This is a genomic window from Enterobacter sp. 198 (genome assembly GCF_009025585.1).
In the GTDB taxonomy this organism is placed as follows: Bacteria; Pseudomonadota; Gammaproteobacteria; order Enterobacterales; family Enterobacteriaceae; genus Enterobacter; species Enterobacter ludwigii.
Window position 1 is genome coordinate 1 of sequence record NZ_WCIM01000019.1, and the last position, 227,094, is coordinate 227,094.

General features: G+C 51.9%; 225 protein-coding genes, 2 tRNA genes, 15 pseudogenes and 1 other annotated feature (1 of these 243 only partly in view). Of the genes and pseudogenes, 147 read left to right on the forward strand and 95 right to left on the reverse strand.

Annotation, left to right across the window (positions count from 1 at the left end; genetic code table 11):
* The 27 genes and pseudogenes from F8561_RS09975 to F8561_RS10095 all read left to right on the forward strand — a co-directional run.
* On the forward strand, window positions 1-1,820 hold a 1,820-nt coding region (locus F8561_RS09975), incomplete at its 5' end, for a type VI secretion system Vgr family protein (protein ID WP_151887390.1).
* Window positions 1,821-1,830: 10 nt separating this feature from the next.
* On the forward strand, window positions 1,831-2,307 hold the full coding sequence (locus F8561_RS09980; RefSeq protein ID WP_226778029.1) for a hypothetical protein: 477 nt from the start codon (window positions 1,831-1,833) through the stop codon (window positions 2,305-2,307).
* A 75-nt stretch (window positions 2,308-2,382) separates the two neighbouring features.
* Window positions 2,383-2,937, forward strand: coding sequence for a hypothetical protein (locus F8561_RS09985; RefSeq protein ID WP_226778031.1), 555 nt, complete (start codon window positions 2,383-2,385; stop codon window positions 2,935-2,937).
* 3 nt (window positions 2,938-2,940) lie between these two features.
* Window positions 2,941-4,017, forward strand: coding sequence for a hypothetical protein (locus F8561_RS09990; protein ID WP_151887392.1), 1,077 nt, complete (start codon window positions 2,941-2,943; stop codon window positions 4,015-4,017).
* 76 nt (window positions 4,018-4,093) lie between these two features.
* Entirely contained in the window at window positions 4,094-4,534 is a 441-nt protein-coding gene (locus F8561_RS09995; protein ID WP_050736953.1) for a DcrB-related protein, read from the forward strand.
* 3 nt (window positions 4,535-4,537) lie between these two features.
* Window positions 4,538-8,929, forward strand: a complete 4,392-nt coding sequence (locus tag F8561_RS10000; protein WP_151887393.1) for an RHS repeat-associated core domain-containing protein — start codon at window positions 4,538-4,540, stop codon at window positions 8,927-8,929.
* On the forward strand, window positions 8,926-9,408 hold the full coding sequence (locus tag F8561_RS10005) for a hypothetical protein (RefSeq protein WP_020882338.1): 483 nt from the start codon (window positions 8,926-8,928) through the stop codon (window positions 9,406-9,408). The genes F8561_RS10000 and F8561_RS10005 overlap by 4 nt, the downstream gene beginning before the upstream one ends.
* Window positions 9,409-9,509: 101 nt before the next feature.
* The gene (locus F8561_RS10010; protein WP_151887394.1) at window positions 9,510-9,890 is read left to right on the forward strand and encodes a hypothetical protein; all 381 of its coding nucleotides are present in this window, start codon (window positions 9,510-9,512) and stop codon (window positions 9,888-9,890) included.
* Window positions 9,891-9,906: 16 nt separating this feature from the next.
* Window positions 9,907-10,107 carry a hypothetical protein gene (locus tag F8561_RS24350; protein ID WP_226778033.1) on the forward strand — a complete coding sequence of 67 codons (201 nt, stop codon included), beginning with the start codon at window positions 9,907-9,909 and terminating at the stop codon, window positions 10,105-10,107.
* A gap of 270 nt (window positions 10,108-10,377) precedes the next feature.
* A complete protein-coding gene (locus F8561_RS10020) occupies window positions 10,378-10,671 on the forward strand; it encodes a YciI family protein (protein WP_148576313.1) in 294 nt (97 codons plus the stop codon).
* Between the two features lie 106 nt (window positions 10,672-10,777).
* A pseudogene (locus F8561_RS10025) lies at window positions 10,778-12,259 on the forward strand (RHS repeat domain-containing protein); the annotation flags it as partial.
* Entirely contained in the window at window positions 12,259-13,296 is a 1,038-nt protein-coding gene (locus F8561_RS10030; RefSeq protein WP_151887395.1) for a hypothetical protein, read from the forward strand. The pseudogene F8561_RS10025 and the gene F8561_RS10030, both read left to right, overlap by 1 nt.
* 716 nt (window positions 13,297-14,012) lie before the next feature.
* Window positions 14,013-14,495, forward strand: coding sequence for a hypothetical protein (locus tag F8561_RS10035; RefSeq protein WP_192938254.1), 483 nt, complete (start codon window positions 14,013-14,015; stop codon window positions 14,493-14,495).
* 456 nt (window positions 14,496-14,951) lie between these two features.
* Window positions 14,952-15,882: pseudogene (locus F8561_RS10040) on the forward strand (RHS repeat-associated core domain-containing protein); the annotation flags it as partial.
* Between the two features lie 27 nt (window positions 15,883-15,909).
* Complete coding sequence (locus F8561_RS24180) at window positions 15,910-16,182, forward strand: hypothetical protein (RefSeq protein ID WP_086532396.1); 273 nt, start codon at window positions 15,910-15,912, stop codon at window positions 16,180-16,182.
* 103 nt (window positions 16,183-16,285) lie between these two features.
* Window positions 16,286-16,945, forward strand: a complete 660-nt coding sequence (locus tag F8561_RS10045) for an Imm43 family immunity protein (RefSeq protein ID WP_151887396.1) — start codon at window positions 16,286-16,288, stop codon at window positions 16,943-16,945.
* A gap of 143 nt (window positions 16,946-17,088) precedes the next feature.
* Window positions 17,089-17,655, forward strand: coding sequence for a hypothetical protein (locus F8561_RS10050; RefSeq protein WP_226778035.1), 567 nt, complete (start codon window positions 17,089-17,091; stop codon window positions 17,653-17,655).
* Window positions 17,656-17,781: 126 nt separating this feature from the next.
* On the forward strand, window positions 17,782-18,207 hold the full coding sequence (locus F8561_RS10055) for a hypothetical protein (protein ID WP_032669715.1): 426 nt from the start codon (window positions 17,782-17,784) through the stop codon (window positions 18,205-18,207).
* An 88-nt stretch (window positions 18,208-18,295) separates the two neighbouring features.
* The gene (locus F8561_RS10060) at window positions 18,296-18,778 is read left to right on the forward strand and encodes an SMI1/KNR4 family protein (protein ID WP_148576317.1); all 483 of its coding nucleotides are present in this window, start codon (window positions 18,296-18,298) and stop codon (window positions 18,776-18,778) included.
* A gap of 445 nt (window positions 18,779-19,223) precedes the next feature.
* Window positions 19,224-19,604: a hypothetical protein gene (locus tag F8561_RS10065; protein ID WP_148576318.1), complete on the forward strand. Its 381-nt coding sequence runs from the start codon at window positions 19,224-19,226 to the stop codon at window positions 19,602-19,604.
* 16 nt (window positions 19,605-19,620) lie between these two features.
* On the forward strand, window positions 19,621-19,986 hold the full coding sequence (locus F8561_RS10070) for a hypothetical protein (protein WP_151887397.1): 366 nt from the start codon (window positions 19,621-19,623) through the stop codon (window positions 19,984-19,986).
* 258 nt (window positions 19,987-20,244) lie between these two features.
* On the forward strand, window positions 20,245-20,688 hold the full coding sequence (locus F8561_RS10075) for a DUF6386 family protein (protein WP_020882315.1): 444 nt from the start codon (window positions 20,245-20,247) through the stop codon (window positions 20,686-20,688).
* 159 nt (window positions 20,689-20,847) lie between these two features.
* Window positions 20,848-21,631: pseudogene (locus tag F8561_RS10080) on the forward strand (RHS repeat domain-containing protein); the annotation flags it as partial.
* A 24-nt stretch (window positions 21,632-21,655) separates the two neighbouring features.
* Entirely contained in the window at window positions 21,656-22,111 is a 456-nt protein-coding gene (locus tag F8561_RS10085; RefSeq protein ID WP_151887398.1) for a TNT domain-containing protein, read from the forward strand.
* A gap of 5 nt (window positions 22,112-22,116) precedes the next feature.
* Complete coding sequence (locus F8561_RS10090) at window positions 22,117-22,494, forward strand: hypothetical protein (RefSeq protein WP_020882317.1); 378 nt, start codon at window positions 22,117-22,119, stop codon at window positions 22,492-22,494.
* 203 nt (window positions 22,495-22,697) lie between these two features.
* Complete coding sequence (locus F8561_RS24620) at window positions 22,698-22,844, forward strand: HNH endonuclease signature motif containing protein (RefSeq protein WP_324279609.1); 147 nt, start codon at window positions 22,698-22,700, stop codon at window positions 22,842-22,844.
* 8 nt (window positions 22,845-22,852) lie between these two features.
* The gene (locus tag F8561_RS10095; RefSeq protein WP_020882318.1) at window positions 22,853-23,050 is read left to right on the forward strand and encodes a bacteriocin immunity protein; all 198 of its coding nucleotides are present in this window, start codon (window positions 22,853-22,855) and stop codon (window positions 23,048-23,050) included.
* Between the two features lie 70 nt (window positions 23,051-23,120).
* Here F8561_RS10095 and F8561_RS24545 read toward each other — a convergent pair.
* A pseudogene (locus F8561_RS24545) lies at window positions 23,121-23,241 on the reverse strand (DUF933 domain-containing protein); the annotation flags it as partial.
* Between the two features lie 3 nt (window positions 23,242-23,244).
* Here F8561_RS24545 and F8561_RS10105 point away from each other — a divergent pair.
* The 4 genes and pseudogenes from F8561_RS10105 to F8561_RS24360 all read left to right on the forward strand — a co-directional run.
* Window positions 23,245-24,024, forward strand: a pseudogene (locus tag F8561_RS10105) (RHS repeat domain-containing protein); the annotation flags it as partial.
* A gap of 139 nt (window positions 24,025-24,163) precedes the next feature.
* Window positions 24,164-24,469, forward strand: a complete 306-nt coding sequence (locus F8561_RS10110) for a hypothetical protein (RefSeq protein WP_126488231.1) — start codon at window positions 24,164-24,166, stop codon at window positions 24,467-24,469.
* Window positions 24,470-24,477: 8 nt separating this feature from the next.
* A complete protein-coding gene (locus F8561_RS10115; protein ID WP_138614178.1) occupies window positions 24,478-24,996 on the forward strand; it encodes a hypothetical protein in 519 nt (172 codons plus the stop codon).
* 394 nt (window positions 24,997-25,390) lie between these two features.
* Window positions 25,391-25,682, forward strand: a pseudogene (locus tag F8561_RS24360) (YciI family protein).
* A 13-nt stretch (window positions 25,683-25,695) separates the two neighbouring features.
* On the opposite strand, the pseudogene F8561_RS24625 reads toward F8561_RS24360, so the two are convergent.
* Window positions 25,696-25,795, reverse strand: a pseudogene (locus tag F8561_RS24625) (DUF933 domain-containing protein); the annotation flags it as partial.
* Window positions 25,796-26,064: 269 nt separating this feature from the next.
* On the opposite strand from F8561_RS24625, the gene F8561_RS24630 reads away from it, so the two are divergent.
* The 3 genes from F8561_RS24630 to F8561_RS10135 all read left to right on the forward strand — a co-directional run bounded on the left by F8561_RS24630 (window position 26,065) and on the right by F8561_RS10135 (window position 27,820).
* Window positions 26,065-26,355, forward strand: a complete 291-nt coding sequence (locus F8561_RS24630; RefSeq protein WP_074164844.1) for a hypothetical protein — start codon at window positions 26,065-26,067, stop codon at window positions 26,353-26,355.
* Window positions 26,356-26,379: 24 nt separating this feature from the next.
* Window positions 26,380-26,643, forward strand: a complete 264-nt coding sequence (locus F8561_RS24635; protein WP_020882325.1) for an RHS repeat domain-containing protein — start codon at window positions 26,380-26,382, stop codon at window positions 26,641-26,643.
* Window positions 26,644-27,073: 430 nt separating this feature from the next.
* Window positions 27,074-27,820 (forward strand): macro domain-containing protein, encoded by a 747-nt coding sequence (locus F8561_RS10135; protein ID WP_151887399.1) that lies wholly within the window; start codon window positions 27,074-27,076, stop codon window positions 27,818-27,820.
* A 511-nt stretch (window positions 27,821-28,331) separates the two neighbouring features.
* Here F8561_RS10135 and F8561_RS24640 read toward each other — a convergent pair.
* Window positions 28,332-28,436, reverse strand: a pseudogene (locus F8561_RS24640) (hypothetical protein); the annotation flags it as partial.
* A gap of 111 nt (window positions 28,437-28,547) precedes the next feature.
* On the opposite strand from F8561_RS24640, the pseudogene F8561_RS24645 reads away from it, so the two are divergent.
* The 8 genes and pseudogenes from F8561_RS24645 to F8561_RS10185 all read left to right on the forward strand — a co-directional run.
* A pseudogene (locus tag F8561_RS24645) lies at window positions 28,548-28,990 on the forward strand (RHS repeat-associated core domain-containing protein); the annotation flags it as partial.
* A 350-nt stretch (window positions 28,991-29,340) separates the two neighbouring features.
* Window positions 29,341-29,697: a hypothetical protein gene (locus F8561_RS10155; protein ID WP_020882329.1), complete on the forward strand. Its 357-nt coding sequence runs from the start codon at window positions 29,341-29,343 to the stop codon at window positions 29,695-29,697.
* Window positions 29,698-29,804: 107 nt separating this feature from the next.
* A pseudogene (locus F8561_RS10165) lies at window positions 29,805-30,611 on the forward strand (RHS repeat domain-containing protein); the annotation flags it as partial.
* A gap of 369 nt (window positions 30,612-30,980) precedes the next feature.
* Window positions 30,981-31,451, forward strand: a complete 471-nt coding sequence (locus F8561_RS10170) for an Imm26 family immunity protein (RefSeq protein ID WP_020882331.1) — start codon at window positions 30,981-30,983, stop codon at window positions 31,449-31,451.
* Between the two features lie 165 nt (window positions 31,452-31,616).
* Window positions 31,617-32,033: pseudogene (locus F8561_RS10175) on the forward strand (DUF6386 family protein).
* Window positions 32,034-32,189: 156 nt separating this feature from the next.
* Window positions 32,190-32,348 carry a hypothetical protein gene (locus F8561_RS24200; protein WP_192938256.1) on the forward strand — a complete coding sequence of 53 codons (159 nt, stop codon included), beginning with the start codon at window positions 32,190-32,192 and terminating at the stop codon, window positions 32,346-32,348.
* A complete protein-coding gene (locus tag F8561_RS10180; protein ID WP_007949666.1) occupies window positions 32,320-32,676 on the forward strand; it encodes a hypothetical protein in 357 nt (118 codons plus the stop codon). The genes F8561_RS24200 and F8561_RS10180 overlap by 29 nt, the downstream gene beginning before the upstream one ends.
* A 222-nt stretch (window positions 32,677-32,898) precedes the next feature.
* On the forward strand, window positions 32,899-33,192 hold the full coding sequence (locus F8561_RS10185) for a YciI family protein (protein ID WP_151887400.1): 294 nt from the start codon (window positions 32,899-32,901) through the stop codon (window positions 33,190-33,192).
* A 19-nt stretch (window positions 33,193-33,211) separates the two neighbouring features.
* On the opposite strand, the pseudogene F8561_RS10190 reads toward F8561_RS10185, so the two are convergent.
* A pseudogene (locus F8561_RS10190) lies at window positions 33,212-33,295 on the reverse strand (DUF933 domain-containing protein); the annotation flags it as partial.
* Between F8561_RS10190 and F8561_RS10195 the strand changes: the two are divergent.
* From F8561_RS10195 to comJ, 3 genes and pseudogenes are all read left to right on the forward strand, one after another.
* Window positions 33,291-34,232 (forward strand): annotated as a pseudogene (locus tag F8561_RS10195) (RHS repeat-associated core domain-containing protein); the annotation flags it as partial. The pseudogenes F8561_RS10190 and F8561_RS10195 sit on opposite strands and share 5 nt — an antisense overlap.
* Window positions 34,229-34,660, forward strand: a complete 432-nt coding sequence (locus F8561_RS10200) for an immunity 26/phosphotriesterase HocA family protein (protein WP_149376399.1) — start codon at window positions 34,229-34,231, stop codon at window positions 34,658-34,660. The pseudogene F8561_RS10195 and the gene F8561_RS10200, both read left to right, overlap by 4 nt.
* Before the next feature lie 141 nt (window positions 34,661-34,801).
* Window positions 34,802-35,284 (forward strand): competence protein ComJ, encoded by a 483-nt coding sequence (gene comJ, locus F8561_RS10205; protein ID WP_151887401.1) that lies wholly within the window; start codon window positions 34,802-34,804, stop codon window positions 35,282-35,284.
* 75 nt (window positions 35,285-35,359) lie between these two features.
* On the opposite strand, the pseudogene F8561_RS10210 reads toward comJ, so the two are convergent.
* Window positions 35,360-35,782: pseudogene (locus tag F8561_RS10210) on the reverse strand (DUF933 domain-containing protein); the annotation flags it as partial.
* Between F8561_RS10210 and F8561_RS24375 the strand changes: the two are divergent.
* Both F8561_RS24375 and F8561_RS10220 read left to right on the forward strand, forming a co-directional pair.
* Window positions 35,772-36,522 (forward strand): annotated as a pseudogene (locus tag F8561_RS24375) (RHS repeat domain-containing protein); the annotation flags it as partial. The pseudogenes F8561_RS10210 and F8561_RS24375 overlap by 11 nt on opposite strands.
* 416 nt (window positions 36,523-36,938) lie before the next feature.
* Complete coding sequence (locus F8561_RS10220; RefSeq protein WP_151887402.1) at window positions 36,939-37,412, forward strand: hypothetical protein; 474 nt, start codon at window positions 36,939-36,941, stop codon at window positions 37,410-37,412.
* A gap of 56 nt (window positions 37,413-37,468) precedes the next feature.
* Here the strand turns inward: F8561_RS10220 and ychF are convergent, their stop codons facing one another.
* Together ychF and pth are read right to left on the reverse strand one after the other, a co-directional pair.
* Entirely contained in the window at window positions 37,469-38,563 is a 1,095-nt protein-coding gene (ychF, locus tag F8561_RS10225) for a redox-regulated ATPase YchF (protein ID WP_014170508.1), read from the reverse strand.
* A 126-nt stretch (window positions 38,564-38,689) separates the two neighbouring features.
* Window positions 38,690-39,274: an aminoacyl-tRNA hydrolase gene (gene pth / locus F8561_RS10230; protein WP_006175913.1), complete on the reverse strand. Its 585-nt coding sequence runs from the start codon at window positions 39,272-39,274 to the stop codon at window positions 38,690-38,692.
* A 274-nt stretch (window positions 39,275-39,548) separates the two neighbouring features.
* Between pth and ychH the strand changes: the two genes are divergently transcribed.
* A complete protein-coding gene (gene ychH / locus F8561_RS10235) occupies window positions 39,549-39,824 on the forward strand; it encodes a stress-induced protein YchH (RefSeq protein ID WP_014170506.1) in 276 nt (91 codons plus the stop codon).
* Window positions 39,825-39,948: 124 nt separating this feature from the next.
* Window positions 39,949-41,007 (forward strand): MerR family transcriptional regulator, encoded by a 1,059-nt coding sequence (locus tag F8561_RS10240; protein WP_151887403.1) that lies wholly within the window; start codon window positions 39,949-39,951, stop codon window positions 41,005-41,007.
* Here F8561_RS10240 and dauA read toward each other — a convergent pair.
* The 4 genes from dauA to lolB all read right to left on the reverse strand — a co-directional run bounded on the left by dauA (window position 40,993) and on the right by lolB (window position 45,348).
* Window positions 40,993-42,672 carry a C4-dicarboxylic acid transporter DauA gene (gene dauA / locus F8561_RS10245; RefSeq protein ID WP_108648185.1) on the reverse strand — a complete coding sequence of 560 codons (1,680 nt, stop codon included), beginning with the start codon at window positions 42,670-42,672 and terminating at the stop codon, window positions 40,993-40,995. The two genes, F8561_RS10240 and dauA, sit on opposite strands and share 15 nt — an antisense overlap.
* Window positions 42,673-42,796: 124 nt before the next feature.
* Complete coding sequence (prs, locus tag F8561_RS10250; RefSeq protein ID WP_003856663.1) at window positions 42,797-43,744, reverse strand: ribose-phosphate diphosphokinase; 948 nt, start codon at window positions 43,742-43,744, stop codon at window positions 42,797-42,799.
* A gap of 126 nt (window positions 43,745-43,870) precedes the next feature.
* On the reverse strand, window positions 43,871-44,740 hold the full coding sequence (gene ispE / locus F8561_RS10255) for a 4-(cytidine 5'-diphospho)-2-C-methyl-D-erythritol kinase (protein WP_151887404.1): 870 nt from the start codon (window positions 44,738-44,740) through the stop codon (window positions 43,871-43,873).
* Window positions 44,737-45,348: a lipoprotein insertase outer membrane protein LolB gene (gene lolB / locus F8561_RS10260; protein ID WP_025203912.1), complete on the reverse strand. Its 612-nt coding sequence runs from the start codon at window positions 45,346-45,348 to the stop codon at window positions 44,737-44,739. The genes ispE and lolB overlap by 4 nt, the downstream gene beginning before the upstream one ends.
* Window positions 45,349-45,549: 201 nt before the next feature.
* On the opposite strand from lolB, the gene hemA reads away from it, so the two are divergent.
* Genes hemA through kdsA form a run of 6 tightly spaced genes read left to right on the forward strand, consistent with a single transcriptional unit; the run spans window position 45,550 to window position 50,853 of the window.
* Entirely contained in the window at window positions 45,550-46,806 is a 1,257-nt protein-coding gene (hemA, locus tag F8561_RS10265; RefSeq protein ID WP_014170500.1) for a glutamyl-tRNA reductase, read from the forward strand.
* Between the two features lie 41 nt (window positions 46,807-46,847).
* The gene (gene prfA, locus F8561_RS10270) at window positions 46,848-47,930 is read left to right on the forward strand and encodes a peptide chain release factor 1 (protein ID WP_014170499.1); all 1,083 of its coding nucleotides are present in this window, start codon (window positions 46,848-46,850) and stop codon (window positions 47,928-47,930) included.
* Entirely contained in the window at window positions 47,930-48,760 is an 831-nt protein-coding gene (gene prmC, locus F8561_RS10275) for a peptide chain release factor N(5)-glutamine methyltransferase (RefSeq protein WP_032678346.1), read from the forward strand. Before prfA ends, prmC begins: the two co-directional genes overlap by 1 nt.
* Window positions 48,757-49,149, forward strand: coding sequence for an invasion regulator SirB2 (sirB2, locus tag F8561_RS10280; RefSeq protein WP_151887405.1), 393 nt, complete (start codon window positions 48,757-48,759; stop codon window positions 49,147-49,149). The genes prmC and sirB2 overlap by 4 nt, the downstream gene beginning before the upstream one ends.
* Window positions 49,150-49,152: 3 nt before the next feature.
* Window positions 49,153-49,962 carry an invasion regulator SirB1 gene (gene sirB1, locus F8561_RS10285; RefSeq protein ID WP_014170496.1) on the forward strand — a complete coding sequence of 270 codons (810 nt, stop codon included), beginning with the start codon at window positions 49,153-49,155 and terminating at the stop codon, window positions 49,960-49,962.
* Between the two features lie 36 nt (window positions 49,963-49,998).
* Complete coding sequence (gene kdsA, locus F8561_RS10290) at window positions 49,999-50,853, forward strand: 3-deoxy-8-phosphooctulonate synthase (protein WP_014170494.1); 855 nt, start codon at window positions 49,999-50,001, stop codon at window positions 50,851-50,853.
* A 92-nt stretch (window positions 50,854-50,945) separates the two neighbouring features.
* On the opposite strand, the gene chaA is transcribed toward kdsA, so the two are convergent.
* Complete coding sequence (chaA, locus tag F8561_RS10295) at window positions 50,946-52,040, reverse strand: sodium-potassium/proton antiporter ChaA (RefSeq protein WP_020882349.1); 1,095 nt, start codon at window positions 52,038-52,040, stop codon at window positions 50,946-50,948.
* 269 nt (window positions 52,041-52,309) lie between these two features.
* Here chaA and chaB point away from each other — a divergent pair, with 269 nt between their 5' ends.
* Together chaB and F8561_RS10305 are read left to right on the forward strand one after the other, a co-directional pair.
* Window positions 52,310-52,540, forward strand: a complete 231-nt coding sequence (chaB, locus tag F8561_RS10300) for a putative cation transport regulator ChaB (RefSeq protein WP_032680829.1) — start codon at window positions 52,310-52,312, stop codon at window positions 52,538-52,540.
* Window positions 52,541-52,717: 177 nt separating this feature from the next.
* Window positions 52,718-53,413, forward strand: a complete 696-nt coding sequence (locus F8561_RS10305) for a gamma-glutamylcyclotransferase (RefSeq protein WP_020882351.1) — start codon at window positions 52,718-52,720, stop codon at window positions 53,411-53,413.
* Between the two features lie 40 nt (window positions 53,414-53,453).
* On the opposite strand, the gene F8561_RS10310 is transcribed toward F8561_RS10305, so the two are convergent.
* The 3 genes from F8561_RS10310 to F8561_RS10320 form a co-directional block, all read right to left on the reverse strand.
* A complete protein-coding gene (locus F8561_RS10310) occupies window positions 53,454-53,693 on the reverse strand; it encodes a DUF1883 domain-containing protein (protein WP_014170489.1) in 240 nt (79 codons plus the stop codon).
* 211 nt (window positions 53,694-53,904) lie between these two features.
* Window positions 53,905-55,689, reverse strand: coding sequence for a methyl-accepting chemotaxis protein (locus F8561_RS10315; protein WP_151887406.1), 1,785 nt, complete (start codon window positions 55,687-55,689; stop codon window positions 53,905-53,907).
* A gap of 106 nt (window positions 55,690-55,795) precedes the next feature.
* On the reverse strand, window positions 55,796-56,149 hold the full coding sequence (locus tag F8561_RS10320) for a DsrE/DsrF/TusD sulfur relay family protein (protein WP_020882353.1): 354 nt from the start codon (window positions 56,147-56,149) through the stop codon (window positions 55,796-55,798).
* Window positions 56,150-56,221: 72 nt separating this feature from the next.
* On the opposite strand from F8561_RS10320, the gene nasR reads away from it, so the two are divergent.
* The 7 genes from nasR (at window position 56,222) to F8561_RS10360 (ending at window position 68,539) form a co-directional block, all read left to right on the forward strand.
* Entirely contained in the window at window positions 56,222-57,406 is a 1,185-nt protein-coding gene (nasR, locus tag F8561_RS10325; protein ID WP_079230890.1) for a nitrate regulatory protein NasR, read from the forward strand.
* A gap of 228 nt (window positions 57,407-57,634) precedes the next feature.
* Window positions 57,635-58,882, forward strand: coding sequence for a CmpA/NrtA family ABC transporter substrate-binding protein (locus F8561_RS10335; RefSeq protein WP_032678342.1), 1,248 nt, complete (start codon window positions 57,635-57,637; stop codon window positions 58,880-58,882).
* A gap of 2 nt (window positions 58,883-58,884) precedes the next feature.
* Window positions 58,885-59,766: a nitrate ABC transporter permease gene (gene ntrB, locus F8561_RS10340; RefSeq protein WP_014170482.1), complete on the forward strand. Its 882-nt coding sequence runs from the start codon at window positions 58,885-58,887 to the stop codon at window positions 59,764-59,766.
* Between the two features lie 9 nt (window positions 59,767-59,775).
* The gene (locus F8561_RS10345; protein WP_151887407.1) at window positions 59,776-60,564 is read left to right on the forward strand and encodes an ABC transporter ATP-binding protein; all 789 of its coding nucleotides are present in this window, start codon (window positions 59,776-59,778) and stop codon (window positions 60,562-60,564) included.
* Between the two features lie 11 nt (window positions 60,565-60,575).
* Entirely contained in the window at window positions 60,576-64,562 is a 3,987-nt protein-coding gene (gene nirB, locus F8561_RS10350) for a nitrite reductase large subunit NirB (RefSeq protein ID WP_151887408.1), read from the forward strand.
* Window positions 64,559-67,057 carry a nitrate reductase gene (locus F8561_RS10355; protein ID WP_151887409.1) on the forward strand — a complete coding sequence of 833 codons (2,499 nt, stop codon included), beginning with the start codon at window positions 64,559-64,561 and terminating at the stop codon, window positions 67,055-67,057. The genes nirB and F8561_RS10355 overlap by 4 nt, the downstream gene beginning before the upstream one ends.
* A 75-nt stretch (window positions 67,058-67,132) precedes the next feature.
* Window positions 67,133-68,539: a YchO/YchP family invasin gene (locus F8561_RS10360; protein WP_032669735.1), complete on the forward strand. Its 1,407-nt coding sequence runs from the start codon at window positions 67,133-67,135 to the stop codon at window positions 68,537-68,539.
* Window positions 68,540-68,542: 3 nt separating this feature from the next.
* On the opposite strand, the gene narL is transcribed toward F8561_RS10360, so the two are convergent.
* The gene (gene narL, locus F8561_RS10365) at window positions 68,543-69,193 is read right to left on the reverse strand and encodes a two-component system response regulator NarL (RefSeq protein ID WP_003856701.1); all 651 of its coding nucleotides are present in this window, start codon (window positions 69,191-69,193) and stop codon (window positions 68,543-68,545) included.
* Window positions 69,186-70,982 carry a nitrate/nitrite two-component system sensor histidine kinase NarX gene (narX, locus tag F8561_RS10370; protein ID WP_025203922.1) on the reverse strand — a complete coding sequence of 599 codons (1,797 nt, stop codon included), beginning with the start codon at window positions 70,980-70,982 and terminating at the stop codon, window positions 69,186-69,188. The genes narL and narX overlap by 8 nt, the downstream gene beginning before the upstream one ends.
* A 309-nt stretch (window positions 70,983-71,291) precedes the next feature.
* Between narX and F8561_RS10375 the strand changes: the two genes are divergently transcribed.
* The 5 genes from F8561_RS10375 to narI all read left to right on the forward strand — a co-directional run bounded on the left by F8561_RS10375 (window position 71,292) and on the right by narI (window position 79,730).
* Window positions 71,292-72,689, forward strand: coding sequence for a NarK family nitrate/nitrite MFS transporter (locus F8561_RS10375; protein ID WP_020882361.1), 1,398 nt, complete (start codon window positions 71,292-71,294; stop codon window positions 72,687-72,689).
* A gap of 381 nt (window positions 72,690-73,070) precedes the next feature.
* Window positions 73,071-76,814, forward strand: coding sequence for a nitrate reductase subunit alpha (locus F8561_RS10380; RefSeq protein ID WP_151887410.1), 3,744 nt, complete (start codon window positions 73,071-73,073; stop codon window positions 76,812-76,814).
* Window positions 76,811-78,346 (forward strand): nitrate reductase subunit beta, encoded by a 1,536-nt coding sequence (gene narH, locus F8561_RS10385; RefSeq protein ID WP_020882363.1) that lies wholly within the window; start codon window positions 76,811-76,813, stop codon window positions 78,344-78,346. The genes F8561_RS10380 and narH overlap by 4 nt, the downstream gene beginning before the upstream one ends.
* Window positions 78,343-79,053 carry a nitrate reductase molybdenum cofactor assembly chaperone gene (narJ, locus tag F8561_RS10390; protein ID WP_040017698.1) on the forward strand — a complete coding sequence of 237 codons (711 nt, stop codon included), beginning with the start codon at window positions 78,343-78,345 and terminating at the stop codon, window positions 79,051-79,053. Before narH ends, narJ begins: the two co-directional genes overlap by 4 nt.
* On the forward strand, window positions 79,053-79,730 hold the full coding sequence (narI, locus tag F8561_RS10395; RefSeq protein ID WP_151887411.1) for a respiratory nitrate reductase subunit gamma: 678 nt from the start codon (window positions 79,053-79,055) through the stop codon (window positions 79,728-79,730). The genes narJ and narI overlap by 1 nt, the downstream gene beginning before the upstream one ends.
* On the opposite strand, the gene F8561_RS10400 is transcribed toward narI, so the two are convergent.
* Complete coding sequence (locus F8561_RS10400; protein WP_151887412.1) at window positions 79,727-80,623, reverse strand: DMT family transporter; 897 nt, start codon at window positions 80,621-80,623, stop codon at window positions 79,727-79,729. The two genes, narI and F8561_RS10400, sit on opposite strands and share 4 nt — an antisense overlap.
* Window positions 80,624-80,730: 107 nt before the next feature.
* On the opposite strand from F8561_RS10400, the gene F8561_RS10405 reads away from it, so the two are divergent.
* Window positions 80,731-81,174 carry an Lrp/AsnC family transcriptional regulator gene (locus F8561_RS10405; protein ID WP_014170457.1) on the forward strand — a complete coding sequence of 148 codons (444 nt, stop codon included), beginning with the start codon at window positions 80,731-80,733 and terminating at the stop codon, window positions 81,172-81,174.
* Window positions 81,175-81,235: 61 nt separating this feature from the next.
* On the opposite strand, the gene F8561_RS10410 is transcribed toward F8561_RS10405, so the two are convergent.
* The 4 genes from F8561_RS10410 to F8561_RS10425 form a co-directional block, all read right to left on the reverse strand.
* Window positions 81,236-81,320, reverse strand: a tRNA-Tyr gene (locus tag F8561_RS10410).
* 35 nt (window positions 81,321-81,355) lie between these two features.
* Window positions 81,356-81,440 (reverse strand) — tRNA-Tyr (locus F8561_RS10415).
* Between the two features lie 157 nt (window positions 81,441-81,597).
* On the reverse strand, window positions 81,598-82,440 hold the full coding sequence (gene purU / locus F8561_RS10420) for a formyltetrahydrofolate deformylase (protein WP_014170456.1): 843 nt from the start codon (window positions 82,438-82,440) through the stop codon (window positions 81,598-81,600).
* Window positions 82,441-82,488: 48 nt separating this feature from the next.
* Window positions 82,489-82,947 carry a YchJ family protein gene (locus tag F8561_RS10425; RefSeq protein WP_025203926.1) on the reverse strand — a complete coding sequence of 153 codons (459 nt, stop codon included), beginning with the start codon at window positions 82,945-82,947 and terminating at the stop codon, window positions 82,489-82,491.
* Window positions 82,948-83,061: 114 nt separating this feature from the next.
* Between F8561_RS10425 and rssA the strand changes: the two genes are divergently transcribed.
* From rssA to galU, 3 genes are all read left to right on the forward strand, one after another.
* Window positions 83,062-83,964: a patatin-like phospholipase RssA gene (gene rssA, locus F8561_RS10430; RefSeq protein ID WP_032669742.1), complete on the forward strand. Its 903-nt coding sequence runs from the start codon at window positions 83,062-83,064 to the stop codon at window positions 83,962-83,964.
* Between the two features lie 91 nt (window positions 83,965-84,055).
* Complete coding sequence (rssB, locus tag F8561_RS10435; RefSeq protein ID WP_134178728.1) at window positions 84,056-85,069, forward strand: two-component system response regulator RssB; 1,014 nt, start codon at window positions 84,056-84,058, stop codon at window positions 85,067-85,069.
* A 200-nt stretch (window positions 85,070-85,269) separates the two neighbouring features.
* Window positions 85,270-86,178, forward strand: a complete 909-nt coding sequence (gene galU, locus F8561_RS10440) for a UTP--glucose-1-phosphate uridylyltransferase GalU (RefSeq protein ID WP_014170452.1) — start codon at window positions 85,270-85,272, stop codon at window positions 86,176-86,178.
* A 200-nt stretch (window positions 86,179-86,378) separates the two neighbouring features.
* Here galU and hns read toward each other — a convergent pair whose 3' ends face one another.
* A complete protein-coding gene (gene hns / locus F8561_RS10445; protein ID WP_008502781.1) occupies window positions 86,379-86,792 on the reverse strand; it encodes a histone-like nucleoid-structuring protein H-NS in 414 nt (137 codons plus the stop codon).
* Between the two features lie 549 nt (window positions 86,793-87,341).
* Here hns and tdk point away from each other — a divergent pair.
* Complete coding sequence (tdk, locus tag F8561_RS10450) at window positions 87,342-87,956, forward strand: thymidine kinase (RefSeq protein ID WP_025203928.1); 615 nt, start codon at window positions 87,342-87,344, stop codon at window positions 87,954-87,956.
* 65 nt (window positions 87,957-88,021) lie between these two features.
* On the opposite strand, the gene adhE is transcribed toward tdk, so the two are convergent.
* Window positions 88,022-90,700 carry a bifunctional acetaldehyde-CoA/alcohol dehydrogenase gene (gene adhE / locus F8561_RS10455; protein ID WP_025203929.1) on the reverse strand — a complete coding sequence of 893 codons (2,679 nt, stop codon included), beginning with the start codon at window positions 90,698-90,700 and terminating at the stop codon, window positions 88,022-88,024.
* A 479-nt stretch (window positions 90,701-91,179) separates the two neighbouring features.
* Between adhE and F8561_RS10460 the strand changes: the two genes are divergently transcribed.
* The 7 genes from F8561_RS10460 to F8561_RS10490 all read left to right on the forward strand — a co-directional run bounded on the left by F8561_RS10460 (window position 91,180) and on the right by F8561_RS10490 (window position 99,068).
* Entirely contained in the window at window positions 91,180-91,827 is a 648-nt protein-coding gene (locus F8561_RS10460) for a YchE family NAAT transporter (protein ID WP_014170449.1), read from the forward strand.
* 772 nt (window positions 91,828-92,599) lie between these two features.
* Window positions 92,600-94,231, forward strand: a complete 1,632-nt coding sequence (oppA, locus tag F8561_RS10465; protein WP_020882381.1) for an oligopeptide ABC transporter substrate-binding protein OppA — start codon at window positions 92,600-92,602, stop codon at window positions 94,229-94,231.
* Window positions 94,232-94,314: 83 nt separating this feature from the next.
* Window positions 94,315-95,235 carry an oligopeptide ABC transporter permease OppB gene (gene oppB, locus F8561_RS10470; protein ID WP_014170447.1) on the forward strand — a complete coding sequence of 307 codons (921 nt, stop codon included), beginning with the start codon at window positions 94,315-94,317 and terminating at the stop codon, window positions 95,233-95,235.
* Window positions 95,236-95,249: 14 nt separating this feature from the next.
* Window positions 95,250-96,158: an oligopeptide ABC transporter permease OppC gene (gene oppC, locus F8561_RS10475; RefSeq protein ID WP_014170446.1), complete on the forward strand. Its 909-nt coding sequence runs from the start codon at window positions 95,250-95,252 to the stop codon at window positions 96,156-96,158.
* 11 nt (window positions 96,159-96,169) lie between these two features.
* Window positions 96,170-97,183 carry an ABC transporter ATP-binding protein gene (locus F8561_RS10480; RefSeq protein WP_014170445.1) on the forward strand — a complete coding sequence of 338 codons (1,014 nt, stop codon included), beginning with the start codon at window positions 96,170-96,172 and terminating at the stop codon, window positions 97,181-97,183.
* Window positions 97,180-98,184: a murein tripeptide/oligopeptide ABC transporter ATP-binding protein OppF gene (gene oppF / locus F8561_RS10485; protein WP_014170444.1), complete on the forward strand. Its 1,005-nt coding sequence runs from the start codon at window positions 97,180-97,182 to the stop codon at window positions 98,182-98,184. The genes F8561_RS10480 and oppF overlap by 4 nt, the downstream gene beginning before the upstream one ends.
* Before the next feature lie 14 nt (window positions 98,185-98,198).
* Window positions 98,199-99,068: an ion transporter gene (locus tag F8561_RS10490; RefSeq protein WP_192938257.1), complete on the forward strand. Its 870-nt coding sequence runs from the start codon at window positions 98,199-98,201 to the stop codon at window positions 99,066-99,068.
* Window positions 99,069-99,099: 31 nt separating this feature from the next.
* Here the strand turns inward: F8561_RS10490 and F8561_RS10495 are convergent, their stop codons facing one another.
* The gene (locus tag F8561_RS10495) at window positions 99,100-99,429 is read right to left on the reverse strand and encodes an HI1450 family dsDNA-mimic protein (protein WP_006810881.1); all 330 of its coding nucleotides are present in this window, start codon (window positions 99,427-99,429) and stop codon (window positions 99,100-99,102) included.
* Window positions 99,430-99,462: 33 nt separating this feature from the next.
* Window positions 99,463-100,923, reverse strand: coding sequence for a cardiolipin synthase (cls, locus tag F8561_RS10500; RefSeq protein ID WP_014170441.1), 1,461 nt, complete (start codon window positions 100,921-100,923; stop codon window positions 99,463-99,465).
* Window positions 100,924-101,067: 144 nt separating this feature from the next.
* On the opposite strand from cls, the gene F8561_RS10505 reads away from it, so the two are divergent.
* The 4 genes from F8561_RS10505 to leuE all read left to right on the forward strand — a co-directional run bounded on the left by F8561_RS10505 (window position 101,068) and on the right by leuE (window position 102,612).
* Window positions 101,068-101,241: a YciY family protein gene (locus tag F8561_RS10505; RefSeq protein ID WP_086463573.1), complete on the forward strand. Its 174-nt coding sequence runs from the start codon at window positions 101,068-101,070 to the stop codon at window positions 101,239-101,241.
* Window positions 101,242-101,357: 116 nt separating this feature from the next.
* Window positions 101,358-101,486, forward strand: coding sequence for a KPN_01571 family protein (locus tag F8561_RS24650; protein ID WP_226778037.1), 129 nt, complete (start codon window positions 101,358-101,360; stop codon window positions 101,484-101,486).
* Between the two features lie 12 nt (window positions 101,487-101,498).
* On the forward strand, window positions 101,499-101,909 hold the full coding sequence (locus F8561_RS10510) for an Exc2 family lipoprotein (protein ID WP_032678335.1): 411 nt from the start codon (window positions 101,499-101,501) through the stop codon (window positions 101,907-101,909).
* A 67-nt stretch (window positions 101,910-101,976) separates the two neighbouring features.
* On the forward strand, window positions 101,977-102,612 hold the full coding sequence (gene leuE, locus F8561_RS10515; RefSeq protein WP_020882385.1) for a leucine efflux protein LeuE: 636 nt from the start codon (window positions 101,977-101,979) through the stop codon (window positions 102,610-102,612).
* A 35-nt stretch (window positions 102,613-102,647) separates the two neighbouring features.
* On the opposite strand, the gene F8561_RS10520 is transcribed toward leuE, so the two are convergent.
* On the reverse strand, window positions 102,648-102,944 hold the full coding sequence (locus F8561_RS10520; protein WP_151887413.1) for a YciI family protein: 297 nt from the start codon (window positions 102,942-102,944) through the stop codon (window positions 102,648-102,650).
* A 221-nt stretch (window positions 102,945-103,165) separates the two neighbouring features.
* Between F8561_RS10520 and tonB the strand changes: the two genes are divergently transcribed.
* Window positions 103,166-103,888: a TonB system transport protein TonB gene (tonB, locus tag F8561_RS10525; RefSeq protein ID WP_025203933.1), complete on the forward strand. Its 723-nt coding sequence runs from the start codon at window positions 103,166-103,168 to the stop codon at window positions 103,886-103,888.
* Window positions 103,889-103,926: 38 nt separating this feature from the next.
* Here tonB and yciA read toward each other — a convergent pair whose 3' ends face one another.
* From yciA to F8561_RS10545, 4 genes are all read right to left on the reverse strand, one after another.
* Window positions 103,927-104,322, reverse strand: coding sequence for an acyl-CoA thioester hydrolase YciA (gene yciA, locus F8561_RS10530; protein ID WP_014170435.1), 396 nt, complete (start codon window positions 104,320-104,322; stop codon window positions 103,927-103,929).
* A 104-nt stretch (window positions 104,323-104,426) separates the two neighbouring features.
* Window positions 104,427-104,966, reverse strand: coding sequence for a septation protein A (locus tag F8561_RS10535; protein ID WP_020882387.1), 540 nt, complete (start codon window positions 104,964-104,966; stop codon window positions 104,427-104,429).
* Window positions 104,967-105,018: 52 nt separating this feature from the next.
* Window positions 105,019-105,762, reverse strand: a complete 744-nt coding sequence (locus F8561_RS10540; RefSeq protein WP_020882388.1) for a YciC family protein — start codon at window positions 105,760-105,762, stop codon at window positions 105,019-105,021.
* A 25-nt stretch (window positions 105,763-105,787) separates the two neighbouring features.
* On the reverse strand, window positions 105,788-106,192 hold the full coding sequence (locus F8561_RS10545; protein ID WP_032680849.1) for a YkgJ family cysteine cluster protein: 405 nt from the start codon (window positions 106,190-106,192) through the stop codon (window positions 105,788-105,790).
* 282 nt (window positions 106,193-106,474) lie between these two features.
* On the opposite strand from F8561_RS10545, the gene ompW reads away from it, so the two are divergent.
* Window positions 106,475-107,107, forward strand: coding sequence for an outer membrane protein OmpW (ompW, locus tag F8561_RS10550; protein WP_014170432.1), 633 nt, complete (start codon window positions 106,475-106,477; stop codon window positions 107,105-107,107).
* A gap of 215 nt (window positions 107,108-107,322) precedes the next feature.
* Here ompW and F8561_RS24560 read toward each other — a convergent pair whose 3' ends face one another.
* The gene (locus F8561_RS24560; protein WP_226876133.1) at window positions 107,323-107,529 is read right to left on the reverse strand and encodes a hypothetical protein; all 207 of its coding nucleotides are present in this window, start codon (window positions 107,527-107,529) and stop codon (window positions 107,323-107,325) included.
* A 123-nt stretch (window positions 107,530-107,652) separates the two neighbouring features.
* On the opposite strand from F8561_RS24560, the gene F8561_RS10560 reads away from it, so the two are divergent.
* Window positions 107,653-107,991 (forward strand): energy transducer TonB, encoded by a 339-nt coding sequence (locus tag F8561_RS10560; protein WP_014170430.1) that lies wholly within the window; start codon window positions 107,653-107,655, stop codon window positions 107,989-107,991.
* 29 nt (window positions 107,992-108,020) lie between these two features.
* Here the strand turns inward: F8561_RS10560 and uspF are convergent, their stop codons facing one another.
* From uspF to F8561_RS10580, 4 genes are all read right to left on the reverse strand, one after another.
* Window positions 108,021-108,455 (reverse strand): universal stress protein UspF, encoded by a 435-nt coding sequence (uspF, locus tag F8561_RS10565; protein WP_025203936.1) that lies wholly within the window; start codon window positions 108,453-108,455, stop codon window positions 108,021-108,023.
* A 140-nt stretch (window positions 108,456-108,595) separates the two neighbouring features.
* Complete coding sequence (yedF, locus tag F8561_RS10570) at window positions 108,596-108,829, reverse strand: sulfurtransferase-like selenium metabolism protein YedF (RefSeq protein ID WP_014170428.1); 234 nt, start codon at window positions 108,827-108,829, stop codon at window positions 108,596-108,598.
* Window positions 108,826-110,037 (reverse strand): selenium metabolism membrane protein YedE/FdhT, encoded by a 1,212-nt coding sequence (gene yedE / locus F8561_RS10575; RefSeq protein WP_151887414.1) that lies wholly within the window; start codon window positions 110,035-110,037, stop codon window positions 108,826-108,828. The genes yedF and yedE overlap by 4 nt, the downstream gene beginning before the upstream one ends.
* Before the next feature lie 177 nt (window positions 110,038-110,214).
* Complete coding sequence (locus F8561_RS10580; RefSeq protein WP_032681991.1) at window positions 110,215-110,763, reverse strand: TetR/AcrR family transcriptional regulator; 549 nt, start codon at window positions 110,761-110,763, stop codon at window positions 110,215-110,217.
* A gap of 240 nt (window positions 110,764-111,003) precedes the next feature.
* On the opposite strand from F8561_RS10580, the gene F8561_RS10585 reads away from it, so the two are divergent.
* The 4 genes from F8561_RS10585 to F8561_RS10600 all read left to right on the forward strand — a co-directional run bounded on the left by F8561_RS10585 (window position 111,004) and on the right by F8561_RS10600 (window position 114,131).
* A complete protein-coding gene (locus tag F8561_RS10585) occupies window positions 111,004-111,783 on the forward strand; it encodes an SDR family NAD(P)-dependent oxidoreductase (protein ID WP_044859768.1) in 780 nt (259 codons plus the stop codon).
* 98 nt (window positions 111,784-111,881) lie between these two features.
* Complete coding sequence (locus F8561_RS10590) at window positions 111,882-112,700, forward strand: oxidoreductase (protein ID WP_151887415.1); 819 nt, start codon at window positions 111,882-111,884, stop codon at window positions 112,698-112,700.
* Between the two features lie 4 nt (window positions 112,701-112,704).
* Complete coding sequence (locus tag F8561_RS10595; protein ID WP_032680854.1) at window positions 112,705-113,115, forward strand: hypothetical protein; 411 nt, start codon at window positions 112,705-112,707, stop codon at window positions 113,113-113,115.
* Window positions 113,112-114,131, forward strand: a complete 1,020-nt coding sequence (locus tag F8561_RS10600) for an NADP-dependent oxidoreductase (RefSeq protein ID WP_151887416.1) — start codon at window positions 113,112-113,114, stop codon at window positions 114,129-114,131. Before F8561_RS10595 ends, F8561_RS10600 begins: the two co-directional genes overlap by 4 nt.
* Window positions 114,132-114,217: 86 nt before the next feature.
* Here F8561_RS10600 and attM read toward each other — a convergent pair whose 3' ends face one another.
* On the reverse strand, window positions 114,218-115,009 hold the full coding sequence (attM, locus tag F8561_RS10605) for an AttM family quorum-quenching N-acyl homoserine lactonase (protein WP_032680856.1): 792 nt from the start codon (window positions 115,007-115,009) through the stop codon (window positions 114,218-114,220).
* Window positions 115,010-115,170: 161 nt separating this feature from the next.
* Here attM and F8561_RS10610 point away from each other — a divergent pair, with 161 nt between their 5' ends.
* On the forward strand, window positions 115,171-116,070 hold the full coding sequence (locus F8561_RS10610) for a LysR family transcriptional regulator (protein WP_151887417.1): 900 nt from the start codon (window positions 115,171-115,173) through the stop codon (window positions 116,068-116,070).
* A 160-nt stretch (window positions 116,071-116,230) separates the two neighbouring features.
* Here F8561_RS10610 and F8561_RS10615 read toward each other — a convergent pair whose 3' ends face one another.
* Window positions 116,231-117,133 (reverse strand): LysR family transcriptional regulator, encoded by a 903-nt coding sequence (locus F8561_RS10615; RefSeq protein WP_151887418.1) that lies wholly within the window; start codon window positions 117,131-117,133, stop codon window positions 116,231-116,233.
* Window positions 117,134-117,231: 98 nt separating this feature from the next.
* Between F8561_RS10615 and F8561_RS10620 the strand changes: the two genes are divergently transcribed.
* Window positions 117,232-117,954 (forward strand): SDR family oxidoreductase, encoded by a 723-nt coding sequence (locus F8561_RS10620; protein WP_014170418.1) that lies wholly within the window; start codon window positions 117,232-117,234, stop codon window positions 117,952-117,954.
* A gap of 141 nt (window positions 117,955-118,095) precedes the next feature.
* Here the strand turns inward: F8561_RS10620 and F8561_RS10625 are convergent, their stop codons facing one another.
* The 3 genes from F8561_RS10625 to F8561_RS10635 all read right to left on the reverse strand — a co-directional run bounded on the left by F8561_RS10625 (window position 118,096) and on the right by F8561_RS10635 (window position 120,510).
* Window positions 118,096-118,842 carry an SDR family oxidoreductase gene (locus F8561_RS10625; protein WP_151887419.1) on the reverse strand — a complete coding sequence of 249 codons (747 nt, stop codon included), beginning with the start codon at window positions 118,840-118,842 and terminating at the stop codon, window positions 118,096-118,098.
* Between the two features lie 102 nt (window positions 118,843-118,944).
* Window positions 118,945-119,826: a helix-turn-helix domain-containing protein gene (locus tag F8561_RS10630; RefSeq protein ID WP_151887420.1), complete on the reverse strand. Its 882-nt coding sequence runs from the start codon at window positions 119,824-119,826 to the stop codon at window positions 118,945-118,947.
* 18 nt (window positions 119,827-119,844) lie between these two features.
* Window positions 119,845-120,510 (reverse strand): NADPH-dependent F420 reductase, encoded by a 666-nt coding sequence (locus tag F8561_RS10635; protein ID WP_151887421.1) that lies wholly within the window; start codon window positions 120,508-120,510, stop codon window positions 119,845-119,847.
* 75 nt (window positions 120,511-120,585) lie between these two features.
* Here F8561_RS10635 and F8561_RS10640 point away from each other — a divergent pair, with 75 nt between their 5' ends.
* The gene (locus F8561_RS10640; RefSeq protein WP_151887422.1) at window positions 120,586-121,476 is read left to right on the forward strand and encodes a LysR family transcriptional regulator; all 891 of its coding nucleotides are present in this window, start codon (window positions 120,586-120,588) and stop codon (window positions 121,474-121,476) included.
* Window positions 121,477-121,522: 46 nt separating this feature from the next.
* Here the strand turns inward: F8561_RS10640 and F8561_RS10645 are convergent, their stop codons facing one another.
* Window positions 121,523-122,299, reverse strand: coding sequence for a MipA/OmpV family protein (locus F8561_RS10645; RefSeq protein ID WP_151887423.1), 777 nt, complete (start codon window positions 122,297-122,299; stop codon window positions 121,523-121,525).
* Window positions 122,300-122,404: 105 nt separating this feature from the next.
* Here F8561_RS10645 and F8561_RS10650 point away from each other — a divergent pair, with 105 nt between their 5' ends.
* Both F8561_RS10650 and F8561_RS10655 read left to right on the forward strand, forming a co-directional pair.
* Window positions 122,405-123,091: a response regulator gene (locus tag F8561_RS10650; protein ID WP_020882404.1), complete on the forward strand. Its 687-nt coding sequence runs from the start codon at window positions 122,405-122,407 to the stop codon at window positions 123,089-123,091.
* Complete coding sequence (locus tag F8561_RS10655; RefSeq protein WP_059306232.1) at window positions 123,088-124,290, forward strand: sensor histidine kinase; 1,203 nt, start codon at window positions 123,088-123,090, stop codon at window positions 124,288-124,290. The genes F8561_RS10650 and F8561_RS10655 overlap by 4 nt, the downstream gene beginning before the upstream one ends.
* 247 nt (window positions 124,291-124,537) lie before the next feature.
* Here F8561_RS10655 and F8561_RS10660 read toward each other — a convergent pair whose 3' ends face one another.
* Window positions 124,538-125,428 carry a GNAT family N-acetyltransferase gene (locus tag F8561_RS10660; RefSeq protein WP_151887424.1) on the reverse strand — a complete coding sequence of 297 codons (891 nt, stop codon included), beginning with the start codon at window positions 125,426-125,428 and terminating at the stop codon, window positions 124,538-124,540.
* 248 nt (window positions 125,429-125,676) lie between these two features.
* Between F8561_RS10660 and F8561_RS10665 the strand changes: the two genes are divergently transcribed.
* The 3 genes from F8561_RS10665 to F8561_RS10675 all read left to right on the forward strand — a co-directional run bounded on the left by F8561_RS10665 (window position 125,677) and on the right by F8561_RS10675 (window position 128,156).
* Window positions 125,677-126,024, forward strand: a complete 348-nt coding sequence (locus tag F8561_RS10665) for a MerR family transcriptional regulator (RefSeq protein WP_025203954.1) — start codon at window positions 125,677-125,679, stop codon at window positions 126,022-126,024.
* 37 nt (window positions 126,025-126,061) lie between these two features.
* The gene (locus tag F8561_RS10670; protein WP_151887425.1) at window positions 126,062-126,814 is read left to right on the forward strand and encodes a glucose 1-dehydrogenase; all 753 of its coding nucleotides are present in this window, start codon (window positions 126,062-126,064) and stop codon (window positions 126,812-126,814) included.
* Window positions 126,815-126,950: 136 nt separating this feature from the next.
* Complete coding sequence (locus tag F8561_RS10675; RefSeq protein WP_151887426.1) at window positions 126,951-128,156, forward strand: NAD(P)/FAD-dependent oxidoreductase; 1,206 nt, start codon at window positions 126,951-126,953, stop codon at window positions 128,154-128,156.
* A gap of 39 nt (window positions 128,157-128,195) precedes the next feature.
* Here the strand turns inward: F8561_RS10675 and F8561_RS10680 are convergent, their stop codons facing one another.
* A complete protein-coding gene (locus F8561_RS10680) occupies window positions 128,196-129,092 on the reverse strand; it encodes a helix-turn-helix domain-containing protein (protein WP_014170406.1) in 897 nt (298 codons plus the stop codon).
* Window positions 129,093-129,266: 174 nt separating this feature from the next.
* Between F8561_RS10680 and F8561_RS10685 the strand changes: the two genes are divergently transcribed.
* On the forward strand, window positions 129,267-130,208 hold the full coding sequence (locus tag F8561_RS10685) for an MBL fold metallo-hydrolase (RefSeq protein WP_151887427.1): 942 nt from the start codon (window positions 129,267-129,269) through the stop codon (window positions 130,206-130,208).
* Between the two features lie 106 nt (window positions 130,209-130,314).
* On the opposite strand, the gene F8561_RS10690 is transcribed toward F8561_RS10685, so the two are convergent.
* A complete protein-coding gene (locus F8561_RS10690) occupies window positions 130,315-131,082 on the reverse strand; it encodes an alpha/beta fold hydrolase (RefSeq protein ID WP_020882412.1) in 768 nt (255 codons plus the stop codon).
* Window positions 131,083-131,157: 75 nt separating this feature from the next.
* Window positions 131,158-131,979, reverse strand: a complete 822-nt coding sequence (locus F8561_RS10695) for an alpha/beta fold hydrolase (protein WP_047356786.1) — start codon at window positions 131,977-131,979, stop codon at window positions 131,158-131,160.
* A gap of 140 nt (window positions 131,980-132,119) precedes the next feature.
* On the opposite strand from F8561_RS10695, the gene F8561_RS10700 reads away from it, so the two are divergent.
* Window positions 132,120-132,599 carry a MarR family winged helix-turn-helix transcriptional regulator gene (locus F8561_RS10700; RefSeq protein WP_151887428.1) on the forward strand — a complete coding sequence of 160 codons (480 nt, stop codon included), beginning with the start codon at window positions 132,120-132,122 and terminating at the stop codon, window positions 132,597-132,599.
* 181 nt (window positions 132,600-132,780) lie between these two features.
* Here F8561_RS10700 and F8561_RS10705 read toward each other — a convergent pair whose 3' ends face one another.
* From F8561_RS10705 to F8561_RS10720, 4 genes are all read right to left on the reverse strand, one after another.
* Window positions 132,781-133,929: an MFS transporter gene (locus F8561_RS10705; protein WP_040017661.1), complete on the reverse strand. Its 1,149-nt coding sequence runs from the start codon at window positions 133,927-133,929 to the stop codon at window positions 132,781-132,783.
* Window positions 133,930-133,991: 62 nt separating this feature from the next.
* On the reverse strand, window positions 133,992-134,975 hold the full coding sequence (gene add, locus F8561_RS10710; RefSeq protein ID WP_040017659.1) for an adenosine deaminase: 984 nt from the start codon (window positions 134,973-134,975) through the stop codon (window positions 133,992-133,994).
* On the reverse strand, window positions 134,965-135,930 hold the full coding sequence (locus tag F8561_RS10715) for a nucleoside hydrolase (protein ID WP_044867516.1): 966 nt from the start codon (window positions 135,928-135,930) through the stop codon (window positions 134,965-134,967). The genes add and F8561_RS10715 overlap by 11 nt, the downstream gene beginning before the upstream one ends.
* 303 nt (window positions 135,931-136,233) lie before the next feature.
* Window positions 136,234-136,899 (reverse strand): Crp/Fnr family transcriptional regulator, encoded by a 666-nt coding sequence (locus F8561_RS10720; RefSeq protein ID WP_020882419.1) that lies wholly within the window; start codon window positions 136,897-136,899, stop codon window positions 136,234-136,236.
* Window positions 136,900-137,153: 254 nt separating this feature from the next.
* Between F8561_RS10720 and F8561_RS10725 the strand changes: the two genes are divergently transcribed.
* A complete protein-coding gene (locus tag F8561_RS10725) occupies window positions 137,154-137,687 on the forward strand; it encodes an HD family hydrolase (protein ID WP_151887429.1) in 534 nt (177 codons plus the stop codon).
* A 317-nt stretch (window positions 137,688-138,004) separates the two neighbouring features.
* Here F8561_RS10725 and F8561_RS10730 read toward each other — a convergent pair whose 3' ends face one another.
* Window positions 138,005-138,610: a transporter gene (locus F8561_RS10730; protein WP_151887430.1), complete on the reverse strand. Its 606-nt coding sequence runs from the start codon at window positions 138,608-138,610 to the stop codon at window positions 138,005-138,007.
* Window positions 138,611-139,199: 589 nt separating this feature from the next.
* Between F8561_RS10730 and cspA the strand changes: the two genes are divergently transcribed.
* Entirely contained in the window at window positions 139,200-139,412 is a 213-nt protein-coding gene (gene cspA, locus F8561_RS10740) for an RNA chaperone/antiterminator CspA (RefSeq protein WP_014170400.1), read from the forward strand.
* A gap of 166 nt (window positions 139,413-139,578) precedes the next feature.
* Here cspA and F8561_RS10745 read toward each other — a convergent pair whose 3' ends face one another.
* The 3 genes from F8561_RS10745 to F8561_RS10755 form a co-directional block, all read right to left on the reverse strand.
* Window positions 139,579-140,835, reverse strand: a complete 1,257-nt coding sequence (locus F8561_RS10745) for a mechanosensitive ion channel family protein (RefSeq protein WP_020882422.1) — start codon at window positions 140,833-140,835, stop codon at window positions 139,579-139,581.
* Between the two features lie 314 nt (window positions 140,836-141,149).
* Entirely contained in the window at window positions 141,150-142,019 is an 870-nt protein-coding gene (locus tag F8561_RS10750) for an aldo/keto reductase (RefSeq protein ID WP_063156494.1), read from the reverse strand.
* Between the two features lie 143 nt (window positions 142,020-142,162).
* Window positions 142,163-142,927, reverse strand: a complete 765-nt coding sequence (locus F8561_RS10755) for an SDR family NAD(P)-dependent oxidoreductase (RefSeq protein WP_014170397.1) — start codon at window positions 142,925-142,927, stop codon at window positions 142,163-142,165.
* A 266-nt stretch (window positions 142,928-143,193) separates the two neighbouring features.
* Between F8561_RS10755 and F8561_RS10760 the strand changes: the two genes are divergently transcribed.
* Window positions 143,194-144,093 carry a LysR family transcriptional regulator gene (locus F8561_RS10760; RefSeq protein WP_151887432.1) on the forward strand — a complete coding sequence of 300 codons (900 nt, stop codon included), beginning with the start codon at window positions 143,194-143,196 and terminating at the stop codon, window positions 144,091-144,093.
* A gap of 75 nt (window positions 144,094-144,168) precedes the next feature.
* On the opposite strand, the gene F8561_RS10765 is transcribed toward F8561_RS10760, so the two are convergent.
* The 8 genes from F8561_RS10765 to F8561_RS10800 form a co-directional block, all read right to left on the reverse strand.
* Window positions 144,169-144,960, reverse strand: a complete 792-nt coding sequence (locus F8561_RS10765) for a carboxymuconolactone decarboxylase family protein (protein WP_151887433.1) — start codon at window positions 144,958-144,960, stop codon at window positions 144,169-144,171.
* Window positions 144,960-145,457: a cupin domain-containing protein gene (locus F8561_RS10770; protein WP_226778045.1), complete on the reverse strand. Its 498-nt coding sequence runs from the start codon at window positions 145,455-145,457 to the stop codon at window positions 144,960-144,962. Before F8561_RS10770 ends, F8561_RS10765 begins: the two co-directional genes overlap by 1 nt.
* A gap of 109 nt (window positions 145,458-145,566) precedes the next feature.
* Window positions 145,567-145,923 (reverse strand): cyclophilin-like fold protein, encoded by a 357-nt coding sequence (locus tag F8561_RS10775; RefSeq protein WP_151887434.1) that lies wholly within the window; start codon window positions 145,921-145,923, stop codon window positions 145,567-145,569.
* A gap of 173 nt (window positions 145,924-146,096) precedes the next feature.
* Window positions 146,097-147,200 carry a flavin monoamine oxidase family protein gene (locus tag F8561_RS10780; protein WP_151887435.1) on the reverse strand — a complete coding sequence of 368 codons (1,104 nt, stop codon included), beginning with the start codon at window positions 147,198-147,200 and terminating at the stop codon, window positions 146,097-146,099.
* The gene (locus F8561_RS10785) at window positions 147,197-147,880 is read right to left on the reverse strand and encodes a cupin domain-containing protein (protein ID WP_151887436.1); all 684 of its coding nucleotides are present in this window, start codon (window positions 147,878-147,880) and stop codon (window positions 147,197-147,199) included. The genes F8561_RS10780 and F8561_RS10785 overlap by 4 nt, the downstream gene beginning before the upstream one ends.
* A gap of 43 nt (window positions 147,881-147,923) precedes the next feature.
* A complete protein-coding gene (locus F8561_RS10790; RefSeq protein WP_014170390.1) occupies window positions 147,924-148,268 on the reverse strand; it encodes a carboxymuconolactone decarboxylase family protein in 345 nt (114 codons plus the stop codon).
* Between the two features lie 38 nt (window positions 148,269-148,306).
* Window positions 148,307-148,588, reverse strand: a complete 282-nt coding sequence (locus F8561_RS10795) for a hypothetical protein (protein WP_113656290.1) — start codon at window positions 148,586-148,588, stop codon at window positions 148,307-148,309.
* Window positions 148,589-148,804: 216 nt separating this feature from the next.
* Entirely contained in the window at window positions 148,805-149,719 is a 915-nt protein-coding gene (locus tag F8561_RS10800) for a LysR substrate-binding domain-containing protein (protein WP_014170388.1), read from the reverse strand.
* Window positions 149,720-149,895: 176 nt separating this feature from the next.
* On the opposite strand from F8561_RS10800, the gene F8561_RS10805 reads away from it, so the two are divergent.
* Both F8561_RS10805 and F8561_RS10810 read left to right on the forward strand, forming a co-directional pair.
* Window positions 149,896-150,672, forward strand: coding sequence for an SDR family NAD(P)-dependent oxidoreductase (locus tag F8561_RS10805; protein ID WP_044858489.1), 777 nt, complete (start codon window positions 149,896-149,898; stop codon window positions 150,670-150,672).
* Window positions 150,673-150,718: 46 nt separating this feature from the next.
* A complete protein-coding gene (locus tag F8561_RS10810) occupies window positions 150,719-151,726 on the forward strand; it encodes a zinc-binding dehydrogenase (protein WP_413464228.1) in 1,008 nt (335 codons plus the stop codon).
* Between the two features lie 43 nt (window positions 151,727-151,769).
* Here F8561_RS10810 and trpA read toward each other — a convergent pair whose 3' ends face one another.
* The 6 genes from trpA to trpL form a co-directional block, all read right to left on the reverse strand.
* Window positions 151,770-152,579, reverse strand: a complete 810-nt coding sequence (gene trpA, locus F8561_RS10815) for a tryptophan synthase subunit alpha (protein WP_014170385.1) — start codon at window positions 152,577-152,579, stop codon at window positions 151,770-151,772.
* Window positions 152,579-153,772: a tryptophan synthase subunit beta gene (trpB, locus tag F8561_RS10820; protein WP_020882431.1), complete on the reverse strand. Its 1,194-nt coding sequence runs from the start codon at window positions 153,770-153,772 to the stop codon at window positions 152,579-152,581. The genes trpA and trpB overlap by 1 nt, the downstream gene beginning before the upstream one ends.
* Window positions 153,773-153,782: 10 nt before the next feature.
* Window positions 153,783-155,141, reverse strand: coding sequence for a bifunctional indole-3-glycerol-phosphate synthase TrpC/phosphoribosylanthranilate isomerase TrpF (gene trpCF, locus F8561_RS10825; RefSeq protein ID WP_014170383.1), 1,359 nt, complete (start codon window positions 155,139-155,141; stop codon window positions 153,783-153,785).
* Window positions 155,142-155,144: 3 nt separating this feature from the next.
* Entirely contained in the window at window positions 155,145-156,740 is a 1,596-nt protein-coding gene (gene trpD / locus F8561_RS10830) for a bifunctional anthranilate synthase glutamate amidotransferase component TrpG/anthranilate phosphoribosyltransferase TrpD (RefSeq protein WP_014170382.1), read from the reverse strand.
* The gene (locus tag F8561_RS10835) at window positions 156,740-158,302 is read right to left on the reverse strand and encodes an anthranilate synthase component 1 (protein WP_151887438.1); all 1,563 of its coding nucleotides are present in this window, start codon (window positions 158,300-158,302) and stop codon (window positions 156,740-156,742) included. Before F8561_RS10835 ends, trpD begins: the two co-directional genes overlap by 1 nt.
* Window positions 158,303-158,328: 26 nt before the next feature.
* Window positions 158,329-158,423 (reverse strand) — a sequence feature (Trp leader region).
* The gene (trpL, locus tag F8561_RS24655) at window positions 158,400-158,444 is read right to left on the reverse strand and encodes a trp operon leader peptide (protein WP_106993556.1); all 45 of its coding nucleotides are present in this window, start codon (window positions 158,442-158,444) and stop codon (window positions 158,400-158,402) included. (Overlaps the previous feature by 24 nt.)
* Before the next feature lie 127 nt (window positions 158,445-158,571).
* On the opposite strand from trpL, the gene rnm reads away from it, so the two are divergent.
* From rnm to rluB, 3 genes are all read left to right on the forward strand, one after another.
* A complete protein-coding gene (gene rnm, locus F8561_RS10845) occupies window positions 158,572-159,465 on the forward strand; it encodes an RNase RNM (RefSeq protein ID WP_151887439.1) in 894 nt (297 codons plus the stop codon).
* Window positions 159,462-160,082 (forward strand): L-threonylcarbamoyladenylate synthase, encoded by a 621-nt coding sequence (locus F8561_RS10850; RefSeq protein WP_003856793.1) that lies wholly within the window; start codon window positions 159,462-159,464, stop codon window positions 160,080-160,082. Before rnm ends, F8561_RS10850 begins: the two co-directional genes overlap by 4 nt.
* A gap of 96 nt (window positions 160,083-160,178) precedes the next feature.
* On the forward strand, window positions 160,179-161,054 hold the full coding sequence (rluB, locus tag F8561_RS10855) for a 23S rRNA pseudouridine(2605) synthase RluB (protein ID WP_008502809.1): 876 nt from the start codon (window positions 160,179-160,181) through the stop codon (window positions 161,052-161,054).
* A gap of 35 nt (window positions 161,055-161,089) precedes the next feature.
* On the opposite strand, the gene cobO is transcribed toward rluB, so the two are convergent.
* Together cobO and F8561_RS10865 are read right to left on the reverse strand one after the other, a co-directional pair.
* On the reverse strand, window positions 161,090-161,680 hold the full coding sequence (gene cobO, locus F8561_RS10860; protein WP_020882435.1) for a cob(I)yrinic acid a,c-diamide adenosyltransferase: 591 nt from the start codon (window positions 161,678-161,680) through the stop codon (window positions 161,090-161,092).
* A complete protein-coding gene (locus F8561_RS10865; protein WP_151887440.1) occupies window positions 161,677-162,438 on the reverse strand; it encodes a YciK family oxidoreductase in 762 nt (253 codons plus the stop codon). Before F8561_RS10865 ends, cobO begins: the two co-directional genes overlap by 4 nt.
* Before the next feature lie 250 nt (window positions 162,439-162,688).
* Between F8561_RS10865 and sohB the strand changes: the two genes are divergently transcribed.
* A complete protein-coding gene (sohB, locus tag F8561_RS10870) occupies window positions 162,689-163,735 on the forward strand; it encodes a protease SohB (protein WP_020882437.1) in 1,047 nt (348 codons plus the stop codon).
* Between the two features lie 34 nt (window positions 163,736-163,769).
* Here sohB and F8561_RS10875 read toward each other — a convergent pair whose 3' ends face one another.
* Window positions 163,770-164,021, reverse strand: a complete 252-nt coding sequence (locus F8561_RS10875) for a YciN family protein (RefSeq protein WP_020882438.1) — start codon at window positions 164,019-164,021, stop codon at window positions 163,770-163,772.
* A 399-nt stretch (window positions 164,022-164,420) separates the two neighbouring features.
* Here F8561_RS10875 and topA point away from each other — a divergent pair, with 399 nt between their 5' ends.
* The 6 genes from topA to acnA all read left to right on the forward strand — a co-directional run bounded on the left by topA (window position 164,421) and on the right by acnA (window position 171,910).
* The gene (topA, locus tag F8561_RS10880) at window positions 164,421-167,018 is read left to right on the forward strand and encodes a type I DNA topoisomerase (RefSeq protein ID WP_020882439.1); all 2,598 of its coding nucleotides are present in this window, start codon (window positions 164,421-164,423) and stop codon (window positions 167,016-167,018) included.
* A gap of 187 nt (window positions 167,019-167,205) precedes the next feature.
* A complete protein-coding gene (gene cysB, locus F8561_RS10885; protein WP_006175683.1) occupies window positions 167,206-168,180 on the forward strand; it encodes an HTH-type transcriptional regulator CysB in 975 nt (324 codons plus the stop codon).
* Window positions 168,181-168,518: 338 nt separating this feature from the next.
* Window positions 168,519-168,659: a YmiA family putative membrane protein gene (locus tag F8561_RS10890; protein WP_214579162.1), complete on the forward strand. Its 141-nt coding sequence runs from the start codon at window positions 168,519-168,521 to the stop codon at window positions 168,657-168,659.
* A gap of 2 nt (window positions 168,660-168,661) precedes the next feature.
* Window positions 168,662-168,832, forward strand: coding sequence for a hypothetical protein (locus tag F8561_RS24205; protein WP_032669764.1), 171 nt, complete (start codon window positions 168,662-168,664; stop codon window positions 168,830-168,832).
* Between the two features lie 140 nt (window positions 168,833-168,972).
* Entirely contained in the window at window positions 168,973-169,071 is a 99-nt protein-coding gene (ymiC, locus tag F8561_RS24390; RefSeq protein ID WP_032669830.1) for a small membrane protein YmiC, read from the forward strand.
* A gap of 163 nt (window positions 169,072-169,234) precedes the next feature.
* On the forward strand, window positions 169,235-171,910 hold the full coding sequence (acnA, locus tag F8561_RS10895; protein ID WP_138013898.1) for an aconitate hydratase AcnA: 2,676 nt from the start codon (window positions 169,235-169,237) through the stop codon (window positions 171,908-171,910).
* A gap of 44 nt (window positions 171,911-171,954) precedes the next feature.
* On the opposite strand, the gene ribA is transcribed toward acnA, so the two are convergent.
* Window positions 171,955-172,545, reverse strand: a complete 591-nt coding sequence (gene ribA / locus F8561_RS10900) for a GTP cyclohydrolase II (RefSeq protein WP_003856813.1) — start codon at window positions 172,543-172,545, stop codon at window positions 171,955-171,957.
* Between the two features lie 197 nt (window positions 172,546-172,742).
* Between ribA and pgpB the strand changes: the two genes are divergently transcribed.
* From pgpB to yciH, 5 genes are all read left to right on the forward strand, one after another.
* Window positions 172,743-173,510 (forward strand): phosphatidylglycerophosphatase B, encoded by a 768-nt coding sequence (pgpB, locus tag F8561_RS10905; RefSeq protein WP_151887441.1) that lies wholly within the window; start codon window positions 172,743-172,745, stop codon window positions 173,508-173,510.
* A 148-nt stretch (window positions 173,511-173,658) separates the two neighbouring features.
* Window positions 173,659-173,967 carry a LapA family protein gene (locus F8561_RS10910; RefSeq protein WP_013096374.1) on the forward strand — a complete coding sequence of 103 codons (309 nt, stop codon included), beginning with the start codon at window positions 173,659-173,661 and terminating at the stop codon, window positions 173,965-173,967.
* A gap of 6 nt (window positions 173,968-173,973) precedes the next feature.
* The gene (gene lapB / locus F8561_RS10915) at window positions 173,974-175,143 is read left to right on the forward strand and encodes a lipopolysaccharide assembly protein LapB (RefSeq protein WP_014170367.1); all 1,170 of its coding nucleotides are present in this window, start codon (window positions 173,974-173,976) and stop codon (window positions 175,141-175,143) included.
* A 185-nt stretch (window positions 175,144-175,328) separates the two neighbouring features.
* Window positions 175,329-176,066: an orotidine-5'-phosphate decarboxylase gene (gene pyrF / locus F8561_RS10920; protein WP_113656343.1), complete on the forward strand. Its 738-nt coding sequence runs from the start codon at window positions 175,329-175,331 to the stop codon at window positions 176,064-176,066.
* Window positions 176,066-176,392: a stress response translation initiation inhibitor YciH gene (gene yciH, locus F8561_RS10925; protein WP_014170365.1), complete on the forward strand. Its 327-nt coding sequence runs from the start codon at window positions 176,066-176,068 to the stop codon at window positions 176,390-176,392. Before pyrF ends, yciH begins: the two co-directional genes overlap by 1 nt.
* A 104-nt stretch (window positions 176,393-176,496) precedes the next feature.
* On the opposite strand, the gene osmB is transcribed toward yciH, so the two are convergent.
* The 3 genes from osmB to F8561_RS10940 all read right to left on the reverse strand — a co-directional run bounded on the left by osmB (window position 176,497) and on the right by F8561_RS10940 (window position 177,957).
* The gene (osmB, locus tag F8561_RS10930) at window positions 176,497-176,715 is read right to left on the reverse strand and encodes an osmotically-inducible lipoprotein OsmB (RefSeq protein WP_008501216.1); all 219 of its coding nucleotides are present in this window, start codon (window positions 176,713-176,715) and stop codon (window positions 176,497-176,499) included.
* 263 nt (window positions 176,716-176,978) lie between these two features.
* Entirely contained in the window at window positions 176,979-177,731 is a 753-nt protein-coding gene (locus tag F8561_RS10935; protein ID WP_020882444.1) for a DNA-binding transcriptional regulator YciT, read from the reverse strand.
* Between the two features lie 43 nt (window positions 177,732-177,774).
* The gene (locus tag F8561_RS10940; RefSeq protein ID WP_025204000.1) at window positions 177,775-177,957 is read right to left on the reverse strand and encodes a hypothetical protein; all 183 of its coding nucleotides are present in this window, start codon (window positions 177,955-177,957) and stop codon (window positions 177,775-177,777) included.
* Between the two features lie 192 nt (window positions 177,958-178,149).
* On the opposite strand from F8561_RS10940, the gene F8561_RS10945 reads away from it, so the two are divergent.
* Window positions 178,150-179,016, forward strand: coding sequence for a crotonase/enoyl-CoA hydratase family protein (locus F8561_RS10945; protein WP_014170362.1), 867 nt, complete (start codon window positions 178,150-178,152; stop codon window positions 179,014-179,016).
* Here the strand turns inward: F8561_RS10945 and pdeR are convergent.
* From pdeR to fabI, 4 genes are all read right to left on the reverse strand, one after another.
* Window positions 179,013-181,004: a cyclic di-GMP phosphodiesterase gene (gene pdeR / locus F8561_RS10950; protein ID WP_014170361.1), complete on the reverse strand. Its 1,992-nt coding sequence runs from the start codon at window positions 181,002-181,004 to the stop codon at window positions 179,013-179,015. The genes F8561_RS10945 and pdeR overlap by 4 nt on opposite strands.
* Window positions 181,005-181,328: 324 nt before the next feature.
* The gene (locus tag F8561_RS10955; protein WP_059306770.1) at window positions 181,329-183,263 is read right to left on the reverse strand and encodes an exoribonuclease II; all 1,935 of its coding nucleotides are present in this window, start codon (window positions 183,261-183,263) and stop codon (window positions 181,329-181,331) included.
* 88 nt (window positions 183,264-183,351) lie between these two features.
* Window positions 183,352-184,338, reverse strand: coding sequence for a CMD domain-containing protein (locus F8561_RS10960; RefSeq protein WP_014170359.1), 987 nt, complete (start codon window positions 184,336-184,338; stop codon window positions 183,352-183,354).
* A 156-nt stretch (window positions 184,339-184,494) separates the two neighbouring features.
* Complete coding sequence (gene fabI / locus F8561_RS10965) at window positions 184,495-185,283, reverse strand: enoyl-ACP reductase FabI (protein WP_020882447.1); 789 nt, start codon at window positions 185,281-185,283, stop codon at window positions 184,495-184,497.
* A gap of 317 nt (window positions 185,284-185,600) precedes the next feature.
* Here fabI and F8561_RS10970 point away from each other — a divergent pair, with 317 nt between their 5' ends.
* Both F8561_RS10970 and F8561_RS10975 read left to right on the forward strand, forming a co-directional pair.
* On the forward strand, window positions 185,601-186,494 hold the full coding sequence (locus tag F8561_RS10970; protein ID WP_014170357.1) for a helix-turn-helix domain-containing protein: 894 nt from the start codon (window positions 185,601-185,603) through the stop codon (window positions 186,492-186,494).
* A gap of 238 nt (window positions 186,495-186,732) precedes the next feature.
* Window positions 186,733-188,082, forward strand: a complete 1,350-nt coding sequence (locus F8561_RS10975) for a GGDEF domain-containing protein (RefSeq protein ID WP_134178752.1) — start codon at window positions 186,733-186,735, stop codon at window positions 188,080-188,082.
* A 52-nt stretch (window positions 188,083-188,134) separates the two neighbouring features.
* On the opposite strand, the gene F8561_RS10980 is transcribed toward F8561_RS10975, so the two are convergent.
* Together F8561_RS10980 and F8561_RS10985 are read right to left on the reverse strand one after the other, a co-directional pair.
* Entirely contained in the window at window positions 188,135-188,959 is an 825-nt protein-coding gene (locus tag F8561_RS10980; protein WP_151887442.1) for a helix-turn-helix domain-containing protein, read from the reverse strand.
* A gap of 72 nt (window positions 188,960-189,031) precedes the next feature.
* A complete protein-coding gene (locus F8561_RS10985) occupies window positions 189,032-189,427 on the reverse strand; it encodes a RidA family protein (protein ID WP_020882451.1) in 396 nt (131 codons plus the stop codon).
* A 132-nt stretch (window positions 189,428-189,559) separates the two neighbouring features.
* On the opposite strand from F8561_RS10985, the gene F8561_RS10990 reads away from it, so the two are divergent.
* Window positions 189,560-190,150: a TetR/AcrR family transcriptional regulator gene (locus tag F8561_RS10990; RefSeq protein WP_047356763.1), complete on the forward strand. Its 591-nt coding sequence runs from the start codon at window positions 189,560-189,562 to the stop codon at window positions 190,148-190,150.
* Window positions 190,151-190,296: 146 nt separating this feature from the next.
* On the opposite strand, the gene sapF is transcribed toward F8561_RS10990, so the two are convergent.
* The 6 genes from sapF to pspF form a co-directional block, all read right to left on the reverse strand.
* On the reverse strand, window positions 190,297-191,103 hold the full coding sequence (gene sapF, locus F8561_RS10995) for a putrescine export ABC transporter ATP-binding protein SapF (protein WP_014170351.1): 807 nt from the start codon (window positions 191,101-191,103) through the stop codon (window positions 190,297-190,299).
* 1 nt (window position 191,104) lies between these two features.
* The gene (sapD, locus tag F8561_RS11000) at window positions 191,105-192,097 is read right to left on the reverse strand and encodes a putrescine export ABC transporter ATP-binding protein SapD (RefSeq protein ID WP_014170350.1); all 993 of its coding nucleotides are present in this window, start codon (window positions 192,095-192,097) and stop codon (window positions 191,105-191,107) included.
* Window positions 192,097-192,987, reverse strand: coding sequence for a putrescine export ABC transporter permease SapC (gene sapC, locus F8561_RS11005; protein ID WP_014170349.1), 891 nt, complete (start codon window positions 192,985-192,987; stop codon window positions 192,097-192,099). Before sapC ends, sapD begins: the two co-directional genes overlap by 1 nt.
* Complete coding sequence (gene sapB / locus F8561_RS11010) at window positions 192,974-193,939, reverse strand: putrescine export ABC transporter permease SapB (RefSeq protein ID WP_014170348.1); 966 nt, start codon at window positions 193,937-193,939, stop codon at window positions 192,974-192,976. The genes sapC and sapB overlap by 14 nt, the downstream gene beginning before the upstream one ends.
* Entirely contained in the window at window positions 193,936-195,576 is a 1,641-nt protein-coding gene (gene sapA, locus F8561_RS11015) for an ABC transporter substrate-binding protein SapA (RefSeq protein WP_020882454.1), read from the reverse strand. Before sapA ends, sapB begins: the two co-directional genes overlap by 4 nt.
* Before the next feature lie 88 nt (window positions 195,577-195,664).
* Window positions 195,665-196,642, reverse strand: coding sequence for a phage shock protein operon transcriptional activator (pspF, locus tag F8561_RS11020; protein ID WP_134178755.1), 978 nt, complete (start codon window positions 196,640-196,642; stop codon window positions 195,665-195,667).
* A gap of 166 nt (window positions 196,643-196,808) precedes the next feature.
* Here pspF and pspA point away from each other — a divergent pair, with 166 nt between their 5' ends.
* The 15 genes from pspA (at window position 196,809) to F8561_RS11095 (ending at window position 211,238) form a co-directional block, all read left to right on the forward strand.
* Window positions 196,809-197,477, forward strand: a complete 669-nt coding sequence (gene pspA, locus F8561_RS11025; RefSeq protein ID WP_014170345.1) for a phage shock protein PspA — start codon at window positions 196,809-196,811, stop codon at window positions 197,475-197,477.
* Between the two features lie 54 nt (window positions 197,478-197,531).
* The gene (pspB, locus tag F8561_RS11030; RefSeq protein WP_025204011.1) at window positions 197,532-197,756 is read left to right on the forward strand and encodes an envelope stress response membrane protein PspB; all 225 of its coding nucleotides are present in this window, start codon (window positions 197,532-197,534) and stop codon (window positions 197,754-197,756) included.
* Window positions 197,756-198,115 (forward strand): envelope stress response membrane protein PspC, encoded by a 360-nt coding sequence (gene pspC, locus F8561_RS11035; protein WP_014170343.1) that lies wholly within the window; start codon window positions 197,756-197,758, stop codon window positions 198,113-198,115. Before pspB ends, pspC begins: the two co-directional genes overlap by 1 nt.
* 12 nt (window positions 198,116-198,127) lie before the next feature.
* Complete coding sequence (gene pspD, locus F8561_RS11040) at window positions 198,128-198,352, forward strand: phage shock protein PspD (RefSeq protein ID WP_134178756.1); 225 nt, start codon at window positions 198,128-198,130, stop codon at window positions 198,350-198,352.
* A gap of 185 nt (window positions 198,353-198,537) precedes the next feature.
* On the forward strand, window positions 198,538-200,235 hold the full coding sequence (locus tag F8561_RS11045) for a sugar phosphorylase (RefSeq protein WP_134178757.1): 1,698 nt from the start codon (window positions 198,538-198,540) through the stop codon (window positions 200,233-200,235).
* Window positions 200,236-200,250: 15 nt separating this feature from the next.
* Entirely contained in the window at window positions 200,251-201,543 is a 1,293-nt protein-coding gene (locus F8561_RS11050; protein WP_020882458.1) for an ABC transporter substrate-binding protein, read from the forward strand.
* Window positions 201,544-201,565: 22 nt separating this feature from the next.
* Window positions 201,566-202,447, forward strand: a complete 882-nt coding sequence (locus tag F8561_RS11055) for a carbohydrate ABC transporter permease (protein WP_134178758.1) — start codon at window positions 201,566-201,568, stop codon at window positions 202,445-202,447.
* Window positions 202,434-203,276 carry a carbohydrate ABC transporter permease gene (locus F8561_RS11060; protein WP_020882460.1) on the forward strand — a complete coding sequence of 281 codons (843 nt, stop codon included), beginning with the start codon at window positions 202,434-202,436 and terminating at the stop codon, window positions 203,274-203,276. Before F8561_RS11055 ends, F8561_RS11060 begins: the two co-directional genes overlap by 14 nt.
* Window positions 203,277-203,304: 28 nt before the next feature.
* Window positions 203,305-204,357: a zinc-dependent alcohol dehydrogenase gene (locus F8561_RS11065; RefSeq protein ID WP_020882461.1), complete on the forward strand. Its 1,053-nt coding sequence runs from the start codon at window positions 203,305-203,307 to the stop codon at window positions 204,355-204,357.
* Window positions 204,358-204,373: 16 nt separating this feature from the next.
* The gene (locus F8561_RS11070) at window positions 204,374-205,162 is read left to right on the forward strand and encodes a sugar phosphate isomerase/epimerase family protein (protein ID WP_020882462.1); all 789 of its coding nucleotides are present in this window, start codon (window positions 204,374-204,376) and stop codon (window positions 205,160-205,162) included.
* Window positions 205,163-205,173: 11 nt separating this feature from the next.
* Window positions 205,174-206,232 (forward strand): Gfo/Idh/MocA family protein, encoded by a 1,059-nt coding sequence (locus F8561_RS11075; RefSeq protein ID WP_025204017.1) that lies wholly within the window; start codon window positions 205,174-205,176, stop codon window positions 206,230-206,232.
* Window positions 206,226-208,505 (forward strand): glycoside hydrolase family 65 protein, encoded by a 2,280-nt coding sequence (locus F8561_RS11080; RefSeq protein WP_151887443.1) that lies wholly within the window; start codon window positions 206,226-206,228, stop codon window positions 208,503-208,505. The genes F8561_RS11075 and F8561_RS11080 overlap by 7 nt, the downstream gene beginning before the upstream one ends.
* Window positions 208,495-209,172 carry a beta-phosphoglucomutase gene (gene pgmB, locus F8561_RS11085; RefSeq protein WP_151887444.1) on the forward strand — a complete coding sequence of 226 codons (678 nt, stop codon included), beginning with the start codon at window positions 208,495-208,497 and terminating at the stop codon, window positions 209,170-209,172. The genes F8561_RS11080 and pgmB overlap by 11 nt, the downstream gene beginning before the upstream one ends.
* Before the next feature lie 2 nt (window positions 209,173-209,174).
* Window positions 209,175-210,257: an ABC transporter ATP-binding protein gene (locus tag F8561_RS11090; RefSeq protein WP_151887445.1), complete on the forward strand. Its 1,083-nt coding sequence runs from the start codon at window positions 209,175-209,177 to the stop codon at window positions 210,255-210,257.
* A gap of 66 nt (window positions 210,258-210,323) precedes the next feature.
* Window positions 210,324-211,238: an OmpG family monomeric porin gene (locus tag F8561_RS11095; RefSeq protein ID WP_138614099.1), complete on the forward strand. Its 915-nt coding sequence runs from the start codon at window positions 210,324-210,326 to the stop codon at window positions 211,236-211,238.
* Window positions 211,239-211,272: 34 nt separating this feature from the next.
* On the opposite strand, the gene F8561_RS11100 is transcribed toward F8561_RS11095, so the two are convergent.
* The gene (locus F8561_RS11100; RefSeq protein WP_121339621.1) at window positions 211,273-212,283 is read right to left on the reverse strand and encodes a LacI family DNA-binding transcriptional regulator; all 1,011 of its coding nucleotides are present in this window, start codon (window positions 212,281-212,283) and stop codon (window positions 211,273-211,275) included.
* 155 nt (window positions 212,284-212,438) lie between these two features.
* On the opposite strand from F8561_RS11100, the gene F8561_RS11105 reads away from it, so the two are divergent.
* From F8561_RS11105 to tyrR, 3 genes are all read left to right on the forward strand, one after another.
* On the forward strand, window positions 212,439-213,836 hold the full coding sequence (locus F8561_RS11105) for a YcjX family protein (RefSeq protein WP_049021890.1): 1,398 nt from the start codon (window positions 212,439-212,441) through the stop codon (window positions 213,834-213,836).
* The gene (locus F8561_RS11110; protein WP_138614097.1) at window positions 213,833-214,885 is read left to right on the forward strand and encodes a YcjF family protein; all 1,053 of its coding nucleotides are present in this window, start codon (window positions 213,833-213,835) and stop codon (window positions 214,883-214,885) included. Before F8561_RS11105 ends, F8561_RS11110 begins: the two co-directional genes overlap by 4 nt.
* 113 nt (window positions 214,886-214,998) lie before the next feature.
* Window positions 214,999-216,540: a transcriptional regulator TyrR gene (tyrR, locus tag F8561_RS11115; RefSeq protein ID WP_014170325.1), complete on the forward strand. Its 1,542-nt coding sequence runs from the start codon at window positions 214,999-215,001 to the stop codon at window positions 216,538-216,540.
* A gap of 35 nt (window positions 216,541-216,575) precedes the next feature.
* Here the strand turns inward: tyrR and F8561_RS11120 are convergent, their stop codons facing one another.
* Window positions 216,576-217,784, reverse strand: coding sequence for an aldose 1-epimerase family protein (locus tag F8561_RS11120; RefSeq protein WP_014170324.1), 1,209 nt, complete (start codon window positions 217,782-217,784; stop codon window positions 216,576-216,578).
* 332 nt (window positions 217,785-218,116) lie between these two features.
* Window positions 218,117-218,623, reverse strand: coding sequence for a thiol peroxidase (tpx, locus tag F8561_RS11125; protein WP_079230938.1), 507 nt, complete (start codon window positions 218,621-218,623; stop codon window positions 218,117-218,119).
* Window positions 218,624-218,730: 107 nt separating this feature from the next.
* Here tpx and ycjG point away from each other — a divergent pair, with 107 nt between their 5' ends.
* Entirely contained in the window at window positions 218,731-219,696 is a 966-nt protein-coding gene (ycjG, locus tag F8561_RS11130) for an L-Ala-D/L-Glu epimerase (RefSeq protein WP_151887446.1), read from the forward strand.
* Here ycjG and mpaA read toward each other — a convergent pair.
* A complete protein-coding gene (gene mpaA, locus F8561_RS11135; protein ID WP_020882474.1) occupies window positions 219,687-220,400 on the reverse strand; it encodes a murein tripeptide amidase MpaA in 714 nt (237 codons plus the stop codon). The two genes, ycjG and mpaA, sit on opposite strands and share 10 nt — an antisense overlap.
* 185 nt (window positions 220,401-220,585) lie before the next feature.
* Between mpaA and F8561_RS11140 the strand changes: the two genes are divergently transcribed.
* Entirely contained in the window at window positions 220,586-222,202 is a 1,617-nt protein-coding gene (locus F8561_RS11140; protein ID WP_151887447.1) for a peptide ABC transporter substrate-binding protein, read from the forward strand.
* A gap of 115 nt (window positions 222,203-222,317) precedes the next feature.
* Window positions 222,318-223,076, forward strand: a complete 759-nt coding sequence (locus F8561_RS11145) for a hypothetical protein (protein ID WP_151887448.1) — start codon at window positions 222,318-222,320, stop codon at window positions 223,074-223,076.
* Between the two features lie 69 nt (window positions 223,077-223,145).
* Here the strand turns inward: F8561_RS11145 and F8561_RS11150 are convergent, their stop codons facing one another.
* From F8561_RS11150 to F8561_RS11165, 4 genes are all read right to left on the reverse strand, one after another.
* A complete protein-coding gene (locus F8561_RS11150; protein WP_025204027.1) occupies window positions 223,146-223,709 on the reverse strand; it encodes a DJ-1/PfpI family protein in 564 nt (187 codons plus the stop codon).
* Window positions 223,710-223,926: 217 nt separating this feature from the next.
* Window positions 223,927-224,067, reverse strand: coding sequence for an Ecr family regulatory small membrane protein (locus F8561_RS11155; RefSeq protein ID WP_020882478.1), 141 nt, complete (start codon window positions 224,065-224,067; stop codon window positions 223,927-223,929).
* A gap of 73 nt (window positions 224,068-224,140) precedes the next feature.
* Window positions 224,141-225,373, reverse strand: coding sequence for a sensor domain-containing diguanylate cyclase (locus F8561_RS11160; RefSeq protein ID WP_014170316.1), 1,233 nt, complete (start codon window positions 225,371-225,373; stop codon window positions 224,141-224,143).
* Between the two features lie 92 nt (window positions 225,374-225,465).
* On the reverse strand, window positions 225,466-227,094 hold the 3' portion of the coding sequence (locus F8561_RS11165) for a putative bifunctional diguanylate cyclase/phosphodiesterase (RefSeq protein WP_151887449.1). The gene runs 501 nt beyond the window's last position; 1,629 of the gene's 2,130 nt are visible here — the last part of the coding sequence; its start codon lies beyond the right edge, outside the window — the gene reads right to left on this strand; the stop codon is at window positions 225,466-225,468.

Here is a 227,094-nt window from a genome sequence, read left to right on the forward strand (position 1 = left end):
TGCTTGGCACGGATGCGCGCATTGACCGCAGCAAACTGCTGGGTCAGCCGGTCACGGTGACCATCCCGACGCAGAGCCTGCTGACGCCCCGCTATATCAATGGAAAAATCACCCGCGTGGCGGTGAGTGCCGTCGAGCTGACGGGCACCCGCTATGCGGTGTACCAGCTGACGGTGGAGCCGGACCTGTGGCCGATGAAGCGCGACCGTAACCTGCGTATCTTCCAGGGCCAGACGGTGCCGCAGATTGTGAAAACCCTGCTGGCTGAACATCAGGTCAACGTGGAGGATAAGCTCACCGGGAGCTACCGGGTGTGGGACTACTGCGTGCAGTATCAGGAGTCGAGCCTGGACTTCATCAGCCGTCTGATGGAGCTGGAGGGGATTGCATACCACTTCAGCCACGAGGCGGACAAGCACACCCTGGTGCTCACCGACGCCGCGACGCAGCATCAGCCATTCAGCGGCTACGAAGTCATTCCTTACCACCAGACGCCGTCAGGCGGCAGTACGGATGAAGAGGGTATCAGCCAGTGGGCGCTGGAGGACAGCGTCACCCCGGGGATTTACAGCCTCGATGACTACGACTTCCGCAAGCCGAACGCGTGGCTGTTCCAGGCGCAGCAGAACCCGGCGTCACCGAAACCGGGCAGTATCGACGTGTACGACTGGCCGGGACGGTTTGTTGAGACCGGGCATGCGGAGTTCTACGCCCGTATCCGTCAGGAGCGCTGGCAGGTGGAGCACCAGCAGATTCAGGCGACGGCCACGGCCGCGGGTATTGCACCGGGACACACCTTCACCCTGACCAGCGCCCCGTTCTTCAGTGATAACGGTGACTATCTGGTCACGGCGGCGGGTTACCATTTCGAGGAGAACCGCTACGCGAGCGGCGAGGGGGAAACCATCCACCGCACTGATTTCAGCGTCATCCCGGCGTCGGTGTCATACCGTCCGGCGCAGAGCACGGCGTGGCCGCGCACCTACGGCCCGCAGACGGCAAAGGTTGTGGGGCCAAATGGGGAGAGTATCTGGACGGACAAATATGGCCGCGTGAAGGTGAAATTCCACTGGGACCGTCTGGCGAAGGGGGATGACACCAGCTCCTGCTGGGTGCGCGTGTCGAGCGCCTGGGCGGGTCAGGGGTACGGCGGGGTGCAAATTCCGCGGGTCGGCGATGAGGTGGTGGTGGACTTTATCAACGGTGACCCGGACCGTCCGATTATCACCGGCCGGGTGTACAACGAAGCAAGCATGCCGCCGTGGGCGCTGCCGGCGGCGGCCACGCAGATGGGTTTTATGAGCCGCACGAAGGATGGCTCCGTGGATAATGCCAACGCCCTGCGCTTTGAGGACAAGGCGGGTGCAGAGCAGGTGTGGATCCAGGCTGAGCGCAACATGGACACCAGCATTAAGAACGATGAAACGCACAGCGTCGGTGGCGAGCGCAGCCATTATGTGAAGAAAAATGAACTGCATCGGGTGGAAGCGAATCAGATCCAGGCGGTGAAAGGCGGAACAGAGATCCTGACGGGCAAAGGCAAGCTGGATGCGGCGGTGGAGCAATATGTCATTGCTTCCGGTACGAAGCTACGGCTGGTCTCCGGTGAAAGCGCAATTGAGCTGAACGCTAACGGCAAGATTAACCTGATCGGTAAAGAGTTTAACTTCTTCGTGGAAGGGGATGGTTATATCACCACGGGCGGTAAGCTGCACCTGAATACGTCTGGCACACAACCGGGTACCACGGCGCCGGGTTCCGGGCATAAAGGGGATATTGATGCGGCGGTGCAGGAGAAATTTACGACTAAAGGTGAGTAAGGTCGTAGCAGTGCTTATTGCATTATTAACGACGGGAATGGCTGAGGGAGATTCAGAGAAAAAGGATCTCTGGGCGTTCATTTCACAAATGAGCGCCTTACTCAAAACGTTATCCGTTACGAGTCTAAATGACATGCCGTTGCACTTTAACTACATGAAAAATAATGCATATATGAACTTCTACCATGCTGATGATTTCAAGCTTTTGGAGGGTACGAGCATTACTACCATTGATTTACGAGTAAGCAAAAAAAATGATGGCATGGCTCCCTTACTGAATTTTTCACCATCAGGCCAGTGCATCACACTTCAAACCGTTAAAAAGCATTACCCACAACTGACGTTAACTGATTATCCCCGAGGCCGCTCGGAGAATGAAGTGACCAGTTATACAGCACCAAAAGATATGAATGGACAAAAAGTGAGTTTCAGTTTCACCGTAAAAAAACCTGACTGTCTGAGCTCTGTTGTTATTAGCGCTGACTAAGAAAACAGCTTCCATGACTCGCGGTTTCCCACATCGGTGAGAAGCGTAATTTAGATTGAGAAAATGACGATTAACGTGAAAAAACAGACTCCGACATATCTTTGTTTTGTTCTGATGCTTACCTGTCTGTGCAGCAGTGCGGTATTGGCTCAAGTTATACCGCCCGTTCTGACAAATCACGATTTTTCTGTGCAGATAAAAAGCCAGCCTGTCGAATTGGGTGAAAGATGGACTCCTGACGTTGCGCGCAGAATTGACGTGCCAGTGGAAGGCAGTTTTACCGGTGAGGTTCCTTTTGACGGAGCTAACTATAAATTCTTCCAGCATAAAAAGTCTGGGTTAGACATTTTCAGTTCCAATCTCTGGTGGGATAAAGCGGAACGAAGCGTTGATGATTATATCGTGTCGCAGATCACGCTGACTGCTACAGATGCCGCAACGCCGCGTGGTGTCCATGTTGGTTCAACGAGAACGGACTTGAACACAGCATACGGTGACGGTCAGGTCGCAAAGGATGCCGGAGAACAATGGATTACCTATGAGTTGGGTAAAAAGGTCCTCTCTTTTGAGATCAAAGACAGTAAAATTGTGAAGATAACAATGAATTACGACAATGGAAATCCAGAGTAATTTATGAAAAGGAAATATCTGGCAGCCGTATTGCTCACCGCTTTCTTGGCAGATGCAACTGAAACTGCAACTGCGCTAGAGTTATCACAATACAATAAGCTCAATACGGTCAGTCGCATCGTTAACGATAGCGAAGTGACAGACCTCCTCAGAAAGGCCCTGGGAAGCGATTACCAGACGTTTATCAACAATTTTGATGTATTTGGTGAACCGCATTCCACGGCTGACGGAGGATTGTTGATTGAAGGCTGGCTAAAAGATCTTTATCTGGAAAACGCCTCTGCTTTGGTTATCGAACCAGATGGCAAAATCTACGCTGCCTGGCTCGTACCCGAGTCTGACGTTATTCATTATCAGTCTTCTGAACATCGCCAGGATATTAACGGCGATATTAAAAAATGGGCTGCAAGATTTGGCACACTGAATTTTGAAACGATAAGCCAATCTGGTCCCGCATTTGGCGGAGTATGGTCAGGCGGGTACGCGAACGACTCGACGTTAACTCTGCGGTTAGCTGAATCAGGTGGCCGTATCTCCGGATCTTATTGCTATATTTCTCAAAGAGGAAACCGCATTGATTGCCCGGCAGATGATGAGCGTAATCTTAGCGGTACGATCGCGGGCAATCGTGCCAATGTTGAGTTCAACTCATCGTTTGGCGGTATAGGCGGACGGGCTGTTCTGGAAATTAAGGGGAGTGAAATGGAATGGCGTTTAGTTACTCCTCCTCAAAAAGGAAATTATTATGCTCCGCAGCGTTATACGTTACAGAAAGCTGCTTCGGCTCAGACAGTTGAAACCCGAAAACTCAATACTGAAAAGTTCGCTATTTCTCTGGTCAATAAATGCGGGCGTTTTACTAGTGAATGTGACCAGATGTATTATCTCGGCGTGCGCAAAAGTGATAATAGTACGATCTCCCTTAAGGGGAAAACGTTGCACGATCCTGCAGGCAAAATAATTGGCTCTACCTATAAGAATGGCGAGATCGCTTACACCGTGACTTACTCACCCGTGAAATTGGTCGTGAGCAAAGGCAGCCATGTGTTAGTTGAACAGTCAGGTCAGTGGCTTAAATAATGCATTCGCCAGCCAAAAGGCCAGTGTGGATTGGCCTCTTTTGTTTCTCACACTATTAATCATCCCGAGTTCCCATATGAAATATACCCTCCAGGAAGGTTCCTTCTCCCTTTTTCCTGCCGCGTGGCAGGATAACAGTATGAACATTATTCGCGACGACGAAAGCGGGTTGTCCGTGGTGGTCAGTCGCGGCGTTATTCCGGATGGCAGCGACTATGAGAAAGAGTTTCACCGCCAGTGGGAACTACTACGTCCGCAGATGGGCGAGATTGCCCAAAGCGCATTCCAGGGCGTAAAGGTCGGGCCTGACGGAAAAATTAACGCGCTGGAAGTCGAGACGACTTTTGACAGTAACGGACAGCGCATTTGGCAAAAACAGCTGGCCGTACAAACGCCGGGCAAGCCGGTGTTGATGATTTTTACCCTCTCGGCGCTCAGAGCATTCACCGCAGAGGATGAGGGGCGCTGGAGCGCGCTTAAGCAGAGTCTGACGCTAAACGACAACCGGAATGTGTAAGGCATGAGCGATAACAACGCGGCCCGTCAGGGCGACGAGATCATTCACTCCAGCATTTTTGCGGATATCACCAGTATTGTGGCGGAAGGTGCGGCCTATGCCGTTATCGGCGCTGCCGTGGGCGCGGCGGCAACCGTTGCTGCTCCGCTGCTGGGGGCGGGTGCTGCCGCCGCGGGCGTGGCGGCGATTGGATCCAGCTGTCTGTTAAGTGGGATCATTGGCGGCGTACTGGCAAACGTGGCAGGTATAACTGACGATATCAGCAACGCCGCCGAAGGCTTAGGCAACGCGCTGTTCCCGCCGTCACCAGCGGGCAAAATTACCACCGGGTCTGATAACGTTCTGACGAACGCGATTCCCGCTGCACGAGCGGCCGGGACGCTGACGCCCGCCGACACACCGTCACCTGAACCACAGTCTCCGGGCAGCTTTGCCGATTACGCCGGCATGCTGCTTTCCGCCGCTGGACAGTTTGGCAGCGAGATGTGGCAGCCGAGCGTGGCGTCTGCCGCCGCGGGAACCTCGCCGCTGGAAGAAGACAAGGTGGCGTGCGAAAAGCACTCCGGGCCGCAGTATCTGGCGGAAGGCTCTAAAAGCGTCTTTATCAACGGACAGCCCGCGGTACGTGCAAAAGATCGCACCACCTGCGAAGGCACCGTTTCCGACGATGTTTCCCCGAATGTGATCATCGGCGGGGACACGCTAACGGTCCGCGATATCAAAAGCGGTAAAACGCCGGGTCTGGCGCTGGGGATGATCGCGCTCTCCCTGCTGCGCGGACGTCCGGGTAAAATCCTGAAAAATATGCCCTGTGCACTGGCGGCAGCCGGCGGTGGCATGCTGGCCGATATGGCCGTTAATGCTGTGTTTGGCTCCTCGCACCCGGTACATGCTGCAACCGGCGTGAAGGTGCTGAATGATGACGATGAACTCGATTTCTCGCTGCCGGGGCGCTTCCCGCTGCGCTGGCAGCGCAGCTACAACAGCCTGACCACCCGTGAAGGGCTGTTTGGTCTGGGTTGGGCGACAACCTTTGACAGCTATCTGACGCTCGAAGAGAACAACGCCACCTGGTTCGACGAAACCGGCCGTGAGCTAAGCTTTGAGCTGCCGCCCGTCGATCGCGCGTTTTACAGCATCAGTGAAGGCATCATCATCCGCCGCAATGAGAGCGGCGACGTGGCGATTGCCGACGACGACGGCGCGGTGTGGCGTCTGTATAAACCGACCCGGGCGAATCCCACCATCCTGCGTATGGCCTCCCTCAGCGACGAATACGGTAACGCGCTGCTGACGGAGTGGGATGAACACGGCAGGCTGGTCAATCTTCACGATGAGCCACGGGCGATTGATGTCACCCTGCGCTATGAAGATGAGCGTTTCCCGCAGCGCGCCACCTCTGCCAGCCATTTTGACGGCAACCGTACCTGGCCGCTGATGCAGTGGGGTTACGATGCGCGCGGCCAGCTGGCGAGCGTGACGGATGCCTCTGGCGTAGTGACGCGTGAATACCGCTATAACGACCACGGCCTGATGGTCTGGCACCGCCTGCCGGGCGGGCTGGAGAGCGAATACCGCTGGCAAAAATTCGACCACTGGCGCGTGGTGGAAAACCGCACCAGCACCGGCGACGGCTGCCGCTTCACCTACGATTTAGCCGCCGGGCTGACGACCGTCGAGCACTACGATGGCCAGACGCGTAAGCACTACTGGAACGCGCAAAATCTGATTGTCCGCTACGTTGACGAGCGCGGTGAAAACTGGTGCTACGAGTGGGATGAAAACGAACTTCTGACCCGTCGCATCGATCCGCTCGGTAACGCCGTCACCTTCGTCTACGACGAAATGGGCAACCGGGTGCAGGAAATCGACGCCGACGGCAATACCCGCACCACCACCTGGCTGGAGCACCGCGCGCTGCCGTCAGCCATCATTGAAGCCGACGGCAGTGCGACCCGTTTCTGGTACGACGAACATCACGGGCTGAAGCGTGTGGTGGACCCGATGGGGCAGACAACACTGCTGCGCCGGGACGAGTTTGGTCAGGTCGTTGAAGAAGTTGATGCCGCGGGAAACAGTCGCTACCAGGAGTACAACGAGGCCGGGCAGGTCATTCGTGCCACAGACTGTTCAGGACGAATAACCCGCTATACCTATCATCCGCTGGGCTGGTTAACGACTGAGATCGGCGCTGACGGCGAAGAGACGCGCTATCGCTACGATGCCGCAGGGCGTCCGGTGCAACTCGATCGACCGGAAGGCTGGACAGAGTCACTTGCATGGAACGAACGCGGCCTGCCGGTGACGCATGCGGGCGCTGATGGCAAAGAAAGTGAGTTTATATACGACGAGGCAGGACGATTAACCGCTACGCGTAATACTCAGGGTGAAGAGGTCCGTCGCCGCTGTGACAGCCGCGGGCGACTGATTGCCCTGGAAAATGAAAATGGCGAAGCCTATCAGTTCCGCTGGGGGCCCGACTCGCTGCTGCTGGAAGAGGTGGGGCTCGATGGCGTAACCTCGCAGTATCGCTATGACGCATGCGGGCGAACGATAGCGCGCACGTTTGCCGCCGGTCATCCGGAAGCCATCACCCATGCCTTCGCCTGGAGCGCGAGTGGCCAGCTGGTTGCCCGCACCACGCCGGAAGGGCAGACCCGTTATCACTACACACCGTCAGGTTTGTTGAGTCGTATTGGACTTCATCCGGCACTTTCCGTTGACGCCTGGAGTGCAGAGGCAGAACAGGAACTTGCCTTTGAGTATGACGCCCTGGGGCGTGTCACGCGTGAAGTGGGCGAGCACGGTGAGCTGGCATGGGAGTATGATGCTCTCGGCAACCGCACCTCCGTCACGCTGCCCGATGGCCGCGAGCTGAAACAGTTCTACTACGGCAGCGGGCATCTGCTCAGCATTGCCCTCGATAAGCTGTCGGTCTCTGATTTTACCCGTGACGAACTCCACCGTGAGACCAGCCGCACCCAGGGGCTGCTGACCACCCGCAGCGAGTACGACCGTCTTGGTCGACTGCATCGCCGGGATGTATTCACTGGCAATGCCCAGCGTCCGTCGCCGCGCCGCTGGTCTCGCCGCTGGGATTACGACTACCGCAATAACCTGGTGCGGGAAGAGCGGGACGATAACCCGTTCAGCTGGTACCGCTGGCAGTACGACAGCGCCGGACGTCTGCTCGTTCAGGACGGCACGCTGCCTGGCCAGGAGCAGTGGCGCTGGGACGCTGCCGGTAACCCGCTGGAAGGTTCTGCTGAGAAGGTCACGCACAACCGCCTGACGCAGCTTAACGGCATTCGCTGGCGCTATGACATCCACGGCCGCACCGTGGAGAAAGATAACGGCCAGACCCGCTGGCACTACCGCTACGACGGTGAACATCGCCTGACGGAGGTCATCAGCCAGCCGCGGGACCGCAATAAGCCGCATACGCAGGTCAGCTTCCGCTACGATCCGCTCGGTCGCCGCATCAGCAAAACGCGCCGCCAGATGTTGGGAGGACAGCCAACCGGCAAGCCGGTTACCACCCGGTTTGTCTGGGAAGGGTTCCGCCTGCTGCAGGAAGTGCACGGGGACGTGCCGCTGACCTACGTTTACAGCGATCAGGACAGTTACGATCCGCTGGCGCGTGTCGATGGCGTTGATTCCCCGGAGATTTTCTGGTTCCACTGCCAGCCCAACGGTACGCCGGAGCGGATGACGGATATCGAAGGGCAGGTGCGCTGGGAAGGGGTGAACAGCGCCTGGGGCAAGCTGCTGCGGGAAAGCGAGACGCAGGTATCAGGATATTCTCAGAACCTGCGCATGCAGGGGCAATACCTGGACCGTGAGACGGGGCTGCACTACAATCTGTTCCGGTATTACGACCCGGACTGCGGGCGGTTTACGCAGCAGGACCCGATAGGGCTGGCGGGGGGGATAAACCTTTACCAGTATGCGCCGAATGCGCTGGGGTGGGTGGATCCGTGGGGGTTGAGTCGTAAATGTAAGGATCCATCTAAAGAAGCAACGAAGTGGCAAGGCCCTGGAAATGATGATTATCCCGGTATTGATGTTTATAAGAATAGGAAGCTGAAAAAAGGTACAATTCTTTATGCTCTTTACCCGAATGGGAATCAACAACCCTCATATACTGTGACATTCCCAACAGTCAATCAATATAGAGGCGATCCTTTGGGTTATCATCAAGCGTTACAGGTAAAATTAGATCCTCGATGGCCTGTACGTACGAAATTAAGGGCTTTCTATGTAAGCGAAGACATAGATGTTGCTTACGGTAGAGCTGCAGCCAATAAGTTGTATGGAGATGGGGGAGGACTTCAGTTCTTTATCCCAGAGGAATCGAGACATCTTTTAACCCCAGGAAAGATTATAGATATATGATAAACTTAAATTTTAATGCGAAAACGGGAAAGCTAATTTTCGATGGTCTAACTTTAGAGATTGATACTGAAGAAGGATTTTGCAACAGTAAACTTTATCACAAACTAAATACGTTTAATGCTGTAAAGAAATACATGCCTTATCACTATCTTATTGATCCAGTGTTTTTTTGCGATAAAGAATTTGAAATTAACATACGGCCAATATGTTTTGGTTTTCCTTTTATGGTTCATCTTGTCGATAAAGATAGTGAATATTATAAATCCCTAAAGGACTGGGATGCGAGAACTAATATTAACATGCTAAATAACTCAGTGAAAAGCTTGTCTGATTGGCTAAGCCTTTCTCTGAATTTAGGGGTTCCTGATATTACGAAAACAGAAATGATTAGATGGGATTATGAATGGGGCCGAATTTCTGTCTCGTATGAGACAAAGTCATTCAACCATGGTATATATATAGTTTGGAATTCAATATAATCAATAACCAAGGCTTGCCTAAATTAAATTATTGACTAATAACATCATCCATTTACTTTTAATCTTACTTGTTATTATTGGAATTAAAAGGTATAGAGGAAATGAAAATAACTAATCGACTTAAAAAGAAGTTATTAGCCCTCGATGGCATTGACAATGATTTCATAGAGTATGGAAAGGAAATATCATGCCCTGAATGTGACGGGGTAATAGTCTACTCTATCGTAAACTCATATGAGTTTGACACGCTTACTGAAGAGGTAAAAAGCTTTTTGGTTAAGAAAATGAGAGGTGTGAAGCTTGTTAGTGAACATAAGAAATATAGCTACGACGATAGCCAATTAGATGTTTCGAAAAATACATGTTCAAAGTGTTTGAAAGATTTTTCTAGTGTATTAACGTATAAAGAAGTGCAACCAGCACGATACCGGGTATATCTTGTGGGGCTTTTTGAAGGTGATTTGAAAAAGATCAAACTTTAAAAGTTGAGGTTTACAAATGATTGAAAATCTCATTTATTTTAAAGAAAATAACCTGCTTCATTGGGCTAGTGGTGAAAGTAACAGAGTGGTTAGTATGCCATTTTTAGACCATGCACTGGTCGACTCAACACGCCAGTTAGTCTTTGCGTTAAGCGAGTCTAAGCCATTACCAACCGTTTTGACCATCTTCGATGCTCAGGGCGAAAAACTATTTTGATCTGCACCTCCTGAAGGTGCGACTTTCTATTACTTAACATTCAATCTGTCAAAGGAAGTGGTCGTTTTCTGTAGCTATCCAGCAAAACAAAATGGTTGGCATGATTGGTTTTATTCCTGGGATATGAAGCGTAACGCGTTGTCTCAATCGGGCCCTGCATATTAAGATCAAAAGCGCTAAAAAAAATGATAACTATAACCGGTGGCAAAACAGGGACTGTATCAGCAGTTCCAACAAGCGGTTTAAAAAAACAGAGTTAAGAGGCAAAGGATGAGCACGGTTTACATTGTCATTTTGACCTATATAAAACCACTCGATGAAATCGACGCAGCGATACCTGCTCATGTTGAGTGGCTAAAAAAGGGGTATGCAGAGGGGATTTTTCTGGCTTCCGATAGACGGATCCCAAGAAACGGCGGTGTCATTCTCGCTAAGTGCGAGAGTCTTGCCTCTCTTGAAGAGCGCTTACGCGAGGATCCTTTTCAGAAGTTAAAGCTTGCGACTGTTGAAATCATTCCCTTTGAACCCAGCATGAAAACAGAACTCCTGGAAAATGTGTTTTAACCCCGTAAGAAAATCAAACGTTAAACAAGAGTTCATCACATCGCCATCTTTAACGATGTAATTTTTGCCTTACGCACGCATCTTGCCTGCTTCTTCGCTCCTTGTTCACCCTGCTCTCAATAAGCTGTCGGTCTCAGATTTTAGCCGCGACGAACTTCACCGTGAGACCAGCCGCACCCAGGGGCTGCTGACCACCCGCAGTGAGTACGACCGTCTTGGTCGACTGCATCGCCGGGACGTCTTTACCGGCAATGCGCAGCGTCCGCCGCCGCGCCGCTGGTCTCGCCGCTGGGATTATGACTACCGTAATAACCTGATACGGGAATAGCGGGACGATAACCCATTTAGCTGGTACCGCTGGCAGTACGACAGCGCCGGGCGTTTGCTTGTTCAGGACGGCACGCTGCCCGGACAGGAGCAGTGGCGCTGGGATGCTGCCGGTAACCCGCTGGAAGGATCTGCTGAGAAGGTCACGCACAACCGCCTGACGCAGCTGAACGGCATTCGCTGGCGTTATGACATCCACGGCCGCACCGTGGAGAAGGATAACGGACAAACCCGCTGGCACTACCGCTACGACGGCGAACATCGCCTGACGGAGGTCATCAGCCAGCCCCGGGACCGCAATAAGCCGCAGACGCAGGTCAGCTTCCGCTACGATCCGCTCGGTCGCCGCATCAGCAAAACGCGCCGCCAGATGCTGGGCGGGCAGCCAACCGGCAAGCCGGTCAGCACCCGGTTCGTCTGGGAGGGGGTCCGCCTGCTGCAGGAGGTGAACGGGGACGTGCCGCTGACCTGTGTCTACATCGATCAGGAGAGCTACGACCCGCTGGCGCGCATTGATGGCGTGGATGCCACTGAGATTTTCTGGTTCCACTGTCAGCCGAACGGCACGCCGGAGCGGATGACGGATAGCGAAGGGCAGGTGCGCTGGGAAGGGGTGAACAGTGCCTGGGGCAAACTGCTGCGGGAAAGCGAGACGCCGGTATCAGGATATTCTCAGAACCTGCGCATGCAGGGGCAATACCAGGACCGTGAGACAGGGCTGCACTACAATCTGTTCCGGTATTACGACCCGGACTGCGGACGGTTTACGCAGCAGGACCCGATAGGGCTGGCGGGGGGAATAAACCTTTACCAGTATGGTGCCAATAGTTTAACCCGAATAGACCCTCTGGGATTAAAACAAGAGGGAGTTATACGCTATATGAGTAAAGATGAAGCGATTGCTTCAGCTTCTGAACTCGATGGTAAAGGTGGATTGGTTCCTAATAATCGTGGTGAAAAAGCCATATGGGTTAATCATGATAGCCGACCAGGGTTTAACCCTGGAAATGAACAGTATCGTGCCGTTATGACCGTAAATGACTCTGGGGTTGAGCTTCTTAATCAACATAGTGATATATCAAAAGTTAATTACAAAGAAACCGGGCTGAAAGATGGAGCTCTATCAAAGAGAAATGAACCTGGAGCAAGGGGCATCGGTAAAAATATCCTTTCTCGTTTTAATGATAAAATCACTTCATTCCAGATTGAAAAGAAAGATGCTAAAGGTAATTGGAAGAAATGTGGTAAGAGGATTACTTAATGATTTTTGAAATGTATCTACATAAAATTGAACACTTCACTAATGCGAGAGCAGAGATTGAAAGTTTTGGAAATTATGTCTATGTTCAAGATGAACCAGACCTTTTTCCCGTTTATTTTAAAAAAGAAAATGGGAAGTATGCAGAGTTGAGTCGTTGGCAAACTTGCTTTCCTAAACTTATGTTACAGCGTGCATTAAAGAAGCTAGGCCTAAGTGAAGAAGGGAAATATGCATTTGAAGTTTTTCTATCTCGATTAGGTTATCTGTTTCAAATAGATAATCGACAGCGTATAGATAAAGATATCTTTATATTATTTTATATACATCAACTTCTTTCTTTAAAAAACAACAAAGAAGATTACGCAATAAAAGCAAAAGGCTTTTTTTTAAGGGTTTTGTGTTTTGAAATGGGCATGGATGATGACTCTTATAAATTGCTATGCATTACTAATGCCGGGCTCTGTATAAATACTGCTCAGCATGGTAATGTAACTGTATTATCATTGCTTGAGCAATTTTATGCACAACTTGAAAAAAAGAAAAACTTTGAAGATATTAAGGCTATAAAATACTATCAATCATCGGTATTAAATTTTTTGTTTGTTGCGAATAACGAAGATAATCACCTGTTGTTTAATGATAAAAATTGCTATCTTATCGATCCTGGTAATTTTATTAATGCATATAAAAAATCTAAAAAAATAATATATAAAGCTTTGGATCAGTGTTTTGATAAGTATCAATCTACAAAAAATTTATTAATATCCAACTTTATTCTAATGAATTACGCTTATTATATTCTTAGAGATAATTTAGCAGATCTTAAAACATTGAGCAGACATGTTTCTTCAGATATATTTGGAAGGATAATTTCCGCTATAGTATACAGAGGTTTCTTTGTAGATGAAGAAAAAATACTGAGGTTAGTTGGTGATGAATATAAATTCGGACCTGAAGGTGAAGAACGGAAATTATTTAATATATTCGATTTAAATGTTAATATTCGACCACAATCGAGGGTGTTAGGATTTGAATAATGAATCCGATGCGGAACCCTCGATTCTAAAAATCCAGGTTATGGACTGTTAATAACTTTATGGCACGCATGTTGTCAATAGAACAATATGTATATCTAATACAGTGCATTAGTGTACGCTGCTATAAAGATTACGGATTATTTTCTTAACAAAAAGTATCATATGAATTTTATTGATGTTCGGTATTTAAGGTTATGCTAACAAACCACTGACGACTTTGCGGCATTCGCTGGCGCTATGACTCCATAAACTTACCGAATGTGTTGAAAGATAACGTCCAGATTTCCTCTCAACCTCATATTCATGGTAATGAATACTGGAATGTTTATCGCGAAGTTGATGGTGCTGATGTGGTAAGTGGCAAGGACCTCATAATAAAGATTATAAAGGTATTGATAGTTACTCGAACAGAACGCTTAAAAAAGCACGATCCTCTATGCATTGCATTCAAATGGCGATCAGTTACCTGCATATACCATAACTCATACTACAGTTAGGTAATCTAAAGGTGATTCATTAGGATATCATGAGGTGTCACAAGTGACACTTAACTCAGATTTCCCTATAGGAACCAAAGTTAGGGAATATTATGTATCTAAGGATATATTTGTTTCTAATGGTTGTGCAACGGCGAATCCTCAATCCGGAAAGGGGGGGCAGTTTTACATACCTGAAGAAGCAAGAGGTAAATTAATTACTGCTAAGATTATAGATATATGAAGAAGATGACATTTAATGTTAAAAATGGGAATGTTAAAATTGATGGTTATCCTATTGAACTTAGCTCTTTTGAAACATTCACTTCATCTGAATTTTACAAAACCCATCCGCAATTCACTAAGATAGGTAATTTTTATTTTTCGAAAAATGATATTGAATGGGAAGGGCAGAACTTTATCGTAGAGTTCAGACCAGCAATTTTCTCATTTAATCCATCTCTTTTTCTTACAAATAAAGACGGAGATTTTTATCAATCACTCAAAGATTGGGATAAGAGGGCATCGTTAAAAAATCTAGAAGAGGAAGAAAGACGATTGACAGAATGGGTTCAAAATAAATTTTCCAGAAACAATATGGGAAAGATAAATAAGCCTCCATATGGAACAAAATGGACTTATGAATGGGGAGAGATAACAGTGCAATCAAATGAAAGATCCTTTGATTGTGGGATATATATTGAATGGGATCTTAATCTCTGATGGTAATAAATCGTACATTACATATATGAGTTATCCATTCATGGAACGGAAGTCATATTATCCAATAGTGATATTTAAATTTATTATAGATGACTGACTTATTTCGTATACGAGATAAAAACTCGGATTAATCCCTTTTTTCTAAATGAAATAATAATCTTCTTTGTACATCTTTTATAAGCGAGTCTAAAAAAGAGAAATGTATAATGAAATGCATAAAGAATAGTTAGATAATAATTTTGTAAAAATTGGATTTATGGCGAGATGAATTACTCACTTTCAGGATTCACTATATACACCTTAGTTGATCTTTCAATAAAAAATCAAGATATGGCGTTGGTTATTAGTAAATGCCATAAGGTAAAGAGAGTCTCAAGACACAACTGAAACTATTTAAACTTTACTCAGGAAGTTTAGTATGTCGCCATCTTTAACAGTGCAATTTTTCCATTCTGCACGCAGGGGGCGCTGACCACCCGCAACGAGTACGACTATTTTGGTCGACTGCATCGCCGGAACGTCTTTACCGGCAATGCCCAGCGTCCGGCACCGCGATGCGAATCCCGCCACTAACCTGGTACGGGAAGATCGGGATGATAACCCGTTCAGCTGGTACCGCTGGCAATACGAAAGCGTCGGGCGTTTGCTTGTTCAGGACGGCACGCTACCCGGGCAGGAGCAGTGGCGCTGGGATGCTGCCGGTAAACCGCTTGAAGGTTCTGCTGAGAAGGTGACGCACAACCGCCTGACGCAGCTGAATGGTATTCGCTGGCATAATAATATCCATGCTCGCACCGTAGAGAAGGATAACGGCCAAACCCGAGGAACCGCAACAAACCGCAGACGCAGGTAAGCTTCCGCTACGATCTGCTCGGTCGCCGCATCAGCAAAATGCGACACCAGATGCTGGGCGGGCAGCCAACCGGTAAGCTTGTCACCACCCGGTTTGTCTGAGAAGGGTTCCGCCTGCTGCAGGAAGTGCACGGGGACGTGCCGCTGACCTGTGTCTACAGCGACCAGGACAGCTACGATCCGCTGGCGCGTATTGATGGCGTGGATGCACCGGAGATCTTCTGGTTCCACTGCCAGCCCAACGGTACGCCGGAGCGGATGACGGATAGCGAAGGGCAGGTGCGCTGGGGAGGGGTGAACAGCGCCTGGGGCAAGCTGTCGCGGGAAAGCGAGACGCAGTTATCAGGATATTCTCAGAACCTGCGTATGCGGGGCAATACCCGGATCGTGAGACAGGTCTGCACTACATTCTATTCCGGTATTACGACCCGGACTGTGGGCGGTTTACGCATCAGGACCCGATAGGGCTGGCGGGGGGATAGACCTTTACCAGTATGCGCCGAATGCGCTGGGATGGGTGGATCCGTGGGGGTTATTTAATAGTGGTATATTAGTTAAAGATATGTCTGGCAAAGTTGGAGATCGACTCTCTGCTTACCATGTTATACCCGCTGAGGTGTGGAAAGAGAACCAATCATTCTTCAATAATATTGGCATCGGTAAAGACATGGACTCTGCATTTAATGGTATTTATTTGCCAGGCAGCGCAACAGCAATGAAACAAGATGCAGGAAAGGAATGGATGTTTTCCATAGCAGTAATCATCATAACTATAGTGGTATTGTCCGCCAGCGAATTGCTCGTGTTGAGCAACGATATAATTCTGGGATATTAGATGCTAAAGGGACGAGGATAGCTATAAGGCGGACCCAGATTGATATGAAGAATAAAATTTGGATGGGTCATGTTCCCACAACAAAATGCAGGGGAATGAATTAATGTCCTATTATGTGATCATGAATGACTTTGAATCATCACTCATGCCAAGAAATTTACAGGGCATGGTTGATGAAAGATTTCAGATCGATGAAAACTGGGAAATAGAAGGCTCTGCATTTTCCTTCCCTTATCGAATAACAGACGATGCATGTCCAGATCGTATTTATTTGTTGTGCAATAAAAATGTTGGGGCTTTGAAATTTGACTATTATAAAAAAGACTTTGGGCACTTGATGGACAAGTCTTTATTTTCAATTTTAGAAAATTATAAGCACAATGTTATTTTTGATCGAGATATAACACCAGTTTCGATTGGGAATGGACAAGTTCTTCGAGATGATTTTAAATATGTATATTTTCCAGGCGTGGATGTTATAGATGAAGAAAAATCTATTCTTGAAGATGATAAATTCGGAGATATCATACCTTTTAAAATTGAATTAAAGAATGATGCGATTGAATATGATATTTTTTCGTTTAGCGGCACATTATTAGGAGGGTTTATCATTATTAAACAAGAGGTTAAGGAAGTTATTGAAAGTAAAGGCTTCCGGGGTTTGAAACTTGTTCAACTGGAAAATGCTTTAGACGTTTTCTGTGAAGATTATTTCTACGAAATAGACTCAAATCGTAAGAGAAAGGGCAATAAACTATCTTAATATTGAATGGTGTCGTGCCATTACTGATTCTTTATTTTTCTTTTTTAATGGCGCGAAAAACTTCTTTGGATGATGAGTCCATTTTTCAACTATAGATCATAGTAGTTATACGAGTAATCAATAATGTTAACTCTTAAAGAGGAATGATGTATATAAAAAATACTATTCAAGACTTTGTTATCAAATTCAAAACGAATGATTTAAATATGGGAGAGATAGACTTTACAGCAGAAGAAAATGAAAGTTCTCTCCCTGTGAATTTGAATGGCGAAATTCGATTTTTTTATAGCCATTTGATTTTAAATGACCATCCAACATTTTATGGTACTTTCTTTATACAAATTGTTGAGTCTCAAGATCTCAATGAAATATTATCAGGTTGGCGAGTTCAAAATGATACGGCCTGGCACGATGAGTATATAATCTTTGCTGAAAGAAATGGAGACGTTCTTTTTTGTGACACCCGAAATATAACATCTCCTGTTTATGGTAGTATTCAAAAACGAAACTTTATCATTTCCGGTTCCTTAGCTGACTTTTTGGATGTTTTTTGTTCTGCCATTGAGATAGAGCAAAGTAAATATGATGGTGATGGTACAGATGATGATTTTAATTTCAGAGAGGATTTTCTGGAAGATATCGATTTTATGCTTAAAAGCAAACTAAAGGATGTTGAGGCAAAAGGGTTTAAGCAATTCTTTTTTGGTTAACTTTTTATTTTTTAATATTAAAAATAACATTTTTTAGAGAACTTCTTTATTCAAAAAGTATTTATGGCTCATGTCAGCTTTTATATTGGTTAGGAGGTTTCTTTGCGATTCACCATCAATAAACACATGAAAATCGGTTACGATAAATTTGATGAAAAAAGAGTTACATCTTTTATAGAAAAAGGAAATGAGTTTCATGATGATAAAAAATATACTGAGGCGTTAGAGCAATACCACAAAGCCTGGCAAGCTCTTCCTGAGCCGAAGCTCGAATGGGAAATTGCCAACTGGATCTGTGCATGCATATACAGCGCATATTTTGATCTGGCGGATTATGCTGAGGCAAAGAAATGGGGAGAGACGACATTACGGACATGTGGATCGGATATAGACACTGCACCCTTAATCGATCTCGGCATGGTCTGTTATGAGTTGAATCAATTTGAGGAAGCGTATAAATATTTTAACGATGCTTATAACTACGGCAAAGAGCGTGCATTTCAGGATAGACCTAGAAAATACCTTGAATTTTTTTTGCGCAAAAGAACATGAATACATCGTTATTTACCTTTTAAAGGTGGCTTGAATAAATATGTTCCATATAATTGCTTACGGAGTGTAATTACTACTTAATAATCTCATGAATAACTTCAAAAAATGTGAAAAAAAGATTGGACGTGCAGATATTTATAAAACGGAAAGTAAATTATCTATTACCCTTCCGGATGATTTCGTATCACATTATCTGCAATTTAATGGTGGCATTCCTGAGAAAAGTTGGTGGGACGGTGGTGAAGGTTTTGAGCCAGTAGAGGTAGCAGGATTTAAACCGTTTGTTTATAATACTCAGACAAATGATGATCCTAGGTCTTTAATTGACGGTTGCTATATTAGCATGTTGGATAGGGAAGTGATTCCTAGGAACCTGCTTCCTTTCGCAAATGATTGGGGAGGGAATTTCTTTTGTCTGAATTTAGATTATTATTCAATTGTATATTTTGCCACAGATTCTTTTGATAAAGATTTGACTATGCAAGAGAATCATATAAAACTTCAAAGATATCTGACAAATTCATTTTCCCACTTTGTTGAGGGGTTGGTAACCGAAGAGAGTCTTCCTTAAAGAATAATTAATAAGTTTGCGACTTATTTAATTCTGCTGCTGTGAAGTCTATTTTTATGAAATTCTGTAGCAAGCCATAAAGTTCTAGTTAAAAACTAAAAATGCAACGTATTTTTCCCTTTAATTAACAATTACCATCTTTGGTCATGAGTTTGTTATTTCTCAGAAATAGTAACTACCTTTTAGGACCAATTAGTATTCAAACGAAAAATAGGTTGAGAATGAAATAACCTCAAACCCTAAGCTTGAAATTAACAATCCTCCATATGGAATTCAATGGGATCATGAATGGGGAAGAATTGTTGTACAGTCTAATGAAAAAAGCTTCGACTGTAGAATTTATATCGAATGGAATGTTTGACTAAATGAAGTTATCAATTAATAAAATCCCCCCATTTGCTTATCACCTAACCTGTCTATTAATGGAGTTAAAGGTTTAGACAAAATGAAAATAACAAATCGACTGAAAAAGAAGTTATTAGCCCTAGATGGCATTGACAATGATTTCATAGAGTATGGAAAGGAACTAGCATGCCCTGAATGCGAAGGTGTAATAATATATTCCATAGTAAATTCATATGGTTTTGACTCGCTCACCGAAGAGGTAAAATGCTTTCTTGTTAAGAAAATGAGAGGTGTGAAGTATCTTAGTGAAGCTAATAAATATAGCTATGATGAAAGCCAATTGTATGTTTCGAAAAACACATGTCAAAACTGTTTAAAAGACTTTTCAACTGTTTTTACGTATAAAGAAGTTCAGTCAGCCCGGTACCGTCTATATCTTGTAGGTTTTTTTGAAGGTGACTTAAAACAGATCAAACATTGAAATTTTAGGTTTACCTATGATTGAAAATCTTAATTGTATTAAAGAAAATGATCTGCTTGAATGGACGTGTGGTGAAATTAACTCACTGATTACTATACCATTTTTAGACTATGCAATGATAGATTCAACACGCCAATTAGTCTTTGCGTTAAGCGAACCAAAGCCATTACCAACCGTTTTGACAATTTTCAATGCTCAGGGCGAAAAACTGTTGTCGTCTGCACCTCCTGAAGGCTCTATTTTCTATTACTTAACATTCGATCTTTCAAAGGAAGTGGTTGTCGTCTGTAGTTATGCAGTACAAGAGAATGGCTGGTATGATTGGTTTTATTCCTTTGATATGAAGCGTAATGCGTTAACTCGAACTGGCCCAGCGTATTAAGATCAAATGCCCTTAAAAAATGATAAGGCAAGCTGTTTCTGCGTGCTTTGAAAAGATGTTCGGCTCAGCTCCTGATCTAAGTAAGTAAAATGCTGATCATCTGTTAATTTAATTGTTGAAGATTCGCCCGTATAAAGAGTATAAATGCTGAATGAAACAATTAATAAAAGTGTCGGTAGTTCCTGGAAAATACAGGTAGAAAGGCGGGATTTCAGCTGGGGATGCCATCAGAGAAATAATATTTCAATAGGGGGTAAAATGAATAAATCCATTCATGTCCAGACGAATACTGCCACATTAGTTATTTATGATTTGATGTCATTAAAACATAGAATTGATAATGATGCAGATTGGTGGAGTCTTCCAGAAGATGAAATTGAAGAAATAAATAAAGGGAATGTATTATTTCTCAATCTTGGAGAGGATGGCACCTATAAAATTCATATAAAAAATAATGTTGACGAGTATGTTGGAGCACTATTTTTAAACGTACCTTCTGGAAAGGTTTTCATTGGGGCGGGGGAGGATGTCACGGGCGGAGATCTTGAGCCTGATGACTCAGATGCTATTTCTGGTGAGTTTATTATTTTAGAACCTGGTAGTTACAAAGTTAAATTTAAAAAGCAAGGTTCAGATGTTCTAATTTCCTTTACAAAAGCAACGTTTATTGAAAACTCATTAGAAGAGGGAGTTTATCTCTGAATGAAAATCCACGCCTTGGTGTGGATTTTTTGATTCAAAAAAAAATGTTAAACAATTAGTTCATCACGTAGCCATTTTTGACAATATCATTTTTTCCTTTTGCATGTATCTTGCTTGTTTTTTGCGCCTCGCTTACCCTTTCCCTCAATAAATTGTCAGTATACCCGCGACGAACGACTCCACCTTGAGAATCGCCGCCCCCGGGGTCTGCTTACAACCCGCAGCAAGTACGACCGTCTTGGTCGACTGCATCGCCGGGATGTATTCACTGGCAATGCGCAGCGTCCGTCGCCGCGCTGCTGGTCCCGCCGCTGGGATTATGACTACCGTAATAACATGGTACGGGAAGAGCGGGACGATAACCCGTTCAGCTGGTACCTCATCAGCCAGCCGCGGGACCACAACAAACCTCAGGCGCAGGTCAGCTTCCGCTACGATCCGCTCGGACGACGCATCAGCAAAACGCAACGCCAGATGCTGGGCGGACAGCCAAGCGGCAAGCCGGTCAGCATCCGGTTTGTCTGGGAAGGGTTCCGCCTGCTGCAGGAAGTGCACGGGGACGTGCCGCTGACCTTTGTCTACAGCGGTCAGGACAGCTACGATCCGCTGGCGCGTATTGATGGCGTGGAAGCACCGGAGATCTTCTGGTTTCACTGTCAGCCGAACGGCACGCCGGAGCGGATGACGGATAGCGTAGGGCAGGTGCGCTGGGAAGGGGTGAACAGCGCCTGGGGCAAGCTGCTGCGGGAAAGCGAGACGCAGGTATCAGGATATTCTCAGAACCTGCGGATGCAGGGGCAATACCTGGACCGTGAGACAGGGCTGCACTACATCTGTTCCGGTATTACGACACGGACTGCGGGAGGTTTACGCAGCAGGACCCGATAGGGCTGGCGGGGGGATAAACCTTTACCAGTATGCGCCGAATGCGCTGGGGTGGATCCGTGGGGGGTTAGTCGGTGTCAAAATGAATGGAATGGTTTCCAATCCAAATCAAAAGGTGTTTTTCAAAACACGGACAGATGCTTCAAAAGCATATAAATTATGGAAAAACCAAGACTGGCAAAGCTTAGAATCCTTTATGGGACCTGGAGCATGTCCTCCAAATAGAGGGCTTACCAAAGCTACGCCGATAACATTGAAACCGGGAACTAAAATTGACAGATATGGTGGTCGTATCAACGATGGGACTTTCAGTGATACAGGAACTTTCGTATCTCCTGCTGGAGCATCTTTCGAAAGCCGAGCCTTGCCTTTGGATACGCTAGATAAAACATATAAAACCTACGAAGTGGTTGCTCCAGTACATGCATATGCAGGACCCGCGATACCTTGGTTTGAACAACCAGGAGGGGGAACTCAATATGCACTATCTAAATCAATAAAACAACTATTGGCTGATAAAAAAATTAGAGAGAAATAAATTTCATGAGTCTGGGAAGTTATAATTTCAAACCCAAGAGAACAATATATGATGGAAAGGATGATGATTTTTATGATTATTCAGAAAAAATATCCATACCAAAGTTAGATTGCGAGATTGTTTTCAAAAATGAAGATGCCAAACCTCTTTGGGGTATACATGATGATTTAAAAAAACAGATCTTGAAAAATATCTCTGGGATAAAGGTTAAAACATATAGCGATGATCTAAGTCCCTCCTATAAATATAACGATTTAGATATTTATGTTTATTCCGGTTTGTTTGCAGGCAATGTTTTGCATATAGTTTTAGCTGAGGGTGAAAGTCAGGCTGCCAGATATAAAATCATATTGTTAGGGTTTGTATTAACTGACTGCAATTAACGCTATTTCAGCGAAATAGCATGGTGATGCAAGTTTATTCCCATCTTCTATTGTCGATAAATTACGAGGCCGGGAAGTAAAATCCTTGATGATTTTAGCGAGAACTTCTGTATAGGGGGATATTTCAATTCGCATCTTTCAAAGCAATGTTGTTCATCAAATGTTACCAGAATGCGGGGCGGAAAGCTCCAATAGCGCATGCTATGCAATGGAACGTGAAAAATAGATATTTTGTACTACACCATAGAACCCCTGCCCACCATGGAGGCGGTGTATATGATATTGATAATCTGGTAATTATTACGCCAAGATATCACCTTGACACACTAGACCGTGCTTATCCTTTTTAAGGAGTAATATGCAAAGACAAGAGCTTATTGAACTGATAAAAAAAATCCAACGTAGTGAAGGTACAGAAGAGGAAGCTGATCACAACATTGACCTACTTTGTAGAAGTGTCGCAGACCCTCAGGCAGCCAATTACATTTATTATGAAGAACTTAGCGCAGAAGAAATTGCTGATAAAATTATAAACTACAAACCAATCCAACTATAAATATTATTCTGGTGGCGCAATGAGTCCCCCATATGAAAAAAATCCATGCCAAAGCGTGGATTTTTTCCATTCAAAACAGATCAAACGTTAACAAGATGTTCACCACGTCGCCATCTTTAACGATGTAATCTTTACCTTCAACAGGCATTCGGGCTTCCTCCTTACGCACCTTGCTGACCCTTACCCTCAATATTTTGCTTGTACAGGACAGCACGTTGCCTGGCCAGGAGCAGTGCCGCTGGGATGCTGCCGGTAACCCGCTGGAAGGTTCTGCTGAGAAGGTCACGGACAACCGCCTGACGCAGCTGAACGGCATTCGCTGGCGCTATGATATCCACGGCCGCACCGTGGAGAAGGATAACGGCCAGACCCGCTGGCACTACCGCTACGACGGTGAAGATCGCCTGACGGAAGTGATTAGCCAGCCGCGGGACCGCAACAAACCGCAGACGCAGGTCAGCTTCCGCTACGATCCGCTCGGTCGCCGCATCAGCAAAACGCGACGCCAGATGATGGGCGGACAGCCAACCATCAAGCCGGTCACTACCCGGTTTGTCTGGGAAGGGGTCCGCCTGCTGCAGGAGGTGCACGGGGACGTGCCGCTGACCTGTGTCTAAAGCGATCAGGACAGCTACGACCCGCTGGCGCGCATTGATGGCGTGGATGCCCCGGAGATCTTCTGGTTCCACTATCAGCCGAACGGCACGCCGGAGCGGATGACGGATATTGAAGGGCAGGTGCGCTGGGAAGGGATGAACAGCGCCTGGGGCAAGCTGCTGCGGGAAAGTGAAACGCAGGTATCAGGATATTCCCAGAACCTGCGGATGCAGGGGCAATACCTGGATTGTGAGACAGGGCTGCACTACAAACTGTTCCGGTATTACGGCCCGGGCTGCGGACGGTTTACGCAGCAGGATCTGATAGGGCTATATGGCGGGTTAAATCTTTACAGCTATGCTCCTAATCGATTAGGTTGAATAGCTCCGCTGGGTCTATGCAAGAGAGGGGATCCCAATGCAACTGAATCTATATTTAGGGTTCAAGCGGGAATTCCACCAAATGCAAGTCGGGTCAGAATCAAATTAGATTCTGCTAATAACCCCAAAATTCAGCGTGGACCACTTAAATAGTGGAACCTTAAATATCAGTATTGGAGATAGCTCACATGCTCAGCATTTCCTTGATATTAGAGGTGGTAATGCAGAAATTGTCTCCTTTCAACTTCCTAAGTGGATGGCGGATTTCATAGAAGAAAGTGCAATACCTCAGGCCGTTTATCGTACTAATCCGTTAAATCAAGGTTGGTTAGCTCCTAAGCGTGTCGATCCGACAACGCCAGGTAGATCGTATGAATTACCATCAATGTGGGCAGAATGGCTTGAAGAAGTAGCGATTCCAGGCTCGGGGAATGTAAAATAGGTTACTATATGAATGTTAATAAAGATGATGAACTCCTTGTAATAGTGAAGAACGAAGGAAGATTTTACTGGTTCGTTGCCTTTAAAGAAATGTGGGTTTTGGACAGAGTTAGATGGGTAGACGATTTTGTGAAAAACGGGGTGGAAATTAACTTACAGGATATCCATAAAGAAAGATATGACATACCAGTAGTAAATGAAGAAAACGTACAAATATTCATTGATAACTTAATTAAAGAGGGTTATTTATACGATAAGGATGATATGTCTGTGGCGTTTTACAATAGGCTTTCAGAAAAAACAACATGGTGGGATATATATGATCTAATGCCGGATTTATTTATAGACTTTGATAGTAAGCGACTATATTCTGAATATGTTGAGAATATGCATTATCACAAATATGTTCCTGATGGATGGTTAGGTGAACTTGTTGATTTCTGCAGTGATGGAACGTTACCTCAAGATGAAATATTCTGGATAAAAAATGAAACAGATTATAGAAGCATTGTGATCGTTAAACGGTAAAAATATACTTTCGGCATATCATTATTAGACTATGCAATGTTAGATTCAACACGTTAATTAGTCTTTGTATTAAATGAACAAAAGCCGTTACCAGCCGTTTTGACAAACTTCAATGCACTGTGTGACAAAGTATATTTGTCTGCACCTCCCCAAGGGACTTTTTTATTGCTTAACATTCACTCTTCCAAGGTAAGCCATCATTGTCTGTAGTTATGCGGTAAAAAAACGGCTGGCATGATTGGTTTTTCATATGATGCATAACGTATTTTCCCAATCCGGACCCGCGTATTAAGATTAAAATACACATAAACGTTATAACAATACCGGGTGGCAAAAGAGGAGCTGCATAAACAGTTCCAACAATCGGCGTAAAAACCTAACTGAGAGGCAAAGGATGAGCACGGTTTACATAGTTATTTTAACCTATATAAAACCACTCGAAGAGATTGACGCAGCGATACCTGCTCATGTTGAGTGGCTTAAAAAAGGATACGTAGAGGGGGGGCCTGACGTCCGGTAGACGGATCCCAAGAAACGGTGGTGTCATTCTCCCTAAGTGTGAGAGTCTTGCCTCTCATGAAGAGCGCTTATGCGAGGATCCTTTTCAGAGGTTAAAACTTGCGACTGCCGAAATCATTCCTTTTGAACCCAGTATGAAGACAGAACTCCTGGAAAATGTGTTTTGACCCCGTAAGGAAATCAAACGTTAAACAAGAGTTCATCACATCGCCATCTTTAACGATGTAATCTTTGCCTTCCGCACGCATCTTGCCTGCTTCTTCGCGCCTTGTTCACCTTGCTCTCAATAAGCTGTCGGTTTCAGATTTTAGCCGCGACGAACTTCACCATGAGACCAGCCGCACCCAGGGGCTGCTGACTACCCGCAGCGAGTACGACCGTCTTGGTCAACTGCATCGCCGGAACGTCTTTACCGGCAATGCCCAGCGTCCGGCACCGCGATGCGGGTATCGCCGCTGGGATTATGACTACCGTAATAACCTGATACCTGAATAGCGGGACGATAACCCGTTCAGCTGGTACCGCTGGCAGTACGACAGCGCCGAGCGTTTGCTTGTTCAGGACGGCACGCTGCCCGGCAAGGAGCAGTGGCGCTGGGATGCTGCCGGTAACTCGCTGGAAGATTCTGCTGAGAAGGTCACGCACAACAGCCTGACGCAGGTCAGCTTCCGCTACGATCCACTCGGTCGCCGCATCAGCAAAATGCGACGCCAGATGCTGGGCGGACAGCCAACCGGCAAGCCAGTCAGCACCCGGTTTGTCTGGGAAGGGTTCCGTCTGCTGCAGGAAGTGCACGGGGACGTGCCGCTGACATGTGTCTACAGCGATCAGGACAGCTAGGACCCGCTGGCGCGCATTGACGGCGTGGAAGCACCGGAGATCTTCTGTTTCCACTGTCAGCCGAACGGCACGCCGGAGCGGATGACGGATATCGAAGGGCAGGTGCGCTGGGAAGGGGTGAACAGCGTCTGGGGCAAGCTGCTGCGGGAAAGCGAGAAGCAGGTATCAGGATATTCCCAGAACCTGCGGATGCAGGGGCAATACCTGGACCGTGAGACAGGGCTACACTACAATCTGTTCCGGTATTACGACCCGGACTGCGGGCGGTTTACGCAGCAGGACACATAGGGCTAGTGGGAGGATAAACCTTTACCCGTAGGCGCCGAATGCGATTGGGTGGGGTTGACTTCTTACACATTGATTCATGATACAGCCGAAGAAGAGATGAAAGATATCACGAAGAGTGGTGTAATAAGACCTTCAACAGGAGATATACTTGTCCGCTTCGAGGATGGACAATACTTCATTAATATCATACCTGAAATGATTGGCGGACTAACACTTCAAAGATATTGATGCAATTGTGAAAATGTTACTAGGCCAATTAGAAGTTGATAGATATGGTAATGCAAGAAAATTAAAAGGAATAAGCCATTTTGCCGAAATAGCTGCTATTGGCTTAGATGGTAATTGAATCACGAGAAAATACACTTTTGATCTTGTATATAAAAGATTTTGATGATTCTAAAAGAATTGTTAAAAGAGGGAGGGATTGTAGTTGGAGAAAAAATATTTTAAAGGAAACGTTGATTTTATCTCTGGGCAAGGGTGCATTCTTAGTGAATTTATAGGAGATGTCGCGACACGTCAAATAAATATTGTTGATGGTGAGTATTATGCTTCTTCCTCTTTGTTAGATAAAAACGAACAAGTAGGTTTCCTGCTTTATGATGGTAAGAAAAGCGACTTAGACTTAAGTGACTCTGAAGAGATTTCAAATGAAGAATTTGAAAGTGTCTGGATGGATTCACTCGATTCATTTAAAGAAAAAAACCGAATAAAGTATTTATCCGGAGATGCTGTAAAGTGTTTGGACAAATCCACAGTTATTGCTCACATTGTAAATAACAAAGGCAAATGGGGGAAGGGATTTGTTTTGTCTCTTTCGAAAAAATATCCAGCTTCGAAGAAAAACTATCACAACAATTTTAAAGATAATGGCGTTCCAGAATTAGGTAAGGTAGATTTTGTTATGGTTGATGATCAAAAAAGGATATTTGTTGCTAATATGTTTGCACAGGATGGGATCAAGAAAAACAACAATGATAATAATCAATATGTATGCTATGAATTCTTAGATATTTGTCTCGCAAAATTGTCTGACTTTGCGTTGATGAATCGTCTTTCAGTACAAATGCCAAGAATAGGAGCTGGCCTTGGTGGTGGTGATTGGAGTATTATAGAGTCATTAATATTAAAAAATATTTGTTATAAGATGATTGATTGTACTGTATTGACTTTATAATTTTAAGTTAAATTTAGATACGGTTTTTTAGTAAGGCTTATTTGCTGCTCTAAAATAAATGCATTATTGACATAGGCAAGGACTTTAGTATGCAAATATCTATAATAAATACTATTGAAAAGGAAACGATTTACACGATAACAAGAACTATATCGAGGCTTTGAGCAATAACAACAAGTCCAGAAAGCGCTATCTTAGCTGAAGGGTGCATTGGAACTTGCCAACTGGATATTTGTATGCATGTACAGCCCTTACTTCGATCTCGCAGAGTATGATAAGGCGAAGAAATGGGGAGAGACCACATTACGCACACGTCGAACGAATATAGGCACTGCGCCATTGATCGACCTCGGTACGGTCCGTTACGAGTGGAATTATTCGAGGAAGCGAATAAATATTTTAACGATGCTTATGTTTATGGAAAACAGCGTGCTTTTCAGGATCTGCCTAAAAATACCTTAAGTTCTCTATGCGCAAGAGGGTATAAGATAGTTAACTTATAGAATTTACAATTTAAACAATAGGTTAACACTATGCCATCTTTAACGATGTAGTCTTTCCCTTCCGCACGAACCTCGTCTGCTTCTTTTGCACCTTGCTCTCGATTAGCGGTTAGTATACTCACGACGTACTCCACCGTGAGACCAGCCTTACGCAGGGCTGCTGACCATCCGTAGCGAGTAAGATTGGCTGACACAGCTGAATGGTATTCGCTGGCGTAAAGCTAACCGGTAAGCCCGTCACCACCCGGTTTGCTTGAGAGGGGTTCCGCCTGCTGCAGGAAGTGCGGGGAATGTGCCGTTGACCTATGTCTACAGCGATCAGGAGAGCTACGATCCGCTGGCGCGTATTGATGGCGTTGCTGACCTGAGATTTCCTGGTTCTACTGCCATCCTAACGGCATGCCGGAGCGAATGATGGATAGTGAAGGGCAGGTGCGCTGGAGAGGGGGAGACAACGCCTGGTGCAAGTTGCTGCGAAAAGGCGAGACGCAGATATCATGTTATTCCCAGGAGCTGAGTATGCAGGGGCAATACCTGTAACGTGAGACAGGACTGCACTACAATCTGTTCCGTTATTACGACCCGGACTGCGGGCGGTTTACTCAGTCGGACCCGATAGGGCTGGCGGGGGGGAAACCTTTACCAGTATGCACCGATGTGGATAGGTCATTATAGATTAAGTGTTTATGAAATTGGAAGCTATCCTTATTTGAGAGATATAGTTAATGATGGCCACACTGGACTTGATGCTCATTATTGGGTGCGAAATTTATTTTGAAAAAATATTTTTGAAGTTTATAATCTTAAACGCTGAAGAAACATATCGGCATTAATAAAAGTTTGGGAAGAGGTGTAGTTTGCATGGATTCTATAAAAAACAATTAACAACTAATTATCTGTAGGCAATTAACAACACTTTTCCGCATTGTTAATTTATACTAATTCACTAACAAATGCTAGTCTCATTGCAATGACATTTGTTTTTAATATGGCTTGCTCTTATATCGGTAAACACATATGGTAAAGCAGGATTTAATCGATCAGTTGGATAAAATTGAACAACTAGTGCACAAATCTTTACCTGCTGAATATAAGCGATTTATGGTTGAGAATGTTAGAGACACTGACTCTTATGAGATTAAAAGAGCGAATGGTGAACATTTATATGTATTCAATTGTTTCGATTTACTTGAAAGAAATATTACATACACAATTCAAGAGGTTGAACCTGAATTTTTATTGATTGGTCAAGATGGCGATCTAGGGTATTTCCTTAATTTGTGTAGAGGTACTGATGAGGTTTATTCTTTAGAACTTGGTGCGTTAGGAAGCTTGGATATGATTAAAGAAAGTAATACTATATTTATGTTATAAGAGTTTCTGATTCAATTATGGACTACTTGTTTAATATCAATAAAAATCAACGCCAAAGCGTGCATTTCTTTTGTTCAAAACAAATTAAACGTTAAACAAGAAGTTCAGCACTTCACCATCTGAACGATATAATCCTACCCTTCGGCAAGAACCTTGTCTGCTTCTTTTGCGCCTTGCTCTCGATTAGCGGTGAGTATACTCGCGACGTACTCCACCGTGAGATCAGCCGTACGCAAGGCTTCTGACCACCCGCAGCGAGTACGATCGCATGGGCCAACTGTATAGCCGGGACGTCTTTGTCGGCAATGCCCGTCGCCAGCGCCGCTGTCATGCAGCAGATAACCCGCTCGAAGATTCTGCTAAGTAGTAGGTCGTTAATAATTGTAAGACGCAACTGAATGGCATTCGCTGGCGTAAACGCGATACCAGATGCTGGATGGCAACTGGCAAGCTAGTCACTTCCTGGTTTGCCTGGGAAGGGTTCCCCCTGCTGCAGGTGGTGCATGGGGATGTGCGGCTCACCTATGTCTATAGCGATCAGGACAGCAACGATCCGCTGGTACGAATTGACGGCGTAGATACCCCGGAGATCTTCTGGTTCCATTGCCAGCCTAACGGCATGCCCGAGCGGACGTCGGATAGCGAAGTGCAGGTGCGCTGGGAAGGGGTTAACAGCGCGTGGGGAAAGCAGTTGCGGGAAGCTGAGACGCAGGTATCACGATTTTCTCAGAACCTGCACATGCAGGGGCAATACCTGGACTGTGAGACCGGGCTGCATACAATCTGTTCCGGTATTACGATCCGGACAGCGGGCGGTTTACGCAAAAGGGGCCGATATGGCTGGTGGGGCGATAAACCTTTACCCCTATGCGCCGAATGCGCTGGGGTGGGTGGATCCTGTTGGTTTAACCGTTTGCAAAAACGGATGCCCTAAACGATCAATGAGAAACATGTCTTTTGCTGAGTGGATTAAAAGAAAAAAGTGGAAATAATACCCATGTGTATTTAAGATATAAAGATGTCAGACCTATCTATGTAGGGATCACTAAGGATGTAGATATCCGTGCTGTACAGCTTGGTGGCTTGGTGAAATGTTCGATAAAATAGTTAGAATTACTGAAGAACTGTTAAATTGCGGTCATGCGTGGATCAGAGAACCAGAAATTATTCACAATAATCCCCACTTTTAAAATTCTATCAATAGCATAAGTCCGACAAGAAAGTTATACTCGGATGCTATTATGTGTGGCGGAAATTGGCTTAAATAATAGGGTTAATGGAAAATGGTCGATAGACTTACTATAGTGCCAGCAAAAGAAAATCAAAAAAAATGGCCTAAAGAAGGCGATGTTTTTTACTTTCAGTTAAATGATGGTCGGTTAGGCTATGGCATGGTCTCTTTGGGTAAAATAGATGTCGGCCCGTTCAAGAATGCCATAGTTATATATATATATAACTATTTTACATCTTCGCTTCAAGAAGATGCTGTATTGGCAAAAGATAATTTGCTGCTGTCGCCAATTATTACTGATAATTCATGTTGGAAAAACGGTTATTTCGTAACGTTTAAAACTATCGACATGCGTGAAGTGGATGTCTTACCTCAACATTATTTTAAAAACCCTGTTAGAAATAAAATATATGATCATCATGGCGTGGAAGTAGACTCGCCGATTGAGAATATACTAATAGGTGAAGAGTCGATTCAATTCTATAAAAGCGTTGTAAAATCTATAGAAAGTATAATTAACTAATATGCAGGTCGGTGAGTAGTTTGTGTTTTTCGGTCTTTTATTTTTACCGCAGCATGTTATGATGATTAGCTTATAAAAAACATATTGTTATATTTTTGAGTGCCAGGTGGGCTTATACCTATTTTTAACCTAATCCCTTCATTTATTACTTGATAATTTATAACTATAGAAACCGATACTGCCGTATTAGTTATTTATGATTTGATGCTATTAAAGCATAGAATTAATGAGGATGTAGATTGGTGCAGTCTACCAAAAGATGAAGAAATAAAAATGCAATATGTTATCTCCAATCTTGGTGGTGACGGAACCTATAATGTCAATATTAGATACGATGTTGGTGAGTATACAGTTGCATAATTCTTAAGCGTATCTTCTGGGAAAGTTTTCATCGGGGAGGGGGAGAATGTTACGGGCGGCGCCCTTGATCCTGATGACTCCGAAGCTATGTCAGATGAGTTTATTACTTTAGAACCTGGTAATTATGAAGTTAAATATACAAAACAAGGCGCGGATGTTCTCATTTTCTTTACAAAAGCAGCGTTTACTGAAAATGCATTAGAAGAGGGTATTTATCTCTAAATACTGATAAATCACCGGCTATTAAATGGGTAGAATGGAGAACTGAATAAACTAAATATAAAAGTATTTGAGTCTGCTGATAATGAATGGGCTAAATTTGTAATTCAGGGTAGAGCCAATACACTTGCACATAGTTATGATGCTGTAAGTGAGCCAATGTTAGCAAACCCTGGTGCTGTAAAAAAAGGAGGAAAGGCTAAGCCCATAGGTTCACAGCTTGCTATTTTCTTAAATAAAGCTGCAACCGTGTTTGATCGTTACAAAGTAAAAAAAGGTGTAAAGGGCAATGAATATTATCGATGGTATCCAATTTAATGATTCAAATGAAAGTGTTGTTTTTAATTACTATAGTTGGATTGAGTTAATTAAAGCGATCATTGTTAAATATGCGAATGAAACAGAGAGTGAGGCTGAACGAATAGTATTAGCCTCTCCACTTGTTCGTTTTACGGAAAATGATTACATGTCTATTGCTTTGCGCTGTCATGAAAGTGAATATCATTGGGCAATGTTAATTGCTTATGGTGATCAATATTGGACAACAGGAGTTTCTCCAAATGAACCTGACGGATACTTCGAGTGGGAAAAGGAATACAAGGAAAAAAATAAACTGGCAGAAGAAAACTTTATTTTTAGTGATTAAGTGAAATAAAAAGCTTAAAAATAAAGAGCTTACCAGTTTGTATCGTATGTTATGGCATTATTATGGTGAAGCGTAAGATAATATCTCATAGTGATCCCTTTTAAGATTAAAATTTCCGCTAAAAATTATAACGTGATCTTATGGCATAAGAGGAACTGTTTCTTTAGGTCCAACGAACGACTTAATTATTACTTAGAGAAAAACCTAACGGAAAGGCAAAGGATGAGCACGGTTTACATAGTTATTTTGACCTTTATAAAACCACTCGAAGAGATTGACGCAGCGATACCTGCTCATGTTGAGTGGCTTAAAAAGGGATACGCAGAAGGAATTTTCCTGACGTCCGGTAGACGGATCCCAAGAAACGATGGTGTCATTCTTGCTAAGTGTGAGAGTCTTGCCTCTCTTGAAGAGCGCTTGCGCGAAGATCCTTTTCAGAGGTTAAAGCTTGCGACTGCTGATCTCATTCCTTTTGAACCCAGCATGAAAACAGAACTCCTGAAAAATGTATTTTGACCCTGCAATAAAAAATAAATCAAACGTTAAACAAGAAGTTCATCACATCGCCATCTTTAACAATGTAATCTTTCCCTTCCGCACGCATCTTGCCTGCTTCTTCGCGCCTTGTTCATCCTGCTCTCAATAAGCTGTCGGTCTCAGATTTTAGCCGCGACGAACTTCACCGTGAGATCAGCCGCACCCAAGGGTTGCTGACCACCTGTCCGTCTTAGCCGACTGCATCGCCGCTGGGATTACGACTACCGCAATAATCTGGTGCGGGAAGAGCATGACGATAACCCGTTCAGCTGGTACCGCTGGCAATACGACAGCGCCGGGCGTTTGCTGGTTCAGGACGGTACGCTGCCTGGGCAGGTGCGCAGGGAAGCGGTGAACAGCGCCGGGGCAAGCTGCTGTGGGAAAGCGAGACGCAGGTATCAGGATATTCTCAGAACCTGCGCATGCAGGGGCAATACCTGGACCGTGAGACAGGGCTACACTACAATCTGTTCCGGTATTACGACCCGGACTGCGGGCGGTTTACGCAGCAGGACCCGATAGGGTTAAATGGCGGGTTAAATCTTTACAGCTATGCTCCTAATCCTATAATCTGGACTGATCCTTTAGGTCTAACACCTTGTAAGGTTTTACCTTCTACACGTAGGGCTGGGGGGACAGGCAAACATTATGATCCTGTAAATGGACAAGGGTTGTATGTGCTACACGATGGAAAGAATATTATCTATGTAGGACGTGGGGATGCACCAACGCGTTTGAATAGCCATGCGAATACACCGGGTAAATCTCATTTGGAACAGCTGACCATATTTGATAATAATTTGACCAAAGCTGAAGCTAAATACTTGGAACAAAGAATTATGGATCTTAATGGTGGAGCTAAGCCAACGAATTCCTTAACAAATCTCCTCAATAAAATCAGATCGTATAGTCCTAATAACCCAAATGCTAGCACATATGATATTGCGGGTCATAGCAGTGATTGGGGTGGAAAAGTATTGAATGATGCGTTATCAATTCTGAAAGGTAATGGCTTATGAAAGTAAAATACAAAGAGGGTGACATCTTTGTCATTCCATTGAGCAATGGGAAATATGCGATTTGTCATATTGTTTTTGCTCCAAGCAAAAAATTTCAGCAAGCCATAGGGTTCTGCATATTATCAATCCAGCAGGCTGAAGAACTTATTGATGGCGGTTCATTAACACCGCTAAGTTTTGAAAAGTTTGGCAAAGAGACGAAAATTATCTTTACCGGCAACCAAAATATCAGCAAGGGCGTTTGGAAAATTATTGGTCACACTGATCTTACAGAAGAAAAAAAACAATTGAAAATATTTAATTATGCTGGTGGTTTATATAATGGAGAGGACGAAACCAGGCGGTTAACTGTTGCCGAATACCCTAATTACACAACAATGGGGGTATCAGGGTTTGAGCTTGTCGATAATATCCTGACCAATATTTGAGCATCAGGGGTAGGGTGCTTCCCCTGTCAGATTTCGTATTACCGCCACTCATTAACACCTTAAAAATATCACAGGTATTTTATTTTTGATGGCCTGACCTCACATTATTGGTAGAACGATAATAAAAATCGAGGTAGTGTAATGAATGATAAAAAAATACAAATAGTTGATCTACTGATTTCACATAGTCAAATAGTGTTACGATCCCGAGACTATGACGAAAAGCTGAGTCAGTGGGGAAAGGGTAATGTTTCTCAAGGTGCTGTTCTTCACAAGGATTATGTTATATTCGATCCATTACCAGAGGACGCGTTTGGAGCAAACGTCAATATCAAAATAGAGAATGCTTTCAAATTGGATGAAAATGCTCAGCGCTGTATTGTTGTACCATTTTTCATTACGGATAAACATAAGCTGCAAATCGCTTCTGCAACTGAGAAATTCGATTTAAATATAGATGTGAACGATAAAGTTTATTCACTTTTTTATGAGATTTGTGAAGGCGATGAAATTTACTATAATTTCACTCTTGTACCGGCAAAAGAAGCTGTTGCTGCTAAGTTTTTACTAGATGACCCTTGGGGAGGAATAAAAGACCATCCTCTCAAAGAAGGTGTTTTTTAAATTTAATACTATCTGGGAAATTTATCTCGGAATAAAAATCCGCGCCTAAGCGTGGATTTTTTCATTCAAAACCAATCAAACGTTAAACAGGAAGTTCATCACATCGCCATCTTTAACGATGTAATCTTTCCCTTCCGCACGCATCTTGCCCGCTTCTTTCGCGCCTTGCTCACCTTTGTAGGTGATGAAGTCTTCAAACGCGATAGTCTGCGCACGAATGAAGCCTTTCTCGAAGTCGGTGTGGATCTTACCGGCTGCCTGAGGCGCAGTCGCACCGACAGGGATGGTCCACGCACGCACTTCTTTTACACCAGCGGTGAAGTAGGTTTGCAGGTTCAGCAGCTCATAGCCCGCGCGGATCACGCGGTTCAGGCCCGGCTCTTCCAGACCCTGCTCGGCCATGGACTCTTCACGGCCGGCGTCGTCCATTTCAGCGGTATCGGATTCAACCGCGGCGCAAACCGCTACCACTACAGAACCTTCATTGCTCGAAGGTTCTGCTGAGAAAGTCACGCACAACCGCTTGACGCAGCTGAACGGCATTCGCTGGCGTTATGACATCCACGGCCGCACCGTGGAGAAGGATAACGGCCAGACCCGCTGGCACTACCGCTACGACGGTAAACATCGCCTGACGGAGGTCATCAGCCAGCCGCGGGATCGCAACAAACCGCAGACGCAGGTCAGCTTCCGCTACGATCCGCTCGGGCGACGCATCAGCAAAACGCGACGCCAGATGCTGGGCGGACAGCCAACCGGCAAGCCGATCACCACCCGGTTTGTCTGGGAAGGGTTCCGTCTGCTGCAGGAAGTGCACGGAGACGTGCCACTGACCTGTGTCTACAGCGATCAGGACAGCTACGACCCGCTGGCGCGTATTGATGGCGTAGATGCCCCGGAGATCTTCTGGTTCCACTGCCAGCCGAACGGCACGCCGGAGCGGATGACGGATAGCGAAGGGCAGGTGCGCTGGGAAGGGGTGAACAGCGCCTGGGGCAAGCTACTGCTGCGGGAGAGCGAAACGCAGATATCAGGATATTCTCAGAACCTGCGGATGCAGGGGCAATACCTGTACCGTGAGACAGGGCTGCACTACAATCTGTTCCGGTATTATGACCCGGACTGCGGAAGATTTACGCAGCAGGACCCGATAGGGCTGGCGGGGGGGGATAAACCTTTACCAGTATGCGCCGAATGCGCTGGGGTGGGTGGATCCGTGGGGGTTGAAATGCAAGTCTACGGAAGATGGTCCGATTTTAGGTCCTCATGGAAGTTTAAAAAATGACTTACGCCCTGGACAATCACATCACTTAAATCAGGATGCTGCATTCCGTGACATTATTCCTACTAATAGTGGAGCAGCGATAAAATTAGAAGGTAATGCGTTCACTTAATCAGGTACTCCACATTATGAAGCTCATAAGTCTTTAGAACAGTTTTGGAATCAATTTAGGAAAGGCGGAGCTTCATACCGAGAAATGCCTTCCAATCTCCATTATACTCAGGCATTGAAGCATTCACTGGAGGCTGCTGGTTTACCAGCAAATCAGGTGAAAGAAGCAGTCAGATACAGTATTCAAAATCGAATGCAGCATGGTGCGCTTGGTGGTATGAACGTACCTGGGATCCCAGGAAGAATAAATCAGGTTAAATCATGAAAATATCCCCGTTAGCAATAGACAGGTTAACCAAAATTAATTGGTTTTTTAATCTTGGTGTGGCGACGACCCTCACTGGGGTTATCCAGGTTCAGTCTCTTAGCTTATTTATAAAAGGCTTGAATAGCGATGAATGGGAAAGTGCCACATTGGAAGCTGGCAATGAAATAACAGGTTATCTCGCAAAGAAACATACTTACAATTATCAATATTGGAACTCTTTGGTCAAAGAGGCTAAGAAAGTGGTGGAGAATGATATTATCCCAAAAATAATCTTCCCAGAGTCTGAGAAAAGCTCAATGATTGAGAACTTAAAATGGGATCTGGTGAATTACTTGCTTGAAGATACGTATGGTTCTTTACTACGAGAGCCGTTCTTTTTTGACGGATTGATTAATGTTTATGAAGCTGGTCATATGCCTTGTGGATGGTCAGGAACTTGGCCTGCGGGAAAACTAGTTATCTATTGATAGATTCGCAATAAAAAATCCACGCCAAAGCGTGGATTTTTTTCATTCAAAACAAATCAAACGTTAAACAGGAAGTTCATCACATCGCCATCTTTAACGATGTAATCTTTCCCTTCCGCACGCATCTTGCCTGCTTCTTTCGCGCCTTGCTCACCCTTGTAGGTGATGAAGTCTTCAAACGCGATAGTCTGCGCACGAATAAAGCCTTTCTCGAAGTCGGTGTGGATCTTACCGGCCGCCTGAGGCGCAGTCGCACCCACAGGGATGGTCCACGCGCGCACTTCTTTCACGCCAGCGGTGAAGTAGGTCTGCAGGTTCAGCAACTCATAGCCTGCGCGGATCACGCGGTTCAGGCCCGGCTCTTCCAGACCCAGCTCGGCCATGAATTCGTCACGGTCAGCGTCGTCCAGCTCTGCGATGTCGGATTCAACGGCAGCGCAAACCGCTACAACCACTGAACCTTCAGCCGCGGCGATTTCACGCACTTTGTCCAGGTACGGGTTGTTCTCGAAACCGTCTTCGTTAACGTTGGCGATGTACATAGTTGGCTTCAGAGTCAGGAAGCTCAGGTATTTGATCGCCGCCTTGTCTTCTTCTGTCAGGTTTTTCAGCGCGCGCAGCATGCCCGCGTTTTCCAGCTGTGGCAGACATTTTTCCAGCGCAGCCAGTTCTGCTTTCGCGTCTTTGTCGCCACCTTTGGCTTTCTTCTGCACGCGGTGAATAGCGCGTTCACAGGTGTCGAGGTCAGACAGTGCCAGCTCGGTGTTGATCACCTCGATGTCGTCAGCCGGGTCCACTTTGTTGTTAACGTGGATGATGTTGTCGTTCTCGAAGCAACGTACAACGTGACCAATTGCTTCCGTTTCACGGATGTTGGTCAGGAACTGGTTACCGAGGCCTTCGCCTTTGGATGCACCTTTCACCAGGCCCGCGATGTCCACGAACTCCATGGTGGTCGGCAGAATGCGCTGCGGCTTCACGATTTCCGCGAGCTGGTCCAGACGCGGATCGGGCATTGGCACAACGCCGGTGTTCGGTTCGATGGTACAGAACGGGAAGTTCGCCGCTTCAATACCTGCTTTGGTGAGCGCGTTGAACAGGGTGGATTTGCCCACGTTTGGCAGACCGACGATACCGCATTTGAATCCCATTTCTAAATCACCTTAATATCTTGATAATCAATCCGTTAACGATAACCGATTGATGAAAAGTAAATAACTACGCCTATTATACACGTAACCCGCACCACGCGCGGTAAAAAAGCCGTATCGGGCGGATTATTGCGCTTTGAAAGCGTGTAAGCGGTTTGTCGCTTTGGTTAGGCCATCCTGCAGCCAGATTTCAGTGCAGCGCACCGCTTCGTCGACCGCTTCGTCAATCAGTTTCTGCTCAGAAACCGGTGGCTTACCCAGTACGAAACCGACAACTTTGTTTTTATCGCCCGGATGGCCGATTCCCACGCGCAAACGATGGAAATTGGGGTTATTGCCCAGCTTGCTGATAATGTCTTTCAGACCATTGTGACCGCCATGACCACCGCCCAGTTTGAATTTTGCCACACCGGGGGGCAGGTCCAGCTCATCGTGGGCCACCAGAATTTCATCCGGGTTAATGCGATAAAACGTCGCCATGGCTGCAACAGCTTTGCCGCTCAGGTTCATAAAGGTGGTGGGCACCAGCAGACGGACATCTGCGCCAGCAAGATTGATACGTGAGGTATACCCGTAGAATTTTGGTTCTTCACGCAGGGGAGCACGTAACCGTTCGGCCAGCAGATCAACGTACCAGGCACCGGCATTGTGGCGGGTCGCCGCGTACTCTGCGCCTGGGTTCGCGAGGCCGACAATCAGTTTAATCGTCACGATTCAATTCCTAATGGGTTCCAGATCTGGCGCGTAGTTTACTGTCTGACGCGCCGCTTGACAAAATTCTGCTGCCCGAACCGCGAGATATGAATAATTACTTATCTGAACAATTAGAATTTCAAGCTGTTCAATGTCTTATTTGTAAACTTTTGTCTGGGAGTTATCTGTAAATGTGATCATTCACGCAACTCATAAAAGAGCCGTTGTCTATACTTTACACACAAGGATCAGGGGCTTTTCCCCTTACAACCCAAAGTTCCGGAGGTGACATATGAAACGCAAAAACGCTTCGATACTCGGTAATGTGCTGATGGGGTTGGGACTGTTTGTGATGGTCGCTGGCGTGGGTTATTCAATTTTAAACCAATTGCCGCAGCTTGACCTTCCGCAATACTTCGCGCATGGCGCGGTATTGAGTATTTTCCTTGGTGCAGTGCTATGGCTTGCCGGTGCACGCGTGAGTGGACATGAAGAAGTCTGCGACAAATACTGGTGGGTGCGCCATTACGATAAGCGCTGTCGCAGGGACCAGCACAAACACAGCTAACGTGCTACGGCGAAAGAACACCGAAACGGCTCCTCATGGAGTCGTTTTTTTTTGCATGAAAGGTTGACCCTCACGTAACGTAAGGCTTCAGAGTGGTGCCACTGGCAAAGTAAAAGGAGCAGTTATGTTGATTCAGGTGGGTGAACTCGCGAAACGTGCCGGGATCACCGTGCGAACATTGCATCACTATGAGCAAACAGGGTTGTTACTGCCTTCTGCCAGAAGTGCGGCAGGTTACCGGCTGTATAATCTGGCGGATGTACAACGTCTGCATATGATTCAGGTGCTGGCAAAAGCCGGGCTGGAACTTGCTGAAATCAGGGATTTTCTGAAACAGGAGTCGCTGTCGTTAACCGAATTACTCGATGCGCAAATCAGTTTGCTGGATAAGCAACTGCGTAGCATGCTGACGCTGCGCGAGAGGCTGGTGGAATTGCGTACCGGGCTTACCGACGATGCGGCACCCAATCTGGAATCCTGGCTACAGACTCTGGAGTTAATGAATATGTACGAACGCTGGTTTAGCAAAGAGGAGTTACAGCAGTTGCCGTTTGCCGTACAGAAGGAGGCACTTGCGGATATCTGGTCAGGTCTGGTTGCTGAGGCAAATAGCCTGCTGAAGCATAATATCGACGTTTCGGATCCCCGTGCCAGGGATCTGGCGGCGCGCTGGATGTCACGCCTGGAGCAGGATACAGCAGGTAAGCCGGAATTTCTCACCCGGCTGAACGAGATGCACAGCGTCGAGCCGCAGATGCGTGAGCAGACGGGTATTACGGCGGAAATGACTGACTATATTACGCGGGCGTTTGCCGAATCGAAGCTTGCCATCTGGGAAAAGTATCTCTCTGCAGAAGAGATGGCCTTTACCCGCGCGCACTATTTTGATCGCATGATGGAGTGGCCGCCACTGGTAGCGAAATTGCATCAGGCGCAGCGGGAAAACCTTGACCCGTCTTCCGATGAGGCGCAAATGCTCGCTGAACACTGGCGGGTATTGTTCCAGTCATACGCGGGAACGAATCCTGAAACCCAGCAAAAGTTTCGCGTTGCCATGCAGCAGGAGGCGCATCTGATGAAAGGGACATGGATGACGCCTGCCGTGCTTGCATGGCTCCAGCAGGCGATAGCCGTGATGATGCAGAGACGTTTCTCTGCATCAGGGCATTCACAGATCCGCTAACGCGGCTTCACGGTTGGGATAAAAGGCCAGGCGGCCAGGGATAGGCTGCACGCCCGCGCGCGCCATGGTGCGCAGCGGCTGGAATTCGAGATTACTCACCCGCAGTTCGCAGCCTTCCGGCAGACGCGAAACGAAGCGCTGGAAGGCATCCAGACCACCCGCATCCAGCACCGGCACGGCATCCCATTTCAGCACCACAATGCGTTTGCCCACGATACGGGTTTCCAGTTCGCTGAACAGACCTTCCGCGGCGGCAAAGAACAACGGGCCAATCACACGCAGCACCAGCACATCGTCAGGTACCTCTACGTTAACCGGGGAAAGGCGCGTCATCTGCGCTATACGGCGCATAAACAGCAGGGAGGCCAGCACGATCCCGACGCTGATGGCGATAACCATATCGAACAGCACGGTCAGCGACATACAAATCAGCATCACGATGATGTCGTCTTTCGGTGCGCGACGCAGCAGATTGACCACCTTATGTGCTTCGCTCATGTTCCACGCCACCATCAGCAGCAGGGCAGCCATGGCTGAAAGCGGCAGCCAGGAGAGCAGCGGAGCGAGGACCAGCAGGGCGAGGATCACCAGCACGGAGTGGATAACTGCCGATACCGGCGACGTCGCCCCGGCACGTACGTTTGCCGCAGAGCGGGCGATGGCCGCTGTTGCCGTAATACCGCCAAAGAACGGGGCGATGAGGTTGCCCAGACCCTGCCCAACCAGTTCGCTGTTGGCTTTATGCTTGGTGCCGGTCATGCCGTCCAGCACGACGGCACAGAGCAGGGATTCAATGGCCCCCAGCATCGCCATTGAGAAGGCCGCGGGCAGAAGGGCGCGCAGGGAGTCCCAGCTTAAGGTGAAGCTGGAACCCGGCATATCCCATGGCAGTACCAGTTGTGGTAACAGTTGAGGAATACCGCTTCCCTGTGAACCGTCAGCCAGAACATAGTGGAACTGAGATCCAATGGTCGCGACGTGCCCACCAAAGAGATTAACGATGGCCATCACCGCACAGCCCAGCAGCAGGGCGGGCAGGTGGCCAGGCAGACGAATGCCTAAACGAGGCCAGATAATCAGCGTGCCCAGGGTAACAATCCCGATGGCGGCATCGCCGGGGTTGGCGGTGGGGAGCGCCATAAACAGCGCCCCGACTTTTTGCAGGTAATGTTCAGGGACGTGGGCTATCTGCAGGCCGAGGAAGTCCTTGATCTGCATTGTCCCGATGGTAATGCCAATCCCGGAGGTGAACCCCAGCGTCACGGAAAGGGGGATGTATTCAATCAGCCGGCCAAAACGGGCCAGACCAAACAGGATCAAAAAGACGCCGGACATCAGGGTGGCGACCAGCAGGCCTGCCAGGCCAAACTGCTGAGAAACGGGATAGAGGATCACCACAAATGCGGCTGTCGGGCCGGAAACGCTGAAGCGAGACCCGCCCGTTAGCGCAATCACAATCCCGGCGACGGCCGCCGTGTAAAGCCCATACTGCGGTGCTACGCCGCTGCCAATTGCCAGTGCCATGGCGAGCGGAATGGCGATAATCCCGACGGTGATACCGGCAATAAGGTCACGCATAAAACGTGAAGCGGTGTATTTCTCTTTCCAGCAAGCGTCGATGAGGGCGCGAAAGGGAAGAACATGTGAGGAGGTTACGTGTTTCACAATTATCTCTCATCCGTGTGCGCATCATCTGTCATATGAATGGCAGGTGAAGGAGGCATTGATCATACAAATAAATATCAGAGACAAAAAAACCCGCCGCAGCGGGTTTTTCGGCCGTGTTCGATTAGTGTTCGAACATTGCTGAGATAGATTCTTCGTTGCTGATACGACGAATCGCTTCGGCCAGCATCCCGGACAGGGTCAAGGTGCGCACGTTTGGCAGCGCTTTGATCTCGTCACTCAGTGGGATGGTATCGCACACCACTACTTCGTCGATAACGGAGTTGCGGAGGTTGTTTACTGCATTACCGGAGAAGATCGGGTGAGTCGCGTAGGCGAATACGCGCTTGGCACCACGCTCTTTCAGCGCTTCTGCTGCTTTACACAGCGTACCGCCGGTATCGATCATGTCGTCAACCAGCACGCAGTCACGGCCAGCAACGTCACCGATGATGTGCATCACCTGAGAAACGTTAGCGCGTGGACGGCGTTTGTCGATGATTGCCATGTCGGTATCGTTCAGCAGCTTAGCGATAGCACGAGCACGTACCACGCCGCCGATGTCCGGAGAAACCACGATTGGGTTATCCAGATTCAGCTGCAGCATGTCTTCCAGCAGGATTGGGCTACCGAATACGTTATCAACCGGAACGTCGAAGAAGCCCTGGATCTGTTCTGCATGCAGGTCAACGGTCAGAACACGGTCAACGCCAACGCTGGAGAGGAAATCAGCGACAACTTTGGCAGTGATTGGCACACGCGCGGAACGGACTCGACGGTCCTGACGGGCATAGCCGAAGTAAGGAATAACAGCAGTGATACGGCCTGCTGAAGCGCGACGCAGGGCGTCGACCATAACAACCAGTTCCATCAGGTTGTCATTTGTTGGAGCACAGGTGGACTGGATGATGAAAATATCACCACCGCGTACATTTTCATTGATTTGTACGCTGACTTCGCCGTCGCTAAAGCGACCTACAGCGGCGTCGCCGAGGGAAGTGTACAGGCGGTTGGCAATACGTTGTGCTAGTTCCGGGGTGGCGTTACCAGCAAAAAGCTTCATATCAGGCACGAGAAGAACCTCAGGCATGCGTCCAGTGGTGGATAGCGTTCGCCGCAAACTGTGCGGGCCAGGCGAAATGCTATCCAGGCGGTGTATTAAAGAGCGCGATGCAACGTCTGGAACAGGGTGACGTTGTCACCGAAACTCAGTCTGCGCCAGAATGGCTTGCTGTAGGGGGGAGGTGTTCATCCCACGTGCTACAAAACCATGCAGCCAAACCGGCGCTTGCTCAAGCACCTGACGAGCGGCGGATTCGGTGTCAAATTCAGCAAAGACACAGGCCCCTGTGCCAGTCAGGCGCGACGGCGCGTATTCTAACAGCCAGGAAAGCACCGCATCAACCTCGCGAAAACGTTTTCTTGCGATAACCTCGCAATCGTTGCTGAATTCACAATTTAATAACGTTTCTATTGACCGCACCGGGGTATTCCGTGGCAGGTCAGGATCGTTGAAGATGACCGGGGTCGGAATGCTGACGCCCGGGTGGGCCACCAGGTACCATTTTTCCGGCGGCTCGACCGGGGAAAGTATTTCGCCCACCCCTTCAGCAAACGCCGCATGACCGCGCACGAAGACCGGGACGTCCGCCCCCAGTGTTAAGCCTAACGCTGCCAGCTCATCCTGAGATAATCCGCAGCCCCAGAGGTGATTCAGGGCAACCAACACGGTGGCGGCATTTGATGAGCCACCGCCCAGTCCACCGCCCATCGGCAGACGCTTCTCAATACGGATATCCGCGCCGCTTCCTGCCGGCAGACGACCGGTGTCCGACGCCGCTTTCATCAGCAGACGTGCAGCGCGCACGATCAGGTTATCTTCATGCGCCACGCCATCAACCGGCGTCAGCAGGCAAACCTCGCCGTCCTGACGCGGGTCAATCGTGATTGTGTCGCCGTAATCAAGGAACTGAAACAGCGTCTGCAGGGTATGGTACCCGTCAGCACGCTGTCCGGTGATGTATAAAAACAGATTCAGTTTTGCCGGAGAAGGCCAGTGGGTCATCATTTAACGATCCAGTTGTCCATTTTCAGCTTGATGCGCTGGCTGCCCTGGGTCAGTTCCATGTTGGATGGCAGGGAAGGCCTGGTGTTGCTGTCATAGGCGCTGTACACCACTTTCCAGGTTTTGCCGTTCTGGGTGTAGTTCACTTGGCTCAGACGGTACTGGTCGTCAAGCTGGTAGTCGGTCGCGTCACCCGGCAGGCCCAGGATCCACTGGCGCAGGCTGTTCAGCGGAATAGGCATTCCGGTCAGCTTGCCGATCATCTCTTCGGCGTCGGTGGCGGTATAGTGCTGGCCTTTGTTGTCGGTGATCTGCGCTTCACCCGGTTTGGCAATAAGCTCCAGTTCGGTGCTGCCCAGTGGGTTTAACAGCAGCAGGCGATAGTTGTCCTGCCCGGTTTGCTGCCAGAAGAAACGCGCATACACTTTTTGTTCATCAGAGAGATAAGCGAAGGCACCACGGGTCTGGTACTGGCTCAAATTGCGGACGTCCTGCTGGTGCTGACGCCACTGCGGTGAATCAGGGCTTTTGCCCGGGCCTTTAGGTTGGGTGACGGTACATGCGGTCAGAACCAGTGCCGCCAGGGGCAGCAGGCGAATCAGTCGGGTCATAATGAGGACAAATCCTTGAGATACGTTGCAGTTATAACTGTTAATGCTAGCGTCGAAGGGTGCCACCGTCTACGTTCAAATTATCTCAAAGCATTGTATAAGCTATTACTCCGAAAGGGGGCAGTCTCTTTTATTGATCTCGCGCATCCTGTATGATGCGTTCTGCTAACCTTATTAACGCTGGTACTACTCCCGCTCAACATGACCCTATTAGCACTCGGTATTAACCACAAAACAGCCCCGGTTTCGCTGCGAGAACGCGTAACGTTTTCGCCGGATACGCTTGACCTGGCGCTGGACAGCCTGCTTGCACAGCCGATGGTGCAGGGTGGCGTGGTGCTCTCGACGTGCAACCGTACTGAACTCTACCTAAGCGTTGAAGAGCAGGACAACCTGCATGAAGCGCTGATCCGCTGGTTATGTGATTACCACAACCTCAACGAAGAAGAGCTGCGTAATAGCCTCTACTGGCATCAGGATAACGATGCAGTCAGCCATCTGATGCGTGTGGCCAGCGGCCTGGACTCGCTGGTGCTCGGCGAGCCACAAATTCTCGGTCAGGTGAAAAAGGCGTTTGCCGATTCGCAAAAAGGGCATCTGAAAGCCAGTGAACTGGAGCGTATGTTCCAGAAGTCATTCTCCGTGGCGAAGCGTGTGCGAACCGAAACCGACATTGGTGCCAGTGCGGTTTCTGTTGCTTTCGCGGCCTGTACCCTGGCCCGTCAAATCTTTGAATCCCTGTCGACCGTCACTGTGATGTTGGTCGGGGCGGGCGAAACCATCGAACTTGTGGCGCGCCATCTGCGCGAACACAAAGTTAAAAAGATGATTATCGCTAACCGTACCCGCGAACGTGCACAGGTGCTGGCGGACGAGGTGGGTGCCGAGGTGGTTGCGCTGAGCGACATCGATGAGCGCCTGAAAGAGGCAGATATTATCATCAGCTCTACCGCCAGCCCGCTGCCGATTATCGGTAAAGGGATGGTCGAGCGAGCGCTGAAATCCCGCCGTAATCAACCGATGCTGCTGGTGGATATTGCCGTCCCGCGCGATGTCGAACCGGAAGTCGGTAAACTGGCGAACGCCTACCTTTACAGCGTGGACGACCTGCAAAGCATCATTTCGCATAACCTTGCCCAGCGTAAAGCGGCGGCGGTTCAGGCGGAAACCATTGTAGAGCAGGAAACAAGTGAGTTTATGGCCTGGCTGCGCGCGCAAAGCGTCAGCGAGACTATCCGCGAGTACCGCGGTCAGGCGGAGCAGGTGCGTGATGACCTGACCGCCAAAGCGCTGGCCGCCCTTCAGCAGGGTGGCGACGCAGAAGCCATTATGCAGGATCTGGCCTGGAAACTGACCAACCGCCTGATCCATGCACCAACCAAATCTCTTCAGCAGGCCGCCCGTGACGGGGATGATGAACGCCTGACTATTCTGCGCAACAGCCTCGGGCTGGAATAGCGCCCTATACCCATTTTCTATTACAAGGTGCATTTACGCCTATGAAGCCTTCTATCGTCGCTAAACTGGAAGCTCTGCACGAGCGCCATGAAGAAGTACAGGCGCTGCTCGGCGATGCCGGGACCATTGCTGACCAGGAACGTTTTCGCGCGCTCTCGCGTGAATACGCGCAGTTGAGTGATGTATCAAAATGCTTTACCGACTGGCGACAGGTCCAGGAAGATATTGAAACTGCGCAGATGATGCTCGACGACCCTGAAATGCGCGAGATGGCGCAGGAAGAGTTGCTGGACGCAAAAGCGCGTTCTGAAGAGATGGAGCAACAGTTGCAGGTGCTTCTGCTGCCAAAAGATCCGGACGATGAGCGTAACGCCTTTGTCGAAGTCCGCGCCGGGACCGGCGGTGACGAAGCGGCACTGTTTGCCGGCGATCTGTTCCGTATGTACAGCCGCTACGCCGAAGCGCGTCGCTGGCGCGTTGAGATTATGAGCGCCAACGACGGTGAACATGGCGGCTACAAAGAGGTTATCGCTAAAATCAGCGGTGACGGCGTGTACGGTCGTCTGAAGTTTGAATCCGGCGGTCATCGCGTGCAGCGCGTACCTGCCACCGAATCTCAGGGGCGAATTCACACTTCTGCCTGTACGGTTGCGGTGATGCCAGAGTTGCCTGAAGCAGAATTGCCGGACATCAACCCGGCGGACCTGCGTATCGATACCTTCCGCTCCTCCGGGGCAGGGGGTCAGCACGTTAACACCACCGATTCCGCTATCCGTATTACCCACCTGCCAACCGGCATCGTGGTGGAGTGCCAGGACGAACGTTCTCAGCACAAGAACAAAGCCAAAGCCTTATCCGTGCTGGGCGCGCGTATCCACGCGGCTGAAATGGCAAAACGTCAACAGGCGGAAGCCTCCACGCGTCGTAACCTGCTGGGCAGCGGCGATCGCAGCGACCGTAACCGTACCTATAACTTCCCGCAGGGCCGTGTTACCGACCACCGCATCAACCTGACCCTGTACCGTCTGGACGAAGTGATGGAAGGAAAGCTGGATATGCTGATTGAGCCTATCGTGCAGGAATACCAGGCCGACCAGCTGGCAGCACTGTCCGAGCAGGAATAATGGAGTTTCAGCACTGGTTACGGCAGGCCGCCAGTGAGCTTTCCGCGAGCGAAAGCCCTAAACGTGACGCCGAAATTTTGCTTGAGTTTGTGACGGGGAAAGCCCGCACTTACCTGCTGGCTTTCGGCGAGACGCAGCTGAGCGCTGAGCAGGAAGCGCAGCTCGCTACGCTGCTTGCCCGACGCAAAACCGGTGAGCCGGTGGCGCATCTGGTCGGGGAGCGTGAGTTCTGGTCACTGCCGTTGTACGTCTCCCCAGCGACCCTGATCCCACGTCCGGACACCGAGTGTCTGGTGGAGCAGGCGTTGTCGCGTTTACCCGCGCAAGCCTGCCGAATTCTCGATCTTGGAACCGGCACTGGCGCAATTGCCCTGGCGCTGGCCAGCGAGCGACCTGACTGCGAGGTGACGGCGGTTGACGTGATGCCCGATGCGGTAGCGCTGGCGCAGCGTAACGTGGCGCGTCTGGGCTTCCCGAACGTCACCGTTCTGCAAAGCAGCTGGTTTAGCGCGCTGGATAACCGCACGTTCGGGATGATTGTCAGCAACCCTCCCTATATCGACGAGCATGACCCGCACCTGACGCAGGGGGACGTGCGTTTCGAACCGCTGACGGCGCTGGTCGCTGCCAACGAAGGGCTGGCGGATATTGTGCATATTGTGACAACGTCACGACAGCATTTGCTCCCCGGCGGCTGGCTGCTGGTCGAGCACGGCTGGACGCAAGGGGACGCGGTGCGTGACGTGTTCATCGCTGCAGGTTATCGTGCGGTGGAAACCTGTCGCGACTATGGCGGCAACGACCGTCTGACGCTGGGACAATGGGCATGAGTCTCTTTACCGTGCTGATCACGGCCCACCTGATAGCCGTTGCCCTGACCATCAGCTTTTTCATCGTCCGTTATTGGTGGCGTTACAGCAATAATCCGCTGATTGACGCCCGCTGGGTGCGTATTGCGCCGCACTGTATTGACACGGTGCTGTTTCTCTCAGGGGCCGGATTAATGTGGAAGACCGGCTATCTGCCATTTACTGATAAAGGCGCATGGCTGACTGAAAAGCTGTTTGGCGTTATCATCTACATCGTTTTGGGTTTTATCGCGCTTGGGCGTCGTCGTCCGTGCAGCCAGCAGACCGGTTTTATCGCCTTTCTGCTGGGGCTGGTGGTGCTGTACATCATCATTAAACTCGCCACCACAAGAATACCGTTACTGGGGTAAGTCATGAGGTCCTTAGCCGATTTCGAATTTAATAAAGTGCCGCTTTGCGATGGCATGATCCTGATTTCGGAGATGATCCGCGACGATTTTACGTCGCAATACGTCTACGAAGAGCTGGAGAATCTGGTCAGCCTGGCGCGTGAAGAGATCAATCAGGCGCGCCCGCAGGACTGGCAATTAGAGAAGCTGCTTGAGCTTTTCTACGGCGAATGGGGTTTCTGCGACACGCGTGGCGTGTATCGTCTGTCTGACGCACTATGGCTGGATCAGGTCTTAAAAAATCGTCAGGGCAGCGCGGTTGCGCTGGGTTCCATTTTGCTGTGGGTCGCGCATCGTCTGGATATTCCACTGGTGCCGGTCATTTTCCCGACGCAGATGATCCTGCGAGCGGAGTGGCTGGACGGTGAGATGTGGCTCATCAATCCGTTTAACGGCGATACGCTGGATGAGCATACGCTGGACGTCTGGTTAAAAGGCAATATTAGCCCGGTTGCCGAGCTCTTTAATGAAGATCTCGACGAGGCGGATAACGCTGAGGTGATCCGTAAACTGCTGGATACGCTGAAATCTGCGCTGATGGAAGAGCGTCAGATGGAGCTGGCATTACGTGCCAGTGAAGTGCTGCTGCAGTTTAATCCGGAAGATCCGTACGAAATCCGCGATCGCGGGCTGATTTATGCCCAGCTTGATTGCGAGCATGTGGCGCTGAACGATCTGAATTATTTCGTTGAGCAATGCCCGGAAGACCCGATCAGCGAAATGATTCGTGCGCAGATCAACGCGATCTCGCACAAACAAATTACACTGCATTAATCTTAATTCCGATTCACACCTGAATAAGGCGATCCTATGAAACAAAAAGTGGTTAGCATTGGTGATATCAACGTGGCAAACGACCTGCCGTTCGTGCTGTTTGGCGGTATGAACGTGCTGGAATCCCGTGATCTCGCGATGCGTATCTGCGAGCACTACGTGACCGTGACCCAGAAACTGGGTATCCCGTACGTGTTTAAGGCCTCTTTTGACAAAGCCAACCGTTCCTCCATTCACTCTTACCGTGGCCCGGGCCTGGAAGAGGGGATGAAAATTTTCCAGGAACTGAAACAGACCTTTGGCGTGAAAGTGATCACCGACGTGCACGAAGCTTCTCAGGCGCAGCCTGTTGCGGACGTTGTCGACGTTATCCAGCTGCCGGCGTTCCTGGCGCGTCAGACGGACCTGGTGGAAGCGATGGCGAAAACTGGCGCGGTCATCAACGTGAAGAAACCTCAGTTCGTGAGCCCTGGCCAGATGGGTAACATCGTCGATAAATTTATCGAAGGCGGCAACGATAAAGTGATCCTGTGTGACCGTGGCGCAAACTTCGGTTATGACAACCTGGTCGTTGATATGCTCGGCTTCAGCGTGATGAAGAACGTGTCCAACCAGTCTCCGGTCATCTTCGATGTGACCCATGCGCTGCAGTGCCGCGACCCGTTTGGTGCAGCTTCTGGCGGCCGCCGTGCGCAGGTCACCGAGCTGGCGCGCGCCGGTATGGCGACTGGCCTGGCCGGTCTGTTCATTGAAGCGCACCCGGACCCGGACAACGCGAAGTGCGACGGCCCGTCCGCATTGCCGCTGGCTAAACTGGAGCCGTTCCTGAAACAGATCAAAGCGATTGACGATCTGGTGAAGAGTTTCGACGAGCTGGATACCAGCCACTAATAAAAAAACCCGCTTCGGCGGGTTTTTTTTGGTTATTCCTCTCCCGATGGAAGAGGTGTCGGGTGTGGCCTCAGAGCCTCACCGAACAACGCTTAGGCAAATATCGTCATCAGATAGGCCACAAACAGCGCCATGTGCGCCGCGCCGTTCAGCACGTTGGTGCGCCCGGTCGAGAAGGATATCTGGCACAGCAGCAGTGAAGCCACCATCACAATCATCTCTGGCGCACCCAGCGCGAACTGCAGCTCGTTACCGGTCATAAAGGCAATCAGCGTCACCACCGGCACGGTGAGTGAGATTGTCGCCAGGACCGAGCCAAAGAACAGATTCATTGCGCGTTGCACCTGATTGTTCAGCACCGCTCTCAGCGCCCCCAGCCCCTCAGGCGACAGGATAAGCAGCGCCACCAGGAAACCGGTAAACGCGACCGGGGCATTCAGCTCGGTTAATAGCGTCTCCAGCGGGTTGGCGTTCATTTTGGTCACGGCGATAACCGCAATCAGATGTACGATCAACCAAACCGTATGCCACGCGCTGCTATGAGCCGACGGCTTACCGTGATGCGGGTCGTCGCCGTCATCTTCATGTTCATAGACGAACAGGCTCTGGTGCGTTTTGGTCTGAATCAGCAGGAACACGCCGTACATGGCTGCGGAAATCAGCGCAACCAGCAGCGCCTGACCGGTTGAGAAGTTGGCCCCCGGCAATGCCATCGGAAAGACCAGCACAATAATCGCCAGCGGGAAAAGGGCAATCAGATACTGTTTTATGCCGAACAGATTCATGTACTGGGTCGCAAATTTGCGGCCGCCCAGTAACAGTGAAAAGCCCACCAGACCACCTGTCACAATCATAATGATGGAGTAGAGGGTGTCACGCATCAGGGTCGGTGCGGCGTCACCGGTCGCCATCAGCGCGGAAATCAGGCTGACTTCGAGGATAACCACCGAAAGGCTGAGAATTAACGAGCCGTAAGGCTCACCCAGGCGGTGGGCTAATACGTCCGCATGGCGAACGACGCTAAAGGCGCTGGTTAAGATACCCACCAGAGCAAGAATATTGATACCAACTACCACTGGCAGTGACTGACTGCTTCCCCAGAAGAGCAGCACAGCCAGTGCCAGGACCGGGAAAATGAGTGATGTCTCCTTGTGGCGGGTCTTCACCGCCTCGTGTGCTGCTGTCATGTGCTTCTCCATCAATGCAGGTGCTTGTAATTATAGATAGAATTTTCGGTCATTAAATTAACAGATCTCTGTTAAATACCCTTGATTTTTTACTCAATTTTACTGTTTGTAATGTTTTGGCTTTGGGGTGTCGATAATGGAACGTGTTCTGTAATTAATCCTTTAATAACATAATATTAAAATTATCATTTACGCATAATTCTCAATTGACTGGCACCATGCCGTATCGTCGTCCACACTTATCTCTTTAACCAAAAGAGGGGTTAGCGATGCCATATAAAACGAAACGCGAATTACCAGACAGCGTGCAACACGTATTGCCCGCGCACGCGCAGGATATCTACAAAGAGGCCTTTAACAGCGCCTGGGATCAGTACAAAGATAAAGAAGATCGACGTGATGATGCCAGCCGTGAAGAGACCGCGCACAAAGTCGCCTGGGCCGCAGTAAAACATGAATATGAGAAAGGAGACGACGATAAATGGCATAAAAAGAAATAGCCGTGAAATCATTCGCTGCCTTCGTTTTGACTTTTCAGGCGGTTGAACTTCCGTTGTATTGCAACTGGCCCGTGAATTGCTTATCGTTACTCAACTGCTGGCAAAATGACCAGCACACAATGCCGGGAAGGCGGATTACAGATGTCGCAAGGAAGCATGCAGTGGCGGAGGTGGAAAGTGTTAACGCGTGATTTCTTAATGAAGGCAGATTGTAAGACGGCATTTGGTGCTATTGAGGAATCGCTTCTCTGGTCAGCTGAACAACGTGCGGCGTCGCTCGCTGCCACGCTGGCGTGCCGCCCGGATGATGGCCCGGTATGGATTTTTGGCTACGGTTCGCTGATGTGGAACCCGGCTCTCGAATTTGTCGAATCGGCAACAGGTACACTTCCTGGCTGGCATCGCGCATTTTGTTTGCGCCTGACGGCCGGTCGAGGTAGCGCGTGTCAGCCTGGACGCATGCTTGCACTAAAAGAGGGCGGACGCACCACGGGGGTGGCTTACCGCCTGCCGGATGCAACGCTGGAAGACGAACTGACGCTGCTGTGGAAGCGCGAGATGATCACCGGCTGCTATATGCCGAGCTGGTGCAAGCTGGAACTCGATGACGGACGTACCGTTAACGCGCTGGTGTTTATTATGGATCCGCGCCATCCGCTGTATGAAGCGGATACCCGCACGCAGGTCATTGCCCCGTTGATCGCTGCCGCCAGTGGGCCGCTGGGCACCAACGCGCAGTATCTCTTTTCGCTCGACCAGGAGCTGACGCGCCTCGGCATGAAGGACGATTGTCTGAATGAGCTGGTGGTGAAGGTGAAAGCGCTGCTGGAAGGGAACCCGCTGAATAATACGCTGCGTCCCGGTTTTGCCTGAGAATGCGCCCGGCTGCGTGAGCAGACCGGGCGTTTGTGACTTATGCAGCAACGTAGCTTACGGAATGCTCCAGTGACTGGCTATGGCTGTCAATCAGGACATCCCACGTGCCGGTGTACGGCACGGTAAGCCATGCCTTGTCATCCTGCACGGTCAGGATATCCGCCTGCGAGTGTTGTTGTGCTTTCGAACTCATCAAATGAATGCGGCAGCGCTCAGAACACCGCACCACGACCGTATCCCCGCCAAACAATTTCAAACTTGTTTTTACCAGTGCCATTTTTTACCCCGTAGTCTTAAACAACGCTCTCCCTGCTGCCATATCCGAGCGTGATATTGTTCACAATTCACTCATGGCATAACACCAAAGGGGGAGGGTGAGGATGCTGACTTTGATCAAAAAATGGCGTAACGATTAAACAAAAATGACAAAATTCCTGAAAATTTACTCTGGCGCGCGTTTTGCCCGGTGAACGCGCGCCACCCTAACATTAAATGCGGAAATGCCCGGCAGTTTCAGCAAGGTCGCCCGCCTGGCTCTGCAGCGCGCCGGCTGCAGCGGCAGATTGCACCACCAGTTCGGCGTTCTGCTGAACCATTCTGTCCAGATGGGTCACCGCATGGTTAATCTCCTGGATGCCTTTCATCTGCTCGCTGGTGGCGATGGAGATTTCACGCATGATGCCCGACACGCTACCGATGCTGGAGCGGATTTCGTTCATGCTTTCCCCGGCCAGATGAACGTAGCGGGAGCCGGTGGCCACGCTGTTGGTGGTGGAATCGATAAGCGTTTTAATCTCTTTCGCCGCCTGCGCGCTGCGGCTGGCCAGATTACGCACCTCGCCGGCCACCACGGCAAACCCACGGCCTTGCTCTCCGGCGCGTGCGGCTTCCACCGAGGCGTTCAGCGCCAGGATATTGGTCTGGAAGGCAATCCCGTCAATCACGCTGGTGATGTCGCCAATCTTCGCGGAAGCCACTTCAATGGACTGCATGGTGTTGATGGCCTGCGATACCACCTCGCCGCCGCGAGCCGCCGCCGCAGAGGCCTTACTCGCCTGGTCATTGGCTTCAGCCGCAGACTCGTTCGACTGGGTTACTGACGCGGTGATCTCTTCCACGGCGCTGGCCGTTTCGCGAAGGCTGGAGGCGGCCTGCTCGGTACGCCCTGAGAGGTCCTGGTTACCTGCCGCAATTTCCCGCGCGGCGTTTTTCACCGATGCGCTGGCATCCCGCAGTTGTACCATCACCACCGAGAGCTTGTCGCTGAAGGCGTTAAACGCCTGCGCTATCTGCGCCACTTCGTCATCGCCGCTGTCCGGCAGGCGTTGCGACAGATCGTTAGTGCCGTTCGCAATGTTATGCATCGCATCGCGAATGTCAGACAGGCGCTTCAGCAGACGCGCAATCAGGAAGTGAACAATGGCGCCGCTGAGTAAGGCCAGGATCACCAGCGAGATGGCCGAGGCTTTCAGCAGCGAGCGCATTCCGGAGGTGGCATCGCCTGTGTCCAGGGCAACAACCAGCATCCAGTTCGTACCCGGCACGGCGGTTGCCACGAAGGTTTTTTCGGCGCCATTGAAGGTCCCGTTTACCGGGTTTCCGCTTTTCAGCGCCGCAAAGTCGATGCCTTTGAGGGTTTCGGCGAACGGTTTAAGCGTCAGGGCAGGGTCGCTGGCGGCAATGACGGTGCCATCGCTATTCAGCAGCAGCCCGCTGCTTGCCGGGGTTGGGTGGATCCCGCGCACGTTAGCTACCACGCTGTCCATCGCCACATCGCCAGCCACCACGGCTTTCAGAGTACCGTTTTCTTTCACCGGCACGGCAAACGTCACCACCAGTTTTCCGCTACCGGCGTCAACGTAAGGCGCGGTCACGACCGGGCTATCCTGGCTTACGACCTGCTGATACCAGGGACGGATCGTGGGGTCATAATCCGCCGGTACGCCCGCTGGTTCAGAGAATTTCGCCGTTTTGCTGGCATAGCCAACGTATACGTTAGTGAACCCACCCGCCTGGGCAAGCTGTTTAAAGACCGGAACCGGATCGTCACTGAGCGCAACGGTTTGTGCGGAGGCGATAACCGTCATTTTGCTCTTCACCCAGTCGGCAATCGCCATGTTATGGCTGGCGCTGGTGCTGGTCAGGATGTCGCGCTGTGACTGCTGGTTATCCTGGCGTGTGACATGAAAATTGATGACAGTATTAAGAAGAAGGGCGACGACCAGACAACCTGTCGTCGCGGCAATGATGCGTGCACGAATGGATCTGAACATAAGTGAAATACCTGCTGTGTTGTTTCCATGCCTATCGGCAACCCTGCAGGTAAACTTGATGCTGAAACCGCGTCCATAAGAAAATAATATTTTTACGGGTTTATTATTAAAAAGTTAATACTTTATCGGCGCGCAGAGTCCACTCGGCCAGTTCAACGAGCGTGCCGATTTCCACACCTTCAATCAGCGGTAATCCGGTGATGCCGCGCCCGTCGGTGCAGGTCTTGCACAGTTTGACCGGAACGTTTTGCGCGGTCAGGATCTCCAGCATCTGCTGAATGTTGTAGCCTTCTGCCGGTTTTTGCCCCTTCAGCCCGGCGGTGACCGCATCCGACATTAAAAAGAGCCGTAACTCCAGTTCACTCTCTTTATCACGTAGCGCGATCGCCAGGCGCAGGCTGTTAAAAAGGGATTCGCTGCCGTAAGCCGCACCGTTGGCGACGATAACAATCTTTTGCATGTTGACTCCTGTTCTTTTAAAGGCACGAATATTGCTTAGCTATCCAAGGTTTCGCTGTCCGGGAGAGTAAGCATGACATTAATGGCTGGCATTTCGCCAGGTGCGACCGAATGGCTCCAGCGTGCAAGGTCAATGCGCCGGGAGCAACTGAGCAGGCTGGCACAGCTTGGCGTGCTGGTTAATGCCATCAGCCTGCTGGTGCATATGCTGCAGTGCGAGCGTGGAGCCTCTAACGTCTGGCTCTGCTCACAGGGTAAGCTGTACGCTGCCGAATGCAAAGCGAGCCGGGCGCTGGTGAATGAAAACCTCACTGCGCTTTATGACGTTCTGGATAATCACTCCCCGTTCCAGGGCAGCGGCGTGTGCGAACGTATAGCCGCCGCGCTGCTAAGTCTGGATAACCTGTCAGCCCTTCGTGACGGCGTTATTCAGCAAACCATCACGGCCCCGCAGGCGATGGATCACTATTGTCGCATCCTGCGTCATCTGCTCAGTATCGTACCGCAGCTTAATGACAGCATTGACGATCCGCAAATCGCAGGCCGTTTTGTCGCGCTTTATAGCCTGATGCAGGGTAAAGAGCTGGCGGGACAAGAGCGGGCGCTGGGCGCCATTGGCTTCACGCAGGGCTATTTTGACGATGGCATCCGTCAGCGGCTGGTGGACCGGATTGACGGACAGCAGGCCTGCTTCGAGATTTTCATGACCCACAGCACGGCGGATGTGCAAACCACCTTTTCCCAGAATTGCCAGCCTGACCGTGAGACGGAGCAACTGAGGCGCGTGGCCTGTACCCGCCAGCCAGCCGCTGACAATGGCCATACCGCACTGGCCTGGTTTGCTCTGCAAACGGCACGCCTTGAGCATCTGCGCACCCTGGAGGAGATGGTTATCGCCGATCTGATGATCGCGGTGGACGAACGTATCCATCGACAGGAGGACTACACGCTCCCGGCTGACGAGCTGGACGACCCGCTGGCCTCTTACCCCGATAAGCCCTTGTTAACCCTGGTTCGCCAGCAGGCGCGCGAGATAGAACAGCTTTCCCGTCAGCTTGCGTCACTGCGCGATACGCTCGAAGAGCGCAAAACCATCGATAAAGCGAAAAGCGTACTGATGACCCATCAAAAGATGAGTGAGGAACAGGCATGGACGGCGCTGCGTAAAATGGCGATGGACAAAAATCAGCGCATGGTGGATATCGCCCGCGCGCTGCTCACCGTGAAGAGCTTGTGGCAGGTAACCCCTAAGGAGTAGCTGCACAATCAGTGGGCATTTAGTGCCTGATTGAGGTGCGCGGTCGTGGGGAATTCCCGGTAAACGCCCGGAAAACAGGGCAGTAAAACCTGGCATTCCCTTTGCATTATCTGATTAACCATTTTTGACGGTGCGCCAACGGCGGTGCATCTGTCTTCGGGATAAAGGCGTCCAGCGGTGCTTCGGCACGGGTGGGCGCTTTTTTTTGTCTTTTTTTCAGGAGTGGTCATGGCGGATTTGTCGAGACGGCGGTTTTTACAGGCCAGCATGCTGGCGAGCGGCGCCATGTTGTTACCGGGCGTCATGCAGGCCGCGTGGGCGGCAGGCTCGGATAAACCGGAGCAGGAGACGGTGCGCATCGGGTTTATACCGTTAACCGACTGCGCGCCGGTGGTTATCGCGGCGCTGAAGGGGTTTGATAAAAAATATGGCATCACCATCGTGCCAACCAAAGAGGCAAGCTGGGCAGCCGTGCGCGATAAGCTGGTGGCAGGCGAACTGGACGCCGCCCACATTCTTTACGGCCTGCTGTACGGGCTGGAGCTGGGGCTTGCCGGTAAGCCACAGCAGATGGCAAACCTGATGACCCTGAACCAGAACGGTCAGGCCATCACGCTCTCCAGCGATCTGGCAGAGAAGGGCGTTCGCGATCTTGACGGGCTGAAAACGCTGATTGGGCAGCAGGCACCGGGTACTTACACCTTCGCACACACTTTCCCGACCGGTACGCATGCGATGTGGCTGTACTACTGGCTGGCCAGCGCGGGCATTAATCCGTTCGATGACGTCCGGACCGTGGTTGTGCCGCCGCCGCAAATGGTGATGAACATGCGGATTGGCAACATGGTCGGCTTTTGCGTTGGTGAGCCGTGGAATGCGCGCGCCATTAACGACCGAATTGGGTTTACCGCCGCAACGTCCCAGTCGATCTGGGCCGATCATCCGGAAAAAATTCTTGGCACACGTCGCGACTGGGTGGAGAAAAACCCGAACACCGCGCGGGCGCTGGTGAGTGCGGTACTGGAAGCCGCACGCTGGATTGATGCATCACCAGACAACAAACGTGAGACCGCCCAAATCCTCGCTCGCCGGGCGTGGCTGAACACCAAAGAGCAGTATCTCACCGGACGGATGCTGGGAGAGTACGACAACGGGCTTGGCCAGCGCTGGCAGGATGCGCATCCGATCCGTTTCTTCAACGAGGGTGCCGTCAGCTATCCGTACCTCTCCGACGGGATGTGGTTTTTAACCCAGTTCCGCCGCTGGGGCTTGCTCAAATCGGCGCCGGATTATGCCGCCATCGCGCAGCGCATTAACCAGACCTCGGTCTGGCAGGATGCCGCCACGGCGGTGGGAGGCATATCCACCCCGTCATCACCGTATCGCAGCAGCACCCTGATGGACGGTACCGTCTGGAACGGTACCGATCCGGACGGTTACGCCAACCGCTTCGCTATTCACCGTAAAGGGGCCTGATTATGCAGCATCTGCACAGCACGAAATCGAAAGACGAGACGCCGGCGAGCGGGGAAGTGATTACCCTCCCTCCGGTACAGGTTCGCCGCCGCGCACCGACGTTCACGCGACGGATGAATGACCTTCTGCAGCGCGTGATCCCGGCGCTGCTGGGGCTCGGGTTACTGGTGTTGCTCTGGCAGCTGGCCGCGATCAACAGCAAAGGGTTCCCGACGCCGCTCAGCACGCTGGATTCCGCATTAACGCTCTTCGCTGACCCGTTTTACCGCGACGGGCCAAACGATATGGGTATCGGCTGGAACGTGCTCGCTTCGCTGCAGCGCGTGGCGGTGGGCTTTGGTCTGGCGGCGCTCGCGGGGATCCCGCTCGGTTTCTTGATCGGTCGCTTCACCTTTTGTTCGCGCATGTTCAGCCCGTTGATTGCACTGTTACGCCCGGTCAGTCCTTTAGCCTGGCTGCCTATCGGCCTGCTGCTGTTCCAGAAAGCGGAGCCCGCCTCCAGCTGGACCATTTTTATCTGCTCAATATGGCCAATGGTGATTAACACCGCCGAAGGGGTACGTCGTATTCCGCAGGATTACCTTAACGTTGCCCGCGTGCTGCAGCTCTCCGAGTGGACCATCATGCGGCGGATCCTCTTCCCGGCCGTGCTGCCCGCAGTGCTGACCGGGGTTCGCCTCTCTATTGGCATCGCCTGGCTGGTCATTGTCGCCGCCGAGATGCTCACCGGTGGGCTGGGGATCGGCTTCTGGATCTGGAATGAGTGGAACAACCTCAACGTCGAAAACATTCTCATCGCCATCGTCATCATTGGCGTGGTCGGGTTGCTGCTGGAGCAGGGGCTGATGCTGATCGCCCGTCGCTTTAGCTGGCAGGAAAAATAAGGAGCGAAGATGAAACCATTAATTCAGGTCCAGGCCGTGAGCCAGCGTTTTTCTACTGCCAGCGGCGAGTTTCTGGCGCTGCAGAATGTCTCTTTTGATATTCACGAAGGCGAAACCGTGAGCCTGATTGGCCACTCCGGGTGCGGCAAATCGACGTTGCTCAACCTGATTGCCGGGATCACCCTGCCGACCGAAGGTGGGCTGATTTGCGATAACCGCGAAATCGCCGGGCCAGGACCGGAGCGTGCGGTGGTGTTTCAGAACCATTCTCTGCTGCCGTGGCTCACCTGCTTCGACAACGTTGCGCTGGCGGTGGATCAGGTCTTTCGCCGCACCATGAGCAAGGCGGAGCGCAAGGAGTGGATTGAACACAACCTCGATCGCGTCCAGATGGGGCATGCCCTGCATAAACGGCCTTCGGAAATCTCCGGCGGCATGAAACAGCGCGTTGGCATTGCCCGTGCGCTGGCGATTAAGCCGAAGGTCCTGCTGATGGATGAACCGTTTGGCGCGCTGGATGCGCTCACGCGCGCGCATTTGCAGGACTCGGTGATGCAAATCCAGCAGGCGCTGAACACCACCATCGTGCTTATCACCCACGATGTGGATGAGGCCGTGTTGCTTTCTGACCGGGTACTGATGATGACTAACGGCCCGGCGGCCACCGTCGGCGAGGTGCTGCACGTTGACCTGCCTCGCCCGCGCAATCGGGTTCAGCTGGCGGACGATAGCCGCTATCACCATATGCGTCAGCAGATCCTCCATTTCCTCTATGAAAAACAGCCTAAAGCGGCGTAACGGAGGCGGTGATGCGACTGATCGTTATCGGTAATGGGATGGCCGCAACAAGGCTGATTGCCTCGCTGACCGAGCGTGCGCCCGGTCGCTTCACGATCACCGTGTTTGGCGAGGAGTCGGAACACGCTTACAACCGCATCATGCTCTCGCCGGTACTGGGCGGGGAAAAACAGGCGCAGCAGATCCGCCTGCAGGATGACGCCTGGTATCACGCACGGGGTGTGACGGTACGACGGGGCGAAAAGGTGCTCTCCGTGGATGTTGAGAAACGCGAGGTCCGTACCACAGCAACCACGCTGGCCTGGGACGAACTGGTCTTTGCCACCGGGTCGACGCCGTTTGTACCTCCCATTCCGGGCGGTGACGCTCCGCATGTCTTCACCTTTCGTACGCTGGCCGATATCCGCGCGATTCAGGAGAACCCGGGGCCAGCTGTAGTGCTGGGCGGTGGGGTGCTCGGCGTCGAGGTCGCAGCGGCACTGGCCCGGTCTTGTGACAACGTCACGCTGGTGCATCGTGGTGCGTGGCTGATGGAACAGCAGCTCGATGGGCAGGCAGGCGTTTTGCTAGAAGAGGCGCTGGCGGAGCGCGGCGTTCGCTGCGAACTGTCATCGGGAATGACCGCCATTGCGGCGGATGCCGTGACGTTACACAACGGACGCAAGATTAACGCCTCTCGCGTGGTGCTGGCGACCGGCGTGCAGCCCAATGTCGCACTGGCAAAAGCCAGCGGCATTCACTGTGCCCGCGGCATTGTGGTTAACCACCAGATGCAGACCTCAGTCCCGGCGATCAGCGCCATTGGTGAGTGCTGTGAAATCGACGGCCAGACGTTCGGCCTGGTCGCACCTTGCCTGGCGCAGGCAGATATCCTCGCCGCCCGGCTGGCTGGGGAGGCTAGCACGCCATTTGCCCTGACCGACAGCGGCATGCGCCTCAAAGTACCCGGTGTGGAGCTGTTCAGCGCCGGGCGAGCAGAGGTTCTGCCGGACGATGTGGTCTGGAGCGCCTGGGATCCGCTGACCCGTCACTATCGCCGTTTGTTACTGCATCGCGGTGCGCTTGCTGGCGTGCTGCTGATGGGGGATTGCCGCAACGCGGCAACATTCACCGATTTACTGGCAACGGCTGCGCCCGCCCACGCGGACTGGCTGTTCAATCGATTCACTACGCAACCGCAGGTTGCAGGACAAAACGCTATGACAAAACCTACGCTGGTGGTGGTTGGACACGGTATGGTCGGCCATCATTTTCTCGAAGACTGTGTGAAGCGCAATTTGCACCGGCAGTACCAGATTATCGTTTTTGGCGAAGAGCGCTATGCCGCCTACGATCGTGTGCATTTGTCAGAGTATTTTGGCGGACGAAGCGCAGAATCGCTCTCACTGGTGGACGGTGATTTCTTTGCTGAACACGGCATTGAGCTTCGCCTCTCGCAGCAAATTGTGAGTATCGATCGCGACGCACACGTCGTGCGTACCGCCAGTGGGCATGAAACCCACTGGGACAAACTGGTGCTGGCGACCGGCTCGTACCCGTTTGTGCCTCCGGTACCGGGCAGCACGCTGCCGGGCTGCTTTGTTTACCGTACGCTGGACGACCTGGATAACATCGCCGCGCAGGCAAAGCAATCCCGTTGCGGGGTGGTCATTGGCGGTGGCCTGCTGGGACTGGAAGCCGCGAATGCCCTGAAACAGCTGGGCCTGGAAACGCATGTCGTGGAGTTTGCGCCACACCTGATGGCGGTACAACTCGATAACGACGGCGCGGCCATGCTGCGCAAAAAAATCGAAGCGCTTGGCGTGGGCGTTCACACCAGCAAAGCCACCACCGACATCGTCTCTGCGAACGGCGGGCTGGTGATGCGCTTTGCGGACGGTGAACAGCTGGAAACTGACATCGTGGTCTTCTCTGCAGGTATTCGCCCGCAGGATGCACTGGGGCGCAGCAGTGGCCTGGTGACCGGAGAGCGCGGCGGGATTTGCATTGATAACCAGTGCCAGACTTCCGATAAAGACGTGTTCGCTATCGGCGAATGTGCGCTGTGGGAGGGTAAAATTTTTGGTCTGGTCGCCCCGGGTTATCAGATGGCGCGGGTGGCATCGGCCACGCTGGCGGGAGAGGCGAGCGCCTTTACCGGGGCTGACATGAGCACCAAACTGAAGCTGCTGGGGGTAGATGTGGCCTCGTTTGGCGATGCTCATGGAAGAACACCCGGCGCGCTTAGCTATCAATGGACGCATGGTCCGCAGCAAATCTATAAAAAGATCGTGGTCAGTGAGGACAATAAAACCCTGTTGGGCGGCGTACTGGTGGGGGATGCCAGCGAATATGCGACCCTGGTGCAGATGATGCTCAACGGCATAGCGCTACCCAAAGAGCCTGAAACGCTGATTTTACCTTCCTTCGCCGGGAGCGCGCCAAAAGCCCTCGGCGTGGCGGCACTGCCTGACAGTGCGCAGATCTGCTCCTGCCATAACGTCAGCAAAGGTGATATCTGTCAGGCGGTAAGTGCCGGTGCCGCGGATATTGGAGCCATAAAACAGTGCACCAAAGCCGCGACCGGTTGCGGAGGATGCAGCGCGCTGGTGAAACAAGTGATGGAGTACCAGCTTGCGGAGCAGGGCGTGGAGGTAAAAAAGGACATCTGCGAACACTTCCCGTGGTCGCGTCAGGAAATCTATCACCTGGTGCGCGTCAATCATATTCGTACCTTCGACCAGCTTATCAGCCGTTACGGGCAGGGGCACGGTTGCGAAATCTGTAAACCGCTGGTGGGGTCAGTGCTCGCCTCCTGCTGGAATGAGTACCTGCTGAAACCGGCACATCTGCCGCTGCAGGACACCAACGACCGTTACTTTGCCAATATTCAGAAAGACGGGACGTACTCCATTGTGCCCCGGATGCCTGCAGGGGAAGTGTCGGCCGACGGCTTGATAGCTATCGGCCAGATCGCCAAACGCTACCAGCTGTACAGCAAAATCACGGGCGGGCAGCGTATCGACCTCTTTGGCGCCACGCTCGACCAGCTGCCGGCGATCTGGCAGGCGCTGGTGGAGGCCGGATTTGAGACCGGTCACGCGTACGGTAAATCCCTGCGCACGGTGAAATCCTGCGTCGGGTCGACCTGGTGCCGCTATGGCGTGCAAGATTCCACGCGTCTCGCGGTCACGCTTGAGCACCGCTATAAAGGCTTACGCGCGCCGCACAAAATTAAAATGGCCGTGTCCGGTTGTACCCGTGAATGTGCGGAGGCTCAGAGCAAGGACGTGGGCGTCATTGCGACCGACAAAGGCTGGAACCTGTATCTCTGCGGTAACGGCGGCATGAAACCGCGCCATGCGGATCTCTTTGCCAGCGATCTGGATGACGAGACGCTGATCCGCACCGTCGACCGTTTCCTGATGTTCTACATCCGCACGGCGGATCGCCTGCAGCGTACCAGTACGTGGATGGACAATCTGGAAGGGGGGATCGACTACCTGCGCGAGGTGATTCTTCACGACAGCCTGGGCATTGCGCACGAGCTGGAACAGGAGATGGCCCGCGTGGTGGAAACCTACCAGTGTGAATGGCAGACCACGCTTAACGATCCGAGCCGTCTGGCGTTGTTCCGTACCGAAGTGAACCGTCAGCCGTTAGAAGAGAATAAACGCTGGCAAGCGGTCTGCGCTATCGATGAGATCCCTGAGCAGGCGGGGATCGGCGCCCGGCTGGGGCGAAAACCGATTGCGCTTTTCCGCTTTGGTCAATCTGTCTATGCCCTTGACGATCTCGAGCCGGGCAGCACAGCAAACGTGCTTTCACGCGGTATTCTGGGCGATGCTGCCGGCGAGCCGGTGGTCATCTCTCCGATCTATAAGCAGCGTATCCGTCTGCGCGACGGCTGTCAGGCCGATAACGGGGAACCTGCGGTGCGCGCCTGGCCGGTGAAAATAGAAAACGGTCAGGTGTGGGTCGGGAACGACGCGCAGATCTTGCGTGCGGAGGCGTCATGAATGAAACCCGAACGACGTGCCCTTACTGCGGGGTGGGTTGCGGCGTGATCGCAACGGTAGAGGGTGAGAAGGTTACCGTGCGCGGAGATGAACGCCATCCCGCCAGTTTTGGACGCCTGTGCGTTAAAGGCTCGGCATTAGGCGAAACGACCGGTCTGCAGGGGCGACTGCTGCACCCGGTGGTCGACGGGCAGGCGGTGGAATGGTCCCGGGCGCTGGCGGCGGCAGGTGAACGGCTGCAGACCATCATCGACACCTGGGGACCACAGGCGGTGGCGTTTTACGCCTCCGGCCAGCTGTTGACCGAGGACTATTACGCCGCCAATAAGCTGATGAAAGGGTTTATCGGTGCGGCAAACATAGATACCAACTCGCGGCTCTGTATGTCGTCCGCGGTGGCAGGCTACAAGCGCGCGTTTGGTGAAGATGTGGTGCCGTGCAGCTATGAGGATGTGGAAAACAGCGATCTGGTGGTGCTGGTCGGGTCAAATGCGGCATGGACCCATCCGGTGCTGTATCAGCGGCTGGTACAGGCGCGCCAGAACAATCCTGCGATGAAAGTTGTGGTTATCGACCCACGCAAAACGGCCACCTGTGATATTGCTGACCTGCATCTGGCGCTTACGCCCGGCAGTGACGCCGGGCTGTTTGTCGGTTTACTCAATCTGATTCAGGGAACCGACGCGTGGCCCATCGCCCGGGTGGCTGAGTTTTGTGGGCTCTCAACCGAGGACGTGGGGACCTTCTACGACTGGTTTGTGACTGCGCCGCGGGCCATCACGCTCTACACCATGGGCATTAATCAGTCCTCAAGCGGCAGCGACAAGTGTAATGCCATCATCAACGTTCATCTGGCCAGCGGAAAATTCGCCCGTCAGGGTTGCGGACCGTTTTCGCTGACCGGACAGCCTAACGCGATGGGGGGGCGGGAGGTGGGTGGGCTGGCGAACCAGCTTGCCGCTCACATGAATTTCGAGCCGGCGTCTCTTTCGCGGGTGGCGCGTTTTTGGGGTACAGAAAGACTGGCCCAGACGCCGGGCCTGATGGCGGTGGAGTTGTTTGATGCGATCGCCCGCGGCGAAGTGAAAGCGGTGTGGATCATGGGCACCAATCCTGCCGTCTCGCTGCCGGACAGCCACGCGGTGTGTCAGGCGCTGGAACATTGCCCGCTGGTGATTGTCTCCGAGGTGATGCAGGAGACCGACACCAGCCGCTATGCCCATATCCGTTTCCCGGTACAGGCGTGGGGGGAGAAAGACGGTACGGTAACCAATTCCGAGCGGCGTATTTCGCGCCAGCGCGCCTTTCTGCCGACGCCGGGAGAGACCAAACCGGACTGGTGGGTCATCGCCTGGGTGGCACAGGCGCTGGGCTATGGTGAAGCCTTCGCCTGGGAACATCCGCAGCAAATTTTTTGTGAGCATGCAGCGCTCTCGGCCTTTGAAAATGACGGTGCGCGGGCGTTTAACCTTCATGAACTGGCGTCACTTACCCGTGAGGAATGGGACCGGCTTGAGCCTTATCAGTGGTCAGCGGGGGCCTTTGCGCGCCGGGAAATTGTGCCGGTAGAGCCTCAGCCACACGGTGCGGTAATAAACGCGCTATACCCGCTGATTCTCAATACCGGACGTATCCGCGATCAGTGGCACACCATGACCCGGACGGGGTACGTCCCGAAACTGATGCAGCATAGTGCTGAGCCGTGTGTTGAGATCGACGCCGCCGATGCCATGCGCTTCTCACTGTACGACGGACAGCTGGCGCGCATCAGCTCTCCGCGTGGGGTGATGCTGGCAAGAGTGCGTATCACTGACGGGCAGCGAGAAGGTGAGCTGTTTGTGCCAATGCACTGGAATGCCCAGTTTGCCCGCCAGGGGAAGGTGAATGCGCTGGTGGAAGGGCGCTGTGACCCGCTGTCCGGTCAGCCCGAGAGTAAACAGACGGCCGTCAGGATTATGCCCTGGCAGCCGGGCTGGCAGGGTGAGCTTTATGCCCGTGAACTGCCGGAGCTTCCACCCGCTGTCTGCTGGTGGCGTAAAGTCTCACGTCTGACGGTGGCGGGGGATAAGCCGTTGCTGGCGTGGGTTATGCAGTACGCCAGTGAACGGGGCTGGCAGCTGCAGGTCGCGCAGACCAGCGAGCGCAGCAGCGTGCTGGCCTGGCATGACGGACAACTGATGCTCGGGTTCTGGGAAGGCACTGCGTTACCGACACTGGCGCACGCGGTAATTGAAGCCGCGTTTCGTTCACCTCCCGTGACGCTTGCTGAGCGCCACGCGTTGTTGAATGGACAGGGAACCGGGGACAGTGTCGATCCGGGCCGGATCATCTGCAGCTGTTTCAGCGTGGGGGAAACCGTCATACGCGAGGCGATTGGGGGAGGGTGTGATTCCGTCGCGGCGCTGGGTGCCAGGCTGCGCTGCGGAACGAACTGCGGCTCCTGTGTGCCTGAACTAAAAACAATGTTTCAGGATATTCCGGAAAATTCCTCTTAAGGCTGCAAAACGTGAGGAATAACGGTAAGGTACCCGGTGTTCTCACGTAAGCATCGGGTATTTCTTACGACGTTAATGGCTGTTTCATCTCATCTTCGTTTGCTTGCTTTACTCCCCCTCATTCCGGTCGGAGCCGTTCACGGTGCGCCGAATTCCTTTGTGCAACAGGCACAGAACCCCTTTGATAACAACGGGGATAATTTGCCCGATCTCGGCATGGCGGCGCCCACGACCGAGGGCGAAAAACATCTGGCAGAAATGGCGAAAGCGTTTGGCGAAGCCAGTATGACCGATAACGGCCTGACGACAGGCGAGCAGGCGCGTCAGTTTGCCTTTGGCAAGGTGCGTGACGCGGTGAGCGGCGAAGTGAACCAGCATATTGAATCCTGGCTTTCGCCGTGGGGGAACGCCAGCGTGAACTTGCTGGTGGATGACGACGGCAAATTTAACGGCAGCAGCGGCAGCTGGTTTATTCCGTGGAACGATAACAACCGTTATCTGAGCTGGAGCCAGCTTGGCCTGACGCAGCAGACTGACGGTCTGGTGAGCAATGCCGGCATTGGGCAGCGCTGGGTTGCCGGAAAATGGTTGCTCGGCTACAACACCTTTTACGACAACCTGCTGGATGAAAACCTGCAGCGTGCCGGGTTAGGTGCGGAAGTGTGGGGCGAGAACCTGCGTCTGTCTGCGAACTATTATCAGCCCTTTGCCGGCTGGCGCGATCGCTCTGACATTCAGGAGCAGCGCATGGCCCGGGGGTACGACGTGACCGCTAAAGCGTGGCTGCCGTGGTTCCATCACCTGAATACCAGCGTCAGCTTTGAGCAATATTTTGGTGATAACGTTGACCTGTTCAACAGCGGTACCGGTTATCACAACCCGGTGGCGGTCAATCTGGGGCTGAATTATACCCCCGTTCCGCTGGTAACCCTCACCGCCGGGCATAAGCAAGGGGAGAGTGGGGTGAGCCAGAATAATCTTGGCCTCAAGCTCAACTACCGCTTTGGCGTGCCGCTGGTGAAGCAACTTTCTGCCAGTGAAGTCGCCGCCACCCGTTCTCTGCGCGGCAGTCGCTATGATTCGCCAGAGCGGGATAACCTGCCGGTGATGGAGTTCCGCCAGAGCAAAACGTTGTCCGTCTACCTGGCGACACCGCCGTGGGATCTTAAAGGGGGCGAAACCGTGATGCTTAAGCTGCAGATCCGCAGTAAGCACGGGATTCGTCAGCTGCACTGGCAGGGAGATACGCAGGCGCTGAGTCTGACATCGCCGGCCAACAATACCAGTGAAGACGGCTGGAGCGTGATTATGCCTGCCTGGGATGACAGTGAAGGCGCGAGCAACCGCTGGCGGCTTTCGGTGGTGGTCGAAGATAATGATGGCAAGCGCGTCTCGTCCAATGAGATCACGCTGGCTGTGGCGCAACCGCTTGTGGCATTACCCACCGACGATCCGCGCTGGAAGCTGCTGCCGGATGAGTAATGCTTAAAAAATACGTTCCTGGTGTACCCATACCGCGGCTTCAACCCGGGATTTTAACTTCATTTTCTTCAGCATATGTTTCACATGCACTTTGACCGTGCTTTCGGTGATATCCAGGCGACGCGCAATCATTTTATTCGGCAGGCCCTGGGCAATCAGCTTCAGAATATCGCGCTCACGCGGCGTTAACTGACTGACATCGCGATCCGAGGTGGCGCGGTTTGCCCGCAGGCTGGCGGCCAGCACCGGCGTTAAGGCTTCGCTCAGTACCATCTCACCCGCGGCGGCCTGTTGCAGGGCCTTGAGCAGATCTTCCGGCTCCATATCTTTCAGCAGGTAGCCGTCCGCGCCACGCTTGAGCGCCGTCACCACATCCTCTTCATGGTTCGAGACGCTAAAGACCACTACGCGTCCGGAGAGCGATTTTTCCCGCAGCTTGTCGAGCGTTTCCAGACCGTTCATGCCCGGCATGTTGAGATCGAGCAGGATCAGATCGGGATCAAGCGATTCGGCAAGCTCAATGCCCTGTTCGCCATTGCTGGCTTCGCCAACGACGGTGATATCGGGTGCCATGCTGACCAGCTGTTTAACGCCAGTACGCAGCATCGGATGGTCGTCGATCAACAGGATGGATGCCGGTTCCTGATTAGTCATGGGTTTCTCCTTGAGCAGTTGTGAGCGGTTTTTCGGGAATAAAGGTGACCACGACTTCCGTGCCACCTGTCTCTCGCCGGCGAACCTGGCAATCACCGCGCAGGCTTTGGGCGCGGTCTCGCATGATAATTAAACCATAATGGTTAGTTCTTTCGGCATTTTCCGGCACGCCGCAGCCGTTGTCATGAACCGTGAGCCTGACCTGATTATCGTGCTGGCTGACGGTAACGGTGACCGCCGTCGCGTCAGCGTGTTTGAGCACGTTGCTCAGGGCTTCACGGGCGATCTGCAGTAGATGAATCGCCTGATGGGAGGGGACAAACCGTGGCGGCAGCTGATAATCAAGCTTCACCGGGAACCCCAGTCGGGCGCTAAATTCATGGCAGCTGGACTCCAGCGCGGGGCGCAGGCCAGGTTCGGTCAGCTGCAGGCGGAAGGTGGTCAACAGCTCGCGAAGCTGAATCCATGAGGTATTGAGCTCGTTGCGGATCTGGCTCAGCAGCTGTTTGTTGCTTTCCGGCATCTCCGCATCCTGCATCTGCAGACAGCTGACCTGCATTTTCATACAGGAGAGCGACTGGGCGATGGAGTCATGCAGTTCGCGCGCGATAGTCGCACGCTCTTCCATGACGATCAGCTGCTGTTGCTTTTCCTGATGGCGGTCGAGCGCCAGCGTAGCGGTCAGCTGCTCGACCAGCGTATCGACCAGCTGCTGCTGATCGTGGCTCAGATGCCGCCCGGCGGGCAGCGTGGCCAGCAGGATACCGTACTGGGTATGGCTGTCCGTCAGTCGCCACTTCAGCGTCGTACCGCCGGAGGTCAGGGGCGGCAAGCCTCGCGGGCAAAGATGACAGCCTTTGTCATCGCAGGACATGTCGGACTGACAGGTAAATTCCTGATGATTATCTTCATCTTCAACATCGTAGACCCGCAGCTCCAGGTCATGCAGCAAGGTCAGATTTTGCAGGCCATTCAGCACCGGCGAGAGGCGTTCACATAACGGCACCTGCATATGCAGACGACGGTTGGCCTGCCACAGGAAGGAGAGGATTTCGTTTTTCTGCTCCAGCCCTGCCGTTTTCTCCTGCACGCGTTTTTCCAGCACGGCGTAGCTTTCGGAGAGTTCTTCCGACATGGTATTGAGCGCCTGGCCCAGCATCGCCATTTCATTACGCCCGCTGATATGCGTGCGCTGAGTAAAATCACGTGCGGTCACCGCGCGGGCCATCGCCAGCAACTGTTTCCAGGGGTTCAACAGCCGGGCGCGCAGCCAGAGGATGGTGAAAATCAGCAGCAGCCCCATAAACAACGCCATGGCACGGTGAACCATCAGCACCCGGTCGATACGCAATTCGGTGGTCTGATCGAAAGAGGAGACCAGCGCGTCAATACGCGACACAAAGCCCGCGACGTCCCGTGCTACGGTCTCAGTATTGCGCGCCTGTTTCAGACCAGGCTGAAGCTGGGTGTGCCAGTAGTTTTGCAGGGATTTAAGCTGTGATTCCTGCCCGTCACGGATGGCGGCACGTTCCAGCTCCGGGCTGAACGCGGTACGCTCCATTTCGTCGATCAGAGGCTGATCGTCTTCCGTCAGCGGTACCGACGCCAGCAGGCGGTAACTCTGCATGCGCAGAGAGCCTGCCTCGTTGATGGCATGCGCATTACCCTGTACGCCCTGTACCAGCCAGCCAGAAATCGCCATACCGGTCACACCGAGGGCGGTGGACAGCATAACGATCAGTGCCAACTGGTTAACCAGTGTTAGCGGAGATAAACATCTTTTTAACATAGAGTTGCCGGGCTCCTGACGTGGCCTGCTTGCAGGAATGGCGCTATTCTGGTGCATACCCAGGAGTATACCCATACCAATAAAGGATTACCCCTAAATTGCCAACGGAGTAAGCGGCAGGAGGAGGCGGTATCGGGGACGCTTCAGTGCCGTGAAAAACCACGTCTTTTTTACTGAAATAGCCTACTCACTAAGGATAAGGGCTGTTTTCGCGCTGTAAAACCTCCCACTTTTCCTTTGATTTATATCAACTTACCGCCGCCCTAAAACCCTAATGTTTGCAGCATCATTCGAGAATCAGAGGTGTCTATGAGTCACTCATCCGCTCCCGAAAGGGAAAATGGTGCCGTTATTACTGAATGGCGTCCAGAGGATCCGGCGTTCTGGCAACAGCGCGGCCATCGTATAGCGAGCCGGAATCTGTGGATTTCCGTTCCGTGTTTGCTGTTAGCGTTTTGCGTATGGATGTTGTTTAGTGCAGTGGCAGTCAATCTGCCAAAAGTGGGTTTTACCTTTACGACCGATCAGCTGTTTATGCTGACCGCGTTGCCGTCGCTGTCCGGTGCGCTGCTGCGCGTCCCTTACGCGTTTATGGTGCCGGTGTTTGGTGGTCGTCGCTGGACGGCGTTCAGTACGGGCATCATGATCGTACCTTGCGTGTGGCTGGGTTTTGCGGTGCAGGATACCTCCACGCCTTTCAGCGTGTTCGTGATTATCTCCCTGCTGTGCGGTTTTGCTGGCGCTAACTTCGCCTCCAGTATGGCGAACATCAGCTTCTTCTTCCCGAAAGCGAAGCAGGGCGGTGCGCTGGGTATTAACGGCGGTCTGGGAAACATGGGCGTAAGCGTGATGCAGTTAATTGCACCGCTGGCAATCTCTGTCTCCATTTTTGCAGCCTTTGGTGGCGGTGGTGTCGAGCAGGCGGATGGTTCTTCCCTGTACCTGCAGAATGCGGCGTGGATTTGGGTTCCGTTCCTGGTGGTCTTCACCCTGGCGGCATGGTTCTTTATGAACGATCTGTCGGCATCTAAGGCTTCGCTGAGCGAGCAGTTGCCGGTGCTGAAACGCGGGCACCTGTGGGTCATGGCGCTGCTTTATCTGGCAACCTTCGGGTCGTTTATCGGTTTCTCCGCAGGCTTTGCCATGCTGTCCAAAACACAGTTCCCGGAAGTGCAGATCCTGCAGTTTGCCTTCTTTGGTCCGTTCATCGGTGCCCTGGCGCGTTCACTGGGCGGGATGGTGTCTGACCGTCTGGGCGGAACACGCGTGACGCTGGTGAACTTTGTGATCATGGCTGTTTTCTGTGCGCTGCTGTTCCTGACGCTGCCCGCCAATGGCCAGGGTGGCAACTTTACCGCCTTCTTCGGCGTGTTTATGGTGCTGTTCCTGACGGCCGGTCTGGGTAGCGCATCGACCTTCCAGATGATTTCCGTTATCTTCCGTAAACTGACGATGGATCGCGTTAAAGCGCAGGGCGGAAGCGAAGAGCAGGCCATGCGTGAAGCCGCGACGGATACGGCTGCTGCACTGGGCTTTATCTCTGCCATCGGCGCAATTGGCGGTTTCTTTATTCCGAAAGCGTTCGGTATCTCTCTGGACCTGACCGGCTCTCCGGCAGGAGCAATGAAAGTCTTCCTCGTTTTCTATATCGCCTGCGTAGTGATTACGTGGCTGGTATATGGCCGTAATACCAAAAAAAATAAGTAAGTGTGATTATCCGTTTGCGCGGCCTTCGGGCCGCGTTTTTTTATTACTACAGTAGTTACAACATACTGATGGCGTTTGAGGAACAATGCCTGCGGGTAACACTGTGATCGCCATCGCTTTACAGGGCGTTCTACCCCTTAATACCTGAGATGTTAAATTTAGCCCTGCTTTTTGTACGATAAATTATAAATATCATTATAAATCAATAGATTATAAAAATTAAAAATCTACCGCTTTGGTGGTATCCGATCTAATACCCCACCTGAAACTCCCTCTCCGCCTTGATCGTTATCAATTCTCGCCATCTATCAGAGCGTTACCTTCGCTGCAAATCAGCAATGTCGATTTAGAGAGCCACAGGCTCCACACAGGAGATACCCGATGAGCAAATTTTTGGACCGGTTTCGCTACTTCAAACAGAAGGGTGAAACTTTTGCCGATGGGCACGGCCAGGTTCTGGAGACCAACCGGGACTGGGAAGACGGTTACCGTCAGCGCTGGCAGCATGACAAAGTCGTCCGTTCGACCCACGGCGTGAACTGCACTGGCTCATGTAGCTGGAAGATTTTCGTTAAAAACGGCCTGGTGACATGGGAAATGCAGCAGACCGACTATCCGCGTACCCGTCCGGATATGCCAAACCACGAACCTCGTGGCTGCCCGCGTGGTGCAAGCTACTCCTGGTATCTGTACAGCGCCAACCGTCTGAAATACCCTCTGATGCGCAAACGCCTGATGAAAATGTGGCGTGAGGCGAAAGTGCTGCACAGCGATCCGGTTGATGCCTGGGCATCCATTATCGAAGATGCCGACAAAGCAAAAAGCTTTAAGCAGGCGCGTGGGCGCGGTGGTTTTGTTCGTTCTTCCTGGAAAGAGGTCAACGAACTGATTGCTGCCTCTAACGTTTATACCGTCAAAACCTACGGACCGGACCGCGTTGCAGGCTTCTCGCCTATCCCGGCGATGTCGATGGTCTCTTACGCCTCAGGTGCTCGCTATCTGTCGCTTATCGGCGGAACCTGTCTGAGCTTCTACGACTGGTACTGCGACCTGCCGCCAGCCTCTCCGCAGACCTGGGGCGAGCAGACCGACGTGCCGGAATCCGCTGACTGGTACAACTCCAGCTACATTATTGCCTGGGGTTCTAACGTTCCACAGACCCGTACGCCGGATGCCCACTTCTTCACGGAAGTGCGTTACAAAGGCACCAAAACCGTTGCGGTGACCCCGGACTATGCGGAAATTGCCAAGCTGTGCGACCTGTGGCTGGCCCCTAAACAGGGTACCGACTCCGCGATGGCGCTGGCGATGGGCCACGTGATGCTGCGTGAGTTCCACCTCGATAAACCCAGCCAGTATTTTACTGACTATGTTCGTCGCTATACCGACATGCCGATGCTGGTCATGCTGGAAGAGCGCGATGGCTACTATGCAGCAGGCCGCACGCTGCGTGCCGCCGACCTGGTGGATGCGCTGGGTCAGGAAAACAATCCTGAGTGGAAAACGGTCGCCTATAACAATAACGGCGAGCTGGTTGCACCCAACGGCTCTATCGGTTTCCGCTGGGGCGAGAAGGGCAAGTGGAACCTCGAGCAGCGTAACGGTACCACCGGTGAAGAGACTGAACTGCGTCTGAGCATGCTGGGTAGCCAGGACGAAATTGCTGATGTGGGCTTCCCGTACTTCGGCGGCGAAGGGTCCGAGCATTTCAACAAAGTTGAGCTGCAGAACATCCTGATGCATAAGCTGCCGGTCAAACGTCTGCAGCTGGCGGATGGGTCGACGGCGCTGGTGACCACCGTATATGACCTGACGCTGGCCAACTACGGCCTGGAGCGCGGCCTGAATGATGAAAACTGCGCAACCAGCTACGACGACATCAAAGCGTATACCCCGGCCTGGGCAGAGCAGATCACCGGCGTGCCGCGTGGACACATCACCCGTATCGCCCGTGAATTCGCTGAAAATGCTGACAAGACGCATGGCCGTTCAATGATCATTGTTGGTGCCGGTCTGAACCACTGGTATCACCTTGATATGAACTATCGTGGCCTGATCAACATGCTGATCTTCTGCGGTTGTGTGGGTCAAAGCGGCGGCGGCTGGGCGCACTATGTCGGCCAGGAAAAACTGCGTCCGCAGACGGGCTGGCAGCCACTGGCGTTTGCCCTCGACTGGCAGCGTCCGGCGCGTCATATGAACAGTACGTCTTACTTCTACAACCACTCCAGTCAGTGGCGCTACGAGACGGTAACGGCCCAGGAACTGCTGTCGCCAATGGCGGATAAATCCCGCTACAGCGGCCACCTGATCGACTTCAACGTCCGCGCTGAACGCATGGGCTGGCTGCCGTCTGCACCTCAGTTAGGGACTAACCCGCTGCGCATTGCTGACGAGGCGAAGAAAGCGGGCATGACCCCGGCGGATTACACCGTCAAGGCACTGAAAGACGGCACCATTCGCTTTGCGGCCGAGCAGCCTGAAAACGGCAAAAACCATCCGCGTAACCTGTTTATCTGGCGCTCTAACCTGCTGGGCTCCTCCGGTAAAGGCCACGAGTACATGCTGAAATATCTGCTGGGTACTGAAAACGGTATTCAGGGGAAAGATCTTGGCAAGCAGGGCGGCGTGAAACCAGAAGAAGTGGAGTGGAAAGACAACGGTCTGGACGGCAAGCTGGATCTGGTGGTGACGCTGGACTTCCGTCTGTCCAGTACCTGCCTGTATTCCGATATCGTGCTGCCAACCGCCACCTGGTATGAAAAAGACGACATGAATACCTCGGATATGCATCCGTTTATTCATCCGCTGTCTGCAGCCGTTGACCCGGCCTGGGAATCCAAAAGCGACTGGGATATCTACAAAGATATCGCGAAGAAATTCTCCGAAGTGTGCGTAGGACATCTGGGCAAAGAGACCGATGTGGTGACCCTGCCGATTCAGCACGACTCTGCAGCCGAACTGGCGCAGCCGCTGGACGTGAAGGACTGGAAAAAAGGCGAGTGTGACCTGATCCCGGGGGTGACTGCGCCGCACATTATTCCCGTTGAACGTGACTACCCGGCAACGTACGAACGCTTTACCTCTATCGGCCCGCTGATGGAAAAAATCGGTAACGGGGGTAAAGGGATTGCGTGGAATACCCAGAGCGAAATGGACCTGCTGCGTAAGCTCAATTACACCAAAGCGGACGGCCCGGCCAAAGGCCAGCCAATGCTGAACACGGCCATTGATGCTGCAGAAATGATCCTGACTCTGGCACCGGAAACCAACGGTCACGTGGCGGTGAAAGCATGGGCGGCACTGAGTGAGTTTACCGGTCGCGATCATACCCATCTGGCGACGAATAAAGAGGAAGAGAAGATCCGCTTCCGCGATATTCAGGCTCAGCCGCGCAAAATTATCTCCAGCCCGACCTGGTCTGGCCTGGAAGATGAACACGTCTCCTACAACGCTGGCTACACCAACGTTCACGAACTGATCCCATGGCGTACCCTGTCCGGTCGTCAGTCCCTGTATCAGGATCACCAGTGGATGCGCGACTTCGGGGAGAGCCTGCTGGTTTATCGTCCGCCAATCGATACCCGCTCCGTGAAAGCGGTAATGGGTACGAAATTGAACGGTAACCCGGAGAAGGCGCTGAACTTCCTGACGCCACACCAGAAGTGGGGCATTCACTCCACCTACAGCGACAACCTGCTGATGCTGACGTTGTCCCGCGGTGGCCCGATTGTGTGGATGAGCGAGACGGACGCCAAAGATCTGGGCATTGAAGATAACGACTGGATCGAAGTGTTCAACAGCAACGGTGCGCTGACGGCGCGTGCGGTTGTCAGCCAGCGTGTCCCGGCCGGGATGACCATGATGTACCACGCGCAGGAACGTATCGTTAACCTGCCGGGTTCTGAAATCACCGAGCAGCGCGGCGGCATTCACAACTCCGTGACCCGTATTACGCCAAAACCGACGCACATGATCGGCGGCTATGCGCAGCTGGCCTACGGCTTTAACTACTACGGCACGGTAGGATCTAACCGCGATGAGTTCGTGGTGGTACGTAAGATGAAGAATATTAACTGGTTAGACGGCGAAGGTAATGACCAGGTACAGGAGAGCGTAAAATGAAAATTCGTTCACAAGTCGGCATGGTGCTGAATCTGGATAAATGCATCGGCTGTCATACCTGCTCAGTCACCTGTAAAAACGTCTGGACCAGCCGCGAAGGGATGGAGTACGCGTGGTTCAATAACGTGGAAAGTAAACCCGGCACAGGCTTCCCGACCGACTGGGAAAACCAGGAGAAATGGAAGGGCGGCTGGATCCGTAAAATCAACGGTAAACTGCAGCCGCGCATGGGTAACCGTGCGATGCTGCTCGGTAAAATCTTCGCCAACCCGCATCTGCCGGGCATCGATGATTACTACGAGCCGTTTGATTACGACTACCAGAACCTGCACAACGCGCCGGAAAGCAAACATCAGCCGATCGCACGTCCACGCTCGCTCATTACCGGACAGCGTATGGATAAGATCACCAGCGGTCCAAACTGGGAAGAGATTCTGGGCGGCGAGTTCGAAAAACGCGCCAAAGACCAGAACTTCGAGAACATGCAGAAGGCGATGTACGGCCAGTTCGAAAACACCTTCATGATGTATCTGCCGCGTCTGTGCGAGCACTGCCTTAACCCGGCGTGCGTGGCGACCTGTCCGAGCGGAGCCATCTATAAGCGTGAAGAAGATGGCATTGTGCTGATCGACCAGGACAAGTGCCGCGGCTGGCGTATGTGTATTACCGGTTGCCCGTACAAAAAAATCTACTTCAACTGGAAGAGCGGCAAGTCTGAGAAGTGCATCTTCTGCTATCCGCGTATTGAAGCCGGTATGCCAACCGTCTGCTCTGAGAGCTGCGTGGGCCGTATTCGTTACCTCGGCGTGCTGCTGTATGACGCGGACGCGATTGAAAATGCAGCCAGCACCGAGAACGAGAAAGATCTCTATCAGCGTCAGCTGGACGTTTTCCTTGATCCTAACGATCCGAAAGTGATTGAGCAGGCGCTGAAAGACGGCATTCCGCAGAGCGTGATTGACGCGGCGCAGCAGTCTCCGGTGTACAAAATGGCGATGGACTGGAAGCTGGCGCTGCCGCTGCATCCGGAATACCGCACGCTGCCGATGGTTTGGTACGTGCCGCCGCTGTCTCCGATCCAGTCTGCTGCGGATGCGGGTGAGCTGGGCAGCAACGGCATTCTGCCAGACGTGGAAAGCCTGCGTATCCCGGTTCAGTATCTGGCAAACCTGTTAACCGCAGGGGATACCCAGCCGGTCCTGCTGGCGCTGAAACGTATGCTGGCGATGCGCCACTTCAAACGCGCTGAAACCGTTGACGGTGTTAACGATACCCGTGCACTGGAAGCGGTAGGTCTGACCGAAGCCCAGGCGCAGGAGATGTACCGTTACCTGGCGATTGCCAATTACGAAGACCGTTTCGTGGTGCCGAGCAGCCACCGAGAACTGGCTCGCGAAGCCTTCCCGGAGAAAAATGGCTGTGGCTTTACCTTTGGCGATGGATGCCACGGTTCAGACACGAAATTCAATCTCTTCAACAGCCGCCGCATTGATGCCCTGGATGTGACGAGCAAAACGGAGCCGCACCAATGATTGAACTTGTCATTGTTTCGCGTCTGCTCGAGTACCCTGATGCTGCGCTTGCGCAGCATCAGCAGGAGCTCTTTGATGCACTCGCGTCATCTGAAAATCTTGAGAAAGAGGATGCCCAGACACTGGCCGTTTTCCTCCGGGATCTGTTAGCGCGCGATTTACTGGATGCGCAGGCGGATTACAGCCAGCTGTTTGACCGCGGACGCGCGACGTCGCTGCTGCTGTTCGAACATGTTCACGGTGAGTCACGTGACCGCGGTCAGGCGATGGTTGACCTGATGGGACAGTACGAGCAACACGGCCTGCAGCTTGACAGCCGCGAGCTGCCGGACCACCTGCCGCTCTACCTTGAGTATCTGGCGCAGTTGCCTAAAGAGGAGGCGCTGGGTGGTCTGCAGGACATCGCGCCGATCCTGGCGTTACTCGGCGCACGACTTCAGCAGCGCGAGAGCCGTTACGCGGTGCTGTTCGACCTGCTGGTGAAACTCGCCAACGCATCGGTCGACAGTGAAAAAGTTGCGGAGAAGATCGCCGATGAAGCCCGCGATGATACGCCACAGGCGCTGGATGCGGTCTGGGAGGAAGAGCAGGTGAAATTCATGGCTGACCAGAACTGCGGTGAGTCTGAAATCTCTGCTCACCAACGTCGTTTTGCCGGAGCCGTTGCCCCGCAATATTTGAATATCTCTAACGGAGGACAGCAATAATGCACTTCCTGAATATGTTCTTCTTTGACATTTACCCGTATATCGCGGGCACCGTATTCCTGGTGGGAAGCTGGCTGCGTTATGACTACGGCCAGTACACCTGGCGTGCTGCCTCCAGCCAGATGCTCGATCGCAAAGGGATGAACCTGGCTTCTAACCTGTTCCACATCGGGATCCTGGGGATTTTTGCGGGTCACTTCCTCGGAATGCTGACGCCGCACTGGATGTATGAGTCATTCCTGCCGATTGAGGTGAAGCAGAAAATGGCGATGATTGCCGGCGGTGCCTGCGGCGTGATGACGCTGGTGGGCGGTTTACTGCTGTTCAAACGCCGTCTGTTCAGCCCGCGCGTTCGCGCGACCACCACCGGGGCGGACATTCTGATTTTGTCCCTGCTGATGGTGCAGTGTGCGCTGGGTCTGCTGACCATTCCATTCTCGGCTCAGCATATGGATGGCAGCGAAATGATGAAGCTGGTCGGCTGGGCACAGTCTGTGGTGACTTTCCACGGTGGTGCGTCTGAGCACCTTGACGGTGTGGCGTTTATCTTCCGCGTGCACCTGGTGCTCGGGATGACGCTGTTTGTGCTGTTCCCGTTCTCTCGTCTGGTGCATATCTGGAGCGCACCGGTGGAGTATCTGACGCGCAAATATCAGATTGTTCGCGCCCGTCGCTAATGTGCTGATTTGATCCTAACCCCGCACTCGCGGGGTTTTTTCTCGCCCCAGCCCAGGTTATTACCTGCCGCCGCAAACAGTATCAATGCACCCCCTGCCAGTTGCGTGATATTCAGCGAGTGTCCGAACACCACGTTATCGACAATTATGGCCACCACGGGATAGATAAAAGACAGAGAACCGGTAACGGGCGTCGGGAGCTTCTGGATCGCGCTATACAGCAACTGATACATGATCCCGGTGTGGACGACACCTAACGTCAGTAAAATCGGCCATGGGAAATCAGCTGATAATGCCGGCTGGTGGGCGAAGGGCAACAGCATGACCACGCCGGTCAGTACCTGAATAAAGGCGATATGCTGGGGCGCAACTGATTTCAGTCTGCGGGCGATTATGGCTGTCAGTGCGTAGAAGAAAGCGGCTCCCATCGCCAGACCGATTCCTGCGAGCCAGCCTTCGCCCTGTGCGCCATTCAGCTCACTGGAGAGCAGGATGACCACGCCGCCAAAGGCGAGAACGAGCCAACCCCATTTCACCAGGCTCACGCGTTCTCCTAAAAACATCCCCATCAACACCAGCATAAACGGCTGAGTGTTATAGACCACGGTAGAAAGGCCGATTGAAATACGTTCATAAGCCGCGAACAGCAGCAACCAGTTCACCACTAACGCAACACCGCCCAGAATTGCCAGCAGTAGCGTGACACGGGTGAGCGGACTAAATGGTTTTCGACTTATTCGGATGAAAATAAAAAGGGCCATCGCCCCGATCAGGCATCGCCAGAAAACCACTTCCGTCACCGGCAGGCCGGAAAGCAGAACAAACGCGCCAATCGAGCCGGAAATTAACATCGCCAGGCTCATCTGCCAGACGCCTTTTTGTACATCACCCATTGTTCACCTCCTGATTAATGACGATATTGTCGAATACCGCTGTCGGGAATAACATGGCTGATATAAGGTGAAATACAGTGATGGCTTTTTTAAATTAGGTAAAAACGATGGAAAACCTTCTCGATGACATCGATCGCCAAATCCTGGCCTGTCTGGTTGAGGATGCGCGCATGTCGCTAAAGGTACTCAGCGGACGTATTGGACTGACATCTCCCAGTACAGCAGAGCGTCTGAAAAGACTGGAAGAGCGCGGGGTGATTGAAGGGTATGGCGCGCGCGTCAATCTGACGGCGTTGGGGTATACGTTGCAGGCGCTGGTGCGGGTTCGTCCTTTACCGGGGTTGCTGCAAAAAGTAGATAAGTACATTCAGGCCATGCCGGAATGTATTGAGAGCGATAAAGTCACCGGTGAAGACTGCTTTGTTATCAGGCTGGTCGTGCGGTCGATTGAGCAACTGGATGCGTTGCTTGATGGTCTGGCGGAACATGCTCAGTGTAATACGTCGATCGTGAAAAGTTCACCGGTGAAGCGCCGGTTGCCACCAATGTGATCGTCTGTTGCTATGCATGACACATCGTTTGAAATACATCACTGGATTGGCTGTGAGATGATGGTGGTGGGGGAAGGATTCGAACCTTCGAAGTCGATGACGGCAGATTTACAGTCTGCTCCCTTTGGCCGCTCGGGAACCCCACCAGGGGTAATTCAAATTTTGAGGTAATGCTGAGAGATGGTGGTGGGGGAAGGATTCGAACCTTCGAAGTCGATGACGGCAGATTTACAGTCTGCTCCCTTTGGCCGCTCGGGAACCCCACCACGGGGTAATGCTATTTACTGGCCTGCTTCCTGCTGGAAGCGGGGCGCATCATATCAAATGAGACGCCCCTGTAAAGCGTTACCACAATAAAAATAAACTGGTTGCCTGAATTTTACGCGTTAAGCTGTAAAGCTAACCAGTTCATTTTCTTGTCGATTAAAGAATAATCGTTCTGTTACCGTAAACGAACACACGTTGCGCAAGCACCTGATAGAGCGCACGACTGAGTACGTTCTTCTCTACGTCACGCCCGGCGCGCATCATATCTTCTGCGGTATAGGTGTGATCCACGTGAATCACGTCCTGCATAATGATTGGGCCTTCGTCCAGGTTGTCATTCACGTAGTGCGCGGTGGCACCGATGATTTTCACACCGCGTTCGTACGCCTGGTGATAAGGACGTGCACCGATAAAGGCTGGCAGGAATGAGTGATGGATGTTGATGATCTTGTTCGGGAAACGCGCCACGAAGGATGGGGTCAGCACACGCATGTATTTCGCCAGTACCACGTAATCCGGGTTATGCGCTTCGATAGCATTGGCCATCAGGTTGTCATGTTCTTCACGGGTATGGCCTTCATGGCTGACCAGCTCAAACGGAATATCAAAACGTTCAACCAGCGTGCGCAGCGTCTCGTGGTTACCGATAACGGCAGCGATTTCAACATCAAGGCCACCGTAGTTTGCTTTCATCAACAGATCGCCAAGACAGTGGGCTTCTTTCGTCACAAGAATAACAACGCGACGACGGCCAGCGGGTGTCAGTTCACGCACGGAGCCTTCAGGCAGCGCGCTGTCGAGATCGGCAAGCAGGGTGGTGTCGTTGAAAATCCCTTCGAGTTCGGTACGCATAAAGAAGCGTCCGGTACGGTGGTCAACGAACTCGTTGTTCTGCACGATATTCAGTTCATGCTTATAACAAATGTTGGTAATTCGTGCGATCAGCCCTTTTTGATCGGGACAGATGGTGCGCAGAACTTTACGTTGTAGTGATTGCATCGCCGGGAAATCCTGTTTGAGTATTTGCGAAGTCTGGGTTGTCAGGCATTACTGCCCGCAACACTTTTTAAATTTTTTACCTGAACCACAAGGGCAGGGATCGTTACGACCAAACTGTGGGCGCGTTCCGTCAATATAATACCATTGCCCGCTTTCCTTTAAGAACCGGGAACGTTCGATAATGGCACCGGGCTTATTGCGTTCGATAAAGCGGGCAACGAAGCTGACATAACCTTCATCAGCATCACTTCCCGTTGACGATTCATAGACGGTAAGGCCGAGCCATTGGGTATTAGCAAACCCGGCTTCAATATCCTGTCTGAAATCGGCAGCGTGGCAGGACGGGTGCCAGGTTTTAATCAGGTAGTCTGCGTCTTTGATCACAAAAGCAGTATACCGTGAACGCATGAGGTGTGACGGGTCTGGTGCAACCTGATCGCCAGACAGATATCGCTGGCAACATAGGCTATACTCCAGAGCGCTACCACAAGGGCAGAGTTGAGACACGATTCTCTTCCTGGAACAAAAAATAAGGGCGTTAAACGCTTCGGGTAGCACCATGTTAACTGAGCAGTTGCGTTGATGCTATGTCAGGAATCCAGGGGACGTAAAACAGGGCTAATGAGAAAGGTTAAAATTGGACTGGCGCTGGGCTCAGGTGCAGCCCGGGGATGGTCGCACATCGGCGTGATAAATGCCTTAAAGCAGATGGGCATTGACGTTGATATTGTTGCAGGGTGTTCAATCGGATCGCTTGTGGGGTCCGCATACGCGTGTGGAAAGCTTCCGGAACTTGAAACCTGGGTACGCTCCTTCAGTTACTGGGACGTATTGCGCCTGATGGATCTCTCGTGGCAGCGCGGTGGGTTGCTGCGCGGTGAACGGGTCTTTAACCAGTTCCGTCAGATTATGCCTCTCGATGACTTCAGTCATTGTCAGTTACCCTTCGGTGCCGTTGCGACGAACCTCAGTACCGGCCGCGAACTCTGGCTTACCGAAGGGGATATCCATCTTGCCGTTCGCGCGTCCTGCAGCATGCCGGGCTTAATGGCCCCTGTTCCGCACAACGGTTACTGGCTTGTCGACGGAGGCGTTGTTAACCCGGTCCCCATTTCCCTGACCCGCGCTATGGGTGCCGATATCGTGATTGCAGTGGATTTACAGCACGACGCTCATCTGATGCAACAAGACCTGATGCCAGTCAATCTTCAGAGTGAAGATGCCGAGGGCGAAAAACTGGCCTGGCATGAGCGTCTGCGCGGACGTCTCGGGCGCATGGCCGCCCGGCGTGCGGTAACTGCACCCACGGCGATTGAAATTATGACGACCTCAATCCAGGTCCTGGAGAACCGCCTCAAGCGCAACCGCATGGCTGGCGACCCGCCGGATATTCTGCTTCAGCCGTATTGTCCGCAAATTTCTACCCTTGATTTCCATCGGGCTGAGGCCGCCATCGCAGCGGGCTCGTTAGCCGTCGAAAAGAAAATAGATGAGTTGCTGCCTTTTGTGCGAACAGCACGTTAAGCACCTTTTTTTGACTACTTCAGCAAAATCTGACAGGCGACAGTGCCGATAGCATGCCACTATGTAGTTACTGTCAGCCAGGGGAGGAACCATGACGAAGCCATTGGCCGGAAAACACATTTTGATTGTTGAAGACGAGCCCGTTTTCCGATCGCTACTGGATTCGTGGTTATCATCACTGGGGGCAAACACTTCACTGGCTGACGATGGCATCGACGCGCTGGAAAAAATGGTCAATATCACGCCTGATCTGATGATTTGTGACCTTGAAATGCCACGGATGAATGGACTGAAGCTGGTCGAACATCTGCGCAATGAAGCCAACCAGATGCCGATACTGGTGATTTCCGCCACAGAGAACATGGCGGATATAGCCAAAGCCTTACGTCTGGGGGTTCAGGATATTCTGCTTAAACCGGTTAAAGATCTTAGCCGGCTTCGTGAAACCGTCTTAGCCTGTCTTTATCCCAATATGTTTAATTCCCGGGTTGAGGAAGAGGAACGCCTTTTCCAGGACTGGGACGCCTTAGTGAGTAATCCCCCTGCGGCGGCGAAACTGTTGCAAGAACTTCAACCGCCGGTACAACAAAATATTTCTCACTGTCGTGTGAATTATCGTCAGCTGGTGGCCGCTGACCAGCCAGGGCTGGTGCTCGATATTGCGCCATTATCGGATTCAGACCTTGCATTTTATTGTCTTGATGTCACCCGGGCAGGGGATAATGGTGTATTAGCCGCGTTATTACTTCGCGCGCTATTTAACGGGTTGCTGCAGGAACAACTCTCCCATCAGGGACAGCGGCTTCCCGAGTTAGGCAGTTTACTCAAACAGGTAAACCAGCTTTTTCGTCAGGCCAATTTACCCGGACAGTTTCCGCTGTTGGTAGGTTATTACCACAGCGGTTTGAAAAATCTTATCCTCGTTTCCGCGGGGCTTAATGCCTCGCTGAATACCGGGGAACATCATATTCAGGTCAGTAACGGTGTCCCGCTTGGAACATTGGGTACGGCTTATCTTAATCAAATTAGCCATCGTTGTTCCTCCTGGCAGTGCCAAATTTGGGGTGCCGGGGGACGGCTACGCTTAATGTTGTCCACGGAATAAGCAGTTGGAACTTAATTTTAAGATTGCTTTACCTGTGATTTATGGGGAGTGCTACTATCGCTGCCCGGAATCATGCGTATTTGTCCTAATTGATCGGCAACGCGTTCTTTTCAGACCCGGACTGCGGGATGAGGCTGATATACTTAACGCGTTATTTATTGCATAAAAGTTCAAAACTTGAACAGCTCAGGAGAATTTGAATGGCTGCCCTAAATTCGAAAGTCAGAAAGGCCGTCATCCCGGTAGCGGGATTGGGGACCAGGATGTTACCAGCAACTAAGGCGATTCCTAAAGAGATGCTGCCTCTGGTTGATAAGCCATTAATTCAGTATGTCGTTAACGAATGTATCGCGGCCGGCATTACTGAAATTGTGCTGGTTACACATTCATCAAAAAACTCTATCGAAAACCACTTCGATACAAGTTTTGAACTCGAAGCCATGCTGGAAAAACGTGTTAAGCGCCAGCTGCTGGAAGAAGTTCAGTCTATTTGCCCGCCACACGTCACCATTATGCAGGTGCGTCAGGGTCTGGCTAAAGGTCTGGGCCACGCAGTCATGTGTGCGCATCCCGTTGTAGGCGATGAGCCTGTTGCGGTGATCCTGCCTGACGTTATTCTAGACGAATATGAATCAGATCTTTCTCAGGACAATCTGGCTGAGATGATCAAACGCTTCGATGAAACAGGCAGCAGCCAGATCATGGTTGAACCTGTGGATGACGTTACCGCTTACGGTGTTGTTGACTGCAAAGGCGTTAACCTTGAACCGGGTGAGAGCGTGCCGATGATTGGCGTGGTTGAGAAGCCTAAAGCCGACGTAGCGCCTTCTAATCTGGCGGTTGTAGGTCGTTATGTCCTGAGTGCTGAAATCTGGCCTCTGCTGGCGAAAACGCCTCCAGGAGCGGGTGATGAAATCCAGCTTACCGATGCCATTGATATGCTGATCGAGAAAGAGACCGTTGAAGCTTACCATATGAAAGGTAAGAGCCATGACTGCGGTAATAAGCTCGGTTATATGCAGGCGTTTGTAGAATATGGCATTCGCCACAATACGCTCGGTGAAGAATTTAAAGCCTGGCTCAAAGAGAGCGCGGGTATTAAGAAATAACTCAGGCTTCATTTGATCTGAACCGGTGAGGCTCTGCCCACCGGTTTTTTTATGCCCATAACACGCCGTCATCACGTCCGATTGTAAGGCAAACTAAATAGCCAAATAACGCTTTATGTCAGAGTGTAAGGGGATGTTTGCGGTAAATTGCGGGTAAAAAAAATCCCGCATTACGCGGGATTTTTCTGGAAGCGAGATGATTAATCCTTGATCAGGAAGTCATCCAGCTGTTTACCTTGCTCGTCCATTGCTTTCTTGATAACAGCAGGAGTACGACCCTGGCCGGTCCAGGTTTTAGTTTCGCCGTTCTCGTCAACATAGCTATATTTAGCAGGACGAGCAGCGCGTTTTGCTTTGGTACCGGTTTTAGCTGCAGCCATGCTGTTCAGCAATTCATTTGGATCGATACCATCAGCAATCAGCATTTCACGATATTGCTGCAGTTTACGAGTACGCTCTTCGATTTCAGCAGCAGCAGCGCTTTCTTCTTCGCGACGTTCATTAACTACAACTTCTAATTTTTCCAGCATTTCTTCAAGCGTTTCGAGGGTACATTCTCTTGCCTGCGCACGAAGAGTACGGATGTTGTTCAGAATTTTAAGTGCTTCGCTCATTGTAGTAATCTCAAACTTATAATGGGGGGTGGTTTGTTGTCCTAATAATAGAGCGATAAATTCAGTTGTGCAATAGCTGGGAATGTAAGGAATTCAAAAAATAGTGAATATTGCCGCTATTATTAATTACGCTAACTTAAATTTCATAACCCGCCAGTCTCGCTTGTTATCACGTAAAGTGGCTTAACGCAGTCGATTGCATCTTTTTTTTGTGACATTTGCCTCAGGAATTATAGTTGCGGCGGATAAATATCAGCCTTTTGTATTAGTTTACACTGGGTATGTTAAGGCAGAAATAGTTAATAAATAGTGAATTTTAATGAACGATGATTCCACTATAAAATGAAGTGTTATGTTTGGCTGACCCTATAACATATTGGCTGGGCTGGATGCGTTTACTTCATGTTTTAACGCATTATTTTTGCAAAATGCCGGCGGTAAACCTCGCGCTGAACCGCATAGTCTGTGCGTCGTATCGCTGATAACCAGACAAAATATGGTACAATGAATCATCGGTAATATTACACATTGATTAGGGTTTTACGGCCAATGGCACAACTTTATTTCTACTATTCGGCAATGAATGCCGGGAAATCGACAGCGCTACTGCAATCCTCATACAATTACCAGGAACGTGGGATGCGTACCGTTGTTTATACGGCTGAAATTGACGACCGCTTTGGTGCAGGGAAGGTGAGTTCCAGAATAGGCCTCTCATCGCCTGCGAGGCTGTTTAACCCGCAAACTGACCTGCTGGAGGATATCCGCACAGCGCATGCTTCACAGCCCATCCATTGTGTTCTGGTTGATGAAAGCCAGTTTCTGACGCGTGAGCAAGTTCATGCGCTTTCAGAGGTTGTCGATGAGCTTGATATTCCCGTTCTGTGCTATGGACTGCGCACTGACTTTCGTGGTGAGCTATTTGCCGGCAGCCAGTATTTACTTGCGTGGTCGGATAAACTCGTTGAACTTAAAACCATCTGTTTTTGCGGCCGTAAAGCCAGCATGGTGCTTCGCCTCGACCAGGCCGGAAAACCCTATGCTGATGGCGAGCAGGTGGTGATAGGTGGCAATGAGCGCTACGTATCGGTGTGCCGTAAGCATTATAAGGAAGCGTTGATTGTCGGCTCACTGACGGCGCTTCAGCCTGACAACCGCAAATAATCCTTCACAGTAAAATGCAGACATAAAAAAACCCGCCAGAGGCGGGTTTTTTATCAGGCTGTCAGTTACGCGTTTTTCTTCGCTTTCTTGTCAGCTTTAATGACAGGTGCGTCTACTTTCACAGCAACAGTGTCATTTTCTTTGAACTCGCGGCCGTAGAAGGTATCCAGCAGGATCTGTTTCAGCTCAGAGATCAGCGGGTAGCGCGGGTTGGCACCGGTACACTGGTCATCGAATGCATCTTCAGACAGCTTATCAACATGCGCGAGGAAGTCAGCTTCCTGAACGCCCGCTTCACGGATAGATTTAGGAATACCCAGCTCAGCTTTAAGACTTTCCAGCCATGCCAGCAGTTTCTCAATCTTCGCCGCAGTACGGTCGCCCGGTGCGCTCAGACCCAGGTGGTCTGCGATTTCAGCGTAACGACGACGTGCCTGTGGACGGTCGTACTGGCTGAAAGCAGTCTGCTTGGTTGGGTTGTCGTTCGCGTTATAACGGATAACGTTGCTGATCAACAGGGCGTTCGCCAGACCGTGAGGAATGTGGAACTGTGAACCCAGTTTGTGTGCCATTGAGTGGCAAACACCCAGGAAGGCGTTAGCAAACGCGATACCGGCGATGGTTGCTGCACTGTGAACACGTTCACGGGCTACAGGGTTTTTAGACCCTTCATTATAAGACGCTGGCAGGTTTTCTTTCAGCAGTTTCAGAGCCTGCAGAGCCTGGCCGTCAGAGAACTCAGAAGCCAGTACGGAAACGTAAGCTTCCAGGGCGTGAGTCACTGCATCCAGACCACCGAACGCACAGAGTGATTTCGGCATTTCCATGACCAGGTTGGCATCAACGATAGCCATGTCTGGCGTCAGCGCGTAGTCAGCCAGTGGGTATTTCTGACCGGTTGCATCGTCGGTTACAACGGCAAACGGCGTGACTTCTGAACCTGTACCGGAAGTGGTAGTAACGGCGATCATTTTCGCTTTTACGCCCATTTTCGGGAACTTGTAGATACGTTTACGGATGTCCATAAAGCGCAGCGCCAGTTCTTCGAAGTGTGTTTCTGGGTGCTCGTACATAACCCACATGATTTTCGCGGCGTCCATTGGGGAACCACCACCCAGTGCGATGATCACATCGGGTTTGAAGGAGTTCGCCAGTTCAGCACCTTTACGTACTACGGTCAGGGTTGGGTCAGCTTCAACTTCAAAGAACACTTCAGTTTCAACGCCAGCCGCTTTCAGAACAGAAGTGATCTGATCTGCGTAGCCGTTGTTGAACAGGAAACGGTCAGTCACGATGAGCGCACGTTTGTGGCCATCAGTAATCACTTCATCCAGCGCGATTGGCAGAGAGCCACGGCGGAAGTAGATAGATTTCGGAAGTTTATGCCACAACATGTTTTCAGCTCGCTTAGCAACGGTTTTCTTGTTGATCAGGTGTTTTGGACCAACGTTTTCAGAGATGGAGTTACCACCCCAGGAACCACAACCCAGAGTCAGGGAAGGTGCGAGTTTGAAGTTGTACAGGTCACCGATACCACCCTGAGAAGCCGGGGTGTTAATCAGGATGCGCGCAGTTTTCATCATCTGACCGAAGTGAGCAACGCGCTCTGGCTGGTTATCCTGGTCGGTGTACAGGCAAGAGGTATGACCGATACCCCCCATTGCAACCAGTTTCTCCGCTTTTACTACCGCGTCTTCGAAATCTTTCGCACGGTACATAGCAAGCGTAGGCGAGAGTTTTTCATGAGCGAACGGTTCGCTTTCGTCGACAACTTTAACTTCGCCGATCAGAATCTTGGTGGTTGCCGGAACGGTAAAGCCGGCGAGTTCAGCGATTTTATAGGCTGGCTGACCAACGATGGCGGCGTTCAGCGCGCCGTTTTTCAGAATGATATCCTGAACGGCTTTCAGCTCTTTGCCCTGCAGCATGTAGCCGCCGTGGCTGGCGAAACGTTCGCGAACTGCATCATAGACGGAATCAACAACAACAACGGACTGTTCAGACGCACAGATAACACCGTTGTCGAAGGTTTTAGACATCAGTACAGATGCAACAGCACGTTTAATATCGGCCGTTTCGTCGATAACAACAGGCGTGTTACCCGCACCTACACCGATAGCCGGTTTACCGGAGCTGTATGCTGCTTTAACCATGCCAGGACCACCGGTTGCCAGGATCAGGTTAATGTCCGGGTGGTGCATCAGGGCGTTAGACAGTTCAACAGACGGTTGGTCGATCCAGCCGATCAGATCTTTTGGCGCACCCGCAGCGATAGCAGCCTGCAGCACGATATCCGCTGCTTTGTTGGTGGCATCTTTAGCTCGTGGGTGAGGGGAGAAGATGATTGCGTTACGGGTCTTCAGGCTGATCAGCGATTTGAAGATGGCGGTAGACGTTGGGTTAGTCGTTGGAACGATACCGCAAATAATACCGATAGGTTCAGCAATGGTGATGGTACCGAAGGTATGATCTTCAGCCAGGACGCCGCAAGTCTTCTCATCTTTATAGGCGTTATAGATATACTCTGAAGCAAAGTGGTTTTTGATCACTTTATCTTCAACGATACCCATGCCGGATTCAGCAACGGCCATTTTAGCGAGAGGGATTCGAGCATCTGCAGCAGCCAGAGCGGCCGCGCGGAAGATTTTATCAACCTGTTCTTGGGTGAAATTGGCGTATTCACGCTGGGCTTTTTTCACGCGCTCGACGAGTGCGTTCAGTTCAGCGATATTAGTAACAGCCATAATGCTCTCCTGATAATGTTTAAACTCTTTTAGTAAACCAGCGCTCGATACGTCTGACAGTATAGACAGAGCCACTACGACTTGCGTTAGATAAAGTAAAACAAAGAGTTACTTTATGCTCTGGCGCGCTAACTTACTAAAAGAGCCTTACCTTAACATCATCCCTTTGTGACAGGTGACCTTCCTGGGGGGCGTAATCAAGATTACTCACTTCTGAGTACGAAAATCATGATCTGCGTCAATTTTTCCCCAAGCTGATACCTTTCAGCAGGGTTATTTATTGTAGATATTTCCAGTGTTAAATAATTAAGTAACTATTGGAAGTGATGCTATCACTGATTCTACATCTGTTTAACATCCTGAAAGGATAACGTTTAGGCACAGATTTCTGGTGAAGTATGCTCATAAAAAGCGTATCTTCAGCGCGATTTTTCATGACAAAGTGTCAGTCCCGGGCATGTGCATAAGCGGAGCAAAACGTGATCCAAACGCTCTTTGATTTTCCAACGTATTTTAAATTTTTTATTGGTCTGTTTGCCCTGGTCAACCCGGTAGGGATCATCCCTGTCTTCATTAGTATGACCAGTTACCAGACGGCGGCGGCCAGGAACAAAACCAACCTCACCGCTAACCTGTCAGTGGCCATTATCTTGCTCACCTCGCTTTTCCTGGGTGATGCCATTCTCCAGCTGTTCGGCATTTCAATTGATTCTTTCCGCATCGCGGGTGGCATCCTGGTGGTGACCATTGCCATGTCGATGATCAGCGGTAAGCTGGGTGAGGATAAGCAGAACAAACAGGAGAAATCAGAAACCGCCATTCGCGAAAGTATCGGCGTGGTCCCGCTTGCGTTGCCTTTAATGGCAGGGCCTGGTGCGATCAGTTCCACCATTGTCTGGGGGACACGTTACCATAGCCTGATGCACCTGATTGGCTTTTCTGTCGCCATCGCTATCTTCGCACTGTGTTGTTGGGGGGTTTTCCGCATGGCACCCTGGCTGGTGCGCTGGCTGGGGCAAACGGGCATCAACGTCATTACGCGTATTATGGGCCTGTTGTTGATGGCGTTAGGCATCGAATTTATTGTCACCGGTATTAAAAGCATTTTCCCCGGCTTACTGCACTAATATTTCAAATGAAAGAACGGGGCCTGAGGCTCCGTTTTTTTACGTGATTATCAGCAAATCATATAACTAAAGTTGAAATGCTCACATATCATAATAAATTCTACTAATAATCCGCTTTTCTTATATTTCAATAAGTTATCAATTTACCTCGTGCCTCTCTGCGCATAAAACCTTCAATCAATCTGTTATTTTACTCACATGATACTCTGGGGCTTGCTGAGTCATAACCGAAATGATATTAGTAATTTCAACGTTCCCCTAGAGGAATGTGCTAAATAATAATCAGTTGTTAAATTTTTGTACAAAACCACTCGATGATAGCGCAGCGATGCGCTTGTAGAGAATGTTTTCTCTATCATATTGAATACCAATGTTTTTATGCGGTATTTGATGTCAGGCAGGGCTGCCCCCCGAGATACGGCACTCACCGTAAAAGAGAATTGCTTAACAAATTTGCAAAATGTATTGGCGCGCGTTTACGCCATTTGATACTTTCCGGCCTAATATTTTGCAGCATAAAACAAGCAGATGAGAATTATTTTCATATAGTCCTCTTCTCAGATATCCAGCGCAGGCCTCAGACAGGGGAGACCTGTGAAGAATCGACGCAAGACGGCCATACGAGCGGTCAGTAATAAAAAAGTCGGTGATAGCAAGAAGTAAAAAGAAGAACCTGACAGCAGCAAAAAAAACTCCTGCGCTGTACAGGCCCCAACAGGGGATTACACAGCTGGCGAAGGCCAGTAATTATAATGAGTGGAGTACCAACACAATGTCCATCATCACAAAAAAAAATCTGGTAGCGGCGGGGATTTTAACTGCGCTAATCGCGGGCAACGCTGCAATGGCTGCGGACGTTCCTGCAGGCGTTCAACTGGCGGAGAAACAGACGCTGGTTCGTAACAACGGTGCGGAAGTTCAGTCTCTTGACCCGCACAAAATTGAAGGTGTTCCGGAGTCTAACGTCAACCGCGACCTGTTCGAAGGCTTGCTGGTGACCGATGTAGACGGCCACCCTGCACCGGGTGTGGCGGAAAAATGGGAAAATAAAGATTTCAAAGTTTGGACCTTCCATCTGCGTAAAGATGCGAAATGGTCCGACGGTACGCCGGTTACCGCCGAAGATTTCGTGTATAGCTGGCAGCGTCTGGCGAATCCAACCACCGCCTCTCCGTATGCGAGCTACCTGCAATATGGCCACATCGCCAATATTGATGACATCATCGCCGGTAAAAAACCGGTCACCGATCTGGGTGTGAAAGCGATTGATGCCAATACCTTTGAAGTGACGTTGAGCGAGCCTGTTCCGTACTTCTACAAATTACTGGTTCACCCGTCCGTTTCCCCGGTACCAAAATCCGCGGTGGAAAAATTTGGTGAAAAATGGACCCAGCCTGCCAATATCGTGACCAACGGTGCTTATAAACTGAAAGACTGGGTGGTCAACGAACGTATGGTTCTGGAGCGTAACCCGCAGTACTGGGATAACGCGAAAACCGTCATTAATCAGGTTACCTACCTGCCAATCTCTTCTGAAGTTACTGACGTTAACCGTTACCGCAGCGGCGAAATCGACATGACCTATAACAACATGCCGATTGAACTGTTCCAGAAGCTGAAAAAAGAGATCCCGAAAGAAGTGCATGTTGATCCGTATCTCTGCACTTACTACTACGAAATCAACAACCAGAAAGCACCATTCACTGATGTGCGCGTGCGTACAGCGCTGAAGCTGGCACTGGATCGCGATATTATCGTGAACAAAGTGAAAAACCAGGGCGACCTGCCGGCATACAGCTATACCCCTCCTTATACCGACGGTATGAAACTGGTTGAGCCTGAGTGGTTCAAGTGGTCACAGGAAAAACGTAACGAAGAAGCGAAAAAACTGCTGGCTGAAGCCGGTTATACCGCTGACAAGCCGCTGACGTTTAACCTGCTGTACAACACGTCTGACCTGCATAAAAAACTGGCTATCGCCGTCGCGTCTATCTGGAAGAAAAACCTGGGCGTGAACGTGAAGCTGGAAAACCAGGAGTGGAAAACCTTCCTGGATACCCGCCATCAGGGGACGTTCGACGTGGCTCGTGCTGGCTGGTGTGCGGACTATAACGAACCAACATCCTTCCTGAACACCATGCTGAGTGACAGTTCGAATAACACCGCGCACTATAAGAGCCCGGCATTCGATAAGATCATTACTGATACGCTGAAAGTCACAGACGATGCGCAGCGCGCTGATCTGTACGCGAAATCAGAAGAGCAGCTCGATAAAGACTCTGCAATTGTACCGGTCTATTACTACGTTAACGCCCGCCTGGTGAAACCGTGGGTAGGGGGTTATACCGGTAAAGACCCGTTGGATAATATTTCCGTTAAGAATCTTTATATTATCAAGCATTAATGGCAATACGTGGGGCAGGCCTGGCTTGCCCCACTGTGTCTACTTTGTAACATTCATCAGGCACACGCCAGAAGGTACGGGCAATGTTGAAATTTATCCTGCGTCGCTGCTTAGAAGCGATACCAACGTTATTTATTCTAATTACGATTTCCTTCTTTATGATGCGTCTCGCGCCGGGAAGTCCATTTACCGGTGAACGTACGCTGCCACCGGAAGTGATGGCCAATATCGAAGCGAAGTATCATTTAAACGATCCTATCTCCACGCAGTACTTCAACTATCTGAAGCAACTGGCGCACGGTGATTTTGGGCCGTCATTCAAATACAAAGACTATTCCGTTAACGACCTGGTGGCGTCCAGCTTCCCTGTATCGGCGAAACTGGGTGCTGCGGCATTCATCCTTGCCGTCGTTCTCGGCGTCACCGCGGGCGTTATTGCCGCGCTCAAACAAAATACCAAATGGGATTATACCGTAATGGGGGTGGCGATGACCGGAGTGGTTATACCCAGCTTCGTTGTCGCGCCATTACTGGTGATGATATTTGCCATTACGCTGAAATGGCTGCCCGGAGGCGGCTGGAACGGTGGGGCGCTGAAGTTCATGATTTTGCCAATGGTGGCACTCTCCCTGGCTTATATCGCCAGTATCGCGCGTATCACCCGCGGTTCCATGATTGAAGTGCTGCACTCGAACTTCATCCGCACCGCGCGTGCGAAAGGGCTGCCGATGCGCCGGATTATATTCCGCCATGCACTCAAGCCTGCGCTCCTGCCCGTGCTCTCCTACCTGGGGCCGGCATTCGTTGGGATCATCACCGGCTCAATGGTTATCGAAACCATCTACGGTCTGCCGGGCATTGGTCAGCTGTTCGTTAATGGCGCGCTGAACCGCGACTATTCACTGGTACTGAGCCTGACAATCCTTGTCGGCGCACTGACCATTTTGTTTAACGCTATCGTCGATGTGCTGTATGCCGTTATCGACCCGAAAATCCGTTACTGATACTGGAGCACGCCATGATGTTGAGTAAGAAAAACAGCGAGGCGCTGGAAAACTTCAGTGAAAAACTGGAAGTAGAAGGTCGTAGCCTCTGGCAAGACGCCCGTCGTCGCTTTATGCATAACCGCGCCGCGGTCGCCAGCCTGGTTGTTCTGGTGCTCATCGCGCTGTTTGTCACCCTGGCGCCGATTCTGTCGCAATTTACCTATTTCGACACCGACTGGGGCATGATGTCCAGCGCACCCGATATGACGTCCGGGCACTATTTTGGTACGGATTCCTCAGGGCGCGACCTGCTGGTGCGTGTCGCTATCGGCGGCCGCATTTCGCTGATGGTCGGTATTGCTGCCGCCCTGGTGGCGGTGATCGTGGGTACGCTTTACGGCTCACTCTCAGGCTATCTTGGCGGTAAAGTGGACTCCGTCATGATGCGTATGCTGGAAATCTTAAACTCCTTCCCGTTCATGTTCTTCGTTATCCTGCTGGTGACCTTCTTTGGCCAGAATATCCTGTTGATCTTCGTGGCAATCGGGATGGTATCCTGGCTGGATATGGCGCGAATCGTTCGTGGTCAGACGCTGAGTCTTAAGCGTAAAGAGTTTATCGAAGCGGCGCAGGTGGGCGGTGTCTCCACCGGCAATATTGTGGTTCGCCATATCGTTCCTAACGTGCTCGGCGTGGTGGTGGTATATGCCTCGCTGCTGGTACCAAGCATGATCCTGTTTGAATCTTTCCTGAGCTTCCTGGGTCTGGGTACACAAGAGCCACTGAGCAGCTGGGGCGCGCTTCTGAGTGATGGTGCAAACTCAATGGAAGTCTCACCGTGGTTGCTTCTGTACCCGGCGGGCTTCCTGGTCGTCACCCTGTTTTGTTTCAACTTTATCGGCGATGGCCTGCGTGATGCCCTCGACCCGAAAGACCGTTAAGGAGCGCCGTCATGACGATTATTGAAACGGCCACTGCGCCACAGGCGCAACAGCAGGGTAACCTTCTGCTGGACGTAAAAGACCTCCGCGTGACCTTTAAAACGCCGGATGGCGATGTGACCGCCGTGAACGATCTCAACTTCAACCTGCGTGCGGGTGAAACGCTGGGGATCGTGGGCGAGTCGGGTTCCGGTAAATCCCAAACCGCCTTTGCGTTGATGGGGCTGCTGGCGTCTAACGGTGTCATTGGCGGTTCCGCCAAATTCAACGGGCGTGAGATCCTCAACCTGCCGGAATACGAGCTGAACAAGCTGCGCGCTGAGCAGATTTCGATGATATTCCAGGACCCGATGACCTCGCTGAACCCGTATATGCGTGTCGGCGAGCAGCTGATGGAAGTGCTGATGCTGCACAAAGGCCTGGGCAAAGCGGAAGCCTTTGAGGAGTCCGTCAAAATGCTCGACGCGGTGAAAATGCCGGAAGCGCGCAAGCGTATGCGCATGTTCCCGCATGAGTTCTCCGGCGGTATGCGTCAGCGTGTCATGATTGCGATGGCGCTGATGTGCCGGCCAAAACTGCTGATTGCCGATGAACCGACCACCGCGCTTGATGTGACCGTCCAGGCACAGATCATGACGTTGCTGAACGAGCTTAAGCGTGAGTTCAACACCGCGATTATCATGATCACTCACGATCTGGGCGTAGTGGCCGGTATCTGTGACAAGGTACTGGTGATGTATGCCGGTCGCACCATGGAATATGGTAAGGCGCGCGACGTGTTCTACCAGCCTGCACACCCTTACTCCATTGGTCTGCTGAATGCGGTGCCGCGCCTCGATGCAGAAGGGGAATCCCTGCTGACCATCCCTGGCAACCCGCCAAACCTGCTGCGTCTGCCGAAAGGCTGTCCGTTCCAGCCACGCTGCCCGCACGCGATGGAAATCTGCAATACCGCGCCGCCGCTGGAAGAGTTTGCACCAGGCCGACTGCGCGCCTGCTTTAAGCCGCAGGAGGATCTGGTATGAACGCATTAGATGAAAAAAGAAATGTCCTGCTCGAAATTGCTGACCTTAAGGTGCATTTCGACATTAAAGACGGAAAACAGTGGTTCTGGCAGCCGCCGAAAACCCTGAAAGCGGTCGATGGCGTAACGCTTCGTCTGTATGAAGGGGAAACCCTGGGGGTGGTGGGTGAGTCCGGTTGCGGTAAATCCACGTTTGCGCGTGCCATCATAGGCCTCGTGAAAGCCACCGACGGCAAAGTTGCCTGGCTGGGTAAAGATCTGCTGGGCATGAAGCCAGACGAGTGGCGCGATGTGCGTAGCGACATCCAGATGATTTTCCAGGATCCGCTGGCCTCATTGAACCCGCGTATGACTATCGGGGAGATCATTGCTGAGCCACTGCGGACCTATCATCCGAAGATGCCGCGTCAGGAAGTACGCGACCGTGTGAAGGCAATGATGATGAAAGTGGGCTTGTTGCCTAACCTCGTCAACCGTTACCCGCACGAATTCTCCGGTGGTCAGTGCCAGCGTATCGGTATCGCCCGCGCCTTGATCCTTGAGCCGAAGCTGATCATCTGTGACGAGCCCGTCTCGGCGCTGGACGTCTCTATTCAGGCGCAGGTGGTTAACCTGCTGCAGAAACTGCAGCGTGAAATGGGGCTGTCGCTGATCTTCATTGCGCATGATCTCGCGGTGGTGAAACACATTTCTGACCGCGTACTGGTGATGTATCTTGGCCATGCGGTGGAATTAGGGACTTACGATGAGGTGTACCATAACCCATTGCACCCATATACCCGGGCACTGATGTCTGCGGTACCGATTCCCGATCCGGATCTGGAAAAAAATAAAACCATCCAGCTTCTGGAAGGTGAATTACCGTCCCCGATTAACCCGCCGTCCGGTTGTGTATTCCGTACGCGATGCCCGATGGCCGGGCCGGAATGTGCAAAAACACGTCCGGTTCTGGAGGGCAGTTTCCGACATGCGGTTTCCTGCCTGAAAGTAGACCCGTTATAATCGCAAGGGCTGACATGATGTTAGCCCTTATTATTTGCGAGGTTAATGTGTCGCGATTATTCACCTCCGTCCGTCGGCGGCTCTATCATCTTTTATTCGATCCTGAAACGGTAACCGGACGGCGTTTTGAAGCCCTCTGCGCGCTGTTTGCGCTGCTCAGCGTGGTGATCATTTTTATCGAATCGGGCGTCGGAACGCAGTATCACCTGACGCTGGAAGAATGGCATCTTTTTGTCTGGCTGGAGCTGGTCATTACCCTGGTCTTTACCGCTGAATATTTCCTGCGGGTATTCTGTTGGCCTGATCCGGCCAAATATGTCTTCAGCTTCTGGGGATTTATTGATTTAGCCACGATCCTGCCGCTCTATGTCATGTGGCTATGGCCGGAAATCAGTCTGAGCTATGTTTTTGCCTGGCGAGCGATGCGCGTTATTCGGGTGTTACGCATTCTTAAACTGCTGCGGTTTATGCCGTCATTGCGGATATTCTGGAGTGCCATCGTCAGCGCGCGGCATCAACTGATCCTGTTCTACTCATTTATTGCCATCGTCATGGTGATATTCGGCGCGTTGATGTATTTGATAGAAGGGCCGAAGAATGGCTTCTCAACGCTGAATGCTTCTGTCTATTGGGCGATTGTGACCGTCACGACCGTTGGCTATGGTGATATAGCCCCTCACACTCCGCTGGGACGGATTGTCGCCTCGGTACTGATTCTGATTGGTTATTCGGTGATTGCGGTCCCGACAGGGCTCATTACTACGCACATGAGCAGCGCCTTTCAGAACCGTAAGGCGCAACGAAAATGCCCGAAATGTCACCAGGGTGAACATGAACACAGCGCGCGGTTTTGTAATCAGTGCGGAAGTGAGTTACCGGATTAAATAAAAAAGGCTGCAATCGCAGCCTTTTTTATTATTCGCGCCAGAGAATATGACACAGCTTGTGGTCTTTCTCGCGACACAGCAGGACGCGGGCGAAGATGTCGTTAATTTCACCGCCATCTTCATCGGCCAGGCCAATCACCACTTCGGCAAAGAAGTCAGGATTAAGGTCGAAATCCACATGTTCAGCCCAGTCTTCAGAAGGGTCGAACAACTCGGCGCCCCCGCGCTCTTCAAACTGGAGATTAAAGAGGATCACGTCTGCGGGATCGAGGTTATCAACCGCCAGTTCGAGAAAAATGTCATAGGCCTGTTCGAGCGTTTCGTCTTCGGTCAGGCGATTGTTCAGATCCATTTCCATGATGACTACCTGTTTAACATCGTTGGGCACGTTTTACAGCAACGGACTAAAGAAGTAAAACAGTCGTTCGGTAATTCTCTGCCACAGCGGGCGTTTAACCCACAGTCTGGCATCCAGCAGTCGCGAGCGGGAGATATAATCATCCTGGACCGCGGCCAGATCGCCGCCAAAGCCGGCATCATCGATCACCAGTGTGATTTCAAAGTTCAGCCACAGACTGCGCATATCCAGGTTAACCGTACCCACCAGACTTAACTCGCCGTCGACAAGCACGCTCTTGGTATGGAGTAATCCGCCTTCAAACTGGTAGATTTTCACCCCCGCAGCCAGCAGTTCACTGAAAAATGCCCGGCTGGCCCAGCCCACCAGAAGCGAGTCATTTTTGCGTGGCAAGATGATACTCACATCGACACCGCGCTGTGCCGCGGTACAGATGGCGTGCAGCAGGTCATCGCTGGGAACAAAGTAGGGGGTGGTCATGATCAAATATTCACGCGCTGCGTAAGTGGCCGTCAGCAACGCCTGATGGATCAGGTCCTCCGGGAAGCCCGGTCCGGAAGCGATAGTATGGATGGTGTGCCCGCTGGCCTCTTCAAATGGCATGATATTGCCATCCGGTGGTGGCGGCAGGATACGTTTCCCGGTTTCTATCTCCCAGTCGCAGGAATAAACGATACCCATCGAGGTGGCAATGGGCCCCTCCATTCTCGCCATCAGGTCTACCCACTGCCCGACACCCGAGTCCTGCTTGAAGAACCGCGGGTCAACCATGTTCATGCTGCCGGTATAGGCAATATAGTTGTCGATCATGATCATTTTACGGTGCTGGCGAAGGTCCATCCGGCGCAGAAACACACGCAAGAGATTGACCTTCAGCGCTTCAACCACTTCAATACCGGCATTACGCATCATGCCCGCCCAGGGGCTACGGAAGAAGGCGACGCTGCCAGCGGAGTCCAGCAACAGGCGGCAATGAATGCCCCGACGCGCAGCGGCCATCAGCGATTCAGCAACCTGATCGGCCATGCCGCCAGGCTGCCAGATATAGAACACCATCTCGATATTATGGCGAGCCAGTTGAATATCGCGGATGAGGGCCTGCATGACGTCATCCGAGGAGGTCAGCAACTGGAGCTGGTTGCCCTTAACGCCGCCAATACCCTGACGGAGTTCGCACAGCTTAAACAGCGAGGAGGCAACACTGCTGTTCTCCTCGGCAAAGATATGTTTGCAGGCTTTGAGATCGTTGAGCCATTTGGCGGTTGAAGGCCACATGGCGCGGGCACGCTCGGCACGGCGTTTACCCAGATGAAGCTCACCGAAAGAGAGATAGGCAATAATCCCCACCAGCGGCAGGATGTAGATTATCAGCAGCCAGGCCATGGCAGAGGGTACGGCTCTGCGCTTCATCAGGATGCGCAAAGTCACACCCGCGATTAACAGCCAGTATCCCAGAATGACCAGCCAACTCACCACGGTGTAGAAGGTTGTCATAGGTAAAAAAATCCTTTTGAAAGCGTATTGTTATGAGTGTACGCATCAGGAATCATCTGGCAAATAAAAACGCCAGTTAAAAGCGCTGGTTTGCTGCGGGGTTGGGTTTATAATGGGGTTTCTGTTAGAGAAAGAGTTGTAAACATGAAGCGCAGTAGAACAGAAGTAGGGCGCTGGCGCATGTTGCGACAGGTGAGTCGTCGCAAGGCTCGTTGGCTGGAAGCACAATCCCGCCGCAATATGCGTATACACGCCATCAGAAAATGTGGAATGACCAGACACCGTAACGCGTTGCTGTTCGCTACACAGGTTATCTGAGAACCATCAGGGCACCGTTAAGGTGCCCACTGATTTTCAGGCTATCATTTTTCGCAGTCTCTCCCCCGATACATTCCGCGATATACTCCGCCCTCTTAATCTTATGCATTTCAAAGATGAATCCTTATCTCTGGGTATTTATTGTGCTGCTTGCGCTGGATGCGATCAGGGAAAACGCAGGATTATCGTCATTATCCGCGTTGATTAATTTACTGCTCAGCGGGATATTGCACTGGATAAACTAAAAAGGAAAAGAGATGAACGGAAAAGTGGTTGCAGCCCTTCTTGGGATTGCCGTGTTGAGCGGTTGTGCCAGCAGTAAAACGTCACCGGAAAGGCATGCTTATTATTTCGTGTCGCATAAAACCAATTTTACTGGCGGCAATTTTACGTCAAGTGTATCGCAAAATTATCGTCTGAATGTCCCTCAGTTCCGTGAGCTGTATGAGCAGGGGAAAACCGATCGCGCTGCAGGACGCACACTGTCTGAGGCTAACCAGTACGCCCAAAGCATTCGCGATCAACTGAAGAATCAGGCGAAAACGGAGCATGCTTTCGACGGTAATACCGCGGATAAATGGACGTCTCAAATGGAAGAGAAGGACGCCGTTTTATTTGGTAACGAACTGGCTACGACTTATCTTGATGGCTATAACGGCGTACAATAGCGTCTGATTTTGGGGATATCGTATTTGCAGCGATATTACCGTCGTTTTTTAGCAAAAGGAGGGAGAGGTGTTTGCGGAGTTTGGTGTACTTAATTTCTGGACCTATGTTGTAGGGGCATTTTTTATCGTGCTGGTGCCTGGACCGAACACATTGTTTGTACTGAAAACCGGTATTGGGCACGGTGTTAAAAAAGGGTATCTCGCCGCCACTGGCGTGTTTATCGGCGATGCAGTGCTGATGTTTCTGGCCTGGGCGGGCGTCGCAGCATTAATCCAGACGACCCCGGTTCTGTTTAATATTGTGCGCTACCTCGGTGCTTTCTATCTCCTGTGGCTCGGCGGCAAAATGCTCTGGTCAGTCATCACCCGTCAGAAGAATACCCATGAGAGCGGAACCGAGCCTGCGAGCATGATCATGAAACGCTCGCTGGTGCTGAGCCTGACGAATCCAAAGGCTATTTTGTTCTATGTCTCGTTCTTTGTGCAATTCATCGATGTGAATGCGAAAAACACGGGCACGTCTTTCCTGATCCTCGCGACCACGCTGGAGCTGATTAGCTTTATGTATATGAGCTTCCTGATCTTCTCTGGTGCGTTTGTCACGCGTTATCTGAAAACCAAAAAGAAACTGGCAAAGCTGGGGAACGGGCTGATTGGGCTGCTGTTTGTCGGATTTGCGGCGCGCTTAGCGTCACTGCACTGAAGAGATGAGTGGCTCCTTTCGGAGCCACTTTTGCATCAAAACACTTTCTTGTACGGGCGAACCGTCACCTTCGCATAGACACCTGCGGCAACGTACGGGTCTGCATCAGCCCAGGCCTGAGCCGCTTCCAGGGTTTCAAACTCGGCGATCACCGTGGAGCCCGCGAAACCGGCAGCGCCAGGGTCATTGCTGTCTACCGCAGGCATTGGACCCGCGGTCAGTAATCGACCTTCATCCTGCAGCAGTTGTAAACGCGCCAGATGGGCAGGGCGAACGGACTGGCGTTTTTCGAGGGAATCAGCGACATCTTCAGAGTAAATCACGTAAAGCACGGTGAAGCTCCTTAACCATTAAAAGTGTCAGTAACGTTATGTGAAAGGGCAACTGACTGCAATGTAAAGATAAAAACAATGTTAAAACCCTGATCTGAATGCGCCTTTTTTGGCCTCTCTTGCGCTTAAATTGCGCCAGGACAAAGTGTCTTATTGAATATGATTGCTATTTGCATTTAAAATCAGTGTTCGGTTTTTTAACGTTGATGATTATGACTTCGATGACCCTTGATTTACCTCGCCGCTTTCCCTGGCCGACGCTGCTTTCTGTCGTTATTCACGGTGCTGTCGTGGCGGGTTTGCTTTATACCTCGGTTCATCAGGTTGTTGAAATGCCAGCGCCCGCACAGCCTATTTCTGTGACGATGGTATCGCCAGCGGATCTCGAACCGCCGCAGGTTGCGCCTCCGCCGCCACAGCCCGTCGCCGAACCGGAACCCGAACCTGAACCGGTGCCGGAACCGCCAAAAGAAGCTCCGGTGGTGATCCACAAACCCGAGCCGAAGCCGAAACCTAAGCCGAAGCCAAAACCGGTGAAGAAGGTAGAAGAACGTCCAAAACGCGAAACGCGTCCGGTTGAACCCCGCGCCACGCAGACGGTAGAAAACGCAGCACCTTCGCGTCCGGTGATGAATAACACCACGACGACAGCCAAACCGACAGTCACCGCACCCGCGGGACCGCGTGCGGTCAGCCGTAATCAGCCGCAGTATCCGGCCCGTGCTCAGGCATTACGTATTGAGGGCCGTGTACGGGTGAAATTCGATGTTACGCCGGAAGGGCGTGTTGAGAACGTGGAAATACTGTCCGCGCAGCCGTCTAATATGTTCGAGAGAGAAGTGAAAACGGCGATGCGCAGATGGCGTTATGAAGCCGGTAAACCGGGCAACGGACTGATCGTGAATATTGTATTCCGCCTGAATGGCGGGGCACAGATGGAATAAAAAAAAGCCTCCGCAAGGAGGCTTTTTTTACCGGGCAATCAGGCCTGAGGAAGCGGTCGGGGTTTACCTTCGTTGTCCACGGCCACATAAATAAACAGCGCTTCTGTCGCTTTATAACGCTGTCCAATGGGTTCGGACGAGACCTTTTTCACCCACACTTCGATGTTAATGGAGATGGAGGTATTGCCACGTTTTACGCAACGCGCGTAACAGCAAACCACATCACCCACTGCAACCGGGCGCAGGAAGGTCATGCCATCCACTCTCACCGTCACTACCCGGCCATGTGCAATCTCTTTTGCCAGAATAGCGCCGCCCATATCCATTTGCGACATCAGCCAGCCGCCAAAAATATCGCCATTGGCATTGGTGTCAGCGGGCATTGCCAGTGTGCGTAAAACCAGTTCGCCCTGAGGGGCGTTATTTGTTGTCATTGTTTTAACTCGTAACTGAAGACTTCAGGCGGGATGCTACTATGATTTCAGGCTGGAGAGAATAGACCAGAACGCCTGCTGCACACGTTCTGGTCGGTGAACGATCAGTGCTGGTCGTCCTGTGGCATGTGGCGATAGATATAAACGCCACTTAACAGCGTGAAGATGAGCGTCAGAGCCGTCAGGCCAAAGACCTTGAAGTTGACCCAGATATTCTGCGGCAGCCAGAAAGCAATATAGATATTGGCAAGACCACAGAGAATAAAGAAGATCGCCCAGGCGATATTCAGTCGGGACCACACTTCCTGAGGCAGCGTCAGCTCTTTGCCCAGCATGCGCTGGATCAGCGGCTTCTTCATCACCCACTGGCTAATCAGTAACGCACCCGCAAACAGAGCGTAAATCACCGTGACTTTCCATTTGATGAATTCATCGTTGTGGAAGAACAGAGTGAGTCCACCAAACACCGCGACCAGGACGAAGGTCACCAGCGCCATTTTTTCAACTTTACGGTAGCGAACCCAGCTATAGATCAGCACAACCGCTGTGGCCACGATCAGTGCAGTCGTGGCGGCATAAATGTCATACAGCTTGTAGAAAGCGAAAAAGACCACGAGCGGTAAAAAATCAAGAAACTGCTTCATTCTGTGATTCCATCTTCTGTGTAGGGCCGGGCTGACGTTCCCGGCCACAGGATTACTGACGAATTAACATATACAGGCGGAACAGATAGACCAGCAGTACCGCTGAAATGAGGTTGCTCAGCGTATTTGCCACCACCGCGCCCACATTTGGCGTGAGTACCGCAAAATTCGGGGCAAACAGCAGCAGGAGCGTTTTCGCCAACAGCCAGCCGATAACAGCCGGCGCCACCAGGCGTATATTTGCCCAGGCGAGCCGGATGCTGCTGCGCATCGCGGTAAAGATCCCCAGTTTATCCTGCACGACCATTACCGGCGCGAAAGAGAGCACGATAGCCAGTAATACACCCGGCACGACGACCAGCATAATCCCCATCTGCACCAGCATGGTGGTTAAAAAGATGAGGATAAACAGCTTCGGTAATACCGGTGCGCTGGCACCAATCGCCCGCAGGGCGCTGACGCGCTGACCGGCGGAAACCAGCTGAATCATCAGCAGAACGCCACCTGCCAGAATCGCATTGCCGATAAGACCAGAGAATGTCGAAGCAGCGGAAGCCCGCAGCAGGATTTGTTGCTGCTCCGGCGTCATGTTTTGTACCAGTTCAAACAACCCCACGCTATCTGCAAGGTTGTCGCCCTGGCTCAGGCTGGCAATCTGTTCGTCACTTGGCGAGAACGCATGACCAAGCACCACTGTAATGAAGGCGCATAGCAACGCGATCAGTAAAAAGGTTAAGAACTGATTGCGGAAAAAGTTTCCCGTGTCACGGTAGACAGACTTCGCCGTGATAGACATGCACTCTCCTTGAGTATTGCAGGTGTTAATTAGCCGGCAATTGTACACCGGATAACACTGTCGTGGCAGCATCAAGGCTTGTATGGAAAAGCATATCTTTGTAAAGCGGCGGTAATCCAAAGCGCGCACGGGCACGATTACAGGCTTCATTGACCTGCCCATCCTCACCTGACATAGAAAATTCCCGGCACGGGCTGGGGCGGTGCTCATAGATAGAGCACCGGGTGGACACCCCAGGTTCACCTTGCAGCGCTGCGCATCGGCACGGTTTTTGGTTGGTGCCACTCATGCAGCGCAGAAAAGGCGTTAACGGTTCAGTGAGATGAACCGGAACGGTACCGCCGCCATCGCTGGCTTCGGCCCAGTAGAAAGAGACTCGAAAATACGCACAACAGGCTCCGCACGTCATGCACGGGTTAACATCACTCATGGCACACCTGCAAAAGAAGAACGCATCAAATCAACTTGTGAGAGCGCTAAATTATCCAGCCGCGAGAGGAAGAGCAAGAGGGTGAAAAGAGAAAATTTTGTAACGCCGAAATGCCAGAAATTGACCTGACGACAACTTATTGCTTTACGGTGTGTCACCAAAAATTAACCCAGATCAATGAATGTTAACTTACTGGTTTTAATGTGATCTGTAGCAGATCACTTATTACTCATTTGTGAGTATATTCTCCTCCGCGACTAAAACCACAACGATGGAGCGGATATGAAAAAATTAGCGGTGGCAGCCCTTGTATTAAGCAGTCTCTCTGGCGGCGCGTATGCGCATGAAGCAGGTGAATTCTTTATTCGTGCCGGTTCGGCAACGGTGCGTCCAACAGAAGGCTCTGATAGCGTACTGGGTATGGGCGGTTTTAACGTCAGCAACAATACCCAACTCGGTTTGACCTTTACGTATATGGCGACGGAGAACATTGGTGTTGAGCTTCTGGCAGCAACGCCATTCCGTCATCGCGTCGGTTTAGGGCCAACCGGGGATATCGCGACGGTGCACCATTTACCGCCAACACTGATGGCGCAGTGGTACTTTGGTGATGCTAACAGTAAGGTGCGTCCGTATATTGGCGCAGGGGTGAACTACACCACCTTCTTCGACGAGAAATTTAACGATACCGGTAAAGAAGCCGGGCTTACCGATCTCAGCCTGAAAGACTCGTGGGGTGTTGCGGGGCAGGTGGGGCTGGATTATCTGATTAACCGTGACTGGTTAATTAACGCCTCGGTCTGGTACATGGACATTGATACCGACGTTCGCTTTAAAGCGGGCGGTGAACAGCAAAGTATCAGCACTCGCCTCGATCCGTGGGTGTTTATGTTCTCCGCGGGTTATCGTTTCTGATTTATCCCCTGAGACTGGCCTGGTTATGGCCAGTCTTGCTTCGGGGGGATTAAGGTTGCCCCTCCATATTCCAGCGTGCTGAACTCATCTCATCAAATACATGCTGAACCGTAAACGGCCGAAATACTGCCCGTTTAGCCGCGTCAGCCAACGCCTGACAATAACCTATTCACACCATTCCTAAAGTCGAGGTGCAGGTTGCACCGCTTACCGCTTTATGCGTGAGGATCGGTCAGTGCGGCGTCCAGTGATTGCTCAATGGCGCAGGCCTGTAGCCAGTGGATATTGTTATCCGAGGCTTTACCGGAATGCTTATAAGTACAGGCATCGGGGGCACGTTGTTTGTGACAGCGTTTAGGGGGAAGGGGAACACATCCGGCAAGCACAGCAGTAATACACACTGACGAAAGAATTTGATTCATGAGAAAGTCCATTTATGAAAGTTATTCCGCAAGCAGGCTATCGGAGTTGGGAGGAGATTAATGCCAGATGCCGCAATATACTGTTCTCGAAAAGCGAGACGTTAAATTTTACAGGACATAATATTGAAAAGAATAATTATTGCGGCTGCGGTTATGCTCATTTCTGGCTGCCATCAACAGCCCATGCAACCTGAACCGGCGCAGAAACCGTGCAATGGAATAACGAATAAGCCTTTCCCTGCCATGCCCGTAAAGGCACAGGCGCTGGGCATTGAGGGTAACGTTGTTGTCTCTTTTTCTGTGGGCGACGATGGTCATCCACACGATATACGTATTGTCTCTGCACAGCCGGAAGGGGTGTTTGAACGCGAAACGCTGCGTGCCGTGCAAATATGGTGTTTATCACCGAATAAAAGCCGTCAAACAGAAACGGTCACTTTCACAGTAAATAAGCCCCGATAGCCCGGGGCTTATCTTTCCTCGCAGGCACGCTAACGTACCACCAGCACCGGGCATTTTGCGTGGCGCACGACAACCGCAGCGTTAGAGCCTAACAGATAGGTCGAAATATCAGGTCGATGAGACGCAATAATTATCAGGTCTGCATTGATACTCTCAGCCAGTTTCAGGATCTGATCTTTAGGCGTGCCAGAAATGGCGTGGGTCTGAATGCGGTCGGCCGGTAAATTGAACTGCTTAACGATCTCATTCAATTTCGCCAGCGCCTCCTGCTGCATTTCTTCCAGTTTTGGCATCTCAACGGAATAGGCCAGCCCAAGAGAGGAATAGTAGGGGAAAGAAGGAACGACAGTCAGAAAATGCACTTTGCCGTTACTGATTGCTGCGTTCGCCTGAACATAGGGAATCACCTGTTCGGTCAGGCGACGCTCTGAAATATCGACAGGAACGAGAATTGACGCAAACATGCCACACCTCCTGTTTGTTTTTTATCCACTTTAAGTGTAGTTCCGGGGGAGAACAGGGGGCTGCATTTACCGCCAAAGTGGGACGTAAGGCGGATTTTTGGGGCAGGAGACGCCCCGGTTAAGGAGCGTCTGTGGCGGGATTATTTCTGTATCAAATAACGAATGGTTGGCCCATCCTGTTGAATGTCCAGCACGGTGTAACCGTGGTTTTTAGCATCCAGAGGAATGTTGTTGATGGACTGCGGGCAGTCGCTCACCACCTCCAGAATTTCCCCTTTCCTGAGCTGAGGCAGGGCTTCCAGCGTAGCGACAGCGGGATAAGGGCAGGGTTCGCCCACCATATCCAGACGATAGTCAGGTACGATCTCTTTCATGCGGCATTCTCCTGCGTTGCATTTTTGACAGCGGCACGGCGGAAGAACCGTTTCTCCTGCGCAATCACCAGTAAAAAAGCGACCAGCAGCAGGGCGTACGTCACTAACAGGCCACCGAGCGGGCCGAACGTGCTGAGCAGGTTGACCTTATCCCAGTTCGTCGCGAGGACAGGAGAAAGGGAGTCCCAGTAGTACGCGAGGAGAGTTGACCCGAGCACGTTCCCCAGACCAACCCACCAGTAATGCACCTGACCTTCAACGGCGCGGTACATCCAGCCTGTTTCACAACCGCCAGCCAGCACAATCCCGAAGCCAAACAGCAGGCCGCCAATCACCGCATTCGGGCCAGCCCACATGATTTTCGGTTCAACACCTAACTGAACATAGCTGAAGATGCCGATAGCACTCACCGCCATTCCGGCAATAATCGCTTTTGCCATTATTGTTCGCCCGGTGATCCACATATCGCGAAACGCTGAAGTAAAGCAGATCTGCGCGCGTTCAATAAGCAAACCAAAGCCCACGCCAAACAGCATTGCCAGACCCAGTTTAGGTTGATTGAGCGCTGTACACAGTGCCCATGCCACCATGGCGAAAAAGACCAGCATCCCCAGGCGGAAACGACGGTGTGCCTGAGCCGGTTTTTGCGTCAGCGGCGATGCGGCGCTGACCTTAACCATCCTGACGGGAATACGGAACAGCGGCAAAAGGGTAAATTTTGCGCCAAAGTAAGAACCGATGGCGGTAGCGACGGCAAAGAACCAGGCATGTAGCGAAAACTGTGGGATACCGGTAAAGAAGGCGGCAAGGTTACAGCCCATCGCCAGGCGCGCACCGAAACCGGCAATCATGCCGCCGATGACCGCCTGTACGATGCGGATCCGACTTTTTGGCATTCTCAGCTTAACGTTGTTTGCCCACAGCGCGGCGGCAAAACAGCCGCCGAACATGCCGATGATCATCATCCCGTCGATGCGGGTCAGCGGAGTGCCTTCCAGATGAATGAGCTTAAAGTAACCCCACTCTTCAGCATGCACGCCCGCAAGCTGCAGCAGCTGTCCACCCCAACGGGTAAACTCGCCGGTTACAGCCCAGAACGTACCGGTAATGCCGAAGTAGTAAGTAGACAGGATCCCCGCTGCGATAACGGCGGGTACAGGTGACCAGAACTTAACCAGGTAAGTCTGTTTGAAGTATTGCCATGACATGAGTAAGCCTCTGAACTCAGAAGGTATATTTGGATTTAACGGGCTGGAATATATAACTTTTTTTCTTTCTCCAAAACCTCTCCAAAACTTTTCTCAAAAATACCTACCTTTTTTATGACCTCCGTCATCAAATCTTCCTGATATCTCCTGGCAATCACTCACCCGGCTGCAAAATATTCACTCTTTTCGCGGCTCCTCACGCAGAATACGCGAGCGGCAGACATCCAGAATTTCGTCAGCGAGCGCAGAATTATCCGGGCAGGCACGGGACAACACCAGAGCCCCGACAAGATGTGCAAAGGTGTCTATCAGGTCAGCACGTGAGACATTTTCGTCGCTTAACATTGCCAACTGGCGTTCAACCCCAGCCGCAAATGTCTCTTTGATGGACTCGGACTGACGGGCGGTGTCGGTGCCCAGGGCAGACATCACACAACCCCTGGCCATATCATCGCGATGCTGTCGGGAGAGGTAATATTCAATGAATTTTTCTCTGTCCACACCCGCCAGGTTTTCCGCGGCGTGTACAAAACCACAGTTCATGGCTTCTGACATCAGGTCAGCCTTTGAACCAAAGTGCTTATAAAACCCGCCGTGGGTTAAACCCGCCGCAGACATTAGCTCCGCCACGCCCACGCCGTCATAGCCGCGCTCACGAAAAAGTTCTGATGCCGTTTCAACAATGCGCATCCGGTTTTCCCGAACCTGCTCTTTTGACACTTTCATGCTTTCCCGCCCCCATACAAAACAAGGCTCAATTATACATTGATGATGATCATAATCAAACCAGTTGACTTTATAGATTATGATCATCATCATTAAATCCATGTCCCCGACGGCGCTTCGCAGAGGTATGCGCGCTCCGTCAGTCTGACTGAGATCAGCAAAGAGAGCCGGACATATCCCCGGATTTACCTGCATCGAACAGTGCAGATTCTGTTCAACATTGAATAAAGAAGATCACATATGACGAAAACTTCAGTTCTCATTACAGGCGCATCGACGGGTATTGGTGCTGTCTATGCGCAAAGGTTTGCGAGCCGTGGACATGACCTGGTTCTGGTTGCCCGCGATAAAACAAAATTAGACGCACTCGCCGAGCGTCTGCGACAGGAGAAGGGCGTTTCTGTTGATGTTCTGCCAGCCGACCTCACTCAGGCAGCGGATTTAGCGACGGTGGAAGCTCGTCTTCGTGAAGACGAAAAAATAGGGGTGCTGATTAACAACGCAGGCATGGCACAGTCGGGCAATTTTACCGGCCAGACGCCTGAGGCAATTGAGCGTCTTATCGCCCTGAACGTCACTGCGCTGACGAGGCTTGCTCGTGCCGCGGCGCCACGGTTTGTCAAAACCGGAGAAGGCGCAATCGTCAATATCAGCTCCGTCGTTGGGCTCGCCCCGGAATTTGCCATGACGGTTTACGGTGCCACCAAAGCCTTTGTGCTTTTCCTGTCGCAGGGATTGCATATTGAGCTGTCCTCCGCGGGCGTTTACGTCCAGGCAGTACTTCCGGCCGGCACTTACACCGAAATCTGGGAGCGTGCAGGTATTGATATCAGTAAGGCGCCCGAGATGATGGAAGTGGGTCAGTTAGTTGACGCAGCCCTGGCCGGCTTTGATCGTCGCGAACTCGTCACCATCCCTCCTTTACAAAATGCTGCCCACTGGGATGACCTGGAGAAGGCGCGTCAGGCTCTGCTGGCGGATATCAATCAGGCTAAAGCGGCAGAACGGTACACAGTGTAGCCACGGGGATTCGGCATAACCCTATGCCGCGTTGTTTCCCTGCAGCGTGTTGTTGCGCTGCAGGGTGAGCAGGACTCCATCAAGAGAGCGTAGTGAGAATGACAAAAAAACGTGTAGCACTGGTGACCGGAGCTTCTTCGGGGATCGGTGAGGCGTCGGCTAAAAAACTGCTGGCCGCGGGGTATACGGTCTATGGCACCAGCCGGCGCGGTGCGCAGGCAGGTACACATCCCTTTGCGTTATTAACGCTTGATGTGACGGACGATGCGTCCGTGAGCGCCGCCATTGAGGCGTTACTGCACCTGGAAGGGCGGATAGATTTGCTGGTGAATAATGCGGGCTTTGGGGTTGCTCCTGCGGCCGCGGAAGAAAGTTCGATTGATCAGGCCAGGCGTATTTTCGACACCAACTTTCTTGGCCTGGTCAGAATGACGCGGGCAGTGATCCCGCACATGCGCCGTCAGGGCAGTGGCCGCATCATCAACATTGGTTCGATATTAGGGATTGTCCCGCTACCGTACGTGGCACTGTATGCAGCCAGTAAGCATGCGGTTGAAGGGTATACGGGCGCGCTGGACCATGAACTGCGCACACAGGGTATCAGGGTTTCCGTGATCGAGCCGGCCTATATAAAGACACAGTTCGACGCAAACAATGTAGAACCTGACGCGAAGCTAGAAGAATATGAACCGCTCCGGGCTAAGCTGAACAACGTCGTCAGCAAGGCAATGGACGAGGCGGAACGTCCGGAAGTGGTGGCTGATGTAGTGGTAAAGGCTGCCCAGGCTTTACGGCCTAAGGTGCGTTATACGGCGGGCACGCTGGCGGGGAAACTGAATTTCATTCGCCGCTTTGCGCCTGCTTCACTTCTGGACAAGGTAGTACGCAACAGTCTTCAGCTCGACGCGAAAGAATAAGAATATGAAATTTTCTCAACTGGCTATTCTGACTGCCGGGTTGTTTTTCATCCTGGCGGCGATATGGATGTTCTGCCCGCAACTGCTGTTAACGCAGTGGGGAATCACGCCAACACCGGGAACTGATGTGCTCGGCCATCGCTCTGCCGCCCTGTACGCGGGCCTGGGGGTGATGTGTTTATTCGCCAGACACGCAGAGCCCTCGCTGGCACGCTATGCCCTGGCAGCAGGGATCGGTACGTTATGTTTGATTTTAGCCGTGTCCGGCGTTGTTGAGTGGTATGCAGGACACGTTAATGGGCAGATCGTTATTGCAGTATTTATCGAGCTATTCCTGGGTATCGCTTTTTTACTCAGCAACAGCGTTGGTAAGAAACACGCCACCGGCAAACCCGGCAGAGTAAAAGACAAATGAATAAGAAGACGATGAAAGCATTTACGTTCAAACGCTATGGTAAATCCCCTGAACTGGGATTCGACGACGTAGATTTTCCGTCCCCTGGTGATGATGAAATTCTGGTCAAAGTGTATGCAGTAGGTCTGAACCCGATCGATAACATGATCCCGACCGGCATGTTCAAACGTGTTCTGCATTTCAGTCTCCCCGCGACGTTGGGCAGTGACGTGTCCGGCGTTGTCGTTGCCACAGGACGTCGTGTGACGCGTTTCAAAGCAGGCGATGAGGTGTTTGCCAGTATTTTTGACAGGGGAACGGGTTCGCTTGCTGAATTTGTGCGGGTGCCAGAAAACCTTGCAGCGTTAAAATCCGCCACCCTGGATTTCGTACAGGCAGCGTCGCTTCCGATGGTCAGTCTCACCTCCTGGCAAGCGCTGACGGAACGCGCGAAGCTGCGAGCGGGGCAGAAAGTATTTATCCCGGCCGGCTCCGGTGGAATTGGCAGTTTTGCTATCCAACTGGCAAAACACCTTGGCGCAACGGTAGGGACGACAACCAGCACCGCCAACATTGACTGGGTGAGCCGCCTTGGTGCAGATGAGGTGGTTGACTATAAAAAGCAGGAATTCGAAAAAGTGCTGAGCGGCTACGATATTGTCCTCGGGACTATCAGAGGTGACGCGATTGAGAAATCCACCCAAATCCTTAAACCGGGAGGGAAGATAGTTTCCCTGATCGGGCCGTTAGATACGGCTTTCGCACGGGAAAGACACCTCAATGTTTTCCTGCGTTTTGTATTAGGACTGTTGAGCCGCAAAATCATGCGACTGTCCAAAAAACGAGGTTTAACCTATTCGTTTCTCTTTGTCCGCCCTGATGGCAGCCAGCTTAGCCAAATCGCTGAACTCATGGACGCTCAACGCATCAAGCCTGTTATCGACAACGTTTTCCCCTTTGACGAAACTGGCGACGCCTTCGCCTATCTGGCTCGCGGGCATGCAAAGGGGAAAGTGGTGGTTAAAATTCATGAGTGATAGCAACGAAGGCTTGCCTCTGCGCTAAGCATAAATGACCAGGGTATCGCCTCAGGGAAGAGGTATAGTCACTATCACCGTTCGTATCAGTTATAGCCTTCCGTCTTCATCGCATAATGCGGCCAGATATCAGGATCGTGCCCGGGAATAATTTCCGCATTATGCATCTGGGTAACCACTCTTAGTTTTGCCACCGATCGTGCCACCTCACTGGCCGATGTCATCAAGCCAGGCAGAGCTTTATCCTGAAAATGGTCAAGCGTATAGGCAGCATCTATCGCCAGGGTGAACGATTTTCCACTCGGCAGGGAGACGACAAAAGATTGATGACCCGGGGAGTGGCCTGGCGTGTAAATGATTTTCAGAACGCCGTCGCGATACAGATCAAAACCGTCATCGGCATCTCCTGCCAGAAACTGCCATTTGAGACCTTCGCGATGAAAATCTTTCCGACAGTAGGCCCCGGCGGTAAACCAGTCCGGTGAAAAGGCATAGTCGTACTCAGCACGCTGCACAAGATGAGTGGCTTCAGGAAAGCGGCCAATCGCACCGGTATGGTCAGAATGGAGGTGGGAGAGTAAAACATAACGCACCGATTCTGGCCTTATTCCGAGCTTCGCCAGTTGTCTTCTACAGCCCTGGTTTGTATCCATGATGGGGTGATACTGGTCAACAGTCGGTCCCCAGTAGGCGCGGGGATCCTTCAGCCCTTCCACCGCAAGACCACCGTCAATAACAACATTCCCCTGCGGATGCGTCAGTAAAAACCAGGGGACAGGTATAATGTAGTCGGAGCCTTCGCCCTGATTCATCCTGATATCGTGATATTTACAACGCTGATAGCCCGACTGGAACATATAAAGCCTGATATCTGACATGCTTCTTTTCCCGTAAAAAATGAAATGTTCTGTACGCCATAGCTAGAACAGCCGTGGACGCACAGATTTTCATTAACAGAAGGGCCTGGCAGTAGAGGGGCGGGACCACTTTCATTTATCGGTTTTACCAATATAATCGGTGAATGGATTTACTTACGGCAATGCGTATTTTCATTCGGGTGGTTGAGCGCGGAAGCATGTCTGCCGCTGCGCGCGATCTCGGCATCGGACAGCCGGCGGTCAGTGAAAGGATAGAGCGTCTGGAAGCTCATCTTAATACCCGCCTGCTGCGACGTCACACGCGCCGAATGTCTCTCACCAATAGCGGGACGCTGTTCTATGAACGGAGCAAAAGCGCCGTTGCAGCGGCTGACCATGCGCTGGCAATCGTGGATAATGGTGAAGCAATTAGTGGAACCCTGCGCATTGCCGCACCCTATGGAGCCGGGGAAGAGTTACTTATGCCCGCCCTGCTTAAACTGCAATTGGCCTATCCGGGCATAAACATAGATCTGGTGCTCAGTGACAGAGTGACGGACCCGGTCACCGAAGGTGTGGATATCTCGCTACGTCTTGGTGAGGCGGGGGAAGGATATTATGTTGCCCGCCCGTTGGGGAAAATTGAGCGGTTGCTGGTGGCCTCTCCCGAATATTTGCAGCGTTATGATATGCCCCGTACACCGGGTGAGCTCGCCCGACATGCGTTTGCTCGTGTTTCGGGCCTGTTTATGAATAACCATGTGACGCTGATCGCGCCTGACAACGCGTTACTCACCGTCCCTGTGAGAATAACATTCACTTCCAGCCACTGGCGGCCGTTACGTACTGTGCTTCTGGCAGGAAGGGCAATCGGGGTATTGCAGTCTCCGGTTTGCCGACAGGAGATTGCCGACGGGCATCTCGTACCTGTGTTACCCGACTACATTGTTCCTTCATTCCCTGCATATCTACTTTATCCCCCGGCTAATATCATCTCCGCTGAAACACGAGCATGTGTCGCTTTCCTTGAAAACGAACTTCGCACAAGCCTTACGCGCTCGGTAACAAAAGGGCAGCTATAGTTCTCAAACTCGAATACGAGGCTGTTAAATAAACGGTTGAACAAAATTTCTTGCCTGCCTGAGGTACACCCGGTTAATGGCTTGCCCAGTCGAGCATGCGTCATTCGCTGCCTCGGCACGGCAACTCTCCGGAAGCTAAATATTCTGCGCGGGTTTGAAACTACTGCAGTGACGTCTTCCCCCACTGCCTGACGTGTTCAATCAGAGCCCGCAGCTTGGGGGCCATATTTCGACGTTGCGGGAAGTACAGATAAAACCCAGGAAAAGACGGAAGAAAATCATCCAGTAATGAAACAAGCTGTCCTTTTTCAATAAATGGCCTGAATGTTTCATAGGTTGCAAAGGTAATTCCTCCCCCCGCAAGCGCGAGCCTGAGCATGAGACGGAGATCGTTGGTGGTAATATGCGGTTCAACCGCCACGTCGAAAGGTCTTCCCGCTTCCTCAAATTCCCAGCGATAGGGCGCGACGTCTGGCGATGGGCGCCAGCCGATACAGCGATGGCGGATAAGCTCTCGCGGATGGCGCGGTGCGCTGTGGGCCGCCAGATACGTTGGTGATGCCACCACCACTTCCCGTTGCTGTCCCGTCAGAGGGACAGCAATCATGTCTTTTTCGATCACGTCACCGAGCCTTACGCCGGCATCATAGCCCGCTGCCACAATATCAAATTCGTCATCCGACACGACAATATCGATGGTGACGGCAGGGTTAGCGGCTGCAAATGACGCGAGCAGAGGGCCTGAAAGAAATTCTTCTGCAATTGAGGTGACAGCAATTTTCAGATGCCCTCGCGGCCCGTTGTCAGAGAGAACGTCTTCGCACGCCGCGTCAATCGTTGATAGCGGTACGGACAACGATTTTCGCAGCCGCTCTCCCGCTTCAGTCAGGTTTACCGAACGCGTGGTGCGCATGACAAGCAGGGTCCCGAACGTATCCTCCAGGCGTCTGATCCCCTGGCTGACCGCCGATCGTGTCACGCCAAGACGTTCGGCGGCAGCGCTGAAGCTACGTTCCTCCGCGACAGCCAGAAACAGAGGTAAAAGATTAAGGTCAATTTTCATTGTTTAGGTTTGCTAACCAGTGTGTACACCAGTGGCAGGATACACGAAACAATACCCTCGTTCTATTATCCCTCTGAACTCAACTGAAGGAGTAAATCATGGATAAAGTCATCTTGATCACCGGTGCATCCAGCGGTATCGGAGAGGGTATTGCACGAGAGCTTGGCAATGCAGGCGCGAAGTTGTTACTTGGGGCACGCAGGAAAGATCGTATAGAAGCCATCGCTGCAGAAATCCGCAGTACAGGCGGGCATGCTGAAGCCTGCGAGCTGGATGTCACAAATCGCCAGTCGATGTCTGATTTCGTGCAGGCGGCACTGACTACGTGGGGGCGTATTGACGTTCTGATCAACAACGCGGGAATAATGCCCCTTTCTCCGCTGGCAGCGGGTAAATATGATGAATGGGAACGTACCATCGATGTGAATATCAAGGGCGTACTATGGGGGATTGGCGCCGTGCTTCCCACCATGGAAGCGCAGGGCTCCGGTCAGATAATCAATATTGGCTCTATCGGTGCTCTCTCTGTGGTGCCGACAGCTGCCGTCTATTGCGCCACAAAGTTCGCCGTTCGGGCGATTTCAGATGGCTTGCGACAGGAAAGTGCCAGCATCCGTGTCACCTGCGTCAACCCCGGTGTGGTGGAAAGCGAACTTGCCTCGACCATTACTCATCCGGAAACGCAGGCGGCAATGGAGGTATACCGTTCCATTGCACTCCAGCCGGCTGATATTGCCCGCGCTGTTCGGCAAGTGATTGAAGCGCCTGAAAATGTTGATACAACAGAAATCACGATTCGACCTACCGCGTCTGCGAACTGAACTGGCTAACGCATATGCATCACGAAAGCTGCCTGTAAGGCAGCTTTTTTTGTCGCGTCACAGAGTGCAGGGTGAAAATTGTATGTGTATTGAAAAGGTCATAACGCGGGCCAGACAACCGGTTTGGCCCGCATGACAAACTTACCACTGCTGCTCTGTGGGCATGATGAACAATTCTGCCACGTCGACATGGTCCGGCGCGCGCAGCACATAAAGGATGGAATCAGCAATATCCTCTGACTTCAGGAACGTCATGTGTTCCTTCAGGTTTTCCATCTGTGCACGGTAGTTTTCGTCAGTAATGTGCTCGAATAATTCACTTTCAACCGCGCCTGGCTGAAGTGAGGTTACGCGAATATTGTATTGAGACGAAAGCTCCATGCGTAATACATCTGAAAATGCGGCTACCGCATGTTTCGTCGCGCAATATACCCCGAGTCCAGCGAACGTTTTTCTGCCCGCAATCGAGGACGTATTGATGATATGCCCTGACTTTTGCGCTTGCATCACAGGGAGTACCGCGGCAACCGTGTTCATTAAGCCCTTGATATTGACATCAACCATACGATGCCACTCCTCCAGTTTGAGACTGGCGATGTTTGAAATGGGCATGAGTCCGGCATTGTTGAAGGCGATATCAATGTGGCCATAGGCGTCGTGCAGTTTCTTCACGCCGTCGAAGACTGACGCCTGGTCAGTCACATCCATTTCCAGCGCAATGGCTTCTCCGCCGAAGGTCTTGATTTCTGACACCAGCGCCTTGAGACGATCCCGGCGGCGGGCCGCGAGTCCCACTTTGACCCCCTCTCTGGCCAATTTAATGGCGGTGGCTGCGCCGATACCGCTTGATGCACCGGTCACGATGGCTGATTTACCGTTGAGTTCCATGATTGATCCTCTTATGCGTTTGTTTCAGCGCTTCAGCAAAGAACATCTGAAGTTCGGGTCAATCATGTCTGCAAAAGGCACTCTCTTCGCGCGGTGGTTTGCTCACACTGTCGGTGTTTTGCTACGCATATTTTCGTGGCGATATTGGGAGGGCGAAATACCGGTGTGCTTGCGGAATATGGCAGCAAAATGGCTGGGGCTGTTGTAGCCCACGGTCAGGGCAATGCTGATCATCGAATCCTCTGTCTCGGACAACAGGCGGCGCGCCGCTTCCATTCGCAAGCGGATAAAATAATGGGAAGGCGAAAGCCCGGTAGACTGTTTAAAGACCCGGCTGAAATGGAATTCGCTAAGCTCGGCAAGGCCAGCCAGACGTGCTAAGTCAAAGGGGGGAGCCAGCTCTTCATGCATCGCCTTAAATACCCGGTGTAATTTATATGCCTGCAACCCGCCGTGGTGTCGCTTTGCCGATGTCCGGTAAGCACGGGAGAGATGTACGGCAAGGGCTTGAGCGATACCCTGGATGTAAGGTCCACTGGGTGGGTGCTGAAAATAAAGCTCTGCGCGCATAAGTTCCAGCAGGGCTGACAGTGTTTCATCGCGTTCGCCCGACACTTCCCGCAGCTCAATACCCTGCATCATGGACACACCAATATAGACGTGCATAACGATGAAAGGGCTGTCTGGCTCGGCTTGCCATCTCATCTCTGTCGGAGAGGTGTCGGTCGTGAGAAAAAAATCACCTGCGGTAACGTGGTTTTCTGACCACTCTCCGCCCAGAGGCCGTTCTTCAACGACGGCCCGCCCAGAGAGTATCCAGACAATAAAAGGCTCTGGCACGGCCGGGATAATAACGTTGTCCTGTCTCTGCCGGCGCGCCAGAATTTGAATGAAGACATCCCGGGAAGATTGTGCCCGATGTTCCTTGAGCAATTCGCCCGGAATGTACGCTTCGAATGATTCAGCGGAAGTACGTTGAGCCATATTTGTCAATAACGTCTCTTAAGCCAGTTTCACAAGGTTTAGCGCGGGAAGGGGACCACCCGGGAATTGTTGCAGATATCCCCCAATCTCAAGACTCCCTAAGTCTATACTGGCGAAGCCCATTCGGGTGGCTAATTCCTCAACGTCCGCTTTTGCATCAGCGTGGTCACCGGACATAAAGACCACGCGGCGCCCGCCAGATTGGGACGGATCTTGCGCAAGAACGTTTGCCAGAAGCGTGTTGAAGGCTTTGACGACCCGGGCTCCCGCTGCCCATTCTGCAACGCGCTGGGATGAGTTTTTACCCCCCAGATCTGCAAGGGTGAAGCCCGGCAAAAGTACCGGGTTAGTCGCGTCAATCAGAATACGCCCCTCCCAGTTCACCCCACTTAATGCGGCCTCGGTTCTGTTCCAGTTGGTGCTTATAAAAACGATTTCGGCTTCGACAGCCTGTTGTACCGTTCCGGCGCGAGCTTTGTCGCCCAATGCCTCAACCACTTCAGCCAGGCTGTCCGGGCCACGACTGTTACTGAGGATGACATTCACGCCTGCGTTGACCAGCTGGTGGGCAAAGGCTTGTCCGATGGCGCCTGCACCAATAATGCCGACAGTATTTGTTTTCATAGTTTGTTTCCTTAAATGAACAGATGCGTTGATGTGTTTGGCTACGTTGCTTAAGAACATGAAAGGAGAATAGTGCTCACCGATCTATCTGTGTAGCCTATATCATTAGATGGTATACATCTAAAGGGGCGATACATGCTGGATGGTATGTCGATTGATCAACTGCGTACTTTCATTGCTGCGGTTGATGAAGGCAGTTTCTCGGCCGCAGGTCGCAAACTTCGCCGGGCGCAGTCCGTCGTTAGCGCTACGCTGGCAAATCTGGAATCTCAGGTAGGCTTTCCTTTATTTGTGCGAACGGGACGTTACCCGAAACTGACGGAGGCGGGGGCAGCCTTACTGGAGGCCGCACGCCATACGCTTGCGGGAATGGACGCGTTTAAGGCTAAGGCGCGTATCCTGGCAGAAGGCCTGGAACCCGAACTCGCCGTGTCTGTGGATGTGATGTTTCCGATAGAGATCCTGACCGCAGTCGTGAAGGAATTTCATCTGGCCTTTCCCGGCACACCGTTGCGTCTTTATGTTGAGGCGCTGGGCGCGGTACTTCAGCCATTGCTGGCCGGCAACTGTCGGGTCGCGATTATCGGCTCGCTACCGGATGTTCCGACCGGGTGTGCCTCTGAGTTCCTGCTCAGTGTTCCTGCCGTGGCTGTGGTCTCACCCGATCATCCTTTGGCTAAAATGGCTGGCCCAATTCTTCGGCCGGTTATGGAGAACGCTGTGCAGCTTGTATTGGCTGACCGCTCATCACTCACGGCGGGTCGCAACTTTGGTGTGATGTCGGCTAAGACGTGGCGTTTGGGTGACATGGGGGCAAAACATGCATTCTTGCGTGCGGGCCTCGGTTGGGGTTATATGCCTTTGCCTATGGTTGAGGACGATCTTGCTAATGGCAGACTGGTTATCCTGAACCTGGAGATGCAGCCCGATGTTGGCCCTGGTTTTTCCATGCATGCGGTACATATGACGCAATATCCTCCAGGGCCAGCCGGACGCTGGTTTATTAATAAACTTAAAACGCAATAAACCAGGTTATCTGGCGGTCAGAGCACCAGATAACCGATATCCTGCATCAGAATGTATAAAATGCCCCGACGGTAAAGAGAAGATATTCATCCTTTTGCACAATGGGGCTGCTGCTTACACGGTCTGCAAGCGTGATATACCCTAAATCCGCATAGCCGGACCAGTTATCATTAAATGTGTGTTGCCAGTTAATATCGTAATTCACACTGTTTAATCCGCTACCCGCGTTGAAAGACCTATATCCGGAATGGGTACTCTGATTTTCATTCACCCCAAACCAGGTATTATTATACCGTGCGTCGCCGTATTTTCTTTCGGTACTGATTACCAGAATATCTGTGTCGTTAGCAAAAAGAACGACATTAAGTTTAATTTTATATTGCATTCCCTGGCTATCAGTCAGCGGTGCCGTAATATTTCCCTCAAAGCCTATCCAGGGTGCCATCCACCATCCTGCCGTGGTGGTGGTATTCATTACGGTATTAATCTTACCCATACCTTTAAGTTTATCAGAGCCTTCCTGAAGCCAGGCGTTTCCGCTATCCGTGCGGCCAAGGGAATACCCCAGAGCTTGCCCCAGGTAAACGCCATTACTGAACTGATGGGAATAGACGATACCTTTGTCAGTATTGACGGACCAGTCATCGTAAGTCCATCCGAAATACGGCAGCGTATTGACATCATATTTATTCGAGCCGGTATATTCAGGCGCATATTGTGAACCCACGCCAATCGTGACATAAGATGCTTTTTTATCTGATGATGCCTGTGAAGCGAACGATGCTGCGATGAGTGTTACTAAGGCGATTTTTATTTCCTTCATAAAACTTCCTGAATGAATTATGCTTATATCTATGAATTGCGGAGTATGCGGGCGGTCAATCAATATTCCTGCAAGATTTAATCAAGATTCCATCAAGGTGCGAATGTGAAACGTGTTTTAATTATTGAAGACGATTTGGATGCCGCGAATGTGCTTGAGGCTTACCTTAAGCGCGATCAGTTTCAGACCTCTTCGGCCAGCAGCGGTAACCGGGGGCTCGAACTGGCATTCAGCTGGAAGCCCGACATTATTTTGCTGGATGTGATGTTGCCCGGCATGAGCGGGAACGATGTTCTGCTGGCCCTGCGCCGGCGCAGTGATATTCCCGTGATTATGATCACCGCCATCCGCGACGGCAGCGACAAAATCAGCGCCCTGCGATTTGGCGCGGATGACTATGTGGTGAAGCCCTATAACCCGGGTGAGGTGGTCGCCAGAGTCCATGCTGTACTCCGTCGTTATTCCGGCGAGCGCAGCAGCACGCTTATTGAGTACCGGGGACTGCAGGCAGATACAGAGTCCATGACGGTAAGCGTTGAGAGCGAGAACGGGCAACGGACAGCGCTGGATTTAACGCCGACGGAACTGCTGCTGCTGATGACATTTCTTAAGTCACCGAATAAGGCTTTCACCCGTCAGGCGCTTCTTGAAGCGTGTCTCCCAGAAAGTGAAGCCCTGGAGCGCGTTGTGGACACGCATATCTATAACTTGCGAAAAAAACTCGAGTCAGCGGGGCAGACTGATTTGCTGATAAACGTAAGAGGGATCGGTTACCGATTTGCAAATGCATGAAAAAGTTTACGTTATCTCCACGAGGCGAACCGAGTACGCTGTGGAACTGGATATGCAAGCGGCTGATATCTCTGGCAGTCGGAAGTATTATTCTTATCGCCTTTTTTATGTGGGTGCGATTTTTTGTTGAAAACAAATGGCACGCCTACCGGATGCCAGAGGCCGTCAGGGCTGAACTCTCAGTTCTGAGCAAGCACCCTGAACAGAACATCAACCGCTATCATGAAATTATCGACACCTGGTATGGGCTGTCCTACTCAGATCCGACGATGGGGATTAAGGACTGGGTGATTCTTGGCATCCTGGTTCTGATATTCATACCGATTATTTTTATGCTTACGCTGAAAACAGCGCGACCCATTTCCCATCATATTAGCCGGCTTGCCGGTGCGGCACGGTCTGTTGCTGAAGGCGGGTTTGGGACCCGCGTGCCCGTGCCGGACAATCTGCCGCTTGAATTGCGTAGCCTCAGCGAGAACTTTAACGGGATGTCGATGCAGCTGGAACGCTACGAGAAAGATTTGAAAAAATCGCATGTGATCATGGCACATGAATTGCGCTCGCCGCTGACGGCTGCCATCGGTCGCCTGCAGGGCATTATGGATGGCGTATTTGAACCCAGTCAGGCCCAGTTGAACATGATTATGCAGCAGATGAATGATTTAAACAGACTGGTTGACGATCTGCATCTGTTAAAACTGGCTGATGCCAACCAGCTGAATTTGAGCCTGGTATCAACCAGCCTGGACCAGATAATCCGTGAGAAAGTGGCATGGACGATGCCTTCAGCCCAAAGGGTGGGAGTGAACATTATCTACCATGAGGGGGAATCTGTGACCTGTCGGGTTGATCCGTACCGGATAGGCCAGGTCTTTTTGATCCTGATGGACAATGCGCTGCGCTACGCTGCGGAAGGGGGCATCCTGGATATTCGTTATCATGTCAGCGATAAAAAGGTATCCGTTATTTTCCGCGACAACGGTCCGGCAGTCCCGGACGCACTGCTTGAAACCATATTTTCACCGTTTGTGCGTGAGGAGCAGTCCCGTTCACGACATACCGGTGGATCCGGGCTTGGGCTCTCTATTGCCCGAGCGATATGCGAGGCGCATCGCGGTACTGTCTTTGCAGAACGGAATGCCAGCGGAGGGCTATCGTTCACGATGACGATACCGCTAAGCGAAAAGGGACAGCATTGACGGTTCCTTAACAAAGGGTGAACTGAATCTTGTAAAAATTGAGTTTAAATACATGGTAAACGGGGGTTTACCATGTCACCTGAATTACTTCTCTCTCTGCTTTCTGCCTTTCGTAAAATGGTACGATGTGGGTGTTTTTTACTGTACATCGCACCGGTGATTGTCATATTTCAGGTTATCATTATTGTTTTATTGGATGCGCCGAAAGGAGATAAATAATTGTTGAGGGCAGGGCGGCGAATACCGTTCAAAGAACCAGTGATTTACCTGTGGGCCGGGTTTCGGCCCAAAGCAGTTTATAGTCCCATTTTTTATCATACAATCCGATTGAAAATTGCATTGCCTTATTTTCATTGCGACACACTTCTCGTGCATCAACAATATTTTTCCACATGAGCAGACTTCCTGGGCTGAATGCGGTGATCGACGGGTCAATCCCTCCGTTAGGAACATCAAAATACAGGCTTTTTTCACTACGGGCACACAGTACGAGATCTATCGCAACGGGGGCACCTTCAAAGAAGAGTACATTGCCGGTGACCATATGTGGCAGGGCGGTTAACAGTTCAGTGATATTTTTCCTGTTATAGCATCTGACGCTGTCAGCAAAACGCAGCCTGAAAAGATGCACGTAAATATCAGCAATATCCGCCGGTGACATCTCTCTGAGCGGTATGCATTCTCCGCCCGCAGCCAGCATTTTTTTTAGCTCCCCGTTTCTTTTTTTCACCGTTTTACCTGAGAAAGACGTTTTAATCAGGCAAACCTTACGTTTTTCACGAAAAGCATAAGTGGCATTTATTATATTCCCACGCAGCGATGAAGACAGCCGGTTTGTTTTTACTGGCAGAACGATTTTTTGATCGGCAGCCATGGGGATAATAATTTCATCATAAGATACCGGGTAATCGCGCCAGACATTCAGGCCGAAGGTATTTTCATCACTGGTAAAGTACGCTGCGGTGACCTCGCCATCGCGTCGGTAATGCCAGAATGCGAAATCTTTTTCCTTCTTCTGCATAAAGAAATTGATAATGTCGGGGTGAGTATTAACACTGCCGCCGTACTTATAATAAGCCGCCTGGTAATGCGTGAAGTTTGAACGTTCCCATCTAAAAAGCGAATGTCTGAAGCCCATTATTGTTTCTCCTTGCAATCTCATCAGAGGGCGCTGTCAGCGCCGGGCAGTTCTGTCTGAACAGGCTGATTATCCCGACTGTTAATCAATAAACGGTCAAGGCAAAATCAAGATTGCTGCAATCTCCGTTGGCGGAGTTAATTTTGCCTGTCTCATGAAATATCTGCTTACATTCCAGCTAGCGCTATGCTCTTTACATTGACACTAGTGTCAATGTTGTAGAGTGCATCTATGACGAGGAGAAAGGTATGCGACCATCTGAACTGGCGGCGCTCACTGGCGTCAGCACCCGAGTGCTAAGACATTATGAAGCTAAAGGACTGATTGTTTCTCAGCGGTTGGACAACGGTTATCGGAATTACGACGCAAAAGACGTCGAGAAAGTGAGATGGATAACCTCGCTTTTAAAATGTGGGTTCAGTACCCGACAGATTGCAGAGCTGGAAAAGTTTTCTCAGGTAAGTGACATGGATGATGCGCGTTTTATCCAGTGTCTGGCGCAGCACAGAGAAAAACTTCGGGCACTGGACACGCTTATCGAATTACTTAATGAACGCAGAAATACACTTGCCACGCGTATTCACGCCTACGAGTGATCGCTCTGTCTGAGCAGTAATAACAGGAAACATCATCATGAAACAGTTAGACAATAAAGTCGCGTTAATTACCGGTGGCAGTAGCGGTATCGGGCTGGCCACGGCCAAACGGTTTATTGAAGAAGGCGCAAAGGTGATTATCACTGGCAGGAATGCAGAAACCCTGCAGCAGGCGATGAATGAACTCGGTGACGATAATGCACTGTCAATACAACACGATAACAGTGACATACGAAGTCATGAAAACCTCTTTCGCATTATTAATGAAAAGTACGGCAAGCTGGATGTGATGTTTGCAAATGCCGGCGTTATTGTGCTTTCCGATTTCCCGGCTTCCTCCGAAGATGATTTTAATACCCAGTTTGATATCAACGTAAAAGGGACGTTTTTCGCCGTGCAACAGGCCCTCCCGTTAATGTCCGACGGTGGCTCGATAATATTAACGTCCTCCATTGCGCATTATAAAGGGTTCGATGGCCACAATATCTATGCCGCCTCAAAAGCCGCGCTGCGATCTTTTGCCCGCAGCTGGACGACCGACCTTAAAGGCCGTGGGATCCGCGTGAATTGTCTTAGCCCAGGACCCGTCGCCACACCGATTATCAGTAAAATGGGCGTTTCCCTGAGCGATCGCGAGATTTTTGACGCCAGCATCGCAAGTCGTATTCCGTTAGGTCGATTAGGCAAGCCTGACGAGGTTGCCGCGGCAGCGCTGTTTCTTGCATCGGATGAAAGCAGTTTTATTTCGGGTATCGACCTGTCTGTCGATGGCGGGATGGGACAAATTTAGCGACGCGTGCAGCGCTGATAAAAAAACATCAAATTTGATTAAAGCACATCAATTTTGCTAGAGCAGGCAGGTTTGACTTTCACTACTCTTGGTGCGGTAACGACATTTTCATCATCCGCTGTTAACAGGTATCGCTATGAAAAAACGTATTATTATTGCCGGTTCGGGTTTTGCAGGTATGTGGGCCGCCATTTCAGCAGCAAGGCTGGTACATAGGGAAAAGGCAAATGATCGGATTGAGATTTTTTTGGTTTCTCCGGAACCTGCATTAACCATTCGTCCAAGATTGTATGAAGCCGTACTTGAAAATATGGCACCCTCTATTCTGCATGTTCTTGAGGCTGCGGGTGTGCACTATATTGCCGGTTATGTCACCGATATTGATGCAGAAAATAAAACTATCTCGGTAAAAAAAGAGAGTGGCGAAACCTCGGTTAATTTTGACAGTTTTGTGCTGGCCACCGGAAGCCAGGCATTTCACCCAGATCTGCCGGGGATCACGGAATACAGTTTTGACGTGAACTCATTGAATGCTGCTCATGAACTGGAGCAACACCTCATGTCGTTAGCTTCAGAGCCTGATTCTCCCGCACGAAATACTGTTGTTGTCGCCGGTGGGGGCCTGACCGGGCTTGAGACCGCCACTGAAATGCCGGAACGCCTCAGAGACCTCTTGGGTTCGGAGCACCATTTGCAGGTTATTATTGTGGACAGTTCGAACAAAATTGGTCAGGCGATGGGCGAGGATGCCTGTGAGATCATCAATCAGGCGCTGGCCAGTAATGGCGTGACAGTACGAACGGGCGTCAGAGTGCGCGCAATCAACGCTGAGGGGGTGATGCTTTCGGACGATGAATTTATCCCCAGCAAAACGGTGATATGGACGGCGGGAATGCGGGCCAGCGCGTTAGCCGGGCTCATCCCGGGCGACCACGATAATCTGGGCCGTGTTATAGGGGATGCGTATCTGCGGGCACCTGGCGCCAGGGGTATCTTCGTTACCGGCGATACCGTTAAAGTCCCTACGGATGATGAAGGTAATTATAACGTCATGTCCTGCCAGCATGCGATGAGCCTGGGGCGCGTCGCCGGTCATAACGCGGCAGCAGAAATACTGGGATTACCGCTGCATCCTTACAGCCAGCCAAAATATGTTACCTGTCTTGATCTGGGCAAATGGGGGGCGGTCTACACGGAAGGCTGGGATCATCAGGTTATGTACCAGGGCATTGAAGCGAAAAAAATAAAGCAGGAAATTAATACTCAGTGGATTTATCCGCCAGAACCCGACAGAGAGAAAATGTTTTCTGTTGCTAACCCTGATTATATTATTGTTCCGTAACAGGGCATCTCTGTTGATGCTGCCTGGCGGCTGGCAGCATCAACGCGTGTTCTTTTTTTCACGCCATTGACCGGGGGTCAAGCCTGTTATTTTTCTGAAGGCCTGGGTAAATGCATTTTGCGAGCCATAGCCGCTTTCAATGGCAATTTCTGTAATCAGTTTATCGGTGTGTTGTAACTCGTGGAAAGCGCGTTCCATTACGCGCTGCTTAAGCCACCCGTACGGGGTTAAGCCGGTACTGTTTTTAAAGGCACGGCAGAAATGAGCTGAGGAAACTCCCAGCTCAAGAGCCAGTGATTTAATCGTGACATCCCCTATGGGGCTGTTATCCAGTTTTTCCAGCGCCATTTTTAATGCGCGCGAAGACAATACTCCTTGCGACTGACCTGCGGCTGTCAGCGTGTTGGAGTGGTTTTTTATTAACTGTAATATTAATGACAGTGTTAAGTGCTCGCAGAGCAGTTGGTTAATTTTGTTATTGTCCGAAATGATTTCCGCAACGGCCAGCGTAATTTTTGATGCCGTCTCATCAAAATGCGCTGTGCGTAAGAGTAACTCTGCAGTGGGTATCTCCATTTGATTCAGAAGATCGGCGAAAATATTATCAGGAATATATAAATGCATAACATCTACAAGACCAGCAATATCCCAGCGAGATGTACTTCCCTGAGGAATTGTCGTGATGGCGCCTTTCCGGATCGTGTTTTTAACGATTTTATTTTCTGTTTTTCGCTCAACACGCTGCATATGTCCAACGTGAGCAATAATCACATGTTGATCGAGTGGCGGGATAGTTTCATGCAATGGCCCATGCGGCCAGTGATAACAGCGAATTTGCAGCGCATCTCCACTGTCTATGCCTAATTCAGGTCGGTTCTTTAATACCTGAGCCATTTTATGAACGGCATCGTCAAGAGGAATGTCATGATTTTTCATGAGTATACCTGTTAATAACAGTGGGCATCATTAGAGTATAGCGATGTTTTAACCCTGTTTCATTGTGTTCTGTCTGCATGTTTATTTTTGATGATGGGAAATAACAGAGGGGAAAAAGTCATTTCTACGGTGTGTATACCCTTAAATCGATTAATTATGTTGTCTGGAGGAAATATGGCGATATCTAAGAATGATGCAGCGTCGTTAGCACCTGTTAATGGTACCTCGCATGGGGAAGCCGTTTATGAAAAGGTGCCATCACGTTATGCACTACAGGTCGGTAAGATTGATGTTCTGGTGATCAGTGACGGCGTGTTGTCATTACCTGGACCCATGTTGGGTCATAACGCGGAGGCCTCCGAACGTACCCACTGGTTTGAAGATAAGTTTCTGCCTGCCGATTTTCTCGACTGGGCATTAAATGTGGTTCTCGTGCGTAGCGGGGAGCGGACGATCCTGGTTGATGCAGGAATGGGGGAGGCTTTCCCTGATTTACCCCGCGCCGGTCGAACGGTTAACCGCCTGGCGTCAGCGGGGATAGATCTTGCCAGCGTCACGGATGTGATTATCACGCATCTGCACATGGATCACGTTGGTGGGCTGCTTATTGAGGGTGTGAAAGCGCGCATGCGGTCAGACCTTCGCATTCATGTCGCTGCTGCTGAGGTGGAATTTTGGCGTGACCCCGATTTTTCACAGGTTTCCATGCCGCCTGGTTTCCCGGAAGCATTGCGCCAAACCGCTACCCAATTTTTGCAAGCGTACCAGACTCAATTGCATACATTCGAAGAGGAATACGAGGTTGCTCCCGGCGTGCGTGTCGTTCGTACAGGCGGGCATACTCCCGGACACAGCGTGGTAAGGCTGGCCTCTGAGGGGGAACGACTCACCTTTGCCGGCGATGCTATTTTCCAGGTTGGGTTTGAACATCCTGACTGGTTCAATGGTTTCGACCATTATCCCGAAGAAGCGGCACAGATTCGCATTCGTCTGTTGCAGGAACTGGTAGATAACAGGGAGTCATTGATCGCTACTCATCTCTCATTCCCGTCTGTCTGCCATGTTGCTGTCGACGGCGATACGTTCCGTTGCATTCCGGGTCCCTGGGATTATTAAGAATACCGCTGACGTCATTTTCACGGATACCGGCAGGAACATAAGAGGCATTACTTATACGGCCATCCCTCAGACGAGGGATGGCGTTCAGGGGGGAGAGCGATGTTTACTTCGCCGCTTCCTCAATAAGTGTGGCAACGTCCTGCGGATGAGAAACCATCACGACATGGGATGCGCCCTTGATCACCACGGTGTGTTTTGATCCCGCGCGTTCAGCCATGAATCGCAAACCCTGGGCGGGGATATTTTTGTCGCCGTCACCGTAAATGAAGTAAGAGGGCAGTTTTTTCCAGGCAGGTGCCCCTGACTTTTCAGTTAAAGCCGCTTCGGTAATCGGTCTTTGCCCTGCGGCCATCAGCGCCGCCTCTTTAGCAGAAACGTCATGCGCGAATTGCTGGTGGAACTTCGCCTGGTCGATGGAGAGATCGACGCTACCATCAGCCAGCTTCACCGGTGCGGCGAGCGCCTGGCCAAGCGTGCCGCCAGGGAATTTTCCGGCCAGGTCGGCCGCCGCTTCACCGGCATCCGGAGCAAATGCGGCGACATACACCAGCGATTTCACATTGTTTGTATCACGGGCCGCGTTCGTAATGACCTGGCCACCATAGGAATGGCCGACAAGGACGACCGGCCCCTTAATATTGTTCACCACGGAAGAGACGTAAGCCGCATCAGTCGAAACACTGCGCAGCGGATTCGCCGCAGCGACGACGTTATACCCGTCCTTTTGCAGGATTTGGGTAACGCCATTCCAGCTAGAAGAGTCGGCAAAGGCACCATGAACCAGGACAACAGTCGGCTTAGCGGTTTCTGCGATAGCGCTGGCAGACAGCAAAACGGTGGCAACGGCAAGGGAGGCAGCAAATTTGGACATGATCGTTCCTCTTTTCAATTCAGTTTACAGGCTATGCATATGATGGTTGCGGCCTGTCTGGAACAGGCCACCTTGTTAGCTGCGAATAAAGGCCAGTACGTCAGCGTTAAAGCGATCGGCTTCTGTCTCCGCCAGTCCATGTGAACCGCCGGCATATATCGTCAGCGTCGCATTCGCGACGATCTCAGCGGCGCGGTGTGCAGATGCCTTAATGGGGACAATCTGGTCGTCGTCGCCATGAATAATCAGGGTAGGGCGATCAATCTGTTGCAGGTCGTGTGTGTAATCGACTTCAGAGAACTCATGGATGCAGTCATATTGCCCCTTAATACCGCCCTGCAGGCCGATTCTGCGGAAGTTTTCCCGCAACCCGTCATTGGTGGGGACATGGTCACGGTTGAAGCCATAGAACGGAACCGTCAGGTCGAAGAAAAACTGTGAGCGGTTTTTGGCCGTGCCTTCGCGGATGGCATCAAACACCTCCATCGGGGTGCCGTCAGGATTGGCATCCGTCCGGAGCATCAGAGGAGGGACAGCGCCGACCAGAACGACTTTAGCCACACGTGAGGTACCATGACGACCGATATAATGTGCAACTTCGCCGCCCCCTGTTGAGTGACCCACTAAAATCAGATCCTTCAGATCCAGCGCCTCAATCAGCTCAGCGAGATCGTCCGCATACTGATCCATATTGTTGCCGTGGAAAGTCTGGTCCGAACGCCCGTGGCTGCGACGGTCGTGTGCGATGACCCGGAAACCCTTCTGGCTGAAAAACAGCATCTGCTGATCCCAGGCATCAGACGATAACGGCCATCCGTGAGCGAAGAGGATAGGCTGACCTGAACCCCAGTCTTTGTAGAAAATGCCTGTTCCGTCTGTGGTGGTGAAAGTTGTCATTTCGTTCTCCTGTCATGTGTTGTGCTATTAGTTTGCGTGCGACTTGTTTGTGTGCAAATGAATATGGCAGCCCTTTTTGCCTTTGTCAATCGCTTGCAATTAAATCGTATGCAAATTATTTTAGGGGGACTGGAGGACATATGACTAAACACACTACTTCCGAGGATTCCCTGCCCGATGTGCACGGTATGCTCTGTTTCTCTCTTTACTCAGCGGGACATGCTTTTACCCAGCTCTATCGTCCCATGCTCGATAAGCTTGGCCTGACCTATCCCCAGTATCTGGTAATGGTCACCTTGTGGAATCAGGATGGGCGAACAGTGAAGGAACTGAGTGGAATTCTTTTTCTTGAGTCCAGCACGCTGACCCCTTTACTGAAGCGGCTGGAGACTGCGAGGTTGATCACCCGGACACGCAATCCGAAGGATGAGCGCGAAGTGCTTATCCACCTAACGGAGAAGGGTGAGGCGCTGAAAAGCGAGACCAGCACTATCACGCGCTGTATCGTGGATACCCTTGGCATGGATGCCGACATCATTGCTGACATCAAAGCATCAGTTGATAAGATCCGTGACAAGATCCACCGTGCGCAGAAACCGGACGCCGATGACCTATCCTGATTGAGGCTGATTCGGGTTCCTGATAAGTGTACGTCTGGTGACTGACAAGACAGGTACCGGGGAGTTACTTTGCTTTAACTGCCGGGGTGGGCGGGTGCAATGTCCGCTGCGCCCCGAAGCGACTCTTCAACAGCGTTCATGCACTGCTGTAAAGAATATTGACTTACCCATTGTTGTTTATTCACTGGCGGTTCAGTTTTGGCAATAACACAAAAAGCAAAAATGACAGTAAGAACATGGCGGTGACTGACATGGCAAGAGGGGTGAGCCCACCCGTAATAAAATGTCCAGTTATGAGTGACCCCAGCGCAGTCGTTATGAAGGTGAGGAAAATCATAAGCGCAGATCCTCTGGCATCATTACTGCCTGCAGAAACGATACCCCTGTAGAAGGCGACGGGGCCCCTTAACCCCAGCGCAAAACCCATTGGCGTAAAGAGTATGGTCATAACAAAAGCCCGGCTTCCGTTCAGGAAACCATATCCCGATAGCGCGAAGGCGCTGAGCAATGCCATAAGCGTGCCGGCAAGAATTACTTTTTCATGGCTAAAACGTTCAGCCAACCCCGGAGAAATGTTGGCGGCGATGATGTAACCTCCTACGTTCAACATTTGCATAAGGATGAAGTCATTCAGGTTCCCGCCCATGGAAAGGATAATGACGCTTGGTGCTCCGAATACGAACGTTATCAGACCGCCAACGGCCAAAGCCTGGCTCAATGCATAGCGAAGATAAACAGCATTTTTCAATAATTGTACGTACGTTCCAGGCGTGTGCTGGCCTGGGTTTCGTTCTGGTCCCTTTGCAAACCTTATCATTACAGCTAAAGCCATCGTCAGTACGCCCAGAGAGATAAACGTGATTCTCCAGTTAAAGAACTGCAGGATAAGTGTACCTACTACAGGGGCTATCGCCGGAACTAATGCCTGTATGCTCCCTAACAATCCAATTGCCCGGGCTGCCTTCCGATGAGGAAACAAACCTCTAATAAATCCAGGGATGAAAACTGATGCTGCAGCAGAAGCCATCCCTTGTATAAATCGTAATATTAAAAGAAGTGTTATTTCTGGAGCATACGCGCAACCAAAAGAAGTTAGTGAAAATAAAAGTAGCGCAAAGAAGAGCATCCTGATTTTGCTGAAGCGATCGGCCAGGTTACCAAATAGTAATAAACCACAGGCATTACCTGCTACATATATGGAGAGTATCCTTTGTGATATCTCCGATGAGATATTAAAGACTGTAGCAAAAAGTGGAATAGCAGGCAAAACCATATCGGTGCCGGCGGCGGTAGACATCGCACAGAGTATTAGATACAAAAATGTGGTCATGTTATTTCATATTCGATGTAATGAGCGCTCATGCCTGTTGTTTAAATGTATGTCTAGGATTATCACCCCGTAAGATTGGCTTTGAGTTGTTTCTTCAGCGGTAGCGAGGCAAAACATGCGTCAATAGCATTGATATTGCAAACCAGAAATTCTTCTGTGTCCCATCCAAAAACATGATGTAATAGTTGATATTCTTTATCCAGTGAGGTGTTGGCAACGGTTCTGGCATCAGTATTAATGCTTAATGAAATGCCTTCACGAAAAAGCGCATTAACAGGGTGCTCTTCAATGGAAGGATAAATATTACAGACAATGTTACAACCCGGGCAAATCTCCAGATGGATATGCTCTTCAAGCAACCGATCTAGTGTCGCTCTGTCAGCAATGCTTCTGACGCCATGTCCGATGCGAGAAACTTTCAGTTTATTAAGCGTTTCATTTACGCTGACGAAATCCTTAGCCTCTCCTGCATGTGCGATACAGTTGCCTCCATGCTGGCGTACATAATTAAACGCCTCAACATGGTTATCCAGCGGGTAGCGGGCTTCATCAGCTGCAAGGTCAAGCGCGACAACCCCATAATGCAGGTATTTTGTCACCAGTCTTGCCGTCTCAAGGCTCTGTTCTGCCGTAAAATGACGCAGTGTACATAATATTAAATTGGCTTTGATATCAAAAATATGGCTATTTATCTGCATGGCATCCAGGACGGTTTCAATGACCTCTTCAGCCGTAAGATATTGATTAAGATGTAAGAGTGGCGCAAAGCGTAACTCAGCATAAATTACCCCATCAGCATGGAGTTGATCAAACATGTCTTCGACGGCCTGACGTAATGCAGTGTGGGTTTGTAATAAGCTCAGCTGCGGAGAAATTCTTCTTAAAAAATCTCCCAGGTCAGTACATTGACTCGGTGCGATAAAATTCGACTGAAATACTTTAAGATTCAGTGCAGGCATCAGCATTTTTGCGCAATGATAGCTAATACACGTATCCAAATGAACGTGAAGCTCAATTTTCGGAATCCTTCGGGAATTAAAATGCATCTAAAGTTCCTCTATACATCATTGCGGAGTCTGCGAGTAACGAGAATAATTTCTCTTTGAACATACCACTTTTTATTTTAAGTATAATTCTGGCATTGGGTGCTTTCCCTGTAAGGTTTGTCGCATCGATAACATAATGTCCATACGATGACTCACATTTGTACTCCACCCAGGAATAACGGGAAAACGCCTCCTCAACAATATCAGGAAAAAGCGCTACTGCCATGGTGGTGGGGTCTGGCAAATCAAAACCCTTGCGTACCGTTCGGCCTGCATTAAACTCCATCAAGGATTTGTTGCATCTTACGGCGAACTGACCCAAGGGGCTCAGTTGATTGAGGTATGCTATATCATCTTCATTAATGAAAGCTTCTCCCATGCCTATTTCCCACCCAACGACTGTCATAGGGAGCCCTGATTGCATCACTATATTAGCGGCTTCCGCATCAACAAAAAAATTGAACTCAGCCAGAGGCGTGATATTTCCCGAAGTAAGGCCGGCACCGCCCATGATATAAACATGTTTAATTTTTTTCGCAAGCGTTGGTTCCTTCAGTACTGCCATTGCCAGATTAGTCAGAGGTCCCAGGGTAACGATCTCAAGTTCACCTTTGAATTTTTCTGCATAAAGAAGAATCGCATCTACCGCATGAAGTGATTCCGACTTTAGGGTGGTGGGGGGATTTTCCATATTACCCATACCATCTTTGCCATGAATATGGTGAGAAGTGAAGTGGGTTTTAAAAAGCGGCTTTGTCATTCCGGAAAATACAGGAGGAGCATATGTTCCGGCTTTTTCAATACTCACTAATGCGTTTTGAACACACTGTTCGATCTCACAGTTACCAACGACTACTGTTATTGCTTCAACCCTAACGGTACGCTCTCTGAGTGCCATCACAATAGCGACTGCGTCATCAGAAGCGGTATCAGTATCAATAAGTAATTTTCTCATAGTATTTCTCTCAGTAAGGAAGCTTGTCACGAGATAAGATGACGAACAATGCATCCAAAAAAAAGGACATCTATCTCTTTTTAGTGGACATGCCAGTCGGTCTCGCTTCAATAACGATTAGTATTCTGAGCGCTAACTTCGCTAAGATATTTGTGAAAAAATAGTGTGCCATAGTTTTTATATATGGTTAGTGCTTTTATAAAATAAAAACTTGTGATTAAAAAAGGCTTCATATAAATGAACCATCTTCCGATGGCGTTGAAAGCGGCTGTGGTAGAATGTGGTGCGAAGGTTATTTGCAGATTACTCTGGCTTTAATAATTCACTGTCTTTCACTATAATCGTTTTATTCTTGAGTTCTATGATTTGATTTTCTTGTAACTCTGCTAAAACTCGATTGAGATGTCTCACCGAAATGGAAAGAAATGATGCGACCAATTCTCTTCGCTCAAGCCTGATAACGGAACCATGTTTATTATATTCATTCATGAGGTAATTTGACACTCTCTGTAATGAACTTAAACACATAGTGGTTTTTAATTGAGAAGAGATGAATAATTTATTTGCAAGTTGTTGGCAAAGAAAACGAAGAAAAACTGGCTCATTTAATCCAATAGTATTTATATAGTTAAGTGAAAAATAAACTATCGTTGACGTCTTAAGGATCTTTACTGTACTCAGATTTCTGCTGGTGCTATCATGTTGGAAAATTTCAATGGCACCAATCACAGAGAGAGGTTCTTCTATACAAAAAGTAATATCTTTACCATCTTTAGATAAATGCTCTATTTGTACCTTACCTTTAATTAAACAGTAAACTCCCGATGGGGAATCTCCTTGGTGGAGTAAAATCTCTCCCTTATTAAAAATCAGTAATTTAGCTCTGCTGAGTATGTCATCTGGTAAAATGAATTTAAGTTTAGAGTTCAGAATGTCAGAATGTGATAAATCTATTTGTAATGATTTCATAAAGGTGACTCAACGCTTTGTTTGTGAATTATTATAGATTGTGCATGAAATAATCTCAAGTCATATGCCTGGCATCCCCAGGTTAACCTGTCAGCGATGATATTTCTGGCGCATCTATACCATTTTCTCAAATCGTCATCAACTCTTATAATAAAACTCCTTTCGAAAAAAGGACATGCGTCCTTTTTTTTCGATAAAGCGTTTTTTATACTCCAGGTAAATGATCTGAGAGTTATTTTATTTGGGGCGGTTTTATGCATTCAGCAACCACTATCGTTACTTTTAGCGGCAAGAAAATTGATTTTCTTAATCTCAGTGTAAATGATATAGATATAATTGATATCGCTAAGGGCTTGTCAAATGAATGCCGTTTTGGTGGGCAATGCGAAAGTTTCTATTCAGTGGCTCAGCATTCCGTTCTGGTAAGTTATTTAACGCCAGTGCATTTGGCTCTGGAAGGGCTTCTTCATGATGCCACCGAGGCTTACATAAAAGATTTCCCTTCTCCTTTAAAAAAATGTATGCCGCAGTATATAAGCCTTGAGAAAGAAATTGAGTCATTGATCAGAGTGAAATTTAATATTTCCTCCTGTAAAGCCTCAGAAGTTAAGCATGCTGATCGGATCATGCTCGCTACTGAAGCGAGGGATCTGGGTATGGAAAAGGTATTAGACTATCCTTCCCTGCGAGATATATCACCATCGGTTATAATTAAAGTCGTTCCGATGCTACCGAAAGCTGCATTTAGTGCATTTCTTGAGAGATTCGCCGAATTAATAGAGCGTTAAGATGTTAGTCTGCGAATTCACATATAATCACGTGAATTTTTGCTGCGAGGGAGATTGACTTCACCATTAAAAATCTGAAGAAGAGATTTTTGATGTTGTTTTTTTATCTTCATCTGTTCAACGACTATTGATTCTTTTTCACTTTATAAGGGCATTACCTGAACACGGAGCACGCGGATGGCGTTAAGAGAGATGTAACGTATTATATTGGGCGCTACAACGTTTGCTTTTGAGAATAGAAGTCCGCTCTCCCTGTGGTGTTCAACTCATCGTCACAGGAAGATTGGCGTGTTTATCGTGCTCTCTAAATACCAGAATCATTTCTGGCGGGGGAGCGACCGGAAAGAGCAGTAGTACCCTACAGATGCTATAAGGCAGAGCATATACCCGAATGACTCGCTGCCTTCCTCCACGACATTTTTGACTACCCTGACGTAGCTTTGATCAAGTATCGCGTACCATAACCCGTGCATTCCAAACAGTCGGGAGAAGACCAGGACTGCCAGCAGACCACTGAGCATCACGCCGTACCACGGGGTACGGATATAGTGTGCGAGTTGTGTAAGGGTAAGACGATAATGGATAACGGGATAAAGCAAAGCACAAACGGCGGAAAGCAGTGCAAACCATACCCAACTTCCGTGAGCCAGAAGATCGAAAAATGCATCCAATTCTCGAATCAGCATGGAGAGGAAAAAGCCGCCAATCAGGATGTTGCAATAGCGCATGAATGCCCATTTCTTCGCCAGCAGGAAGTGTATAAATACGATGCCTCCTAAAACTGATTCCTGCACAATTTCGGTCAGCGATATCTCCGGTATATCCAGGTTAAATAAATAGATATCCGCCCACAGGCAAAGCACGGGCACAGTGCAGGCTGCTGACGCGAAAAGAAAGAAGAAAAAGCTTTTGAGCACAGACATTAACACCACCACTTTCATTCAAAACACCTATGATAAGTGGCTTCGAACGAAAATCTATTTCACTTTGTGCGCTATAGGCATGAATTTTAAGCATTTTGAGCTACTTAGCGAGGGCGCATTAGCTTTCCGCCTCAGAATTCAGCCTTGTATCAGAAATCCAGGTGGAAAGTCGCCTGAGCGATGTAATCCCATGCCACACGAGTTCAGCCTCTGGTTGAGCAGTCACGCGCATACGATGACCCATCATCAGACGGGTATCCACCCTCAAAAGGGTCGGTATGCTTTAGCTAAACAGGGCGTGAATACGCTGCGCCAGCGCCTTAATTTCCATAGCCATTCAGCCGTCCGGGTGTTTAAGTGGTTATAATAAAAAATAAAAACTTTGCTTAAAAAATTTTTCTGTGCCTAAATAGCGTCATCGGTTTGGAATACAGACCTTATTAAAGCAGTTTAGTAAAGCAGTCCTCAGTTCAGGTGTTATCAATAGATACTCTTCTTCGTGAGCCTCCTCCTAAGTGCCAAATAAGTTACTCTCTAAATACAGGCCATCATCGCCGCGCTTAGTGGCTCAAAAAATAAGGAATTATCTATGTCTAATAAAATGACTGGTTTAGTAAAATGGTTTAACTCTGATAAAGGTTTTGGCTTTATCACTCCTGACGACGGCAGCAAAGATGTATTCGTACATTTCTCTGCTATTCAGAGCGACAGCTACAAATCTCTTGATGAAGGCCAGAAAGTGTCCTTCACCATTGAAAATGGCGCTAAAGGCCCAGCAGCGGGTAACGTTTCTCCGCTGTAAGTCGCGCACATTGTCGGTGAGCCTTACGATAGCGATGAAGACGCGAGTCTGAGCAGTTAAGCTTCACCGATAATAAAAAAACCCGCCGAGTGCGGGTTTTTCTATGGCTTCAGGATGGTGATAGGCTGTCTATTATTCCGTTTGACCGACCTGTTTACAAAAAAGCTTAACCTTCACCCGGAGGTGGGGTGCGGTCCCGAAGGCTGTGTTCCTGTGATAAGCGCCAGAAATCATGTCCTGCCGGATACTGATATAAGCGGAGCGAGAACTGACCAGCGACAGCGGTGATGTATTCAAATATCGCTGACTGAGTATTCTCATACTCCATCCACAGTACGGAAGAGGTAAAGCAATAAATTTCCAGGGGAATACCCGACGGCGTAGGCTTCAGCGTTCTCACCACAATATACATATCTTTGATAATATCAGGCCGATCGGCGAGCCAGGCCATCAGGTAGTGCCGAAAGAGCGTTAAATTTGTCAGGCCATTATCCATAAACCAACTGTCCGGTACGCCCATGGGATCACGCCCGTCGATGAGTTTTGCCAGTGGTTCATTCGTGCCGCGCAGGGCCAGCATCGGGGCCAGCGTTTCCTGCGTGAGAAATGTAACGGAGTGCTGATCGATAGTGGTGCTGCGCATAATCCGGCGCGCGCCTGACGAAAACATGGCCTGCCAGTTGGTATACGTTTCGGTCAGAAAGTTTTTGGTCGGGATACGCGAAATCGTGTTATCCCAGTTACGGATAGTAATGGTGTGCAGCGCAATGTCGGTTACTTCGCCACTCAGGTTTTTATCGGGCATTTCAATCCAGTCCCCCAACTGCAGGACGTCATTTGACGAAAGCTGGATATTGGCAACGAGCGAAAGCAGGGTATGCTGAAAGACTAACATCAGCACGGCCGCCACGGCCCCGAGGCTGGAAATAATAATCGCGGGGGATTTATTCGACATGACGGCAAGGATCATGATCGCGGCAATGACGTGAATAAATATTTTCCCTATCTGGATATAGCCTTTGATAGAGTGATTTTTACGCTTCGTCTTGCGTAAATATGAGCTGTTGACAATATCCAGCATCTCATTGAAGAAAACCGACAGAAAAATAAAGAATAAAATCCCACAAATGGTATTTATTGCCGTCACCAGCGATGCAGGCATATTGGGCATAAACTGCAGGACATAATAAACGATAATAACCGGAATGAAATTCGACAGCTTTTCGGCTATGCGACGATCTTTTTCCAGCGGGACATCCTGTTTATGGCTGGCAAAGAAGACCTTACGAACGATTTTTATGAGCAGGAATTTGCACATCAGGTGCGCAAAAAAACCTGAGATGACTAACAGAATAAGATTAAATCCAATGGCCAGAGCCGGATTGCTTTCTATAAATGTTAATAAATAATCCAAGTACACCATCGCTTATCGCCTGAATAAGTATGCCATTTTGTATCGACCTTATTCAAAAGATAAATACAAAGATTTAACCAAATCATATAATGGCATATCCGGTACAGACAAGTCCACGACCTGAATCCTAAGTCGCACAGACCTATTTTGTTTCGGTCGGCAACTTTATTTCCAGAACCGTTCCAGGCAATAAAAGCAGACGATGCCCACCTTCAGCATCTGGATCGCTAAAACATATATCCTCTCCCTGTTCGGTACCGAAGCAGGGAGAGGGGCGTAACATTCTCTGCAGAAGTGGAAGAGGGTGGCACGCCGCGTCGCGCTTAGTCGTGGATTTTTACACCCAGACACCCGCGAACAAACTCAGGGTTAAAGTGTTTAACCGCATCGCCAACATAGCCTAAGTCGAGCGAACTGATTTGCGCCATTTCGGCATCGGTCAGAGAGAAGTCCCAGATAGCCAGGTTCTCTTCAATCCGGTTCTGGTGCGTGGATTTAGGAATGACGGTAACGCCACGTTGCACATTCCAGCGCAGAATGATCTGAGCGATGGTTTTTTGATGCGCTTCGGCAATCCCCTTGAGCATTTCATTTTCGTACGGTTTGTGCCTTCCGCCGCCAAGTGGTGCCCAGGCTTCTGGCTGAACGTTGTAATATTTCATGGTCTCGAGTGCGTCAGATTGCGCAAAGTAAGGGTGTAATTCCACCTGATTTACCATGGGCTTAATTCTGACCGTTTCACAGAAGTTGGTGAGCACGTGGGCGTAGAAATTAGACACGCCAATCGCTTTTAGCTTTCCGGCATCATACGCATCTTCCAAAGCCCGCCACGCGCTGAAATAATCACGCATTGCCTGATGCAATAAGTAGAGATCGAAATAGTCTAATCCCGATTTTTTTAACGAGGCCTCAATACCGGCTTTGGCGGTCTCGTAGCTTGCCATGTCCTGCACCCACAGCTTAGAGGTAATAAATAACTCCTCGCGGGTACACAGACCTTCAGCGATGGCTTCACGAACGGCATCGCCCACGGCGTCTTCATTGCCGTACACTGCTGCGGTATCAATGAGGCGATAGCCTGTACGAATGGCGCTCAGCACTGACTGTTTACATTCTTCTTTATCGGTGACCTGAAAAACACCAAAACCCGCCATCGGCATTCTGAGGTTGTTGCTTAATACTGTATATTCCACTGAAGAGTTCCTCCACCCTGTTTAGACACCATTCAAAAGTATAAACAGAACCACGACGAACCCGTGGTAATCGTCTTTATTCTTTCAAATCGCTGAATACGCTGGTCTACACCCTGTCGGGAATAAACCAGAATGACATCTGATTACTGAACCGTATAACCGCCATCAATTGCCAGAGCCTGTCCGGTGACGAAGCTGGCATCGGAACTGCACAACCATAAGACGGCGCGCGCGATCTCTTCGGGCTCGCCCAGGCGACCAATCGGCTGCAGCTTCATGAGCTCGGCCATTGCGTCAGGCTCGCTGTTCAGCATATTTTCGACCATTGGCGTGCGGATAATGCCGGGACAAACGGCGTTGATCTGTATTCCACGCGCGGCATATTCCAGTGCTGCGCTTTTGGTCAGCCCGAGGACGCCATGCTTTGTCGCATGATAAACGCCGCGCCCGGCAATGCCGACCAGCCCGCCCAGAGACGAACAGTTAACGATAGCGCCACTTTTCTGACGGCGCATTTGTTGCAGCTCATATTTCATGCAGTTCCAGATACCCCGCAGGTTAATCGCGTTGACGCGATCAAACTCTTCGCCGCTGGCATCTGCGGTTTCTGCAATGGGGCTCTGAATACCGGCGTTGTTATAGGCGGCGTCGAGCTGACCAAACGCCTGTACTGCGTTCTCAATCATGCGTCTGACCTGCTCTTCGTCAGTCACGTCGCAGACGACGGGTTTCACGGTATACCCTTCGGCCAGTAGCGCATCCGCTTCGCGAGATAACGCATCCTCGCGAATATCCGCCATCACCACCGTTGCGCCAGATTCGCAAAATGCCCTGACGGTCGCGAGCCCCATACCGGAAGCCGCGCCGGTGACCAGCGCCACCTTGCCACTAAAATCATACTTAACCATTTGATACCTCTTACCGTGGAATCACGTGCAATGAAGACGTCTCACGTTGTGTAAAAGTATTCTGCGGGAAATGTGATGTTGTTAAAACTGACTAAATCAAAATGCAGTAATGAGGAATTTTCATAAATTAGATAGACTGCTTCTCGTACAGCGCAGGCGGGCGTCATTTATAATGAACGCCATACCGCCAGAACGCTTTTCGTCTGAAGAGACAGTGTATTGGGATGAATCAGCCACCCATTTTTTCCGGATATCAGAGGCCCAGATTGGCACGAGAAAATCTTAATGACTTAATGGCTTTTATTGCCGTTGCGCGCGAAAAAAGCTTCACCAAAGCTGCGGCCCAATTAGGCGTGTCGCAGTCAGCCCTGAGCCATACTATGCGTACCCTCGAATCTCGTCTGGGGATGAAACTGCTGACTCGCACCACGCGCAGTATTGCGTTAACCGATATTGGTCAGTCCATGCTGGATGACCTGGGGCCTTACATCGATGGTATTCAGGGTCGTTTGCAGTCCCTGAAAGATCTCAACAGCAAACCCGCGGGTACGGTGCGTATATCAACGTCAGATTATGCAATCGGGTCTGTTATCTGGCCGAAACTGGAACCGCTGCTTAAAGAATATCCTGACATTAGTCTGGAGCTGATTGATGACTATGCCTTGACGGATATTGTTTCCGGGCGGTTTGATGCAGGAACCCGTCTGGGGGAACAGATCTCCAACGGCATGATTTCCGTGCGTATTGGCCCGGATGTCCGTTTTGCCGTGGTCGGCTCACCTGATTATTTTTCCCGCAATCCTCAGCCGCAGCACCCTAACGATCTGATTGATTACAACTGCATCAACCTGCGGTTTCCTACGCATGGCAATTTATACGTCTGGGAATTTGAAAAAGAGGGTAAAAGCCTGAACGTGAAAGTCACTGGTCAGCTGGTCTTTAGCCGGATCTATCAGTGTCTTCAGGCTGCAGTGGAAGGGTACGGCCTGGCACATGTTCCGCGTGATATCGCAGAAAAGCATATCGCCCATGGGGAGCTTATTAGCGTGCTCGACGACTGGTGCCCCTACTGGGATGGCTATTATATTTACTATCCCGAGAACCGAAATCTATCGAAAGCATTCCAGCTGGTGGTCGACGCGCTACGCCATTACAAACGTCCCTGAAGAGAGACGTTTGTCAGCAACGCAAAGCCAGGCCCCTCATCCGGTGCCTGGCGTTTACAGTTGCGTGGCTAAATGTCAGGCATTATCCCTGCCGGCAAACACCTCTTTAAAGACCGGCATCGCCGAGAAAACATTGGGCCAGCCCGCCACAAAGGCCAGTTGCGTCAGGACTTCGGACGCCTGGGGCCGGGTTAAACCATTGTCCATGGCGCGGTTGAGATGGTAAGGAACCTGGGCCACCTGGCCGGCAGTGACCAACGCGCTGACGGTGATCAGACTTCTGTCCCGAGGCGCCAGTCCGGGCCTGAGCCACAGGTTCTGGAATAGCGCGTCGGTCGTGTATTTCACTACGCCCGGCGAGACCTTGCCAAAGTTTGATTCAACCAGCGTGGCACGCTTGTTTTCCGACTCTTCATCCAGCGGCAGGAAATCCACCTTTCCGCCTGGCAAGGAAGCGGTATCGATATGGCGTTGAGCAAACAGCTGACGCGCGATCAGCGCCGCAGAGGTGGCGTTCGGCCAGCCGGCGTAAAAAGCCAGGTGGGTGATTGTCTCTGAGATTTCCACAGGTTTTACGCCGCTGTCCAGCGCCACGTTGAGGTAGTGGGGAAGTTCCGCCGTATCATTGCGGCTGATCAGCGCTGCAACCGTCACCAGGCTTCGATCGCGTCGCGACAGTTCCGGGCGATTCCAGAGATCTTTTTCAATAAACTGTTCTGAATAGGCAGCCATTGCTGGCGCGACCTGGGTTACAGCGTCCCGTGAGTCTTCCGGTTTCATTGTCGAACTCCTGTTTTGAGTAGTCTGGGAGACACATCCGTTAATCAATAAGAGTGAAACGATAAGCAGGGCGGTTCTGTTCAGCATTAATGCCCTCCCGCCTGCAGGTACTGCGCATCGCTGACTTTTTCAAGCCAGTTCACGTTTTGCCCCTGCTCATTCGATTCCTGAATGGCCATATGCACCATCGTGGTTTTATCCGTTGCGCCGTGCCAGTGTTTAACCCCTGGCGGGCATTGAATGACATCCCCGGCGTGCACGGTTTTTCGCTCCTGCCCCCACTCCTGCACCCAGCCCGTCCCGGACGTGACCACCAGTGTTTGCCCAAGCGGATGGGTATGCCAGTCGGAACGTGCGCCGGGCACGAAGGTGACATACGCGGCGCCTGTTCTTTGCGGGGCGACAGGTGAGAAGAGGGGGGCAATGTAAGCACGTCCGGTAAAGTGGTCAGCGGGTTCGGCAATCGTCGCGCGACTGCCCGTTTCAGACACGGTCATTTGAGCTGAAGGGGTGGTTTCGCTGTGTGCGGACATACCGGCAAATACCACTAGTGATGCTGCTACAGAGGTGAAACGGATCATCATACTCTCCTGTTGTGAATGAAACGGCAAACCCGGTACCGGGAAAAAGAGAAGGGGATAAATGTGTTGTGATGAGATTTGCCGGCTGTGCCGGAAATACATATTCGGGCGTCTACTTATCCGTCAGTAGCTCAAATCGGGCAGTATATTCAGCAGGTGATACGGGCAAGGCATCCGGTTCGTCTAATTGCCCCAGCGTAATTAATCCCGACGCATATCCGTGTGCTTTATAGAAAATCGCCAGATTTCCCCACGGAGCATATAGCGTGATATCACCCTTAGCGGCCGCGGTACCCGCAGGTGCGCCGGCCGTGGACAGGCGGCGAGGAAGATCGCCGATTTTCTCTTCCCCGGCATAATCTTTCAGCTGCAGCGTGAGGGGCAACAGTGCGATAAAGTCACGACTGGTTTGGCTGCTATTTAACGTTACGGTCAGCGTCTTGTCGTTGAGTATAATTTTTATCTTCATCGGGTTTTCCTGTATGAGTTCGTTGCGCCAGCCGGCATTCGTCTGCAGTCATTGGCAACTATTCTTAACAGAAATAAACCGCGTGTTAATAGGCGTTATCAGAATAGAAAAATGAATAAATTTCATTAATCCGGTCCGGGAAGCAAAATGTTTGTTATCGGCAGATACAGGCCTCAGGGTCTGGCAACGTGGCGTAACCAGTGCCCAACGCCTTCAGCAGCAGCGTCAATTGCGCCGGCCAGATAACCCGAAAATTGCGGTGACCATTCGCTGGCAATCCCGGTTAATTTATCAGCCCATTCTTCCTGCGCCGGAACCTGTTGAGGCTGTGCGTGCCCGACGTCCTGCTGCAGGTCAAATTCTGTCGTCGTAAACGGATCGGCGGCCCAGTCTTTTATCCACTCGGCTTCAGGCTCTGCCGCGTCTTCTCCGAAGAGTCGCACCAGTTGCTCCCGGCACAGTCGCTTGAGTTCGGCCTCGCTCACCGTCCATCGCGATTTTGCCGGTACGCCAATAAAACCAAAGATAGCCGTTTTGCCGGTATCGGGCTCTGACACATCGTGAATTTCAACCATCGGACCCACACGGCTGCTTACATCACCGGAGAGATGCTGTGCCTGCAAAAAGTCGGTCTGGTACAGGGCGACATATTTTGCGTGAGGCGCCATCCAGGTCGGCGTTTTACGCCAGTGTGAAAGTACCTGCTCCGGCAATGCCGGCTCGAACGTCATTTTTGCTGCCAGCGCGGGAGGCAGGGCGAGGAAAACGTGTTCACCGGTGAAAAGTGAGCCTTCGCCCGTTTCGGACTGCGTCGCGACCTGCATACCCTCGCCGAGACGGGAAATGGAAACCACCTGATGATCTGACTTAATCTTCTGCGCCGGGAGCTGGCGTGTTAATGCGCTCGTCAGCGCCTGCATTCCACCCTGAAGCCTGAACGACTCCGGTGATGTCACATAGGCAGGATAACGTTGCGCAGGGGACGTCGTCTGGCGTTCATAAAGCATATCCCCTGGTCGCCCCTGAGGGAGAGGCGTTAATCCAAGTTGATGAACCAGGTGTGCGAAGTCAGGCTGAATTTCCGGCCAGAACCAGGTCGCACCCATGTCCACATGAACCCCATCAGGCGTGTTTGCTAACACCTGACCTGAAAGTACGCGACCGCCGGTTCTTTTCCTCGCTTCCAGTATCACGTAATCCACTCCCGCTTTTTCAAGCAGTGTGCCCGCATACAGGCCGCTGACACCCGCACCAATGATAATAACGCTGCCTTTCATGGTATCGCTCCGGTCAGTGTGGTCGGGCTGAGATGTCCCGTTTTAAGATAAAAAAGTGCCCCAGAAGCGGCGGCCGTCAGCGCCGGCAAATCGCCTTCAGGAAATCTGAGCCAGCTTCCTTTCGGGTAACGACCTTCCGGTGCGCTGATTTCCCCTTCGAGAAGCAGGAGCTCGGCTCCTCCGGCGAGCGGAGCGCAGAAGAGTCGTTCACCTGGTGCGATCCTCTGGAGCTGGGTGGTTTCCGCTACGCTTGCGAACAGGGGACAAAGGAGTCTGTGCGGCTGGCCGTGCCAGCGACTCGCCTCGTTGGTATTGATCCTGACCGGTTCCTGTTCTTCGGCGGCGAACTGGCGCAGCTTAACGAACAGGGTGGTGCCGTCACGACTGGACGGTCGATGCGACGAGCCGTCCGGGCTGCGCAGATACCAGCCAGCCGGATAATCGGTTCCGTTTTCCGTAAAGGTACCGCTCAGCACCAGAATCTCTTCTCCGCCGGGATGGGTGTGCTCAGGAAACACAGAATCAGGGGCATACCTGACAAGGCTGGTTGCGCGGGCCTGCTCGCGGCCAATGCGATCAAGCATGACGCGCTCCACACCGGGTTGCGGGGAGGGCACCCAGCGGTAGTCATCAGGAGTAATGATGGCTCGCTGTGAAAAATCAGAATTCAGTAACATCATAGTCAGTCATTAAACGGCACCGCAGGCGGTGCCGTATGCAGGTTTATTTTGTTGGCAGGTTGTCAAAAACATCCAGAGCCCGGGCGGTGTAGGTTAACGCAGCTCCGGCGTTCAGACTGATGGCAACGGAAAGCGCTTCAGCTATCTCTTCACGCGTTGCGCCTTTCTTAACCGCAGCTTCCACATGTACCGCCAGGCAACCATCACAGCGAGTGGTAACGGCAACAGCCAGCGCAATCAGTTCGTGGGTCTTGGGATCAAGGTGCTGATTTTCAGAAGCCCCTTTATCCATCTGCTGTAAGCCTTTCATAAATTCAGGCTGCAGTCTGGCAAATTTCCCGACGGTGGCCAGCAGGCTGGTGCGATATTCATTCCAGTTTAAAAACATTCATAGCTCCGGTACGTGTAGGTTTCAGAAAATGCCCGTTACAGGACGTCGTAAATGCGGATTTCAGGCGCGCTGTTCAGATACGGTTTCAGTGCTTCAACGACGTCCTGGGTGAAAAGCAGACTGCTGAGATACGCCTGTGCCTGGGACACGGTTTTAAATCCGTGCAGGACCTGTACGTCCTCGTCACGAACAAGCAGTTCTTTAGAGGTGGCACCGTCGATGGTGGTCAGGAACGGGGTTTTGTATTGCTGGTAGACCCCGACGGCTGCCGCACGGTTTTCATTACTGATATCAAGGCTGATTTGCAGATAAGCCATCGTTCTCTCCTTCGCTCAGGGTTAAGGCAAGGCGGCCGGATAAGGTACCGGTCTGCTTTACCGTTCGTTGAGGGCGATTATGAGAAAGCCGGTTATCTTCAACAAATCAGTTAATCTTGCGTTGCAGAAAAGAAAAACTATGTCGGACGTCTGAAGAGAGAAGCATCATGCCGGTACGCGATGACCCTTGCCGCATGATGCTTAAAAAAGGGGGAGTTATGGATTGTCAGAGACCACGTCATGAAGAAGCCAGTCGTGAAATATTTTTACTTCTTCACGCATGGCGGTGTGCTGCGGGGTCACCAGGTAGTAAGACCATGTTAACGGCCAGCGATGGTCTGGGTGCAATTGAACCAGTTGCCCGGTTTCAATCAGCTGTTTCACCAGCGCGTGACGCACAATCGCCACCCCCCGGCCGCTCAGGGCCGAGAGAATAACGGCGGAGGTGGAGTTAATATGCAGCCTGCTTTCCAGCGCGCCAGGGGCATTGACGGTACGGAGAACGTCGTCCCATGAGGGAAAATTCGCGCCCGGGTGCGGCGTGTCATCGTGGATCAGCTTCTGCGTGGCGAGCCAGTCACCACAGGCAATTTTCTCCGGAGGCACCAGGCGGGGGCTACAGACCAGCACCGCCTCTTCATCCATCAGCCAGGTTTTATTCACGCCGGGCCAGTCTCCCTGTCCGCAGCGAATGCCGATATCCGCCTCGCCGTGCGATACGTCCATCAGCTTTTCCGTGACGTTAAGCCGCAGATCGATTGTGTCATGCGTTTCTGAGAAGCGGTTAAGACGCTCCATCAGCCAGTTCATCATTAATACCTGAGAGGCGGTGACGACCACGACAGAACGTGCGCGACGTCCGCGCAGTTTGTTTAACCCGCTTTCCAGCTTGTCCAGGCCCTGCGTAATGTCCTGCAGCGCATCCTGAGCCTCATCCACCAGCGTCAGACGCTCCTTACCCGACCGCGTACGGCGAAGCAGCGGGTGACCAACCCAGTCTTCGAGCGAACGAACAAGCTGGCCCACTGCGGCAGGCGTCACGCCAAGCTCTTGTGCCGCACCGGTAAAGCTACCGTGACGGGCGGTCGCTTCAAAAGCATGTAGCCATTTAAGTCTGTTCAGGGAACGCATTGCAGGTACTCCGATTTATTCTTTCTTTCAGTATACCTGAGCGAAGAAGATTTTCTTTCCTGTGTCGCAATTTCTTCTCAGTCGTCAACCCTGATGCAGGGTGGCATTCTGGATGCACACGATGAGGAGCGAGGCTTTTCATCAATGACAACCAAATGTTTTAAAAGAGGTTAGCGATGAACGCATCTTTTGCCGGTAAAAAGCTGTTAGTGGTCGGTGGTACAAGCGGTATGGGCTTCGAAACGGCGAAGCGGGTTCTGAAAAACGGTGGCAGCGTGGTGCTGGTGGGGAACCGCAAGGACAAAGCGGAGCAGGCTCGTCAGGCGCTGGCGGTCGACGGACCGGTATCCATCATCGTGGCTGACCTGATGAAAGAAGAAGGTATGCAGCACGTGATGAATACCATCAATGCTGAACACAAAGACATCAGCCTGCTGGTCAATGCCGCTGGCGTGTTCTTCCCGAAACCGTTTACTGAACATGAAGCGTCAGATTACGACATGTACATGAGCATCAACCGCGCGACCTTCTTCATCACCCGTGATGTGGTGCGCAATATGGTTGATGCCGGTATTAAAGGCTCCATCGTCAATATCGGCTCTATGTGGGCACAGCAGGCCATCGGGGCCACGCCGTCTTCCGCATATTCCATGGCGAAAGCCGGCCTGCATGCGTGGACCAAAAACCTGGCTATTGAGCTGGGCGGGAAAGGCATTCGCGTCAATGCCGTGTCTCCGGCCGTTGTTCACACGCCAATTTATGAAGGCTTCATCCCGAAAGACGATGTAAAAGAGGTGATGAACAGCTTCGACAGCTTCCATCCGATTGGCCGCGTGGGTACGCCGGGCGATGTGGCTGAAACGGTTGCCTTCCTGCTTTCTGACAAGACAGGCTGGGTCACCGGCGCAATCTGGGACATTGACGGCGGCGTCATGGCTGGCCGTAACGCATAATACACCGCTCATCACAGGTGATACCGTGAATAAAACTTTTCATGCTATGCAGGTTTCCTCGCCGGGTATGCTTGAAATGGTCGTCAGACCGTTGCCCGAGCCGGGGCCCGAGGACGTACTGATTAAAATTGAGGTATGCGGGGTTTGTGGTGCCGATCTTCAGGATGCGGAGAAGGTACCGGAAGCGGGGCAGCCCGGGCGCATTCCGGGCCATGAAATTGTGGGCCACATTACCCGGAAAGGAGTTGCAGTTCCCGGGATCTGGCACACCGGTCAGCGCGTGGGCGTCGGGCGTCTTGGGGGATATTGCCAGCATTGCCCGCCTTGCCGTAACGGGCTTTTTCACCTGTGTGAAAATCAGCTAACGCCGGGGCTGAGCTGTGACGGAGGTTACGCCGAGTATGTTGTTATCCGCCATACCGCGCTGATTGCCATTCCTTCAGCGCTCACTTCCGTTCACGCGGCCCCGATCTTGTGCGCCGGTACGGCAACCTTTAACGCGTTGCGTCAATCCGGTGCCAGCGCGGGAGACAGGGTGGCTATTCTCGGTATTGGTGGCTTAGGCCATATGGCGATTCAGTACGCCCGGAGGATGGGGTTTGAGGTTATCGTGATTGCGCGCGGCAGTGAAAAGGCACATGACGCTTTACAGCTGGGCGCTCATCACTATATCGATGCGCAGACGGAAAACGCGGCGGAACGGCTGAGAGCGGAAGGCGGTGTCGAGATTATTGTGGCCACTGCCCCGGATGCAGACGCGGTTTCAGCGTTATTGCCAGCCCTGGCCCCCAGAGGAAAAGCGATCCTGTTGGGTGCCGGACGCACACCGTTGCAGGTCATGCCGGGTATGATGATTGGCGCGGAACGCACCCTGACTGGTTCATTTGTCAGCACCCCGTCGCAAACCGAACGCGCACTGCGTTTCAGCCACCTCTTTCAGACGCTGCCAGTCACAGAGCTGATGCCCTTTGAACAGGCAAATGAGGCGCTCGACAGGTTACGGCAGGGAAAGGCGCGCTACCGGATAGTGCTTACGATGAACCCGGATAACTGATCGGCAGAAACACCGTCTGGCGGGGAGCCAGACGGTGGAGAGGTTACGCTTTACGGGTTGCCGCTTTCATTGCGCTCACAAACGTTTTCAGCTCAGCCAGCATTTGCTCTGGCTTGTCCACGTTCTTCTCAATGATTTTAACGATAGCGGAGCCTGAGATTGCACCGGCTGCGTTAGCGTCAATTGCCGCCGTGACCTGATCGGGAGATGAAATCCCAAAGCCCTGCAGCGGAGGGGCCGCGTGGTATTCAGCCAGCTTCTCGACCAGATGATGCAGAGGCAGCGCCGCTTTGTTCTCCGCGCCGGTTACACCCGCACGGGAGAGCAGGTAGGTATACCCGCGACCATAAGAGGCAATCTGGCGCAGCAGTTCATCATCGGCGTTTGGCGGGCAGATGAAGATAGGTGCCACGTTATGGCGCATCGCCGCCTGGCGGAACGGCGCAGATTCTTCAACCGGTACGTCTGCCACCAGCACCGAGTCAACGCCCACGCGCGCGCATTCTGCATAAAAGGTATCAATACCGCGACTGAAGACCAGGTTGGCATACATCAACAGGCCAATCGGAATGGTCGGGTGCTTCTGGCGGATAGCGGCCAGCATCTCAAAACATTGCCCCGGGGTGACACCGGCCGCGAATGCCCGCAGCGTTGCGTTCTGGATAGTCGGGCCATCGGCCAGAGGATCGGAAAACGGAATACCCAGTTCCAGCGCGTCGGCACCGGCCTCAATCAGGGTGTCGATAATTTTCAGCGACTGCTCAGGACCCGGATCACCCAGCGTCACGAAGGGAACGAACGCGCCTTCCTGGCGAGATTTCAGTGCTGCAAATGCGTTATCGTAGCGTTCCATCAGATTTCCCCTCGTGCTTTCAAAATATCGTGAACGGTGAAGATGTCTTTATCACCGCGACCGGAAAGGTTAACCACCAGCAGTTGCTCTTTTTCCGGGTTCTCTTTCATCATTTTCAGCGCATGCGCCAGGGCGTGAGAGGACTCCAGGGCAGGAATGATCCCTTCGTGGCGACAGAGCGTTTTAAACGCCTCCAGGGCTTCGTCATCGGTAATGGAAACGTAGTCTGCACGACCGGTGCTGTTCAGGAAGGCATGCTGAGGCCCAACGGAAGGGAAATCCAGGCCTGCCGAGATAGAGTATGACTCTTCAATCTGGCCGTCATCGGTCTGCATCATCGGCGCTTTCATACCGAAGTAGATCCCGACGCGACCATGTTTCAACGGTGCGCCGTGCTCACCGGTTTCAATCCCGTGGCCTGCAGGTTCAACGCCAATCAGCCCGACGCTGGTTTCGTCGATGAAATCAGCGAACATGCCGATAGCGTTAGAGCCACCGCCAACGCAGGCGATCACCGCATCCGGCAGGCGACCCTCTTTTTCCAGGATCTGCGCTTTGGTCTCTTCGCCAATCATGCGCTGGAATTCACGCACAATCGTCGGGAACGGGTGCGGGCCTGCAGCGGTGCCGAGCATATAGTGCGCGGTTTCATAGCTGCCAGACCAGTCGCGCAGCGCTTCGTTACACGCATCCTTCAGCGTCGCGGAGCCGCTGTGCACCGGGATCACTTCTGCGCCCATCAGACGCATACGGAATACGTTAGGCGACTGGCGCTCAACGTCTTTTGCGCCCATGTAAATGCGGCATTTCAGACCGAGAAGGGCGCTGGCAAGGGCTGATGCCACCCCGTGCTGGCCTGCGCCAGTTTCAGCGATGATTTCGGTTTTACCCATCCGTTTTGCAAGCAGCGCCTGACCCAACACCTGGTTGGTTTTATGCGCACCGCCGTGCAGCAAATCTTCACGCTTAAGATACAGCGTGGTTTTGGTGCCTTCGGTCAGGTTACGGCATTTCGTCAGGGCCGTTGGACGGCCAGCGTAGTTTTTCAGCAGGTCGGTAAACTCAGCCTGAAACGCCGGATCTTTCTGCGCGCTCACGAACGCTTCTTCCAGCTGGCGCAGGGCGGGCATCAGGATTTGCGGGACGTACATCCCGCCGAACTCACCAAAATAGGGGTTTAGTAATGTCGTCATCTTCTCTTCCTTAATATGCACGCAGAGTTTTAAATACCGAGGCCAGCTTACTGGCATCTTTGATGCCCGGTTGCGACTCTACGCCTGAATTGAAATCGAGGCCCGCGCAGCCCGCTTTGGCGGCTTCCACGCAGTTATCCGGGCTAAGTCCACCCGCCAGCAAAACATTGTCCAGCACTTCGCCGTGCAACAGGGACCAGTCAAAACGCTGTCCCGTGCCGCCCTGGCCGTTATCGAGTACGTATTTATCAACATGATTCAGGTTACGCTCAGGCAACCTGTCGCCCACGCTCTGCGCTTTCCAGATTTGCACCTGAGGTGCCAGTGCGCTGCGCAGGGCATCGATATAGGCCTGATCTTCGTTGCCATGAAGCTGCACCGCATGCAGAGATAACGCTTCGGCTTTTGCTACCACGTCGGCGATATCTGCGTTGCGAAAGACCCCCACATAGCTGAGTGGCGCTGCCGTCATCACCTGACGCGCCTGCGCTTCGGTCACCACGCGCGGGGAGGAGGCGACAAAAATCAGCCCGCCGTAAATCGCACCGGCTTCATACGCGGCCAGGGCATCCTCTTCACGGGTCAAGCCGCACACTTTGTTTTCACCCAACAGTACGCGGCGCACCGCGGCATTGAGATCGTCATGTTCCATCATTGCAGAACCAATCAGGAAACCGTTGGCGAAATGGCTCAGCTCGCGGACCTGAGCGTAGCTGTTAATACCGGATTCACTGATCACGGTGACGCCAGAGCCCAGACGCGGCGCCAGCTGGCGCGTGCGGTTCAGGTCAATCGACAGGTCACGCAGATCGCGGTTGTTGATGCCGACCACTTTGGCTTTCAGCGCAATGGCGCGTTCCAGCTCCTCTTCGTTGCTCACTTCGGTCAGCACGCCCATGTTCAGACTGTGCGCGACCGCAGCGAGCTGGCGATACTGTTCGTCATCCAGCACTGAGAGCATCAGCAGGCAGGCATCGGCCTGGTAAAAGCGAGCCAGCCAGATCTGATACGGGTCGATAATAAAGTCTTTGCACAGGATCGGTTGTGGCGCGATCCCGCTGACAACGGGCAGGAAATCGAAGCTGCCCTGGAAATACTTCTCATCCGTCAGCACGGAGATGGCTGACGCATGATGTTTGTAGATACCGGCAATTCGCGCCGGATCGAAATCGTCACGGATAACGCCTTTCGACGGGGACGCTTTTTTGCACTCGAGAATAAACGCGGTGCGTGCGCCCTGCAGAGCATCATAGAAACGACGGCTGCTCGGGACAACGTCATTCTGGAAGCTGGCCAGCGGCTGCTGTGCTTTACGTGCTTCCACCCAGATGGCCTTATCGGCAACGATTTTCGCTAAAACGGTCTGCATTCTTTACCCTCTTGCCGCAAGTGCGGTAACGCGATCGTAAGCTGCACCTGAGCGCAGTACGTTCAGAACTTTTTGTGCGTTGGCTTTGAGATCTTCCTCGCCGTGCAAACGCATCAGCATCGCGACGTTGGCAGCGACGGCGGCCTCGTGGGCGACCTCACCTTTACCTTGTAATAAGCGCGTCAGAATGTCACGGTTTTCTTCAGGCGTGCCGCCCGCCAGCGCTTCCTGATGGTAAGGCGTTAAACCAAAGTCGCTCGCCTCCAGCTGATAGCTCAGGATTTCACCGTCGCGAAGTTCGGCCACCAGCGTTGGCGCATGCAGCGACACTTCATCCATTCCCCCGCTGTGAACCACCGCGGCACGTTGATAACCCAGCACGCGCAGGGTCTCTGCAATCGGCAGAACCAGCTCCGGGCTGTAGACGCCAATCAGCGCCAGCGGCGGATGGGCCGGGTTGATCAGCGGGCCGAGCACGTTAAACAGCGTGCGGGTTTTAAGCTGCTGGCGAACCGGCATCGCATGGCGGAAACCGGTGTGATATTTCGGCGCAAACAGGAAGCAGACGCCCAGGTCGTCCAGGGCTTCACGCGAACGTTCGGCGTTCATCTCGAGATTGATGCCGAATGCGGCCAGCAGATCTGACGATCCCGACCGGCTTGAGACGCTGCGGTTACCGTGCTTCGCCACTTTCAAACCACAGGCAGCCGCCACGAAGGCGCTGGCGGTGGAGATATTGATGCTGTTGCTGCCGTCACCACCGGTACCGACGATATCCGCAAACATATAGTCCGGGCGCGGGAACGGGGCGGCATTTTCCAGCAGCGCCGTTGCCGCACCGGCAATTTCCTGCGGGCTTTCACCGCGAACTTTCATGCTCACCAGCGCGGCCGCCAGTTGTTCAGGCTTCAGTTCACCGCGAACCACGGCGGAGAAGAGCTGGTGGCTCTCCTGCTGGCTCAGGGTCTGTGCCTGATACAATTTTTCCAGAACAGGTTGCAGGGTGTTGGTCTGTTCCAGTTTCTGCAGCGCCCAGTCCAGGGTCTGTTCCAGCAGACGCGCGCCGTGAGAGGTGAGGATTGACTCCGGATGGAACTGCATCCCACAGACACGATCGGTATCGTGACGTACGGCCATCACCATGCCTTCGAACGAGGCGTTAATGGTCAGGCCTGCCGGGATGTTGCTGCCGACCAGCGAGTGGTAGCGCGCCACTGGCAGCGGATTCGGCAGCCCGGCAAACATCGCCTGACCGTCATGTTCAATGCTGGAGGCTTTACCGTGCAGGATTTCACCCGCCTGGCCGACGTATCCGCCATAGGCTTCAACAATCGCCTGATGCCCCAGGCAGATGCCGATAATAGGCAACTTGCCGCGCATACGGGTCAGAAGTTCAGGCATACAGCCCGCTTCACTGGGGGCGCCGGGGCCAGGAGAGAGCATCAGCACCGGGTTTTGCATGGTTGCCAGACGCTCAATCAGGGTTTGCGCCGGCACGTGGTTACGATAGATAACGACGTTGTGACCATTCGCACGCAGCTGATCTGCCAGGTTATAGGTAAAGGAGTCGATGTTATCGAGCAGCAGAATGTCAGCCATCAGAAAATCTCCTGTGCATGGTGTGCGGTAGCGATGGCGCGCAATACCGCGCGAGCTTTATTGCGCGTTTCGTCAGCTTCAGACTGCGGAACAGAATCAAGAACCACCCCGGCGCCCGCCTGGACGGTGGCGATGCCGTCTTCAACATAGGCAGAGCGGATAACGATGCAGGTATCAAGGTCACCGTGCGCGGTGAAATAACCCACCGCACCGCCATAGCTGCCACGACGACGCCCTTCGGCGGCGGCGATAAGCTGCATCGCACGGACTTTCGGCGCACCGCTCAGGGTGCCCATATTCATGCAGGCGCGATAGGCGTGCAGCACGTCGAGGTCGTTGCGCAGTTCACCCACCACGCGGGACACCAGGTGCATCACGAAGGAGTAACGGTCGACTTTCGTTAAGTCAGCCACATAGCGGCTGCCGGGAGTACAAATGCGGGCCAGATCGTTACGCGCCAGGTCAACCAGCATCAGGTGCTCGGAGAGCTCTTTGTGGTCGGTGCGCATTTCCAGTTCGATACGGCTGTCGAGATCGCGATCCAGAGAGCCATCGGCGCGACGCCCGCGCGGACGTGTACCGGCAATCGGGTAGATCTCGATCTGGCGGCTGGTGGCGTCGTATTTCAGGGAGCTTTCCGGTGACGCGCCAAACAAGGTGAACTCGTTGTCCTGCATAAAGAACATATACGGGCTTGGGTTGCTCTTTTTGAGCACGTCATAGGCCGCCAGCGGCGACGGGCAGGGCAGTGAGAAACGACGGGACGGCACGACCTGGAAAATTTCCCCGGCGCGAATCGCCTTTTGCATCTGACGCACCACGGCACCGTACTGATCGTCGGTCTGGTTAACCTCACAGGTCATCTTCTCTACATGCTGAACCGGCAGTGCGGGTGGCGCTTCGGTCATTTGCTGTTGCAGCTGAACAATGCGCTGCTCAAGACGTGTTTTCTCGGTCACGGATGGCGTGAACAGGCTCGCCTGAATACGGGTGTATTTTTTCTGATGGTCGATCACCAGCAGGGTTTCGGCCAGGTAGAAGCAGTAGTCAGGGCAGCGGTTGCCCTGTTCGGTTTCCGGCAGGTCTTCGAAACCGGCGACCAGATCGTAAGCAAACAGCCCGCCAAAGAACATCGCTTCGCGTTCATCTTCTGGTACCGAGACCAGGTTTTGCAGCAGGCGGAAGGCATCGAAGACTGACAAAGAACAGAGGCGTGCATCTTCGTCCAGCAGTTGGCTGACCGGCGGGAAATGCAGTACCCGCACTTCCGGGTGACGTTCATTCTCGATGCCCGCTGGCAGGGAGGCGTCCAGCAGTGGCAGCAGCGCGGCACCGTTCTCAGAGAGTGCCTTAATCGTGACAGTGTCACCCAGCGCGGTAATGCGCAATGCGCTGTCGACCAGCAGCAGGCTCTTAAGATCGTCTTTACTGTCAATATCCGCGGATTCCAGCAGCAACGTTGCCGGACGCGCACCGCAGACCTGATGAAACAGCGCGGTTGGGTTGTGGCGATAGACCGCCTCGCAGGTCAGCAATTCGAGGTGTGGTTTGGCTGTTTGCATTATGTTGTTCTCATTTATTCTGTTCAAAAAAAAAGCCCGCTTAGTCGCGGGCTGGGTATCTGTTTGCATTTCGCAGACGTGTGACACTGCCCGATAATCAGGATGTGCGCCACCAACCGTGCAGAGTGAAATGTGCTGTCATTTTCAGATACCTTTCTCGTGTGAACTTGCGTACTAGTTAACTAGTTCGATGGCAAGTTGTCAACCCTTGATTTCAGAATTTCGCGCCAAGCCGTTATCATAGGGGTTTCGGATGTCTTTAACCTGCTATGGGAAGTGCTTTGAGCGATACCACCTACGCCGTAATTTATGATTTACACAGCCATACTCAGGCCTCTGATGGCCTGCTGACACCCGAAGCCCTGGTTCATCGCGCCGTTGAAATGCGTGTCGGCACGCTGGCGATAACCGATCACGATACGACAGATGCTATTCCCGCGGCGCGCGCCGAAATTGCCCGCAGCGGACTGGCGCTGAATCTGGTGCCCGGCGTCGAAATTTCGACCGTCTGGGAAAATCACGAAATTCACATTGTTGGCCTTAATATCGATATTGAACATCCGGCAATGCGTTCGTTTTTGCAAGAACAAAAATCGCGCCGCAACGAACGCGCCGAAATGATTGGTGAGCGACTGGAAAAAGCGCATATTCCCGGAGCGCTGGAAGGTGCACAGAAACTGGCAAACGGTGGGGCGGTGACGCGCGGCCATTTTGCCCGTTTTCTGGTTGAGGCGGGCAAAGCCACGACGATGGCGGACGTGTTTAAAAAATATCTGGCACGCGGGAAAACCGGTTACGTTCCGCCACAGTGGTGTACAATAAAACAAGCTATTGATGTCATTCATCATTCTGGCGGTAAGGCCGTGCTCGCCCATCCGGGGCGGTATAATCTTTCTGCTAAGTGGCTGAAAAGACTGCTGGCACACTTTGCCGAATGTGGCGGTGAGGCGATGGAAGTCGCCCAGTGCCAGCAGGCGCCCAATGAGCGTGCGCAGCTTGCGACCTACGCGCGTCAGTTCGGTCTGCTGGGTTCGCAGGGGTCGGATTTCCATCAGCCCTGTGCGTGGATCGAGCTGGGACGCAAGCTCTGGTTGCCCGCAGGCGTTGAACCCGTCTGGCAGCTCTGGGAACAGCCGCAGAAAATTGAAGAGAGGGAAGTATGAGTCAGTTTTTCTATATTCATCCGGATAACCCGCAGCCACGCTTAATTAATCAGGCCGTGGAGATCGTTCGCAAAGGCGGCGTGATTGTCTACCCGACCGATTCTGGCTACGCGCTGGGCTGTAAAATTGAAGACAAAGGGGCGATGGAGCGCATTTGCCGCATTCGTCAGCTGCCGGACGGCCATAACTTTACCCTGATGTGCCGCGATCTTTCCGAACTGTCGACCTACGCGTATGTCGATAACGTGGCGTTTCGTCTGATCAAAAATAACACGCCGGGCAACTACACCTTTATTCTTAAAGGAACCAAGGAAGTGCCGCGCCGACTGTTACAGGAAAAGCGTAAAACCATCGGGATGCGCGTACCGTCCAACCCGATTGCGCAGGCGCTGCTGGAAACCCTCGGCGAGCCGATGCTTTCGACTTCTTTAATGTTGCCTGGCAGCGAGTTCACCGAATCCGATCCCGAAGAGATTAAAGACCGTCTGGAAAAGGTGGTCGAGTTGATTATTCATGGCGGCTACCTTGGTCAGCAGCCAACCACCGTTGTTGACTTAACCGAAGATGCGCCAGAAGTCATTCGTGAAGGCGTGGGTGATGTTAAGCCTTTCTTGTAAGGGTGTAAGCAGATATACTACGCGGCCATCAAAGCAGGGCTGAGCCCTCTTTTGACCTGATTCGACGCCTGTGAAGGCGACACCTGAGGAAGCTCAATGAGCGAGAAGTTACAGAAAGTGCTGGCGCGTGCCGGCCACGGTTCACGCCGTGAAATCGAAGCCATTATTGAAGCGGGTCGCGTGAGTGTGGACGGTAAAATCGCCACGCTGGGTGACCGCGTAGAAATCGTACCGGGATTGAAGATCCGCATCGACGGTCATCTTATTTCCGTGAAAGAGTCCGCTGAGCAGATCTGCCGCGTGCTGGCGTATTACAAGCCAGAAGGCGAGCTGTGTACGCGCAACGACCCTGAAGGTCGCCCGACGGTGTTTGACCGTCTGCCTAAACTGCGCGGCGCTCGCTGGATTGCCGTGGGGCGTCTGGACGTGAATACCTGCGGCCTGCTGCTGTTTACCACTGATGGTGAACTGGCAAACCGTCTGATGCACCCTAGCCGTGAAGTGGAACGCGAATACGCCGTGCGTGTCTTCGGCCAGGTTGATGAGAATAAACTGCGCGATCTGTCACGCGGCGTTCAGCTGGAAGACGGTCCTGCGGCATTTAAAACCATCAAATTTACCGGTGGCGAAGGCATTAACCAGTGGTACAACGTTACCCTGACTGAAGGCCGTAACCGCGAAGTGCGTCGTCTTTGGGAAGCGGTAGGTGTGCAGGTGAGCCGTCTGATCCGTGTCCGTTATGGCGACATCCTGCTGCCAAAAGGTCTGCCACGGGGTGGTTATACCGAGCTGGATCTGACACAGACTAACTACCTGCGTGAACTGGTTGGTCTGACGCCAGAAACCACCTCTAAAGTGGCGGTGGAAAAAGATCGTCGTCGTATGAAGGCGAATCAGATCCGTCGTGCGGTGAAACGCCATAGCCAGGTGAGCAGCAACCGCCGCTCTGGCAGCCGTAACAACAACGGTTAATATAAAAGCCCGGTGAAGATCACCGGGCTTTTTTCTTAGTAATCAATACCGATTTGCGCTTTGATTCCCGCGTCAAACGCGTGTTTGACCGGACGCAGTTCGCTGACGGTATCAGCAAGCTCCAGTATTTCCCGATGACAGCCACGCCCCGTGACGATAACCGTCTGGTGCGCCGGGCGTTGTTGTAACGCCTCCAGTACCGCATCCAGCGGGAGATAGTCGTAGGCCACCATATAGGTTATCTCATCCAGCAGAACCATATTCAGGGCGGGGTCTGCCAGCATTCTTTTGGCGTGCTCCCAGACTGCAAGACAAGCTGCAGTATCGGTTTCACGGTTCTGCGTATCCCATGTAAAACCTGTCGCCATCACCTGAAATTCAACGCCATGCGGTTCAAGCAGATTACGTTCGCCGTTCGGCCATTCGCCTTTGATGAACTGAATGACGCCCACTTTCTGCCCGTGACCGACAGCACGCGTGGCGGTGCCAAATGCCGCGGTAGTTTTACCTTTGCCGTTACCGGTAAAGACGATAATTATCCCGCGCTCGTCCTGTGCGGCCGCAACGCGCGCATCGACCTGTTCCTTCAGACGCTGCTGGCGTTGTTGATGGCGTTCTTCACTCATTGCGAAATCCCTGGTTTACGGCCCGGCTGGGCATCGAAGGTCATCCCCGTTTTACGTCGGCTGTCGTCGCCCATCAGCCAGAGATAGAGCGGCATAATGTCTGTGGGTGTTTTCAGTTTCTGCGGGTCTTCCGACGGGAAGGCGCTGGCGCGCATTTTGGTGCGCGTTCCACCCGGGTTAATGCAATTTACGCGCAGATGGCGGCTTTGATACTCCTCCGCCAGCACCTGCATCATCCCTTCAGTCGCGAATTTCGAGACGGCATATGCCCCCCAGTTGGCTCGACCTTCGCGGCCTACGCTTGAGGAGGTAAAGACCAGCGAGCCGGACTCGGATTTAAGTAATAAAGGAAGCAATGCCTGCGTCAGGAAAAACGTGCCGTTGACGTTGACCTGCATCACCTGCTGCCAGATATCGGGATCCTGTTCATCCATAGGACGGACTTCTCCCAGCAAACCTGCATTGTGCAGGACACCGTCCAGCCGCGGATAGTGGGCGCTAATACGGTGAGCAAGCTCCTGGCACACCGCTGGCGTGCAGGTGAGTAAATCGAGGGTATACCACGGGGCCGGAATGCCGCCTGCCGCCTCTATTTCCTGCGCGACGCTTTTCAGTTTCTCTTCGTTACGACCAATAAGAATAACACTCGCGCCATAGTCAGCGTAGGTCAGGGCCGCCTCGCGACCAATTCCGTCGCTGGCACCGGTGACCAGAATGATGCGATTTTGCAGCAGATTTTTTTGCGGTTGATAATGCACGGGGACTCCTCTGGCGCGCAGTGACGCAATGACGCCTTCTTTATGACTTTTCGGCTTTATGCCCGAATTAGCATGAGAATTCAATCAGTCTACAGGAGGCATTACTGTAAAATTAACAATTTGCAAATATTTAAACCCCCATGAGGGGATTCCTGAAGCAGGCTCGCAGAGGTAATGTCACGAGCGAGACGCATGGGCAGGGCTGTTGTACACTGCCGTGAAAGAATCGTGGTTAAACAAGGTGGAACGCGTGGAATTACTTTCTCAGTATGGGTTGTTTTTGGCCAAAATCGCAACGGTGGTGATTGCCATTGCGGTGATTGCCGTTCTGATTGTAAACCTGACGCAGCGTAAGCGTCAGCGTGGGGAGTTACGCATTACCCGCCTGAGTGAGCAGTATAAAGAGATGCAGGAAGATATGTCTCTGTCGCTGCTCGATAGCCATCAACAGAAGCAGTGGCTTAAAGCGCAGAAGAAAAAGCATAAACAGGAAGCCAAAGCGGCAAAAGCGAAAGCAAAGCTCAATGCACCGCAGGATGAGGCAAAGCCACGCGTCTATGTGCTCGACTTTAAAGGCAGCATGGATGCGCATGAAGTTTCTTCTTTGCGCGAAGAGGTCACTGCCGTTCTTGCCGTGGCAAAACCGCAGGATCAGGTGGTGGTGCGTCTTGAAAGCCCGGGCGGTGTGGTACACGGTTACGGACTGGCTGCGTCACAGCTGCAGCGCCTGCGTGAAAAACAGATCCCGCTGACCGTTGCGGTGGATAAAGTCGCGGCGAGCGGTGGCTACATGATGGCCTGCGTCGCGGATAAAATTGTGGCGGCACCGTTTTCTATTATTGGTTCAATCGGTGTGGTTGCGCAAATCCCTAACTTTAACCGCTTCCTCAAAAACAAAGAGATCGACATTGAACTGCACACGGCCGGGCAGTACAAACGCACTCTGACGCTGCTGGGGGAAAACACGGAAGAAGGGCGTCAGAAATTCCGTGAAGATCTCAATGAAACGCACCACCTCTTTAAAGACTTTGTGCACCGTATGCGCCCATCGCTCGATATTGAGCAGGTCGCGACGGGGGAGCACTGGTACGGGATCCAGGCCCAGGAGAAAGGACTGGTAGATGAGGTGGGCACCAGCGATGACCTGCTGCTGAACCTGATGGATGGCCGTGAGCTGGTGGGCGTGCGCTTTACGCAGCGCAAGCGTCTGCTCGATCGCTTTACCAACAGTGCGGCAGAAAGTGCCGATCGGCTGTTGCTCCGCTGGCTACAGCGCGGACAAAAACCGTTGCTGTAAACAAAAACGCGAGGCTCAGGCCTCGCGTTTTGCATTAATCAACCAGGTGATATTTCTCTGAAAGCGTATGCGCCAGGTATTTAAACATGTTAAACACGGCGGTGCTTTTCGGGGTAGGTAGCCCCTGTTCGTCAAGGAAGTATTCGCCGCTGAAAACCAGCACGCCATTACGCTGTTCTACGCCGGTGGCTTCAATACCCGCCAGAGTATCTTCATGATCACGGATAAGCTTGTTTGCTTCGATAAGCAGAGAGACTCGGTCAATTGGTTGGGTCGTATTGTGCATAATCCACTCCTTAAACAGTGACAATAGTCTACGCCGAGGGCGCTTTGGGGGCAAATTTTCCCTGTAATCTGAGGGGATAAGGTGCAGGAGCCTGGCTGGCGTGATTTGCTTTTGCATGCTAATAAAGTTGCGTAACGGATTTTATCAGGTAGAGTGTGCGCTTTCGTCATTCTGGCAACAGAATTGCTTGACATTCGACCGGTAATTCGTCACGAATCATATGAGGCGTGAGAAAAATACCCGAAAACTCAATCACCTGGGCGTCATTTCTCTGACGTTCGGTAAGACAAAGGGGTTGATATCCCCTGACGCAGTCGCAATATCAATGACGCGTCGTCAGTGGAAGGGAAATCAACGTGCGGCGTATTCCTGGAAGAATTAAATTAGGTAAAGGTGAATATGGGTAAAGCTCTCGTCATCGTTGAGTCCCCGGCAAAAGCCAAAACGATCAATAAGTATCTGGGTAATGACTACGTGGTTAAGTCCAGCGTGGGTCATATCCGCGATTTGCCGACCAGTGGCTCAGCCAGCAAAAAGAGCGCAGACTCTACCTCCACCAAAGGGGCTAAAAAGCCTAAAAAGGATGAACGTAGCGCGCTTGTCAACCGCATGGGTGTTAACCCATGGCACAACTGGGATGCACAATACGAAGTGCTGCCCGGGAAAGAAAAAGTCGTTAATGAGCTGAAACAGCTTGCTGAAAAAGCAGACCACATCTATCTCGCAACCGACCTTGACCGCGAAGGGGAAGCCATTGCGTGGCACCTGCGGGAAGTGATCGGTGGTGATGACAAACGCTACAGCCGTGTAGTGTTTAACGAAATTACGAAGAATGCGATTCGTCAGGCGTTTGAAAAGCCGGGCGAACTGAACATTGACCGTGTAAACGCGCAGCAGGCACGTCGCTTTATGGACCGTGTTGTGGGCTACATGGTGTCTCCACTGCTGTGGAAAAAGATTGCCCGTGGTCTGTCCGCAGGCCGTGTGCAATCCGTTGCCGTGCGTCTTGTCGTTGAACGTGAACGCGAAATTAAAGCGTTTGTGCCAGAAGAGTTCTGGGAAGTCGACGCGAATGTCACCACGCCGGGCGGGGATGCTCTGCCGCTGCAGGTGAGCCATCAGAACGACAAGCCTTTCCGTCCTGAAAACCGTGACCAGACCATGGCCGCGGTGGCGCTGCTGGAAAAAGCACGCTATCAGGTTCTGGAGCGTGAAGACAAACCGACCAGCAGTAAGCCTGGCGCACCGTTTATTACCTCTACGCTGCAACAGGCCGCAAGCACGCGTCTGGGTTATGGCGTGAAGAAAACCATGATGATGGCCCAGCGCTTGTATGAAGCGGGTTACATCACCTACATGCGTACTGACTCGACTAACCTGAGTCAGGATGCGGTTAACATGGTGCGCGGCTATATCGGTGACAATTTCGGTAAGAAATACCTGCCGGAAAGCGCTAACCAGTACGCCAGCAAAGAGAACTCACAGGAAGCGCACGAAGCCATTCGTCCTTCTGACGTCTCTGTGTTAGCGGAATCGCTGAAGGATATGGAAGCCGACGCCCAAAAGCTGTACCAGCTTATCTGGCGCCAGTTCGTCGCGTGTCAAATGACACCCGCGCAGTACGATTCCACTACGCTTACCGTTGGTGCGGGTGATTTCCGTCTGAAAGCGCGTGGCCGTATCCTGCGTTTCGATGGCTGGACGAAAGTCATGCCTGCACTGCGTAAAGGCGACGAAGACCGAACGCTGCCGGCGGTGAACAAAGGGGATGAACTCTCTCTGGTTGACCTCGTGCCAGCTCAGCACTTTACCAAGCCGCCTGCGCGCTTTAGCGAAGCATCGCTGGTAAAAGAGCTGGAAAAACGCGGTATTGGTCGTCCGTCAACATATGCGTCAATCATTTCGACCATTCAGGATCGTGGCTATGTGCGTGTTGAAAACCGCCGTTTCTACGCTGAAAAAATGGGTGAGATCGTAACCGACCGTCTGGAAGCCAACTTCCGCGAGTTGATGAACTATGACTTTACCGCACAGATGGAAGACAGCCTTGACCAGGTTGCCAGCCATCAGGCGGAATGGAAGAAAGTGCTCGACAGCTTCTTCAGCGACTTTACCAACCAGCTTGAAAAAGCGGAGAAAGATCCTGAAGAGGGCGGCATGCTGCCTAACCAGATGGTACTGACCAGCATCGATTGCCCAACCTGTGGCCGTAAGATGGGGATCCGTACTGCGACAACAGGCGTCTTCCTTGGTTGCTCCGGCTATGCGTTATCGCCGAAAGAGCGCTGCAAAACCACCATCAACCTGGTACCTGAGAACGAAGTTCTTAACGTGCTGGAAGGTGACGATGCAGAAACCAATGCCCTGCGTGCCAAACGTCGTTGTAAGAAATGTGGCACGGCGATGGACAGCTACCTGATCGATCCGAAACGCAAATTGCACGTCTGCGGGAATAACCCAACGTGTGATGGTTATGAGATCGAAGAGGGTGAGTTCCGCATCAAAGGCTATGACGGCCCTATCGTTGAGTGCGAGAAGTGTGGCTCGGAAATGCACCTGAAAATGGGGCGTTTCGGGAAATACATGGCGTGCACCAACGACGAGTGTAAGAACACCCGTAAGATTCTGCGTAACGGTGAAGTCGCGCCGCCGAAGGAAGATCCAGTTCCGCTGCCAGAATTGCCGTGTGAGAAGTCTGACGCCTATTTCGTGCTGCGTGACGGTGCTGCCGGGGTCTTCCTCGCGGCCAACACCTTCCCGAAATCGCGTGAAACCCGCGCGCCGCTGGTGGAAGAGCTGCATCGCTTCCGCGACCGTCTGCCTGAGAAACTGCGTTATCTGGCCGATGCGCCACAGCAGGATCCTGAAGGCAATAAAACGGTGGTACGTTTTAGCCGTAAAACAAAACAGCAGTACGTTGCGGCTGAGAAAGAGGGGAAAGCGACCGGCTGGTCCGCCTTCTTTGTCGACGGAAAATGGGTTGAAGGCAAGAAATAATCTTCCCTTACCGTAACTTACCTGTAAAAGGGCCGGACTTCCGGCCCTTTTTTATTACCTTGTTATTATTTTTTGTTCCGTACTATACAGTCAGGCTATAAATGATATAGTGGTTATAGTTAACCCTTTTCTTATTATCAAATCGTCTTAAGCGATTGACCGCGTGCGCTAAATCGGATGGTCTGGCATGAAATTACAGCAGCTTCGTTATATCGTTGAGGTGGTAAATCACAACCTTAACGTCTCTTCTACCGCTGAGGGGTTATATACCTCGCAACCGGGCATCAGCAAACAGGTTCGTATGCTGGAGGACGAATTAGGTATCCAGATTTTCGCTCGCAGCGGTAAGCACCTCACGCAGGTGACACCCGCCGGGCAGGAAATCATTCGTATTGCCCGGGAAGTCCTCTCCAAAGTTGACGCTATTAAGTCCGTGGCGGGTGAACATACCTGGCCGGATAAAGGCTCGCTTTATATTGCCACAACGCATACTCAGGCGCGTTATGCGCTGCCAGGCGTTATTAAGGGCTTTATAGAACGTTATCCGCGCGTCTCTTTGCATATGCATCAGGGCTCGCCCACGCAAATCGCTGAAGCGGTTTCAAAGGGCAACGCGGACTTTGCCATCGCGACAGAAGCGCTTCACCTGTATGACGATCTGGTTATGCTACCGTGCTACCACTGGAACCGTTCTATCGTAGTGACCCCGGATCATCCGCTGGCGGGGAAAGGGTCGGTGACTATTGAAGAGCTGGCGCAATATCCTTTAGTGACATACACCTTCGGCTTCACCGGACGCTCTGAGCTTGATACGGCCTTTAACCGGGCGGGATTAACGCCGCGCATTGTCTTTACCGCCACGGATGCTGATGTCATTAAAACCTATGTGCGGCTTGGCCTGGGCGTTGGCGTGATTGCCAGCATGGCCGTCGACCCGGTTTCAGACCCGGATTTGGTTCGTCTTGATGCGCACGATATTTTCAGCCACAGCACGACCAAAATTGGTTTCCGTCGCAGCACCTTCCTGCGCAGCTATATGTATGATTTTATTCAACGCTTTGCCCCGCATTTAACGCGTGACGTGGTCGATACGGCTGTTGCATTACGCTCAAATGAAGATATTGAAGAGATGTTTAAAGACATCAAACTTCCGGCAAAATAATCACTCCCGGTATCTTTCCCTCACGGAAAGATACCGAATTAACTCCTCAAAGCTAAATCATAATTATCATCATCTACATTTTCCCTGCCATATAATGTCATTACCCATTTAATCTGTATGGTTTTAATGTCGTGAATTGGCGACAAAAGTAGAAACTAATTTACGGCTACGCAAATATTTCTTTTCAATTATTTATTTCTGGTCAAAAGATTGAATATTTCCCACCCATTGATGCGTAAATTCACTGGCTTTTCGGCTAAAGTTTCTTTAGGATTTATCTCAACAGATGATTAATTGTACCAATTGTTTGGTCCTAAATGATAAGCGATATCGATTGTATGAGGTTAGCAATGCCTTCAGGAAGTGAAGAACCGCAAAGGGATCCTGCGCTCAAGCGTAAAGCCTGGCTGGCGGTCTTTCTCGTCTCCGCCCTGTTTTGGGTAGTGGTTGCTCTCCTTGCCTGGAAATATTGGGGTTGAATATGGCAGTGACGGTACGTACAGAAACGGTAAAACAGATGTGTCAGCATCGTGACAGTGGTCACAAAGGACGCAAAGCACCTGCGACCGTTGTCCCCGCGTCCTGGAAACTGACGCCACAGCAGCAAGCCTTTATTGATGTGTTCGCAGAAGACGAACCCAAAAAACAATAATTTAGTTAATTGCGTAATGATGCAAATAGTCTGAATAAAGACTCTGCACCTTTGTACTCTTTAATAAATACACATCAGCAATATAGAACTGAGGGCAAACCTCGGAGCCTTTTTAAAAATAATGCCTGGTGTACCCTATGATGAATAACATGATGTCTCACAAATACTGGTCATGGCTCGGCGTTTTTTCTGTGTCGATCCTGTTCTGGTCTCAGCTCATCTGGCTGGCCTTCCTGTAAATCCAAAACCTCGCTGCGGCGGGGTTTTTTGTTTTCGCACTTCACTGGACCATTCCTAAATTTATCAATTCGGGTTGTTATCAAAACGTTACGACATCTTTGTGTTATCTTTAATTACAGCCCTGATGATTGTCAGGACATCTCTGTAATTAAGGAGGAGCTTATGTCGTTAACCCTACGCGAAGCCAGTAAGGACACATTACAGGCAGAAAACAAAACCTGGCATTACTATAGCCTGCCACTGGCTGCCAGAACGCTTGGGGACATTTCGCGTTTACCCAAGTCCTTGAAAGTTTTGCTGGAAAACCTCTTACGCTGGCAGGATGGCGATTCCGTCACCCTCGAGGATATCCAGGCGCTGGCGGGGTGGCTGAAGAGTGCCCATGCCGACAGAGAAATAGCCTATCGCCCGGCGAGGGTCCTGATGCAGGACTTTACCGGTGTTCCCGCCGTGGTTGATTTAGCCGCCATGCGCGAAGCCGTTAAGCGCCTCGGTGGCGATACGGCAAAAGTGAATCCGCTTTCTCCCGTTGACCTCGTGATTGACCACTCCGTGACCGTTGACCACTTTGGTAATGATGACGCTTTTGGTGAAAACGTACGTCTGGAGATGGAACGTAACCACGAGCGCTATGTCTTTCTGAAATGGGGGCAACAGGCGTTCAGCCGCTTTAGCGTGGTTCCGCCTGGAACCGGTATTTGCCATCAGGTTAACCTCGAATATCTGGGCAAAGCCGTCTGGAGTGAATTGCAGGATAAAGAGTGGGTGGCTTATCCGGATACGCTGGTCGGGACGGATTCACATACCACCATGATTAACGGCCTCGGTGTGCTGGGGTGGGGCGTCGGGGGTATTGAAGCGGAAGCGGCTATGCTTGGTCAGCCGGTGTCGATGCTCATTCCTGATGTGGTGGGCTTCAAGCTCACCGGTAAGCTGTCGGAAGGCATTACCGCGACCGACCTGGTGTTAACCGTCACCCAGATGCTGCGTAAGCATGGGGTGGTGGGTAAATTTGTTGAATTCTACGGTGACGGACTGGATTCGCTGCCGCTGGCCGATCGCGCCACGATCGCCAATATGGCGCCGGAATATGGCGCGACCTGTGGCTTCTTCCCCATCGATGACGTCACGCTGGAATATATGCGCCTGAGTGGTCGCAGTGAAGAGCAGGTCGCGCTGGTCGAGGCCTACACTAAAGCGCAGGGGATGTGGCGAAACCCGGGTGATGAGCCGGTATTTACCAGCACGCTTGAGCTGGATATGGGAAGCGTCGAGGCGAGCCTTGCCGGGCCAAAACGCCCGCAGGATCGGGTCGCGTTACCGGACGTGCCGAAAGCTTTTGCCGCCAGCAATGAACTGGAAGTCAATGTCGCGAAAAAAGATCACCGTCCAATAGACTATGTCCTGAACGGACATCAGTATCAACTTCCGGATGGCGCGGTGGTTATTGCCGCTATCACCTCCTGCACCAACACCTCGAACCCAAGCGTTTTGATGGCCGCGGGACTGTTGGCCAAAAAAGCCGTTGAGCTTGGACTGAAACCGCAGCCGTGGGTTAAGGCTTCGCTGGCCCCGGGCTCTAAAGTGGTTTCAGATTACCTGGCGCAGGCAAAACTCACCCCGTACCTTGACGAGCTGGGCTTTAACCTCGTGGGTTACGGATGTACTACCTGTATCGGTAACTCCGGTCCGCTGCCTGAGCCGATTGAAACGGCGATCAAGCAGGGCGATCTTACCGTGGGTGCGGTTCTTTCCGGTAACCGCAACTTTGAAGGGCGTATTCATCCGCTGGTGAAAACCAACTGGCTGGCCTCGCCGCCGCTGGTTGTGGCTTACGCGCTGGCGGGAAACATGAATATCAATCTCACGACAGACCCGATTGGTCACGATCGCAAGAACGAGCCTGTTTACCTGAAAGATATCTGGCCGTCTTCACGCGACATCGCGCGAGCCGTTGAAAAGGTCTCAACCGAAATGTTCCGCAAAGAGTATGCGGAAGTGTTTGAAGGCACACCGGAATGGAAAACAATTAACGTCGTGGGCTCGGATACCTATGACTGGCAGGATGATTCGACCTATATTCGTCTGTCACCGTTCTTCGATGACATGCTGGCTGAACCTGCTCCGCTTAAGGATATCCACGGGGCGCGTATTCTGGCGATGCTGGGCGATTCCGTTACCACGGACCACATCTCGCCGGCGGGCAGTATCAAAGCCGACAGTCCGGCAGGCCGCTATCTGCAAAGCCGTGGGGTGGAACGCCGGGACTTCAACTCCTACGGATCGCGTCGTGGTAACCACGAAGTGATGATGCGCGGGACGTTTGCCAACATCCGCATCCGCAACGAAATGGTTCCAGGCGTGGAAGGGGGCATGACGCGTCATTTACCTGGCACGGAAGTGGTTTCGATTTATGATGCCGCCGTCAAATACCAACAGGAAGGCACGCCGCTGGCGGTGATTGCCGGTAAAGAGTACGGCTCCGGCTCCAGTCGAGACTGGGCAGCGAAAGGTCCGCGCCTGCTTGGGGTACGCGTGGTCATTGCCGAATCTTTCGAGCGTATTCACCGTTCGAATCTTATCGGGATGGGGATCCTGCCGCTAGAGTTCCCGCAGGGCGTCACCCGTAAAACGCTGGGGCTGACCGGGGAAGAGCAGATTGATATTAGTGGTCTGCAAAACCTGCAGCCGGGTAAAACGGTTCCGGTGACGTTAACGCGAGCAGACGGTAAAACGGAAGTGCTTGAATGCCGGTGTCGCATTGATACGGCAACCGAGCTGACTTACTACCAGAACGACGGCATATTACATTACGTAATTCGTAAAATGCTGGATTGACGCACTCAGCCCGGCTCGCGATGGCGATGCCGGGCATCTCGCGATCACTCGCTCAGGAGGTGACCCATTTTGGCGGCTTTGGTATCAAGATAGTGGGCGTTTTTCGGGTTACGGCCGACAATCAGCGGAACACGTTCGACGATATTGATCCCCGCTTCGGTCAGGATTTCCACCTTTTTCGGGTTATTGGTCAGCAGACGGACCTCATCTACCCCAAGAAGCTTGAACATATCGGCGCACAGGGTAAAGTCGCGCTCATCGGCGGCAAACCCGAGCTGGTGGTTCGCTTCAACCGTATCGTATCCCTGATCCTGCAGCGCGTAGGCGCGGATTTTATTCAGCAGGCCAATATTACGACCTTCCTGACGGTGATAAAGCAGCACCCCACGACCTTCTTCAGCGATGTGAGAAAGGGCTGCTTCAAGCTGGAAACCGCAATCACAGCGCAGGCTGAACAAGGCATCGCCAGTCAGACACTCCGAATGTACGCGAGAGAGTACCGGCGTCTGTCCTGAAATGTCACCGAACACCAGCGCGACATGATCCTGTCCGGTTGCCAGTTCTTCAAATCCCACCATCAGGAAATCGCCCCATGGGGTTGGCAGTTTGGCTTCTGCCACACGTTTAAGCTGCATGTGATTCTCCAGAGTAGGCTGACACGTTTCGTGCCTTTCGCCTGTTTGGCTTTCTGTATCTGTTCATTTTGCCACAAGCTCAGCACGTTCGCCTAATGGGCGCCATGCTATATGGACGTTAAACGCACGATCCGACATATCCACCCAACAGATGAATTTCAGTTATGATTGTGGTGCTTAGCGAAAAAGGAGAAGACATGCTTTCAATCGCCAGACGTACGGCAGCAGGTGCGGCCATTCTACTTATTATGCCGCTGGCCGTATGGGTCTCAGGCTGGATGTGGCAGCCGGGGCAGAACGCCACATGGCTGAAAACATTATACTGGATAACGGAGACGGTCACCCAGCCGTGGGGAATTATCACGCATGTGATCCTTTGCGCCTGGTTTCTGTGGTGTTTGCGCTTTCGTCTGCGTGCGGCGCTGATGCTCTTTGCGATACTCGGTGGGGCGATCCTCATCGGTCAGGGTGTGAAGTCCTGGGTTAAAGATCACGTCCAGGAGCCGCGTCCTTTTGTCGTCTGGCTGGAAAAAGCACACCATGTTCCGGTGGATGAGTTCTACAATTTAAAACGTAAAGATCGTGGTGCGCTGGTCAAAGAACAGCTTGCGGAACAGCAGGATATCCCGAAGTTCTTACGTAAACACTGGCAAAAAGAGACCGGGTTTGCTTTTCCTTCCGGCCATACCATGTTTGCCGCCAGTTGGGCGTTACTGGGAGTAGGGCTGCTTTGGCCACGGCGACGTACGGTCACGATCGCGATTTTACTAGTCTGGGCCACAGGGGTGATGGGCAGTCGTTTGCTGCTGGGGATGCACTGGCCGCTGGATTTGGTGGTGGCTACGCTGATCTCATGGCTGCTTGTGACGCTGGCAACATGGCTTGCTGAACGCATCTGCGGTCCGTTAACGCCACCGCCTGTCGAGGAAGAAGAGATCGCCGAAAGGGACCAAAGCGACGCCTGACGGTTGATATTCCGTGTTTTGCCCATAAATCCATGACTGGCGCGTCACTTTTTCCGTTTCGCGCACGTCACTAAAATGGTAGTTTATAAGGCTGATTGCGGTGAGTTGAACACACTTTATTCGCTTGAACCACATAACGGGAAGTAATGTGAAATATTTACTCATTTTCTTACTGGTATTGGCGATTTTTGTCATTTCAGTCACATTGGGTGCACAAAACGATCAACAGGTGACGTTTAACTATCTGCTGGCGCAGGGCGAGTATCGTGTATCGAGCCTTCTGGCGGTTTTATTCGCCGCGGGCTTTGCGATTGGCTGGCTGGTATGCGGTCTTTTCTGGTTGAAAGTTCGTGTTTCACTTGCACGCGCTGAACGTAAAATTAAACGACTCGAACATCAAATTGCGCCTGCGTCCGACATTCCGGAAAGCTCTGGTGTGCCGGTCGTCAAGGAATAATCGACTATGCTGGAGTTGTTGTTTCTGCTTTTGCCTGTAGCCGCAGCCTATGGCTGGTATATGGGCCGCAGAAGTGCGCAACAAACAAAACAGGATGAGGCTAACCGACTCTCCCGCGACTACGTTGCTGGGGTGAACTTCCTCCTGAGCAATCAACAGGACAAAGCAGTAGACCTGTTCCTCGATATGCTCAAAGAGGATACGGGCACCGTTGAAGCGCATCTCACCCTGGGAAACCTGTTCCGCTCGCGCGGAGAGGTTGACCGCGCCATTCGTATTCACCAGACCCTTATGGAAAGCGCCTCGTTGACCTACGATCAACGCCTGCTGGCGGTACAACAGCTGGGCCGTGATTACATGGCGGCGGGGCTGTACGACCGTGCAGAAGACATGTTCTCGCAGCTGGTGGATGAAACGGATTTCCGCGTCAGTGCCTTGCAGCAGCTGCTGCAGATTTATCAGGCCACCAGTGACTGGCAGAAAGCCATTGATACGGCCGAGCGTCTGGTGAAGCTGGGCAAAGATAAGCAGCGAGTTGAGATAGCCCACTTCTACTGTGAACTGGCCCTTCAGCAAATGGGCAACGACGATATGGACAAAGCCATGGCGTTGCTTAAAAAGGGTGCCGCCGCTGACCGTAACAGCGCGCGTATCTCCATCATGATGGGGCGCGTCTTTATGGCGAACGGCGACTATGCCAAAGCTGTAGAGAGCCTGTTGCGGGTTATTGACCAGGATAAAGAGCTGGTCAGTGAAACCCTCGACATGCTGCAAACCTGCTATCAACAACTGGATAAGCAGGATGAATGGGTAGCGTTCCTGCGTCGTTGCGTGGAAGAGAACACCGGCGCGACTGCCGAACTGATGCTCTCGGACGTGGTTGAGCAGTATGAGGGCAGTGATACAGCGCAGGTCTATATTACGCGTCAGCTGCAGCGTCATCCGACCATGCGGGTATTCCATAAGCTGATGGACTACCACCTCAACGATGCAGAGGAAGGGCGCGCCAAAGAGAGCCTGATGGTACTGCGCGACATGGTAGGCGAGCAGGTACGAAGCAAACCGCGCTATCGTTGCCAGAAGTGTGGGTTTACGGCGTATACGCTGTACTGGCACTGTCCTTCATGCCGGGCATGGTCGACCATCAAGCCAATCCGTGGCCTTGATGGGCAGTAATTTTTAAAAACGATCTATTTTAGTTACAACATACTGATAGGTTTTCAGAACCCATCGAGTCCGTGCGGTTTGCCGGCCAGGCAGGAGAGTAAATCGATCCTGTCAATTTGCAGCGCTGGCAGGTAGAATGCTCGCCGTTTATCTGTTCCGCGCCGCTGCGCGCCCATAGACGAAAAGGGCTGGTCATGACGTCTGTTACTTCCTCCGCTTCCCGCGTAATTACTGATTCTCCTGTTGTTGTTGCGCTTGATTACAATAAACGTGACGCGGCACTGGCCTTTGTCGACGGTATAGACCCTCGCGACTGCCGTCTGAAAGTTGGCAAAGAGATGTTCACGCTGTTTGGACCGCAAATCGTACGCGACCTGCAACAGCGCGGTTTTGACGTTTTCCTCGACCTTAAATTCCACGATATCCCGAATACCACCGCGCACGCCGTGGCTGCTGCTGCAGAACTGGGGGTGTGGATGGTCAATGTGCATGCATCGGGTGGGGCAAGAATGATGACCGCGGCCCGTGAAGCGCTCCTGCCGTTCGGCAGCGACGCACCGTTGCTGATTGCGGTTACCGTGCTGACCAGTATGGATGAGAGTGATTTACGCGATCTCGGCGTGACGTTGTCACCTGCTGAGTATGCAGAGCGTCTCGCGCGCCTGACGCAAAATTGCGGGCTTGATGGTGTCGTCTGTTCCGCGCAGGAAGCCGTGCGTTTCAAATCAGAACTGGGCCAGGCTTTCAAACTCGTTACCCCAGGTATCCGCCCGGTCGGCAGCGAGGCAGGCGATCAGCGTCGCATTATGACGCCTGAACAGGCGCTGGCGGCAGGGGTAGACTATATGGTCATTGGGCGTCCTGTGACGCAGTCTGCTAAGCCGTCAGAGACGCTCAAAGCGATCAATGCATCACTGAAAAAGGGGGCATAATGACTGATTCAAACAGTCGTCTGGTCTACTCAACAGAAAGTGGGCGTATAGACGAACCAAAAGCGAAAGCCGAGCGCCCGAAGGGGGACGGTATTGTTCGTATCCAGCGTCAAACCAGTGGGCGTAAAGGTAAGGGCGTATGCCTTATCTCCGGCATTGATCTTGACGACGCGGAACTGGTTAAGCTGGCCGCCGATCTGAAAAAGAAATGTGGCTGCGGTGGTGCCGTGAAAGACGGTATTATCGAAATCCAGGGCGATAAACGTGATTTAATTAAATCCCTGCTCGAAGCCAAAGGCATGAAAGTGAAACTGGCGGGCGGCTAAAATAGATGAGCCACGGCATTTGCCGTGGCTCTTTTTTTTACGTGCGTAAGTCAGACCTGAAATGCGTTCTAATATCGCAGTACCGGTGAAGGCTTATTTAATAATTATTTGCCGACCTGGTGACCGATAATACCACCGACAGCAGCGCCACCTAATGTACCCAGCGTACTACCATCTGTTAATACCGCACCGCCCAGAGCACCAGCACCGGCACCAATTGCGGTGTTGCGGTCACGTTTAGACCAGTTAGAGCAAGCGCTCAGGGACATTGCTACAGTGATTGCCAGAACAGCGGCGGCTAATTTTTTGCTGGTTAAGGTCATAATACTTTCTCCTGAATTATCGATTCACGGAAAGAGCTACGCTTTAAGTATAGACGAATTGAATACTTGAAAACTGTTTTCCGTGAAAGCTGGTCGCGCAGGCGTTACGTAATCACGCAGGTGATAGTCACTTCCTGTTATATCGCTAACATTAATTTTACGACTTTAAGGCGGGTTAAACAGGTAAAAACTCTTAAAGGAGGGTTAGGAATCATCTCAGACAGTAGGGACATAGGCGCCCGACATTCGGGCGCTTAAAGGACTCAGGACGACTTTTTAATAATATTGACGATAAGACCGTCATCTTCCAGTTTAATACGATGCTCATCGCTCAAACGTTCGTCGGTAATTACGCGGCTAAAGCGAGAGACTGGCCCCATGGTATAAGGGTGAACGGCGCCAAATTTTGAGCTATCAGTCAGCACAATGGCCTCACACTCTTTTTCCAGCACCGCATTCACCACATCAGAACGCATCATATCGCGGCCGGTGAAGCCCGTTTCTGGCTGCCAGCCATCAATACCAATAAAGGCCTTACTGAAATGGACCTGCTGAACATACTGGCGGGTCAGGGGGCCAACCATGCTTTCGCTTTTTTTCTGGTAAATGCCGCCCAGCAGGATCACCTCGCAGCGGGTCTCTTTGAGCAGGTGCGCGATATAGCTACTGACCGTGATGATAGTAACGTCTTTCTGTTCGGCAAGCGTACGCGCCAGTAAGGCATTGCTACTGCCGTTTTCGATAAACACCGTCTCGCCATTGTTGACTAAAGACGCGGCAAACTCCGCCAGCTCACGCTTCAGGGCGTAGTTGTTCATCATGCGCGTCTCAACGTCCTCGCTATCGAGCGGGACCGCATATCCATGCGCACGACGCAGGTAGCTCTGTTTCTCCAGCAGGTTAAGATCCTGGCGGATGGTGACTTCTGAAACGCCGGTGGTTTTAGCGAGATCGACTACGCTGACGCGTCCCTGGTCAATGACCATCTGCAAAATGATTTGTTGTCGGGAATTCATAGCATCCAATTAATAAAGCGAAACAGGTTCGAAAACAGCAGGATCAAACTTCCCACGGCGCTTTTGGCTGTCCGTTCTCAGGCGCGTTTTCAGCACCCTTCTGAGCAAGAAGTTCAGACTTCAGGATCTCCAGATTACGGATCGCCGAGTGATAATCGCCTGCCACCAGGATATCCAGCACGGTATCAATACGTTGTGCTACAGCTTGTGCATCAATAGTAGACATAATCTCACCCCAGGTGCGAAAAGGTAATATTTTCAATGATGCAGAAAATGGGATCAAAAGAGAAGGGAAAAAATGCAATAACTAAATTACATAAATGAAAGTGATAAATTTATTCCCCCACATGCTGCGGGCTTAATGAGTGGATTAGTCTAAAACTGCGCGCAAGGCGCTTTTTCTGTGAGGAATTAGACTATGACAGTTATCAACCAGCCTACCTGCACCCTGTTTACCGATACTGAACGTTTCACACAGTTGTCAGCCTACTACGAGGAAGAGCGGCACACCATCTGGATGATGCTGCGGGCGCAACCTCGTCCTTGTTTTAATCATGCGTTAATTGAGGAGATCATGAACCTCTCCTGGCTGGTTCGCCAGTCCGGGTATCTTGTCGATTTTTGGGTAACCGGGTCACTGGTTCCTGAAATGTATAATGCGGGAGGCGATTTACAGTTCTTCGTAGAGTGCATTCAAAATGGACGGCGTGAAGCGTTACGCGCGTATGCACGTGCCTGCGTCGACTGTGTCCACGCAGCGTCGCGGGGGTTTGATACGGGCGCGGTCTCTCTGGCAATGGTTGAAGGCAGCGCGCTAGGCGGTGGGTTTGAGGCTGCGCTGGCACACCATTTTGTTCTCTCTCAGCGCGATGCCCGTCTGGGCTTCCCGGAAATTGCCTTCAACCTGTTCCCGGGCATGGGGGCATATTCGCTGGTCGCACGTCGGGCAGGGATGAAACTGGCGGAAGAACTCATCTACAAGGGGGAGTCGCATACGGCAGAATGGTACGAACAGCATGGATTGGTCGATGTGCTGTTTGAGCCCGGGCAGAGCTACGTCTCCGTCAGAACCTTCATCGACACGCTGCGGCCGAAGCTGAACGGGGTAAGGGCGATGTTGCGCGCCCGAACCCGGGTACTGCAACTGCCGCGCAGTGAACTGATGGATATCACGGAAGACTGGGTTGATGCGGCGTTCTGCCTCGAGCCAAAAGATATCGCCTATATGGAGCGTCTGGTGATGCTGCAAAACCGCCATCATGGGGCGTTACGCAAAGCCAGTTAACGTTGTTTTCGCGACTGATATCGCTTTAGCCATCGCTCGAATGCGGCAGCGGGCATCGGCTTAGCGAAGAGAAAGCCCTGCCGTTCGTTGACGCCGTTCTTGGTCAGAAAGGCGTCTTCTTTCGCGCTCTCGACCCCTTCAGCAATGACCTGCAGGTTTAATGCCTGTGCCACCGCGACGATGGCCCGCACCAGAGACTGGGAGATCGATTGTTTATGAATATCCCTGACGAAGGATTGATCGAGTTTAATGGCGTCGATAGGGAACCGCGCCAGCTGCGACAGAGACGAGTAGCCGGTGCCGAAATCATCAAGATGAATTTGCGCGCCAAGTTTGCTGAACTGCTGGATCACAGAGAGCGCCAGCTCTTCGTTTTCGATAAGGCAGCTTTCCGTGAGTTCAACGTCGATAGGGCAGTATTCAAAATCCAGATCCTTCAGCGCCTGCTTTAAATCGCTGAAAATGGTCTGGTCGGCCAGCTGACGTGCGGAGACGTTGACCGCCACGCGCAGGTTAATCCCCTTATCGCGCCATTTAGCCACCTGGCGCACCACATCAAGCATCACCCAGCGGCCCAGCGGGACAATCAATCCCGACTCCTCGGCATAAGAAATAAACTCCAGCGGAGGGATTAAACCGCGTTCCGGCGACTGCCAGCGCACCAGCGCTTCAAGACTTCGGATTTCACCCCGCCAGGTAATTTTAGGCTGGTAGTGAATCAGAAGTTGATCGTTATCCAGCGCTTTACGCAGGTTGGTATCCAGCCAGAGATATTCAAATACGCGCTGGTTCATCTCGGGTGAGAAGACGCAGAACTTGCCCCGGCCATTCTCTTTCGCCGTGTACATGGCGGTATCGGCATTACGGATGACGCTTTCCCTGTCGTTACCGTGCTGCGGGGCGAGGGCGATACCGAGCGAGCAACCGGTGTAAATTTCTATCAGGCCGATTCTGAACGGCTGGCGCAGACGGGTTAAGATGCGCGACGCCATGGCTTCCAGAGCGCCCTGAGAGGTATCTGTGGCCATGACAATAAACTCATCGCCGCCAAGTCGCGCCAGCACCTGACCGTCATCCAGACAGCTCAGAATGGCCAGAGCGACAGCCTGCAACAGCTGGTCGCCAAACATATGCCCGTAGGCATCGTTGACCTTTTTAAAGTTATCCAGGTCGAGATACACCACGCCGACCTGCGTTTCACCGCGGCTGGCGATGGCATCAGAAATCAGTTCGTGGATCGCGTTACGGTTTGGCAAACCGGTGATGGTGTCGGTATTGGCCAGCACGCGCAGACGCTCCTGGGCGCGGCGCTCCTCGGTAATGTCGGTGCCGGAACAGATAAGGAAAATTTCATTTTTGCCGCTGCCACTATGAACAAACTTGTTTCTGAACAAAAACAGCCGTTGCCCTTTACGCGTTTTGATCCAGCGTTCGACCTCGTAGGAGCTGCCGTTGCGAAAAAAACCGGTGATATTGCGCTTTGAAGCTGCCGCTTCGCTCCGGCTCATAAACAGCTTGAACACGTTCTGGCCAATAACTTCTTGTTCTTTCAGACCGGTATATTCTTCACTCAGCCGGTTAAAACGCTGAATATTGCCGTTATGATCGAGAATAACGATGACGGAGTTGGCTTCAGAGACAACCTGTTCAGCAAAAGAGAGGCCCTGAGCCAGGTCACGAGCCACGGAGGGCGTATCGTTCCACGCTGACGCGGTGCCGGCCCATTCATTACGGGTTATTTTGCGCCCCACAAGATGAACCGGGACATCTTCGCCGTACAACGAGAGCGTCATGGAGATGCTGGAGGTAATGACGGTTAACTGGCGGATAAGTTCGGCTTGTTCATCATCCAGCGCCACCACCTCAGTCACATCGGCATTTTCGCTGGCGGCAAGGTGCAGAGCATTGCTGTCAGCTGTCATTCGCCACCAGGGGCTATGCGTACCCATGTAACGAAACAGCAAATTCTGCTCCAGATCGTCCATCATGTTTTCTCCCGCAGCTGCTCATTAGCGCACAAATCATTCATTTGCCGTCGACTTTTCCGTTGTGAAACAGCGGCAACCCCAAAATGAACGTCGTGTTTTTTCCCGGTTTTCTTATAAAAAACGCGTCTGGCGAAAAAGGGTATTTATTGTATAAAAATTCACGTAACCGAATATAACGGCACTCTTTTACTGTAGATAATTATGGCAATTTTGGGCGGGAAGACGCTGAAAATAGTACGAAAAAATAATGATTTTGCGGCGGGGGTTCAAAAGAAAAATTGTCGGCGCTTCCCGAAGGGAAACGGCCGACAATTTAAGCGGTTATCAGGCGACTGGGCGCGCGATAACGCTGCGGGTTTCCATGCGAACTTCAGCGATGTGTACGTCAATCACGTCTGTGACTTTGTAAACTGTTTCACCTTTGATTTGCACGGTACCATTTTCCTGGCTGCAGACCAGTTCGTCACGGACGGCATGCAGGAATGGGGCAGGGATAAAGGCGACGGCACCGTTATCCACCAGGCGAACGCGCATACCGCCCCGGCTGATATCAATGATTTCTGCGGCGAAGCGAGTATCTGTACCCGCTTTATCCTGCAGGTAGCGTGCGTACAGCCAGTCTCCCACGTCACGTTCCGCCATACGGTTCAGGCGACGTCGTTCGGCCATCTGCAGGGTGGTGTCATTTTGCGGACGCGCAATGGACTCACCCTTAATGATCGCCTTCAGTAGACGGTGGTTGACCATGTCGCCATACTTACGAATAGGTGACGTCCAGGTCGCGTAGGCTTCCAGGCCGAGGCCAAAGTGTGGACCCGGCTCGGTGCTGATTTCAGCAAAGGACTGGAAACGACGGATGCGGCTGTCGAGGAAACCGGATGGCTGTGCATCCAGCTCGCGGCGCAGCTTACAGAAGCCCTGCAGCGTCAGCACTTCTTCCGGGTCAACGTGCACATCGTGGTTCTTCAGCAGGGCCGCCAGCGCTTCGGTATTGGCCGGATCAAAACCGGTGTGGACGTTGTAAATACCAAAGCCCAGCTTGTCACGCAGGACGCGAGCGGCACAAATGTTGGCAGAAATCATCGCTTCTTCAACAATGCGGTTCGCAATGCGACGCGGTTCGGCCACGATATTCAGCACTTCGCCTTTCTCACCCAGCACAAAGCGATAGTCCGGACGATCCTTAAAGACCAGCGCATGGGTTTTACGCCACTCGCCGCGGTTCAGACAAATGCGGTGCAGCAGGCGGATCTGTGCGGCAATCGCGTCTGATTCCGGTTTCCAGGTGCCGGTATTCTCAAGCCAGTCGGAAACATTGTCATACGCCAGCTTGGCTTTCGATTCGATGGTTGCGGCAAAAAATTCAATATCGTCTTCGATCCCACCATCGGCGGCGATGGTCATGCGGCAGGCAAGGACCGGACGCACTTCATTTGGACGCAGTGAGCAGAGGTCATCTGACAGTTCGCGCGGCAACATGGGGATGTTGAAGCCCGGCAGGTAGTTAGTGAACGATCGGACTTTTGCCATATCGTCCAGCTTGCTGCCTTCAACGATCCAGGCGGTGGGATCGGCAATGGCGACGGTCAAATGCAATTTGCCATCAGCGCTCTCTTCCGCATACAGCGCATCATCCATATCTTCTGTGCTGGCGCTGTCGATAGTGACAAACTCCAGGGCAGTGAGGTCGCGACGCGTCAGGCCTTCGTCCTGCATTTCAGTCGCTACGCCGTCTGGCGCTTCTTTCTCAAGATTATGGCGTGCAAGCGTCACCCACCATGGCACGAAATGGTCGTCGCCAAAGGTGATGAACTGGGTCAGTTCAGCATAAAAGCCACGATCGCCTTTCAGAGGATGACGGCGCATTTCTGCTACGGCCCAGTCACCTTCTTTGAAATCATGCTCAACACCACGGGCGGCGCGGCAAGGAATGGCATCTTTCAGCAGGGGATGATCCGGCACGATAGAAAGACGATCGTCTTTTCGCTGGACCTTGCCCACGAAGCGGGTCAGGAACGGTTCGATCAGTTCTTCCGGCTCGGCGGACTCTCGTTCCTTTTCGGTATGAATGACGGCCGTAATGCGGTCGCCATGCATCACTTTCTTCATTTGCGGTGGCGGAATGAAGTAGCTTTTCTGCGCATCAACTTCAAGGAAGCCAAAGCCCTTTTCCGTGGCTTTTACGACCCCTTCTGCACGCGGCGTCTGGGAATGCAGTTGCTGTTTAAGCTGCGCTAGCAGCGGGTTGTCCTGAAACATAATGTTCTATTTTCGTAGCCATTGAGCGGCTGACAGTTTTACGCGATTCTCACTGTCACAGCAAGCGGTCTTTGGGTAATTAGTATGGTTATTCCCCTTTGCCAAACGCGACTTTCAGGCGTTCAAGCCAGCCATCCATCGCGCTCCGGGTGAGCAGTTTTATCGCCCGTACCGCAGGCAGTCCTTGTTCAGTGAGCGGGGTGAACTGTGCGGCACTGAAGCGGTCCGGAGAACGCGTCAACAAGTCGATTGCCGCCGAAAGCGCCGGCGAATCAAGAGAAATATCATCATGGCTGTTTACCAGGATCTCACCCGTCAGGTCGAGCAGGATGGGCTCATGGCTGAGTACCGGCGTCAGCGCTTCAAGGGCGGGTTCGGCCTGCCAGCGGGAAAGCGATTCAAGCTGATGCGCGCTGGCATAACGCAGTTCAACGACAGGTAAAAGCGCCACCCAGGACTCAGGAGCAGCTGGCAGCGTGTGCGGCTGAATATGATGGCCGGGCAGCCAGCGTACAGGATGCCCCAGCAGGGCCTGAAAGACGGCCACCACGCGTGCCTGAAAACCGATAAAGCCGATAATCTGATTAATAAGCACCATGTCGTAGGTTGTCAGGCCCACTTCATCAAGCTGCTGCTGTGCTTTATCATCGATGACATCAGGTGAGCTGGCGAGCTGACGGGCGTACTGGGTGATTTGTGCCAGGCGGCGGTTACTTTCGCGTGAGGAGTCAGGGCCGGGAAGCGGGGCGAGGAGGGCGGCATAGTGGTTACACAACCGTTGGACGCCACAGGCCTGCGCGACCGTTAATGCAGTACTCAATCTGTCGTAGGCGCTGAGCGTATGCAGCCGGTTAACGGAGATTGAGAGCGGAAACAACAGGTGGCATAAGGTTCTGGCAGGGGTGAGCCAGCCAGTACAGGCGGCGACAATCTCGTCAGGCAGGGCTAAATCGAGCAAAAAACGATCGTCGACGTTAGCGGCTTCGGGCACCAGAGGCAGAACATCCGTCTGCGCGTGGTTTGACTGGGTTTCGTGGTACCAGTGGCCTTTGCCGGAAAAACGGCGTTGTTCCATGGGCGTTCCTTGATCTCAAAATGGCGATCAATATCCTGGCGTAAGGCAGATGTGGGGAAAAATATTGTTAGGTGATAACAAATAGCTGAACGGAATAACGAAGGGGTCGGGCGGAGGAAGGAAAACTCTCTTCCCGTGAGGGAAGAGAGTCACAGCTTATTTAATTTCCAGCTCGTTCATTGCAGCGATGTTGAAGCCGCCGTCAACGTGAACCACTTCGCCGGAGATACCCGCGGAAAGGTCAGAGCACAGGAACGCTGCAGAGTTACCCACATCTTCAATGGTAACGGTACGACGAATCGGCGTAACCGCTTCGCAGTGCGCCAGCATTTTACGGAAATCTTTGATACCGGAAGCAGCCAGGGTACGGATTGGACCCGCAGAGATAGCGTTCACACGCACACCTTCTGGACCCATCGCGTTCGCCATGTAGCGGACGTTTGCTTCCAGAGACGCTTTAGCCAGACCCATAACGTTGTAGTTAGGGATAGCACGTTCTGCGCCCAGATAGGACAGGGTCAGCAGAGCTGCGCCTGGGTTCAGCATCGCACGGCAAGATTTAGCCATTGCCACGAAGCTGTAGGAGCTGATGTCGTGAGCGATTTTGAAACCATCACGGGTTACCGCGTTCACGTAGTCGCCGTCCAGCTGATCGCCAGGAGCGAAGCCGATGGAGTGAACGAAACCGTCGAATTTCGGCCATGCTTTTGCCAGTTCAGCAAACATGCCATCGATGCTTTCGTCTTGTGCAACGTCGCATTCCAGAACAAGGCTGGAACCCAGCTGCGCGGCAAACTCTTCTACACGGCCTTTCAGCTTGTCGTTCTGGTAGGTGAACGCCAGCTCAGCGCCTTCGCGATGCATAGCCTGTGCGATGCCGTATGCGATGGACAGTTTGCTGGCAACGCCAGTTACCAGAATGCGCTTACCGGAAAGAAAACCCATAGATTTAATCCTTATATTCATTGCTTATTTTTTGCCTTGTAAATCATAGCATTACAGGCAACATTTCAAAGTCATTCGAAATTAGCTCGAAATTATATCCCACTCAGTGCCCCTTGTGTCACGCTATTTCTCGCTCAAAGCCCGTGACGTATGTCATGGAAGGGGGTGAGCGAACGCGTTATCACGCTGTTTCACAGGCATCCGTCCATTATATCACTGCGCGACCAGTTCGCCTCATCCAACCAGAAGCGGGCGTTTTTGCGCAAAATGATCCGTTCAGAGGATTTTACGTATTACAATCCAGTTAGAGTCAAAACATGAAAGAAATCATTAACAAACACGTTATAGACTGGGTTGAAGATAATATTTTATCTCTGGAGCATATCGATCGGCTGGTCGTAAAAACGGGTTACAGCAGAAGGACGCTCGAAATCTGGTTTAAACACCAATTCCACCAGTCGCTGGGTGAGTATATGCTCAGGAGACGAATGAGCTATGCCGCGTCTTTATTAAGGATGACGTCGCTGCCGGTGACCGAAATTGCTCACATTTTTCAGTATCATAGCGGACAGGGGTTTGCCCGTGCGTTTAAGAAATTGACCGGGAAAACACCGTCTCAATATCGAAGCGATGAAATATGGGACTTCCAGCGTTACCATCCTTCACTGTTATTAGAAGGGCTCCGTAAACCTGACGTGAAGATATGTCGGCTGGCGCGGACGTTTTCCTATAACGATACCCTGACGGAATATGATCATATTTTTAATCCTGCGATACAGGATGTGACCAAAAGACTGAGAAAACTTTTGCTTGATCATCGTGGGGAGGTAAAAGAAATCGCCATCAGGGGACGGCGTCCAGAAGGCCTGGATAAAAGCCGGGAAAACATGGCTGAAGTCATAATTGATTATCTGTCACCGGATAATACGTCGCACCAAAAACAGGAATATCATTTTTCCGGTAAATATGCCGTTATGCGGTATGACGGTAGCTGGTGCGCCTACGGTAAGCTCAGCAAAAAGAACTATTTTTATAACCGCTATAGACACCAGAATCTCGCCGTTCCTGCCTCTCATGTGGCAGGCCAGACGGAGCTGGCAACGAGCCTTGCGCTTTCGGAATCGGTTTATCAGACGTTTCAGAACAATAAGCGGCTGTATGTAGACTTCAATAGCCACGGCGATGTGGTGAATGTCAGCACATGGCGCTAGCGTTGCCTCTGGCCTTGCCGGTAAGGGTGATCTCACTGGTGAGTAAAGCGCAGTAGGAAATATCCCGGTTCGGTACGACATCGACCGGGATAATCCACTTCAACAGACTGAGGTCGGTTAACTGAAGCATCTGAAAAGAGGGTGGCAAGCCTGACCGGTTTGCCCCTCGATGTTAAGCAGAGAATGGTGTAAATCGCTCTGCCGTTTCACGTCTTTTATTTATGCGGTATTAATGAACATGAATAACATTACGTTGGCTGAGAAAATGATCGTGCTGTCCGGTGCGCTGCTGTTTGCACTGATGATCGCGGTGAACTCCTTTTTTGTTAATGATAATCCAGGTTTCAGGGTACCCATGACAACCTATTTGATCGTCATGATTGCGCTATTTTTTCTGGATACCATTATCTCTATTTTTATCCAGATGCAGTATGCGTCTGACCGATCTCATTTATCCCTGTTAATCCTGAGCATGGCGTTTCTGAGCGGTCTCATCTATTTCATAGAAACGATTATCGTCATTCAGCTTCCTGAAGACGCAGGGTTAACCCATACGCTAAAAACTAACGATACGGCGGTATTTTATTTTTTCCGCCAGTTAAGTTTGATTTTTTTGCTGGGGCTTGCTGTATGGGTGGAGAAACACACGGCACGGCGACGGTTCACATTACGGAATAAGGTCTGGCTGGCGCTAATATCGTTAATCCCCCTGGTTATGTTCCCGGTGCTGGCCCATGCTTTGAGCAGCTACAATCCAACCTGGACATTAACGATAGCCGCGTATCGCCCCGATCAGTATCATCCTGTCTGGGATGTCCGCTACGTTAACGCTCTGATAGTTCTCTGGTCGGCCCTGGCCTGCTACATGACTTACGTGACACGCTTTTCATCTGGCGTCTGGAACAGCATCATCGTGGTGTGCCTTTCTGCGATCACCTATAACTTTTTCCTGCTCTTACTCGATACGTATAACCTGTCGCTCTGGTATATCAGCCGGGCGGTAGAAGTGTTCAGTAAACTATTTGTTATCTGTACCTTACTGTTACATGTCTTCAGCTTGCTGAGATTTTTTGGCGATCGGGTTAACCGCGATCCCCTTACGCAGATCTTCAACCGCAAGTATTTTTTTGAGGCACTTCAGCGGCTCCGCATGCTCAGAACAGAAAAGGGCACCAGCATTATGATGCTGGATATCGATAACTTTAAGACCATTAATGACACCTGGGGACATCCTGTGGGGGACCGCGTCATTCTGGCGGTCGTGGATATTATTAAAGACAGTATTCGTGATAATGACGTCTTTGCCAGACTGGGAGGTGAAGAGTTTGGCCTGCTGTTGCCCGACACGGACAGGAGTATGGCCGTAGCCGTCGCAGAACGTATTCGCAAGAATGTTGAGCAACGCACCGGGCAGGGTAACCTGTACGCGGTGCCCCTGACGGTAACGTTAAGTATTGGCGTGTGCTCAGCCATTCAGGAAAACGTCAACAGTAGCGATATCATTCGTGATGTGGATGAAGCACTGTATGAGGCCAAGCACGGTGGTAAAAACAGAACCGTGTGCAGACAGGCCGCAGGGTCGGTCTGAACCGGCGTTGCGCGCCTCCCGCGGTGTGATTTACGCGCAAGAAAAAACGGGGTTATAACACAGGGATGTAAATATCAAAGTTAACGCACTCATCGCTGCAGGCGTTAAAACGCATTAAATGAATGCCATCGCGCAGCGTCAGGCGGTTCGTCACCATTGCCTTAACAAACGCAATTTTGTTATAGGCGCTATAACATTCCCAGCTGCCTTCAAAGGACATTTTTGCATATTTTCCGGTAAGTAAAAGTGTGTCTTTCTTTGTTGTTTTAGTGCTGTCTAAACAATATGAAATTAAGACTTCTACCAGATAGGAACGGCTTTTACCCAGACGTTCTGGTCGGCGCGGCACTATGGCAAGCTGTTGGATCCGATCGCGATTCTCAAGCAGGAGTTTTTTGATTTTTTTAGTGACATCGTGCACCGCTGTATCAAAAAGATGATCGTGCTCTATAATCTCATGGGTATACGGAAAAATCTCATTGAGTTCACAGAGTGTTATTTTGGGTGTTTGAAGATCGTCTAATAAAAATGAGGGCTGAAGGATATCAAAATCCCACTCTTTTGCATTTCTGTATTCAGAAGGGGTGAGTCCCGTCATCTTTTTAAAGGCTCTTGAAAACCCCTGGCTGCTTTGGTAGTGAAATAAATAAGCAATGTCCGTAACGGGAAGCGACGTCATTCTGAGCATGATGGCCGCAAGGCTCAGCCTTCTCCTTAGGATGTACTCACCTAAAGAGAGGTGATATTTCTCTTTAAACCATGTTTCGATGGTTCTTCTGCTATACCCGGTATCTTTAACCAGTTGATCAATATGTAAAATAGAAAAGTTATTTTCCTCTACCCAGGTGAGAATATATTTACTAATACTTTCTTTCATTCGATATCTACAGCGTGTGGCGTCATGACGTAATTAATAAATTGCCGGTGGGGCTTATGCCAAATACTCGCGTTATTGCGGTGGGATTCTGGCAATGACCTTAATTTCAAAATCAAAGCCCGCAAGCCAGTTTACCCCCACAGCCGTCCAGTTCGGATAAGGGGGGCGGGGGAACGCTAATTTTTTGGCTTCCATGATGGTTGAAAACTGATTTTCAGGATCGGTATGAAACGTCGTCACGTCGATCACATCATCAAACGTACATCCCGCGGCAGAAAGCGTAGCCTGGAGATTATCAAAAGCCAGTTGTACCTGAGCGCCGAAATCCGTTTCAGGTGTGCCGTCGCTGCGGCTTCCAACCTGGCCTGAGACAAATAACAGATCGCCAGAGCGAATGGCAGCAGAATAGCCATGTTCTTCATAGAGGGCATGACGATTAGCGGGAAATACAGGTTCACGTGGGTGCATGGCATTTCCTTTTCGATTGGGGGTATTGTTGAGATCACGCGGTCGTATTAACATACGGGGCGTATGTCAAAATCTAAACCACATACGCCACGTATGTCAAACGGAAAAACACAACGTAACCAAGGACGTCTTATGGCTGCAAAAAGCCGTGCCGAAACGGCCCAGGAAAATCGCGAAAAAATGATTCAGGCAGGGCGCAAAGCTTTTGCCGAGAAAGGCTATGCCGCAGCCTCCATGGATGAGTTGACCGCAAGCGTGGGGTTAACACGTGGAGCGCTATACCATAATTTCACTGACAAGAAAGGCTTGCTGGCTGCGGTGGTCGCCCAGATAGACAGCGAAATGGCACGAAAGGCGAAGGCAATTGCCGCCAGCGCCGAGAATGACTGGGAGCGACTACTGGCCGAAGGCGTCGCTTACATCAAAATGGCGCTCGATCCGGAAGTGCAGCGTATTGTACTGCGTGATGGTCCGGCTGTTCTGGGGGACCCGGCCCACTGGCCCAGCCAGAATAGCTGCCTGGAATCTACCCGTCAGACCATAGAAAAAATGATTGAATGCAAGGTCCTGAAAGACATGGATGCAAACGTCGCTGCGCAGCTGTTAAATGGCGCTGCGCTCAATGCTGCACTGTTGATAGCCGCCAGTGACGATCCGCAGAAGACGTTGCCACATGCGATTGAGGTGTTTGTCCTGCTTGCAAGCGGGTTACGCCATCAGTGAAAGGAAAGGGTTAACGCGCGCGAGCTGCTATTAAACCCTTAAAGGAATGGGTGTGCCGGGGGCATTTTTTCGGATAAGGGGCGTTAAAACGCCGCGAGGATTTCGCGTGTGGTGAGCGTTGTTAATCCGCCCCTTGCACCAACGCGCTAGCGATCTTTTCTCCACGCGTCCGCAGTTAATGCTTCACCGAAATGGCCGGCAATCAATCGCTTAGTCAGTTCATGAAGCGGAGAGGCCATAACATCTGCGGTACTGCCACGTTCAACAACCTCACCCTGATGCATGACCATCACCTGGTCGCTGATGTGTTTCATCATCCCCAGATGTTGGGTCACGTAGATATACGAGATACCCTGTTTTTCCTGTAATTCGAGCATCAGGTTAATTAACTGCGACCGCATCGACATATCCAGCGAGGCGAGCGCTTCGTCGGCGATAATCACTTTCGGGCGCAATATCAGCGCACGCGCGAGCCCAAGACGCTGTTTCTGGCCGGGGGCGAGCATGTGCGGGTAATAGCTCTCGTGATCGGGCAGCAGCCCAACCATCCGCAGGGTTTCAAAAACGCGTTTGCGTCGCGCTTCTGGCTCGAGATCGGTATTCAGACGCAGCGGAAAATCGAGGATTTGCGAAATACGCTGACGCGGGTTGAGCGATGTCGACGGATCCTGGAAGATCATGCGGATACGCTGGCTGCGGAAAGAGTAATCGCCGAATTCCAGCGGATGGTCATCTATCAGCACTTCGCCGCCGGAGGGTTCGACCATGCCTGCCAGCATCTTCGCCAGCGTGGATTTACCGGAACCGTTCTCACCGATGATCGCCAGCGTCTGTTTTTCGCGCAGGGTAAAGCTGAGCGGCTTCACGGCTTCAACGGTCTGACGATGGAACAGCCCGGTACGGTAGCGAAAGGTCTTACTCAGGTTACGGACTTCCAGTAAGGTTTCGACCATTTCACTCTCTCTCCATGTTCAGCGGGAAATGACAGGCATATAGATGATTTTTAGCCCCTGTCAGGCGTGGCGTCTCAATACATTTACGCTGCGCATACGGGCACCGCGGCCCCAGACGACAGCCAATCGGCAAGGACTCCAGTAGCGGGATAGCCCCGGGCAGGGTATTCAGGCGACTCTTGTGCGGCATGGCGCTGCCAAAATCTGGAATGGCGCGGATCAGCGCCTGCGTATACGGATGATGCGGCGCGGTGATGAGGTCTTCACTCGGGGCGGTTTCGACCGTCTGCCCGCAGTACATCACATCAATCTTATCAGCCCATTTGCTGAGCATTTGCAGGTCGTGACTGATTAACAAAATGGTGGTGTTGTTGTTCTGGTTCAGACGCGTCAGCAGGCGGAAAATCTGCGCCTGCGTGGTCGGTTCCATCGCGTTGGTCGGTTCATCCGCAATCAGCAGACGCGGCTGATTGGCCAGCGCGATGGCAATCATCACTTTCTGACACTCACCGTCGGTCAGTTCGTACGGAAAACTGCGCATGGCATCTTTATGATCTTTGATCCCGACGCGGTGCAACAGCTCAATAGCACGACGCTTACGCCAGCCAAACCGTTGCCACCAGCGGCCTTTATAGGTCCATCCGGGAATGTTCTGCATCAGCTGTTTGCCCACGCGCTCGGACGGGTCAAGACAGGATTGCGGCTCCTGGAAAATCATTGATACGTTATGGCCGACCAGCTTGCGACGCTCGCGGGGAGAGAGGCGTTGTAGGTCGATATCATCAAAACGCATACGGTCAGCGGTGACGCGCCAGTTATCCTTCGCCACACCACAGATGGCTTTGGCGATCAGGCTTTTCCCTGAACCGGATTCACCCACCAGCCCGCGAATTTCCCCCTCAGCAAGGGTGATACTGATGCGATCGACGGCTTTCACCCAGCCTTCACCGGTTTTGAACTCGATGGTCAGGTTGCGAATATCAAGAAGCGGCATTATTGCACCCCCGCATTAATTGCACGGCGTATACCATCGCCCAGCAGGTTGACAAGCAGCACACTCACCATAATGGCTGCGCCCGGTAACATGACTGTCCACGGCGCAACGTAGATAAGCTCGAGCGCGTCACCGAGCATCGCGCCCCATTCAGGCGACGGCAGCTGCGCGCCGAGATCGAGAAAACCGAGCGCCGCGATGTCCAGAATCGCCATCGACAGGGCGCGGGTGATCTCCGTGACCAGCCCGGCAGCGATGTTCGGCAGTACGGCAAACCAAAGGATGTTTAAGGTTGTTGCACCGTCCAGGCGAGCTGCGACGACATACTCTTTTTCCAGTTCGTCATGCACCATGCTGTATACCGAACGCACGATGCGAGGGAGGATCGCCAGCCAGACCGCGAACATGGCATGCGACAGGTGTGGCCCGACAAACGCCACCACAATGATGGCCAGCAGCAGGGACGGAATAGAGAGCAGGGTGTCGAGAATGTGGTTCAGTGCCGCCGAGCGCAGGCCATGCGTCGACCCGGCAAAGATGCCGAGCGCCAGACCGCAGATGGTGGCAGCAAACGTCACCACAAATGCACCGCCGACCGTCGGCGCCGCGCCGCTCAACAGGCGGCTCAATACGTCACGCCCGAGGTCGTCCGTACCGAGGAAGAAAGAGACCTCACCGTAGCGCGACCAGGATGGGGGCAGCAGCTGATAGCCAAGGAACTGCTGATCAATACCATAGGGCGCAAACCAGGAGCCAAAAACGCAGAGCAACACCAGCCCGGCGAAGCCATAAAGGCCAATCATTGCCGTGGTGTCACCATAGAATTTACGCCACACGGTACGCAGCGCACCGGGCGTGCGCTTTTCACTGTATACGTTATCGTAGGGCATACCATTCCTTATGCTTCAACGGGTTGGCCATAGCACCCAAAATATCGGAAATCACGTTAACAATAATCACCAGAGAGCCAATCACCATGACGCCCGCCGAAATGGCGGCGTAGTCCTGCTGGCGGATAGCGTTGATCAACCATCGTCCCAGCCCCGGCCAGCTGAAGACCATTTCGGTAATCATCGCCAGGGTGAGCATGGTGGAAAACTGAAGCCCCAGTCGCGGGATAACAGGCGGCAGGGCGTTATGCAGCACATTACGGCGCAAGATAGTCAGGCGCGATAAGCCGCGCGTGGCGGCCGCTTTGACATAGTTCTGATCAAACACCTCGATGGTGCTCAGGCGCATCAGGCGGATCACTTCGGTTGTCGGTGCCACCGCCAGCGTCAGTACCGGCAGGACCATATGGCGTACGGCGCTGACGATCATCTCATGTCGCCAGGCTGAATCAGACAGCCAGGCGTCAACGATAGCAAACCCGGTCACCGTTTTTACCGTATACAACAGGTCAAAACGGCCAGAAACCGGCAGCCAGCCCAGGTTGAGGGAGAAGAAAAGCGTCAGCAGCAGCGCCAGCCAGAAGATCGGGATCGAGAAGCCGAGCAGGGCGAGGGCGCTGATAAATTTATCCTGCCATTTGTTGCGATAAATCCCTGCCAGCATCCCTACCGGAATACCAACCATTAAGGCAAAACCGAATGCCAGAATGCACAGCTCCATTGTCGCCGGGAAAACCTCTTTCAGCTGCTCGGAGATGAGCTGTCCGTTGATGCTTGAAACACCGAAATCCCAGTGCAGCAGACCGTTAAACCAGAAGAGCCACGCATCCCACAGCGACGACCCCTGAAGCGGGGCGTGCGGGGTGAAATAGCTCAGACTGAAACCAACAAAGGTCAGGAAAAAGAGCGTCACCAACAGCAGCAGAAGGCGGCGCAAGGTAAAAATGATCATGGTTTTTTCACCTCTTGTTCTTTTTCGCGAGACACGCCAGCGAAGGAGGCGTTGCCGAACGGACTCAACACCAGGCCTTTAATATCATAGCGATAGGCCTGCAGGCGCAGGGACGAGGCCAGCGGTAGCACGGGCAGCTCTTCGGCAAGGATCTTCTGCGCTTCATCATAGGCGTCTATGCGTGACGCCAGCTGTTGGGACGCCAGCGCTTTTTGCAGCACGCCGTCAAATTCCCGGTTGCACCAGTGGGCGTAGTTGGTCTGGGAGTTAATCGCCGCACAGCTCAGCAACGGACGGAAGAAGCTGTCCGGGTCATTACTGTCGGTCGCCCAGCCTGTCAGGGTTAAATCATGGTTCATGTCCATCAGGCGCGCCTCCTGGAAACGACCCTCAACCGGCACGATGATCACTTTCACCCCCACCTGCGCCATATCTGCCTGCAACAGCTCGGCGGTCTTCAGCGGGCTTGGGTTCCAGGCCTGAGAGCTGGTCGGTACCCAGAGTTGCAGCGTCAGGTTTTCTGCCCCCAGCGCTTTCAGCTGTTCACGCGCTTTTGCCGGGTTGTATTCCGTAATTTTAGCTTCACTGTCATAGGCCCACGAGGCTCGTGGCAAAATAGAGGCGGCGGTTTCTGCCGTACCGTAATAGATCGACTGCATCAGACGCTGGTTATTGATGGCCAGCGCCAGCGCGTGGCGTACGGCAGGGTTGTTCAGCGGCGGCTTATCGGTATTAAACGCCAGATAGGCGATGTTCATGCCGGGGCGTAACGTCAGGCGCAAACGCGGATCGTCGCGCAAAATGGTGAGCTGGCTGGCAGCAGGCCACGCCAGCACGTCGCACTCCCCGGTCAGCAGTTTTGATAAACGCCCCGTCCCGCCAGAGCCAAGATCGACCACTACCTGTGGCATCAGCGGCGTGCCGCGCCAGAAATGCGCATGGCGCTGCAGGCGGATATATTGTCCGGAGCGATATTCGGCCAGCTGGAACGGACCGGTGCCGACTGGCTGACGGTCGATTAACTCCTGACGATCGATTTTGCTCAGGTTCGCGGCGTATTCAGCAGACATAACGGACGCATAGTGGGTGGCCAGGTGCCAGAGGAAAGAGGCATCCGGGCGCTTCAGCGAAAACTCCACCGTGCGGTTATCCAGCTTGCGAACGCTTTTAACGGTATCGGCAAACTGCAGGCTGTCGAAGTAGGGGAAATTGCTGCCGTTAACGTTATGCCACGGGTGATTACGGTTAAAGATACGCTGGAATGTAAAGACCACATCATCTGCATTCAGTTTGCGCGTTGGGGTAAACCAAGGCGTGTGCTGAAATGCGACATCATCGCGCAGGTGGAAACGGTAGGTCGCGCCGTTATCCAGGACTTCCCAGCTTTCGGCAAGCTCTGGCACCAGACGGTAGGTGTAGGGATCCACATCAAGCAGACGGTCATAGAGTTGCGCGGCAAGGGTATCCACAATCAGGCCGCTGCCCGCTTTTTGCGGGTTAAATGTATCAACCTGACCGCTTACGCAATAGACGAAGCCGCTGTCGCGAATATCAGGTTGCGTAGCGGGTTCGGGCGCAGCAAACGCCAGGCTGCTGAACAGACCAAGTGCAAAGAAGGACGATAAAACCAGACGCATAATTTTTAAGGTTTTTAGGTTCGATCTCCAAAGTGTATCGCACTTACGCCTGCTTCGTAAAAATGTCTGCGGGTAAGTGCTGATATTGTCAGCGCATTTGATGCTTTTTGAGCAATGCCCTTAATTGATGGTAGGTCAGACCCAGGAGTTCAGCCGCCCGTTTCTGGTTATATTTCGCCACCTTCAGGCTCTGCTCAAGCAGCTGTTGTTCCTGTTCATGCTGGAACTGCCGCAAATTCAGGGGAAGTGAAGGGGCAGCCCCGGACACGGGCGGAGCGGTAGCTGGCTGCGTGCTACGCTGAAAAGGATCGAGAATAATGTTATCCAGCTCGGTCTCACTGCTGCCGTGGCGATAAACAGAACGCTCCACGACGTTTTTTAACTCACGGATATTTCCCGGCCAGTGGTAAGCGAGGAGTGTCTCCTTAGCATACTCGCTGAACCCCGGAAAAAGCGGCAGGCCGAGCTCGCGACACATCTGAATCGCAAACTGCTCTGCCAGCAGCATGATGTCGCTTCTTCGCTCGCGCAGCGGCGGGAGTTGAACGACGTCAAAGGCCAGCCGGTCGAGCAGGTCGGCACGGAATTTATCCTCTGCCACCATTTGCGGGAGGTTGGCATTGGTCGCGCACACCAGACGCACGTTGACCTGCAACGGCTGGCTACCGCCGACGCGCTCCAGCTCGCCATACTCAATCACGCGCAGCAGCTTTTCCTGTACCAGCATGGGCGCGGTGGCCAGTTCATCAAGAAACAGCGTGCCGCCGTCGGCGCGTTCAAAACGACCCGGATGGCGTTTTTGGGCACCGGTAAAAGCACCGGCTTCATGACCGAAAAGCTCCGTATCGAGCAGATTTTCATTCAACGCCGCGCAGTTAAGCGAAATGAAGGGGCCATCCCAGCGTCCGGATAAATAATGTAGACGGTTAGCAATCAGTTCCTTACCCGTGCCGCGCTCACCGATAATAAGCACTGGCTTGTTGAGCGGCGCAAGACGGGAGACCTGTTCGAGGACTTCCAGAAAACTGTTGGCTTCGCCGAGTAAATTGTCTTTGTATCCAGCCATGATGAAATTAACCACTCCTTAGTGATATTCACCAGGTGAGCATAGTGTGCCGATGCCTGGAAATCAACCACATCAAGTAAAATCAACAAGATAAAAACTTGGCACGGTACTTGTATTAGTTATGTAGCAGGGCATCGCCCGATAACAGAACTATGAGGATCACATTATGGGTATTTTTTCTCGTTTCGCCGACATCGTGAACGCCAATATCAACTCACTGCTTGAGAAAGCGGAAGATCCGCAGAAGCTGGTGCGCCTGATGATTCAGGAAATGGAAGATACGCTGGTTGAAGTGCGTTCTACCTCCGCCCGTGCGCTGGCTGAGAAAAAACAGTTAACGCGCCGCATTGAGCAGGCGACCGCTCAGCTTAACGAATGGCAAGAAAAAGCAGAACTTGCGCTGCGTAAAGATAAAGAAGACCTGGCCCGCGCCGCGCTGATTGAAAAACAGAAGCTGGCAGACATGGTCGCGACGCTCGAGCATGAAGTCACACTGGTCGATGATACGCTTTCGCGTATGAAGAAAGAGATTGGTGAGCTTGAGAACAAACTGAACGAAACGCGTGCGCGTCAGCAGGCGCTGGCATTGCGCCACCAGGCGGCAAGTTCATCCCGCGATGTACGTCGCCAGCTGGATAGCGGTAAGCTGGATGAAGCAATGGCACGTTTTGAGTCGTTTGAACGCCGTATCGACCATATGGAAGCGGAAGCGGAAAGTCACAGCATTGGTAAACAGAAGTCACTGGATCAGCAGTTCGCTGACCTGAAAGCGGACGATGAAATCAGCGAGCAACTTGCTGCGCTGAAAGCCAAAATGAAGCAAGACAACCAATAATAATTTGTGCGGCACCTGAGTGTGCCGCCACGCATCGTAAGACAAGGAGTACACATGAGCGCGCTTTTTCTGGCTATTCCCCTGACCATTTTCGTGCTGTTTGTTCTGCCGATTTGGTTATGGCTGCACTACAGCAACCGTTCTTCACGTGGTGAACTTTCCCAGAGTGAACAACAGCGTCTCGTACAGCTGACCGAACAGGCGAATAAAATGCGCGAACGCATTCAGGCGCTGGAAGATATCCTCGATGCAGAACATCCAAACTGGAGGGACCGTTAATGGCCGGACTGAACCTGAACAAAAAATTGTGGCGCATTCCGCAGCAGGGAATGGTACGCGGCGTCTGTGCCGGACTGGCTCATTATCTTGATGTCCCGGTCAAACTGGTTCGCGTGGTAACGGTGCTGTCGATCTTCTTCGGTCTGGCGTTTATCACCCTGGTGGCGTACATCGTACTGTCGTTTGTACTCGACCCGATGCCGGAAGGTGAACTGGCCGCAGAAGGCGCACCGACCAGCAACGATCTTCTCAACGCGGTTGACGATCAACTCGCCGCTGGGGAGAAGCGGTTACGTGAGATGGAGCGCTATGTCACGTCTGACACCTTCACGCTGAGAAGCCGTTTTCGTCAGCTTTAAGAGAGAATATACATGAAGCAAAACTGGCAACAGGCCGGTCAGAAGGTAAAACCCGGCCTGAAAATCGCAGGTAAACTGGTCCTGCTGACGGCATTACGTTTCGGCCCGGCAGGTGTGGCGGGTTGGGCGATAAAATCTGTTGCCCGCAAGCCGGTAAGAATGTTGCTGGCTGTGGCGCTCGAACCTCTGCTGCAAAAAGCGGCAAAACGGCTTTCACGCCGCTACTTTCCCCAATAATTCCTGCGTACGTTAGCCTTTCTCGTTTTCGGGGCAGGCTAGCGATACTTCTTCGCTTTCCCTTTCTTTCTTTGCGGCAGCTCACAATACTGCGTTGAGCTGCTTTGCAATCGCCTTTTTCTGCGTCCCGGTCCGTTGACAGATATTTTTCATGGGAGTAGATTGCGTTCCGTGGGACCGCTACCATGGAAAATAAAATGCAGGCTAAAATTAAAGAAATCATTAATCTTGTTTACGGGGAATCATTTTCCGATACCCATTTTTCGGTGTTGCTGGAAAAGATTGATAACGCGATTTCTGTTATTACAGATAAGCGTAAGGTGGGGTGGGATGAAAAAGATGTTGTCCTGATTACGTATGCCGATCAGTTTTCGGCAGAAGGGGAGAAAGCCCTGCCGGTTTTCACACGGTTTTATAATAAGTGGCTCTCTCACTCCTTTTCACATGTTCATCTTTTACCTTTTTATCCGTGGTCTTCTGACGACGGTTTTTCTGTTATTGATTACCACGACGTCGCACCAGAAACAGGAACGTGGCAGGACATCGCCGAATTAAAACAATCAGCCAGTTTGATGTTTGATTTCGTCTGCAATCACATGTCGGCGCAAAGTCAATGGTTCGCGAATTACCTTAAGCAAATGCCGGGGTATAACGATTTCTTCATTTCTGTTGACCCTGAAACGGATCTGTCGGCCGTCACGCGACCGCGTGCTTTGCCCCTCCTCACGCCGTTTACGCTTCACGATGGCAGCGTACGCCACCTGTGGACCACCTTCAGCAGCGACCAGGTCGATCTCAATTTTGCCTCTCCTCAGGTTCTGATTGCGATGGTAGACGTGCTGCTGCACTACCTGACTGAAGGGGCGCGCTACATTCGTCTGGATGCCGTTGGGTTTATGTGGAAGATACCCGGAACGAGCTGTATCCATCTGGAACAAACCCATCAGCTTATCCAGCTTTTCCGTGCCATCACCGAGGCTGTCGCGCCGGGTACGGTGATAATCACTGAGACCAATGTCCCGCATAAAGACAACGTTGCCTACTTTGGTGACGGCAACAATGAAGCGCAGATGGTGTATCAGTTCTCCTTGCCGCCGCTTGTGCTGCATGCGGTACACCGTCAGGATGTCCGGGCGCTGTGTCAGTGGGCGTCGTCGTTGACGCTTCCTTCCACGAAAACCACCTGGTTTAACTTTTTGGCCTCGCATGACGGGATTGGCCTCAATCCGTTACGCGGAATTTTACCCGAGTCTGAGATCCTCTCGCTGGTAGAGAAACTTCAGGCCGAGGGGGCGCTGGTCAACTGGAAAAACAATCCGGATGGAACGCGAAGCCCGTATGAAATCAATGTCACTTATCTTGATGCGTTAAGCACAAGGGACTGCGATGACAATCACCGTATTGCCCGGTTTATTCTGGCTCATGCTGTACTCCTTAGTTTCCCCGGTGTGCCTGCCGTCTATATTCAAAGTATTCTTGGCTCGCGTAATGATTATGAGGGCGTGGATCGCCTGGGATATAACCGTGCGATTAACCGCAAAAAATACCTCGCCGGTGCAATCGACAGTGAGCTTGAGAACGAAAATAGCCTGCGGCAGAAAGTCTATTATAGATTGCGTGAATTAATCGTTCTGAGGCGTGCAGAAAAAGCATTCCACCCTGACAGTCAGGCTTGTTTTAGTACGGCAGGCGAGCATGTATTAAAAATAATGCGTATTGCGCAAAGTGGCGAAAAAGTTACCGCGTTATTTAATTTCAGCGATCGCGTTCAAACGCTTGAGTCGAATATTCCATCCGGCAGGGAATTGATCGCCGGGAAAGATATTACTGGTACGACTCTGACCCTTAATCCATGGCAGGTGTTGTGGATTAAAGAAAACTAAAAAAGGACCTTAAACATGAATATGCCCAAAATTGTGCTGATATCAGCACTGGTTTCGTGCGCCTTGTTGTCAGGCTGTAAGGATGACAAACCCTCTGCTGTCACCATTGAGTTTATGCACTCCTCAGTTGAACAGGAGCGTCAGGCGGTAATTACAAAACTGATTGAAAAATTCGAGAAAGAGAACCCGACGATTACGGTGAAACAGGTACCGGTAGAAGAGGATGCCTACAACACCAAAGTGATTACGTTGGCCCGCACCGGTGCGCTGCCTGAGGTCATTGAGGTCAGCCATGACTACGCAAAAGTCATGGATAAAGAGCAGCTGCTGGACCGGGATGCGATCAACGCCGCCATCAAAGCGGTGGGCGAAAACACCTTCTATGACGGAATTTTACGTGTCGTTCGCACGGAAGACGGCTCAGCCTGGACGGGGGTGCCAATCAGCGCCTGGCTGTCTGGCGTCTGGTATCACAAAGATGTGCTTGCTGCGGCGGGTATTGAGGAGCCGCATAACTGGGAACAGCTGCTGAAAGCCAGCCAACGCCTCAACGATCCGGCTAAAAAACGCTATGGCATTGCGCTACCCACGGCAGAAAGCGTGATGACCGAGCAGGCGTTTTCTCAGTTTGCGCTTTCCGGTGGCGCGAACGTTTTTGACGCCAACGGGAAAATCAACATCGATACCCCGGAAATGGTGAACGCGCTGGCGTTCTATAAAGCACTGGCCGCGACCACCATGCCGGGCTCGAACGATGTCATGGAGATTAAAGATGCCTTTATGAATGGTTCGGCGCCGATGGCGGTTTATTCCACCTATATCCTGCCGGCGGTCTATAAAGACGGCAACCCAGCCAACCTGGGCTTTGTCGTTCCGACTGAAACGTCTTCAGCGGTCTACGGCATGGTCACATCGCTGACGATCACCTCCGGTCAAACAGAAGATGAAACCCAGGCTGCACAGAAGTTTGTCACCTGGATGGAGCAGGCACAGAACGCGTCTGACTGGGTGATGATGTCCCCGGGTGCCGCGCTGCCGGTGAACAAACTGGTCGTCGGCACGGATTCCTGGAAAGACAACGAGGTCATTAAAGCGTTTGGTCAACTTCCCTATGAGCTTATCGCCCAGTTCCCGAATGTGCAGGTATTTGGCGCCGTGGGCGACAAAAACTTTACCCGCATGGGTGATGTAACGGGGTCCGGCATCATCAGTTCCATGGTGCATAACGTCACAGTAGGTCAACAGGATCTCACTGCAACGTTAAGCAACAGCCAAAAGCGACTGACTGACCTGATTTCACAACGATAGGAGCGCTCTGCGGAAGGAAATTATGAAGACGTTGTTTTCTGGTCGTTCAGATATGCCTTTCGCCATGCTGCTGTTGGCCCCCAGCCTGATTTTGCTGGGGGGCCTGGTGGCCTGGCCGATGATTTCCAATATTGAAATCAGCTTTTTACGTTTGCCGCTTAACCCGCGCATTAGCGCCGTGTTTGTCGGGCTGGATAACTATGTTCGTATCCTCAGCGATGGCGCATTCTGGCACTCCCTGTGGATGACGTTCTGGTACACCGCCCTGGTGGTGATGGGCAGCACGGTGCTGGGGCTGGCCGTTGCCCTCTTTTTTAACCGGGAATTTCGCCTGCGGAAAACGGCGCGTTCACTGGTGATTTTGTCCTACGTCACACCATCCATCTCGCTGGTGTTTGCATGGAAATACATGTTCAACAACGGCTACGGCATTGTGAACTATCTGGGTGTCGATCTGTTGCACCTGTATGACCAGGCGCCGCTGTGGTTCGACAACCCGGGCAGCAGTTTTGTGCTGGTGGTGCTGTTCGCCATCTGGCGTTACTTCCCCTACGCGTTTATCTCGTTCCTCGCGATATTGCAGACCATCGATAAATCGCTGTACGAAGCCGCGGAAATGGATGGGGCAAATGCCTGGCAGCGTTTTCGTATCGTCACGCTGCCCGCCATTATGCCGGTGCTGGCCACGGTGATTACACTGCGAACCATCTGGATGTTCTATATGTTCGCTGATGTTTATCTCCTGACCACCAAGGTCGATATTTTGGGCGTCTATCTCTACAAGACAGCATTTGCCTTCAATGACCTCGGGAAAGCCGCTGCCATCTCCGTGGTGCTGTTCGTGATCATCTTCGCCGTCATTCTGCTGACCAGAAAAAGGGTAAACCTCAATGGCAACAAATAAACGCGTACTGAGCCGTCTCGGTTTTTATCTGGGGTTGGCGGTGTTTCTGATCATCACGCTGTTCCCGTTCTTTGTGATGTTAATGACCTCGCTTAAGAGCGCGAAAGAGGCGATATCGCTCCATCCGACCATCCTGCCGCAGGCATGGACGCTGCAGCATTACATCGACATCTTTAATCCGCTGATCTTCCCGTTTGTGGACTACTTCAGAAACAGCATGGTGGTCTCGCTGACCTCGTCGGTAATTGCCGTTTTTCTCGGCACGCTGGGGGCTTACGCGTTATCCAAACTGCGTTTTAAAGGACGCACGACGATCAATGCGAGTTTTTACACCGTCTATATGTTCTCGGGGATTTTGCTGGTGGTGCCGCTGTTCAAAATCATCACCGCGCTGGGGATCTATGACACGGAGCTGGCGCTGATTATCACCATGGTGACCCAGACGCTGCCGACAGCCGTCTTTATGCTGCGCAGCTATTTCGACACCATTCCGGATGAAATAGAAGAAGCCGCGATGATGGACGGGCTTAACCGCCTGCAAATTATCTTCCGCATTACCGTTCCGCTGGCGATTTCCGGCCTCGTGTCGGTGTTCGTCTACTGCTTCATGGTGGCATGGAACGACTACCTGTTTGCATCCATTTTCCTCTCCAGCGCCAGCAATTTCACCTTGCCGGTTGGGCTGAACACCCTCTTTAGCACGCCAGATTATATCTGGGGTCGGATGATGGCGGCATCGCTGGTGACAGCGCTTCCGGTGGTCATCATGTACGCACTGTCTGAACGTTTTATCAAAAGTGGTTTGACCGCCGGTGGCGTTAAAGGCTGAGGCGGCCAGTTTTAACTAGGAGTCAGTCATGAAAAAGTTAGTTGCGACAGCGCCTCGTGTAGCGGCGCTGGTGGAATATGAAGATCGTCCTGTTGCCGTCCATGAAGTGAAAATTCGTGCGCGCTTCGGCGCGCCAAAACACGGCACCGAAGTGGTAGATTTCCGGGCGGCAAGTCCCTTCATTGATGAGGAGTTTAACGCGGAGTGGCAGATGTTTACCCCGCGTGAAGAGGGCGCGGCGCGGGGCATTGAGTTTGGTAAGTTCCAGCTGGGCAACATGATTGTTGGCGACATTATCGAATGCGGCGATGACGTGACGGAGTACCAGACGGGCGACCGTGTCTGCTGCTATGGGCCGCTGCAGGAGACGGTCATCGTGAATGCCGTTAATAACTACAAACTGCGCAAAATGCCGCAAGGGTCTTCCTGGAAAAATGCCGTCTGTTACGACCCTGCGCAGTTCGCCATGAGCGGCGTGCGTGATGCTAACGTGCGGGTAGGGGATTTTGTCGTTGTGGTCGGACTGGGTGCTATTGGGCAGATTGCGATTCAGCTGGCGAAAAAAGCCGGTGCATCCATCGTCATCGGTGTCGATCCTATCGAACATCGCTGCGAAATTGCCCGCCGTCACGGGGCCGATTACTGCCTCAATCCGTTTGGCACCGATGTCGGTCTGGAGATTAAAAAACTGACTGGAAAGCAGGGCGCTGACGTGATTATCGAAACCAGCGGTTTTGCCGATGCATTGCAGTCTGCGCTGCGCGGGCTCGCCTACGGTGGAACGATCTCCTACGTGGCTTTCGCGAAACCGTTCGCAGAAGGGTTCAATCTGGGGCGTGAAGCCCACTTCAATAACGCGAAAATCGTTTTCTCGCGCGCCTGCAGCGAACCCAACCCGGATTACCCGCGCTGGAGCCGCAAGCGTATTGAAGAGACCTGCTGGGAACTGCTGATGAACGGTTATCTGAACTGCGAAGATCTGATTGACCCGGTTGTCACCTTTACCACCAGCGCTGAGAGCTACATGAAGTATGTCGATCAGCATCCGGAACTGAGCATCAAGATGGGCGTCACTTTTTAAGCTAAGGAGAGCATCAATGAAAATCGCAACGCAAAACCAGGCCTTTTTCCCGACTTCTATTCTGGAGAAATTCCAGTACATCAAAGCGATGGGTTTTGATGGCTATGAAATTGACGGCAAACTGCTGGTGGACAATCTCGATGAAGTGAAAGCCGCAATCACCGCCACGGGCCTGCCGGTGACCACCGCCTGCGGGGGATATGACGGCTGGATTGGTGACTTCATTGAAGAACGTCGTCTGAACGGATTAAAACAGATCGAACGCATCCTGGAAGCACTGGCTGAAGTGGGTGGAAAGGGGATTATTGTGCCCGCCGCCTGGGGAATGTTTACCTTCCGTTTGCCGCCGATGACCTCTCCACGCAGCCTGGCGGGTGACCGCGAAGCGGTGAGTGCTTCGCTGCGTTATCTGGATGAGGTAGCGGCGCGTACCGGGACCACCGTTTACCTTGAGCCGCTCAACCGCTACCAGGATCACATGATCAACACGCTCGCGGATGCGCGTCGCTATATCGAAGAGAACGCGCTCAGGCATGTGCAGATCATCGGCGACTTTTACCACATGAATATCGAAGAAGATTCGCTAACAGAGGCGCTGCATCGCAACCGGGATCTGCTGGGTCATGTGCATATCGCCGATAACCATCGCTATCAGCCTGGCAGCGGGACGCTGGATTTTGCCACGTTGTTCGGGCAGCTTCGTGCGGACAACTATCAGGGCTACGTGGTGTATGAATGCCGTGTCCGCGCCGACGATCCGGCTCAGGCTTACCAGGATTCACTCACGTATCTGCGTGAATGCTAAGGATGACGAGCGTGATGAGTGCTTCAACACCTTCGCTTCTGCGCGTCGCCATTATTGGCGCCGGGCAGGTCGCGGACAAAGTGCATGCCTCGTATTACGCCACACGCAGTGATGTTCAAATGGTCGCTGTCATGGACAGCGGCCTTGAACAGGCACAGGCGTTTGCGGAACGTCATGCAATTCCTTCGGTCTGGCAGAATGCATCTGAAATGCTGCAGGCGGTAAAACCTGATGTGGTCAGCGTCTGCTCGCCAAACCGGTTCCATTTTGAACATGTCATGGCGGCACTGGAGGCCGGATGTCATGTGATGTGCGAAAAACCGCCTGCCATGACGCCGCAACAGGCTGACCAGATGCGCAGGGCGGCCCGTAAAGCGGGAAAAGTGCTGGCGTATGATTTTCACCATCGGTTTGCGCTCGACACGCAGCTGCTACGTGACGCTGTCACAAACGGGGCGTTAGGTGAGATCTACTTTACGTCGGCGCAGGCGCTGCGTCGTTGCGGCGTGCCGGGCTGGGGCGTCTTTACGAACAAATCGCTACAGGGTGGCGGACCGCTGATCGATATCGGTATTCATATGCTGGATGCCGCGATGTATGTGCTGGGTTTCCCGGCGGTAAAAAGGGTGACCGCCCACAGCTTCCAGAAGCTGGGGAACCGTAAAAACAGTGGACAGTTTGGCGAGTGGGATCCCGCCCGGTTTACCGTTGAAGATGCTCTGTTTGGCACAATTGAATTCTGCAATGGCGGCGTTCTGCGCCTGGATACGTCGTTTGCGCTGAATATCCGTGAGCAGTCGATCATGAATGTTTCATTCTGTGGCGAAAAGGCGGGGGCCACGCTCTTCCCGGCTCACATTTACCACGATGAGGCGGGCGTTTTACAGACCCTCATGCAGCGTGATGAGGCAGACGACCAGCGTCACCTGCGCAGCATGGAGGCGTTTGTACGCCATGTGCTGGGAGAGCCGGTTATGATCGCAGATGCGGAACAGGGGCTGGTTATCCAGCAACTTGTTGCCGCGCTTTATGAATCGGCGGATACAGGGGAAAGCGTGACGTTATGCTGAATGTGTCTGTTTTAACCGAACCGGGCTTCTCTCCCCACAGTCTGAATAAATACGCCTCCATCATGGCTTGCGGCAATGGCTACATGGGCATTCGCGCGGCACACGAAGAGGATTACACCCAGCAAACCAGGGGCATGTATCTCGCCGGGCTTTATCATCGCGCAGGTCGCAATGAGACCACGGAGTTAATCAACCTGCCGGATATTACCGGTATTGAGGTTGAACTGGATGGTGTGAATTTTACCCTGCTTTCCGGGGCGCTTCTTGAGTGGCAGCGCGAGCTGGCGTTTGCCAATGGTGAACTGCGTCGCAGCGTGCTCTGGCGCTCGCCCGACGGGAAACGCTACCGCCTGGAGAGCCGTCGTTTCGTTTCTCTCGCTCAGCTGCCGTTAGTGGCAATGCAACTCGCCATCACTCCCCTTGATGGGCCCTCGCAGGTGGTGTTGAAAACCGGAATCGATGCGACGCAAACCAACAGCGGCAGGCAGCATCTGGATGAGATTTCAGTCCGGGTATTCGACCAGAACTGTATGCAGGGCGTGTATGAAACGCAGGACCGGGTCTCTGACGTCGTTATATCCGCGTTCTGCCGGCTTTCAGCGGGTAGCGAAAGCTGCTTTACCGCTAAAAATCGTCGCATCAGTGCGCATTACGACCTGAACGTTTCGCAGGGTGACACTGTCACGCTTGAAAAGATCGTCTGGGTCGCCCACCGCAGTGACAAAGCCCTTTCGCAGGCGTCGTTTGCGCGTAACGCACTGGCCGAACTCAAGGTGTGCGCAGCACGAGGCTACGCATCGTTGCTGGAGAGCTCTGCCTGCGCCTGGGAAGACGTCTGGCGAGATGCGCGGGTGGCGGTAACGTCTGCGGAACCGCAGGATCAGCTCGCGCTGGATTATACCGTCTGGCATCTGACCGCCATGACCCCTGCCGACAATGAGCGCTGCAGTATCGCCGCGAAAGGATTGACCGGCGAAGGGTATAAAGGCCACGTCTTCTGGGATACCGAAATTTTCCTGCTGCCTTTCCATCTCTTTACGCGTCCGCAGGTCGCCCGCAGTCTGCTGCGTTATCGCTGGCTCAACCTGGCCGGGGCTCGTGAAAAAGCGCGTCGCAACGGCTGGCCTGGCGCACTTTTCCCCTGGGAGAGTGCCGCGAGCGGTCAGGAGGAAACGCCGGAATATGCAGCAATCAACATCCGCACGGGCACGCGCCAGAAAGTGGCCTCTGCGCTGGCAGAACATCACATTGTGGCGGACATTGCCTGGGCTGTCGTGGCCTACTGGCAGGCGACACATGATGACGCTTTTATGCGTAACGAAGGGCTGACGCTACTGATAGAGACGGCAACGTTCTGGATGGGGCGGGCGACGGAAGTCAATGGTCGCCTGGAAATCCACGATGTGATCGGGCCGGATGAGTACACGGAGCACGTCAATAACAATGCCTACACCAACTATCTGGCCTGGCACAATGTCGCCTGTGCGCGCCAGTTTATGGCGATGTTCAATCGTGAAGATGATGGCTTCATGGAGAATGCCAGCCGGTTTATGTCCCGTTTGTGGTTACCGCAAGCCAACGCAGAAGGGGTCCTTCCTCAGGATGACACCTTCATGGCGAAACCGGTTATCGATCTGAGCCGCTATAAGGCGAAAGCGGGTAAACAGACCATTCTGCTCGATTACTCCCGCGCGGAAGTGAACGAGATGCAGATCCTTAAACAGGCCGACGTGGTGATGCTCAACTACCTGCTGCCGGAACGGTTTACCCCACAGCAGTGTGCTGCCAACCTGGCGTACTACGAGCCGCGTACCATACACGACTCTTCGCTGAGCAAAGCGATTCATGGAATTGTTGCTGCCCGGTGTGGCGATACGGAAAGGGCCTACGCCTTCTGGCGCGAGGGTGTCGCCATCGATCTGGGCGACGATCCGCACAGCTGCGATGACGGGATTCATGCTGCCGCCACCGGGGCTATCTGGTCCGGCGTTATTCAGGGATTTGCTGGCATGCAGATCGTCCAGGGGGAATTGCATCTTGCCCCGAAGCTGCCTGCCCACTGGCGAAAACTGGCTTTCCCGCTGCGATGGAGAAACGCGCGCATGCACTTCACGTTTGAAAATGATGTTTTAACGATTGAAACCACTGCACCGGTGACCTTAACGCTGTGGGGTAAAACCCTGTGCATAACGGATCGGCAGGTCTGTTCTTTCAGGGATTTTTTTACATCTACTTATGGGACCGCTACCACGGGAGCAAATCATGATGCCTGAGGCCGTTGTCTTTGATCTTGATGGTGTGATCACCGATACCGCGCATCTGCATTTTCTGGCCTGGCGTGCCGTGGCGCAGGAAATTGGCATCTCGTTCGACGTGGTGTTCAACGACGAGCTGAAAGGGATAAGCCGTATGGAATCGCTGCAACGGATCCTGCGCCATGGCGGAAAAGAGGGGGAGTTTAACGACCAGCAGCGGCAGGCGCTCGCGGATAAAAAGAACGCGCGCTACGTCGGGTCTCTGGCGTCGTTGACGCAGGATTCTCTGCTTCCGGGCATCCGCGAGGTGCTGGCGGAAATTCGTGCGGCGAACGTCAAAATCGGGCTGGCCTCAGTGTCCCTTAACGCCCCCGGTATTTTGCAGGCGCTGGGCATTGAGAGGGCTTTTGATTTCTGCGCCGATGCCTCGTGCATTGCCCGCTCAAAACCGGACCCGGAGATCTTTCTTGCGGCCTGCGCCGGGCTGAACGTGCGCCCCGAGCAGGCTATCGGAATCGAAGATGCTGCAGCCGGCGTTGAGGCAATGAACGCGGCGGGAATGCTCTCGGTCGGGATTGGACCTGGCCTGAACCATGCGGGATTACAACTTCATTCAACGCAGGAACTGACCTGGAAATGCCTGACGGATTTCTGGGCATCCCGAACGGTAATGATAAGGAATTAAAAATGGCTCAACTGTCTCTGAAACATATTCAGAAAATCTACGATAACCAGGTCCATGTGGTTAAGGATTTTAACCTCGAAATTGAGGACAAGGAGTTTATCGTCTTTGTGGGTCCCTCGGGGTGCGGTAAATCGACAACGCTTCGCATGATTGCCGGGCTGGAGGAGATCTCTGCCGGTGAGCTGGTGATTGACGGTGTCTGCATGAACGATGTGCCCGCCAAGTCCCGCGACATTGCGATGGTTTTCCAGAACTATGCGCTTTATCCGCATATGACGGTTTACGACAACATGGCGTTTGGCCTGAAGATGCAGAAAATTCCCCCCGCGGTCATTGAAGAGCGTGTGAACTGGGCGGCACAAATCCTGGGGTTGCGTGATTACCTCACGCGTAAACCTGGCGCATTATCGGGTGGGCAACGTCAGCGCGTGGCGTTAGGACGGGCGATTGTGCGCGAAGCCGGCGTCTTTCTGATGGATGAACCGCTTTCTAACCTGGACGCCAAGCTGCGTGTGCAAATGCGCGCTGAAATCAGCAAGCTGCACCAGAAGCTCAACACCACAATGATTTACGTGACCCACGATCAGACGGAAGCGATGACGATGGCGACCCGCATTGTGATCCTCAAGGATGGCGTTATTCAGCAGGTGGGGGCACCTAAGCAGGTCTACAACGAACCGGCGAATATGTTTGTGGCGGGCTTCATCGGCTCACCGGCAATGAATTTTATCCGGGGCGCGATAGACGATCGCTATTTCGTGACGGAAACGCTGCGTCTGGAGATACCTGAAGACACGCTGGCGGCGGTGAAGGCCGCCGGATATCAGCGTAAAGCCGTGGTCTTTGGGATCCGGCCGGAAGATATTCTGACGCTGCAAAGCCGTGGGGATGATATTGCGGCAAAAGTCAGCGTGGCCGAACTGACCGGGGCTGAGTTCATGCTCTATGCCACCGTGGGCGGGCATGAGCTGGTCGTTCGTGCAGGAGCGGTAAATGATTATGCGGCGGGGGATAATATCGGCATCCAGTTCGATATGAATAAATGTCATTTCTTCGACGCTGATACTGAAGTGGCTATTAGATAAGAAAGGCGTTCGCCGGAAATGCAAATTTCCGGTTTTTTTTGAGTTAATTATAAAGGGAACATTTAAATGAGTACTCTACTAAGAAGTGCTGCGCTCGTTCTGTGCGCAGGGGTTAGCTGCGCGCACGCAACGGAATCAGCAAAACACTGGGAATTTAATATCGGTGCCATGTATGAAATTGAAAACGTCGAAGGTCAGGGCGACGATAAAGATGGATTATATGAACCCTCTGTGTGGTTTAATGCCACATGGGATGCCTGGACCCTTTCGCTGGCAATGTATCAGGAAGGACCGGTTGATTACAGCAGCATGACCCGTGGGACCTATTTTGACCGCCCGGAATTTGAATTACGCTATCGCTTTATTGGCACCGATGATTTTACACTCGGGTTGACCGGCGGTTTCCGTAATTACGGTTATCACTTTAAAGATGAACACGGTGCCAAAGACGGTAGCGCAAATATGCAGCGTTACAAAATTCAACCGGACTGGAATATTAAATTGTCCGACGACTGGCGTTTTGGTGGCTGGTTTGCCATGTATCAGTTTGCGAATGACCTGGAAAAAACCGGTTATGCCGACAGCCGTGTAGAAACGGAAACGGGTTTTACCTGGACCATTAATGAAACCTTCTCTGCTAAAGTGAACTATTATCTTGAGCGCGGTTTCAATATGGACAGTTCACGTAATAACGGCGAATTTTCAACGCAGGAAATTCGCGCGTATCTGCCTGTTTCATTAGGCCAGACGACGCTCACGCCATATACCCGTCTGGGGCTGGATCGCTGGTCGAACTGGGACTGGCAGGACGATCCCGATCGTGAAGGACACGATTTCAACCGACTGGGTCTTCTGTACGCGTATGACTTCAACAATGGATTATCCATGACGCTGGAATACGCCTACGAATGGGAAAACCATGACGAAGGCGACAGCGACCGTTTCCACTACGCGGGTGTTGGCGTTAATTACGCGTTCTGACAGTCCGGATGCCAGGGGCTTTCAGCCCCTGGTTTTAGCGAAGAGAGGGCGCTAACGTAAAGCGGGTATCGACAAGCACTTTTTGTGGCGCAGGCTGACCGGCGATACGCCTGAAAAGAAGATTGCAGCTCTCTTCACCCAGCTTGCGGGTTGGGATATCAAAGCCCCCGGGTGCTGGCGTTAAAATGAGGGAGAGCATCGGGTCACTGTATCCTGCAATCACCACCTGCTCGGGGATCCTCAGATCCAGAGTATCCGCCGCGCGATAAAGGCTGAGTAACTTCATGCTGTCGGTGGCAAATACCGCATCAGGTGGCGTGGCCGAGGAGAGCAATTCTGTGGCCGCGGCAAGCGCGCTTTCATGGGTATATCCGCCGTCGATGATCCACGCCGGGTTAATGGCGATGCCGTGCTTTTCCAGGCTGGATTTATAACCGGCAAGACGATCAATCGAAACATGATAATTGAGCGGCGCATGCAGACAGGCAATGTTACGTCGGCCATTTTTAATAAAGGTTTCTGTTAGCGTGGCGCTGTCGTGAAAATTATCCGTGTCGACCGAGTAAATATTCTGAAAATCACCTTCGACTTTCCCGATGACGACCACCGGTACGCCATAAGCATCCAGCGTTGTGAAAAAGGATTCATTTGCCGGTGAGCTCAGCATGATGATCCCTTTAATCATTTTTTGTTTTATTTTACTTTCGCATTTCAGCAGATCGTCTTCACTGCTTTTCGAGGTTTGCAAAATAACGTCAAAACCTTCCTCTTCAGCTTTGGCTGTAATGGCATGCAGAACATCAGAGAAAAAAGGGTTGCCGGCGGTGGTTTTCGTCGAGCGTGTCGAAATAACCATAATGGCGTCGAAGCCAGAAGAGGTCAGGGCGCGGGCGAGTTTATTGGGTTGATAATTTAATTCGTCAATCGCCTTCAACACTTTTTCACGCGCTTCAGGAGAAATATTCGTTTGTTTATTCAGAACGCGGGAGACGGTTGATTTCGAAACGCCGGCAACCCGTGCGATATCATAGATGGTGGGTGACATACACCTTACTCACTCCTGACTAACAGCAATGTCGTTCATCTTACTGGAGAGAAAACGGCAATAGCAATAAATAAGAATTGATAATCAACGATCTGCCCCCATTTATTGTATTCTGAAGCAATGTATTTGAGGCTTCCAGGCAATGAAGGACGGCGATGAAGCGACTTAAGAACGAACTCAATTCACTGGTGAACCGTGGCGTTGACCGTCATTTGCGTCTGGCGGTGACGGGGCTGAGCCGCAGCGGCAAGACGGCGTTTATCACCGCTATGGTGAACCAGCTGCTTAACCTGCACAGTGGGGCGCGGCTGCCGCTGCTGAGCGCCGTGCGGGAAGAGCGCCTGCTGGGGGTTAAACGTGTGCCTCAGCGCGATTTTGGCATTCCTCGCTTTACCTATGATGAAGGGCTGGCTCAGCTTTATGGTGAACCGCCCACCTGGCCGACGCCGACGCGCGGGGTGAGTGAAATTCGCCTTGCGCTGCGTTTTCGCTCTAATGAATCCCTGATGCGCCACTTCAAGGACACCTCCACCCTGTATCTGGAAATTGTGGATTACCCCGGTGAGTGGTTACTCGATTTACCTATGCTGGCACAGGACTATCTCAGCTGGTCACGGCAGATGACAGGGCTGTTGCAGGGCAACCGCGCCGAGTGGTCGACGAAATGGCGAAAACTGTGCGAAGGCCTGGATCCGCTGGCGCCTGCCGATGAAAACCGGCTGGCGGCGATTGCCGAGGCCTGGACGGAGTATCTGCATCAGTGTAAGCAGGAAGGGCTGCATTTCATCCAGCCGGGCCGTTTTGTTCTGCCGGGAGATTTGGCGGGCGCACCTGCGCTGCAGTTTTTTCCGTGGCCGGACGTGGATGGCATCGGGGAGTCAAAACTGGCCCAGGCGGACAAACACACTAACGCCGGAATGCTGCGCGAGCGTTACAATTACTACTGTGAAAAAGTGGTGAAAGGTTTTTATAAAAACCACTTTTTACGTTTTGATCGCCAGATTGTGCTGGTGGATTGTCTGCAACCGCTGAACAGCGGGCCGCAGGCCTTCAACGATATGCGCCTGGCGCTGACACAGTTAATGCAAAGTTTTCACTACGGGCAGCGCACGCTGTTTCGCCGTCTCTTCTCACCCGTTATCGACAAGCTGCTGTTTGCGGCCACAAAAGCCGATCACGTGACGGTCGATCAGCATGCCAATATGGTGTCGCTGCTGCAGCAACTGGTGCAGGACGCCTGGCAGAATGCCGCATTCGAAGGGATCAGTATGGATTGCCTTGGACTGGCTTCCGTACAGGCGACACAGAGTGGGTTGATTGACCTTAATGGCGAGAAAATACCGGCATTGCGCGGGAACCGTCTCAGCGACGGCGAACCGCTTACTGTCTATCCGGGCGAAGTGCCCGCTCGCCTTCCGGGGCCGGCCTTCTGGCAGAACCAGGGCTTCCAGTTTGAAGCCTTCCGCCCGCAGGCCATGACGGTCGATCAGCCGTTACCGCATATCCGTCTGGATGCGGCGCTGGAGTTTTTGATTGGAGATAAATTGCGATGACGGAACCGTTAAAACCGCGCATTGATTTTACCGGAACGCTTGAGCAAGAGCACCCGGAGGCGTTTAAAACCGCGCAGACGTTTAATGGCCCGCAGGCAGATAATTTTGCCCCGGCGCTGACCGAAGAGCTGCTTGTTGAAGAGGGGCCGGCTGAAGCGGTGGTGGAAGCCGCGCTACGCCCAAAACGCAGCCTGTGGCGAAAGATGGTGACTGCCGGGCTGGCATTGTTTGGCGTCAGCGTGGTTGGGCAAGGCGTCCAATGGGCGGCCAACGCCTGGCAAACCCAGGACTGGGTCGCGTTGGGCGGCTGCGCTGCCGGTGCTCTGATTGTGGGGGCGGGTGTCGGGTCTGTTGCGACCGAGTGGCGTCGCCTGTGGCGCCTGCGACAGCGCGCCCATGAGCGTGATGAAGCGCGGGATCTTCTCCACAGTCACGGAACCGGCAAAGGCCGCGCGTTTTGTGAAAAGCTGGCCAGTCAGGCGGGTATTGACCAGTCACACCCGGCGCTTCAGCGCTGGTATGCCGCTATCCATGAAACCCAGAACGATCGTGAAGTGGTGACGCTGTATTCCCACATGGTGCAGCCGGTGCTGGATGCCCAGGCGCGGCGCGAAATCAGCCGCTCTGCTGCGGAATCAACCCTGATGATTGCCGTCAGCCCGCTGGCTCTGGTGGATATGGCGTTTATCGCCTGGCGTAACCTGCGTCTGATTAACCGGATTGCTGCTTTATACGGCATTGAACTGGGGTACTACAGCCGCCTTCGCTTGTTCCGTCTGGTATTGCTCAACATCGCCTTTGCCGGAGCAAGCGAGCTGGTGCGGGAAGTGGGGATGGACTGGATGTCGCAGGATCTGGCGGCGCGTCTCTCTGCCCGTGCCGCGCAGGGTATTGGTGCCGGTTTGTTGACCGCCCGTCTGGGCATCAAAGCGATGGAAGTGTGCCGTCCACTGCCGTGGATTGATGGCGATAAGCCGCGATTGGGGGATTTCCGACGTGAGTTAATCGGTCAGCTCAAAGAGACGCTCAATAAAAAACCGGTTCAGTAGCCGGTTTGGTCACTAATCGTGCTGGCTGTCAATATTTGTTGACAGCCATCTTCCCGATCACCGTGTTCTGACATATCATTTTAATGTTATTGGCTTAAAATGGTGAATTTCCCATGCGTCTTGAAGTCTTCTGTGAAGACCGTCTCGGTCTGACCCGCGAATTACTCGATCTTCTTGTTTTACGTAGCATTGATTTACGTGGCATTGAGATCGATCCTGTCGGGCGAATTTACCTCAATTTTGCCGAAATTGAATTTAATACGTTCAGTAGCCTGATGGCAGAAATACGCCGTATCGCTGGCGTTACGGATGTACGCACCATCCCCTGGATGCCGTCGGAGCGTGAGCATCTGGCATTGAGCGCATTGCTTGAAGCCATGCCAGAGCCTTTCCTCTCCCTGGATTTGAAAAGTAAGGTTGAGCGTGTTAACCATGCCAGCTGCCAGCTGTTCGCGCAGAGTCAGGAAAAACTCAGCAACCACAACGCAGCACAGTTGATTCCCGGCTTTAACTTCCAGCGCTGGCTGGACAGCAATCCGCAGAACACCCACAGCGAGCATGTGGTTATCCACGGACAGAATTTCTTAATGGAGATAACGCCGGTCTATCTGAAAGGCGAGGCCGACACGCGCGTTCTGACCGGCGCCGTGATCATGCTGCGTTCTACCGTGCGCATGGGCCGTCAGCTGCAAAATATCTCCAGTCAGGATGTGGGGGCATTCAGCCAGATTATTGCCGTCAGCCCGAAAATGCGGCATGTGGTAGACCAGGCGCGCAAACTCGCGAGTCTGACCGCGCCACTGCTGATTACCGGCGATACCGGTACCGGGAAGGACCTGCTGGCGCACGCTGTGCACCTGGCCAGCCCGCGAGCGGCAAAACCGTATCTGGCCCTGAACTGCGCCTCGATTCCGGAAGATGCCGTCGAAAGCGAATTATTTGGTCACGCGCCGGAAGGTAAAAAAGGGTTCTTCGAGCAGGCTAACGGCGGTTCCGTGCTGCTGGACGAGATTGGTGAAATGTCGCCACGCATGCAGGCCAAGCTGCTGCGCTTCCTCAATGATGGCACGTTCCGCCGTGTAGGCGAGGATCACGAAGTTCATGTGGATGTGCGTGTGATTTGTGCGACGCAGAAAAACCTGGTCGAACTGGTGCAAAAAGGGGTATTCCGCGAGGATCTCTACTACCGCCTGAATGTCCTGACCCTGAATATCCCACCGCTGCGCGATTGCCCGCAGGATATCATGCCGCTGACCGAACTCTTTGTGGCGCGCTTTGCCGACGAGCAGGGAGTACCGCGTCCGAAGCTTTCAGCCGATCTCGGCACGGTGCTCATGCGCTACGGCTGGCCGGGCAACATTCGCCAACTCAAGAACGCCGTTTACCGCGCACTGACGCAGCTGGAAGGTTATGAACTGCGGCCGCAGGATATTCTGTTACCGGATTACGATGCCGGGACGGTGTCAGTAGGTGAAGAGGCGATGGAAGGTTCGCTGGATGACATTACCAGCCGTTTTGAGCGCTCCGTGCTGACGCAACTGTACCGTAGCTATCCAAGCACCCGTAAGCTGGCAAAACGCCTTGGCGTTTCACACACGGCGATTGCCAATAAGTTGCGAGAGTATGGTTTGAATCAGAAGAAGGGTGACGAATAACGGTAAAAAGCCTCTGTAAAGAGGCTTTTTTTTACTCATTCTTTTGCGATAGGGGTGCTATTAATGTCGACCTTTGTCTCTCCCTGAATCGATGCAATTCGGTTCTCCACGTCTTTCACCTGTTGCGGGTTATGGAGTAGGGTATAGGTCAGATCAAACTGTGTGCTGGCTCCCGGTTGCAGTTGCTTAACGCGTTTTTGTTCGCGCTCAATGGTGACCGGGTAGGCGTAGCTGGTACCCGGCTCAATACCGGTGACATAACCTTGCTTCAGGGTGTCGGTGTTTTTCCATAAGGTCAGCACCGGCAACTGGCGGGTATCAAACTGAATGGACGCCCCTTTATCACCGGCTTTATTCACCACGGCCGCGAGGGTTTCGTGGTTGTTATCCGCAAGCGGTTTGAGGTTAAACACCATCTCATCAAAGCCTTTCGTTGGCCCAGCATAGGTCTGCCAGTCGTTGACACCGGCTTTCGCGTAGTCATTGAATGGACTGACGCTCGCGACCGGGGCAAGGAAGCGCGCACCTTCTTCGAGGATCGGGGTACCAAAGTTGCTGTGGTAGATGATTTGATAATCATGCGGGTAATCGGCATGGTTTGTCAGGACATCATGCAAACTGAACTGGTTGGTTCCTGGGACGTAACGCAGTTCGGTCATGGTCTGCAAATCTGCTTTTTTGAACGTGCTCTCTTTGATCAAACCGCGAATTCGAATTTCATGGGGGGCGGCGTCAGCCACCTCCACTTCAACCTGCGATACAGGCGTATTGCCCGCCTTGCCGTGAAGCGTGTAGATTTGGCCGTCAGCCGTGACCGGGTGGCCCGTCCACTCATAGCCACAGCGCACCATCATCTCGTTGAAACCTTCCAGCCAGCCAAGCCCGTTGCGACTTTCCAGATTAATATATGCCGGGTTCACGACCTCTTTTACCGGGGAATCCCAGCCCATTCTGGTGCCGAAGCCTTCCACATGGAGCAGGTTCATGCCGCGAGAGGGGCTTAAGGTAATGGTCAGGCCACTTTTACTGCTGATAACAAGGATTTTGCTGCCTTCCTGTTTGCCACCGTGCAACACTTTTTGTTCAATGCTGAACGCCTGATCTTTTACCTTCAGCTCATCGCTCGTTATTTTCCAGTTTCCTTTCTCCACGCCGCTTTCAGCGCTTGTCAGCACCCAGGTTTTCGCCGCAGCATGACCCGAAATCAAAGCTGCAAGGAGCGTAATAGCCAGTTTAATTTTCATATCCCTTCCTTTTTGCTGAAACGATTATTTTCTTTCGTCAGCAAATCTAATGTTTTGACCTGAAGGGAAATGTGATGTGCTTCACTGGGGAAGAAAATATGAATATTTAAGGTCTAATATGAGAATAAGATCGCAATTAAGTTAACTTTCATACAATTAATTGCACAGTAAATGTGAAAGGTGAAGGTTTTAGCTTTAACGATTCAGCTAGAAGGGAATAAAAAACCCCGCCAGTGCGAGGTTTGTCATGTGTCGTCTTCCAGAGCCTGCAAAGAGAAATAAACCCTGTTATTTCATTAGATTGCTAAGCTATATAGAATGCTAAGCATTCATTATGCTTTCAACACGTCCAGCGCGGCAGTGTAATCCGGCTCGGTGGTGATTTCGTTAACCAGTTCGCTGAAGACGACGTTGTCATTTTCATCGATAACCAGTACAGCGCGCGCTGCCAGGCCTTTCAGTGGGCCTTCCGCGATGCTCACGCCGTAGTTTTCCAGGAAATCCGGGCTGCGCAGGGTGGAGAGGGTAGTGACGTTGCTCAGGCCTTCAGCACCGCAGAACCGGGACTGGGCGAACGGCAGATCGGCAGAAATACACAGCACAACGGTGTTGTCCATTTCCGTCGCCAGCTGGTTGAATTTGCGCACGGATGCAGCACAGACGCCGGTGTCGATGCTTGGGAAAATGTTCAGGACTTTGCGTTTGCCAGCAAACTGAGACAGTGTGACGTCAGACAGATCTTTAGCCACCAGAGTAAAAGCCTGTGCTTTGCTGCCAGCCTGTGGAATGGAACCTGCAACAGTAACCGGGTTGCCCTGGAAATGAACGAGTTGTGACATAGATATCTTCCTGTTTACATATAGTTAACGTCGTGGCTAGTGTATGCCATCAGCGGATAACACGGCAAACCAATTTTTTCGCCTTTCCGGGCCGCAAGGAGTCAGTGATGAGAAGCGTTAAGGTCTATGAAGAAGCCTGGCCATTGCATACCCCGTTTGTGATCTCCCGCGGCAGTCGAAGCGAAGCCAGTGTGGTCGTGGTGGAGATAGAAGATGACGGCATTAAGGGCGTCGGCGAATGCACGCCGTACCCGCGCTATGGCGAAAGTCTGGCGTCGGTAATGGCACTTATCATGACGCTCGTTCCCGATCTGGAAAAAGGGCTCACCCGCGAGGCGTTACAGCAGCGTATACCCGCCGGCGCGGCACGTAATGCGATTGACTGCGCACTCTGGAGCCTGGAGGCTGCCAAACAGCAAACCTCGCTGACGACGCTGCTAGGCGTCACGTTGCCGACATCGGTTGTCACGGCGCAAACGGTAGTGATTGGCGAGCCTGAACACATGGCCGCCAGCGCAAAAGCACTCCTTGATGCGGGGGCGACGCTGTTAAAGGTGAAGCTTGACGATCGTCTGATCAGCGAGCGTATGGTCGCTATCCGCTCGGCAGTCCCGACAGCCACGTTAATTGTGGATGCGAATGAGTCATGGCATCCCGAAGGCCTTGCCGCACGATGTCAGCTGCTGGCCGACCTGGGCGTAGCCATGCTGGAGCAGCCTCTGCCGGCACAGGATGATGCGGCGCTGAAGAATTTTATCCACCCGCTGCCCATCTGCGCAGATGAAAGCTGCCATACGCGCGATAGCCTGGTTGAACTGCAGGGCCGTTACGAGATGGTCAATATCAAGCTCGACAAGACCGGCGGGCTGACAGAGGCGCTGGCGCTGGCAGAACAGGCGCAGGCGCAGGGGTTTTCAATCATGCTGGGATGCATGCTGTGTACATCCCGGGCGATCAACGCGGCGCTGCCGCTGGTAAATCATGTCAGTTTTGCCGATCTTGATGGCCCGACATGGCTGGCGGTTGACGTTTCACCGGCACTCACGTTTACCAGCGGCGTCCTTCATTTTTGAGGCTGCCAGCGCAGAAGCTCCACCATGGCCTTTAAATATTTTTCGCTGGCTTCGTCTGACGATATCGGCGGGAATTCCGCGGTGATGCAAGGTAATCCCAGGTCGGCACACCAGCTGCCGAATGAGCCAGGGGTTTCATAGCCCACGCTGGAGACAAGCGGCAGGGCGAAAGCATTCGCCAGCCATTCGCCCAGCTCGGTGTGCCGCGGATCTTCGATGCAGGCCAGCGGATCGTGGAAGGTGACAACCCAGGCCGGGTGGATCTTATGGATTAACTGGCACAGCGCTTGTGTTTCCGGCTCCGAGCCCGGCGTGTCGCCGGTCAGTAAGACAACGTCACGCTCTTCAGCGGAGCTGTTCCAGCGATAAACCGTTTCACCGGCGCGCCAGTTTGCTGCAGGGAAATTACGGTTTAAATCGATGCCCCGCGCATTGGCGCGTAACCCAAGCTGACACCCATCCGGGTTGACGGCCAGAATCACGTGATGACGTCGTAAGCTGGGCGTCAACGTGCGCAGCGCGCACGAGAGCGTGACGACAGACGAGTTCTCGTCGCCGTGCGTGCCGGCAATGATCAAGCCGCTGTTGCGATCGGCATCGGGGGCCGGAAACCAAATCAGCGATGCGCCTAAAAATGAACGGCCATACTGCTCTGCACCTGGCGGGAAGGCGCCGCGTTCCGCTCTGGGTCGGGTGATTGCCATAGGAAATCCTGATAAAGAAGTCTCTACTGGCAGTGTTGTGCAAAACTCGCGGTTAATCAAATAGTTTCCGTATGGCGGGAAAATTGCCGGATATCAACTTTCCGGAGGAAGGTATTTGCAATTCTCATTGTCGAAACAAATAATTACGCATCTGCTTATTACCTGAATTCATAAAAGGGGATCTTATGAAGCATCCTGTTTCGCGTCTCTGTACTGCACTGTTGCTGTGCGGACTCTCTTCACTCTCGTACGCCGCTGATGTGCCACAGGGCACGGTACTGGCGCAAAAACAGGAGCTGGTCAGACACATTAAAGATGAGCCGGCTTCCCTTGATCCGGCAAAAGCCGTGGGATTACCCGAGATACAGGTCATTCGCGACCTTTTTGAAGGACTGGTTAATCAGAATGAGAAAGGTGAACTGACACCAGGCGTGGCGACGCGCTGGCAGAGTAACGATAACCGTATCTGGACCTTCTCCTTACGTGATAACGCGAAATGGTCTGACGGTTCTCCGGTTACCGCTCAGGATTTTGTCTACAGCTGGCAGCGTCTGGTTGATCCGAAAACCACGTCTCCGTTTGCCTGGTTTGCGGCGCTGGCGGGTATCCATAACGCACAGGCGATAATTGATGGTAAAGCCGCGCCAGATATGCTGGGCGTGACGGCCGTAGATGCAAAAACCTTACGTGTGCAGCTGGATAAACCGCTGCCGTGGTTTAGCAATCTGACGGCAAACTTTGCCTTCTATCCGGTGCAAAAGGCCAATGTGGAGAGCGGCAAAGAGTGGACGCGTCCGGGGGCTCTGGTCGGAAATGGCGCCTACGTTATGAAAGATCGCGTGGTGAATGAAAAACTGGTTGTGGTGCCAAATACACACTACTGGGATAACGCCAAAACCGTCCTGCAAAAAGTGACGTTCATACCGATTAACCAGGAATCCTCGGCCACTAAACGCTATCTGGCGGATGATATTGATATCACCGAATCGTTCCCGAAAAACATGTATCAGAAGCTGCTCAAGGACATTCCGGGACAGGTGTATACACCGCCTCAGCTGGGCACCTATTACTATGCGTTTAATACGCAAAAAGGACCCACGGCCGATGCCCGTGTACGTCTCGCCCTGAGCATGACCATCGATCGCCGCATCATGGCGGACAAAGTGTTAGGAACCGGTGAGAAGCCCGCCTGGCATTTCACGCCAGACGTGACGGCAGGGTTTACGCCAGAAACCTCGCCGTTTGAACAGATGTCACAGCAGGAACTTAATGCCCAGGCGAAAACGCTGCTTCAGGCCGCGGGCTATGGCCCTCAGCGCCCGCTGAAGCTGAACCTGTTGTACAACACGTCAGAAAACCATCAGAAAATCGCGATTGCGGTGGCCTCGATGTGGAAAAAAAACCTCGGCGTTGACGTCAAACTGCAAAACCAGGAGTGGAAAACCTACATCGACAGCCGTAATACCGGTAATTTCGATGTGATCCGCGCGTCATGGGTCGGGGATTACAATGAGCCATCGACCTTCCTGTCGTTATTGACTTCAACCCACAGCGGCAATATCTCGCGTTTCAACGATCCGGCGTACGATAAAATTATCCATCAGGCGACGCTCGAAAATACGGCGAAAGCGCGTAACGCAGACTACAACATGGCGGAGAAAATCCTCACGGAAAAAGCGCCAATCGCACCTATTTACCAGTACACCAACGGCCGCCTGATCAAACCATGGGTGAAAGGTTACCCCATTAATAACCCGGAAGACGTGGCTTATAGCCGGACGATGTATATTGAGAAACACTGACGAGCCGGTAACCGACGGGCTTCGTTGTGAACGTTAAATTAAGAGCTGGCGCATTTGCGCCAGTTTTTCTTTATTGAACGAGGGATGTTTGTTCCGTGAGTCAAAGGGGAGGTAAATGATGACGGATGAAAAGAAAGAGAAAGCGTCTTTCCCGGTAGGGTTAGGGATTATGGATAAAATCTGGGAATGGCAATGGATTATCCGCTTCATCTATATTGTCCTTTTCGCCGATCTGGCGCTGCTGGTATACAGCGGGCAAGGAATGTTGACCTGGCCTGTTCAGACGCTTAACTGGACCGAACATTTGGGTTTTTTCTGCGTGGCGCTCGCCGCCTTAGGTTTGATTGCCACCACCCTGATGCCTTTTATAGCCAATATCGTCAGGCTATTACTCAATGAGTTCATCTACAGCAGAATCTTCCCGGATTTCTTGCGCGCGCAGAGTGATTATCAGAAGAGGTCGGGTGAAGTTCCTTCAGGCGAAGTACTTGATTTAGCGTTGAAGGAAAACAACCAGTTCCTGCTGAATTATTATGAAAAACATAATGCAAACTGGCGCACGAAATTTCATGAACGATTTAAAGTCGGGGATTTACTCTTTGGGATCCTGTTTTTCATGATGCTTGATGACCATCCGCAGTGGTTTAGCGACGCGAAGCATTCGCTGGTCATCGATCTGTTCAGCCACGGCGGTGAAAGCGGAATCGTCCTGTTTTATACCGTGCTTATACTCATCTTTAGTACGCTGATGAGTCTCTGGTTCGGTAAATGGGACTGGGGGAACATCTACTATCCGCCACTGTATCGTGAAAAAGAGGAAGCCCGCAGAAAAGCGCGTGAGCGGGAAGCGCAGTGGGAGCGGCAGGATCGCTAAATCGCCGGGCGACACATTATTCCCAGCAGATTGCTCCCGCCAGGCGCTGCTGGCGGGAGCAGGGCACTGTTATTCTAGCAATGCACTGAATTTCGCCAGCCATTGCGGATGCGCAGGCCAGGCGGGGGCAGTGACCAGATTACCGTCTACGTGCGCCTGATCGATACCAATATTGGCATAGTGCCCGCCGCCGAGGCGGACTTCAGGCGCACAGGCGGGATAGGCGCTACAGGTTCGTCCTTTTAATATGCCGGCAGCAGCGAGCAGTTGCGGTCCGTGGCAAACCGCAGCAATCGGTTTGCGCGCGGCGTCGAAGGCCTGCACCAGTTTCAGCACGTCATCATTTAGCCGGAGATATTCAGGGGCTCGTCCGCCCGGGATTAGCAGCGCGTCATAATCCTGCTCTTTTACGGCGGAAAAATCGGCATTGAGGATAAAACGGTGGCCCGGCTTTTCACTGTAGGTCTGGGCGCCGTCGAAATCATGGATCGCCGTCATGATGTAGTCGCCACGGGATTTGTCCGGGCAGACAGCGTCCACCTGATGGCCAATCATCTGTAAAGCCTGAAAGGGCACCATTGTTTCATAATCTTCGGCGTAATCGCCGACCAACATCAGGATTTTCTTGCTCATCATTTCTCACCTTTAGGTTTAACGATGTTTAAGATATAGCCTGGCACAGCTGAATTGCCGGAAATAAAAAAAGCCCGTCAGAGAACGGGCGAAATAAGCAAATGATTTAATGATTCGTTATCAACTTGTTGGAGGATAACGTTGCGTATTTTACGCACTTCTTACCGGTGCTGATACCTGACAAATTCGGTAGGTGAAACAAGGAATTAAACATGCGTCATAGCGCATCGAAGGTGGGGTAGATACTGTTCTCAAGGTATTCCACCAGAAACCAGATCTCACCGCTGAAAATAAACCAGAAGCCAAATATAATAACGAATAAAATAATTATGGTGAGTATTATTTCTGTTTTTCCCATTGCACATCTACCCACCTGTGGTCCATTTATTCGAGAGGGGCATTGTAACGGGGCTTACGAAGATACACCAGTTTCATGCCGCCAGGACTTTATTACGCCCATCACTTTTGGCGCGATAAAGCGCATCGTCCACACGTTTAAACAGTTCATCCATACTCTCGCCCGGATTATGTCGCGCCACGCCAATGCTGACGGTGAAGCGAGGTAAACCCGGGATCGTGATGCGGGCGACCGCATCGCGCACAGTTTCGGCGATTTGCAGGGCGGTGTCGAGCGGGGTGCGCGGCAGCAGGATGACGAACTCCTCACCGCCCCAGCGGAAGACCAGGTCCTCTTTGCGGCTACAGGCTTCCAGCGTGCGCGAGAGCGAGATCAGTACCTCATCACCTTTCAGGTGGCCGAAGAGGTCGTTGATATTTTTGAAGTGATCGGTATCCACCAGCAGCAGGCTAAATTGCTGCTGCGCGGGAAGATGATGGGTATTGGCCTGGTCGGTGATGATATAGAACTGACGCCGGTTGAGCAGGCCCGTCATGGAATCACGCAGTGCCGCGTGTTCCAGCTCCTGCTCCAGCCTTTTTTGCTCGGTGATATCGTGGATAATGCACAACATCAATTTGTCACCGTAAATTTCAATCGGCCCGGCATAGGTCTGAACATGGCGGGTGGAGCCATCGGCCAGACGGTGGATAAAGTTGAGGGGCTTATGGCCGCCCGGCAACGCGGCAATCTCCGTCATCACGGGGATCACATCCCGCCCCAGAGTATTGATTTCCCAGGTATGTTTTCTGCACATTTCATCATGCGCATAACCGTAAAAAGTCAGCGCCGCCAGATTGGCATCCACAATCTGGCCATCCCGGGACGGATCGATAAGCAGCATTGGCGCGCTGTTGGTCAGGAAAAAGCGCGCGTAAAATCCCTGTTTTTTGCGCTGGTAGGTCGCAGAGCGGCTGGCCTTAAGCCCGGAGAGAACCTGCTGCGTCAGCCCTTCAAAAACAATAACATTCCCCTGGGGCACGAAATGGGCAAGCGAGAGACGGCAGCTCAGCGCGGTTTCATGTCCATCGCGGGAGATGGTCCAGATTTCGACGATCTCCTGCTCACTCTTCAGTTCAGGCACATACATCGACAGCACGTGATGCGCATTGGCGGAATAGGTACCTTTGCGTAGGTCATCCAGGGTTTTATCGCCCATGATCTGAGCGGCGGCCACATTTGCAAAAATGATCTGTTCTGAAGCAGGTGAAATGAGCCACACGGGGGTTTTAATTAAATTCAGCGCATCAAAACAATTTTGCGACATAGCGTATTCCTGTACATCGGCACCATGTGCCTGAGGATCATGACAGAATTAACGGGAGTGGACTCCTTTGAAACATACTCTACTTAACCCGGTCAGGCATGATTTTTTTGTGAAATATATGCGGGTTCCGCGTGAATTTTACCAATGGGTATAATTTGTTTGTCTGAGTTTTTTTGCAGCAACAGCCAGGGAACCTGTTCGGCAGGTAAAGGACGGGAGAAAAGGAACCCCTGCAGGTAATCACAGCCGAGGTCCGTCAGTACCACCTGTTGTTCTTCCGTCTCGATCCCTTCCGCAACCACATTCATTTCCATGGTCCGGGCGATATTGATAATGGTTTCCACCAGCTTGCGGCTTTTTTCATTTACCAGCATCGAGTGCACAAAGCTTTTGTCGATTTTTAGCTCTTTAGCGGGCAGAACGCTCAACATCAACAGGTTGGAATAGCCGGTGCCAAAATCATCAATCGAGACGGTAATCCCGGCTTGATTGAACGCATTGAGTAATTCAATACTGCGGTCGAGATTTTTCAGTGCAGTACTTTCCGTCACCTCAAGGATAAGCCGGGAGGGCGACAGATTATATTTATGCAACATCGACGAAATGATGTGGAAGATATCTGGCTGTTCGAACTGAACGGGGGAAAGGTTAAAGGACAATGTCCACTGGCTGAAACCTTGTTCTGTCCAGAAATGAAGCTGACGGCATGCCGCTTCAATCGCCCAGTTCCCCACCGGGATGATCAGCCCCGTTTGTTCCAGCGACGGTAAAAACAGATTAGGCAGCAACACCCCTTGCTCAGGGTGCCGCCAGCGCAGAAGGGCTTCAAAACCGTGAATAGTGGTGTCTTTTGCATGCCAGGTCGGCTGATACCACAGTTCAAACTGATCGCGTTCCAGCGCCTGAGTTAACTCCTGCAGGAAGCCGGGGTTGGCCGGAATGGCCGTTGACATCTCGTTTCGGTAGACGGCCCAGCCGTTTCGGCCATCCTCTTTGACGCGATTCAGGGCCGCATCGGCTTTAAGCTTCAGCTCATGCAGCGTCTCGCCATCCTGCGGGTAGAGGCTGACCCCCGCGCTGATTGTTGTGCTCAGCGTGTGCCCACAAAGTGAAAACGGGCGGCGCATATCCTCCAGCAATGTCGTGAGCAGCGGGTTGAGTTTATCGTCGTCACACTCGGGAACCAGCAGGATAAAGGCGTCGCCGCCAAGCCTGGCGAGGGTCATCTCGCGGGTAAGGCGGGCGGTAATGCGCTGCGCGAGAGAGATTAACAACTCATCCCCGGTGTTGTGGCCCCAGGTATCGTTGATGCGTTTGAAATGATCGACGTTGAGGAAAATCACGGCGAATGGCTTCTTGCTGAGCAATGCGCTGCGCAGGCAATCCTGCATCCGAATGTCCATTTGGTGGCGATTAGCGAGACCGGTGAGCGCATCAAACCGCGCCTGCAGTTCAAGCTGACGATTAAGCTGGCGTAGGTTGTCGGTCAGTCGGTTCGTCCGCCGGTGCGAGTCGATGAGCGAAATCATTAACATACCGCCGAGCAGGCACAGTGTGGTGACAGAAACCCAGACCGATAACCCCAACTCGCTGATACCGCCGGGCAGGGTATGCGTCATTTCCTGAAAATGGGCGGCATGCATGCCGGTGTAGTGCATCGCGCAGATGGCGACACCCAGCACGCAGGCCGCGAGAATACGATTGATAAACACCCCTTTGCG

What these genes read in the sequence shown, in the direction of transcription:
- F8561_RS09990 (WP_151887392.1), top strand. Translation starts at nt 2,941, where the DNA reads ATGAAAAGGAAATATCTGGCAGCCGTATTGCTCACCGCTTTCTTGGCA.
- F8561_RS09995 (WP_050736953.1), top strand. Translation starts at nt 4,094, where the DNA reads ATGAAATATACCCTCCAGGAAGGTTCCTTCTCCCTTTTTCCTGCCGCG.
- F8561_RS10000 (WP_151887393.1), top strand. Translation starts at nt 4,538, where the DNA reads ATGAGCGATAACAACGCGGCCCGTCAGGGCGACGAGATCATTCACTCC.
- F8561_RS10005 (WP_020882338.1), top strand. Translation starts at nt 8,926, where the DNA reads ATGATAAACTTAAATTTTAATGCGAAAACGGGAAAGCTAATTTTCGAT.
- F8561_RS10010 (WP_151887394.1), top strand. Translation starts at nt 9,510, where the DNA reads ATGAAAATAACTAATCGACTTAAAAAGAAGTTATTAGCCCTCGATGGC.
- F8561_RS24350 (WP_226778033.1), top strand. Translation starts at nt 9,907, where the DNA reads ATGATTGAAAATCTCATTTATTTTAAAGAAAATAACCTGCTTCATTGG.
- F8561_RS10020 (WP_148576313.1), top strand. Translation starts at nt 10,378, where the DNA reads ATGAGCACGGTTTACATTGTCATTTTGACCTATATAAAACCACTCGAT.
- F8561_RS10030 (WP_151887395.1), top strand. Translation starts at nt 12,259, where the DNA reads ATGATTTTTGAAATGTATCTACATAAAATTGAACACTTCACTAATGCG.
- F8561_RS10035 (WP_192938254.1), top strand. Translation starts at nt 14,013, where the DNA reads ATGAAGAAGATGACATTTAATGTTAAAAATGGGAATGTTAAAATTGAT.
- F8561_RS24180 (WP_086532396.1), top strand. Translation starts at nt 15,910, where the DNA reads ATGTCTGGCAAAGTTGGAGATCGACTCTCTGCTTACCATGTTATACCC.
- F8561_RS10045 (WP_151887396.1), top strand. Translation starts at nt 16,286, where the DNA reads ATGTCCTATTATGTGATCATGAATGACTTTGAATCATCACTCATGCCA.
- F8561_RS10050 (WP_226778035.1), top strand. Translation starts at nt 17,089, where the DNA reads ATGATGTATATAAAAAATACTATTCAAGACTTTGTTATCAAATTCAAA.
- F8561_RS10055 (WP_032669715.1), top strand. Translation starts at nt 17,782, where the DNA reads ATGAAAATCGGTTACGATAAATTTGATGAAAAAAGAGTTACATCTTTT.
- F8561_RS10060 (WP_148576317.1), top strand. Translation starts at nt 18,296, where the DNA reads ATGAATAACTTCAAAAAATGTGAAAAAAAGATTGGACGTGCAGATATT.
- F8561_RS10065 (WP_148576318.1), top strand. Translation starts at nt 19,224, where the DNA reads ATGAAAATAACAAATCGACTGAAAAAGAAGTTATTAGCCCTAGATGGC.
- F8561_RS10070 (WP_151887397.1), top strand. Translation starts at nt 19,621, where the DNA reads ATGATTGAAAATCTTAATTGTATTAAAGAAAATGATCTGCTTGAATGG.
- F8561_RS10075 (WP_020882315.1), top strand. Translation starts at nt 20,245, where the DNA reads ATGAATAAATCCATTCATGTCCAGACGAATACTGCCACATTAGTTATT.
- F8561_RS10085 (WP_151887398.1), top strand. Translation starts at nt 21,656, where the DNA reads ATGAATGGAATGGTTTCCAATCCAAATCAAAAGGTGTTTTTCAAAACA.
- F8561_RS10090 (WP_020882317.1), top strand. Translation starts at nt 22,117, where the DNA reads ATGAGTCTGGGAAGTTATAATTTCAAACCCAAGAGAACAATATATGAT.
- F8561_RS24620 (WP_324279609.1), top strand. Translation starts at nt 22,698, where the DNA reads ATGCAATGGAACGTGAAAAATAGATATTTTGTACTACACCATAGAACC.
- F8561_RS10095 (WP_020882318.1), top strand. Translation starts at nt 22,853, where the DNA reads ATGCAAAGACAAGAGCTTATTGAACTGATAAAAAAAATCCAACGTAGT.
- F8561_RS10115 (WP_138614178.1), top strand. Translation starts at nt 24,478, where the DNA reads ATGAATGTTAATAAAGATGATGAACTCCTTGTAATAGTGAAGAACGAA.
- F8561_RS10155 (WP_020882329.1), top strand. Translation starts at nt 29,341, where the DNA reads ATGGTAAAGCAGGATTTAATCGATCAGTTGGATAAAATTGAACAACTA.
- F8561_RS10170 (WP_020882331.1), top strand. Translation starts at nt 30,981, where the DNA reads ATGGTCGATAGACTTACTATAGTGCCAGCAAAAGAAAATCAAAAAAAA.
- F8561_RS24200 (WP_192938256.1), top strand. Translation starts at nt 32,190, where the DNA reads ATGTTAGCAAACCCTGGTGCTGTAAAAAAAGGAGGAAAGGCTAAGCCC.
- F8561_RS10180 (WP_007949666.1), top strand. Translation starts at nt 32,320, where the DNA reads ATGAATATTATCGATGGTATCCAATTTAATGATTCAAATGAAAGTGTT.
- F8561_RS10185 (WP_151887400.1), top strand. Translation starts at nt 32,899, where the DNA reads ATGAGCACGGTTTACATAGTTATTTTGACCTTTATAAAACCACTCGAA.
- F8561_RS10200 (WP_149376399.1), top strand. Translation starts at nt 34,229, where the DNA reads ATGAAAGTAAAATACAAAGAGGGTGACATCTTTGTCATTCCATTGAGC.
- comJ (WP_151887401.1), top strand. Translation starts at nt 34,802, where the DNA reads ATGAATGATAAAAAAATACAAATAGTTGATCTACTGATTTCACATAGT.
- F8561_RS10220 (WP_151887402.1), top strand. Translation starts at nt 36,939, where the DNA reads ATGAAAATATCCCCGTTAGCAATAGACAGGTTAACCAAAATTAATTGG.
- ychF (WP_014170508.1), bottom strand. Translation starts at nt 38,563, where the DNA reads ATGGGATTCAAATGCGGTATCGTCGGTCTGCCAAACGTGGGCAAATCC.
- ychH (WP_014170506.1), top strand. Translation starts at nt 39,549, where the DNA reads ATGAAACGCAAAAACGCTTCGATACTCGGTAATGTGCTGATGGGGTTG.
- F8561_RS10240 (WP_151887403.1), top strand. Translation starts at nt 39,949, where the DNA reads ATGTTGATTCAGGTGGGTGAACTCGCGAAACGTGCCGGGATCACCGTG.
- ispE (WP_151887404.1), bottom strand. Translation starts at nt 44,740, where the DNA reads ATGATGACCCACTGGCCTTCTCCGGCAAAACTGAATCTGTTTTTATAC.
- lolB (WP_025203912.1), bottom strand. Translation starts at nt 45,348, where the DNA reads ATGACCCGACTGATTCGCCTGCTGCCCCTGGCGGCACTGGTTCTGACC.
- hemA (WP_014170500.1), top strand. Translation starts at nt 45,550, where the DNA reads ATGACCCTATTAGCACTCGGTATTAACCACAAAACAGCCCCGGTTTCG.
- prfA (WP_014170499.1), top strand. Translation starts at nt 46,848, where the DNA reads ATGAAGCCTTCTATCGTCGCTAAACTGGAAGCTCTGCACGAGCGCCAT.
- prmC (WP_032678346.1), top strand. Translation starts at nt 47,930, where the DNA reads ATGGAGTTTCAGCACTGGTTACGGCAGGCCGCCAGTGAGCTTTCCGCG.
- sirB2 (WP_151887405.1), top strand. Translation starts at nt 48,757, where the DNA reads ATGAGTCTCTTTACCGTGCTGATCACGGCCCACCTGATAGCCGTTGCC.
- sirB1 (WP_014170496.1), top strand. Translation starts at nt 49,153, where the DNA reads ATGAGGTCCTTAGCCGATTTCGAATTTAATAAAGTGCCGCTTTGCGAT.
- kdsA (WP_014170494.1), top strand. Translation starts at nt 49,999, where the DNA reads ATGAAACAAAAAGTGGTTAGCATTGGTGATATCAACGTGGCAAACGAC.
- chaA (WP_020882349.1), bottom strand. Translation starts at nt 52,040, where the DNA reads ATGACAGCAGCACACGAGGCGGTGAAGACCCGCCACAAGGAGACATCA.
- chaB (WP_032680829.1), top strand. Translation starts at nt 52,310, where the DNA reads ATGCCATATAAAACGAAACGCGAATTACCAGACAGCGTGCAACACGTA.
- F8561_RS10310 (WP_014170489.1), bottom strand. Translation starts at nt 53,693, where the DNA reads ATGGCACTGGTAAAAACAAGTTTGAAATTGTTTGGCGGGGATACGGTC.
- F8561_RS10315 (WP_151887406.1), bottom strand. Translation starts at nt 55,689, where the DNA reads ATGTTCAGATCCATTCGTGCACGCATCATTGCCGCGACGACAGGTTGT.
- F8561_RS10320 (WP_020882353.1), bottom strand. Translation starts at nt 56,149, where the DNA reads ATGCAAAAGATTGTTATCGTCGCCAACGGTGCGGCTTACGGCAGCGAA.
- nasR (WP_079230890.1), top strand. Translation starts at nt 56,222, where the DNA reads ATGACATTAATGGCTGGCATTTCGCCAGGTGCGACCGAATGGCTCCAG.
- F8561_RS10335 (WP_032678342.1), top strand. Translation starts at nt 57,635, where the DNA reads ATGGCGGATTTGTCGAGACGGCGGTTTTTACAGGCCAGCATGCTGGCG.
- ntrB (WP_014170482.1), top strand. Translation starts at nt 58,885, where the DNA reads ATGCAGCATCTGCACAGCACGAAATCGAAAGACGAGACGCCGGCGAGC.
- F8561_RS10345 (WP_151887407.1), top strand. Translation starts at nt 59,776, where the DNA reads ATGAAACCATTAATTCAGGTCCAGGCCGTGAGCCAGCGTTTTTCTACT.
- nirB (WP_151887408.1), top strand. Translation starts at nt 60,576, where the DNA reads ATGCGACTGATCGTTATCGGTAATGGGATGGCCGCAACAAGGCTGATT.
- F8561_RS10355 (WP_151887409.1), top strand. Translation starts at nt 64,559, where the DNA reads ATGAATGAAACCCGAACGACGTGCCCTTACTGCGGGGTGGGTTGCGGC.
- F8561_RS10360 (WP_032669735.1), top strand. Translation starts at nt 67,133, where the DNA reads ATGGCTGTTTCATCTCATCTTCGTTTGCTTGCTTTACTCCCCCTCATT.
- narL (WP_003856701.1), bottom strand. Translation starts at nt 69,193, where the DNA reads ATGACTAATCAGGAACCGGCATCCATCCTGTTGATCGACGACCATCCG.
- narX (WP_025203922.1), bottom strand. Translation starts at nt 70,982, where the DNA reads ATGTTAAAAAGATGTTTATCTCCGCTAACACTGGTTAACCAGTTGGCA.
- F8561_RS10375 (WP_020882361.1), top strand. Translation starts at nt 71,292, where the DNA reads ATGAGTCACTCATCCGCTCCCGAAAGGGAAAATGGTGCCGTTATTACT.
- F8561_RS10380 (WP_151887410.1), top strand. Translation starts at nt 73,071, where the DNA reads ATGAGCAAATTTTTGGACCGGTTTCGCTACTTCAAACAGAAGGGTGAA.
- narH (WP_020882363.1), top strand. Translation starts at nt 76,811, where the DNA reads ATGAAAATTCGTTCACAAGTCGGCATGGTGCTGAATCTGGATAAATGC.
- narJ (WP_040017698.1), top strand. Translation starts at nt 78,343, where the DNA reads ATGATTGAACTTGTCATTGTTTCGCGTCTGCTCGAGTACCCTGATGCT.
- narI (WP_151887411.1), top strand. Translation starts at nt 79,053, where the DNA reads ATGCACTTCCTGAATATGTTCTTCTTTGACATTTACCCGTATATCGCG.
- F8561_RS10400 (WP_151887412.1), bottom strand. Translation starts at nt 80,623, where the DNA reads ATGGGTGATGTACAAAAAGGCGTCTGGCAGATGAGCCTGGCGATGTTA.
- F8561_RS10405 (WP_014170457.1), top strand. Translation starts at nt 80,731, where the DNA reads ATGGAAAACCTTCTCGATGACATCGATCGCCAAATCCTGGCCTGTCTG.
- purU (WP_014170456.1), bottom strand. Translation starts at nt 82,440, where the DNA reads ATGCAATCACTACAACGTAAAGTTCTGCGCACCATCTGTCCCGATCAA.
- rssA (WP_032669742.1), top strand. Translation starts at nt 83,062, where the DNA reads ATGAGAAAGGTTAAAATTGGACTGGCGCTGGGCTCAGGTGCAGCCCGG.
- rssB (WP_134178728.1), top strand. Translation starts at nt 84,056, where the DNA reads ATGACGAAGCCATTGGCCGGAAAACACATTTTGATTGTTGAAGACGAG.
- galU (WP_014170452.1), top strand. Translation starts at nt 85,270, where the DNA reads ATGGCTGCCCTAAATTCGAAAGTCAGAAAGGCCGTCATCCCGGTAGCG.
- hns (WP_008502781.1), bottom strand. Translation starts at nt 86,792, where the DNA reads ATGAGCGAAGCACTTAAAATTCTGAACAACATCCGTACTCTTCGTGCG.
- tdk (WP_025203928.1), top strand. Translation starts at nt 87,342, where the DNA reads ATGGCACAACTTTATTTCTACTATTCGGCAATGAATGCCGGGAAATCG.
- adhE (WP_025203929.1), bottom strand. Translation starts at nt 90,700, where the DNA reads ATGGCTGTTACTAATATCGCTGAACTGAACGCACTCGTCGAGCGCGTG.
- oppA (WP_020882381.1), top strand. Translation starts at nt 92,600, where the DNA reads ATGTCCATCATCACAAAAAAAAATCTGGTAGCGGCGGGGATTTTAACT.
- oppB (WP_014170447.1), top strand. Translation starts at nt 94,315, where the DNA reads ATGTTGAAATTTATCCTGCGTCGCTGCTTAGAAGCGATACCAACGTTA.
- oppC (WP_014170446.1), top strand. Translation starts at nt 95,250, where the DNA reads ATGATGTTGAGTAAGAAAAACAGCGAGGCGCTGGAAAACTTCAGTGAA.
- F8561_RS10480 (WP_014170445.1), top strand. Translation starts at nt 96,170, where the DNA reads ATGACGATTATTGAAACGGCCACTGCGCCACAGGCGCAACAGCAGGGT.
- oppF (WP_014170444.1), top strand. Translation starts at nt 97,180, where the DNA reads ATGAACGCATTAGATGAAAAAAGAAATGTCCTGCTCGAAATTGCTGAC.
- F8561_RS10490 (WP_192938257.1), top strand. Translation starts at nt 98,199, where the DNA reads ATGATGTTAGCCCTTATTATTTGCGAGGTTAATGTGTCGCGATTATTC.
- F8561_RS10495 (WP_006810881.1), bottom strand. Translation starts at nt 99,429, where the DNA reads ATGGAAATGGATCTGAACAATCGCCTGACCGAAGACGAAACGCTCGAA.
- cls (WP_014170441.1), bottom strand. Translation starts at nt 100,923, where the DNA reads ATGACAACCTTCTACACCGTGGTGAGTTGGCTGGTCATTCTGGGATAC.
- F8561_RS10505 (WP_086463573.1), top strand. Translation starts at nt 101,068, where the DNA reads ATGAAGCGCAGTAGAACAGAAGTAGGGCGCTGGCGCATGTTGCGACAG.
- F8561_RS24650 (WP_226778037.1), top strand. Translation starts at nt 101,358, where the DNA reads ATGAATCCTTATCTCTGGGTATTTATTGTGCTGCTTGCGCTGGATGCG.
- F8561_RS10510 (WP_032678335.1), top strand. Translation starts at nt 101,499, where the DNA reads ATGAACGGAAAAGTGGTTGCAGCCCTTCTTGGGATTGCCGTGTTGAGC.
- tonB (WP_025203933.1), top strand. Translation starts at nt 103,166, where the DNA reads ATGACCCTTGATTTACCTCGCCGCTTTCCCTGGCCGACGCTGCTTTCT.
- yciA (WP_014170435.1), bottom strand. Translation starts at nt 104,322, where the DNA reads ATGACAACAAATAACGCCCCTCAGGGCGAACTGGTTTTACGCACACTG.
- F8561_RS10535 (WP_020882387.1), bottom strand. Translation starts at nt 104,966, where the DNA reads ATGAAGCAGTTTCTTGATTTTTTACCGCTCGTGGTCTTTTTCGCTTTC.
- F8561_RS10540 (WP_020882388.1), bottom strand. Translation starts at nt 105,762, where the DNA reads ATGTCTATCACGGCGAAGTCTGTCTACCGTGACACGGGAAACTTTTTC.
- F8561_RS10545 (WP_032680849.1), bottom strand. Translation starts at nt 106,192, where the DNA reads ATGAGTGATGTTAACCCGTGCATGACGTGCGGAGCCTGTTGTGCGTAT.
- ompW (WP_014170432.1), top strand. Translation starts at nt 106,475, where the DNA reads ATGAAAAAATTAGCGGTGGCAGCCCTTGTATTAAGCAGTCTCTCTGGC.
- F8561_RS24560 (WP_226876133.1), bottom strand. Translation starts at nt 107,529, where the DNA reads ATGAATCAAATTCTTTCGTCAGTGTGTATTACTGCTGTGCTTGCCGGA.
- uspF (WP_025203936.1), bottom strand. Translation starts at nt 108,455, where the DNA reads ATGTTTGCGTCAATTCTCGTTCCTGTCGATATTTCAGAGCGTCGCCTG.
- yedF (WP_014170428.1), bottom strand. Translation starts at nt 108,829, where the DNA reads ATGAAAGAGATCGTACCTGACTATCGTCTGGATATGGTGGGCGAACCC.
- yedE (WP_151887414.1), bottom strand. Translation starts at nt 110,037, where the DNA reads ATGTCATGGCAATACTTCAAACAGACTTACCTGGTTAAGTTCTGGTCA.
- F8561_RS10580 (WP_032681991.1), bottom strand. Translation starts at nt 110,763, where the DNA reads ATGAAAGTGTCAAAAGAGCAGGTTCGGGAAAACCGGATGCGCATTGTT.
- F8561_RS10585 (WP_044859768.1), top strand. Translation starts at nt 111,004, where the DNA reads ATGACGAAAACTTCAGTTCTCATTACAGGCGCATCGACGGGTATTGGT.
- F8561_RS10590 (WP_151887415.1), top strand. Translation starts at nt 111,882, where the DNA reads ATGACAAAAAAACGTGTAGCACTGGTGACCGGAGCTTCTTCGGGGATC.
- F8561_RS10595 (WP_032680854.1), top strand. Translation starts at nt 112,705, where the DNA reads ATGAAATTTTCTCAACTGGCTATTCTGACTGCCGGGTTGTTTTTCATC.
- F8561_RS10600 (WP_151887416.1), top strand. Translation starts at nt 113,112, where the DNA reads ATGAATAAGAAGACGATGAAAGCATTTACGTTCAAACGCTATGGTAAA.
- attM (WP_032680856.1), bottom strand. Translation starts at nt 115,009, where the DNA reads ATGTCAGATATCAGGCTTTATATGTTCCAGTCGGGCTATCAGCGTTGT.
- F8561_RS10610 (WP_151887417.1), top strand. Translation starts at nt 115,171, where the DNA reads ATGCGTATTTTCATTCGGGTGGTTGAGCGCGGAAGCATGTCTGCCGCT.
- F8561_RS10615 (WP_151887418.1), bottom strand. Translation starts at nt 117,133, where the DNA reads ATGAAAATTGACCTTAATCTTTTACCTCTGTTTCTGGCTGTCGCGGAG.
- F8561_RS10620 (WP_014170418.1), top strand. Translation starts at nt 117,232, where the DNA reads ATGGATAAAGTCATCTTGATCACCGGTGCATCCAGCGGTATCGGAGAG.
- F8561_RS10625 (WP_151887419.1), bottom strand. Translation starts at nt 118,842, where the DNA reads ATGGAACTCAACGGTAAATCAGCCATCGTGACCGGTGCATCAAGCGGT.
- F8561_RS10630 (WP_151887420.1), bottom strand. Translation starts at nt 119,826, where the DNA reads ATGGCTCAACGTACTTCCGCTGAATCATTCGAAGCGTACATTCCGGGC.
- F8561_RS10635 (WP_151887421.1), bottom strand. Translation starts at nt 120,510, where the DNA reads ATGTTCTTAAGCAACGTAGCCAAACACATCAACGCATCTGTTCATTTA.
- F8561_RS10640 (WP_151887422.1), top strand. Translation starts at nt 120,586, where the DNA reads ATGCTGGATGGTATGTCGATTGATCAACTGCGTACTTTCATTGCTGCG.
- F8561_RS10645 (WP_151887423.1), bottom strand. Translation starts at nt 122,299, where the DNA reads ATGAAGGAAATAAAAATCGCCTTAGTAACACTCATCGCAGCATCGTTC.
- F8561_RS10655 (WP_059306232.1), top strand. Translation starts at nt 123,088, where the DNA reads ATGAAAAAGTTTACGTTATCTCCACGAGGCGAACCGAGTACGCTGTGG.
- F8561_RS10660 (WP_151887424.1), bottom strand. Translation starts at nt 125,428, where the DNA reads ATGGGCTTCAGACATTCGCTTTTTAGATGGGAACGTTCAAACTTCACG.
- F8561_RS10665 (WP_025203954.1), top strand. Translation starts at nt 125,677, where the DNA reads ATGCGACCATCTGAACTGGCGGCGCTCACTGGCGTCAGCACCCGAGTG.
- F8561_RS10670 (WP_151887425.1), top strand. Translation starts at nt 126,062, where the DNA reads ATGAAACAGTTAGACAATAAAGTCGCGTTAATTACCGGTGGCAGTAGC.
- F8561_RS10675 (WP_151887426.1), top strand. Translation starts at nt 126,951, where the DNA reads ATGAAAAAACGTATTATTATTGCCGGTTCGGGTTTTGCAGGTATGTGG.
- F8561_RS10680 (WP_014170406.1), bottom strand. Translation starts at nt 129,092, where the DNA reads ATGAAAAATCATGACATTCCTCTTGACGATGCCGTTCATAAAATGGCT.
- F8561_RS10685 (WP_151887427.1), top strand. Translation starts at nt 129,267, where the DNA reads ATGGCGATATCTAAGAATGATGCAGCGTCGTTAGCACCTGTTAATGGT.
- F8561_RS10690 (WP_020882412.1), bottom strand. Translation starts at nt 131,082, where the DNA reads ATGTCCAAATTTGCTGCCTCCCTTGCCGTTGCCACCGTTTTGCTGTCT.
- F8561_RS10695 (WP_047356786.1), bottom strand. Translation starts at nt 131,979, where the DNA reads ATGACAACTTTCACCACCACAGACGGAACAGGCATTTTCTACAAAGAC.
- F8561_RS10700 (WP_151887428.1), top strand. Translation starts at nt 132,120, where the DNA reads ATGACTAAACACACTACTTCCGAGGATTCCCTGCCCGATGTGCACGGT.
- F8561_RS10705 (WP_040017661.1), bottom strand. Translation starts at nt 133,929, where the DNA reads ATGACCACATTTTTGTATCTAATACTCTGTGCGATGTCTACCGCCGCC.
- add (WP_040017659.1), bottom strand. Translation starts at nt 134,975, where the DNA reads ATGCATTTTAATTCCCGAAGGATTCCGAAAATTGAGCTTCACGTTCAT.
- F8561_RS10715 (WP_044867516.1), bottom strand. Translation starts at nt 135,930, where the DNA reads ATGAGAAAATTACTTATTGATACTGATACCGCTTCTGATGACGCAGTC.
- F8561_RS10720 (WP_020882419.1), bottom strand. Translation starts at nt 136,899, where the DNA reads ATGAAATCATTACAAATAGATTTATCACATTCTGACATTCTGAACTCT.
- F8561_RS10725 (WP_151887429.1), top strand. Translation starts at nt 137,154, where the DNA reads ATGCATTCAGCAACCACTATCGTTACTTTTAGCGGCAAGAAAATTGAT.
- F8561_RS10730 (WP_151887430.1), bottom strand. Translation starts at nt 138,610, where the DNA reads ATGTCTGTGCTCAAAAGCTTTTTCTTCTTTCTTTTCGCGTCAGCAGCC.
- cspA (WP_014170400.1), top strand. Translation starts at nt 139,200, where the DNA reads ATGTCTAATAAAATGACTGGTTTAGTAAAATGGTTTAACTCTGATAAA.
- F8561_RS10745 (WP_020882422.1), bottom strand. Translation starts at nt 140,835, where the DNA reads ATGGTGTACTTGGATTATTTATTAACATTTATAGAAAGCAATCCGGCT.
- F8561_RS10755 (WP_014170397.1), bottom strand. Translation starts at nt 142,927, where the DNA reads ATGGTTAAGTATGATTTTAGTGGCAAGGTGGCGCTGGTCACCGGCGCG.
- F8561_RS10765 (WP_151887433.1), bottom strand. Translation starts at nt 144,960, where the DNA reads ATGCTGAACAGAACCGCCCTGCTTATCGTTTCACTCTTATTGATTAAC.
- F8561_RS10770 (WP_226778045.1), bottom strand. Translation starts at nt 145,457, where the DNA reads ATGATGATCCGTTTCACCTCTGTAGCAGCATCACTAGTGGTATTTGCC.
- F8561_RS10775 (WP_151887434.1), bottom strand. Translation starts at nt 145,923, where the DNA reads ATGAAGATAAAAATTATACTCAACGACAAGACGCTGACCGTAACGTTA.
- F8561_RS10780 (WP_151887435.1), bottom strand. Translation starts at nt 147,200, where the DNA reads ATGAAAGGCAGCGTTATTATCATTGGTGCGGGTGTCAGCGGCCTGTAT.
- F8561_RS10785 (WP_151887436.1), bottom strand. Translation starts at nt 147,880, where the DNA reads ATGATGTTACTGAATTCTGATTTTTCACAGCGAGCCATCATTACTCCT.
- F8561_RS10790 (WP_014170390.1), bottom strand. Translation starts at nt 148,268, where the DNA reads ATGTTTTTAAACTGGAATGAATATCGCACCAGCCTGCTGGCCACCGTC.
- F8561_RS10795 (WP_113656290.1), bottom strand. Translation starts at nt 148,588, where the DNA reads ATGGCTTATCTGCAAATCAGCCTTGATATCAGTAATGAAAACCGTGCG.
- F8561_RS10800 (WP_014170388.1), bottom strand. Translation starts at nt 149,719, where the DNA reads ATGCGTTCCCTGAACAGACTTAAATGGCTACATGCTTTTGAAGCGACC.
- F8561_RS10805 (WP_044858489.1), top strand. Translation starts at nt 149,896, where the DNA reads ATGAACGCATCTTTTGCCGGTAAAAAGCTGTTAGTGGTCGGTGGTACA.
- F8561_RS10810 (WP_413464228.1), top strand. Translation starts at nt 150,719, where the DNA reads ATGCAGGTTTCCTCGCCGGGTATGCTTGAAATGGTCGTCAGACCGTTG.
- trpA (WP_014170385.1), bottom strand. Translation starts at nt 152,579, where the DNA reads ATGGAACGCTACGATAACGCATTTGCAGCACTGAAATCTCGCCAGGAA.
- trpB (WP_020882431.1), bottom strand. Translation starts at nt 153,772, where the DNA reads ATGACGACATTACTAAACCCCTATTTTGGTGAGTTCGGCGGGATGTAC.
- trpCF (WP_014170383.1), bottom strand. Translation starts at nt 155,141, where the DNA reads ATGCAGACCGTTTTAGCGAAAATCGTTGCCGATAAGGCCATCTGGGTG.
- trpD (WP_014170382.1), bottom strand. Translation starts at nt 156,740, where the DNA reads ATGGCTGACATTCTGCTGCTCGATAACATCGACTCCTTTACCTATAAC.
- F8561_RS10835 (WP_151887438.1), bottom strand. Translation starts at nt 158,302, where the DNA reads ATGCAAACAGCCAAACCACACCTCGAATTGCTGACCTGCGAGGCGGTC.
- rnm (WP_151887439.1), top strand. Translation starts at nt 158,572, where the DNA reads ATGGGAAGTGCTTTGAGCGATACCACCTACGCCGTAATTTATGATTTA.
- F8561_RS10850 (WP_003856793.1), top strand. Translation starts at nt 159,462, where the DNA reads ATGAGTCAGTTTTTCTATATTCATCCGGATAACCCGCAGCCACGCTTA.
- rluB (WP_008502809.1), top strand. Translation starts at nt 160,179, where the DNA reads ATGAGCGAGAAGTTACAGAAAGTGCTGGCGCGTGCCGGCCACGGTTCA.
- cobO (WP_020882435.1), bottom strand. Translation starts at nt 161,680, where the DNA reads ATGAGTGAAGAACGCCATCAACAACGCCAGCAGCGTCTGAAGGAACAG.
- F8561_RS10875 (WP_020882438.1), bottom strand. Translation starts at nt 164,021, where the DNA reads ATGCACAATACGACCCAACCAATTGACCGAGTCTCTCTGCTTATCGAA.
- topA (WP_020882439.1), top strand. Translation starts at nt 164,421, where the DNA reads ATGGGTAAAGCTCTCGTCATCGTTGAGTCCCCGGCAAAAGCCAAAACG.
- cysB (WP_006175683.1), top strand. Translation starts at nt 167,206, where the DNA reads ATGAAATTACAGCAGCTTCGTTATATCGTTGAGGTGGTAAATCACAAC.
- F8561_RS10890 (WP_214579162.1), top strand. Translation starts at nt 168,519, where the DNA reads ATGAGGTTAGCAATGCCTTCAGGAAGTGAAGAACCGCAAAGGGATCCT.
- F8561_RS24205 (WP_032669764.1), top strand. Translation starts at nt 168,662, where the DNA reads ATGGCAGTGACGGTACGTACAGAAACGGTAAAACAGATGTGTCAGCAT.
- ymiC (WP_032669830.1), top strand. Translation starts at nt 168,973, where the DNA reads ATGAATAACATGATGTCTCACAAATACTGGTCATGGCTCGGCGTTTTT.
- acnA (WP_138013898.1), top strand. Translation starts at nt 169,235, where the DNA reads ATGTCGTTAACCCTACGCGAAGCCAGTAAGGACACATTACAGGCAGAA.
- ribA (WP_003856813.1), bottom strand. Translation starts at nt 172,545, where the DNA reads ATGCAGCTTAAACGTGTGGCAGAAGCCAAACTGCCAACCCCATGGGGC.
- pgpB (WP_151887441.1), top strand. Translation starts at nt 172,743, where the DNA reads ATGCTTTCAATCGCCAGACGTACGGCAGCAGGTGCGGCCATTCTACTT.
- lapB (WP_014170367.1), top strand. Translation starts at nt 173,974, where the DNA reads ATGCTGGAGTTGTTGTTTCTGCTTTTGCCTGTAGCCGCAGCCTATGGC.
- pyrF (WP_113656343.1), top strand. Translation starts at nt 175,329, where the DNA reads ATGACGTCTGTTACTTCCTCCGCTTCCCGCGTAATTACTGATTCTCCT.
- yciH (WP_014170365.1), top strand. Translation starts at nt 176,066, where the DNA reads ATGACTGATTCAAACAGTCGTCTGGTCTACTCAACAGAAAGTGGGCGT.
- osmB (WP_008501216.1), bottom strand. Translation starts at nt 176,715, where the DNA reads ATGACCTTAACCAGCAAAAAATTAGCCGCCGCTGTTCTGGCAATCACT.
- F8561_RS10935 (WP_020882444.1), bottom strand. Translation starts at nt 177,731, where the DNA reads ATGAATTCCCGACAACAAATCATTTTGCAGATGGTCATTGACCAGGGA.
- F8561_RS10940 (WP_025204000.1), bottom strand. Translation starts at nt 177,957, where the DNA reads ATGTCTACTATTGATGCACAAGCTGTAGCACAACGTATTGATACCGTG.
- F8561_RS10945 (WP_014170362.1), top strand. Translation starts at nt 178,150, where the DNA reads ATGACAGTTATCAACCAGCCTACCTGCACCCTGTTTACCGATACTGAA.
- pdeR (WP_014170361.1), bottom strand. Translation starts at nt 181,004, where the DNA reads ATGATGGACGATCTGGAGCAGAATTTGCTGTTTCGTTACATGGGTACG.
- F8561_RS10955 (WP_059306770.1), bottom strand. Translation starts at nt 183,263, where the DNA reads ATGTTTCAGGACAACCCGCTGCTAGCGCAGCTTAAACAGCAACTGCAT.
- F8561_RS10960 (WP_014170359.1), bottom strand. Translation starts at nt 184,338, where the DNA reads ATGGAACAACGCCGTTTTTCCGGCAAAGGCCACTGGTACCACGAAACC.
- fabI (WP_020882447.1), bottom strand. Translation starts at nt 185,283, where the DNA reads ATGGGTTTTCTTTCCGGTAAGCGCATTCTGGTAACTGGCGTTGCCAGC.
- F8561_RS10970 (WP_014170357.1), top strand. Translation starts at nt 185,601, where the DNA reads ATGAAAGAAATCATTAACAAACACGTTATAGACTGGGTTGAAGATAAT.
- F8561_RS10975 (WP_134178752.1), top strand. Translation starts at nt 186,733, where the DNA reads ATGAATAACATTACGTTGGCTGAGAAAATGATCGTGCTGTCCGGTGCG.
- F8561_RS10980 (WP_151887442.1), bottom strand. Translation starts at nt 188,959, where the DNA reads ATGAAAGAAAGTATTAGTAAATATATTCTCACCTGGGTAGAGGAAAAT.
- F8561_RS10985 (WP_020882451.1), bottom strand. Translation starts at nt 189,427, where the DNA reads ATGCACCCACGTGAACCTGTATTTCCCGCTAATCGTCATGCCCTCTAT.
- F8561_RS10990 (WP_047356763.1), top strand. Translation starts at nt 189,560, where the DNA reads ATGGCTGCAAAAAGCCGTGCCGAAACGGCCCAGGAAAATCGCGAAAAA.
- sapF (WP_014170351.1), bottom strand. Translation starts at nt 191,103, where the DNA reads ATGGTCGAAACCTTACTGGAAGTCCGTAACCTGAGTAAGACCTTTCGC.
- sapD (WP_014170350.1), bottom strand. Translation starts at nt 192,097, where the DNA reads ATGCCGCTTCTTGATATTCGCAACCTGACCATCGAGTTCAAAACCGGT.
- sapC (WP_014170349.1), bottom strand. Translation starts at nt 192,987, where the DNA reads ATGCCCTACGATAACGTATACAGTGAAAAGCGCACGCCCGGTGCGCTG.
- sapB (WP_014170348.1), bottom strand. Translation starts at nt 193,939, where the DNA reads ATGATCATTTTTACCTTGCGCCGCCTTCTGCTGCTGTTGGTGACGCTC.
- sapA (WP_020882454.1), bottom strand. Translation starts at nt 195,576, where the DNA reads ATGCGTCTGGTTTTATCGTCCTTCTTTGCACTTGGTCTGTTCAGCAGC.
- pspF (WP_134178755.1), bottom strand. Translation starts at nt 196,642, where the DNA reads ATGGCTGGATACAAAGACAATTTACTCGGCGAAGCCAACAGTTTTCTG.
- pspA (WP_014170345.1), top strand. Translation starts at nt 196,809, where the DNA reads ATGGGTATTTTTTCTCGTTTCGCCGACATCGTGAACGCCAATATCAAC.
- pspB (WP_025204011.1), top strand. Translation starts at nt 197,532, where the DNA reads ATGAGCGCGCTTTTTCTGGCTATTCCCCTGACCATTTTCGTGCTGTTT.
- pspC (WP_014170343.1), top strand. Translation starts at nt 197,756, where the DNA reads ATGGCCGGACTGAACCTGAACAAAAAATTGTGGCGCATTCCGCAGCAG.
- pspD (WP_134178756.1), top strand. Translation starts at nt 198,128, where the DNA reads ATGAAGCAAAACTGGCAACAGGCCGGTCAGAAGGTAAAACCCGGCCTG.
- F8561_RS11045 (WP_134178757.1), top strand. Translation starts at nt 198,538, where the DNA reads ATGGAAAATAAAATGCAGGCTAAAATTAAAGAAATCATTAATCTTGTT.
- F8561_RS11050 (WP_020882458.1), top strand. Translation starts at nt 200,251, where the DNA reads ATGAATATGCCCAAAATTGTGCTGATATCAGCACTGGTTTCGTGCGCC.
- F8561_RS11055 (WP_134178758.1), top strand. Translation starts at nt 201,566, where the DNA reads ATGAAGACGTTGTTTTCTGGTCGTTCAGATATGCCTTTCGCCATGCTG.
- F8561_RS11060 (WP_020882460.1), top strand. Translation starts at nt 202,434, where the DNA reads ATGGCAACAAATAAACGCGTACTGAGCCGTCTCGGTTTTTATCTGGGG.
- F8561_RS11065 (WP_020882461.1), top strand. Translation starts at nt 203,305, where the DNA reads ATGAAAAAGTTAGTTGCGACAGCGCCTCGTGTAGCGGCGCTGGTGGAA.
- F8561_RS11070 (WP_020882462.1), top strand. Translation starts at nt 204,374, where the DNA reads ATGAAAATCGCAACGCAAAACCAGGCCTTTTTCCCGACTTCTATTCTG.
- F8561_RS11080 (WP_151887443.1), top strand. Translation starts at nt 206,226, where the DNA reads ATGCTGAATGTGTCTGTTTTAACCGAACCGGGCTTCTCTCCCCACAGT.
- pgmB (WP_151887444.1), top strand. Translation starts at nt 208,495, where the DNA reads ATGATGCCTGAGGCCGTTGTCTTTGATCTTGATGGTGTGATCACCGAT.
- F8561_RS11090 (WP_151887445.1), top strand. Translation starts at nt 209,175, where the DNA reads ATGGCTCAACTGTCTCTGAAACATATTCAGAAAATCTACGATAACCAG.
- F8561_RS11095 (WP_138614099.1), top strand. Translation starts at nt 210,324, where the DNA reads ATGAGTACTCTACTAAGAAGTGCTGCGCTCGTTCTGTGCGCAGGGGTT.
- F8561_RS11100 (WP_121339621.1), bottom strand. Translation starts at nt 212,283, where the DNA reads ATGTCACCCACCATCTATGATATCGCACGGGTTGCCGGCGTTTCGAAA.
- F8561_RS11105 (WP_049021890.1), top strand. Translation starts at nt 212,439, where the DNA reads ATGAAGCGACTTAAGAACGAACTCAATTCACTGGTGAACCGTGGCGTT.
- F8561_RS11110 (WP_138614097.1), top strand. Translation starts at nt 213,833, where the DNA reads ATGACGGAACCGTTAAAACCGCGCATTGATTTTACCGGAACGCTTGAG.
- tyrR (WP_014170325.1), top strand. Translation starts at nt 214,999, where the DNA reads ATGCGTCTTGAAGTCTTCTGTGAAGACCGTCTCGGTCTGACCCGCGAA.
- F8561_RS11120 (WP_014170324.1), bottom strand. Translation starts at nt 217,784, where the DNA reads ATGAAAATTAAACTGGCTATTACGCTCCTTGCAGCTTTGATTTCGGGT.
- tpx (WP_079230938.1), bottom strand. Translation starts at nt 218,623, where the DNA reads ATGTCACAACTCGTTCATTTCCAGGGCAACCCGGTTACTGTTGCAGGT.
- ycjG (WP_151887446.1), top strand. Translation starts at nt 218,731, where the DNA reads ATGAGAAGCGTTAAGGTCTATGAAGAAGCCTGGCCATTGCATACCCCG.
- mpaA (WP_020882474.1), bottom strand. Translation starts at nt 220,400, where the DNA reads ATGGCAATCACCCGACCCAGAGCGGAACGCGGCGCCTTCCCGCCAGGT.
- F8561_RS11140 (WP_151887447.1), top strand. Translation starts at nt 220,586, where the DNA reads ATGAAGCATCCTGTTTCGCGTCTCTGTACTGCACTGTTGCTGTGCGGA.
- F8561_RS11145 (WP_151887448.1), top strand. Translation starts at nt 222,318, where the DNA reads ATGATGACGGATGAAAAGAAAGAGAAAGCGTCTTTCCCGGTAGGGTTA.
- F8561_RS11150 (WP_025204027.1), bottom strand. Translation starts at nt 223,709, where the DNA reads ATGAGCAAGAAAATCCTGATGTTGGTCGGCGATTACGCCGAAGATTAT.
- F8561_RS11155 (WP_020882478.1), bottom strand. Translation starts at nt 224,067, where the DNA reads ATGGGAAAAACAGAAATAATACTCACCATAATTATTTTATTCGTTATT.
- F8561_RS11160 (WP_014170316.1), bottom strand. Translation starts at nt 225,373, where the DNA reads ATGTCGCAAAATTGTTTTGATGCGCTGAATTTAATTAAAACCCCCGTG.